This window comes from Bacillus sp. PAMC28748 (assembly GCF_014250415.1).
Classification (GTDB): Bacteria; Bacillota; Bacilli; order Bacillales; family Bacillaceae; genus Bacillus; species Bacillus licheniformis.
This window is the reverse complement of record NZ_CP060192.1, coordinates 632,156-862,841: the sequence shown is the minus strand read 5'-3', so window position 1 is coordinate 862,841 and position 230,686 is coordinate 632,156. Positions and strand designations below refer to the sequence as shown.

Here is a 230,686-nt window from a genome sequence, read left to right as displayed (position 1 = left end):
AATATTGAATAAGTATGTGGATATGTGGATATATCCTGTGGGTAATATGTGTTTATCCTTAGGATAAGCTGTGAGTAAGTTACATTCATGGTTTGTATCCGCTGAATCATGCGATTCCTTCAGTTTTCAACAAAACTTCTAAAAACTAGAATCATTTTGCACACACATTGTGACAAACATTTTCATTTTGCTGGGATAAGATAGAGCAAGAAAGTTTAATAGAGTTGCTAGTTTTATCAAAACGAAACTGGAGGGATCGGTATGAAAGGTTTGATATCATTTTTAAAATTATGGACAGCCGTGCTGCTGAATGCGGTGATGCCTGTCAGAGAAAATCAGATGAAGGTGACGGCGTTCGCCGGCGGTACATATCAGGCTGCCGATGCTTATCAGGCAGGCGGCTTTTCGGAAAAAAGAGAAGAGAAGACAGAGCGGATGTCGGGCTGTAAGAGAATGAAGCCCGGCAGTTATACGACAGAACCCAGCCGGGCTGTTTGCAAAAAAGCGGTGAAAAGGGTAAGAGCCGGACCAACTCTTTACACGGGAACTTAAACAAGGTAAAATCCCACTCATAATGGGAAGTGGGTGACAGCTTTGAAAATCTATAAAGTATTGAACAACAATGCAGCAATCATAAAGGAGGATGGTCAAGAAAAAATTGTCATGGGACCTGGTATCGCTTTTCAAAAAGGCAAAAACGATACCATTCCAAGAAACAAGGTAGAAAAAATTTTTACCATTCATGAAGAAAATGAAAAGTTTAAACAAATCCTCGAAACACTTCCGGAAGAACATATTGAAGCTGCCGAAGAGATCATCAGCTATGCGGAAGGGCAGCTGTCCGCACCGTTGAGCGATCATATCCACATCGCCCTTGTGGATCATTTGTCATTTGCGATCGAGCGAGTCCGCAAAGGATTCGTCATTCAAAATAAATTGTTAAATGAAATCAAAGCGCTTTATAAAAAAGAATATGAGATCGGACTCTGGGCAATCGATTTGGTCAAAGAAAAACTGAAAGTCGAATTGCCTGATGATGAAGCGGGTTATATTGCGCTGCATATTCATACCGCAAAAATGGATGCGGAAAACATGCAGAAGACTCTAAAATACACGAACATCATCAAAGAATTGATAGAAAAAATCGAATGCTGTTTCAATCAGAAGATTGACGAAAACAGCATCTCATATCAGCGTCTTGTCACGCATCTCAGGTATGCCATCAACCGGCTGGAATCAAATGAAGCGTTTCATGTCATGGACGATGACATGCTTTATTTCATCCGGCAAAAGTATCCTGAAAGCTACCGATGTGCGGCAGGGCTGGCGGATTACGTAAAAACTGAATATGATCTTCATCTTCCGGAATCAGAAGTCGGATATATTACGCTGCATGTCCAGCGTTTAAATGATTCCTATAGGTAATACCGCCTGATATCGCGCGATCAGGCTTTTTTTAGGTCGATTTTCACAGAGAATAAAAAAGTAGTTGACGAAAGCGTTATCACATAATAAAATGAAAGCGTATTAAAAAATAAATACCGGGGATTGTGACTGGTAAAGCAGGCAAGACCTAAAATTTGCTAGATGAATGGGGAAAATCTATCCTCCATTCGTTGGTGAATTTTAGGTCTTTTCTGCTTTTTTTTAAAAAAAAAGGAGGAGTCATCATGATTCATAAAGAAATCGCTGTACGTCTTATACAGCTTCTTGGCGGAGAAGATAATGTCATCAGTGCAGCTCATTGTGCGACAAGGCTTCGTTTGGTGATTAAGGACGAAGCAAAAATCGACCAGGAAAAGGTCGAAGAGCTGGAAGGTGTAAAAGGAGCCTTTTCAAGCTCTGGTCAATACCAGATTATTTTCGGAACAGGGCTTGTTAATAAAGTGTATGAACAGTTTGCCAAAGAGCTGAATCTTGACCAAAAGGAAACGGTTCAGCACAGCGATGCCGCAAAGGGAAAAATGAATCCTTTAGCGCGATTTGCGAAAACGCTGTCAAATATTTTCGTGCCAATCATCCCGGCCATTGTTGCAAGCGGTTTATTAATGGGGCTGTTGGGAATGATGAAGGCATTTCAGTGGGTCGATCCTGATGCGGCGCTGTATAAAATGCTTGATATGTTCTCGAGCGCGGCATTTATTATCCTTCCGATCTTGATCGGTGTCAGTGCTGCGAAAGAGTTTGGCAGCAATCCTTACCTGGGGGCTGTACTTGGAGGAATTTTAATTCACCCGAGCTTGTTCAATCCTTGGGGACTTGCAACTGCATCACCGGATGTGATGGACTTTTACGGACTCAAAATCGAGATGCTTGGCTATCAAGGAACCGTTGTTCCAATTTTGCTTGCCGTATATGTGATGAGTAAAATCGAAAAAGGCGTAAGAAGAATCGTTCCAAATGCGATCGATCTATTAGTAACACCGTTTGTCACGATTATTTCAACGGGATTCATTGCTTTTATCGCGATCGGTCCTTTAGGAAGAATGCTTGGTACAGGGATCACGAACATTTTAACATATGTGTATGACGTTGCCGGGCCTGTTGCCGGACTGATTTTCGGGGGAACATACTCGCTGATCGTTCTAACTGGTGTCCACCACAGTTTCCATGCGATTGAGGCCGGCCTTATCGCTGATATCGGCAGGAACTACCTGCTCCCGATCTGGTCTATGTCCAATGTCGCCCAAGGCGGGGCCGGACTTGCCGTATTCTTTTTGGCAAAGCGTGCAAAAACAAAAGAAATTGCTTTACCTGCCGCTTTCTCTTCTTTTCTCGGCATTACCGAACCTGTTATTTTCGGTGTCAACCTCCGTTACCGCCGGCCGTTTATCGCGGCAATGGCCGGGGGAGCGCTGGGAGCTGCATACGTTGTCTTTATGAATGTTGCAGCAAACGCATACGGTTTGACGGGAATTCCGATGATTGCGATTGTCGCCCCGCTTGGAATGGGCAACCTGATCCACTATTTAATCGGAATGGCGATTTCTGTGACTGTCGCATTTATCACAGCCTTTATCTTAGGCATTAATGAAGACGAGAAAAAGTGACGGAGGGAGGGAAAACGATGAATCAAGATCAGGAGCTTCGTCAAAAGGCAATGAACCGGGTTGAAGAATACCGGGATATTGTAAACCTTGATCCCTATCGGCTGCATTATCATATCATGCCTCCTGTCGGACTGCTGAATGATCCGAACGGGTTCATTCAGTGGAAAGGGGTGTACCATCTTTTTTATCAGTGGATGCCTTTTAAAACGGGGCACGGTGCAAAGTTATGGGGACACTACTCCTCAGCAGATCTGGTTAACTGGCGGCATGAAGAGATCGCCCTCACGCCGAGCGACTGGTTTGATAAAAACGGTTGTTATTCAGGAAGCGCGATCGCTGAAAATGATGTGCTGCATCTGTTTTACACGGGGAATGTCAGAGACGGCGAGGGAAATAGGGAGACCTATCAATGTCTCGCCGTCTCAAAAGACGGCATCTCGTTTGAAAAGCAGGGGGTTGTTGCAAGGCTTCCGAAAGGGTATACGGCTCATTTCCGCGACCCGAAAGTATGGAAAAAGAACGGCAGCTGGTACATGGTGCTCGGCGCCCAGACTGAAAATCTTGAGGGAAGGGCGGTGCTGTTTCAATCGGATAATCTGAAGGACTGGCAGTTCCTCGGCGATATCACAGGTTCAAATACAGATCAGCTCGGGGAATTCGGCTATATGTGGGAATGCCCTGACATGTTCGAACTGGACGGCAAAGACGTCTTAATTGTCTGTCCGCAAGGCCTTGAAGCAGAAGAGATGCTCTACCAAAACGTCTATCAGTCAGGCTATTTTGTCGGTGAATTGAACGAGCTGAAACCCTGGTTTACACACGGAGATTTCGAAGAGCTTGACCGCGGCTTTGACTTTTATGCGCCGCAGACGACAAAAGACGAATCAGGCCGGAGGATATTGGTTGCCTGGATGGGTGTTCCAGACCAAGATGAACAGAGCCAGCCGACGATTCCGCATCAATGGGTGCACTGTATGACATTGCCGAGGGAATTGCATTTACAAAACGATAAAATCGTTCAAAAACCGGTCGAGGAGCTTAGAACGCTCCGCCAAAACGAAAAAAACGCGGCAATATCGCTTAATCAAGGCACCGAAAAATTGGACATTGTTCAACCGGACAAAGCTGAGCTTTTCATCAGTCCGAAAGTTATTGAAGAGGGTTTTGAGATTTCCTTCAGGGGTGCAGCCCGACTCATATACAATAAAGCAGAAGGCATCATAACCTTGGAGAGAAACAGTTATGTTGATGAAAAAACGGAAGCCAGACAGTGCCGTTTGCAGGAGCTTCGCAATTTAAACATCTTTTTAGACGCCTCTTCTATTGAAATCTTCGTCAATGAGGGAGAGGAAGTCTTTACGGCAAGATATTTTCCTTACCCGGGAAATAATGATGTTTGGATCAGTGCCAGAAAAGAAATCATAATGAATGTGACATCCTGGACAATGGCATAAAGGGAGCGGCTGCTGTTTGCTATTTTCTGTACAATCCCTTTATGATATGCTTTTTTTAGAGAGAGTGCAGTATAAAGGGGTTGTTTTTGTGGATCAAAACCAGCAGAAATTGACCGCTATGCGTTTGAAAAAAATAGCGGACCATATTGAGGATACGAGAGAGGAATACAATGGTTTGCTCCTCCAGATGAAGAAGCTGATCGGCGGTATTGAAGATAAAACAATTCCAAATGATGAGGAAGTACAAAAGAAACTTCAGGACACTTATGAACAAATGAAAGAATATGCTCTTTTTGTGGAATCGATCGAATCTTTCTTAAGATCATCTGCAAGAACGATCAAACGGGAAAGCTAAATGAAAGCCCCTTTTACATAAAAGGGGCTTTTTTTATTTGCCGCTGAGTCGTAAAGCGGAGTGCTTTGTCGGCCCGACGTATTGATTCAAACGGAACGATTCGCGAATCGCTTCCGTAATAAACGCTTTTGCAGAATAAATGGCTTCTTTTACATTTGAACCTTTGGCAAGCTCAGCCGTAATTGCCGCGGAGTAGGTGCAGCCCGCCCCGTGCGTGTATGGGGTGTCGATTCTTTCTCCTTCGATCACCTCTGCATCCCGGCCGTCAAATAATACATCTACCGCTTTTTCGTGATTTAGTTTGCCTCCCCCTGTAATGAGGACGTGTTGGGCGCCGAGGCCGTGGATGGCCTTTGCCGCTTCCTTCATTTGCTCAACCGTTTTAATTTCTCCAAGGCCGCTGAGCTGGCCGGCTTCAAAAAGATTTGGCGTAATGACCGTGGCAAGCGGAGCCAAAAGCTCTCTTAAAGCCTTTGCGTGCTCGGGATACAGCACTTCATTTGCCCCTTTGCATACCATAACCGGATCAATGACGACATTTTTCATGCTGTGCTTCTTAATTGTGTCTGCCGCCAATTCAATTATGTCAACTGTCGGAAGCATGCCCGTTTTCATCGCATCTACACCGATGCCGTCCACAATCGTCGACAGCTGAGCGCGGATGACTTCCGTATCAACTGGGAACACCTGATGATTCCAATTGTTCTCAGGGTCCATGGCGACAACAACCGTAAGGGCCGTCATTCCATAGACGTTCTTTTCCTGGAACGTTTTTAAGTCCGCCTGAATGCCGGCGCCTCCGCTTGAGTCAGAGCCGGCGATTGTCAGTGCTTTGTGCATTGTCATGTTCAGTCAATCCTCCACGATAAGAGATTCCATCCAAAGTTGGTTTATTACTTATTATAGACAGCTTTTCGCAAGATCACAATGAAATGGCTGCCGCTTTATAGTGCAGCGGTCCTCTGCAAAATTTCGTGAATGGATTGGCATAAAAAACCAGACCATCTTTTGATCCATGTGAAATTATTCGCATTATGCTTTAATATGTTTAGAATGAAATAAGAAGGAGCGTATATCACAAACATGAACATATCTATCGTAGTTGTCACGCATAATCGGGTCACCGCTTTGTGCGAATTGCTTGAATCTATTGCAAAACAGTCTGTTGAACCGTTTGAAGTTATTATTGTTAATGATGCCGGGGAGAGCGTCGACTTTGTTGAGCGCCTTTATTCAGAGCTTCCGATCAGAGTTATACATCTGAAAGAAAACGTGAAGCATGTAAAAGCGAGAAATATAGGGGTGAAAGAAGCTTCCGGAGACGTTATTATGCTGTGTGATGATGATGATTTTTTCACGCCGTGCCATATGGAGAGAATGTTGAATGCGCTGGAGACCGCCGATTTTGTTTATTCGGATGCTGAGATTGTGTCTTTTGAAGAAAAAGAGGATATGAGAATTCCGACAAGCCGTTACCTTTTTGCGTATTCCTTTAACTTGGATGAAATGAGGAAGTTTTCTACATATGTTCCTTCAGGAAGTATGTACAAACGATCTCTTCATGACGAAATCGGCTACTTCGATCCTGCCGTCCACAATTATTGGGATTGGGACTTTTTCCTGAGAGCGGCTGAGCGGTTTCGCGTGAAAAGAGTTCCTTTCGCAAGCGTAATCTATGCGTTTTCAGACCAGGGTGACAACCAGTCCGGAGATCTTGGCGGAATGAGGCAGTATTACTTGGATGTCTTGAGTGAAAAGCATCAGCTTGGCAAGCTGCCGACAAAGAACTTTTTCGTGCTACTCGAAGAATCTGCCATGAAAAAAAGGGAAGCGGAAAGCGAAATCGTCTGGGATGGAAAACCGGTTGCATCCAGGCTCACTGCTGCAAGACAATTGAACTAAGGAGGCCTGAACATTGAAACAGATTTTGAATGACAGCTGGTGGCAACAGCTGAAGGACGAGTTTGATAAGCCTTATTATCAAGAACTGAGGGAAATGCTGAAAAGGGAGTATGCTGAACACACCGTATATCCTGAACCGAACGATATATACAATGCTTTGCATTATACTTCCTATGAAAATGTGAAAGTCGTAATTCTCGGCCAAGACCCGTATCACGGTCCGGGTCAGGCCCATGGCTTAAGTTTTTCCGTACAACCCGGCGTCAATCCACCGCCTTCTTTGAAAAATATTTTTATAGAATTGCAGAATGACATCGGCGCCGACATCCCGAATCACGGTTCTCTCGTCAGCTGGGCTAAGCAAGGCGTTCTGCTGCTGAACACCGTTTTGACCGTGAGACGGGGCCAGGCAAATTCGCATAAAGGGAAAGGCTGGGAACAGCTCACAGATAGTATAATAGATGTTTTAAACAAAAGAGACAAACCGGTCGTTTTTATTCTCTGGGGCCGGCATGCCCAAATGAAAAAAGAACGAATCGATACATCCAAGCATTTTATTATCCAATCGCCGCATCCGAGCCCGTTCTCGGCTAGAAACGGGTTTTTCGGGAGCAGACCGTTTTCAAGAGCCAATCAGTATTTGGAACAAATCGGGGATGAGCCGATTGACTGGTCCCTTCCGAATCTTTAATCGCTAGAACCGCTAAAAAAGCGGTTCTTCGTTTGTCTGGCTCCTGTCTACCTGAGAAGTTTTTTGATGATCCGCAGCCCGTTTTTCGATGAAGGATAACGGAATGAAATGTCAAACAGGTTTGTCTGTTTTAAAACGCTTTTTTCATGGGAAAACGTCTTAAAGCTGTGATACCCATGGTAACTTCCGATTCCGCTTTCGCCTACGCCGCCGAAGGGGAGGTAAGGTGTGGCTGTGTGCATCAGCGTGTCATTGATACATCCTCCGCCAAATGAAATCCGGCTGAGGATGTGCCTCTGTACCGTTTTTTCATTCGTAAACAAATAGAGCGCGAGCGGTTTAGGGCGGCTTTGAACCATTTGGATAACGTCTTCGATCGTTTCATAGCCGATGACGGGAAGGATCGGTCCGAAAATCTCTTCCTGCATGACCGGCGATTCCCAGTCAGGTTCATCGATAATGGACGGAGCAATTTTGAGTGCGTCTTTTTGATATGTTCCGCCTGTGACGATATTCTCGTTTTGTAAAAAGCGGATTAACCGTTCGAAATGACGTTTACTTATGATTTTTCCGTAAGCCAGATGGCTTTCCGGCTTTTCTCCGTAAAATGTTTGGATCGATTGTTTCAGAGCGCGCATCAGCTCATTTTTTACATCTTTGTGTACGAGCAGATAGTCAGGCGCAATGCAAGTCTGTCCTGCGTTTGTCAGCTTTCCGAAAACAATCCTTTGAGCCGCAAGCTTGAGATCAGCATCCTTGTGCACGATGCAGGGGCTTTTTCCGCCAAGCTCGAGGGTGACTGGAATAAGCTGTTTTGCCGCGGCTTCCATGACAACTTTGCCTACGGGAACACTGCCCGTAAAAAAGATATAGTCAAATTTTTGCCGCAAGAGCTCTTGGTTTGTCTTCACTCCCCCTTCAATAACGGACACATATTCGGGCGGAAAGATATCTTTGATCATCTCGGATATAACGGTTGATACGGCGGGAGCAAGCTCAGACGGTTTGATGACGGCGGTATTCCCCGCAGCAAGTGCGCCGATCAGGGGCGAGACGGCAAGCTGAAACGGATAGTTCCATGGCGCGATGATCAGAACCGTGCCGTAAGGCTCAGGAATGACGATGCTTTTTGAACCGATGTGCGAAACGGCCGTTTTGGCCTTTTTCGGTTTGGCCCATTTTTTTAATCGTCTGCTGATGAAGCGGATTTCTTCCAGTACAATGCCTATTTCCGTCATATAGGCTTCGTGCTCTGATTTATTAAGATCTTTCTGAAGGGCCTCAAGTATGTTCCGTTCATTCTTTTTTACAGCATCTTTTAGAATGTTGAGCTGTTCCAGACGATTTTCAACAGCTAGTGTTGCCCCGCTTAAAAAATATTGCTTTTGCTCGGTAACGGTCGTTTCGATGGAGGTTGTTCGTTCTGCCATTCCCTGTTTCCTTTCGCTTTTAGAAATTCGAGTGAAGTTTTTTTCATTATGGGTGACAGCCTTTTCAGCTGTCAACTTCTGTCCGGAAGAAAATTGGCTTTTTTCACCCGCGTTTTGCCGGGGAATATTCTTTTTTGAAATGTAAAAGACAATGCTTCATAGCAGCAGAGGCAATTTTTCGCAAGGAATATTTGAAAAGTGCATTCGGCATGAGAGAAGTTAATTTGGTAAAATGAAATGGAAACTGAAAACGGTTTGGAGGATCGATTTGATGAACATACATATATCAAGTTTGCTGCAAAAGATGGAGGACGAATTGAAAAAAGCAAAGGAATGCCACCAGGAAAACGAATTGAAAATGCACATCGCGGTGATCCGCTCCCTTTGCGACGTCATTGTGGAACCGCAGCAGGGGCCGTCCGTCCAGTCTTCGCCTTATGTTCAAACGGCCAATAAACCATCGAGCGATCAGCTGATGCTCGAAAAAATGATGGGGAGCGCCGGTGCTGAACAATACAAAAAACAAGAGAAACAAAAGCATGAAGATGACGGCAACGGAGATTTTATTTTTGATTTCTAGGCGCCGTCCGTCTGTTTTAAAAAAGAGAGGTTGATCAACTTGAAACTGCTTTTTGGGGCTTTACAATGGACGGCATTTATTATTGCGTCCGCAATCGTGGTGCCCATTGCAATCGGGCAGTCATTCGGGCTGAACCAGGGAGAGACCGCGGGGTTGGTTCAAAGCACTTTTTTCGTGCTCGGCACAACGGCTTTTATCCAATGTTTATTGGGACACCGCCTGCCGATTAATGAGAGTCCGGCTGGCCTCTGGTGGGGCGTCTACACGATTTATGCCGGTCTTACAGGGACCGTATTCGCGACTCACATCGAAACGCTCCAGGGGCTGCAGGGAGCGATGCTGCTAAGCGCGGTTTTCTTCTTTATTTTTAGTTTATTTAAAGTCATTGATAAGCTGGCTGTGATGTTTACTCCTGTTGTGACAGGCATTTATTTACTGCTGCTGGTCATCCAGCTTAGCGATCCGATCGTTAAAGGTGTCATGGGGATCGGCTACCGGAAAAACGAGGTCGATATACCCGTGTTTTTGCTGGCGGTTGTGATTATGCTGGCTACGTTTCTGATGAGCCGGTCAAACGTTCCGATTCTCAAGCAATATTCAATTTTAATTGCGCTTTTCGGCGGCTGGATCTTATTTGCCGTATTCGGCGTGGCGAAGGCGCCCGAGCGTGCGAACCAGCTGTTCCACCTTCCGGATATTTTTCCTTTCGGCATGCCGATGTTTGACAGCGGGCTGGTTGTTACTTCGTTGTTCATTACAGTTTTGTTAATCGTCAATATGCTCGCAAGCATACGGGTGGTTGAAGGAGCAGTCAAACAGTTTGAGAAGCTGGAAGAGAGGAAGCGGGCCCGTCCGGCCGGGTTTATCGCCTCTGTCAGCCATTTGCTGAGCGGACTGCTCGGAGCTGTAGGGACCGTGCCGATATCCGGAGCTGCAGGGTTTATTCAAACGACGAGGATGTCTTCCAAAAAACCGTTTTTGCTCGGGAGTCTGATCGTAATCGTCATCAGCTTCTTCCCGCTGGTCATGAATACTTTTGCCAGCCTGCCGTCTCCGGTCGGTTTTGCGGTGAACTTCGTCGTGTTTTCAACGATGGTCGGCCTGGCATTTGCCGAATTCGATTCTTATGAAAAGGACGAGGCCGGCCGCATCCGCTTTGTTACCGGGATTGCGCTCCTTGCCGGTGTGGGGGTTATGTTTGTACCTGAGAGTGCTTTGGAAGGGATGCATCCTGTTTTTGTTTCCATTTTAAGCAATGGGCTTGTCCTTGGAACAATCGTAGCGATTGCTGCGGAACAAATACAGCTTAGGAAAAAGAAATATGACAATATCGTGTCATGAGATTTGCATAAGTTGAAATTCATGACATGTACGCTATGATGATAAAGGAAAGGCGGGCGATTTGATCGTGAAATTATTTTTGATTTTAGGTGCTGTCAATGCTATGCTTGCGGTTGCTTTAGGAGCGTTCGGAGCCCATGGTCTTGAAGGGAAAATTCCCGAGAAATATTTGCAAATCTGGCAGACCGGCGTCCAGTATCATATGTATCATGCGCTCGGTTTAATTGTCGTCGCGCTCATCGCGTCAAAACTGGCAGGTGCGGGAAGCGTTTCTGCGGCAGGGTGGCTGATGTTTGCCGGAATCGTTTTATTTTCTGGAAGTTTATATGTCCTCAGCCTTACGCAAATCAGCGTCCTCGGTGCGATTACTCCGCTGGGCGGCGTGGCGTTTATTGCCGCATGGATCATGGTCGTTGTCTCAGCGGTCAAATATTTGTAGTTTTACTAAAAAAGCCAATCTCCTGAAAAGGATTGGCTTTTTTTATTTTAACAGGGGCTGATTCATGGTAATTTAATGTTATGAACAGGGCGAAAGACCCGGCTTTTGCATTTTGACAGAAGGGATGTGCACGGCGGAGGACCGGTCTCCGTTCAAACGATGAAAATTAAAGTGATCATTGCGGATGACAATTCATTCATAAGAGAGGGCATGAAAATCATATTGAGCACTTATGATGAATTTGAAGTGCTGGCGACGGTGGAGGATGGCTTGCAGGCGGTCGAATTTTGCCGCGCCCAATCTGTTGATATTGCACTCCTTGATGTCCGCATGCCCAACATGGATGGAGTGGAAGCTGCGCGGCTCATTTCAGAAACGGGCGCCAAGCCTTTTATCTTAACAACGTTTGATGACGACGAATACATCGTCGCTGCGATACGGAACGGCGCAAAAGGCTATTTGCTGAAAAATGCCGAACCCGAGCGAATCAGAGACGCGATTAAAAGTGTGTTCAACGGCCATATTGTGATGCAGGATATCATCCTCGACAAGATTAAGTCCAATTTGGCGGAGCATAAAGAAGCGGAACCTAAGATAGACGAAAGCCTGTTTACCGAACGCGAGCTCGGGATTATGGCGCTGATCGCCAGAGGGCTGTCCAATAAAGAAATTTCGAAGGAGCTGTTTATCTCTGAAGGTACGATTGCCAATTATATTTCCTCGATTTTGGGGAAAACAGGGCTTGAACATCGGACGCAAATTGCGATTTATTATTTAACCGGTAAAGTTAACTTTTAACCTGGGGGATCACCATGGAATTGCGGATTATGACCGGCAAACTGATTTTGTTGGGATTTATCATCTATCAATGCGTTTTTTCGGAAAGTGACAATCTGCCGTGGCTTGTGTTCAGCCTTCTTGTTTACGTCTGTATCAACCTCGGGATTGCGATTTTACCTAAAGGAAAAACAAAAAAGCTTTTTATTATCATTTCTGTCATCATTTCAATCGTTTCTTATGCAGAAGTGCACCCCCTATTTATTTTATTCCTTCCTTTTACCCTGTGTGAAGGAGCAGCCGATTTTGGGCTGCCGAAGTGGGCGGTACTTGCCGCTTCAATCGTTCCGGTCTTGTTTATCAATGAAAGCATCTCAGCGGTCTACGCGTTGACGGCCGCTTTTCAATTTTTGCTGTACTGGGCGGCAAGCCATGATGCAGCGCGGATTGAAAAGCTTGAACATCATATTGATCAAACGAGAAGAGACCTGCAGAAGCTGACAAACATGCTGCGTGAAAACAAAGAGTTTATCAGACAATCCGAATATACTTATAAGCTTGAGGAGCGCAACCGGCTTTCCCAGGAAATACACGATAAAATCGGTCATTCCATGACAGGAGCGCTGATTCAGCTCGAAGCGGCGAAGCGCGTCCTTGACATAGACAAGGAAAAAGCTTCAGAGCTCCTGCAAAATGCGATTAACATCTCCAAGGACGGGATCGAAAATATTAGATTGACGTTAAAAAGCGTCAAGCCGCCCTCAGAACAGATGGGCATCCACAGATTGAGGCTGTTTATCGATGAATGTTCGGCGCAGTACCATATGAATATTTCATTTTTGCATAAAGGCGATTTGGATGTTATTTCTCAGATTCAATGGAAGATTATTTTTGAAAACATCACCGAAGCGCTGACAAACTCGGTGAAATATGCTGAAGCGACACATGTATCCATCTGTATTCATGTGCTGAATACGCTCATTAAAGCCGAAGTGAAAGACAACGGAAAAGGGCGGCAGAAAATCAAGAAAGGGATGGGGATCATCGGGATGGAGGAACGGGCCGCTTCTGTTAACGGAAAGGTGATCGTTGACGGTTCAAACGGCTTCTCTGTCACCACCCTGCTGCCCAAGCATGAATGATTTCATGAATTGAATATGAATTTTCTCATGTGAAAAAGATGAAATGCTGCACTGCCGCACCATTCATCTTTTTTTTATAATGAAATCAAAATGAGGTGAGAACATGAATGTATTGGAAATCCATCATCTGACGAAAAAATTCGGCGACTTCGTTGCCGTCGACAATATATCACTCTCGATCGAAGAGGGCGAAATATTTGGATTGCTCGGGGCAAACGGGGCGGGAAAGAGTACGACCATTCACATGATTTCGAGTTTGTTGAGAAGCAATGAAGGCGAGATCACGATTCTCGGAAAAAACATTGCGAAACACCGCAAGTTCGCCAAGATGAACATCGGCATTGTCCCGCAGGATCTGGCCATTTACGAAGATTTAACGGCATATGAAAATGTGAAATTTTTTGCCGGGCTTTATGGTCTGCGCGGGGCCCATTTACACAATCGGGTTGAAGAAGCATTGCAGTTCGTCGGTTTAAGTGATAAGCATAAAAGCTTCCCGAAAAATTTTTCAGGCGGGATGAAAAGAAGGCTCAATATCGCCTGCGCGATCGCCCACAGGCCAAAGCTGATCATCATGGACGAACCGACGGTTGGAATTGATCCGCATTCGAGAAATTATATTTTGGAATCCGTCAAAAAGTTAAATGCGATGGGATGCACGATTATTTACACGAGCCATTATATGGAGGAAGTTGAAGAGATCTGTACTCGGATCGCCATCGTTGATCACGGAAAAATTATCGCCGAGGGAACGAAGGAGCAGCTGAAATCGATCATTACCAACACAAAAGATATTCAAGTCGTTCTTAAATCTGCGGAAAATATCGATATCGGCGAACTGAAAACGATCAGCGGCGTGGAAGCGGCCGTTCTTGAAGACAATACGATCAAAATCAACTCGGATGCAGGCGTAAATAATTTAAACCAGATTATTGAAAAGCTGATGAAAAACGGGGCCGAGATTCGTTCATTGGAAGAAAAAGCGCCTAATTTGGAAACCGTGTTCCTGACCTTGACCGGAAGACAGTTGCGCGATTAGAAAGGAGGTCCAAGGTTTGAATACACTCATCATTGCGAAAAAAGAAATTGTATCTGCTTTTCGGGACAAACGGACGTTCCTTTTTATGCTGGCATTTCCGATTGTACTGATTATGATTTTAGGCACTGCGCTGACGAATGCTTTCGATCAACAAGCAGCGGTCGGCGAGGTTCGTGTTTTGTATAAAGACAATTCTGACGGAGCGTTTTCGCAAGGCTTTAAAACATTCGTAAAGGAAGCGAAAACATCCGGCGTTCATTTTAAAAAAGTGTTGTCCGATATGGATGAAAAACAAGAAATCAAACAGGGGAACTACGATGCTTATCTTGAGATCGAAAACAGCGGCATCAAGCTTTACCAAATGGATAAAAACAGTATGAAAAACAGCATTATTCAAGGAATGCTGACCGCGTTTGCAAACCGGTACAATGCCGCAGCGGAGATCATCAAAGCTGCTCCTGAGCAAGCGGGCGCCGTGCTCGGGGACGCACCGGGCGACAATTATATCAAGGAGACGTCGCTCAGCTCAGACAGAAAGCCCAGCTCCATGGATTATTATGCGGTTGCCATGACCACTCTGATCGCGCTTTACAGTGCATTAAGCGCCAGCTATTTAATAAGGGGGGAGCGGCTTAGAAAAACAGCCGACCGGCTGATCGCGGCACCGGTTCATAAAGGCGAGATCTTTGCGGGTAAGCTGATCGGCAATCTTGTGACAAACGGATTGTGTATTTTTGCCGTCGTCGCAGTCAGCAAATACGTATTTAAAGCGTACTGGGGAGAGCATCTTGGGCTTGTAGCGGCCGTGCTGTTCAGCATCGTATTGTTTGCCGTATGCCTCGGCCTCGGCGTCAGTTATTTGACGAGAACGGGGGAAGCGGCAGTGGCGATCATTAACGTGTTGATTCCGCTAGTTGCATTTTTCGGGGGCGCTTATTTTCCTGTCGACGATGCGGAAGGTGTTTTAGCTTTGATCACAGACCTGTCTCCGCTCGCCTGGACGAACGAAGCTATTATGAACATCATATTTGCGGACGATTTAGCGGCAGGGCTGCCTGCCATCTTGCTGAACATCGGCTTATCCCTGTTATTTCTGCTGATTGCCGTTGTCTCATTGCAGAGAAGGGAGGGGCTGTAGGATGAAAGAAATGCTATGGCTTGTCAAAAACACACTGAATGTCACTTTTAAAAAGAAGATCAATATCTTTCTGTTTGTATGTCTGCCCTTGCTAGGCATATTCGTATCGCTTTTGACAGAGGGAAGCATGGAAAAGACGGATTTGCGCGTCGGAATCATCAATCATGACGGCGGACGAATCGCCGAAGATACTAAGGATTTTTTGAAGCGGATCGAGAATGTCAACATCAGTGCGGTCAGTGAAGCAGAAGGGAAAAGTCAAGTTGCGGCAGGGGAGCTTGATTGCGTCATTACGTTTGAACAAGGCTTTTCTCAAAGCGTGCAGAGCGGCGAACCGGCTCACATCGCAATCGCATCTGTCAAAGGCGCTGAAATCACCGGATTCGTGAAATCGTATGTCTATCATTATATTGATAATATCGCCGCAATCGGCAAATCGGCGCAGGGGAATGAAAAGCGCTTTGAGGAAATGTATAAAAATTACCGGAATTCTGAAACGAGTGTCAAAACATCTACGATTGAAGACACGGCGAAAAATAGAAACATGACGGAGCGGACGGTCGGTTTTCTTCTGATGGCGATGCTTTTTTCAGCGGGAAGCTTGACCGAACTGTTAGTAAAGGAAAAAGAGAACAGAACGTATTTCAGGCTTTTGACCACACCGATAACGGCAAGGCAGTACGTCATGTCCAATGTGGCCGTCAGTATGTCTGTCATCACATGCCAAACCTTTTTAACATTGATTATGGTGAAATATGTTTTCCGGATGGAAACCGGCATCTCATTTTGGGAGATGGCAGCGGTGCTGCTGATCTTTGCGCTGAGCGCGGTCGGCCTGGCATTGATCACAGTCGTCTTTGCAAACAGCTCCAGGTCATCCGGGGTATTGCGAAATTTGATTTTTATGCCGACGATCATGCTGTCGGGATGTTTTTGGCCGGTTGAAATCATGCCGTCTTTCGCACAGCGAATCGCGGACTTTCTTCCGCAGCGGTGGGTGTTGGATACGCTGGCAAAATTGCAGGAGGGACAGCAGCTTCAAGGTCTGTATTTGAATATCATGATTCTGTTTGCTTTCGCTGCTGTCTTTTTCCTCATCGTCATTTACAAATTCAAACGCAATAATGATGTGAGAAACTTCGCTTAACATCTATAAAAAAAGGGTTCGGCTTAGTTAAACCGAACCTTTATCTTGGTGTATATGAGGCCATTGAATACGGATAATCATAAGTGATCGGCTCATCAAACGTAATATAGTCAAGATACACCATGAGCAGCAAATAGCGTGTGCCCGTTTTTCTGTCGCTTAAAATGATGTGGTCGCGGCCGGCTGCTTCAATTTCTCCCCGAAAGACTTTCGCATTCCATTCCGGATTGTTTTCGAATGTCATATATACGGTTGCCACTTTTCCGCGATTGAGCCGCAAAATGTTTTCAATGTAGGATTGCTCAAGCGGCAGCATGCCTGGGATGCTCGGTGAAGGCTGCTGTCCTGAAGGCATTGGAGGGACCTGGACGCCTGCCGGCTGCGGCTGGGTCAGCTGGGGACCGGGCTGCTGATACGATTGCTGCCCTCCCATTTGGGTGAAAGGCTGCTGTCCCTGCTGCTGGTACATTTGACCCATCTGCGGATAAGGATTGGGGCCCATTTGCTGCCGGAAATCCGGCATCTCAAGCTCCTGAAGCGGCTGAAACTGATTTTTTTTAAATTTCATCTCGTTCCTCCTCATTTCATTGTGTCAAAGTCATGCCTACCATCTATACATGAGGAATGATAAAGTGCTGCTATGAAGACGATCCGGCTGAAAAGCTGTGGGCTGACTCAAGATGATAGATCAATATTTCCCATCCCTTTTACAGTATGAACGGGCGGGAGGGAATATGACGACACATCATGTTGGAAAGAGAAAAACAAAAAGACCGCTCGTGAATAGAGCGGTCTTTCTGCATATTAGCCTGTAATCACTTCATCTTCAGGATGGCGGATCGGCGCCTTCTTCGGCTTGGCCAGCGTAAACGCCATAGTCAGAGGCCCGACGCGGCCGATAAACATCATCATCATGATAACCGCTTTGCCTGCGGCCGTTAAATCAGGTGTCAGTCCCATCGACAGGCCGACTGTTCCGAAAGCGGAAAATACTTCAAAGACGATTTTCAAAAATGGGGCATTCTCTGTGATCGTCAATATAAATAATGCGAAAAGCACGAATAAAAAACTGATCACAATGATGGCTAAAGCTCTTAAAATGGTTTTCATCTTAATCGCCCTTTTGAACACAACCGTCTCGCTTTTCCCCCTTAAAAAGGTGATCGTCGCCAAGATCATCACGATAAACGTTGTCAGTTTAATTCCGCTTCCCGTTGACGCACTTCCGGCTCCGATAAACATCAAAACGATGATTAACAGGAGGGACGGCGTTGTCATCTGGGCGATATCAAGCGTATTGAATCCGGCAGTTCTCGGTGTCACGCCTTGGAAGTAAGCGCCCCACATTTTGTCGGCCAAAGGCAGTCCGCCGAGCGTACCCGGATTCGAGTATTCTAAAATGAAAATCAGCAACGCGGCTGTCGTATTGATGATCAATGTTCCAACGATCATGAGCTTGGAATGCAGCGATAATTTCCGGAAGTTTCGCTTTGTCCATAAATCCAGCAGAACGGTAAAGCCGATTCCCCCTGTAATGAAAAGGCCTGTGATGACAAGGTTGACAATCGGATCGCCGACATATTGAGACAAGTTGTCAGGCCACAGGGAAAATCCCGCATTGTTAAAGGCTGAAATCGTGTTAAACAAACTATGAAACAAGCCTTTTTGCAAACCATATTCAGGAACCCATCTGATCGAAAGGATCAGAAACGCCACAAATTCTATGACAATCGTGAAAATAAACAGGTGCTTGACCAAGCGGACAAGCCCGCCTAAAGAAGTCTGGTTAAATGCTTCTTGAACAAGAATCCGCTGCTGCAAGCCGATTTTTTTGCCGATCATCATGACGACGAGGACGGCAAACGTCATTAAGCCGAGCCCGCCGATTTGAATCAGGCACATAATAACGGTTTGTCCGAAAACTGTAAAATCTGCCCCTGTATCTACAACAACAAGGCCAGTTACCGTAGTTGCCGAGGTGGCCGTAAATAAAGCATCCACCCATGAGATATAAGTAGTGGAGGCGCCAGGCAGCTTCAATAAACAAGCCCCGATCGCAATGATAATCAAGAAACTAAGAGCCAGCGTCTGCGGCGGACTAATATTGATGATCTTACCTTTTACAAGATTTGAAGAAACCAATTTAGGCATTTTTCGTTCCTTTCTTCATCCATTCAAAACATGAATGGAGAAAAAGCAAGGTTATGTCAATCATAAACTCGGTTCGTGATGCTTCAATAATGTCAATAATGTACAGCCAGATCCATCGTTTGTCAACAAAAAATCAGGAGAATGAAGAGAAGGGAAGCGGGCAGGCCTTTTGTCCTTTACTAAAGCACAGCGGAGAAAATCAAGAGGAACAACGCCTGGTTAAATTCTATTATTTTGCATTTATTTTAAAAATATGACATGGAAAACATTTACTACAAGCAGAAAAAATGGTAGTTTTTAATAGAAATCACCAAAGTGCCGGCGCTTTGGAAAGAAGGCGTTGCTTGATTTTACATCTTTCTTGCACGCTTTCGTCATGACGAATATGAAAAAAATGATGACTTGGGGGAATTGCTGTGTTGAAAAGAATGTATCGTTCTAAATTGTCAATCTTGGCGGTTAGTCTCGTGATGATGGCTTCGATTTTCCTGCCTTCGTTCCAGGCCAGCGCCCAAACAACAAAAACTGAATCTGTCTACCGCCCGGCTGCGAGCGCTTCCTTGTATTCGGTGATAACAGGCGCCAGCAAACAGGAGTGGTCGTTCTCGGATATTGAGTTAACATATCGTCCTAACTCAATCTTGGCGCTGGGAACGGTTGAATTTACTTTGCCGTCGGGATTTTCCGCCACAACGAAAGATACGGTGAATGGAAGAGCGCTGACAACAGGGCAAATTTTGAACAACGGAAAAACGGTAAGGCTGCCGCTTACAATTGATCTGCTGGGCATTGCGGAGTTTAAGCTGGTGCTGGCCAACAAAACGCTGCCTGCCGCAGGAAAGTATACATTCCGGGCGGAGAACAGAGTACTGGGGCTCGGATCGACTTTCTATGCCGAATCTTCAATCGAAGTGCAAAAACGGGCGACTCCGCCTACACAGCCGTGCAACTGCAAGTAAATAGGCAAAAAAGCTCCAAAGACCTCGGCCTTTGGAGCTTTTTTATCATTACACATGCAAAAATGCAGGCAGCTGTTCTTTTGCAAGGCGGTTGCCGACAAAGAACGAACCGAATTCACCGTAGCGGGCGCTTACTTCATCAAAGCGCATTTCATAGACGAGCTTTTTGAACTGAAGCACATCATCTGAAAAGAGCGTGACACCCCACTCATAATCGTCAAATCCGATTGAGCCGGTAATAATCTGTTTTACTTTTCCCGCATAGCCGCGTCCGATCATTCCGTGGCTGCGCATCAAGTTTCTTCTCTCTTCCATAGACAGCATGTACCAGTTGTCATCGCCCGATCTTCTTTTATCCATCGGATAGAAGCAGACATATTTGGCATCCGGGAGCTCAGGGTACAGGCGCGCCCGCACTTGCGGATTTTCGTAAGGGTCCCCGTCTCCGCTTCCCATATAGTTGCTCAGCTCGACAACGGATACGTATGAATAAGCAGGTATCGTGTATTCAGCGAGTTTGGATTTATTGAACTCGAGTTCGATTTGATTTAATTCCTCCATCGTAGGGCGCAAAATCATCAGCATGAAGTCCGCTTTCTGGCCGACGATGCTGTAAAGCGTATGGCTTCCGTTTCCTTCTTTTTGGGCAGCTCCCCATTTTTCAAGAAGGCCGGTAAATTCGCTGATAATGATCTGGCGCTCATCGCTTGAAAGCATTTTCCATGCGGACCAGTCCATTGTCCGGAAATCGTGAAGGGCATACCAGCCGTCAAGCGTTTGTGCGGCTTCATTCGTTTTTTGCTGTTCGCTCATTTTGCAATCACTCCCAATTTGTATGTACTTGTCTTCATCATATCATAGTTTGCCGCGTTTTATCCGTTTAGAAGTTTTGAACAAAAGGTGACCATCTGTCGTATAACTGGGAAAGGCTGTTATATACTAATAGAAGTGTTTAAAGCCTTTCTGAAATTAAATTAATTAAAAAAAGCGTTTAAAAAGTGTAAACGTTATAATAAAATACAGAAGGATTGAATTTATATCACAAAAGAGTATGCTTAATAGAGAAATGAAGTATTTGTGACACTTTCAAGGAGGGTATATAGTGGCAGATCTATTTACAACAGTGCAGGGAAAAGTAGCAGGAAAAGGAGTTAAAATCGTATTTCCGGAAGGTTTGGACGAGCGTATTCTTACAGCTGTCAACAAATTGGCCGGAAACAACGTGTTAAAGCCGATCCTTGTAGGAAACGAGCAGGAAATCAAAGATAAAGCAAACGGGTTGAATTTAACGCTGGATGGCGTTGACATATACGATCCTCATACATATGAAGGGATGGAAGACCTTGTTCAGGCTTTCGTTGAACGCCGCAAAGGCAAAGCGACGGAAGAGCAGGCCCGCCAAATCCTTTTAGACGAAAACTACTTTGGAACGATGCTTGTTTATAAAGGGCTTGCCGACGGCCTTGTCAGCGGTGCGGCTCATTCAACAGCGGATACGGTTCGCCCGGCGCTGCAAATTATTAAAACAAAAGAAGGCGTGAAGAAAACATCAGGCGTCTTTATCATGGCGCGCGGCGATGAGCAGTACGTATTCGCAGACTGTGCGATCAACATTGCGCCTGACAGCCAGGACCTTGCGGAAATCGCAATCGAAAGTGCGAACACAGCGAAAATGTTCGACATCGAACCTCGTGTCGCCATGCTCAGCTTTTCAACAAAAGGTTCGGCAAAATCAGACGAAACTGAAAAAGTAGCCAACGCGGTTGCAATCGCAAAAGAAAAAGCGCCTGAGCTTACACTTGACGGCGAATTCCAATTTGACGCGGCATTCGTTCCGTCTGTCGCTGAGAAAAAAGCGCCGGACTCCGTCATTAAAGGAGATGCAAACGTATTTGTTTTCCCAAGCCTTGAAGCGGGGAATATCGGCTATAAAATCGCTCAGCGCCTCGGCAACTTTGAAGCGGTCGGTCCGATTCTGCAAGGGCTGAACATGCCTGTAAACGACCTGTCCAGAGGGTGCAACGCTGAGGACGTTTATAATCTTGCGCTGATTACGGCGGCTCAAGCTCTGTAATAGGCTTCCTGAAAAAGGTGAACCTGAAGAGGTTCGCCTTTTTTTATGCTTCAATCGCTACATTCAGCAGAGACTCCGCTCCTTTCCGGCCGGGATCGAGAGGCGGCCACTGACAAAGGTCGAAAGGAAAATCGGAACCCGGAACAAGGCGGTCTTCTCCGACAAGCTTCTTCAAATATGCCGCGCTTTCTTGCTCCCATAGCACACCATCAAACCAAAACTTCCGCAAATATTCGCGCGGCGGAGCCGAAAGCGATGAAGAAACGCCGGCCCATTTGTCATACCCTTTGTTCAGTCTTCCGATCTGATAAGGCAAAAAGCCGCCTCCGTGGGCCAAAAGAATTTTCACATTGCGAAACCGGTCTGTAAACCCGCTTAACAAAAGGTCTGCGGCACAAATCGTCGTTTCCCACGGAACGCCGATCAAGTTTGGCAGCATCCTGCGGCGGAGCCGCGGATCTTCAGAAAGGAGCGGATGTATAAAGATAATCGCTTTTCTTCTATCAGCCGTTTCCCAAAACGGTGTAAATGCTTCGTCCGAGAGAAGTAGTTGCGAAGCGCCGGGTCCGATAATCGCTCCTTTAAGCCCGTTGTTCATCGCTTCATTCAGGCGCTCGCTCGCCTTTGAAGGGCTGTTCAGCGGGACTGTGCCGAGTCCCGAGAGGCGGCCGTCGTATTTTTTAACCCATTCGGCAAGCGCTTTGTTGTATACAAAAGATAATTCGTCCGTGATTTCTTCGGCGAGATCGTAAAGGAAAAGCTGGGGAACCGGCGATACCAATGAGTGTGTGACGCCGGCCTCCTGCTGGGCTTCCAAATATAAAGCCTCCTGGTAGAAAAGCTCTTTTAATTCAAAGCCCCATTTGTGATTGACCGTCAAAAACTCCGCTTGGCATCCAGCCTTTTTTTCGCGGACAGCGTGGACTCTCTTTTCATTGTCTTCCAGCCAAAGCAGCACATCGCGCGGTATAAAGTGCGTGTGAAGATCATACAAAGCTGATTCCCCCAATTTTTATATTCGTTTCCAGTACCCGATCCTTTCGGAAATATCCCGGGCCGCTTGTTTCACTTGGTAAATGATTTTCGCCTGCCGGGCCTTGATGCGTTTTGCAGGGCCTACGACACTGACGGCGTACAACACTCGACCTGCGTGGTTTCTGACGGGAGCTGAGATTGATGTGACACCATCTATGAATTCCCCGCAACTGACGTCAAATCCGTTTTCTTTAACGGTTTTCAGCACATCCCTCAATTTGTCCCCGTCTGTAATGGTTTCTTTCGTACAGCTTTTCAAGCCTTCCTTCACATACTCGTCCAATATGCCCTCTTCATCAAAGGCGAGAAGCACCTTACCTGAGCTTGTGCAGTGCATCGGGTTTTGCCGCCCGATATATGAGAGAAGTTCGACCGGGCGGGGGCATTCCGTCCGATTGAGATAAACGACGCTGAGACCGCGGCGCATCGCGATATGCGACGTTTCGCCGGTCTCATCGGTCAGCCGTTTGAGGACCGGCAGGGATTCGCGGTTGATTTCAAGAGTGGAGTTGACAATGGTGTTTAACTGCAGGACCGATAAGCCGAGCTTGTATCTTCTGGATTCCGGGTCCTTCATGACAAACCCTTCGCTTTCCAATGTAGACAAAAGGCGCGAGACCGTGCTTTTTCCGAGGCCAAGCGACGAGGCGAGTTCGGTTAGTTTCTTTTCCGGTGTGTCTAAGGTAAACGATTGAAGCAGCCGAAGCGCATTTTTTACTGAACCGAGCAGCTGGTGGTCCTTCGTCTCAACAGTCATAGGTTCCTCAACTCTCTCCCTTGTTTTTGTTTCCTTTTATTCCATAATATAACACGATATAAAAAATAAAAAAGCGGAAAATATCAAATTTTCGGAAAAAATGTCTGATTTGTTCCGCATAGAGGAACATTGCTGTTTTCTTGTCAGTTAAAATCCTTTAATTTAATGGAAAGGATTTGAAAAGGAGGATGTTTGCAGAATATGAATGTTCAAACTCCATCGGAAAAACTCGTAAAACCTTTTGACTGTCAGCACTACATAAACGGCAGGTACTTTCCTTCAGAGAAAGGCAGCACGTTTGACAACATCAATCCGGCTACACAGGAAATTATCGGAAGCGTTGCGGAAGGAGGCAAAAAAGAGGTCGATCTTGCAGTCGCGGCAGCCAGGCGTGCATTAAACGGACGCTGGAAAAACATGACCGCTGACGAAAGGATTCGGATCATCAGAAAGGTCGGCGACATCATACTTGAGCGTAAAGACGAACTGGCGAGGCTTGAGACATTGGATACGGGAAAACCGCTTTCGCTCTCAAGCACTTTGGATATTCCACGTGCCGCTTTCAACTTTCATTTCTTTGCGGATTTTATGAGAGGAGCCGGAACGGAAGCTTATCAAACTGACGATCTTGCAATCAATTATGCGATTCGCCGTCCGGTCGGCGTCGTCGGGCTGATCAATCCGTGGAACTTGCCGCTTCTTTTGCTGACGTGGAAATTGGCGCCTTGCCTGGCGGCGGGAAATACAGCCGTTATCAAACCGGCTGAACTGACGCCGATGACAGCCACCCTTCTCGGGGAAATCTGCCATGATGCAGGGATGCCTGACGGAGTCGTTAATATCGTCCACGGATTTGGACCAGATTCCGCCGGTGCTGCGCTTTCTGAGCATCCCGATGTCGATGCGATATCTTTCACCGGAGAAACGACAACCGGCAAAGTCATTATGGAAGCTGCTTCGAAAACATTAAAGAAACTTTCCTTTGAATTGGGAGGGAAGAACCCGAACATTATTTTTGCCGATGCCGACATGGATGAAGCCGTCAGCACCTCATTGAAATCGAGTTTCGTCAACCAGGGGGAAGTATGTATGAGCGGCTCCCGCATCTATGTCGAGAGGGAAGCGTATGACGAATTTCTGAACAAGTTCGTTGAGAAAACGAAAAAGCTCAAAGTCGGCGATCCTTTTGATCCGGACACGAATATCGGCGCCTTGATTTCTTCTGAACACACAGAGCGTGTGATGAACTACATCGAATTGGCCAAACGGGAAGGCGGCAATATTTTAACCGGAGGAAAACGCCCTGAAGGACAGGAATCCGGCTGCTTTCTTGAACCGACGATTATCACCGGACTTTCACGCAATTCCAGGCTCATCAAAGAAGAAATCTTCGGTCCGGTCGTAACGGTGATTCCGTTCGACGATGAGGAGGAAGTGATTGCACAGGCTAACGACACACATTACGGGTTAAGCGCGACCTTATGGACGAACGACCTCCGCCGGGCGCACCGCGTAGCCGGGCAAATCGAATCGGGCATGGTGTGGGTCAACAGCTGGTTTCTCCGCGATCTTCGGACGCCGTTTGGCGGCATGAAACAGAGCGGACTCGGACGAGAAGGAGGCATTCACAGCCTCGAATTCTTCAGCGAATTAACCAATATTTGCATCAAGCTGTAAAAGGGGGGAAGCGGATGAATACCGCAGCATTAAAAGATACGGCGCGACTCTTGTATCTTGCCGAAACAGAGAAGCGTGAAGTTGAAAGAATCACAAAGGACTACCCGGAGCTGACCGTTGAAGAGGCGTATGCGATCCAAGAAGAGCTGATTCAGCTTAAATTATGGGATGGCAATAGCATCATCGGTCCGAAAATGGGACTGACCAGCCGGGCGAAAATGAAGCAGATGAACGTCGAGGAGCCGATCTACGGTTATATTTTTGAAGATATGATCGTGCCAAACGGCGGAAGCATCCGGATGAACGAGCTGATTCACCCGAAGGTTGAAGCAGAGATTGCTTTTGTGCTGGGGGAGGATATTGAAGGACCGGGTGTTACAAAGGAGCAGGTCCTTGAAGCCGTTGCTGAATTGATTCCCGTTCTAGAAGTGATTGACAGCCGCTATGAAAATTTCTCATTCACTTTGCCTGACGTCATCGCGGACAATGCGTCATCTTCAAGAGTGGTGTTAGGTGAAAAAGTGAAGAAGCCGGACGATTTCAAGCTGGATGAAGCAAGAGTCTCTTTAATGATAAACGGCGAGGTCAAAGAGCGGGGCACTGGAGCAGCGGTTGTCGGGCATCCCGCAAATTCGGCGGCCATGCTTGCCAACATGCTCTCCCGGAAAAAACAAAAGCTTGCGGCTGGCAGCATCATTTTAACGGGCGGTGTAACGGGAGCTGTCATGCTGCAGCCGGGCGACCGCGTTTCAGCACAAGTAGAAGGGCTGGGAGATGTATCATTTTCGGTCAAGCCATAACCTGAGGTGATTATGATATGCCGATTGTTCATATTCAACTATTAGAAGGCCGGCCGCCTGAAAAGGTCGAGGAAGTCATTCGAAAAGTGACGGAAACGTTGAGCGCCACCCTAGACTCTCCGAAGGAAAACGTCCGCGTTCTTGTCACCGAAGTTTCTAAAAGCCACTGGGGCATAGGCGGCACACCGGTCTCAAAATTAAGACCTTAAAGAAGGCGATGGGAGGAATCTACATGTCAATCGAATTGGCGGCGCTTGTTCCGCATACACCGAGGATGTGTTTTGAAGATAAAACCCCTGACTTCCAAAGAGAGCTGGTCAAGGGCATGAAGAGGCTCTCCAGGATTATTGAAAGAATTGAGCCCGATGCCGTTGTCCTGATTTCCTGTCACTGGACGTCAAGCTTTGACCATCTGATCGATGCAGCTCCCGACCATCAAGGCGTTTTAACGGCTTTGGAGTGTCCGAATTTAATTTCCGATGTTCCGTATTCTTACCCCGGGGACACTGAATTGGCGCTGCAATTGGCTGAAGCCGGCAGAGAAGGGGGGCTTTCCGTCATTCCTGTCAATGATCCAGCTTACTGCTGGGATTACGGGACGGTCGTTCCGCTGCGCTACCTCGTTCCAAAGGGAGATATTCCGGTTATCGATTTATCGGTTACATTGGCCGCGAACCTGGAAGAAACGCATTTGTGGGGCCGGCTTGCCGGAAGAGTGCTGAAAGAAAGCAGAAAGAAAACCGTGTTCATCAGCAGCGGGGCGCTAAGCCATCATTTGGTGAGGGGGCCGGAATGTATGCCGACATTGGCCGAACAGGCCCTCGATGCACAATTTTTGACCTACTTAACAGACAACGATCTTTTATCAGCTCAGCAGATGCTGCCTCAATATGCTAAAAACGCCGGGCTTGAAGCCGGCGGCCGCCACATTGCAATGCTATTGGGCGTGCTGGAGGACGGATGTAAAAGCACGTTTTACGGATACGGTCAGTCTTCCGGGAGCTCCAATGTCGTCATGGCATTCGAGCCGGCGGGACAAAAAGCTCGCACGCACGCTTTCAATGAAAAAGATACCGTGCGTTAAGCTGCTTTCATAATACGATAAGAATCGTGGAGGGGAACATGAAAAATCGTTCAGTTCATCCAGCGGAAGTCATGGCGGCCAGCAAATTTAACAAAGTGCACCTGACTGTTTTCCTGTGGTGTTTTTTCGCCATTGCCTTTGACGGTTATGATATTGCAATGTACGGCGTCAGCCTGCCATGGCTGATGGAGGAATGGAGCCTGACCGCCATCCAAGCCGGAGCGATCGGGAGCTATACATTGATCGGCATGATGCTCGGCGCGCTTATTTTTTCGCCGATCGCAGATCAATACGGCCGCAAAAAGGTGTTGGGCTTCTGTATCTTTCTGTTCAGCCTGTTTACTGCAGCAGCCGGTCTGATCGATTCTCCGCTTTTGTTTACGATCATGCGGTTTCTCGCTGCGCTTGGAATGGGCGGGTTGATGCCGAATGCCATTTCGCTGATGACAGAGTATTCGCCGAAAAAAAACAGAGCGGTGATTGTAGCCGCTATGTATTGCGGCTATTCTGCAGGCGGTGTGCTGGCTTCCCTCGTCGGCATGTTCGCCGTGCCCGTGACAAGCTGGAGAGTGCTCTATCTGATCGGAGCCGTGCCGCTCTTCGTGCTCCCGTTCTTTTTCAGCAGGTTTCCCGAATCTCTGTCATTTTACGTTTTGAAGAAAAAGACGAAAGCGCTGGCTGAGATTCTCAATCAGGTGCATCCGGCGGGACGCTACAGGGAAGACGACAATTATCAAATCTCGGTGATTGCGAAAGAAAAGAAAGGCTTTCCGGTAAAAAAACTGTTTGGACAAAAACGTGCAGCCAGCACATTCGCATTCTGGCTTTCCGTTTTCAGCTGCCTTCTCATGGTTTACGGCTTAAATACATGGCTTCCGAAAATGATGCAGGCGTCAGGCTACGGGCTGTCGTCAAGCTTGTCATTCAACTTGGCGCTTTGCTGCGGACAAGCCGCAGGAGCGGTATTCGGCGGATATTTGGCAGATAAAGCCGGCCATAAAAAAGTGCTTGCGGCTATGTATGTCATCGGAGCCTTTTGTTTTGTAGCATTTGGAATGACGATGAACCCCGTTCTTCTGTACTTGCTGATTGCCTTAGGCGGGGCATGCACCGTCGGAGCGCAAAATATCGCCAATCCTTATATTTCTGAGTATTATCCGAAAGAAATCAGAGCGACCGGCATCGGCTGGGCGCTCGGGGTCGGCAGACTCGGAGCGATCATTGCGCCTTCGCTGTTTGCATTGATCCTTGCTTCCGGCATGGAGCCGAAGCAGGCTTTCATGGTGTTCGCGATCCCGAGTGTTTTTGCTGCACTCGGCATCATGCTCGTCCAAGAGAAACACGCTTCATTTGATTTTGTCTCTAAGTCGGAAAGCGCCGGGTATACATTAGAAGCCACATCAAAACATGGATAAAGGGAGGAAACCATTTTGCGGACACAAGTGGGAATTATCGGAGCGGGACCTGCCGGGCTTATGCTCGCTAACCTGCTCCACCGCAGGGGAATCGAAGCGGTCGTGATCGAATCCCGCTCGCGAAAGGAGATTGAAGAGACCGTCCGTGCAGGCGTTCTAGAACAGATGACGGTAGATTTGCTGAATGAAACAGGTGCCGGTGAACGGATGATGAAAACAGCTATGTTTCATCAAGGAATTGAGATTCGCTTTGGCGGCAAGCGGCACAGAATTGATATGCACAAGCTGACGGGGGGGAAATACATTGCCATCTATCCCCAGCATGAAGTGATCAAAGATTTAACCGCCGCCCGCCTGCAATCGGAAGGGCGCATCGTTTTCAATGTGTCTGACGTCCGCCTTTCAAATATTGATACAGAAGCGCCTGTCATCACTTATCAGAATGAAAACGGCGATACAGAAGAACTGAACTGCGATTTCATCGCAGGGTGCGACGGCTTTCACGGGCCGAGCAGACAAAGCATTCCGAAGGAGATCCGCAAAGAGTACGAAAAGGTGTACCCTTACGGATGGCTCGGCATATTGGCTGAAGCCCCTCCGTCCTCGCCTGAACTTGTATATGCCCATCATGAAGACGGGTTTGCCCTCGTCAGCACAAGGACACCGGAAATCCAGCGGCTTTACCTGCAAGTCAGTCCTGCAGATTCAGTCGGGAACTGGCCGGACGAAAGGATATGGGAGAAGCTTCACCTAAGGCTGTCGGCCGATGACGGATGGAAGCTGACTGAAGGCCCGATCATTCAAAAAAACATTGTCTCGATGAGAAGCTTTATATGCGATCCAATGCAATACGGCAGACTCTATTTAGCGGGGGATGCCGCGCATATTGTACCCCCGACAGGTGCGAAAGGCCTGAACCTTGCGATGGCGGATGTCCAGCGGCTTGCATGGGCGCTCGAAGACTATTACGAAACCGGAAGAATCGAACGGCTGGCCGGCTATTCTGAGTCTTGCCTCCGCCGCGTCTGGAAAGCTGAACGCTTTTCCTGGTATATGACATCCCTGCTGCATCGCCATCACGGCTACACCCCTTTTGACTACCAGATTCAATTGGCTGAACTTGACCACGTTACGACTTCAACGGCGGCCGCTCAAAGTCTTGCCGAGAATTACGTCGGGCTGCCGCTTGAATTCGGAGAACCGTCTTTAAGCGTCACTTGAATGAAGGAAGCGCCGGAGATAAGAAAATTTCCACCACATGTTTTCGTAAATGGTATAATGGATGTTGGCTGAAATGCAAAACGAAAGGGTTTACACTATATATGGCAAAGCAACCGATTGATCTACTTATCCAGCCGAAATGGAGAATCATTGACCAATCCAGTCTCGGCCCATATTTTGATGCAAAACAATCATTTGCGATAGATGATACGCTGTGCGCTTCTGTCGGGAAAGGTTTATCTCCGGCGACCGCGCGTTCCTGGGTGCACCATGACACGATTGTGCTAGGAATCCAGGATACAAGGCTCCCTTATTTACAAGAAGGGATTTCATTGCTTGAAGAAGCGGGCTATCAAGCCATCGTCCGCAATTCCGGCGGACTGGCCGTCGTTTTGGACAGCGGGGTTTTAAACGTTTCCCTGATTTTTCAGGATAAGAAAAACGGAATTGATATCGACAGAGGCTATGAAGCGATGTTTGAGCTCGTTAAGCGAATGCTGTCATCCTATGACGCAGCAATCGAAGCCTATGAAATCAAAGGCTCCTACTGTCCAGGAAGCTTTGATTTGAGCATCGGGGGAAGGAAATTTGCGGGAATTTCCCAGAGGCGCCTGAGAGGCGGAGTGGCTGTTCAAATTTATTTGTGCGCTGATCAAAGCGGAAGCGGGCGCGCTGAGCTGATCAAACGCTTTTACGACACCGCCTTGAAAGACATGCGCGGGAAAACAAAAGCCGTTTATCCCGATATTCGCCCGGAAACGATGGCTTCGCTTTCTGAGCTTCTCAATGAAGACATTTCGGTGCAGAACTTGATGCTCTTGCTTCTGACACAGCTGAAAGAGCTGGGCGGGGAGATTTATCAAGGCCCTCTCACGCCCGCAGAAGAGGAAGTGTATGAGAAAAACCTTGTCCGCATGATTGAACGGAATGAAAAGGTTTTTGGATAGAAGAAGAGCCTCCGCCGCCTTTATATTCGTTGTCAGGCATGCTTAAAGCGGTGAAAAACCAGCGGGCTGTAAAATGCTTCAAAGACGGCAAAATCCTAAAACGGTTGAACGTTTTAGGATTTTGCCACACCTCACCGCTTCCGGAGCGGTTTTTTTATGCTGCGCTCGAAGCGCTTTTTCGTTTTACATATGTTTTGATGAGAAGATAAGCCGCCAAAGCGATGATATACGCCAAACTGACGGCCATTAAAATAACGGTTGCCGGCGTATGCTTGGCCGCATAGACGAAAAAATCAAGCTGTGAAATATTATGTGCGTTTTTAATGGAGTCCTCTCCGTACAGCCAACTTGTAAACTTGGCTGTATATTTCCACTCCCACGGCACCTTTAAAAGCTCGCTGCCTTGATACCAGCTTGCCAATGCAGAAAACAAAAACAAAAGGGCCGCAGTGCCGAACTGAACCGCATATAAAACAAACTTCATCGAATACCCCGCCTTATGAATTGCTATCCCTATTATGAAATTTTTGTCATATGAAAGCAAGCCGCAGAAAGGTAAAAATACCCCCTTTTTTAAAGAAAGGGGTATCCTCGTATCGAAAAATGTTTGTATGCATTGTCAGTCCTTGCTGCCTGAACGTCTCTGCCGCACCCTCTGAGAGCAGCGCTATTCAGCCATTTTTTCTAAATTGCCGTTCCGGTCCATTTTGAAGGCGGGCGCAGCGTGTTCGTCTTCTTCGAATAAAACTAGTTTTCTTGCACGGTTCATAATTTTTACGAGCGTTTCGTAGTCTTCCTGGATGGTTGTCTGGTCTTTTTCCAGCTTTTTGACTTCCGCTTCAAGCTTTTCAACTTTCTTCGTCAGTTCTTCGTTTTCCTGTTTTAAGCGTTCATTTTCCATTTTTAAAGCGGCAGTTTGTTCTTCGTTTCCTGTATAGTTTTGCAGGAAGCGGATCACATCATCGATCGTCATGTCTTTCGATGTATCGGCTGTATGGCCGGCCTGCGGCTGATTTGGCGATAGAAGGTGAGATAAACTAGCTAACTCTTCTTTAAAGCTCTCATCAACATAAGGCAGATGCTCGCTGGCGATCGGCTGCTGTTCGCTTGAATCTGCGGTTGCTTTCTTCTGCTCAACAACGCTTTCTGCAGGAGGTTCAGCATTCGTTTCGACCGGCGGCTTGTATAATAAGCGTTTTTTCGCCGGCTGTCCGTTTCCGAGGGCGCGCATTCTTTGCTTCCTCTGTTTTTTAGCCAGCTGCAATGCTTTTTCGTATTGGTGGCGGACAACTGCGTTCCATCTAAAACCGCAGGCGGCTGATGTCCTGTTCAGTCTGTCTCCGACTTCCTCGAAGGCGTTCAGCTGTGTGCTCCCTTCCCTGACATGCCGCAATACCGTTTCAGCAAGCAGTAAATCATTTTCCTCAGACCAAGCGTCTTGTCTTTGTTTCATCACTTCTCAACTCCCATTGTCAGTATTGGTATTAGATTGTCCATTTTGGAAAATATTTATACAAGTTTGCTAAAAGAATAGGAACTGATTTTTTTAGCGCGATCCTTGCAGGAATGAAAGAATCCTTGTAAAATGAAGGATGGTGTCATTTTTTATAAAAGTTCGGCACAGTTGAATGCCTTTCATAAAGACAGATGAACAAAACGAAAGGAAGCGTATGAAATGGCTAATGAATTTCGAGTATGCGACGATTGCCAGGCCACCAATTTAAAGACGCTTTTGCCCCGTCTGAAAGAAATTGATCCGGATGCAAAAGTGGAAATCGGCTGCCAGTCTTACTGCGGGCCGGGACGAAAAAAATCGTTTGCGTTTGTCAATAATCGTCCGCTGTCAGCTCCTGATGAAGACGAGCTGATCGAAAAAGTGAAAAAGAAACTCAAAAAATAACCGCCTCCCTAACGGGTCAGGCGTTTTTGCTTGTTTGACGGCTTTTTGGCAGGCTGGAACAAATGGCCGGGTAAATTCAAGGATGTTTTCAAAAAACAGACTCGATATAATAGAAGCAGACCTTAAAGAAAACAAGCAGATCGGGCAATACTTACAATATACATTTAGTTTTCCGAAGAAAAAGAGACGGATGGGCAGCGATCAGTTTGCCTCACGTTTGAAAAAAAGAGGGACAAAAATGGCGTATCCAAACGGAAAATTATCAGAAGAAAAAGTGTTTAAAGATCCTGTTCACCGCTATGTCCACGTACGGGACAAGCTGATATGGGACTTGATCGGAACCCGCGAATTTCAGAGGCTGCGCAGAATCAAACAGCTTGGGACGACCTATTTGACGTTTCACGGAGCCGAACACAGCCGTTTCAACCATTCTCTCGGCGTCTATGAAATTGTCAGAAGAATGGTTGATGACGTTTTTAAAGGCAGGGAGGAATGGGATGACAGCGAGCGCGATCTGTGCCTTTGCGCCGCATTGCTGCACGATTTGGGGCACGGCCCGTTTTCCCATTCGTTTGAAAAGGTCTTCCGGCTTGATCATGAAGACTTTACGAGAGCGATCATTTTAGGCGATACAGAAGTTAACCGAGTATTAAACAAGGTAAGTCCGACATTTGCAAAGGATGTCGCTGAAGTCATCGCGAAAACCTATCAAAATAAGCAGGTCGTCAGCCTGATCTCAAGCCAGATTGACGCTGACCGCATGGACTACCTTCAGAGGGACGCCTATTACACCGGCGTCAGCTACGGTCATTTTGATATGGAGCGGATTCTCCGCGTCATGCGGCCGCGCGAAGACCAAATCGTCATTAAGCAAAGCGGAATGCATGCTGTTGAGGACTATATTATGAGCCGGTACCAGATGTACTGGCAGGTCTACTTCCATCCTGTGACAAGAAGTGCGGAAGTGATTTTGACGAAGATTCTTCACCGTGCAAAGCAGCTTCATGAGGAAGGCTATGTTTTCACGCATGCGCCAGTGCATTTTTATTCTATTTTTGAAGGCAATGTCACATTGGAAGATTATTTAAGTCTTGATGAATCAATCATTCTTTATTATTTTCAGGCCTGGGAAAAAGAAGAGGACGAAATTTTGTCTGATTTATGCCGCCGTTTTATCAACCGCAGGCTGTTCCAGTATGCGGAATTCAATCCGAATGAGGAAATGGCGACTTACTTTGAACTGACCAACTTGTTTAAAGAATCAGGGATTGATCCCGAATATTATCTTGTGGTGGATTCGTCCTCAGATCTTCCTTATGATTTCTACAGACCGGGGGAAGAAGAGGAACGCCTCCCGATTCAATTGCTGACGCACAACGGCCAGATTAAGGAGCTGTCGCGGCAGTCCGATATTGTCGATGCGATATCAGGCAAGCGGAGAACGGACCATAAGCTGTATTTCCCGCTCGATTTAATCGAAGGGTTGCCTGACGGCCGTCATGCGAAAAGAATGAAAGAATTGCTCGGACTGAAATAGAAAGAAAAGGATGAAGGAGATGGCGGAGATTTGTTAAAAGAACATGCAAAGCTGATGAAGGTCTTCTCGGATTCGGGGGAGATTGTCGGGCGGAAAAAGCTGCAGAAAATCATTTATATCGCAAAGAAATTGGAGCTTCCTTTTTATGAAAAGTATGATTTTCATTTTTACGGGCCTTATTCAGAGGAGCTGACGCTTCAAGTCGAAGAACTTTGCAATCTCGGATTTCTCCATGAAGTCAAAGAAAAAAAGGGCGGCTATTATCAATACCGCTATTCACCCACTGAAGCGGGAAAGCAGTTTTTGAGCCAGTGTGAGCTGGATATGCGGGATATTAAAGCCTATTTAGACGACGTAAACGGCCAGTCATCGCGTTTTTTGGAACTGGTGTCGACGATTTTGTATTTTGAGGGGCTGGAGCAGGAAGAGATTAGAGAAAAAGTGTTTACCGTAAAAAGCAAACAGCGGTATACGGACGAAGAATTCGATGAAGCCGTCGCTTACATAAAAAAGCTCAGAAATCTTTGTTCATAAGCCTGCCGAAAAACGGTAGGTTTTTTGGTTTGTTTTTTTGTCTGCGTTTTGGAATTTTTGTAGGGAAATTGAAAGAAGCAGTGAAAAGAACGTATGCAATATTTCCTCTTTTTGGATGAATTGAAGGAATTTTTTGATAACTAGCAGAATTTTTCATTCGTTCAAAAAATAAGGAGGGGTTTTGCAGTGAAGAAACGTTCTTTATTCTTATCTCTATTACTTTCCGTCAGTCTCATTCCCGGTGTGACGGCCGGTGCCGCCAAGACGGGCGGGCATGAGCACGAGCACGATCATGAAGCAAGAGGAACTTATATTGATTCTTTGCCTAAAGCGAAAGATTTTAAAGACTTGAAAGGAAAAGTTCAAATTGAAAGAACGGTCAATACGAAAATACTGGATGAGAAAGGAAATGTGACGGGAACGAAAACGTTTAAAAAGAATACGGGCAAAGGGTCGTTTTCAACCCAGGCAGGCACGGGAAGCCAGAAAGTGAGCGTCCTTGCCGTGGCTGACGCTCAGTATCGGGCGAAATACAGCGATTGGCAGACAAGAATCGTCCAAATTATTGAGCAGGCGGATGTCATGTTCAACAGGGATCACGATGTTGATTTTGTCGTCGAAGCTGTGGCGCCTTGGACCTCTTCAGGCAGCAACAGCTCTCAAATTCTATCAAACCTTCAGAGCAATTTCAGCGGGCGCAGCTATAAATTCGTCGTCGGATTTACGGCGAACAGTAATTTTGACGCCGGCGGCATCGCATACGTATACAACAGCAAGCCGAACGGCAGCGCCTTCAGCGTAAACCTCGACCAGGGAACGGCCAACACGGCAAAAGCTGCAACCCACGAATTTTCCCATAACTTCGGCTTGAACCACGATGCGCAAGGAAGCGGAATCCGCTGCATTATGAACTACGACTACGCATACACGGTCGATGTTTGGGATTCAGCTCACAATAGCCAGATCACTAAAAACAAAGCTTGGTATAAATAATAAAAACGGCGTCCCGCGCGTAAGCGGCGAACGCCGTTTTCTTTTACATATCGCTCATTCGTTTGCCGGCGACACCGTAGTTTTCCTTTTTCATTTCCTCAATGATGACCGCGATTTTTTCTGCAGGTGCGCCTGTTGTTTCGGAGACGGCTTCGGTCACTTTTTTAACGAGATTTCTTTTTTGTTCATCTGTGCGGCCTTCCAGCATTTGAACAGTTACGTATGGCATATGTTCTCCTCCTCCTTTTAAAAAATGGCTGCTCACTTTAGCATCAGGTTCTCTTATAGTATACTGGAGATAGTAAATCTTTGTATATGAGAAAGAGGGAAAGCCACATTTTAGACCGTTTTCTTATTTATCCGCTGGAAATGATTCCGTATGTTGTTTTGACACTTGCTGCCGCATTCACTGTGCATGAGGTCGCCCATGCGTATGTGGCTTACAAATTCGGCGATGAGACGGCCAAACGGCAGGGCAGGCTGACGCTCAACCCGCTTAAGCATCTTGATCCGTTTGGAACGATTTTGATCTTTATATTGGGATTCGGCTGGGCAAAGCCGGTGCCCGTTAACCGCTTTTATTTTAAAAACCCGAGGCTGGCCGGATTTCTCGTGTCAATCGCCGGACCGATCAGCAATCTGATCCTTGCTTTCATCGGTTTTATATTGCTGCTTTTGTCCGTGAAGCTGTCCGGGACGCTGCCTGCCGGTTTTTACAGCGGTTTGCTTCAATTTTTTACGATTTGGGTGAATCTCAACCTGCTTTTATTTCTGTTTAATTTAATGCCGTTCCCGCCTCTTGACGGTTTTCGGGTTATACAGGATGTGGTCGCCCCCGAAGTGCGGGCGAAGCTGTCGAAATATGAGGCGTACGGCTCGATCGTCTTTCTGATTATCGTCATTACACCGCTTGGCCAATATGTATTCTGGCCGTTTTTGAATGACGGGCGGGAATTGATCATATCGATATTTAACAGCGTTTTCCGGCCGCTGATGTAGGAGGTATTTTTGATGGAACAAGGAAAAAAGAAAAAAACAATCGGATTCAACATTATTAAAAGCGATCCGACAGACGGACACGGGGGATTTGGAGCAGGCGCATTAAGCCTTGACAACATCTCGCCTGTCATTGTCGATGTTGAAGAGAAAGAAGCGTTTGTGGATATCGGCGCCATGCACGCCCGCAGCACGGTTGAAAAAGGAATCAAATTTTTGCCGAACAAAGAAGAGGTGCCGAACGGAAAACCTTACTGGCTTGTGTGGGTTACGATCGACCGCAGGGAAGAAGGCCCTTATTATGCGGGTGTGACGGCATGCGAAATGACGGTCGACAGAAGCATCCGCCGCGGCTACAAATCGCTTCCGGAGCACGTCAATTTAATGGATAAGTCGATGAAGCGGAAGATTATCGTCGAGCATATGGATGAAGGTTCTAAGCGCGTTCTTGCCGATTTTCTGAAAAACCATGATCAAGGGCTTTGGGACCGTTCATCAGACGAGCTGAAAAAGGGACTGCTCCAGCAATAGGAAAAACCCCCCGGACTGCCATGAAGTCCGGGGGGTTCGTCTATCCCCCTAAAAAGTTTATTCTCCTTTTTTAAACCATTTTTCCCACCACTTTTGCCGCTTATGGGGGGGAGCGGCGGGCTTTTCGTGCCCGGCGTTTTGCTCCTTATAGATTTCCTTTCCATAGCAAACCTGCTCGGGTTCAGTACCTTTGATAAAATAAGCGAAATATTTGGACGGGCAGCTGGGCGCCGCCGCATAACCTGTAGCCGGGTCGATGTACATCCCTTTCACGCCTTCAGGCGGCATTAAAGCTGCGGCGGGCGCGTCTTCAAGCGCTTTTTCCATAAACTCAGCCCAAATTTGTTTGGCATAGTTTTTCTCTGCGACGGCATCGATTGTCCGCTCTTTGTCATATCCCGTCCACACGCCTGAAGCAAGACCGGGATAAAAGCCGATCATCCAGCTGTCGGTGCTGGTCGTTCCCGATTTTCCGGCGTATCGGCGCGTCAGCTGATCTGCGATCGTCCGGCCGGTAACAGATGTATAGCCGTTGAGTGATTTGTCGAACATCCCGCTCATCATGTTCGCCGTGATAAAAGCCGCTTTTGGGTCAAGGATTTGTTTGCTCCGCTTCGGTTTTTCATAAAGAACCTTCCCGTTCGGATCGGTAATTTTCGTAATAAAGGAAGGTTCGATTTTTTTCCCGCCGTTGGCAAACATGGCGTATCCGTTCACCATTTCAATCGGCTTCACAGGGGATGTTCCGAGCGCAAGCGACGGCACTTTTTGCAGCGGGCTGTTGATGCCGAATTGCTTTGCGGCATCAATCAGTTTGTCCATGCCGAGGAAAAGGTGGGTTTTCACGGCGTAAATGTTATCGGACAAAGCCAGTGCCTGCAGAAGCGTGATCGGACCGTCTGCATAATAGCCGTGATAGTTGCTCGGGGAATAAGCGCTGCCTTGCCCGAGCTCAAATGTCGTTTCCGCGCTCCTCATTCGGGTGGCCGGTGTAAAGCCGTTTTGAACCGCCGAATAATAAAGGAAAGGCTTCATGGTGGAGCCGGGCTGCCGCATAGCCTGCGTTACGCGGTTAAAAGGGCTTTTTTCGTAGTCGCGTCCTCCGACAAGCGCGAGAACGCTGCCGTCGGACGGGTTGATCGCTGCAAATCCCGCCTGAATGTCGGATGACGAATCTATCGTGTGTTCGATCGTATCCTCGGCAATTTTTTGGAGACGCGGGTTGAGCGTGGTGAATACGTTGTAGCCGCCTGTTTCCGCTTGCTCCGGCGTCAAACGCAGCAATCGCGAAATTTCTTTAACAGCTTCGTCATAAAAGTACGGAGCGGTTATTTCGGTTGTTTGCTTATCCTGTTTTTCAAAGCGGAGCGGCATTTTTTTCAGTGCTGCCGCCTGCATTTCCGTCAGCTTGTTTTGTTTCTCCATCATTGTCAGGATCATTTCCTGGCGTTCTTTCGCTTTTTTTTCATTGACAAAGGGCGAATAAACTGAAGGACCCTTTGGAATGCCGGCAAGCATTGCAGCCTCCGCCGTATTGATATCTTTGGCCCGCTTGCCAAAATACAGCCGGGAAGCCGCTTCGATTCCGTATGCTCCATGCCCGTAATAAATCGTATTTAAATAGCCTTCCAAAATATCTTTCTTTGTGTAGTTTTGTTCAAGCCTTATCGTATAAAAAGCTTCATTCCACTTTCTTTTCCATGTTTTATCGTGGCCGAGGTAGAGGTTTCTCGCATATTGCTGGGTGATGGTGCTGGCTCCCTGAACTTTGGACATCGCCTTTAAATCGGCAATGAGGGCGCCGCCCATCCTCATATAGTCAAAGCCGTGGTGCCGGAAAAAGTTCCGGTCTTCAACGGCAAGCGTGGCATCGATGACTGCGGGATTGATGTTCTTCAGCGAAACCCAGTACCGCTTTTGCCCGTAATGCGTTTCCCCCATTTGCTTTCCGCTTCCGTCATACAGCACGGTAGACCTCGGCACCTGAATCGAAGGAGCGCCTTGCCATTTGGCCGCCAAGACCACCGTCATGACAACGATTGAAAGGAAGATCAGCATCAATGCTCCCATGAACAAAAATGCGCGTATCGTCTTGATGGTTAAACGGACCCGCTTGTCCGTCATTATGTCCATGTTCAAATCTCCTCCCGGATAAATAAAATGTTCTTATCATTATGAGGAAAAAGAGGAGGATTTAAACAAGCGGGAAAGAAAAAACGGCAGACCCTCTGCGGAGATTAAGACAGCAATATGAGGAATCCTATTTTTTGGCGGTCGCCACATATGAAATCAGCCATAATACGAAAACTGCACCTTCGCTGACTGATGCGGCCAGAATCGGGGAAGCTCCTGCTGCATGGATGGACAACAGCATGCCTTCCCCCGGGAGCAGCCCTTTAAAGGATATATTGAATTTGAAAAGGAGCATTAAACCCGAGGACCACGCAAGCGGCAGCCATAGAGCAAGCTGCTCTTTCTTTGCGATCAGCACTCCCGCCAAGCCGAGAAAAATCAGAAAGCAAAGCGACCACCAGTCAATGAACAGGCGTGAGACAACAAACCAGAGGGGAGAACCCGACAGCTCAAAAAAAGGATGAACATTCTCCGCACCGTAGCCGCCGAATGTAAACCAGCCGATGGCCGCACTCCAAAACAGCAGGCAGATCATCACAAAAGCAGAAACGGTGCAGCCGAGCAAAATCAACGGCAACACCGTTCTGTTTGTTGCAATTGCACCTGCTGAACGCCGCATCCATTCGCTGTGCCGTAGAACAAACAGGCTGCGGACAGGACAGCGACCATATGCATCAAATAAACAGATCCGCTGACTTCGAGAAGCCAATCCGGCAAAGACGGAACGGCAGCCTCCCGGATATAAACGGGGCTGAAAAACAAAACGGCCGCTCCGATCAGAAAAAATATCAATAAAAACCTTTTCCGGCGGCTGGTTATATACAATTTGAGCAGTTGTTTGCTCTGCAAATGAGAACACCTCCAAAAGCGCACAGTATGCACATCTGTGCTTAGCTTAGCCATTATAAAAGAAAAATCGGCGATTGGGAATATAATGGACTTGGAATGACTCCTGAAAATGAATCGATCCGTCTTTACAATCACCTGCAATTCCTCTATACTTTTTCCTTAGGCAAAAGCCGATGCTTCAGTGCAGAATAATCGCCGCCGCAGGCGAGAAAAATAGATTGAAATACAGCTTATCACGAAAGGAAGATGACGCTTTGAGCGGACTTTGGTATACAGAGAAGCAAACGAAAAATTTCGGTATTACAATGAAAATCAACAGGACTTTACATACAGAGCAGACAGATTTTCAAAAGCTCGAAATGGCCGAGACTGAAGAATTCGGCAACATGCTGTTTTTGGACGGCATGGTCATGACATCTGAAAAAGATGAATTTGTCTACCACGAAATGGTGGCGCACGTGCCCCTGTTTACGCATCCGAATCCTGAGCATGTGCTTGTGGTCGGCGGCGGAGACGGCGGCGTTATCCGTGAAATTTTGAAGCATCCGAGCGTGAAAAAAGCGACGCTTGTCGATATTGACGGCAAGGTGATCGAATATTCCAAGAAATTCTTGCCTTCCATTGCAGGCAAACTTGACGATCCGCGCGTCGAAGTAAAAGTCGATGACGGCTTCATGCACATTGCCCAATCTGAAAATGAGTACGATGTCATCATGGTGGATTCAACCGAGCCAGTAGGGCCTGCTGTCAACTTGTTTACAAAAGGCTTTTACGCCGGCATAGCAAAAGCGCTAAAGGAAGACGGCATTTTCGTTGCTCAGACGGACAACCCTTGGTTTACACCTGAACTGATCACAAACGTTCAGCGCGATGTAAAAGAGATCTTCCCGATTACAAAGCTGTATTTGGCCAACATTCCGACATATCCAAGCGGATTGTGGACGTTTACGATCGGTTCGAAAAAATACGATCCTCTTGAAGTGGAGGACAGCCGCTTCTTTGATATTGAGACGAAATACTACACAAAAGAAATTCATAAAGCGGCATTCGTCCTTCCGAAATTCGTCAGCGATTTAATCAAATAAAACAGTTTGGCGCAGGATGGCATTCTGCGCTTTTTTTCAGGGAGGTTTTTGAAGATGAGATTTGATGAAGCATATTCCGGCAAGGTGTTTATCGCAAGCCGCCCCGATTGGGAAGAGGCGGACGCCATCCTTTACGGCATGCCGATGGATTGGACGGTCAGCTACCGTCCCGGCTCCCGCTTCGGTCCGGCGAGAATCCGCGAGGTGTCCATCGGACTTGAAGAATACAGCCCTTATTTGGACAGGGAGCTGGAAGAGGTTCATTTCTTTGACGCCGGCGACATCCCGCTGCCTTTCGGGAACCCGCAGAAGAGCCTCGACATGATTGAAGAATATGTCGACAGCATTTTAGATAAAGGAAAATTCCCGCTCGGTATGGGGGGAGAGCATCTCGTTTCATGGCCGGTCATTAAAGCGATGTACAAAAAATATCCCGATCTTGCCATCATCCATATGGATGCGCACACAGATCTCCGCGTCGACTATGAAGGAGAGCCGCTCTCGCATTCGACGCCGATCCGTAAAGCCGCGGAACTGATCGGACCCGGCAATGTCTATTCATTCGGCATCCGCTCCGGCATGAAAGAAGAATTTGAATGGGCAAAAGAAAACGGCATGCACATTTCTAAATTTGAAGTGCTTGAGCCGCTTAAAGCCGTCCTGCCGAAACTCGCGGGGCGTCCGGTTTATGTGACGATCGACATCGATGTCTTAGATCCCGCGCATGCGCCGGGAACCGGTACGGTTGACGCCGGAGGCATCACATCCAAAGAGCTGCTCGCTTCGATTCACGAAATCGCCCGCTCAGACGTCAATGTCGTTGGAGGAGACCTTGTCGAAGTCGCTCCTGTCTATGACCATTCGGAACAAACCGCAAATACGGCAAGCAAGCTGATTCGCGAAATGCTGCTCGGCTGGGTGAAATAAAACAGGCTGTCCTTTTTTCAGGACGGCTTTTTTCTTAGAAAATGGTTTATCTTCCCGTCCGTTCTGTTAAGATGATATAAAGGAGCTGCGGTTGAACTTTTTTTCCCGAATGATTATACTAATCAAGTCAAATCGGATCGAAAAAGGAAGTGTCGGAATGGATCAGGAGACACCCGTTCATATCTATGTGAAATCTGTTATCCGGGAAGGATCGGACACGGAGACGATCGAGTTCCGGACAACTGGATTTTATTATATGAAAAAAGATAAAATATATCTTTCTTATCATGAAGAGCATGATGCTGGAAAGGTGAAGACGATCGTCAAGGCAAGTGAAAACGAAGTTCTGGTCATGCGTTCCGGCGCCATCGAAATGAAACAGCGCTTCAGGCCGGGCAGCCGCACCGTCACTCATTATAAAATGCCATTCGGCAGACTCGAGCTCGGCGTGGATACTAAAGCTGTATCAGTCACACATCAGCCGCCGGACGGAAAGATCAGCATTGAGTACGATATGATTGTAAGCGATGAACAAAAGCATTTACATAAGATGTCGATTTCGTATAGAGGAGGACACGAGTCATGAACATAGTCGAACAAATGAAAGATGTGCTGAAGCAGGAAATTAAGGAAGCTGTCATGAAAGCCGGCCTCGCCGAAGAAAGCGAGATTCCAGAAGTCGTACTGGAAGTTCCGAAAGACAAGTCGCATGGCGACTATTCCACTAATATGGCTATGCAGCTGGCGAGAATCGCCAAAAAAGCGCCGCGGAATATTGCCGAAGAAATCGTCGCATCCTTTGACAAAGGAAAAGCGTCGATCGACAAACTTGATATCGCAGGACCTGGCTTTATCAATTTCTACATGAACAATCAATATTTAACGAAGCTGATTCCGGCTGTGCTTGAAGCAGGAGAGGCCTACGGTGAAACAAATATCGGGGGCGGGGAACGCGTCCAGGTGGAATTCGTCTCAGCAAACCCGACGGGCAACCTGCACCTTGGACATGCCCGCGGAGCCGCTGTCGGAGATTCCCTCTGCAATGTACTTGAAAAAGCGGGGTATGAAGTGAGCCGCGAATATTATATCAACGATGCCGGCAATCAAATCAACAACCTCGCGTTATCCGTCGAAGCCCGTTACTTTCAGGCGCTTGGAAAAGATAAGCCGATGCCTGAAGACGGGTATCACGGCGAAGATATTAAGGAAATCGGCCAAAAGCTCGCCGACGAATTCGGCGATCGTTTTGTTCATGAAGAAGAGAGCGAACGCCTCGCGTTTTTCCGCGAATACGGCTTAAAGTACGAATTGGGCAAACTTCGTGAAGACCTGGAGAATTTCCGTGTCCCATTTGATGTCTGGTACTCTGAGACATCGCTTTACCAAAACGGAAAGATCGATCAGGCGCTCGAAGCCCTTCGCGAAAAAGGGCATATCTATGAAGAAGACGGAGCGACATGGTTCCGCTCGACGGCGTTCGGCGATGACAAAGACCGCGTGCTGATCAAAAAAGACGGATCCTACACGTATCTTCTGCCTGACATCGCTTATCACAAAGACAAGCTTGACCGCGGCTTCCAAAAGCTGATCAATGTATGGGGAGCAGACCATCACGGCTATATCCCGCGCATGAAAGCGGCTATTGAAGCGCTCGGTTATGACAAAGAAACGCTTGAGGTCGAGATCATTCAGCTCGTCCACCTTTACAAAAACGGCGAAAAAATGAAAATGAGCAAAAGAACCGGAAAAGCCGTCACAATGCGCGATCTTATTGATGAGGTCGGCCTTGACGCTGTGCGTTACTTCTTTGCGATGCGCAGCGCCGATACCCATATGGACTTTGACCTTGATCTGGCCGTCTCAACATCTAATGAGAATCCAGTTTACTACGCGCAGTACGCCCATGCGAGAATTTGCAGCATGCTGCGCCAAGGCGAAGAAAAAGGCATTTCTTTTGAAGGGAACCTTGATCTTACGAAGATCGGTTCTGAGAAAGAGTATGATCTGCTTAAAGTGATCGGCTCGTTCCCTGAGGCCGTCGCTGATGCCGCAGAGAAGCGGATTCCGCACCGCATTACAAACTATATTTTTGAATTGGCATCTGTGCTTCACAGCTTTTACAATGCTGAGAAAGTCCTCGATCCGGCAGATGAAGAAAAAAGCCGGGCCCGTTTATCATTGATGAAAGCAACGCAAATCACATTAAATAATGCCCTCAAGCTGATCGGCGTATCAGCGCCTGAAAAAATGTAAAACGAATCCCCCGTCCATTGAACGGGGGATTTTTTCTTGATTTGGTGAGGAGGCGTCTCGCAAAGGAAGAACTTCCGCCTTCCCTTATTGAACTTGAGCGTCAGAAAGAATCGATTGTGCTTTTTTTACTAATTCCTGCGCCATTTTCCCTTCGATGACAATCAGGCACTCATTTTCGCGATTGGCCATTCTGAACATTTCCAGCTCAATTAAATCTTTGATTTTGCACATCGTTTTTCTTGAGCATATATATAGCTGATGTCTGGCTGAGCGGCAAAGCTTGTACAGCTCAATCAAGTTTTTTAACGTCATCGATTGGGCGCGGAGTTTAATCGACTCTGCTTGGTTCATCGTACATCCCCTCCGTATGTAATCATCACTTTGGTGAAATGTTACCCGCATGTCATGCAGGATAAACGTACGTTTTATAAAAAGAATGAAATCGATTTCGCCAGCCATTCGACGGGCCGCTGCATCACCGGCCGCTTCGCATACCGCTCCTTTGTCAGAAGCTCGGCGTGTTCAATGCTTTCCTTGACGACGTCGAAGAATTGCTTTGTCCAGTCTTTATCATGGATGACGACATTCACTTCATCATTGAGAAACAGGCTCCTGTTGTCAAAATTCGATGTTCCGATCATCACATGCCGGTCATCGACGATTAATGCTTTTGCATGATAAAAGCCTCTGTAGTACCGGTAAATATAGCAGCCCGCTTTTAAAAGGGCTGGAAAGTGCGTGTAGGCGGCCTCTTTGACAAGCGGATGATCGGGTTTCATCGGCACGAGAACCGACACGATCACGCCCCTTTCCCTGGCTGAGAGAACAGCCTGCTGCAAAGCCGGGCTCGGAATATAGTACGGCGTGCAAATCATGATTCTTTCTTTTGCCTGTTCGATAAATGAAATGTATTTTTCCTCTAGAGAAAATCCCTTTGTCGCATGGGTTGTATGGGTGACAGCTCCTTGCTGCAGCGGCGGAAATACGCTGTTGGCCGGCTTTGCCTGCGGCGCTTCTCTTTTGAAGTCCGATATAAAAATGTGCTGCAAGTCGGCAACGCCTTCTCCCGTCATTCGCAAATGGTAATCCTTCCACGGTCCGAATTCCGCTTTTTTACCAAGGTATTCTTTCGCGATGTTAAATCCGCCCACATAGCCGATCTTTCCGTCTATGACGGCGATTTTTCGATGATTCCTCGCATTCAGCCGGTAAAAGAAATAGGGGAAGCCCGGCTTGTTGGCGAAAAAAACGTGCACACCGCTTTGTTTCAGGCCGGAGAGCGTTTTTTTCTTCACCTTCATCGCGCCGATCCGGTCGATCAGCAATCGTACGCATACGCCGGATTTCGCTTTATCCTTCAGCACCTTCAAAAATTCAAGGCTGATGTCATCGTTCTTCACAATATAAAACATGACATGCACCGACGATTCGGCCTGGCGGATGTCATCCAGCAGCCGCTCACACAAGTCTTCTCCATTATGAATCAGTTCAATATCGCTTTTCTTCTCTGAAAAAACGGGCTCGTAGGCTTTCTTCTCAAAGGCTTTGCGGCCAAAATGGAAATCGAGCGCAAGAAGCAGGATGAGAAAACATACCATAATCATAAGCGGCACCAATGAAGACACTCCCTTTTTTCGTGTAAAGAATAGTGTCCCCCTATTTTCCTGCATTTATGAAAATATATTGACTGAACACTCATTCATTATTTAAGATAAAGGTAGTTCAAGGGGATTTAAGGTTGGGGAAATGAAAGGGGGAGCAGCTGATGAATGTCTTGCTGTCGTTGAATTTCATTGCGTTTTTAGGTGTAACCGTTTACGCCGTTTATCTGTTCGTCTATTTGATCAGAACGAGAATCAGTTACATCAGGCTCGGACAAAAAGAGGATTTTGATAAGCGGACGAAGGAGCGCCTTCAAAAGATATGGGAGAACGTGTTCGGCCAAAAGAAACTGCTTAAAGATAAAAAAAGCGGCATCATCCATGTCATGTTTTTTTACGGCTTTATTCTCGTTCAGTTCGGAGCGATCGATTTTATTTTGAAAGGGCTCGTTCCTGATCAAGGTCTTCCGCTTGGCGGCGTCTACCCGGCGTTTACGTTTTTTCAGGAAATCGTCACACTGATGATTTTAATTGCGGTAGTCTGGGCTTTTCACAGGCGGTATATAGAAAAACTCGTCAGGCTGAAGCGCAATTTTAAGTCGGGGATCGTGCTCATGCTGATCGGCGGCTTGATGTTTACCGTTTTACTCGGAAACGGTATGAACATGATCTGGCATGAACATTCATTATCATGGCACGAACCGATGGCATCAGGCATCGCTTTTGCCTTCGGCTTTATGGGGGAAACCGCTTCAGCGGCAGTGTTCTACGCGGCGTGGTGGGCGCACCTTCTCATCCTGCTGACATTTTTAGTCTATGTACCGCAGTCAAAGCACGCCCACTTAATTGCCGGACCGGCAAACGTATTTTTCAGCCGGCTGACAAACCCGGGAAAGCTTCAAAAAATCGATTTTGAAGATGAAACAAAAGAAACGTTCGGCGTCGGACGGATCGAGGAATTCAGGCAGTCCCAGCTGATCGACCTTTACGCATGCGTGGAATGCGGGCGCTGTACCAATATGTGCCCGGCTACAGGAACAGGCAAGATGCTTTCGCCGATGGATCTGATTTTGCGGCTCAGAGACCATTTGACAGAAAAGGGAGCAGCAGTGACATCGAGAACGCCTTGGGTACCCGCACCGCTCTTTCAGCATACGAAAGGCAACCAGCTGGCCATGGCGGCAGGGGGAGAAGGGTCAAGGGAAGCGGCTGCTTCAGAACTTTACAACCCGAGCTTAATCGGCGACATCATCACAGAAGAAGAAATTTGGGCCTGCACAACATGCCGGAATTGTGAAGATCAGTGCCCGGTCATGAATGAGCACGTCGATAAGATCATCGATCTCCGCCGCTATCTCGTGCTCACAGAAGGAAAAATGGATGCAGATGCCCAACGCGCCATGACGAGCATTGAAAGGCAGGGGAACCCTTGGGGATTAAACCGAAAAGAACGTGAAAACTGGCGTGATATAAGAGACGATGTTGAGGTGCCGACAGTAAAAGAAATGAAGAAAAAAGGCGAGTCCTTTGAATACCTGTTTTGGGTCGGGTCGATGGGATCGTATGACCGGAGAAGCCAGAAGATCGCCATGGCTTTCGCTCGCCTCCTCAATCAAGCCGGGGTCACGTTCGCGATATTAGGCAATAAAGAAAAAAATTCAGGCGATACGCCGAGACGGCTTGGCAACGAGTTTTTATTCCAGGAGCTAGCTGCAAAAAACATTGAGGAATTTGAAAAAAATGATGTTCAAAAAATTGTAACTATCGACCCGCATGCATACAATATTTTCAAAAATGAATATCCTGATTTTGGTCTGAAAGCGGAAGTTTATCATCATACAGAAATTCTTGCTGCCCTCATTGAAGAAGGAAAGCTGAAACCTGAGTTTCCGGTTCACGAAACCGTCACCTTTCATGATTCATGCTATTTGGGCCGCTACAACGAGGTTTACGATCCGCCGCGCGCTATTCTCCGCTCCATTCCGGGCATCCGTTTAGCGGAAATGGAGCGCAGCCGTGAAAACGGAATGTGCTGCGGAGCGGGGGGCGGCCTCATGTGGATGGAGGAAGAGGCGGGCGCGAGGATCAACGTTGCCAGAACGGAGCAGGCGCTCAGCACATCACCTTCTGTCATCAGCTCGGGCTGTCCTTACTGTTTGACGATGCTCGGCGACGGAACAAAAGCCAAGGAATTGGAGGATCAGGTCGGCACGTATGATGTAGCGGAGCTGCTTGAACGCGCCGTATTCGGGTCAGAGCAAAAAGAACATGCCTCATAGACGGATTTCAGGTTTTAAATAAAGAAGGTGTGAGCCGGATCTCCGCCTTCTTTTATCTTCGGTATGTACAAATCATGATAAGGGGAGAGGATGTCAGGTGGCGAGATCAGTTATTGCAGGCGGCGCACGCACGCCTTTTGGAAAACTCGGGGGCGCGCTTCAGTCAAAGACGGCTGCGGAGCTCGGCGGAATCGCCGTAAAAGAGGCATTAAAACGTTCCGGTGTAAATCCTGAGGATGTCGATGAAGTCATCATGGGCTCCGTACTTCAAGGCGGACAGGGGCAGCTGCCGTCGAGGCAGGCCGCGCGTTTTGCGGGACTCCCGTGGGACGTCAAAACGGAAACGATTAATAAAGTGTGCGCTTCAGGTTTAAGAAGCGTCACAATGGCGGATCAGATCATCAGGGCCGGTGATGCGGAGGTCATTGCCGCCGGAGGTATGGAATCGATGTCAAACGCCCCTTATTTGCTTCAAAAAGCGAGGTGGGGGCTGAGGATGGGAGACGGGGCGGTTAAAGATTTGATGATCGCAGACGGGCTGACATGCTCATTTACGGGCGTTCACATGGGCTCCTACGGAAATGCCGCTGCGAAAGAGTTGGAGATTGCTAGGGAAGAGCAGGATCGGTGGGCGCTCAGGAGCCACATGCGAGCCGTACACGCTGCGGATTCAGGCGCGCTAGGAGAAGAGATCGTCCCGGTCAGCATCCAAGAGAAGCGGGGCGGCGAATTAACGGTCGATCAAGATGAAGCACCGCGGCGCGACACGTCAATGGAAAGGCTGTCAAAGCTTGCCCCGGTTTTTGACCATAATGGGACAATTACGGCGGGAAACGCGCCGGGGGTAAATGATGGGGCATGCTCACTTATCGTGATGAATGAAGACAAGGCAAAGGAACTCAATGTGAAGGCGCCGGCCGTCATTAAAGCGCACACATCAATTGCAGTCGAAGCAAAAGACTTTCCGAAAACCCCCGGGCTTGTCATCAGAGAACTGCTTAACAAAACGGGAGCTGAGCTTTCTGATATCAAACTGTTTGAAATCAATGAAGCTTTCGCTGCGGTTGCTTTGGCAAGCGGAAAGATCGCGGGTCTTGACATGGAGAAGGTCAATGTCAACGGCGGCGCCATTGCGATCGGCCATCCGATCGGCGCGAGCGGAGCAAGAATCATTTTAACGCTTATGTACGAATTAAAACGGCGCGGCGGCGGTATAGGGATTGCTGCCATTTGCAGCGGCGGCGGCCAGGGAGACGCCGTGATGATCGAGGTATAAAAAGGGGGATTTCAGATGAAAAAAGACACGATCATGGTCATCGGAGCCGGCCAGATGGGGTCCGGGATCGCTCAGGTCTCTGCCCAGGCCGGATACAATGTTTACATGTATGACGTATCACCTGAACAAATTGAAAAAGGAATGAAGCGCATTTCCGGCCAGCTTTTCAGACAGGCGGAAAAAGGCAAGCTGCCGCATGAAGATGTGAAGCAAATCTACCAGCGCCTTTCTCCGTCGGCTGCGCTCGACGAAGCGCGGGAAGCTTTTCTCATCATTGAAGCGGCTGTTGAACAAATGGACGTAAAAAAAGACATTTTCACGCGGCTTGATGAAGTGACCGAAGACTCAGCGATATTGGCATCAAATACATCGTCCCTGTCGATTACGGAACTTGCTGCCGTCACAAAAAAACCTCAAAACGTCATCGGCATGCATTTTATGAACCCGGTTCCCGTCATGCAGCTTGTCGAAGTCATCAGGGGGCTTGAGACGAGCGGCGAAACATATGAAACCGTCGTGGCTGCGGCGGAGCGGATGAACAAGGTTCCGATAGAGGTGCGGGATTTCCCGGGATTTATCTCCAACCGCATCTTAATGCCGATGATTAATGAGGCGGTTTTTGCACTTTATGAAGGCATCGCCGAGAAAGAAAGCATAGACGGAATCATGAAGCTTGGCATGAACCATCCGATGGGCCCGTTGGCTCTCGCCGATCTGATCGGTCTGGATACGTGTCTGTATATTATGGAGACGCTGCATGAAGGCTTTGGCGACGATAAGTACAGGCCTTGTCCGCTCCTTAAACAATATGTCAGCGCAGGACGACTCGGAAAGAAAACGGGCAGAGGGTTTTATACGTATGAAAAGCAGCCGACATAAGGAGGGGTGAGCTTGAATTTTCAGTTTACAGAAGAGCAGACCCGCATGCAGAAGGTTGTAAGGGATTTTGTCAAACAGGAGGTCGCTCCTTTTGTACCTGAAATGGAAAAAGGCCGTTTTCCAACCTCTCTTTTGAAGAAAATGGCGGAGCGCGGCTGGATGGGGCTTCCGATACCGGCTAAGTACAACGGGGCCGGTCATGACTTTATCACCTATATGATGACCATACATGAGCTGTCAAAGAAAAGCGCCGTTCTTGGTGCGGTTCTATCTGTACACACGTCAATTGTCACCATTCCCATTCTTTTAAACGGTAATGAGCGGCAAAAAGAGCACTACGTTAAAAAGCTGGCAGCAGGGCAGTACTTGGGAGCTTTTTGTTTAACCGAACCGAGTGCCGGTTCCGATGCGGGCAGTCTAAAAACTAGGGCCGAAAAGCGCGGCGATACCTATGTGCTGAACGGAACGAAAGTTTTTATTACAAACGGCGGAGCCGCGGACATTTATCTTGTTTTCGCTTCAACCGATCCGGAGGCGGGAACGGGAGGCATTTCCGCTTTTATCGTGGAGAAGGGCACGCCGGGCTTTTTCATCGGAAAAAATGAAGAGAAAATGGGGCTCCACGGTTCGCTAACGGTCACTTTAAATTTTGATAACGCTGTCATTCCCGCCCGGCAGCTGCTGGGGGAGGAAGGAATGGGATTCAAAATTGCCCTGTCCAACCTGGATACCGGCCGGATCGGAATTGCGGCGCAGGCTCTGGGTATCGCCGAGGGAGCGCTTTCTGAAGCCGTTCAATTTCTAAAAAAACGGTATCCGGACGGAGAGCTGTATAAGAACGGCCAAGCGCTTGCCTTTAAGCTGGCCGACATGGCGGCGAGGACAGAGGCGGCCAGGCTTCTCGTCTACCAGGCCGCCTCGTTGAAACAGCAAGGCATGCAGACGGGGAAAGCTGCTTCAATGGCCAAATTGTTCGCTTCGGAAACGGCGATGTATGTCGCCGGAGAGGCCGTGCAGCTGCTCGGAGATTTCGGATACACAAAGGATTTCAGCGCTGAACGATATTTCAGGGATGCGAAAGTGTGTGAAATTTATGAGGGCACGAGCGAGATCCAGCGGATCGTCATCGGTAAACATTTATAAGGTGTCAAAGGGGGAAAAAGGATGATCTTTAAGCTGAGTGAAGAGCACCAAATGATACAGAAGATGGTGCGCGACTTTGCCCATCACGAGGTGGAGCCGACTGCGAAAGAGCGGGATGAGGAAGAGCGGTTTGACATGGAACTGTTTGCAAAAATGGCGGAATTGGGGCTCACGGGTATACCGTGGCCAGAGGAATACGGGGGAATCGGCAGCGACTATCTCGCCTACGTCATCGCGGTTGAAGAGCTTTCGAAAGTCTGCGCCTCAACGGGTGTCACCTTGTCTGCCCATACATCGCTTGCGGGCTGGCCGATTTATGCATTTGGAACAGAAGAACAGAAACAGGAATATTTAAAGCCGATGGCCCGCGGCGAAAAGATAGGAGCCTACGGATTGACGGAGCCCGGTTCAGGCTCCGATGCCGGCGGCATGAAAACGACCGCAGAAAAAAAAGGCGATGAATATATTTTGAACGGGACGAAGATCTTTATCACAAACGGCGGAATCGCGGACTTCTACATCGTGTTTGCCAACCTTGCCCCGGAACAGAAACACAAAGGCACAACCGCCTTTATCGTTGAAAAGGACTTCCCCGGCTTTTCTGTCGGAAAAAAAGAGAGGAAACTGGGCATCCGTTCATCACCGACAACCGAAATCATCTTTCAGGACTGCCGCGTGCCTTTAAAAAACCGCCTTGGCGGGGAAGGTGAAGGCTTTAAAATCGCGATGAAGACGCTCGATGGAGGCAGAAACGGAATTGCCGCTCAAGCCGTCGGGATTGCCCAGGGCGCATTTGAGGCGGCGAAGGCGTATGCGAAAGAGCGGAAGCAATTCGGCAGGCCGATCGCCGAGCAGCAGGGCATCGCTTTTAAACTGGCTGATATGGCGACGGAGATTGAAGCTTCAAGGCTTTTAACCTACCAGGCGGCATGGCTGGAATCAGAAGGACTGCCTTATGGAAAGGCTTCTGCCATGTCAAAGCTTTACGCAGGGGATACGGCCATGAAAGTGACGACGGAGGCCGTGCAAATATTCGGCGGGTACGGCTACACAAAGGATTATCCGGTCGAGCGCTTTATGCGCGATGCAAAAATCACACAGATCTATGAAGGTACGCAGGAAATTCAGAAGCTCGTCATTTCGAGAATGCTGATGAAATAAGGGTGGAAAATCGCCGTCTGGCCCGGCTTGATCTGCCGCCGGCGGACAGGCTGCCGGCGCAGTTTTTTTGTTTTGAAGGGGCCGGACGCTCCCGGCTGTTCTATGTTTCAATCCCGCTTGCCGCCGATTTCCAATGCAACCGGCAAAAATTATTGAATTAACGGGAATAAAGGTGGCATAAAGTGATTTCTTTTGTTTATAATGAGAGGTATGGTTTGTCGTAAAGACAGGGATTACATGCTTATTTTCTATGACAGAGATAGTAGATACATACATGAAGATAGAAAGGGAGTGTCTGGCGATGAGTTTGAAACAATACTCAGAGGAGCAGCTAAAGGAAATGGCTTTAGTTGAAATCGCATACGAAATTTTCTCGGAACACAAAAAACCGATTACATTCCAGGAGCTAACAGATCAAGTGGCTTCCTTGCTTGGAATGGGGAAAGAAGAGCTGGAAGACCGCATCGCCCAGTTCTACACAGATTTAAATATCGACGGACGCTTTTTGGCGCTGTCAGACCAAACGTGGGGCCTGCGCAGCTGGTATCCGTATGATCAGCTTGATGAAGAAACCCAGCCGACTGTAAAAGCGAAAAAGAAAAAAGCGAAAAAAGCGGTTGAAGAAGATCTTGATCTTGACGAATTCGAAGAAATCGACGAGGATGATATTCTTCTTGACGATGTCGAAGAAGATTTGGACATTGACGCCGATGAATTCGATGAAATCGATGAAGCCGACGATGATGAGCTGGATGATCTTGAAGACGAGATCCTGGATGATGATGAAGATTTTGATGAAGAGGAAGACGAAGAGTAATTGCCTTCTGAACGGAATTCATGTTTAAATCGATCTTGACTTTCACAGGCGAACTAGGTAGTATGTATTTTGGGCTCTTCAAAACGAAGAGATTCGAGTGATACGGACTATCAGCTCCCTTTCAAGAAATTGAAAGGGAGCTTTCTTGTTTTTCCGCCTCCTAATCATTTAAATCATTTAGAAAAGATCTAAATGATTTTTCATAAAAAGAGCATTTTAAGAAATAAGCGTTAATCGAAGAGAGGGGTACAGAAATGACAAAATATATCTTTGTAACCGGAGGAGTTGTATCCTCGCTTGGAAAAGGAATTACGGCGTCTTCGCTCGGCCGCCTGCTGAAGAACAGAGGTTTGAATGTCACCATTCAAAAATTTGACCCGTATATCAACGTAGACCCGGGTACGATGAGCCCGTATCAGCACGGTGAAGTGTTTGTAACCGACGACGGTGCGGAAACGGATCTTGACCTCGGCCATTATGAGCGCTTTATCGACATCAATTTAAATAAATACAGCAACGTGACAACAGGAAAAATCTATTCCACGGTGCTGAAAAAAGAGCGCAGAGGCGATTATTTAGGCGGAACCGTACAGGTAATACCTCATATCACAAATGAAATTAAAGACCGTGTATTCCGCGCCGGAAAAGAAACGCACGCTGATGTCGTAATCACTGAAATCGGCGGAACCGTCGGTGACATCGAATCGCTGCCGTTTCTTGAAGCGATCCGCCAGATCAAGAGCGATGTCGGCCGCGACAATGTGATGTACATCCATTGTACGCTTGTTCCATATCTTAAAGCGGCGGGAGAAATGAAAACAAAGCCGACTCAGCACAGCGTAAAAGAACTGCGCAGCCTCGGCATTCAGCCAAATGTCATCGTCGTGAGAACAGAAATGCCGATTTCTCAGGACATGAAAGATAAAATCGCGCTCTTCTGCGACATTGATCCTAAAGCCGTCATCGAGGCTGGAGATGCGGATACGCTCTACTCCATTCCTCTCGACCTTCAAAAACAAGGCCTGGACAGCCTGGTTTGCAGCCACTTGAAGCTGGATTGCAGAGAAGCCGATATGGAAGAGTGGAAAGAACTCGTCAAAAAGGTGAAAAATCTGTCCAAAACGGTAACAATCGCTTTGGTCGGTAAATACGTTGAGCTCCCGGATGCTTACATTTCAGTTGTAGAATCGCTTCGCCATGCGGGTTATGCGTTTGATGCAGACATTCAAGTTAAATGGATCAATGCGGAAGAAGTGACGGAAGACAACGTTGCCGATCTTGTTCAAAATGCGGACGGTATTCTTGTTCCGGGCGGATTCGGAGACCGCGGTGTTGAAGGGAAAATCACGACAGTCAAATATGCCCGCGAACAAAAGATTCCGTTCTTCGGCATTTGCCTCGGAATGCAGGTGGCATCGATTGAATACGCGAGAAACGTGCTCGGCCTTGAAGGAGCGCACTCAGCCGAAATCGATCCGTCTACACCGTATCCGATTATCGACCTTCTCCCTGAACAAAAGGACATTGAAGACCTCGGCGGAACACTGCGCCTCGGACTTTATCCGTGCAAGCTTCAAGAAGGATCGAAAGCATATCAGGCATATGAAAATGAAGTGGTGTATGAACGCCACCGCCACCGCTACGAATTCAACAATGAGTTCAGACAGCAGATGGAAGAAGCCGGTTTTGTATTTTCCGGGACAAGCCCTGACGGCCGTCTCGTAGAAATTATCGAGCTTAAAGACCATCCATGGTTTGTCGCGTCTCAGTTCCATCCTGAATTTACGTCAAGACCGACAAGACCTCAGGCTCTGTTCAGAGACTTCGTACATGCTTCGCTAAAGACTTCGGAAAAGCTGTAAAAAAGAAAAAGCCTGCCGGCAAATCATGGAGAGACCCAAATAAATGAGACAAGGAAAAAACACCCCCTGAATCGTATTAATACAATATGATTCTTAGGAGGGTGTTTTTCTATGGGCACAAGAGTACATTACGCAGAAGAAGTAAAATGGGAAGTAATTAAAATGAAACAAGCTGGAATGACAAACAAAGAAATAATGGAACAACTGGGGATAAAAAATAAGACTCAAATTAAAACATGGATGCGATGGTACAAAACAGGCCAAACCTATCGATTTTCGCAACAAGTTGGAAAACAATATTCCTACGGTAAAGAATCGGAGGAAATGAGTGAGCTAGAAGAATTAAAACTAAAGAATAAACAGCTAGAGGCTCAATTGGCAATTATAAAAAAGTACCAGGAGATCGAAAGGAGTTGGAGCCACGAGTCATTGTCCAAGTTGTAGAAGAACTCTCAGCCACTTTTAAAATAATTGATATTCTTGGAGTATTAGGCATACCTAAGTCAACATATTACCGTTGGAAAAAGAAGTATAAAAAAGTTGAGCTAACTTCATTAGAAGAGCTAGTAATCAAGCTGTGTAAGAAAAACTTCTATCACTATGGTCATCGTAAAATTAAATCCATCTTAAACAGAAAGTATGGGATAAATGTAAACCGCAAAACTGTACAAAAAATTATGCAAAAGTTTGAGATTCAGTGTCAAGTTAAGAAGAAGCGACAAAAGTACATTTGTGGTGAGAGTAATATTATTGTGCCGAACACTCTCAATCGTAATTTTAAAGCAAGCCGATTAAATGAAAAATGGGTAACCGACATTACCTACTTACCTTATGGCTCGACTATGTTATATTTATCAACGATTATGGACTTATATAACAACGAAATAGTGGCTTACAAAATAGGTACGAGCCAAGATATTAACCTAGTATTAGACACATTGAGGGAAGCTGTAGAATTACGTAAACCAGTAGGGTTACTTCTTCATAGCGACCAGGGATCTGTCTATACTTCACATGCATATCAGAATTTGGCCAAAGAAAAAGGCATTACCACAAGCATGTCTCGAAAAGGAAACTGCCATGATAATGCCGTCATTGAATCCTTTCACTCCTCGCTAAAGTCGGAAGGATTTAACGCTCAAAGTAGAGCATCTATATCCAATTCTAAAGTAGTACAAATTGTAAATCAATACATGTATCGATATAATCATGTACGAATTCAGGCAAAATTAAACTACCTGTCCCCACTGGAATACAGGGGACAGGCAGCATAGGTGTTTTTTCTAAGTCTCATTTTAACGGGTCAGTTCATCACGCCGGCGGGCTTTTTTGGGCTCTTTCTGATGATAATGGCGGCCCGAACTGGTACTATATTCATTAGGCCGGCCTCACGTCACTAATTTCCTTTAGGCAACCCTGTTTTATTGGTATTCCTGGAGGATTTCCTTTAATGTAAAGGATAGGGCATGATAAATATAGAGGCTGACCATCAGGGACGGAAATCCGTACCTTGTTCCGTCTTCATCGGGAAGAAGCGGCATTCTCAGCTTTGAATCGATATGGACATCGGCGAAGGATGCGATCGGGACGCCGTCTTTTCCCGAAGGGGAGACGACAACAAGTCCGATTCCTTTTTCATACAGTTTTTCCGCCATTTTCAGTTCTTCGTCATCCGCTGAACCGGCGCAGAACATCAGCACTTTGTCCGTCATTTCAAAATCGGGCCAGTTTTCTTCGTCCTTCTGCAGCGGTTTGACTGAGGGGAACGGTTCAGAACTGTACATCGCTTCTTTCAAAATGCCTTCCAATTCATTTTTTCCGTATACATAAACCGAATGATCACTGATGACCGCCTGAGCCAACAAGCGGGCGCCGTCCTCTATCGATTGGGCCTCGCCCTCTTGAATCCGGTTGAAGATTCCCGTCAATTGAGTGGTGAAAATTTTAAGCAAGGTGACTCCTCCTTTTTTACTGACTATCATTATATAACAAAAGAGAATAATGGGAAAAATCCTCTAAATATGTCGCAAACTTAAATATTTTAATTAAAGGAAAAGAGAAAAACAAAACAGAATAGATAAACTACTGCTTAATTTTGGCGAAAATTATAAATATAGAGGTGTAAATCATGAATGAGAAGATTTTAATCGTAGACGACCAGTACGGGATTCGGGTTCTGCTGAATGAAGTTTTCAATAAAGAAGGGTACAAAACCTTCCAGGCCGCAAACGGGATTCAAGCGCTTGACATTGTGAAAAACCAGCGCCCCGACCTCGTTCTGCTCGATATGAAAATCCCCGGAATGGACGGAATTGAAATTTTAAAAAGAATGAAGATCATAGACGAGGGGATCCGCGTCATCATCATGACGGCCTACGGAGAGCTCGACATGATCCAGGAATCGAAGGAGCTCGGAGCCCTGACACACTTTGCTAAGCCTTTTGACATCGACGAAATCCGCGATGCCGTCAAAACGTATCTGCCCATAAAGTCCAACGGATAGCGGAAAAGTTTTTGATGTTGTCACAGTCACAATGTTGCCGATTTGTTGATTAATTGTTATTCTATATAAGTAGAGAAAAGCTGTCTAACGTTTTTTAAAAAACAAAACATTTTACATATGGCGGATTTTTCTGGTCATGCTAGGTAGGTGTGGAGGCTTTTTTCGCAAAAGCAAATCAGGCTACATAAGGAGGACTTTCGACATGCCTTTAGTATCAATGACGGAAATGTTGAATAAAGCAAAAGAAAACGGATATGCTGTCGGACAATTTAACTTAAATAACCTTGAGTTCACTCAAGCGATTTTACAAGCCGCTGAAGAAGAGAAATCTCCTGTTATCCTCGGTGTATCAGAAGGTGCGGGACGCTATATGGGCGGTTTTAAAACCGTTGTTGCAATGGTTAAAGCGCTGATGGAAGAATACAACGTAACAGTGCCTGTTGCGATTCACTTAGACCACGGTTCAAGCTTTGAATCTTGTGCAAAAGCGATTCATGCGGGATTCACTTCCGTTATGATCGACGCTTCTCACCATCCTTTCGAGGAAAACGTTGCGACGACTTCAAAAGTTGTTGAGCTCGCTCATTTCCACGGCGTATCAGTTGAAGCTGAGCTTGGAACTGTAGGCGGACAGGAAGACGACGTAATTGCAGATGGCGTCATCTACGCGGATCCTAAAGAGTGCCAAGAGCTTGTTGAGCGCACAGGAATCGACTGCCTTGCTCCTGCATTAGGTTCTGTTCACGGTCCTTACAAAGGCGAACCAAACCTTGGATTTAAAGAAATGGAAGAAATCGGAAATACAACTGGTCTTCCGCTCGTACTTCACGGCGGTACAGGCATTCCGACTGCCGACATTAAGAAAGCTATTTCTTTAGGTACGGCAAAAATCAACGTCAACACTGAAAACCAAATCGCTTCCGCGAAAGCTGTTCGCGAAACGCTGGCTGCGAAGCCTGAAGAGTATGATCCGCGCAAATACCTCGGACCTGCACGCGAAGCTATCAAAGAAACAGTTATCGGCAAAATGCGCGAATTTGGTTCTTCAAACAAAGCATAATGACGATTGGAAAAGCATCTGTTTTCCCGCAAAGCCGGGGAAACAGGATGTTTTTCTGGTGTTTTAGAGGGAAGTGCTGTTAACACATGCCATGTGACGGCATGAGGCTCTTTTGCTTCCCGTTCAGTCAAAAAAGCCGCCTGATAGCGACAGGCGGTTTTATCCATATCATCCGGAAAGCGCAAACAAGTTCCACAGTTCAGACATTTTCATGACAGGAGGTTTTATCAATATGCTGTTTTTTATTGATACTGCAAATTTAGACGAAATTAAAGAGGCGCACGCTCTCGGCGTGCTTGCGGGAGTTACGACAAATCCTAGTTTAGTAGCAAAAGAAAACATTTCGTTTCATGACCGTCTGCGTGAAATTACCGAAGTGGTTTCTGGGTCAGTCAGCGCCGAGGTTATTTCTCTGAAGGCTGAAGAGATGATTGAAGAAGGAAAAGAGCTTGCGAAAATCGCGCCGAATATTACGGTGAAAATTCCGATGACGCCTGACGGCCTGAAAGCTGTTAAAGCATTAACCGATCTCGGAATTAAAACGAACGTCACACTGATCTTCAGCGCAAATCAGGCGCTTCTTGCCGCAAGAGCAGGAGCTACGTATGTTTCCCCGTTCCTGGGACGCCTTGACGATATCGGCCACAACGGCCTCGACTTGATCAGTGAAATTAAACAAATTTTCGATGTGCACGGTTTGGACACGCAAATCATCGCCGCGTCCATCCGCCATGCGCAGCATGTGACTGAGGCCGCGCTCAGGGGAGCTCATATCGGCACGATGCCTCTCAAAGTCATTCACCAGCTTACAAAGCACCCGCTTACTGATAAAGGGATCGAACAGTTTTTGGCTGACTGGAATAAATAATTGCTTCATGTGGGTGGCAAGTGGAGGGGCTCCCTCCGTTTGTCACCATTTTGTCTTACAAAGAGAAATGAATGTTTTGCAGAAGAGAACCTTGCCGCAGTCTGCTTCGCTACTTTTCTTCCCGATAAATTTGAAATGTGTTGTATTCTTTCTCTTTTAATTGGATAGATTTTGAAATGAACCATTTATTTTGAGTTTGAAGGAAATCTCATTATGAAGCGCTCCATTAGCTATCTTCTTTAAGGAAGGAGACGATCATGGAAAAGTTAAATATAGCTGGCGGCGATCCTCTCAATGGCACAGTACATATAAGCGGAGCGAAAAACAGCGCTGTCGCTCTCATACCTGCGACGATTTTGGCTGATTCGACGGTTACGCTTGAAGGCCTTCCCCATATTTCAGACATTTTGACGCTTCGCGATCTGCTGAGAGAGATCGGCGGAAACGTTCACTTTGAAAAGGGAGAAATGGTCGTTGATCCTGCGCCGATGATCAGCATGCCTTTGCCGAATGGAAAAGTGAAACAGCTTCGGGCTTCTTATTACTTAATGGGCGCGATGCTAGGACGCTTTAAGAAAGCGGTCATCGGCCTTCCAGGCGGCTGCCACCTTGGTCCGAGACCGATTGATCAGCATATCAAAGGTTTTGAGGCGCTCGGAGCCGAAGTGACAAACGAACAGGGTGCGATCTATCTGCGTGCGGAGGAATTAAAAGGCGCGCGCATTTATCTTGATGTCGTCAGTGTTGGAGCAACGATCAACATCATGCTTGCCGCCGTGCTTGCCAAAGGCAGAACCGTAATTGAAAACGCTGCGAAAGAACCTGAGATTATCGATGTTGCCACTCTTTTAACAAGCATGGGAGCAAAAATAAAAGGCGCCGGTACGGACGTCATCCGCATCGAAGGCGTTGAATCGCTTCACGGGTGCAGACACTCGATTATTCCGGACCGGATCGAAGCCGGCACTTTCATGATTGCAGCTGCTTCCATGGGACAAGAAGTGCTGATTGATAATGTAATTCCGACGCATTTGGAATCGTTAATCGCCAAGCTCCGCGAAATGGGGGTTCGAATCGAAGAAAGCAGCGAGCAGATTTTAATGGTCGGCGGACAGAAAGAGCTGAAACCGGTCGATTTGAAAACGCTCGTATACCCCGGCTTTCCGACCGATCTGCAGCAGCCGATGACATCGCTTTTAACGAAGGCAAACGGGACGAGCGTTGTCACTGACACCATTTACTCCGCTCGCTTCAAACATATTGACGAGCTGAGACGCATGGGTGCGTCGATGAAGGTTGAAGGAAGATCGGCGATCATTACCGGGCCAGCTCCTTTGCAGGGCGCCAAGGTGAAAGCGAGTGATCTTCGGGCGGGAGCATGTCTCGTTGTTGCCGGTCTAATGGCGGAAGGTGTCACGGAAATCACCGGTTTGGAGCACCTTGACAGAGGCTACAGTCAGCTTGAAGAAAAGCTGACAAAGCTCGGGGCCACTGTCTGGCGCGAAAAATTGACAGACCAGGAAATTGAACAGCTGCAAAACTCGTGATCGACAAATGCTGTTATAGATAAAACATAAAACGATTTCATATGGGTGAGAGGAGATTAGATAGGAATGGAAAGAAGCTTATCGATGGAACTTGTTCGTGTGACAGAAGCGGCTGCGCTAAAGTCAGCGCGCTGGATGGGAAGAGGTAAAAAAGACGAAGCCGACGACGCTGCGACAAGCGCCATGAGGGATGTGTTTGACACCATTCCTATGAAGGGAACGGTGGTAATCGGAGAAGGGGAAATGGACGAAGCGCCGATGCTTTATATTGGAGAAAAGCTCGGCAACGGCTACGGCCCTCGAGTAGACGTAGCAGTAGACCCTCTCGAAGGGACGAACATCGTCGCTAGCGGCGGATGGAACGCTCTCGCAGTCATTGCGGTGGCTGATCACGGAAACCTGCTGAATGCGCCTGACATGTATATGGATAAAATCGCTGTAGGTCCTGAAGCTGTAGGCTGCATCGATATTGAAGCGCCTGTGATTGATAACTTGAAAGCTGTGGCAAAAGCAAAGAATAAAGATGTGGAAGATGTTGTAGCCACGATTTTGAACCGTCCGCGGCATGAGAAAATCATCCATGAGCTTCGCGAAGCAGGCGCCAGAATCAAGCTGATCAATGACGGGGACGTGGCCGGTGCGATTAACACCGCTTTTGATCATACAGGCGTCGATATTTTATTCGGCTCAGGAGGCGCTCCGGAAGGCGTACTCTCGGCTGTTGCACTCAAAGCTCTCGGAGGGGAAATTCACGGAAAGCTTCTTCCTCAAAGTGAGGAAGAACTGAGACGCTGTGAAAAGATGGGGCTTGATACGGGCAAAGTGCTCCGCATGGAAGACCTCGTCAAAGGAGACGATGCGATTTTCGCCGCAACTGGCGTCACAGACGGAGAGCTCCTGAAAGGCGTGCAATTCAAAGGATCTGTTGGAACGACCCACAGCGTAGTCATGAGGGCAAAATCCGGTACGGTACGGTTTGTGGACGGAAGACACAGTCTCAAGAAAAAACCTAACCTAGTCATCCGGCCATAAGGAAAAGGAAAAGCGGGGATATAAACGACCCGCTTTTCCCTTGTATTTCACTTCACGAATTGAATCAAGGTTCATACTCTGATAAAATAGCTAACGGCTTTTCTTCTTCATGTCAAGGCATTTTTCAAAACAGGGTCATCTCTATCAATTTCATGTCAAATCATAAATGAAGTTGAATATGTACGAAAAATGAGGTAAAACTAAAGAGTGCTGCGAAATTTTCTGCACATGCTGGTTCCTAGAGAGAACCAAAATCCTGCCGCATCTATCAGATATGCGATTATCTTCTCTTGTTAAGTCCTCGCTTCTTTCTCGACTCATACTTATAATCCTTTTCAATACGTCGATATATATGGGTAGAAGCGTTGCCGGTAAAACGAATCGGCAGTATACATTAATCGTCTTTCGTGAAATTGATGAGACAAAGTAAATTATTCGATTAGAAAAGAGTGGTGTTCTTAGTGAAAGATGTATCCATTTCATCTTTGGAAAATATGAAATTAAAAGAGCTGTATGAGCTTGCAAGGCATTATAAAGTCTCTTATTACAGCAAACTGACAAAAAAGGAACTGATTTTTGCCATTCTGAAAGCAAACGCCGAACAGGAAGATCTGCTGTTCATGGAAGGCGTATTGGAAATCATCCAGTCCGAAGGGTTCGGCTTTCTCAGACCGATCAACTACTCGCCTAGTTCAGAGGATATCTATATTTCCGCCTCACAAATCCGCCGTTTTGATTTGAGAAACGGTGATAAAGTGTCCGGAAAGGTCCGCCCTCCAAAAGAAAACGAACGGTATTACGGCCTGCTGCACGTTGAAGCGGTTAACGGCGACGATCCTGAATCAGCAAAAGAACGCGTGCACTTTCCGGCATTAACGCCTCTTTATCCAGATCGCCAGATGGTGCTTGAAACGAAGCCGAATCACCTGTCAACACGGATCATGGACATGATGGCGCCGGTCGGCTTTGGACAGCGCGGTCTGATCGTCGCTCCGCCTAAAGCGGGTAAAACCATGCTCTTGAAAGAGATCGCGAACAGCATCACAACCAATCATCCGGAAGCGGAGCTGATCGTGCTTCTTATCGATGAAAGACCTGAGGAAGTGACCGACATCGAACGTTCGGTTGCAGGAGACGTTGTCAGCTCAACGTTTGACGAAGTTCCTGAAAACCATATCAAGGTGGCCGAGCTTGTATTGGAACGTGCAATGAGGCTTGTTGAGCATAAAAAGGACGTTATCATTTTAATGGACAGCATTACAAGGCTTGCCCGCGCCTATAACCTTGTCATTCCGCCGAGCGGCAGAACATTGTCCGGGGGAATCGATCCCGGCGCTTTCCACCGTCCAAAGCGTTTCTTTGGAGCAGCCCGCAACATTGAAGAGGGCGGCAGCTTAACGATCCTGGCGACCGCTCTCGTCGACACGGGCTCGCGGATGGATGACGTCATCTATGAGGAATTTAAAGGAACAGGGAACATGGAGCTTCATCTTGACCGTTCTCTTGCGGAAAGAAGAATCTTTCCTGCCATTGATATTCGCCGTTCGGGTACGCGTAAAGAAGAGCTTCTCGTTCCGAAAGAGCACCTTGATCGTCTGTGGTCAATCCGGAAAACGATGTCTGACACGCCTGACTTCGTCGAGAAATTCATGAGAAAAATGAAAAAGACGAAAACGAATCAGGAGTTTTTCGATATTCTGATCCAGGAATGGAAACAAGCCAATATGTCTGCTGCAAGGCGCTGATTTAAAACTTTAGTTTGCAAAACGTCCGAATCGCTGTTATAATTCTATCATGTGCGTTCCGGAGGTTTTGCCCCGGAATAATAACTCTGTTTCCGAATTGGATTCAGGGCGGAAGGAGATGACAGACATGAAAGCAGGAATTCATCCTGAGTTCAAAAAAGCAACAGTCAAATGCGCTTGTGGAAACGAATTTGAAACAGGTTCAGTAAAAGAAGAGGTACGCGTTGAGATTTGTTCTGAATGCCATCCGTTCTACACTGGCCGCCAAAAATTCGCTTCTGCTGATGGTCGTGTTGATCGCTTTAACAAAAAATACGGTCTTAAGTAATAATAGATATGATAAACAGGCAGGGATTCTTCTTGCCTGTTTTTTACTTGCAATAATTGCTGGAGAGGAGTTAGTTGGATGTACATCATGAAGCAAAGCGGCTGGCTTGAACTCATATGCGGAAGCATGTTTTCGGGCAAATCAGAGGAGCTCATCCGCCGGATCAAAAGGGCGACGTTTGCGAAGCAGGAAGTCAAAGTGTTTAAACCAGCCATTGATAATCGCTACAGCAGCGAATCGGTTGTATCGCATAATGGGACATCCATTGTGTGCCATGCCATCGCATCTCCGGAAGAAATTTTTCAATACATAAGCAAAGAAACGGATGTCATCGGCGTCGATGAAGTGCAGTTTTTTGACGAAACGATTGTCGGCACGTTAACTTCTCTGGCTGATCAGGGCTACCGTGTGATTGCAGCAGGCCTTGATTTGGATTTCCGGGGCGAGCCTTTCGGCGTCGTGCCCGATCTGATGGCTTTAGCGGAAACGGTGACCAAGCTGCAAGCCGTGTGCTCTGTCTGCGGATCTCCAGCCAGCCGCACGCAGAGGCTGATCAATGGAAAACCTGCTTCTTATGACGATCCGGTCATTTTGGTTGGGGCCTCCGAAGCATATGAAGCGCGCTGCCGCCACCATCATGAAGTGCCTGGAAACCCGAAATGAAATCGGAAAAACATATAGATTTTCACTCGAAAACACTTGGTAAAAACAAGTGTTTTTTTTATTGAATCCTTTTTGCGGGAATTAATGTAATTAAAAAACTTAATTAAGAATACGAAAAAATTAACTAATTTTCATCGCTTGAATTTTGACAAAAGCAGGCATAAAATGACTTACTGTAGTCAGTAAAAAGTAAATAGGTTTTAGGAAATGTTCAGTTTTTTGTCAAAAAACGCGCGTTACATATTTGACAAATCTACATGTGTAAAAAGGCAAATATTCTATATTGTTTACCGTATTTATTTCACTTCATTAACATTTTAAGAAAGAAGGTAATTAGTGTGAACAACATGAGAAGAACGAAGGAAGGACATTTGGAGACTTCTTTGCGGGGTAAAGACGTTCTTTCCATTCCAACGCTAAATAAAGGTGTTGCATTTTCTCTTGAAGAAAGAAAGAACCTCGGTCTAGAAGGGCTTCTGCCGCCGACTGTTCTCAGCCTTGATCAGCAGGCAGAACGGGCTTACGAACAATTTTCCCGTCAACCTGACAGACTTCGCCAAAACGTATATTTGAACGATCTGCAAAACAGAAACGAAGTGCTTTTCTATAAATTATTGCAAAACCACCTGCGTGAAATGCTTCCGGTTGTCTATACGCCTACTGTCGGCGAAGCGATTCAGGAATACAGCCACGAATACCGCAGACCGCACGGCGTTTACTTGTCAATCGATGATATGGACGGAATCGAAACGGCTTTTAAAAACCTGCAGGCATCTGCTGATGACATCGATTTGATCGTCGCTACAGATTCCGAAAGCATTTTGGGGATCGGCGACTGGGGCGTCGGAGGCATCAATATTGCGATTGGTAAGCTTGCAGTATATACGGCGGCAGCGGGAATCGATCCGAGCCGCGTTATCCCGGTCGTACTGGATGTCGGAACGAATAATGAAAAACTGCTAAACGATCCGCTCTATATCGGAAACCGTCATCCGCGTGTAGAAGGCGAGCGCTATGAACAATTTATCGACGCTTATGTCGAAACAGCATTGAAGCTTTTCCCTAACGCGCTTCTACACTGGGAAGATTTCGGAAATAAAAATGCCCGCAATATCATGAGTAAATATAACCATAAAATTGCAACATTTAATGATGATATTCAAGGAACAGGGGCTATCACGCTGGCTGCGATTTTAGCAGCTGTCAAAAAGACCGGCACGTCTTTGAAAGACCACCGGGTCGTCATCTTCGGACCTGGTTCTGCTGGTATAGGAATCGCTGACCAAATCCGCGACACCATGGTGCTTGAAGGGCTTTCAGAAGAAGAAGCCAACCGTGCATTCTGGACAGTCGATTACAGAGGATTATTAACGACAGGCATGGATCAAATCATGGATTTCCAAGAACCGTATTTGCGCGATACGGAAGAAGTGAAAGATTGGAAACGCAATGAAAAGGGAGAGATTTCCTTTGAGGAAGTCATCCGTCAAGTGAAGCCTACGATCCTGATTGGTACATCAGGTGTTGCCGGCGCCTTTAGTGAAGAAATCATCAAAGAGATGGCGGCTCATACTGAGCGTCCTGTGATTCTGCCGATGTCAAATCCGACACATCTGGCCGAAGCTGTTCCTGAAGACTTGTTCAAATGGACGGACGGAAAAGCGCTTGTGGCGACGGGAAGCCCGTTTGAAGCTGTTGAGTACAATGGCGTGAAACACGAAATCGGACAATCCAATAACGCTTTTGTATTCCCTGGATTAGGCCTGGGTACAATCGTTGCGAAAGCGAAAGTCATCACAAACGGCATGTTTGCTGCATCTGCCAACGCGGTCGCGAACATGGTGGATCATGAAAAGCCGGGTGCAGGTCTTCTGCCGAAAATCGACGACCTGCAAGACGTATCCGTTCAAGTGGCGATCGACGTTGTAAAAGCTGCCATTAAAGACGGCGTGGCCCAAGTTCAGCCTGAAGATGTCGAAAAGGCTGTCCGCGAAGCCATGTGGCGTCCGGAGTATAAAACAATTGTTGCAAAACAAGACTAATATTAGGTTCTGAGGAAACGATAAAAGAAACGGCAGCCCGGGTGCGGATGTTTTGTCACCGGGCTGCACCAATCAAATTTGAAAAAAATGGGGTCGGCGGCTGTGTAACAGGGCGACCGCGTTTATCAGCCGCCGTTAATACGTCCCTGAAAGGGACAACATAGAGGAGGAAACAGCCTTGAGCTTTTTAAATATTTTAATCCTCCTTGCGCCAATATTTTTTGTTATTGCGCTGGGATGGTTTGCGGGTCACTTTGGAAGCTATGATGCTAAATCAGCAAAAGGGGTAAGTACGCTCGTAACGAAATACGCGCTTCCGGCCCACTTTGTATCAAGCATTTTGTCAACGCCAAAAGATAAGTTTTACAGCCAGATTCCGCTTATGATTTCATTGGTAATCGGTATCGTTGGATTTTACGTTATTATTTTGCTTCTTTTACGATTTTTGTTTAAATACGATTTAACAGATGCTTCAATGTTCTCATTGAACTCAGCACAGCCGACATTCGCCTTTATGGGCATTCCTGTATTGGGCAGCCTGTTCGGCATGCAGGAAGTTGCGATTCCAATCGCGATTACGGGAATTGTCGTAAATGCGATGCTTGATCCTCTTGCGATCATCGTCGGAACCGTCGGCCGTTCTTCTAAAAAACAAACGGAAACGACAGACAGCATTTGGAAGGTAACAGGAAAATCAATTTTACACGGTTTGTCTGAACCGCTCGCTTTTGCACCGCTTGCAAGTATCATTCTTGTATTATTCGGTCTGCAAATCCCTGAATTGCCGCAGAAAATGCTTGATATGCTCGGAAATACGACTTCAGGTATCGCCCTTTTCGCAGTCGGGGTGACTGTCGGAATCCGCAAAATTAAATTCAGTATGCCTGCTTTGAGCATCGCTTTATTAAAAGTCGCTGCTCAGCCTGCTTTAATGTTTGTGATCGCGATGGTCGTCGGCCTTTCTTCCGCTGACATGACAAAAGCGGTTCTGCTCGTGGCATTCCCTGGTTCTGCCGTGGCGGCCATGATTGCTACAAACTTTGAAAGCCAGGAAGCGGAAACGGCATCCGCGTTTGTGATCAGTGCGGTGCTGTCGATTATTTCGCTGCCGATATTGATTGCAATTACAGCATAAGTAAGAAAAAAGCTTGCAAGAAGCCGTTTATGGCCTTGCAAGCTTTTTTGCGCTTTAAAAAGAGAAGATCGATTTCAATTTGCTCTTTGGTTTTTTTTCTTCTCTTCTGCCGGCTGTATCTTTTTCCCGGCGGTTCATGCTTTCCAATTGGCTGATTTTCTGTTCGAGATGCTTGATCTGCTGCCGTTCTTCTTCCAGTTCGCGCCTTTGCTGCAGAAGCTGATAGGAGACGACATCGTCCGCTTTTTGCTCCAGCTTTCTTTCCAGCTCGGCGATTTTCTTTTGGAGCAGCTCGCGTTCAAGCTGTTCATGCTCTAAAAAACGCTGCAGCCTTTCTTCGAGCCGCTCATTCAATTGCGGTGCAGGCTCTTTCGTTTGAATCATTTCGTTTTTCTTAATGAAGAAGGTTTTTTTCGGGCGTTTGACCGTGACATCCTGCATAGGCGTACCGTTTTTCAACTGCTCTTTTACTTCTTTTAAAATGGCGATATCGTCTTCCGTGAAAAAGTAGTGGCCAAGCTCATTTCGGGAAGCGGGCAGTTGCAGCTGCTTGACCCAACGCTGCACCGTTTTGGTTGAAACCCCCAGTTCATTTGCCGCATCAGCAGTATTCATAAGATACCTCCTTTTAACCTGTAACTGTTCATTAAAAAGGGTATTCGACCTGAATGAAAAGGCCTCCTTCCTGTTAGACAAAAGAAGAAGGGATTCGGCAAAGAAAGCGGTTTTTCCCCAGAGGGTGCAGCCGTTGCTATGCTTCGTAAAGCTCTAAAGGCAGGCCGTCCGGGTCGGAGAAGAACGTATAGCGCTTGCCCGTCCCGGGATCGGTGCGGATCGGTTCAGCAGTGATGCCTTTTTGCTTGAGCTCCTTGACGGTCTGGTCAAGATCGGCCACCGTGAAAGCCAAATGGCGGAGTCCGGCAGCTTCGGGTCTGGTAAGGCGTGCGGGCGGATCCGGAAAAGAAAACAGTTCGATGACATAGCGGCCGTTTAATGAGAGGTCCAGTTTATATGATTCCCGATCCTTTCTGTACGTTTCGCTCAGAATCTCAAGTCCGAGCTTGTCGACATAGAATGTTTTGGATGCTTCATAATCCGAGCATATGATGGCGATGTGATGAATCGATTCCAGCATTGAGTCAAGCTCCTTTTTTCTTAAAAGTATAGCAAAAAGACGCGGCTGCTGCCGATAACGGCGAAGTTGTTTTGACGGGGAAGAGTCCCTATACTATAATTAGAATGTTACGCACAGCAAACAGAGGTGAATAGCGTGTTAGACCGTTTAAAATCGATAGAGGACCGGTACGAAAAATTAAATGAACTATTAAGCGATCCGGAGGTTGTCAACGATCCGAAGAAGCTTAGAGAATATTCGAAAGAACAATCTGATTTACAGGAAACAGTTGAAGTATACAGACGTTATCGTAGCGCGTCGGAACAGCTGAGCGATGCTAAAGCGATGCTTGAAGAAAAGCTTGACTCCGACATGCGCGAGATGGTGAAAGAGGAGATTTCCGAACTGCAGGAAGAAATCGAGTCGCTCACAGATCAGCTGAAGGTATTGCTGATCCCTAAAGATCCGAATGATGACAAAAACGTTATCATGGAAATCCGCGGCGCAGCGGGCGGAGAAGAGGCCGCTTTATTTGCCGGCAACCTTTACCGCATGTACAGCCGCTACGCAGAGCTCCAAGGCTGGAAAACAGAAGTGATGGAAGCGAATATGACAGGTACAGGCGGATATAAAGAGATCATTTTTATGATCAATGGGAACGGCGCATACTCAAGGCTGAAGTATGAGAACGGCGCACACCGCGTACAGCGCGTTCCAGAGACCGAATCCGGCGGGCGCATCCATACATCCACGGCAACGGTAGCCTGCCTGCCTGAAGCGGAAGAGGTAGAAGTCGATATACATGAAAAAGACATTCGCGTCGACACCTTCGCATCGAGCGGTCCGGGAGGGCAAAGCGTCAATACGACGATGTCAGCCGTCCGTCTGACCCACCTTCCGACAGGTGTTGTCGTGTCTTGCCAGGATGAGAAATCTCAGATCAAAAACAAAGAAAAAGCGATGAAGGTTCTGCGCGCGCGAATTTACGACAAATTTCAGCAGGAAGCTCAGGCTGAATATGATCAAAACCGGAAATCCGCCGTCGGAACAGGAGACCGCTCTGAGCGCATCCGCACGTATAACTTTCCGCAAAACCGCGTTACCGATCACAGGATCGGCTTGACGATCCAAAAGCTCGACCAAATCCTTGAAGGCAAGCTTGATGAAGTGATTGACGCCCTGATTGTAGAGGATCAGGCAAGCAAGCTTCAGCAGGCGGAGAGCTAAACATGAAAACAATTTTTGAAGCCCTCAGGTGGGCTTCTTCTTATTTGACGGAAGCGGGAAGAGACCGGAATGCCGCGGAAATTTTGCTGACAGATCAGCTGAACATCGACCGCAGCAAACTGTTGGCAAGCTTCCATGATGTCATATCAGAGTCTGATTTTGCGAGGTTTAAAAAATCTGTCGAGCTTCATCATCAAGGAGTGCCTGTTCAATATATCACCGGAAAAGAGTCCTTTTACGGAAGGGAATTTTCGGTAAATGAACACGTTCTGATTCCGCGTCCTGAAACAGAGGAAGTCGTTGAAGCTGTCCTTTCCGAAGCGGAAAGAGTTTTTCACGGGACAGATCGTCTTAAAGCTGTCGATGTCGGTACAGGAAGCGGGGCGATTGCAGTGACCCTTGCGCTTGAGAGCCCGCGTTTTTCCGTCACGGCGACGGATATTTCGGAACAAGCTTTAAGTACCGCAAGACACAACGCTGACCGGCTTGGGGCGAAAGTGGATTTCCTCTGCGGTGATTTGCTTGAACCGCTTATCGCGCGACAGAAGAAAGCTGATGTCATCGTTTCGAATCCACCTTATATATCCGAGGAAGACATGAGGACGCTGTCAGATGTCGTCCGTCTCCATGAACCCGCCGGGGCTTTAACGGACGGTGCTGACGGATTGCAGTTTTATAAGCGTTTCATGAAGGAAATTCCATCTGTCATCGCAGATCAGGCACTGGTGGTGTTTGAAATCGGCTGGACTCAGGGGAATGCCGTTAAAGACATGTTTCACCGGTTCTTTCCTGATGCTGACGTGCGGGTGAAGAAAGATCTTAATGGAAAAGACCGCATCGTCTGCGCGGTAATTGAACAACATAGTTAAAAGTGACTCCAAAAGTTAGACAATAAAATGTCATGAAACAGTTTAACTGGCATGATTCCGGTATTGTACCAGGCTCATGCCTTTTCATTTGATCTTGATCCGTTTATGCCCTTCATTCCCCGCAAATTACCCTTTAGTTCCTCAGCTGTAAATTTAGCCATTAGAAAACTGCGCCTCCAATTGTTAAGTGTGTCGAACAAAAGGGGGGCGGCTCAAATTCCCGGTGGAAAATAGGAACCGCAGCCTTGACCGTTCTGGCGGCGTGCTTTACCATTTTTTAACAAAATTTTTATCTGAATAAAATAAAAAATAGTTCAAGATTAATATATATACTAAACAGATTGTCTTATTTTTAATGCAGGGGACAGTGTCACGACATCCCTCTGTAAGCCGCTTTCCCCATTCAGAAGGTTTACCATTGCACATACGGCTTTTTGAGCCAGCTCTTCAACAGGTATATCGATTGTCGTGATTTCCGGATCGGTCACCTCACAGATCGATTGATTGTCATATCCAAGCACTGCAAGCTGCTTTGGCACTTCATATTGATAATATCGGGCCCTTTTAATAATTCCTGCGGCCACTTGGTCGTTTCCCGTAAAAATGGCGGTCGGCTTTTCGGACATGTTGTGGATCTGGTCCATAATGCGGAAGCCGTCATGAATGGTAAATGCGTGGCTGAACATCCACTTCTCCTGGAAACGCAAACCTGCATCAGACAATGCTTTCATAAACCCTTCTTTTCTCATAATCTGGGCCTTGCTGTGTATCGTGTCACAGCAAAAGGCCATTAAATGATGCCCTTTTTGAATAAAAAGCTCCGTTCCTTTATATCCGGCTTCGAATTCGTCATAGCAGATCACCGGCACGTCCGCTTCGGCGTGGAATTCATTTGCCATAACCACGGGACCGTATTTGACGTATTTTTTGATGTCTTCCCATTCATTTTCAAGGCTGCATAGCATAACGCCGTCGACTTCTTTCCTCTTGAGCAGCTCCAGTACTTTCAGTTCATTCTGCTTTTGATAAAACGTCTGAAACACAATGACTTTGTATTGGTGTTTCAGCGCTTCAGCGGACATATGCTTCATAAGCTGAGCGAAGAAGGGGTGGTCCGCGTGTGGGACAGACACTGCGAGAAACATCGTTTTGTTGGATCTGAGCTTTCGTGCAGACGTGTTCGGGATGTAGTCCAATTTTTCGATGACTTCCAAAACCCGCTTCCTTTTTTCTTCAGATACATAGGGATGATCGTTCAGTACTCTTGAAACAGTTGTTTTTGACACATTACTTAATTTTGCAATTTCGTCAATCGTAGGCATAAAGTCACTTCCTGAAAAAAAGAGTTGTTATGGTATCGATTCCATCATTTAAGATATGTCATGAAATATGACAATTTCCCAAAATAATAAAAATGGGGTGAAATTGATGAAAACCGCAAACGAAAACATGACTTGCACGAGCAAACAGCTATTTGTCCTTCTGAATGATTTGAAGGAAGGAAAGCTCGCTGGTGAATGCCGTATAGACGACACACTGGCCAATCAAAAATTAAAAGAGACATTGCAGCAGGATCAATTCGACATAACCGCCAATTTGCTGAACAGAATGGATTCCCCGCCCTCCAGAGTTGACTTTATGCCGCTTCATCGACTGATCACAGAAGAAGAAGTAGATGACGTGGTTCATGCGGTGAAAGACGTGCTGCCGACCGGGCAATTTACAAGCGGTTCTTATGTTGGCGTATTTGAAGCTGAAATAGCTGCTTTTTTGAGCAAAAAGCATGTCATGGCTTCATCCAGCGGAACCGATGCCATGATTGTCGCGCTGAAGGCTGCGGGTGTTGGACAAGGTGATGAAGTCATTATGCCTGCAAACAGCTTTGCTGCAACGGAAAACGCCGTGCTCGCAGCTGGAGGCACTCCGATTTTCTGCGATATTGACCCTGTTACATTTTGCATGGATCCTTCAGAAATTGAAGCATGTGTCACTTTGAAAACGAAATGCATTTTGCCTGTACACCTTTATGGAAAGCTGCCTGACATGGAAGCCATTGCAAAAACCGCTGATAAATACGGCATCCCGATTATTGAAGACGCCTGCCAGGCGATCGGCGTTTCCGATCTGGGAAAAAACAGCCTTTGCTCCATATTAAGCTTCAATCCGTATAAAAATCTCGGCACTTGCGGAAAAGCCGGCGCAATTGTGACGGATGATCCATCATTTGCATCCGCATGCATGGAATATATGTATCACGGCTTTGAACTGAATCAAAAAAATAAAAAGGCGGCTGACTACGGCTTTAACGCTAAGATTGATAATCTGCAAGCCGCTATTGGACTGGCAAGGATGAAATATCTTTCTTTAAATAATCTGAAGCGCTTATATTTAGCAGATCGTTATATTGCGCATTTGCAGCAGTATGAAGACAGAGGTCTGATCAAATTGCCTCAAATGACCGATGATCATGTATGGCATTTGTTTACAATTAAAATACTAAACGGAAATCGTGACCAAGTCAAAGATATGATGCTTAAATTTCATAATGTCCAAACAGATATATACTACCCGATTTTATCCCATCATCAAAACACACCACTTGTAAAAGCCAATTATCGGCACACATCACTGCCGGTCACTGAATCAGTGCATAAACAAATGCTTCAGCTTCCTCTCTATCCGGGGCTCACCGTAGAAGAACAAGACAAAGTAATGGAGGCCTTAATTGATGTCGTATCATGAAACACTTTCTTTTCACACCTTGCAGCAAGCAAACAAGCCGAAGTACGCCGTATTTTGCGATTTTGATGAGACATATTTCGCCCACAGCATCACCGATGAATCGAGAAAAGCGCTCATGGACCTTGAAACATTTATTCATTCGCACCATCTTGATCACAAGATTTTGCTCGGCTGGGTGACCGGGAGCAGCCTGTCATCCGTTCTTGCAAAAATGAAGCGGGGAGGCTTTCGATATCTTCCGCATTTTGTCGCCGGTGACCTTGGCACTGAAATCACTTATTTCTCTGAAGAAGGCCAAGTCTCTGATAAAGATTGGGAAGCCCGATTGCAAGAATCAAATTTCTCCCATGATCTGGTCGAAGAAATCAAGCAGACTCTCTCTAAAAAATATGAGATTGCGCTTGTGCCTCAGACTCAGCATGGCTTTTCCCGCTATAAAATCAACTATTACTATAAATCGTTGGATGAGAGCATAGATAAGAGGGCGCTTGAAGCCATCAGGCGGCTTGCAAGAGAGCATGGAATAGGAGTAAATATCAATCGCTGCAACCCTTTGGCAGGCGATCCGGAAAACAGCTATGATGTGGACTTTATCCCCTTGCGGACAGGCAAACCGTACATTGTGGATTTTATATTGGATAAATTCGCGATAGAGAGGGAGAATTCATTTGCTTTCGGCGACAGCGGAAACGATGTGGATATGCTTAAAAAAACCGGACATGGTTATCTGGTGGGGAATGCGACAGCAGAAGCCAAGTCGCTCCATTCCCGTATGACAGAAGGCAGCTATACGGCTGGAATTTTAGAAGTGCTAAAAGCCCATATCAAACGATAAGGAGTGTCCTTAGATGAAAATCGGAATTATAGGAGCCGGAGGAATTGCAAAAGCCCATGCGAAAGCTCTTTCAACAGTCAAAGGTGCCGAGCTTTCCGGGTTTTTTGATATCAACTCGCTTGCCTCTCGTAAATGTGCGTTTGAATACGGAGGAACTGCCTTTACCAGTATGCAGGAGCTGTTGAATCAGTCGACGGCAGTCATCGTTTCATCGCCGAACTTTTGCCATAAAGAACATGCGCTTGAAGCGATGGCTGCAGGGAAGTATGTATTGTGTGAAAAACCGATGGCTGTCTCAATGGAAGAAGCGGAGGAGATGAAAAGCAGGGCGTCTCAATCCGCTTATATTCCGATCATGGGCTTCAATTACCGCCATCTCACATTCGTTAAGCGCCTAAAAGATATGATATCCGGCAATGAACTTGGAGATATTTTGTCCATCAATGTCCATTTTAAGAAAAACAGCGCCTTGAGAAGAAAAAAATATACTTGGCGCGATCATTCGAAAAGCAACAAAACGAGCGGGGCATTAGGAGATTTGGGCGTGCATTTAATCGATCTCATACTCTATTTGTTCGACAGCCCGTTTAAACTGGACAGTTTAAAAGTCAAAATGATGACGGTCGTCAAAGAAAAAGAACAAAAACAGGTATATGTTGATGATCATTCAGAAGTATACGGCCAGCTTGAAAATCATGTGTTTGTCAATATGATTACGTCAAAATGCACAAAATCGGATGAGTGCGGCTTCAGCATCGAGGTCAACGGCCAAAACGGCGTATTTTACTATCATTCACGGCAGAAAAATCAGTTTTTGCTGAGGGCCGGATTGACGGAGCAGATGATAACAATGCCGGACACGTGGCTGACAGACCCTGAAAATGAATTTTACGGATGGGCCGATTCCTTCAGAGTTCAGCTGATCCAATGGATGAACGGAATTCGGGATCGCAATTTTGCATCTCTTGCCACTTTTGAAGATGGATACAAGACGCAGTTCTACTTAAATGAATTTTTCAATAAAGGTCAGCAGCTGTCCCTTTCAAAACAAGCAAACTAGCATTGCGAAAGACCCTTGCCGGCTGTGCCACCCAAGCCGCAAGGGTTTTATGGTCTGCAACGAAGGAGTGAGTCTAATGAAAAAAATATTTCTATTCGGCTGTTCGTTTTATTTTCTAGTAGGGGTTATCCATATTCTGCTGGGGAGCCTGTCACCGTACATCATTCAAGAATATCAACGGGATCTTCATGATCTATCCTTCCTGATCTTTTTCCAATTCACCGGTTTTCTAAACGGCGTCCTGCTTGCGCCGATGTTTGTCAGACGCACCTCTCATACGGCTGTATTGACGTTTGGCCTTCTTCTTATTCTCGTTACGCTTTTAGGTGTTTTCCTTTTTGATATGTTCATCTTTTTTGTCATCATGGGATTTTTGCTCGGCTTTGGCGCGGGTACTTTAGAAACGACGATGGGGGCGTATGTGATTGCGCAAGATAAAAATGCGAAAGGGATGAATATTTTAGAGGTTTTTTTCGGATTAGGCGCGCTGCTGTTTCCTTTTCTTATTTATATCCTTACGGAACGATATGCCTGGCATTTCCCCTTGTATGCTTTATTTATCTTCGTTTTTGTGCTCGCGTGTATGTGGGTGGTTTATTTGCGCAGAAAAACCCCCGGCACTGCTTCCGGTCAGATGGCTTATCAGGAAAAACCGACTGTATCAGCCATATTTGAAACCGGAAGGAAAGAAAAAAACATTTTCCTCTTTCTCATATTCGCTTTTGTGTATGCGGGTATCGAGACCAATTTCGCAAACTTTTTGCCGGCGCTGATGCTGGAAAAAGGGGCTGAAGAAATCAGCGTGATCAGCGTCACGTTTTTTTGGACGGGAATGGTATGCGGACGTTTATTGACAAGTATTTTTGGCGGACGCATAACTTCCGTTGGCTTTCTGATCTTCAGCGCCGGAGCCTTGACTGTTTTGCTTTTGATTCTCGCGTGGTTTCCGGTTCATCAAACACAGCTGCTCCTCGTATTTTTCATCGGGCTGTCGGCAGCCGGCATTTTTCCGTGCGCCGTCACTCTTGCCTCGTTGGCTGGAAAGCCTTTTACAGAGGAAATCACGAGTCTCTTCATTTCGTCCGCAAGTCTGGGAGGAGCGCTTCTTTCATTCTTGATCGGCTGGGCGATTGATGCAAGCGCAGCCGCTGTCTTCCCGTTTTTGCTGTTCGGCGGATTGGGGGGCTTGCTGCTGGCGATCAGCGCGGTGATTTTTTTATCCGGCCTGCAAAAAAACAAGCAGAGTCATTTGGATATGTAGATTTATTAGGAAGAGATTACAAGCTTAGTAGGATTTTTTTCAGCAGCCGTTTAAACCGTTCCATCTTTGACCATAATATTGCTAGAAAAGGTTGAAGAACGAGAGGAACGGTGGGGAAAATGAAGAAATCAAACATTGCCTGTATGTATATTTTTCTTTTATTAATAGGAGCGCTTGCAAATCTCACGACGGAAGAGACTGCCCAATCATCAGGCGGGCAGCCTGCCGTGATTCCTGATGAAGCGATTCGGCTGCGGATTTTGGCAAACAGCGACAGCGGGAGCGACCAGAGCGTCAAACGCAAAATCAGGGATGAGGTCAATAAACAAATTACGAAATGGGTGGAAAACCTGACCTCGGTTGAGGAAGCGAGACAAGTCATCAGGTCGAAGCTGCCTGAAATCCAAGAGGTTGCCATGGATGTCATGAAACGCGAAAATGTTCGGCAATCCGTGTCTGTCCGTTTTGATCGTGTTTCATTTCCGACAAAGCTATACGGCAATATGGTGTATCCGGCCGGAGAATATGAGGCTGTTTTAATTACATTAGGCAAGGGAGAGGGAGCCAACTGGTGGTGCGTCCTGTTTCCGCCACTTTGCTTTCTTGATTTTTCCAATGGGGAAGCCGTAAAGTCGCCTGAAGACGAACAAACCGCTGCCGGAGAAGACCGCCGGGAAGAAAAAACAGACGCGGCGGATGAAACGGTATCTGGCATAGATAAAGATAAAGAAGACAAAGAAGTGAAATTTTTTCTTGTCGAATGGATTACCGGGCTTTTTTCTTAAAAGGACCGCCTTGCTTTCGTGTGCAGGGCGGTTTTTTACTGTTTGTTTTTTCATGATGGTTATTGAAGCTTTTGAATATGATATAATTTTCCAAAACGGTTCAGGGGAAATACTGCTTTTCGGATATACACCTTTTGCCCCTTTCTGATGTGCCAATCACATTGCCGGCAGAAGAGAAACTGTCTTATCACCAGTACAGCGTTCATTTGCATACTCATTCAAAGCGTTGGTTCCTGCTAATCAAAATTGAAAAATGAATAGCCGGCATTCTTCCAAATCAAAAGGTATATTTTACTGTCGCCCTCATAGATTGGATAGAGAAGTTAAAAAACGGGGTGAAAAGATGTTCTACCAATTGAGGTTAGCGGAAACGAAAGACATGAATGCGATCGAAGCATTTTTAAAAAAGGCGGGGACAAGCCATAAGGGTCTTGAGGAAGCGAAGAGCCAGTTTATCATGATGGAAGACCCTCCCGATGAAATCGTCGCCTGCCTCGGAATGGAGGAATTTGAAAACAAAAAAGGACTGCTGCGCTCGCTTGTCGTGTCTGACAAGCTCAGCCAAGGCCACATCGTTTCCTTGTTTCAAAGCATGCAGGTATTGTGCGAAAAGCGAGGAATCCAAACCCTTTATTTAGTAGCCAATAAGCGAACATCGATGGATTTCCTTGAAGTGCTCGGTTTTAAACAAGCTGCGGCAATTCCTGATGAGCTGGATGAATCCGAGCATGTTTCAGACTCACTGAACGTAAACGGAGCGGTTTTAATGGAGAAAACGTCAAATTAGCCGTTAACTTATACACAGAGATATCCACGGATTCAAAAGCGTTATCCACAAAATGTGGACAACGCTTGTTTTCTTTTCTTTCATCTTTTATACTTTCAACATGATTTACATGAATTATTAACGTTTTTAGTGTTTTGTTAAGGGAGTTTTGATGTTAATGAAAACAAAAGTATGGACTGTGGATGTAAAACGCGATTTGTCCACAAACTGTCCACAAATTGCACAGGCGGCAAGACTGCTTCAGCAAAATGAAACGGTTGCTTTTCCGACAGAGACTGTTTACGGTCTTGGTGCAAACGCCAAACACAGCGAAGCAGTAGCTAAAATATACGAAGCGAAAGGGCGGCCGAGCGACAATCCGCTCATTGTCCACATCGCTGAAATTGAACAGCTTGCAGAATTTGCGGAAGTTGATTCGCCTCAGGCCGAAATGCTGATGAAGCGTTTTTGGCCCGGGCCGCTGACCCTTGTGCTGCCGTGCAAGCCCGGGGTGTTATCCACAAGGGTGACGGCGGGGCTCGACACGGTCGCGGTTAGAATGCCTGATCATCCTGTGGCGCTTGAGCTGATTAGACAGGCCGGCGTTCCGGTGGCTGCCCCGAGCGCAAATCTGTCCGGAAAACCGAGTCCGACGAAAGCCGAGCATGTCGTCAACGATTTGAATGGACGGATTGCGGGTGTCGTTGACGGCGGCCCTACAGGAGTAGGGGTTGAATCAACAGTTGTTTCATGCACCGGTGAAATTCCGGTCATTTTGAGGCCGGGCGGCGTCACAAAAGAGCAGCTCGAAGAAGCGGCCGGCCCCGTCTTGATTGACCAGGGCCTCACCGACGAAAAAAAGGCGCCTATGTCTCCCGGGATGAAATATACGCATTATGCACCGGAAGCACCTCTTGCTATTGTGAACGGGGGAGTTGAGGATATTCAACGGCTGATCGACCAATATCAGAAAGACGGGATGAAAGTCGGTGTCCTTACGACAGAGGAACGGGCCGATGTCTATCAGGCCGATGCCGTCCGCATCTGCGGCAGAAGAGACCGACTTGAAACGGTTGCCGCCGGTTTGTATGACGTTCTCCGCAGCTTTGATGAAGAACGTCTCGATTTTATTTTTGCGGAGTCTTTTCCTGAGGAAGGAGTGGGCCGGGCGATTATGAACCGGCTGTTGAAAGCGGCCGGCCACCGCGTAATCGAAGCGTAGCCTAAGCGGGGGTGTTCTATCTGCCTTTGGACGTGCATAAGCTAGAAAAGCTGGCGTGTCCAAGGGGGAATTGCATGAATGTTGATGTGTTAATAGGCGAAATCCTGACGCTTTCGATGATGGCTTTTGCACTCGGCATGGATGCCTTTTCAGTCGGTCTTGGAATGGGAATGGCCAAGCTGAAAAGGAACCAGGTTTTTCAAATCGGCGTCATTATTGGATTGTTCCATGTCATCATGCCGCTTGGCGGAATGATTGCGGGACAGTTTCTTTCGGGTGCGCTTGGTGCGCTGGCGGGATATATTGGGGGAGCTCTTTTATTGGTGCTGGGCATTCAGATGATTGTCGCATCTTTTAATAAAAGCGGGGAGCAGATCATCTCTCCGCACGGCTTCGGCTTGTTCGTTTTTGCCGTCGGCGTCAGCCTTGACAGCTTTTCAGTCGGTCTCAGCCTCGGCCTCTACGGAACGAAACCGATATTAACGATCTTTCTGTTCGGTTTGTTCAGCATGGTGTTAACTTGGGCGGGCCTTCTGCTTGGAAAAAAGGTTCAAACGTGGCTCGGCGCCTACAGCGAAGCGCTCGGAGGAGCCATCTTGCTGAGCTTCGGTCTGAAGCTTTTGCTGCCCATTTAATTGAAAGATGGGAAAATCTTTTTTCTGTTTTGCATAACATAATGGAACTTAGAAAAAGAGGGGGAGATCCCCTCTTTTTTGATTTCTGGAGCGGATTTTATTATTTTCCGTCTGAATCCTTTATAATATGAAACAAAGGAGTGAACAAGATTGAACATATTATTTGTCTGTACTGGAAATACGTGCCGCAGCCCGATGGCCGAAGCGCTCTTTAAATCTGCGGCTGCCGAAAAAAATCTGGATGTCTCCGTCAAATCTGCCGGGTTGTTTGCTCCTGAAAACGGAAAAGCTTCTTTATATGCTGTCGAAGCGCTTTTTGAAAAAAACATCGCTCTGAATCATACATCTTCACAGCTTTCCGAGGAGAAGGTGGAATGGGCTGATCTTGTTCTGACGATGACAGAGCAGCACAAGCAGCTGGCAGTACATGAATTTTCAAAGAGCCAAGATAAGATCTATACGCTGAAAGAGTATGTTAATGGAGATGGCGGGGACATTATTGACCCGTTCGGCGGTTCTCTCAGCGACTATCAAAGAACGAGAGATGAGCTGGAGCAGCTGCTGAGAAAATTGGCGGAAATGCTTGCGAAGAAATCTCAGGAATAGAAGCTGGCTAAGGAGCGTTTGCAAATCAAGCGGCAGCGGGTACAATAGACATGATCAATCAGAAGTATATAACGGCTGTATGCTGGCTTAACGGTTTCTGCGAGACTTTTGGCGGCACATTAAACGAGGAGGAGTCATTCCAATGAAAGTAATCATTGCATCAGATCACGGCGGAATCAATATCAGAAAAGAAATTATGGCATTGATGGACGAATTGAACATCGAATACGAAGATTACGGCTGCGAATGCGGTTCAGGATCTGTGGACTACCCGGATTATGCGTTTCCGGTCGCGCAAAAAGTGGCGAACGGGGAAGCCGACAGAGGCATTTTAATATGCGGAACAGGAATCGGCATGAGCATTTCCGCCAATAAAGTAAAAGGCATCCGCTGCGCCCTTGTCCACGACGTTTTCAGCGCCAAAATGACAAGAGAGCACAATGACACGAATGTTCTTGCGATGGGTGAACGGGTCATCGGCCCTGGTTTAGCGAGAGAGATTGCAAAGGTTTGGCTTACGACTGAGTTTTCAGCCGGGCGGCACGCCGTCCGCATCGGAAAAATCGCCGATTATGAAGACAAGCATGAATAAAGGGTGTCGTCAATCATGAAAAATCTTGAACAGACATGGCGTTCTATATTAGATGAATTTCATCAGCAAGCGAATTTGCGCGAAGGCCACATCGTCGTCATCGGCTGCAGCACAAGCGAGGTGGCCGGAAGGCGCATCGGCACTTCGGGAAGCGAACAAATCGCTGAAGCGGTCTACAAAGGACTGGAAGAGCTCAGGGACAGAACAGGAATCGCCCTCGCTTTTCAGTGCTGCGAACATTTAAACAGGGCGTTGGTTGTCGAGGAAGAAACGGCGAAAGCATACCGTCTTCCCGTTGTTTTCGCCATTCCTGTCCCGAAAGCGGGGGGATCGATGGCTTCATATGCCTATAAACATATGAAGGCTCCTGTTCTTGTTGAACAAATAGAGGCCGATGCGGGGATCGACATCGGCGACACGTTTATAGGAATGCATTTAAAGCCTGTTGCCGTTCCTGTCCGCGTCTCTCAAAAACAGCTAGGCGAAGCGCACGTGACGCTTGCGCGGACAAGGCCGAAGCTGATTGGAGGCGTCCGCGCCGTCTATGAAGCGGAGTAGCGGAAGAAGCGGGGGGAAGAGCCGGACAGGCTTTTTTCTTTATTAGAATAATTTTTTAAACAAATGATATATCGAACTATATGATTTGTCTATTCGTTTAATATTCGGTTTTTCCAATAATAAAAAACGAATTTTAAAAATAATCTCTTACATTTGCATGAAAAACCGTGTACAATGAGATGGTATAATTAACGAAATGGAAACAGATAGGAGAGGATCTCGCTGATGAAACATTTACCTGCGCAAGATGAACAAGTTTTTAGCGCCATTCAAGATGAGCGGAAACGTCAACAGTCGAAGATTGAGCTGATCGCTTCTGAAAACTTTGTAAGCGAAGCGGTTATGGAAGCTCAAGGCTCGGTTTTAACTAATAAATATGCGGAAGGATATCCTGGTAAACGCTACTACGGCGGTTGTGAGCATGTAGACGTGGCAGAGGATATCGCGCGCGACCGCGCCAAGCAGATTTTCGGCGCCGAGCACGTCAACGTTCAGCCGCATTCCGGCGCACAAGCGAACATGGCGGTATACTTCACGATTTTGGAGCACGGTGACACTGTGTTGGGAATGAACCTTGCTCACGGCGGACATTTAACGCACGGCAGCCCTGTCAACTTCAGCGGTGTTCAGTACAACTTCGTTGAATACGGCGTTGATAAAGAGACGCAGTATATTGATTACGAAGATGTCCGTGAAAAGGCGCTCAAACATAAGCCTAAGCTGATCGTGGCCGGAGCAAGCGCATATCCGCGCACCATCGATTTTAAAAAGTTCCGCGAAATCGCTGATGAAGTCGGAGCCTATGTGATGGTGGACATGGCGCATATCGCCGGACTTGTAGCAGCAGGTCTTCACCCGAATCCTGTTCCTTACGCTGACTTTGTGACGACGACAACTCATAAAACGCTTCGCGGACCGCGCGGCGGCATGATTCTTTGCCGTGAAGAGTTTGCGAAACAAATTGACAAGTCGATCTTCCCTGGAATTCAAGGCGGACCGTTAATGCACGTGATCGCTGCAAAGGCTGTTTCCTTTGGCGAAGCTTTAAAGGACGAATTCAAAACATATGCCCAAAATGTCATCAACAATGCGAAGCGCTTGGCTGAAACATTGAAAAAAGAGGGTATCGAGCTCGTATCCGGCGGAACGGATAACCATCTTGTGCTGGTCGACCTGCGCTCTCTCGGCATTACCGGAAAAGTGGCTGAAAATGTACTTGATGAAGTCGGCATCACCGTCAACAAAAACGCGATTCCTTATGATCCTGAAAAACCTTTCGTTACGAGCGGAATCCGCGTCGGTACAGCAGCTGTGACGAGCCGCGGCTTTGATCTGGAAGCGATCGAAGAAGTGGGAGCGATCATTGCGCTTGCCCTTAAAAACCATGAAGACGAAGCGAAACTTGAAGAAGCAAAACAGCGTGTAGAAGCGCTGACAAACAGATTCCCGTTGTATACCGGGCTTGATTACTAAGATATTTGCGCCGCTCCGAAAAGGGGCGGCTTTTTTCATAAAATTGTCTCCTGATTTTTGTTGAAACAAGCTGTTTTTTTATGTAGAATCAATAGAAGTGTGTGAAAAAAGGAGCTGAAGACGGATATGGGAAAGGTATATGTGTTTGATCACCCTCTTATACAGCATAAGCTTACATACATCCGGGACGTAAAGACCGGAACGAAAGAATTCAGAGAGCTTGTTGATGAGGTTGCAACGCTGATGGCATTTGAGATTACGCGAGACCTGCCGCTGGAGGAAGTGAATGTAGAGACTCCTGTGCAAATGGCAAAGTCAAACGTCATCGCCGGAAAAAAACTCGGGGTTGTTCCGATTCTGAGAGCAGGGCTTGGAATGGTAGACGGAATTTTGAAGCTGATTCCTGCTGCAAAAGTCGGACATGTCGGGCTTTACCGTGATCCTGAAACATTGAAGCCTGTTGAGTATTATGTCAAGCTTCCATCCGATGTTGAAGAACGCGAATTCATCGTCGTCGATCCGATGCTGGCAACCGGAGGTTCGGCGGTAGAGGCGCTGAACAGCTTGAAAAAACGCGGCGCAAAAAATATCCGCTTTATGTGTCTGATCGCTGCCCCGGAAGGTGTAGACGAAGTGCAGAAGCATCATCCTGACGTTGACATTTACATTGCCGCTCTGGATGAAAAACTAAATGAAAAAGGATATATCGTTCCCGGATTGGGCGACGCCGGAGACCGCATGTTCGGAACGAAATAATGTAAGAAAATCCTGAAAAAGGGTTTTCTTTTTTTGTGTTTTATACCATAATTAAACATGTGTGCGTCTTAAATGAGGCGAATTTGTGAACATTTTGTGAGAGCTGCTGTGATTATGAATAGTTTTTTAACTTTAAACAGATTGACACCTCAGGGGGGCTATTGTATGCTAAAATAGGCTATTATGATAAGGTTTTCATAGCGGTTATCATAATGACCAGTCCTCTGTTAAAATCCTTTGAAAACCCCATATTTGCAGGCGACAGACAGATCACCGGCCCAAGAATTTTCGGACTGTGTGAAGTCTTGAGCAGAACACTACGTTCTGTAAAATGGTCAGACCGCCTAGTTTACCGTAATCGTAAGATAGATTTAAAATTTTCACATCAGGAGCGTATTTGATGACCGATGCGAGTCTTTCATTCCGTAGGCAACAAAAATATGTCCTATATATTTTAGCAGTCTGCGTGTTAGGCTATGGATTTCTGCCATATCAGGCAATTTTTTTAGGCCTGATTACCGGCACTGTTTTCAGCTATTTCAATCTCTGGCTGCTGGCCAAAAGGATGCAGGCCTTCGATAAAGCAGTGGCAAAGGGCAAAATGATCCGTTCTCTCGGGACTGCTTCCAGATTGTGCAACGCCATTATCGCGGCGGCCATTGCTTATAAATACCCTGAATATATTCATTTGGCAGGCGTCATTGTGGGGTTGATGACAATTTATCCTGTCATTATGATAGATTCCTTTATCCAGCTAAAACGTTCATCAATGGAAGAGAGGTGAAAACCCTTTGAATCACGAATCTAGAATTGTTAATTTCTTAGGCCTCAATTTTGATTTAACTAGCATTCTAATGATTACTGTGACAAGCATCATCGTCTTTCTGATAGCGGTGCTGACCACAAGAACACTCGCGATCCGGCCGACGAAAGCTCAGAACTTTATGGAGTGGATTGTCGACTTTGTTCGCAATATTATCGGCAGCACAATGGATCTTAAAGTCGGCAGAGACTTTCTCGCCCTTGGCATAACCCTGCTGATGTACATATTTGTTGCCAACATGCTCGGCCTTCCGTTTTCCATAACAGTAGGCCACGAATTATGGTGGAAATCCCCTACGGCCGATCCGGCGGTTACTTTAACCCTCGCCGTCATGGTAGTAGGCCTCACTCATTACTACGGAGTGAAAAGGAAAGGGTTGGGGGAGTATACCAAAGATTTCTTCAGACCAATTCCATATTTAGTGCCGCTCAAAATCATTGAAGAATTTGCGAACACATTAACATTGGGATTGCGTCTTTACGGTAATATTTTCGCCGGCGAAATTCTGCTCGGCCTTCTTGCCGGACTGGCAACCAACTTCTATTCTCAAAGCATTTTCCTGGGGCTGGTTGGAACCATTGGAGCGGTTGTGCCGATGATCGTATGGCAGGCGTTCAGCTTGTTCGTAGGTACAATCCAGGCATTCATCTTCACGATGTTAACAATGGTTTACATGTCTCACAAAGTAAGTCATGAACACTAAAAATAAGACATATCCGCTAAGGATAACAATTTAAAGGAGGAACTTTTTCATGAGTTTAATAGCAGCTGCAATCGCAATTGGATTAGGTGCACTTGGTGCAGGTATTGGTAACGGACTTATCGTATCGCGTACAGTAGAAGGAATCGCTCGTCAGCCTGAGGCTGGAAAAGAATTGAGAACCCTTATGTTCATCGGGGTAGCATTGGTTGAGGCCCTTCCGATTATCGCTGTTGTTATCGCGTTCTTAGCGTTCTTCAGCTAAAAGCGAATATAAAACTGGTAAATGGCGAAGATCACTGCAAGAGGCCTTCGCCATTGCTTTATGGTTGCTTGAACTGTCATAACGGCCGGAAGAATCACCCTCCTGAAAAAAGAGGGAGAACATTTTTCGATGGCCTCGGAGAGATAATCTGCAAGAAGGGAGTTGCCGTATTCGATGTCTTTTTTACCACAGGTTATGGGTGCAGGAGTAGGGTTTAACGCCGGAACAATGCTGTTCCAGCTTGTTGCCATGCTGATTTTGTTAGCGCTCTTGAAGAAATACGCTTTAGGGCCGCTATTAAATATAATGAAAGAGCGTGAAGACTACATTACCGGAGAGATCTCCTCTGCCGAGAAAAAGAATGAAGAAGCGAAGAAGCTCATTGAGGAGCAGCAGGCGCTTTTGAAAGAAGCACGCGAAGAATCCCAGTCTCTGATTGAAAACGCGAAAAAACTGGGTGAACAGCAAAAGGATGAAATCATCAAGGCTGCGCGCCAGGAAGCAGAACGCATGAAAGAATCAGCCAGAAGCGAGATCGTCAAAGAAAGAGACCAGGCTGTCACCGCGCTGCGCGAGCAGGTTGCATCATTGTCTGTGATGATCGCTTCTAAAGTAATCGAAAAAGAGCTGGACGAACAAGCCCAGGAAAAATTGATCCAAGACTATCTTAAAGAAGTAGGAGAAAGCCGATGAGCCAATCAGCTGTCTCCAAACGCTACGCAGCCGCTCTGTTTGACATTGCCCTTGAATCCAAGCTGGTCAATGAAATAGAAGAAGAGCTGACCGTCGTTAAGAAGATATTTATTGAGCATAAAGACCTCAATGCCGTTCTGGGTCATCCTAAAGTGCCCGCTGAAAAGAAAAAGCAGATTTTAAAAGACTCGTTCGGATCCGTTTCGACTGCAGTCTTACATACGCTTTATCTTCTCGTTGACCGCAGCCGCACGTCAATCGTCCCGGATCTCGCGGACGAATATGTCAAAATGGCGAACCGGTTCCGCGGGACGGAAGATGCGATCGTATACTCTGTAAAACCGCTCAGCGAAGAGGAAATTTCCTCTTTTTCTCAAGTGTTTGCAAAAGAAGCAGGCGCCGCTTCACTGCGCGTCAGAAACGAAGTGAATCCGGATCTGATCGGCGGTGTGAAAATCCGCATCGGGAACCGCATTTATGACGGCAGTGTAAGAGGAAAGCTTGACCGGATAGAACGTCAATTAGCAGGCGAAAATCGAAAGAAGGGGTGAAACCTAAGTGAGCATCAAAGCTGAAGAAATTAGCACTCTCATAAAACAGCAAATTGAAAACTATCAGTCTGAAATAGAAGTTCACGACGTAGGTACGGTAATTCAGGTCGGTGACGGTATCGCACGCGTACACGGCCTTGATAACTGTATGGCAGGTGAGCTTGTCGAATTTTCAAACGGTGTGCTGGGCTTAGCTCAGAACCTTGAAGAATCAAATGTAGGTATCGTTATTTTGGGACCTTACAAAGACATCCGTGAAGGTGACGAAGTTAAAAGAACCGGCCGGATCATGGAAGTCCCTGTCGGCGAAGAGCTGCTCGGCCGCGTTGTCAACCCGCTCGGCCAGCCTGTTGACGGAATGGGCCCGGTTCTCACAAGCAAAACCCGTCCGATCGAAAGCCCGGCTCCTGGAGTTATGGATCGTAAATCCGTACACGAGCCGCTTCAAACGGGGATCAAATCAATCGATGCTTTAATTCCGATCGGCCGCGGCCAGCGTGAGCTGATTATCGGTGACCGTCAAACGGGTAAAACGTCGATTGCGATCGATACAATTCTGAATCAGAAAGACCAGGATATGATTTGTATCTATGTCGCGATCGGTCAGAAAGAATCGACAGTCCGCGGCGTTGTCGAAACGCTTCGCAAACACGGCGCCCTTGACTATACGATCGTTGTGACGGCTTCCGCTTCACAGCCTGCCCCTCTATTGTACCTCGCGCCGTATGCAGGGGTTGCGATGGGAGAGGAATTCATGTACAACGGCAAGCACGTGCTGGTTGTGTATGACGACCTTTCAAAACAGGCTACCGCATATCGTGAACTGTCCTTGCTTCTTCGCCGTCCTCCTGGTCGTGAAGCATTCCCTGGGGATGTATTCTATCTTCACTCCCGTTTGCTTGAACGCGCTGCAAAATTGAGCGACGCCAAAGGCGGAGGATCTTTAACGGCACTTCCGTTCGTTGAAACGCAAGCAGGCGACATTTCGGCGTACATTCCGACAAACGTCATTTCGATCACTGACGGACAAATCTTCCTGCAGTCTGATTTGTTCTTCTCTGGCGTGCGTCCTGCGGTCAACCCGGGATTGTCTGTATCCCGTGTCGGCGGGTCCGCGCAAATCAAAGCGATGAAGAAAGTTGCCGGTACGCTGCGCCTTGATTTGGCATCATACCGTGAGCTTGAAGCATTCGCACAATTCGGCTCAGATTTGGATAAAGCGACACAGGCGAAGCTGAATCGCGGTGCCCGTACGGTTGAAGTACTTAAACAGGATCTGCACAAACCGCTTCGCGTTGAAAAGCAGGTTGCGATTCTCTATGCTCTGACAAGAGGCTTCCTTGATGATGTGCCTGTTGAGGATATCAAACGTTTTGAAGAAGAGCTCTTTATGTATCTTGACCAAAATCATAAAGATCTGCTCGATTCAATCGCCCAGACAGGAAACCTTCCTGCCGATGAGGACATGAAGGGTGCAATCGAAGGCTTTAAACGTACGTTCGCGCCAAGCAACTAAACAATAAAAAGTGAGAAAAAGGCTATCTTTTTCTCTCTTTTTCACGTCAATGCGAAGGAATTTGAAAACAAAAAGGTGGTGAAACCTTTTGGCCTCATTACGGGATATTAAATCCAGGATTGCTTCAAATAAAAAAATGAGTCAAATTACGAAAGCCCAGGAAATGGTTTCTGCTTCAAAGCTGAACCGGGCTGAAAACAAAGCGAAATCGTTTGTTCCTTATATGGAAAAAATGCAGGAAGTCGTTGCCGATATCGCAGTCGGATACACCGGCAAACACCCGATGATGTCAAGCCGCCCAGTGAAGCGGACCGGGTACCTTGTCATCACAGCTGACCGCGGCTTGGCGGGGGCGTTCAATGCAAACGTACTCCGCAAAGCGTATCAAAGGATTCAGGAACGCCATCAATCCAAAGATGAGTATGCGGTCATCGCGGTCGGAAGAATGGGGCGCGATTTCTTTAAAAAGCGCGGAATTCCTGTCATTTCTGAAATGACGGGGATCAGGGACGAAGTGACGTTTTCAGAAATCAAAGATTTGGCGAACAGCACGGTGCAAATGTATATTGACGAAACCTTTGATGAACTGTATCTGTTCTACAACCATTTTGTCAGCGCGATTTCCCAGGAGGTAACGGAGAAAAAGCTGCTGCCTTTGACAGATATTGCGCCTAACAAGAAAAAGACGTCATTTGAGTTTGAACCGGATGAAGAAGAGATTCTGGAAGTGCTCCTTCCCCAGTATGCGGAAAGCTTGATTTTTGGCGCGCTTCTTGACAGCAAAGCGAGCGAACATGCTGCGAGAATGACGGCGATGAGAAATGCGACAGACAATGCAAAAGAGATTATCGCCGATCTTGAACTGTCATACAACCGTGCCCGTCAGGCATCCATCACGCAGGAAATTACGGAAATTGTCGGCGGTGCAGCTGCTTTAGAATAGAAAAAGTTTGTCAGGAGGGATAGAGATGAAAAAAGGACGCGTTAGCCAGGTATTAGGGCCGGTCGTAGATGTTCGTTTTGAAGACGGTCACTTGCCTGAAATATATAATGCGATTAAAGTTACACATAAAGCGCAGAACGAGAATGAAGTGGACATCGATCTTACCCTTGAAGTAGCGCTTCACTTGGGTGATGATTCAGTTCGTACAATTGCAATGGCTTCAACTGACGGTGTTACACGCGGAATGGAAGCCATCGACCTGGGAGAGCCGATCTCCGTTCCGGTCGGAAACGTAACACTCGGCCGCGTATTTAATGTACTCGGGGAAAATATCGATTTGGATGAGCCGCTTCCGGCTGATGCTGCCAAAGATCCGATTCACAGAGAAGCTCCAAAATTTGATCAGCTATCAACAGAGGTTGAAATCTTAGAGACGGGTATTAAAGTCGTCGACTTGCTCGCTCCATATATCAAAGGCGGAAAGATCGGTCTTTTCGGAGGAGCGGGAGTTGGAAAAACCGTTTTGATTCAGGAGCTGATCAACAACATCGCTCAAGAGCACGGCGGTATCTCTGTATTCGCAGGTGTCGGCGAGCGTACGCGTGAAGGAAACGACCTTTACTATGAAATGAAAGATTCCGGCGTTATCGGCAAAACGGCAATGGTCTTCGGTCAGATGAACGAGCCGCCTGGTGCGCGGATGCGCGTTGCCTTGACCGGACTTACAATGGCCGAGCATTTCCGTGATAAAGAAGGCCAGGACGTATTGTTCTTTATCGATAACATCTTCCGATTCACTCAAGCAGGATCTGAAGTATCTGCACTTCTTGGACGCATGCCGTCAGCGGTTGGTTATCAGCCGACGCTTGCGACCGAAATGGGTCAGCTTCAGGAACGGATCACATCAACAAATGTCGGATCTGTAACATCGATTCAGGCGATCTACGTTCCTGCCGATGACTATACTGACCCGGCGCCGGCTACGACGTTCGCTCACTTGGATGCGACGACGAACCTTGAGCGTAAGCTGTCGGAAATGGGGATTTATCCTGCGGTCGATCCGCTTGCATCCACTTCCCGTGCGCTTTCGCCTGAAATCGTCGGAGAAGAGCACTATGAAGTGGCGCGCAGCGTTCAGCAGATCCTGCAGCGCTACAAAGAGCTTCAGGATATCATCGCGATGCTCGGAATGGATGAGTTGTCAGACGAAGATAAGCTTGTCGTCAGCCGTGCGCGCCGCGTACAATTCTTCCTGTCGCAAAACTTCCACGTAGCTGAACAGTTTACAGGACAAAAAGGTTCTTACGTACCTGTCAAAGAAACGGTAAAAGGCTTCAAAGAAATCCTTGAAGGTAAGTATGATCACCTTCCTGAGGACGCTTTCCGCCTTGTCGGCCGAATCGAAGAAGTTGTCGAAAAAGCGAAAGAAATGGGTGTAGAAGTATAATCTGGTCCTAGGAGGGTAAAAGCATGAAGACCTTAAAAGTCAATATCGTTACTCCCGACGGCCCAGTATACGATGCGGATATAGAAATGGTAAGCGTTAGAGCAGAGAGCGGTGAGCTTGGTATTTTACCCGGCCATATTCCGACGGTTGCTCCGCTAAAAATTGCTGCAGTCCGTCTGAAAAAAGACGGTCAAACTGAGCTGGTTGCCGTCAGCGGGGGGATAGTGGAAGTCCGCCCTGACCATGTCACCATTCTGGCCCAGACGGCGGAAACATCTGAACAAATTGACAAAGAACGCGCCTTGGCCGCAAAACGGCGTGCCGAGGAACGTTTGCAAAAGCAAACTCCAGATGTTGACATTATTCGGGCAGAGCTTGCTTTAAAACGCGCGATTAACCGGTTGGATGTTGCGAGATAGAGATAAGGATCCTTCCCATATTTAAGGATGGGAAGGGTCTTTTATATTCAAGATCAAACAGAATTGAAAATGTTGAAAAATGTTCACAAATTGTTCGCCTTTTTAGTATGAATCTATCTATAATACAAAATAGTAAGCTATGTTCTCTTCCACCAAAAAGAGGACGTAAGACATTCAAGTAAGCTCCTAAAACACAAGCCCCTCAGGCAACAGAGGATCACTCCATCTATGGGAAAAAGTTCTATCATGAACGACTTAACATGCAACATCAAAACTGTTAAAATGACTTGAAATGACCAGCAACATTCCTTTATCCTACGGCAGAAGAGACGAGGCTGGCCGGAAGCACCAAACCGGCTGAACGTAAGGAGGCGTCATCAATAATGGAAGAGATCGGACAACAGGCTGCTGTCAGTATCATCGTTCATCTTTTTTTTATTGCATTGACTTGGTGGGCTCTTCTGGCGGTCAATATTGATCCGCTTATCAGGAAAGGAAAAGTCATTCAGGCGAGGGTGTTAATGATCATCATTACAATCGCCGTCGGCTCCACCGTCAGCAATTTTTTCTTGGACTATCTTTATTATTCCAGACAGCTTCAAAATTTATTTTCATGATTGAGTAAAAGAAAAAGAATTTATGGGAATGGACGAATATGGGTAACACCGCGTTCTGCAAAATCACCGGAGACCTTGTTTTTCCACGTATGCTTTTCCTGCGATCCGTCAACAATGGAGAGTAGGAGAGGATGATGCAGAATGAAGACAAAACAAACGGTTAATGCCCTTATTTTTAGTGTGGTTTTATTTTTAATTGTTCATGTCTTTCAATCGCTTGAAGCAGCGGGCAATACGCCGCTTGAACAGCTGGCGGAAGGTTTGAGCCGCCATGATGTCGAGCTTGAAGAGTGGACCATGCATACAAAAAAACAGCTTACCCTAAGTGAAAAAGATTTTTTTGCAAAACTGAAACATTTCAAGAAACAGCATCGACAATATGAATGGACTTTAACGCGGGAAGACGACGATACAGTTAAAGCGACAGGTGTTTTTCAGGACAAAAAAAATCATATCAATTCCAAAATACATTTGGTATCCACCCACAAAAACCAGAGACTTGTTTCGTATTTATTGTATGAGCAAAAAGGCGCGGGACCACGGGAAAACTGGAATGCTACATATAAGCAGTTTGAACGGGATGCATTCGACATAATGCGAGAAAAGACCGCAATTTTTACTTGTCTAAAGGGCCATTTAAATGGTATGATGAATGTTGTTTTGCAAAAAAAAGCAAATGAGCTAGTACATGAATTTGATGCAAAGTCAGTTGAAGATTTAATTGAACCAAATTTCGTTTCTATTTCTGCTTACACTAACGAGTGGAAAGAATCCATCAAGACAGAAAAACACCGTATGAATTTGCAAGTCTCGCTTAGAAATGCGGGAATGGGCGAAAAACTTACCGTCACGGTTGGCACACCAATCGTCACGACTGAATATTAATATAGAGAAATTGGGACGCGGAGGGGAATACCTTGGAAAAAATCATCGTCCGCGGCGGTCGAAAGTTAAACGGCACAGTCAAAGTTGAAGGAGCAAAAAATGCCGTTTTACCAGTTATCGCTGCATCTTTATTAGCCAGTGAAGAAAAAAGCGTAATATGTGATGTGCCTACGCTCTCCGATGTATATACGATTAACGAAGTGTTACGTCATTTAGGCGCAAGTGTACATTTTGAAAATAATACAGTAACGGTTGATGCATCTCGCACTTTGTCTACGGAAGCTCCGTTCGAATATGTTCGTAAAATGCGCGCATCCGTATTGGTGATGGGTCCGCTTCTTGCTCGCACAGGCCATTCGAGAGTGGCTTTGCCTGGAGGATGTGCAATCGGTTCAAGACCGATCGATCAGCATCTGAAAGGCTTTGAAGCAATGGGGGCAAAAATTAAGGTCGGAAACGGCTTTATTGAAGCGACTGTAGAAGGCCGCCTTCAAGGAGCGAAAATTTACCTTGATTTCCCTAGTGTCGGAGCAACTGAAAACCTGATTATGGCTGCAGCTTTGGCTGAGGGCACGACAACTCTCGAAAATGCTGCTAAAGAGCCTGAAATCGTTGATCTGGCTAACTATATCAATGCAATGGGCGGTAAAATTCGGGGTGCCGGTACAGGCACCATTAAAATTGAAGGCGTTAAGGCGCTTCATGGGGCAAAACATACGATTATTCCTGACCGGATAGAGGCGGGAACGTTCATGGTTGCCGCGGCGATTACCGAAGGGAACGTACTGGTAAAGGGAGCGGTTCCTGAGCACTTAACATCTTTAATTGCGAAAATGGAAGAAATGGGCGTTCAAATCTTGGAAGAAGGAGACGGTCTTCGGATCATCGGTCCTTCTGAATTGAAGCCTATTGATTTAAAAACAATGCCACATCCAGGTTTCCCGACTGATATGCAGTCACAGATGATGGCTCTTTTGATGCGCGCAAATGGAACCAGCATGATCACAGAAACCGTCTTTGAGAACCGCTTCATGCACGCGGAAGAATTCCGCCGTATGAACGGAGATATTAAAATCGAAGGCCGTTCTGTCATCATTAATGGTCCTGTGCAGCTTCAAGGCGCTGAAGTTGCCGCAACGGATCTTCGCGCCGGCGCAGCTCTTATCCTTGCTGGCCTTGTTGCTGACGGTCATACACGCGTAACCGAATTAAAACATTTAGACCGTGGATATGTCAACTTCCACCAAAAACTTGCCGGTCTCGGCGCTGATATTGAGCGCGTTAACGATGAAGAAGCAGTTCATATTGAAAATAAAGAAGTTGTATCCGATTTAAATGCATAAATCAACCTGAAATCAGTATGTCATACGGCATACTGATTTTTGCGTTTCAAGTATTCTATATCAGTATGCCTCCCATATCTATCATTATGCACAAGAATTGCTTTTAAAATACGTAGCAGCAGTTGAAAAAGTACAGTCATATTAGCTTGTCCCCGCCCATAAAATGAAAGAGACAAAACAGAAATGGGGGCACTGATTTGAAACAGCTCATAATTGTACTAGCAGGAATCTGCACGCTGATTTTACTCATACCAACACTGCTTGTCCTCCCTTTTCACGGGGGACCGGGGGCAATTAAAACAGAGAAACACGCTCAGCAACACGAGGAAAAAAAGAAAGTCACCTTAAAAGAGTCTCCCGTTTCAATTCCGGTCTACAGAACGGCTGACCGGAAAGTTGAAGACATTCCGCTTGAAGAGTATGTCATCGGTGTCGTTGCCTCGGAAATGCCGGCAGATTTTGATATCGAAGCTTTAAAAGCACAAGCGCTGGCAGCCCGCACATACATTGTGAGGCAAATGGTGTCAGAGCAAGCTGTACAGTCGCCGAAAGGCTCGCTGGTCGATGATACGCAGATGTTCCAGGTGTATAAAAACAAAGAGGAGCTCCGCAGGCTGTGGAAGAAGGATTACGATTGGAAAATCAAAAAGGTGACCGAAGCTGTAGCCAGTACGCAAGGCAAAATTTTAACCTATGAGCATAAGCCTATTGATGCTTCGTTCTTCTCGACGAGCAACGGGTACACCGAGAATGCCGGAGCTTATTGGACAAGTGATATTCCGTACCTGCAAAGCGTGAAAAGCTCCTGGGACACAAAATCGCCGAAATTCCTGAACCATAAAACGTTTACTGTCGCTGAATTTGAACAAAAGCTCGGTGTCAAGCTGCCCGGTTCAAACAGCATCGGAGAGATCACCGAAAGAACGCCGGGAAAACGCGTAGCGACTGCCGTCATCAATGGAAAGAAGCTTGAGGGAAGAGATATTCGCGAAAAGCTCGGCCTCAAATCGGCAGACTTTGATTGGAAACGCGACGGGAATCAGATTACAGTCACGACAAGGGGATTTGGACATGGAGTGGGAATGAGCCAATACGGTGCGCATTATATGGCGAAAGACGGCAAGAAAGCAGAAGACATCGTCAAGTATTATTACAAAGGAACAGCCGTATCCAATGCAGATGAATTTTTAAATAAATACATGGCGAAAAAATAAAACAAAAGACGTCTGCCTCTTGGCGGCGTCTTTTTGAATATCATCGAAATTTGGCATTCCCATGAATTTGATGCACGCTAAATTATTATACAAATATTTCTAAAAACATGTGCCGGAGGGCTTGCTGAACAGCGTCAAAAGGCCGCAAACGCCGTATCAACAATAGGGGTCACAGGTTATAAAGTCTATTTTATATACTTGTTGTATGATGAATTGAATAACGAGGAAAAGGAGACATGCCCTATTTATTTCTCCCTGGTGTTCTTCTACGATAATAATGTGTTAACGACTTTATTTCAGAAAGGGGAAAGGGAGAAATGAAGAAGAAGATGACATTGGGCATTTTGACCGCTATGGTTCTCAGTCTTGGTTCGCCTGCTTTTGCAGCTGAGAAAAAACAGGAGGTAACAGTTGCCGAAGATGCGCCCAACGTTGCGATTATGCTTGATGCAAGCGGCAGCATGGCTAAAAAGATCGGCGGGGTCTCAAAATACGAGCTTGCCAAAAATGAAGCGTTCAGCTTTGGTTCCAAGCTTGAAAATGCAAACGTGCTCATGAGAGTTTTCGGTTCAGAGGGAAACAATAAAAATTCCGGAAAAGTGCAGTCCTGCAATGCAATCAGAGGGGTGTACGGCTTCCAAACGTATGACGAGCAAAGCTTCCGCAATTCCTTAAACGGCATCGGACCGACCGGATGGACACCGATCGCAAACGCGCTGCAAGATGCAAAAAACGCGCTTGACCAGCTGGACAACAACGGGAAAAACGTCGTCTATCTGCTGACAGACGGTGAGGAAACATGCGGAGGCAATCCGGTAAAAGTCGCAACAGAACTGCGCAAATCCAATGCGGTTGTCAACGTGATCGGCTTTGATTATGAAGGAGACTTCCACGGACAATTGACCAGTATCGCAGCAGCTGGCGGCGGTGAATATTTCCAGGCAAAAACTAAAAATGACATCAAAAGAATTTTTACTCAGGAAGCAATTGAGCTTTCTAAATAAACTGGAAAAAAGCTGTGGACATGTTTCCGCAGCTTTCCTTTTGTGATGAAAAGATTGTCAAAAGTCAAGAAAAATACTTTACAAATATTAAGTTATTGTGTCAGAGCGTTGAACCCTGCTGCGTCCTTTGGAGGGGTTATTTGTCGTAACGGTAGCTTTATTGGGATGAAATCGGCCTTTTAGCAGACTTTTTTGATAGGTCTTAAGTGAATGCGTCGATCGATTATCGTAAGGATTATGAAGAATTTGTGAATTTGAAAAGGAGATCCGGCCTATTTATTTCTATCAAGCCTTCTTTTACGATGTTGGTGGACTTGATCTCATGCGGAAGATCGGTCCGAAAAAACAAATGCGGAAAGGAAAGTGAGAAAGTTGAAAAAGAGGTTTGCTCTGTTGACAACGTTCACCATGCTTTTGTCATTGGCGCCGGCAGCAGCTTTTGCGGCTGAAAACGGAAATGCGGACAACAGCAAAAAAGATGTCAATGTTGCAGTTGTGCTTGACGCAAGCGGCAGCATGGCACAAAAGGTTGAAGGAGAAAGAAAATTTGATATTTCCAAAGAATCCGTAACCGATTTTGCCGACCTGCTTTCAAGCGATGCGAATGTCATGCTGAATGTTTTCGGACATAAAGGCAACAATAAAAACTCAGGAAAAGAAGTATCCTGCGGTACGACTGAAACCGTCTATGATCTGCAGCCGTTTTCTTTCAATTCATTCGAAAACGCTTTAAGCGGAATCAAGCCTACAGGCTGGTCTCCGATTGCAAAATCTCTTTATGATGTAAAAGATGATCTTGCCGATAAAGATGGGAAGAATTATGTCTACATCGTGACAGACGGTGAAGAAACATGCGGAGGGGATCCTGTTCAGGCAGCAAAAGATCTGCGCAAATCCAACATTAAAACGATCGTCAACATTGTTGGGCTGGATGTAAAAACCGTGAAAGAAAAAGCAAAGCTTAAAAAAGTAGCTGACGCCGGCGGCGGAAAATTGATTGAAGCCGACTCAGCTTCTGATTTTAAAAAGGTATGGAAAGAAGAAGGCGTAAAACTGTCTCAGTAACTCCATACGAGAACGGGACGGCAGCAGAGCCGTCCCGACTGTTAAGCTAATCGGTCGACATTTCGAGTTCTTCGATTCGTTTTTCTGCATAGCGCGGATCTTTTCTCGAATGGAAAATCTCCGCCTTTTCAATCATGACCGCCGTGTTGTATTCCGGAATACGGGCATGGTTTTCGTATACGCCTTTAGGGATCAGCACATTTCCTTCCGGCCAGTAGACTGCCGTGTTTCCGCGTTGTACGCCGGCATATTTTGCCCGCCCTTGGAAAGTTCCGTAGCGGTTGAATAGAACGATCGCTTCTCCATCTTGAATATAAAGCTCCTCGGCATCTTTTGGATTGATCATGACATCCCGGCGATCTGCAGCGTTGAAAGGATCTTTTTCACTATAAATCATCGAGTTGAACTGTTTTCCGCGCCTTGTCGTAACGAGAAAGCGTCCTTCCGTTTGTCTGTTTTCAGGAAGATCGACAGGGATCAGGTTGCCCCTGCCGTCTGCCGTCGGACAAACACCGCCTTCACAAAGCCAGGCGCCGCCCCATTGAAAGACATCTCCGCGTTTTTTTAAATGCTGAATCCCGTCATAATTCCGGTTGGCAGCAGCGATTTCTTCACGGATTTCCGCAGCGCCGTCAAAATGGATCAGTTCTTTGTCTTCGGGCCGGACCCGTTTGGCGAGATCTACATAAATTTCCCATTCTGAACGGGCTTCTCCGATGCGCGGTCCTTTAATTTCGGGGCTGAAGTATACCATCCGTTCCGTACTGGTCGAGGTTCCTCCGCCAGGCTGTTCATACCTTGTCATCGCAGGGAGAATGATGACTTCCTCTTTGGCATCGACCAGGGTAGAGGTATTGAAGATGATGTCCTGATGGACTCTCACTTCAACTTCCTGCAATGCTTTTTTGATAAAATCAGGGTTCGGCATCGTCTCCAAAAAGTTTCCTCCGCTTGTATAAAACACTTTTACTTTTCTTTCGCTTCCGCTCGGCAGCAGCATGTTTTCGATCGTCTGGCCGATCGTATCGCCTTGCCAAGTCGGTAAGCGGAAGCCCCAAACCTTCTCGATCCGTGCGGCATTTTCCTCGTCAAAATCACCGCCTGGGAGGACGAAAGGATCGGCACCCATTTCTCCAGAGCCCTGCACACCGCTGTGCCCTCTGATCGGCATAACGCCGCAATGCTTTCTGCCGATGAATCCTTGTAAAAGGGCGAGATTTGCCACCTGTGAAATGTTGTCGGTCGCAAAACGGTGCTGTGTAAGCCCCATGCTCCAAATGAAAACGCCGGTTTTCGCCCGGGCCAGCAAGACGGCGAATTCTTTCATTCTCTCTTTTGATATGCCGGATGACTCTTCAAGCGTCTTCCAATTTTGTTTTTCGATGTGCTGTTTAAGCTCAGTGAACCCGTTTGTGTGTGCATCGATAAAGGCGCGGTCAATGCTTGAACCTGGTGCCTCCCGCTCCATTTCAAACCAGTGCTTCATCACCCCGTTCATAAAGGCAATGTCGCCGCCGATATTGACTTGGTAAACATCATCGGTGATTTTGGTGCCGAAAAGGGCGCTCTCAGGTATCGATGGAATCCAGTATTTCTCCATCGATGGCTCCCGGTACGGATTGATCATAATGATTTTCGTTCCCGCTTTTTTGGCGGCATACATGTATTTTGTTGACACCGGCTGATTATTGGCAGCGACAGACCCCCAGAAGACGAGGACATCCGTTCCGATCCAGTCTCGGTAGCTGCAGCTTGAGGCGCCGATGCCAAGGGACCTTTTTAAAGCCGTTTTGCTTGGCGAGTGGCAGATCCGCGAGGCGTTGTCAATGTTGTTTGTGCCGATAAACCGCGCCGCTTTTGCGGCCGTATAGTACACCTCATTCGTTATGCCTCTGGCTGTTAAATAAAAGGCGAGCTGCCGTTTATCAATCGATTTGATTTTGTCCGCGATTCGGCTGAGCGCTTCATCCCACGAAATTCTCGAGAACGATCGTTCACCATTTTTTCTCGACAGCGGATAGGGGATGCGTCCAAGCTTTCTCAGCTCGGTGCTGTCCAGCTTTCGCAGCTGTTCGATGTCGGCGGACAGCCATTTGTCCTCGATCGCAGGCATTGTATTTAAGCGCAGGACGTTCAGCCGCGTCGTGCATAAATGAGGGCCTGTGAGCGTCTGATCGCGGAGTCCGGACACACCGAGCGCACAGCCGTCGCACACGCCTTGCGTCAAAATTCTGTAGGCGTACGGAAGGTTGTCTTTATTGTCCCACGCTGTTTTCATCGTATCTCTGATATGCTTCGGCTTTACCTTTCCGAGTCCCATCGGCGCCCAAGACGCCCACAGTTTTGGCGCGGGCTTTTTATTCAGCTTCATCGGACCTTGATGCTTTGTTTTTCCCATTCCCTTCTCTCCTTTCCAGCGGATACTGCAGATCATCCTTTTAGCGAGTTTGAGACATGAACCGCCGCTTTTTTCCGCAACTGTTTAATGTCCGTTCTAATGAATATCGAAATGAACAGGGCGATGGCGAACAGTGCCGCAAACACCGTCAGGCTTTGGCTGTAGCTCCCTGTTGCATCGCGTACCCAAGAAGAGAACATCGGGCCTGCAAGCCCTGCCGCCGCCCAAGCCGTTAAAATGTATCCGTGGATCGCACCGAGCTGCTTTGTTCCGAACAAATCCCCGATATAAGCCGGAATTGCGGCAAACCCTCCGCCATAGCACGTATAGATCAATGCCATCAAAACAGAGAAGGCGGCCTTGTCGGAAATGAACGGCAAAAGCGGGAAGGCGATCAGCTGTATGGCGAAAAAGACGGTATACGTATTCGGCCGTCCGATGTAATCAGATACAGAGGCCCAGCCGATGCGCCCTAAACCGTTAAATGCGCCCAAAACGCCGACGAGCGCGGCGGCCGCGGCGGCGGACATGCCCGCACTTTCCTGCGCCAGCGGTGAAGCGATTGATATGATGGCGATTCCGCACGTAACATTAATAAAAAGCATCAGCCATAAATAATAAAAGCGTTTCGTTTTAATCGCTTCATTTGCCGTCAGCTGGGAAATATCAGCGCTTTGTGCTCTTCCGCTTTTTCCGGTTGAAAATCCTTCAGGCTGCCAGCCTTCTTCAGGCGGGGCGAGGTAAAGCGAAGAGAGCATCATCACAAGAAAGTAGCAGATGCCGAGAATAAAAAAGGTGTTGGCTATACCGACCGCTGAGATCAGCTTTTGCATGATCGGGCTGCTGATCAAAGCCGCAAATCCGAAGCCCATAATGGCAAGCCCTGTGGCCAAGCCGCGGCGGTCAGGAAACCATTTAACAAGCGAAGATACGGGTGTAATATAGCCGACGCCGAGTCCGATCCCTCCGAAGACTCCATAAAACAAATAAAGCAGGGGAAGGGAGCCGATCTGAACGGCGAAGCCGGAAAACGTCACGCCAGCTCCGAAGAAAAGTGCGGCGAGCATGCCTGCTTTTTTGGGGCCGTGTTTTTCGACGAAGTGTCCCAAAAATGCGGCTGAAAGCCCGAGAAATAAAATAGCGATGCTGAACGTCAGACTGATCTGGCTGAGGCTCCAGCCGAAGGTTTCAGCGAGCGGGTTTGTAAAGACGCTCCATGCGTATACCGACCCGATTGACAAATGAATGCCTACAGCACATAAAGCAATGAGCCACCTGTTTTTCGCTTTTTTCATGTGAGAACCCCCTGTGGAAAAAGGCTGTAATAAAGACAGAAGGCTGCCGGGGAGCGATTGTTTGAAAGCGGTTTCCGAAGTTGCTGCGAAGAAGGGCAGTCTGTTTGAAAAGTGAATATTTTTTGAACTTTTAAAAAATAATATCATGTTTTCAAGCTATCAACAAGATGAAGCTTCCAAATTTGACCTGACGGTTGTGAAACGGCATGATAGACGAGTATAGTAATAGATATAGTAAGAAACAAAGGGGCGGAGTTATTCATGGGGAAAAACATCACAACAAGCCGAAAAATTTTCCGTTATGATAATGGAGAGCTGGTGCAGCAAGAAGATCAGATGGCGACGGAATTCCCCCTGACTGTCATGGTGAACGGCGAGGAATTTGTCACGCTTGTTTGCTCGCCGGACAGCCTGGAAGAACTGGTGATCGGATTTCTCGCATCTGAAGGGGTGATCCGATTTAAAAATGAGATTAAAAGGTTTACAATAGATGAAAGCCTCGGGTTCGCATATGTCGACCTTGTCAGCACAAAAAAGCTGCAGCTGAAGGATTACACAAAGCGGGTGATCGGCTCCTGCTGCGGAAAAGGGAGGCATTTTTATTTCCAGCAGGACGTCAAAACCGCAAAAACAGCGATTGACGGCGTGACCATTACGCCAGAGAACTGTTTGAAGCTGATGCGCGACATGCAGAAAAGCAGCAAGCTTTTTCACCATACGGGGGGCGTTCATAATGCCGCTTTGTGCAGCACAGACAAGCTGATTGCAGTCAGATCTGATATCGGAAGGCATAATGCGCTTGATAAATTGTACGGATATTGTTTGCTTCATCAGGTTCCTGTGCGCGATAAGCTGATCGTATTCAGCGGCAGAATTTCTTCGGAAGTGCTGCTTAAAGCCGCGAAAATCGGGGTTTCCGCGGTCATTTCCAAGTCGGCGCCGACCGAGCTGGCCATTCAGATGGCAGAGGAGCTGAATATCATGACGATTGGTTTTGCGAGAAACCGGTCATTCAATGTATACACGCATCACGAGCGAATTCAGTTTTCATAAAAGGAGGCAACAGGCGTGAACACCAACAGTGAACAAGTTTTGGATCAGAAAAGCCGGCCGCTTCGGGATTTAAGAATTTCTGTCACCGACCGCTGCAACTTAAGATGTACGTATTGCATGCCTGCAGAAATCTTTGGGCAGGATTATCCGTTTTTGCCAAAAGGCGAACTGTTGTCCTTTGAAGAGCTTGAACGATTGGCCAAGCTGTTTGTTCATCAGTTCGGGGTAGAAAAAATCCGTCTCACCGGCGGAGAGCCGCTGATGAGAAAAGATATGCCGGAATTAGTCGGGAAGCTTGCAGGGATCAAAGGGATTCGCGATATTGCGATGACAACGAACGGCGTTTTGCTGCCGGTTTACGCTGACAAGCTGAAAAAAGCGGGGCTGAAACGTGTAACGGTCAGCCTGGATTCCCTGGATGATGAGCGTTTCAAATCGATCAACGGAAGAGGCGTTTCCGTCAGCAAGGTGCTGGCCGGAATTGAAGCGGCGAAAAAGGCCGGACTCGGCGTCAAGATCAACATGGTCGTCCAGAAAGGGGTCAATGAGAAGGATATTTTGCCGATGGCCCGCTATTTCAAAGAAAAAGGCCATATTTTGCGGTTTATTGAGTTTATGGATGTCGGGAACACAAATGAATGGAACCGTCAGTCAGTGGTGGCCAAAGCGGATATCATCCGGATCATCAATGAAGATATGCCGATTGAACCGATCGACCCGAACTACGAAGGAGAAGTCGCAAAACGATACCGATACCTGGACGGCTCAGGAGAAATCGGTTTTATCTCTTCTGTATCCGATGCTTTTTGCACCACATGCAACAGAGCAAGACTATCGGCGAAAGGCGAGCTTTTCACATGTCTTTTCGCATCAAGCGGGTTTGATTTAAGAACCTTGATCAGAAGCGGGCAGACCGATCAGGAGCTGGCGGAGGCGATCGGCACCGTCTGGCGGAATCGCGATGACCAATATTCTCTCGACCGCGCTCTTGCAAAAGCGGTTCCGCGGAAAAAGGTTGAAATGTCCTATATTGGAGGATAATTGACTGCTCCTGAGAAGGCCGTCCATAGAGTAGATGGGCGGTTTTTTTCATGCTGAGGTCTGCTTGTTTTGCATATTGACAGGTTTGATACGGGGGAAAAGCGGAAATTTTCTTAAAAAACATTGCCTGAAACAGAAAGGATGATTGAATGTTCGGACTGCAGGATATTGTCAAATTCCTCTGGTCGTTCTTGATCGTTTTTCCTGCCGTGTCGGTGCTTCATGTCTTGGGCCACAGCGCCATGGCGGTGTTGTTCGGCGGGAAATCTTCGCTTGAAATCGGGATGGGCAAAAAATTGCTGAAAATCGGCCCTGTTCAAATCAGAAGTGTCTACTTCATGGATTCCTTCTGCAAATACGGGGATTTAAAATACGATAACCGTTTCACGAATGCGATGATTTATGCTGGCGGATCGCTGTTTAACTTAATGTCTATATTTATTATCAATCTGCTGATTATCAAAGACATCATACCCGAAAATATTTTTTTCTACCAATTTGTTTATTTTTCAACCTATTATGTATTTTTTGCTTTGATTCCCGTGAGGTATTCCGAAAATCATCTTTCTGATGGAATGGCAATTTATAAAGTGCTGAGGTATGGAGAGAAGTACGATATTAATAACTGAGCAGCCGGCTGCGGGCACATCCCGGAGCCGGCGTTTTTCAGAATGAATGATGTCTTCAGGCAGTTTCTTTAGCTTTCGAACGGCTTCGACGAATGTCTCTAAAGGATCACAGCCGCTAAAATATTGAAATGCTTCCCGATCCCCGTTGTTCATCACGACGAGATGATCGCCTCTTGTTACCAGCCCTTTTTCGCGGCGAAACGAGGTGACGGCATCATAGCGGATGTCAAGATGAAAAGGGGAGCCAAACAGGGAGGAATAAAACATGAACCGCCTGTCAGTGGCGGCAAGCACGCCTCTGTACGGAGTGTAACGTGCAGACAGTCTCGCGTTATAAGCGCAAAGAATAATAGATCTGATCTCTTCATTCGGCTCAAGCCGGCTATCCAAAGCTGCTTTTCCTTCTGTTATCTCCTTCATTGAAAAACACTCCTTTCATCAGTAGATACGAAAGAGACTGTGAAAAAGTTCCGAAGTGAGACGTGAGGGTTTGAAAAAATTTTTATTTATTCTTGCGATCATTAAGGATATGATAAGAGTTGACAAAAACGTGACCTGTAACTATAATAATTACATCGGTGGTGAAAACATATGGTGAACACCCGTCTTTCAGTGGCCATTCATATATTGTCTTTAATCGCCGCAAACCCGCGGGAATCTTCGGAAATGATCGCCGGGAGCGTTAATACGAACCCGGTTGTAATCAGGCGCATGATCAGCCAGCTCAAAAAAGCCGGTATTCTGACGTCGCGGCCGGGAGTGGCCGGGGCAAGCCTGAAAAGAGATCCCGAAGATATATCTCTGCTTGATATTTACCGCGCGGTTCAGCCGCATGAGGAATTATTTGCGATTCATGACAAGCCGAATCCAAACTGTCCGGTTGGAAGACAAATTCAAACAACGCTTGATCAAACGTTTCACAGCGTTCAGCAGGCGATGGAGAACGAATTGGCCAGCAAGTCTCTTAAAGACGTCTTAACTCATCTCTTTTAAACAAGAGATGATGTTTCATCATCAACATGTAACAAATCTTGTTACAAATAATCAAATTATTGGAGGAAGCGATTATGAAAATCGGTATTATCGGTGCAAGCGGTAAAGCGGGCAGCATGATTTTAAAAGAAGCATCAGAAAGAGGACACGAAGTGACGGCAATTGTCAGAAGTGCGTCAAAAATGGCGAACAGCGATGCAGCTGTCATTGAAAAAGACATTTTCAACCTGACAGCGGCAGACATCAAAGGACTGGATGTTGTCGTCAATGCATTCGGCGCGGCCCCAGGGCAGGAGCATCTCCATGTTGAAGCTGGAAGAAAGCTGATTGAACTGTTTAAGCAGGTTCCTGAAACAAGATTAATCGTCGTAGGCGGTGCAGGCAGCCTTTATGTCGATGAGGAAAAAACAACCCAGCTGTACGATACGCCTGAGTTTCCTAAAGAATACTTGCCGACGGCTAAAAATCAGGGGCAGAACCTTCAGGATTTGAAAGAAGCAGATGGACTGAAATGGACGTTCATCAGCCCGGCGGCATTTTTTAATCCGGAAGGAAAGCGAACAGGTTCTTATCAAAAAGGTCAGGAAAACTTAATCGTAAACACCGCCGGAGAAAGCTACATCAGCTATGCAGACTACGCCATTGCAGTGGTGGACGAGGCTGAAAAAGGCGAGCATGTCAATGAGCGTTTCACTGTTGTCGGAGAAGCTCAATAATAAAAGCCTGTCTCGGAAATTGATCCGAGACAGGCTTTTGATCATCATTCGTAATAATAAGGATCATACCCGCTGTAAGAATCGGCTAGAACACCTAAAAAGATCAGGAAGAAAAAAACGATTATGCATAAAATGAAGATCACAATATTCGATAGTAAGTAGAAAAATTGCCATTTCATAAACTTCACATAGTTATCAAGCAAGGCTTCATGCGGTTCTTGCGGCATGTCATGACTCATTTTCTGAGCGGCGTTTGCCGATTTAAGAAGATAGATTCCTGAAAAAATCATCAGCACACCTGGAGCGGCTCCGATGATAAGCAAAGAAATTCCGAAAAAGGCATAGATGCCTCCGGCGATAATCATAAAAACTCCGGTTATTTTTCCCCATTTTGCAATCGCATCAAGCGATTTTTTCATGCTGTCTGTCATTTCCAAAATAAGAAGTCACGCCTTCCCTGTAAATATAGTAATTTCTCTATAGTTATACACTAGGTAAAAGGATATTGAAATGATAAGTATTGATTTTTTATTATATTTTAAAGTGCGGATTGGGCAGATGGTCTCTTTGGATACATTATTCCACAATAAAAGTGACTGTGTTATAGTAAATCGTAAGAAGCATATCAGCTATAAGTGATGTGAAATGCACCTTGCAAACTGGTATTTTGTGCCGGACAAGCACCCCGCAACCAATTTACCATATTGTTTTAGGGGCATTTTTATTTTTTGTAATATCACTGGGTTAAGAAAGGCGGTTTTTCTATGAAATCTTCTTATTTCTATCGTCTCTTGCAAATTGATCATATAAGAAAGCCCGGCGATCTTCCGGATGAACAGCAGCTCGCAGACTCTTTCGTTTTGATCTTTCATTTGAAGGGTGAAGGCAGAATCGATATACAAGCATCAGGCAGACCCCTCCAAAAAGAAACGCTGTATATCGTTCCGCCTTATGAAACATTCGGAATCACAGCTTCGTCAGAGGAAATCAGCGTTTATCTCATCAGGCTGCAGCCCTACTGCTATGAAGACCGCCGCCTGACGCTTCAAGCAGACACCGACCCTGACGCTTTTTCCGACCTTCAGATGATGAATGTCCATCCTGTCGGAAATCTGGCCTCCCGTCTTCAGGAACTTTCCGCCTTATGGCCGGCATCTTCAGCGCTCCAGGAGCTGAAATGCCAAGCAGATCTGCAGCAGCTTCTGTACGATATCTATTCGGCCAAACTGACTCATCCCGAAAACACCGCATCAGCCATAGGAAAAACAAAGGAGTATATTGAGGAGCATTCAGATGCACACCTGACGCTTGATCAACTCGCGCAAATGGCCGGAATCAGCGCGAAGCACTACAGCGAAACGTTCAAAAAGCTGTACGGTCAAAGCGTGACAGAGTTTATCACTGAGACGCGGATGACGAAAGCGAAGCAGCTGATGGCAAAAGCGAGCTACAAGCTGAGGGAAATTTCAAGCCAAATCGGATATCAGGATGAATTTTATTTCAGCAGGACGTTTAAGAAGCATACAGGCTTATCCCCGACCGTTTATATGAAAAAAAGGCGCAGAAAGCTGGCTGCCTACGGCCAGAACACGATCGGACAGCTGATACCGCTTCACCTCATTCCTTACGCCGCTTCCCTGCATCCGAAGTGGACATCATATTACTATAAGCATTACGCGGCAGATATTCCGGTCCATCTGAGCGCATACCGCTTTCACGAGCCGTGGGAAGAAAACCTGCGGACATTGTCATCGGCTGACCCGGAGCTCATTATCAGCATGGACAGCGTGTCTCACGAGGAACGGGAACAGCTCCAGTCGATCGCGGATGTCTTCTTTTTGCCTTCACAGGAACAATGGAGGAGGCATTTTATGCTGACCGCATCCCATTTGGACGAAGAAGCGGAGGCTCACAAATGGCTGCTGTCTTACCAGCGTCTCACCGAGACCGCGAAAGAGGCGCTTTATCCGATCTGCGGACGCCGAAGCTTTTTGTTTTTGCGCTTGCATAAACGCGAGATTTATCTGGCGCATAACCGTTCTGTTCAAGATGTATTTTTCGGCGACCTTGGCTTTGAATCGGCTGTGTCGCTGGAAGAACCGACTGACCGGGCCGTGTCGATCGAAACAATCGCAGCCTATCAGCCGGATATCATTATGATTTTCATTTTTAAAGAGCCGGAGACGCTGGCATTCTACAGGGAGCTTCAGCAGTCGGCTGCTTGGCAGGATTTGAAAGCGGTGCGGCATCACCGGGTGTATCAGGTGAATTCTGATCCTTGGCGGGAATATTCCGCATGCAGCCATGAACGAATCATCCGCCAGGCGGTTCGGCTGCTGTCCGGAAAAAATCCATTTTAATTGCCGGATATTATCCATGGTGTTATCGAAGAGGCTTACCTATAATTTTAATTGATAATAGTTATCAATTAAATCAGGGGGTCTCAGTCAGATGAGAAAAATATCAATATTTCTATTTATTCTCCTTCTCGCGCTTGGCGCAGCGGGATGCGGGAACAGCAAAGAAAAGGCTGGCGGCGATGGCAAGAGCACAGCGTCAGCTGAGAAGAGCATCGAGTACCTCGATCATACATACAAGGTGAAGATCCCGGCCGAACAAATCGTCATTACGGGAAGCGTGGAATCGATGGAAGATGCCAAGCTTCTGGATGTTCACCCAGCCGGTGCCATTTCCTTCTCCGGAAAGTTCCCGGATCTGTTTAAGAGCATTACTGACAAAGCAACCGCTGTCGGCGAAAAAATGGAGCCGAACCTGGAGAAAATCCTTGAGCTGAAACCGGATGTCATCCTGGCTTCAACGAAATTTCCTGATAAAGTGGTGAAAAAACTGGATAACATCGCGACGACGATTCCTGTTTCCCATGTTTCTTCAAACTGGAAAGACAATTTAAAGCTGCTGGCTGAACTGACAGGCAAAGAAGATAAAGCGAAGCAGATTATTTCGGATTATGAAGCCGACCTCAAGGAAGCTAAAACAAAGCTTGAGAAAACGGCAAAAGATACAAAAGCGCTCGTTGTCAGAATCAGAAAAGGCAATATCTTTATCTATCCGGAAGACGTATTCTTCAATTCCACATTATACGGTGAGCTCGGCTTCACAGCTCCAAAAGAAGTCAAGGCGGCAAAAGCCCAGGAGTTGGTTTCTTTAGAAAAACTGAGTGAAATGAATCCGGACTATATGTTTGTCCAATTCTCAGACGATGAGAATGCCGACAATCCGAATGCGCTGAAAGATCTAGAGAAAAATCCAATTTGGAAAAGCATTTCTGCAGTGAAAAATGACCGTGTATTTGTCAATGCTGTAGACCCGCTTGCGCAGGGCGGAACGGCATGGAGCAAGGTTGAATTTTTAAAGGCTGCAGCTGAGAAATTGGCGCAGAACAAATAGAAAAGGTTCATTGAGCTATGCATTCAAAGCAAATGACCCGCATCATTATGATCGCCGCTCCGTTTGCCATACTGCTGTCTGTTTTTCTGTCGGTATGTTACGGTGCAAAACAGCTTGAGCCCGAGGTGATTTTTTCGGCGCTGCTGCATTTTGATCCAGGCAACACAGATCATCAAATCATTTGGCATTCCCGTCTTCCGCGCGCTGTCGGCGCTCTTTTAATCGGAGCGGCGCTGGCGGTGTCCGGTGCGCTTATGCAGGGTGTCACCCGAAATTACTTGGCTTCCCCGTCGATTATGGGCGTTTCCGACGGGTCAGCGTTTGTGATCACGCTGTTGATGGTGGTGATTCCGGGTTCATCCTCTCTGGAGATGATGGGCTATTCGTTTATCGGATCAGCCGTCGGCGCCGGCCTTGTCTTCGGCCTCGCCTCGGTGATTCCAAACGGTTTTATGCCGGTTCAACTTGCCATAATCGGGACGGTAACAAGCATGCTGCTCAGCAGTCTGTCTGCGGCGATATCGATTTACTTTCAAATTTCCCAGGACGTCAGCTTCTGGTACAGCGCGAGGCTGCATCAATTGAATCCCGAGCTGCTGAAGTATGCCGTGCCGTTTTTTGTGATCGGCATCATTCTGGCGCTCTCTCTCAGCAAAAAAGTGACAGCTTTATCATTGGGCGATGACATTTCCGAAAGCCTCGGCCAGAAAAAGCAGGCCGTCAAATGGACAGCGATGGCAGCGGTCGTCGTTCTGACAGGCTGCTCTGTCGCCATGGCGGGAAAAATTGCTTTTGTCGGACTGGTCGTGCCGCACATTACGCGTTTTCTCGTCGGATCGGATTACAGCCGGCTGATCCCGTGCTCCTGCGTTCTCGGCGGCGTTTTTTTGACGCTGGCCGATCTTCTCAGCCGGCTGATCAACTATCCGTTTGAGACACCGATTGAAGTCGTTACTTCGGTGATCGGCGTTCCTTTCTTCCTTTATTTGATCAAGAGAAAAGGAGGGGAGCAGCGTGCCTAAAAAGGTTGCAGTCATCTATGCTGTTTTTATTGTGCTGATTCTCACAATCTGTTATCTCAGCATAACAGTAGGATCGTTTGCCGTACATCCGGCTGAGCTGTTATCAACATTGCTTCACATCAACCCGAATGAGCAATACGCCATTCTCCTGTTTGAGCTGCGTCTTCCAAGGATTGTGACGGCGGCACTCGTGGGTCTTGGGCTCGGCATTGCCGGTTCCGTCATCCAGGCGATGACAAGGAACGGACTGGCCGACCCGGGAATCCTGGGGATTAATGCAGGTGCGGGGGCGGCGATCGTCGGCTACATGCTGATCTTTCAAGGCCAGACCGAAACGACAAGCCTGCTCGCTGCAATGGGGATGCCATTCTTCGGCTTGATCGGGGGCATTTTGGCTGCAATATTCATTTTTATCTTTGCCTGGCACGCCGGCAACTTGGATTCGGGCAGGATTATTCTCGTTGGAATCGCGATTAATTCAGGGTTCAGCGCTGTTTCGCTTTACCTGTCATTGAAGATGAATCCGAATGACCACGAAATGGCCACGGTTTGGAAAAACGGAAGCATCTGGTCGGCGAATTGGACGTATATTCAAGCGGCACTGCCGTGGCTGCTTGTTCTTATTCCATTTCTGCTGATGAAGTCCGGCCTGCTCGATACCATTCGCTTTCATGAAGATACGGTGAAGAGTCTCGGCGTATCCGCGAATATTGAAAAGGTGGTGCTGCTCACGGCTTGTGTCGGCATTATCAGCGCCTGTGTGGCTATTTCGGGGAGCATGGCATTTGTCGGCCTGATTGCTCCGCACATCTCGCGGAGGCTCGCCGGCGTCCTGCACCGCCACTCATTGCTGTTAAGCGGATTGATCGGGATGTTTCTCGTATTGTGCGCCGATTTTGCCGGAAAGCTGCTGTTCCAGCCGTCCGAGGTGCCTGCGGGTATCATTCTCGCCATTTTCGGTGTGCCGTACTTCTTATTTTTACTTTTCAAACAAAAAAAGACTGTTCATTAGACTGTTTTTTAGCTCATCAAAGAGGGGAAGGGAGAATGATATGGCTCAAGAAAAACTTCAGCAGTCTGTCAATGCTGCTGAATGCATCCCGGTTGCGATACCGGGGACAGAACAGCGGTGCATGCGTTCACTGGATGGGAGCCGCACATATCGGATTTTTATTGCGAAACCATTTGGGGAACAGCCGCCCGCAGGATATCCCGTGATTTATCTGCTTGATGCCAATTCCGTGTTTGGAACGATGGTGGAGGCGTTGCGGATGCAGTCGCGCCGTCCCGATAAAACCGGTGTAGGGACGGCTGTTATTGTCGGCATCGGTTACGAGACCGACGCTCCCTTTGACCGGGGGCGGTATTATGATTTTACTCTGCCGGAATCGGGCGCTGAGCTGCCCATGAGGCCCGATGGAGCAGACTGGCCGGAACCAGGCGGGGCGAAAGCTTTTCTGTCCTTCATCGAACAGCAGTTAAAGCCGGAGATCGAACAGGAATTCACGATTGATGTGAAAAGGCAGGCGATTTTCGGTCATTCCCTAGGCGGACTTTTTGTCCTGCAGACCCTGTTTACAAAACCGGATCTATTTCAGACATATATCGCCGGCAGTCCGTCCATCCATTGGCATCCGTCATTTTTTGATAAAGAGCATGACTTTGTTTCGAAGTTGCAGGAAGCTGATGGCGATGTAAAGGTATTGCTTGGGGCCGGAGAACTCGAAAAGACGCATAAAAGCGGGATGAACGACAATGCAAAAAGGCTGGCCGACCGCTTGGCCGCTTTGGAAAGTCAGGGGGTTCGCGCGGAGTACCATGAATTTAAAGGGGAAGGTCATATATCGGTTCTGCCTGTGTTAATCAGCAGAGCGCTGCGGTTTGCCTTCAAGCCTGATTGATAGCGGGGCGCTTCCGGCGCCCCGAGCTTTGAAAAAGCATGAGAATAGATAACTGATAATATACCAAGCGCATTGATACGGATAAACAATCGAAAACGATTTGACCGTTAGCAGTTATTGGTATATTATATTTTTAAACGATAATGATTATCATTATCAATTGGAATTTTAGCCGGCAGTGACTTTTTGAGACTCGGGCGCTGCCGGCTTTAAGAAAGGAAATGATAAAAGTGAAAGGCAAGGTTGCTTTGGTGACTGGGGCTTCGCAAGGAATCGGCAAAGAAGTGGCCCTGGCGCTTGCTGGACGCGGGGTGTTTGTTGCAGCGGCTGATCAAAATCGAAAAGGGCTGCTTGAACTTGAAGACGAACTTGAACAAAAAGGACTGCAGGGTTCAGGTTTTGCCGCGGATGTGGGCGACAGTGCCGCAGTTGACCAGCTTATCGCCGATATTGAACGCGAGATCGGTCCGATAGACATGCTTGTCAATGTAGCCGGCGTGCTCAGAACGGGTCTGATCCATTCGTTGAGTGATGAAGATTGGGAGAAGACGTTCAATGTCAACTCCACCGGGGTTTTTAACGTATCGCGTGCCGTCGCCCGCCGGATGGTACCGCGCAGGACTGGAGCGATCGTGACTGTCGGATCAAATGCGGCAGCTGTGCCGCGGATGCACATGGCCGCCTACGCGGCCTCCAAGGCGGCCGCTTTAATGTTTACGAAATGCCTCGGCCTTGAACTTGCCGAGTACAATATCCGCTGCAATATCATATCGCCCGGATCAACGGATACCCCGATGCAGCGGTCGCTATGGCAGTGTGAGGAAGCTGCGCAAGGCGTCATTGAAGGATCACTTGAAACATTCAAAACGGGAATCCCGCTCGGAAAATTGGCTTCGCCGGCTGACATTGCAGATGCTGTAGTATTTTTGCTGTCTGACGGGGCTCGTCATATTACGATGCACGATTTGCGCGTCGATGGCGGAGCAACGCTTGGAGCCTGATTCAATCTAAAGGAGGTTTTGATGATGATAGAACGTCATGTCGTGTCAGAAGCGCTTGCAGATCAGCTGTTAAAGGAATATCAGGCCGGTGCTTCATTCTTTTTCTCTTCCCCTGAGCGGACCATTCTGGCGGAAGGTGTTTTTGCTTCTGTTTCTCAAACCGAAGAGCAAAGCCTTGCTCAGCGGACTGCGGAAGTTCTGAAAAAAGCCAGGGAGAACGGGCAGGAAAATCCGATTGTAGTTGGAGCTGTGCCATTTGACGATGCAAAGCCGGCGCAGTTAACCGTGCCGGTCGAAGCGTGGCATGCGGGGCCGCTGACATGTGAAGAAGACGATAAAGAGGTGCCTGAACCTGCCCTGCACCCCTATGATGTCCAGCAGATTCCAAGCCCGGAAGCGTATATGGCCGGAGTCAGACAAGGATTGGCAGGTATAGCAGCAGGAGAATACAGCAAGATCGTCCTTTCCCGGTCATTGCAGCTGACCTCGCCGATCAAAGTCGATATCGGTCAATTGCTGCGAAATCTTGCCCGCCGCAATACAAGCGGGTACAACTTTGCCGTTGATTTAACCGGGCAGTCATCTGAAGCGCCTCGCACCACTTTGATAGGCGCGAGTCCCGAACTGCTTGTATCACGGTCCGGGTTCCGCGTTACGGCAAATCCTTTAGCAGGTTCAAGACCTCGGAGCGATGATCCCGAAGAAGATCGAAGACGGGCGGCTGAACTGCTTGCTTCGCCTAAAGACCGTCACGAACATGCGGTCGTTGTCGAAGCGGTTGCTTCCGCGCTCAGGCCGTTTTGCCGGAAGCTGGAGGTGCCGGAACCGTCGCTCATCAGCACGCCGACGATGTGGCATCTTTCAACGGAATTAAAGGGAGAGCTTACAGACCTCTCTGTATCATCATTGGAGCTTGCCGCCGCCCTTCATCCGACGCCCGCTGTCTGCGGCACGCCGACGAATGCGGCGAAAGAAGCGATTAAACAGATTGAGCCGTTTGACCGCGGGTTTTTCACAGGTATGGTCGGCTGGTGCGACGCGGACGGTGACGGAGAATGGGTTGTAACGATTCGCTGTGCCGAGGCGGAGGAACACGCGCTTCGACTGTACGCAGGTGCCGGAATTGTCGCCGGGTCGAAGCCTGAAGACGAACTTGCCGAAACGTCTGCAAAGTTTCGGACAATGCTTCTTGCGATGGGAATGAACAGTGAGTAACGGAGGGATAGAGATGCTGAAAGGATGCACGACATGGCCGAAGGAGTTTGCGGATAAATATCGGAAGGAGGGATGCTGGCGAGGCGAAACTTTTGGAAAAATGCTGAGGGAGCGGGCCGAAAAATACGGAAGCCGCATTGCCCTTACATACGGAGATATCCATTTAAGCTATCGTGAGTTAGACAGGAGAGCCGATTCTTTGGCTGGCGGTCTTTTAAAGCTGGGGATCAAAAAAAATGATCGCGTCGTTGTCCAGCTGCCGAATATCATCGAGTTTTTTGAAGTTTGCTTTGCGCTCTTCCGGATCGGAGCTCTGCCTGTTTTTGCGCTTCCATCGCATCGGCATAGCGAGATCACGTATTTTTGCGAGTTTTCTGAAGCTGCTGCCTACATTATTCCCGATCGTCACGCAAAGTTTGACTACCGCAAGCTGGCGAGACAGGTAAAGGAGAAGCTGCAAGGGCTCCGTCATGTCATTGTCGCCGGGGAACCGGAGGAGTTTGAAGCGCTGGCAAGCCTTTATGATCAGCCGGCACCTCCGCAAAACGTCTATCCAGAAGATGTCGCCTTTCTTCAGTTGTCGGGGGGAAGCACAGGTCTGTCCAAGCTGATCCCGAGGACGCATGATGATTATATATACAGCTTGAGGGTCAGCGCAGAGATTTGCAGGCTCGATCACAACAGCGTATATCTTGCGGCTCTTCCGATCGCTCACAATTATCCGCTCAGCTCGCCGGGAGTGCTCGGTACGCTGTACGCGGGAGGCCGAGTCGTCCTTGCATCAGGAGGCAGCCCGGATGAAACCTTCCCTCTGATCGATAAGGAGAGGGTAACGATCACGGGACTCGTACCGCCGCTTGCGTTAATCTGGCTTGATGCTGCTTCGGCGCGCCGGGACGACTTGTCAAGCCTCCAGGTCCTTCAAGTCGGCGGAGCGAAATTCAGCGCCGAAGCTGCCAGACGCGTTTCATCGGTGTTTGGCTGCAAACTGCAGCAGGTTTATGGCATGGCAGAAGGTCTGGTCAACTATACCAGACTTGATGATCCTGAAGACACGATCGTTCACACACAAGGCAGGCCAATGTCTCCGTTTGACGAGATTAAAATTGTGGACGAAAAAGGACGCGAACTTGGACCCGGACAGACAGGAGAGCTGCTGACAAGAGGTCCATATACGATTCGCGGCTATTACAAAGCTGAGGAGCACAATGCCAAAGCGTTCACTGAAGACGGGTTTTACCGTACGGGAGACTTGGTTAAAGTCAATTCATCAGGCTATTTGATTGTTGAAGGACGAGCTAAAGACCAGATCAACAGAGGCGGTGAGAAGGTTGCCGCGGAAGAAGTGGAAAACCATCTGCTCGCACATCCGGGGGTACTCGATGCGGCGGTTGTCTCGATGCCGGATCAATTTCTCGGCGAAAGGGCGTGTGCATATATTATCCCTCGCGGCGCTGCACCGGCTCAGGCTGAGTTGCAATCGTTTTTGAGAGAAAGGGGCCTTGCAGCCTACAAAATACCCGACCGGGTAGAAATGGTTGAAGATTTCCCGCAGACAGGCGTAGGAAAAGTCAGCAAAAAAGAGCTGCGTGCGGCGATTGCTGAAAAAATGTCTGCAGCTGAGAATGTCAGATGATAAAAAATGAGAGGATGTGATTTGATGGCCATTCCTGCCATCTTACCGTACCAAATGCCAGAAGCATCAAATATGCCGAAAAACAAGGTGTCATGGACTCCTCATCCGAAGCGTGCGGCGCTTCTGATCCACGATATGCAGCAATATTTTCTCAACGCTTACCGTTACGGCGAGTCTCCGGTCACAGATCTGCTGGCTAATATCAAGAAGCTTCGGAAGCGATGTGCCGAGCTCGGCATGCCGGTTATTTTCACGGCTCAACCCGGCGCCCAGACACCGGAAGAACGGGGGCTTCTCCAAGACTTTTGGGGACCCGGAATCGGTCCTGATCCCGATGAGCAGAAGATCGTGGATGAGCTGAAACCGAATGAAGGCGACATTGTTTTGACCAAGTGGAGGTACAATGCCTTCAGAAAAACCAACCTTTTAGGCGTGCTGGAGGAGCAGGGGCGGGATCAGCTCATAATCACCGGAATCTATGCCCATATCGGCTGCCTGATGACGGCATGTGATGCTTTTATGCAAGATATTGAAACATTTTTCGTCGGAGATGCGGTGGCGGATTTCTCATTAAAGCATCATGAAATGGCCATCACATACGCAGCTGACCGTTGCAGTGTCACAATTACTGCGGAACAGCTTCTGAGCCGACTGAAAGATGGCGAAAGCCATGAACACGCAAAAGAAAGCTCTCATGCACTGACAAAACAGATTATTCGCGAACAGGTGGCATCGCTTCTTCTTGAATCGCCGGAAAAGATAAGCGACAGCGAAAATTTGATCTACCGGGGAATTGATTCCGTGAGAATCATGAGTCTCGCAGAGCGCTGGCGCCGAGCGGGGCGGGAGGTGTCGTTTGTAGAGCTTGCGGAGGACCCTTCGATTGAAAACTGGTGGAGACTGTTGTCCTCCTCTAAAGAAGCACCTTTGCCAAATGCAGACTATCAATGAAGGAGGTCACCTAAATGCCTGAATGTCAACATAACCGAAAGCCATTATCAGGAGCGCAAGCCGGCATTTGGTTTGCTCAGCAGCTTGATCCGGAAAATCCGATCTACAATACAGCTGAATACGTTGAAATTAAAGGCCCGCTTGATCAGGAGCTTTTCGAAAAAGCGCTGCGCCATGTCATTAAAGAAGCTGAATCATTTCATGCCAGATTTGGAGAAGATCAAGACGGACCATGGCAAGAGATCGTTCCGTCAACAGATTTTCCGCTACATTACATTGATGTCAGCTCAGAAACCGATCCGGAACAGGCGGCTAAAAGCTGGATGATGGATGACCTTGCCCGTCCGGTTGATCTGACTCGCGGCCCGCTTTTTACAGAAGCGCTTTTTAAAGCGGCGCAAGATCATTACTTCTGGTATCAGCGAACTCACCATATCGCAACAGACGGGTTCAGCTTTACATTGATCGCCGAGCGGCTGTCAAAAATATATACCGCATTGATGCAGAACAAATCGATCGACCAGAGCGGAGCCTTTGGCTCCCTCGATTTGATTCTCGCGGAGGAAACGGCTTACCGTGCATCAGAACAGTATCAGGAAGATCGGCGATTTTGGCTTGGGCGTTTCAGCGATGAACCGGAGGTGGTCAGCCTTGCCGAAAGGGCGCCGCGTACCTCTTCAAGTTTTCTTCGCAGGTCTGAACACCTGCCAAGTGAGGATGCTGATCGTCTTCTGTCTGCCGCGAGCAGAATGGGGGCAACTTGGCACGAAACCGTGATGGCAGCAGCAGCAATATATGTTCACCGTCTGACAGGGGCAAATGACGTCGTTCTCGGGATGCCGATGATGTGCCGCCTCGGGTCAGCCGCTCTTCATATTCCGGGAATGGTCATGAATCTCCTCCCGCTTCGAATTGGCATGCAGCCGCAAATGAGCATAGGAGAGCTAGTCAAGCAAATCTCGGGTGAGATGATGAAGCTGCGGCGCCATCAGCATTACCGCCACGAAGAATTGCGCCGGGATCTCAAGCTGCTTGGCGAAAACCAGCGGCTGTTCGGTCCGCAGCTTAATTTGATGCCTTTTGAGAACCGCTTGAATTTTGCCGGCTGTCAAGGCATCGTGCATAATCTTGCCACGGGACCTGTGGACGATTTGTCAATCAACATTTACGGCCGTCCGGACGGTGGCGGGCTAAAAGTAAACATGGATGCAAACCCTGCTGTTTATCATGCGGATGAACTTGAAGATCACGGCAATCGTTTTCTTACTCTTCTGAAAACGATTGCCGTTTGCGAACAAACTCAGCCGGTGGGGACGTTGGACATTCTTCTCCCTGAAGAACGCGCTCAAATATTGATTGAATGGAATCAAACAGAACACGGGCTTCCCAAAGAGAGTCTTCCGCAGCGATTTGAAAGGATGGCAAAGGAGTGTCCTGAATCTCCGGCAGTCGTTTGCAATGATAAGGTTCTCACTTATTCCGAATTAAATCAAAAGGCTAATCAACTGGCTCACTTGCTGATCGATCAGGGGGCGAAACCCGAGACATTTATTGCCTTGGCGTTGCCGCGGTCAGCGGAAATGGTTGTCAGCATGCTCGCCGTTCTCAAAGCTGGAGCGGCTTATTTACCTATAGATCCCGATTATCCGGCTGACAGGATCGAGTATATGCTCAACGATGCACAGCCGCTGCTTGTTATGACCAGCAAGGAAGCGCAAGACACGATCGGTTCGCAAATGCCGAAGTTAATCCTCGATGAACAAACTGTTATGGAGAAAATGTCCGGCTGTTCTGAAGAAAATCCCGGCGAACAGCATTCCGGCAACCAGCCGGCATATATGATTTATACGTCGGGATCAACCGGCAGACCTAAAGGCGTGGTCGTACAAGCTGAAAGCTTATTCAATTTTTTGCTGTCAATGCAGGACATGTTCGCGCTTAATCAAGATGACCGGCTGCTGGCCGTCACTACAATTGCATTCGACATCTCAGCACTCGAAATTTATTTGCCGCTGATCAGCGGATCAGCAGTCGTTCTTGCCGAGAAGGAAACGGTACAAGATCCGTCCGAATTGGCCAAAATGATTGAAACATACGAAATTACAATAATGCAGGCTACACCGACCCTCTGGCATGCATTGGCCTCGAGCGCCCCGGAAAAGCTCAAAGGTCTTCGTGCGCTTGTCGGCGGCGAAGCTTTGCAATCCAGCCTGGCCCGGCAATTGCAGCAGCTCGCGTGTTCTTTAACGAACCTTTATGGACCGACGGAAACAACGATTTGGTCTACAGCCGCTGCGCTGGAAGGCAACTGTACGGAACCTCCGGGAATCGGCTGTGCGATTTGGAATACGCAGCTTTATGTCCTGGACGCCGGATTACAGCCAGTGCCTCCGGGAACGGCTGGAGAACTTTATGTGGCAGGAACAGGGGTAGCGCGCGGCTACTTGAACCGACATGCTCTCACGGCTGAGCGCTTTATTGCGAATCCATACGGGCCGCCTGGATCGCGGATGTACCGGACAGGCGACATCGTGCGCTGGCGCGAAGACGGGTCGCTTGATTATATCGGCCGTGCAGACCATCAAGTCAAAATTCGGGGGTTCCGAATTGAAATGGGAGAAATAGAAGCGGTGCTTGCAAATCATCCGGTTGTTAAACAAGCTGCTGCTATCGTTCGTGAAGACCAGCCCGGTGACCCGCGTTTATTCGCGTATGCCGTTCCCGCTTCGGGAGAAAGCCTTGATCCTGCCGAGCTTCGCCGCTACGTTGGTGAGACACTGCCCGACTATATGATTCCGTCTGCATTTGTCATACTCGATGAACTGCCGCTTACGCCGAACGGAAAGCTTGACCGCAAATCCCTGCCGGCTCCGGCGGTGAGTATGCATACAGGCGGACGCGAGCCGAGGACTCCGCAAGAGGAAATTTTGTGTGATTTATTTGCTGAGGTGCTGGGGGTGCCGCGAGTCAGTATTGATGACAGCTTTTTTGACCTCGGCGGACATTCCCTTCTGGCAGGCAGGCTCGTCGGCCGCATTCGGGAAATGCTCGGCGTCGAACTCGGAATCGGCCGTTTATTCGATGAGCCCACAGCCGCCGGACTTGCCAAACAGCTTGATCAGGCGCAGAGCGCCCGTCCGGCATTGCGCAAAAGAGAGCGCCGCAAGGAGATTCCGCTGTCCTTCGCACAGCGGCGCCTATGGTTTTTGCACTGTTTGGAAGGACCGAGCCCGACCTATAATATTCCGGTTGTCGTTCATTTAACTGGAGATTTGGACCAAAAGGCGCTGGCAGCTGCTCTGGGTGATGTGGCAACAAGACATGAGCCGCTTCGAACAATTTTCCCGGATCAGCAAGGGACAACACACCAGCTGATATTGGAAGCGGATCAAGCGCGTCCAGAACTCACTGTATCCCATGTCAGCGAACATGAGTTGGAAAAAGTCCTGGCTGAGGCCGTCCGGCACCGTTTCCATTTAGAAAAGGAGCCTCCGTTTCGCGCCCAGCTATTCGTACTCGGACCGGACAAATTTGTGCTTCTTCTGCTTTTGCACCATATGATCGGCGACGGCTGGTCTTTAATGCCGCTGACCCGTGATTTGGAAACCGCCTATAATGCGCGTCTGCAAGGTGAGGCACCTGTTTGGGAGCCGCTTTCTATACAATATGCAGACTATGCCGTATGGCAGGAATATCTGCTTGGCAGTGAGAACAATCCGGACAGTCTGATTGCCAAACAGCTCGAATATTGGTCGAAGGCATTGGAACATCTGCCTGATCAGCTGGAGCTTCCGACTGATCACCCGCGTCCGTCGGAATCTAGCTACAGAGGCGGTACGATTGATCTCAGCATTGACGAACAGCTGCACGGCCGCCTGTTCGATTTGTCCCGTAGCACCGGAGTCAGCATGTTTATGATTTTGCAGTCGGCTCTTGCCGCACTACTGACACGGCTCGGAGCAGGCCATGATATTCCGCTCGGCAGCCCGATAGCGGGAAGAAACGATGATGCTTTAGGCGAAATTGTCGGATTGTTTGTTAATACGCTTGTGCTTCGAACAGATACATCGGGTAATCCGAGTTTTCGGGAGCTTCTGAACAGAGTCAGAAAAGTAAACCTTGCAGCGTATGAGCATCAGGACCTTCCGTTCGAGCGTCTTGTTGAAGTGCTTAATCCGCGCAGGTCAAGAGCGAGACATCCGCTGTTCCAAATTATGCTTGCCTTTCAAAATACGCCTGAACCTGAGCTTGACCTTTCCGGCCTCAAGTCAGACATTGAAATTCGCAGCGTCGGAGCAGCCAAGTTTGATTTGACGATTGAGCTTCGCGAACATCGAAAAGCGGACGGAACACCCGCAGGTATCGGCGGATTTCTTGAATACAGCACAGATTTATTTGAGCGAAATACGGTTCAAACATTGGCAGAACGGCTTGTCAGGCTGCTGGATTCAGCAGCAGACGACCCTGATCAGCCGATCGAAAAACTCGATATTCTCCTTCCGGCCGAACGGGAAAACATGCTGGCTGATTGGAGCAAATCGTCCAACAGCATACCTTGTTCATCTTTGCCCGTTTTGTTTGAAAAGCAGGCGGCAAAGGATCCGGAAGCTGTTGCGGTTATATGTGAAAATAATGCGCTCACATACGGCGAGCTTAATAAACGCGCTAACCGGCTTGCTCATCTCCTGATCGCCAAAGGGGTTGGCCCCGAACAATTTGCTGCCCTGGCGCTGCCAAGATCTTTGGATATGGTTGTCGGATTGCTTGCAGTGCTGAAGGCTGGCGCGGCATATGTGCCCCTAGATCCGGACTACCCGGCGGAAAGGATAGCGTTTATGTTGAATGATGCCCATCCTGTCTGCATCGTAACGAGTTCAGCGGTAGAATCAAATCTTTCTGTTCCCGGATCTGTTGAAAGGATTGTACTCGATGATCCTTGTATACAAGAGGAACTGAAAGGATGCGCTGCTGCGAATCCGTGTGATGCCGACCGCACCGCGCCTTTGCTGCCTCTTCACCCGGCGTATGTCATTTACACATCCGGTTCGACCGGCAAGCCGAAAGGAGTCGTTGTTCCGCATCAAAATGTCGTGCGGCTGTTCGGAGCGACTGACCAATGGTTCCATTTCGGCGCTGACGATGTTTGGACGATGTTTCATTCTTACGCATTTGACTTTTCGGTATGGGAAATTTGGGGAGCACTTCTCAATGGGGGCCGGCTTATCGTGGTGCCTCATACAATCAGCCGCTCGCCGGCCGAATTTCTCAATCTTCTCGTTCGCGAGGGAGTGACTGTGCTCAATCAGACTCCTTCAGCATTTTATCAATTGATGCAGGCTGACCGGGACAATGCTGAGACAGGAAAGCTCCTTTCCTTGCGCTTTATCATTTTTGGAGGGGAAGCGCTCGAGCTGAAGAGGCTTGAAGATTGGTATGAACGCCATCCGGATCATTTCCCGCGGCTGATTAATATGTATGGAATTACAGAAACGACGGTGCATGTCAGCTATATTTCTCTCGATCAGCAGACTGCGGCACTTCAAGCGAACAGCCTGATCGGCCAGGGGATTCCCGATTTAGGTGTATATGTGCTTGATGAGTATCTTGAACCGGTGCCCCCGGGCGTCACCGGAGAGATGTATGTGTCCGGGGGCGGTCTCGCACGGGGTTACTTGGGCAGACCCGATTTGACAGCAGACCGCTTTGTCGCTGATCCGTTTGGTCCGCCGGGAACCCGGATGTACCGCACCGGCGATCTTGCCCGCAGGCGCCAGGACGGCTCTCTGGATTATATGGGGCGGGCCGACCAGCAGATCAAGATCCGCGGCTTCAGAATCGAACTCGGCGAGATAGAAGCGGTGCTTGTCCGCCATCATAGAGTGAATCAAGCCGCTGTGGTCGTAAGGGAAGGCCAGCCCGGGGACAAGCGTCTGATCGCCTACGTTGTCCCGGCGTCTGAAGAAGAAACCGATCCGGCTGAGCTGCGCCGGTTTGCCGCAGGCACTCTGCCGGAGTACATGGTGCCTTCCGCATTTGTAAAAATTTCAGAGCTGCCATTGACTCCAAATGGCAAACTTGACCGAAAAGCGCTGCCTGAGCCTGACTTTGCCGCGGCTGTTAAAGGGCGGGGCCCAAGAACACCGCAGGAAGAAATCCTGTGCGATCTTTTTTCAGAAATCCTCAATGCGCTGAGAGTCGGTATTGATGACGGATTCTTCGAACTTGGCGGGCATTCTCTTCTCGCCGTACAGCTGATGAGCCGCATTCGTGAAGCGCTCGGAGTCGAACTCGGCATCGGCGACCTGCTTGAAGCGCCTACAGTCAGCGGACTTGCTGAACGGCTTGAATCCGGCGGCAGGCAAAGTGCGCTGGATGTAATGCTTCCGCTGAGAACCGGAGGCAGTCAAGATCCCCTGTTCTGTGTGCACCCGGCCGGAGGCCTCAGCTGGTGTTATGCCGGTTTAATGACGGCACTCGGCAAGGAATACCCGATATACGGCCTTCAAGCCCGCGGGATCGCAAGGCAGGAAGAGCTACCTGATACGCTCGACGACATGGCTGCTGATTATATTCGGCACATTCGTACGATTCAGCCAACAGGCCCTTATCGTCTGCTCGGCTGGTCCCTCGGAGGCAATGTTGTTCATGCGATCGCAACTCAGCTGCAGGAACAAGGGGAAGACATATCGCTTCTTGTCATGCTTGATGCTTACCCGAATCACTTCCTTCCAATTAAAGATGCGCCTGATGAGCAGGAAGCATTGATTGCCCTCTTGGCATTGGGAGGATACGACCCGGACAGCCTTGACGGGGCACCGCTGAACCTTTCCAGTGCGATCGATATTCTGCGCCGCGACGGTAGTGCGCTTGCCAGCCTGGACGAGGCTGCGATCTTGAACTTAAAGGAGACGTATGTGAATTCCGTCCGGATTTTAAGCGAATATAAGCCCCGCGTCTTTCATGGCGATATTCTGTTTTTCAAATCAACCGTGATACCGGAATGGTTTGATCCGATCGATCCGGAGTCATGGCTACCTTATTTGAACGGAAACATTGATATTCATGATATGGATTGCCGGCATAAAGATTTGTGCCAGCCGGAGCCGCTGGCCGAAATCGGACGTCGGGTTTCGGAAAAGCTGGACGACTTGAAAAAAGATACGGATAAGTAGGGAGAGATAGCGATGACAAATCCTTTTGAAAATGAACACGGCACATATGTCGTTTTAATGAATCAGGATGGCCAGTATTCACTCTGGCCGGCCTTCATTCATATTCCGGCAGGGTGGGAGGTCGTCTGCGGGGAAGCGAGCCGCAGCGCCTGTATCGACTATATCAGCTCGAATTGGACCGATCTCTCGCCGAACAGCATCAAGCTGCTGCAGAAGTACACGGCGGTCAGCAATGAATAGAAGGCCGTTCAATCAAAGGACGGTTGTCAGCATTGTATATGTAACAGCCATGTTTATGGCTGCGATGGATGCGAGTGTCATCAACATGGCATTGCCTGCAATCATGACCGAATTTCAAACATTGCCGTCTGCTGCAGGCACAGTTAACATCGGATACTTAGTCAGCTTGGCGGTCTGTCTTCCCGCAGCCGGCTGGCTTGGGGACCGCTTTGGGACAAAGCGTGTTTTCCTAGCCGCGCTTTCGATATTTACAGCTGCATCCGCCTTATGCGGAATCGCTGACAATCTGGCGGCGTTAAACGCATTTCGCGTGATCCAGGGGGCCGGCGGCGGGTTGATTACGCCGGTGGGAATGGCGATCTTGTTCAGGACGTTTCCTCCGCATGAACGGGCCAAAATTTCGAGAGTCCTCGTTCTTCCAATTGCCGTCGCGCCTGCGGTTGGGCCGATCATCAGCGGGTTTCTGACAGATCAGCTGTCATGGCGCTGGATTTTTTACATTAATATTCCGATCGGAATGATCATTCTGCTGTTTGGCCTGTTGTATCTTCATGAACATTTGGAGCCGGAAGCGGGCAGATTTGATTGGCTTGGATTCCTTTTGGCGGCGCCGGGAATGGCGTTGGCGGTTTTTGCACTCAGCCAGGGGCCTGCGCGTGGATTCGGCTCTCCGGATGTGCTTGCAGCAGGGGCCGGGGGAATGATGCTCCTCGCAATCCTCGTTTTTGTCGAACTGAAGGCTGAGCATCCGTTGATTGAACTTCGCTTATTGAAGGACCGGGTTTTTGGAATGATGAGCGTCATTTCGCTTCTGACAGCAGGCGGACTGCTTGGCATGCTCTATATATTTCCGCTGTTGTGTCAGGAAGCACTCGGCTACTCTGCGACAGATACTGCGCTGATTACGTTTCCCGAAGCATTAGGCTTGATGCTGGCGTCCCAGCTGATGCCGAGGTCGTTGGCAAAGCTTGGCCCGAGGCGGGTCATTTCCGTTGCGCTGTTAGGCGCTGCTGTGCTGTTTGGGCTGCTGAGCCTGACCGGATATGGGTCAAATCTTTGGCTTCTCAGGCTGCTGCTGTTTTTAGCGGGCTTTTTCTTGGGGCACGCGGTTGGTGCGGCGCAGGTTGTTTGTTTTGCCAACATTTCATCATCCTCAATGGGCCGGGCAACAACGCTGTTTAATGTGCAAAACCGGCTCGGATCTGCCTTTGGAGTTGCTGTCATGTCGTGCGTCCTTGCTGTGCTCAGCCAGCCCAGCGCAGGCATAGACCGTCAAATGGACAAGCATGCTTCAGCACCCAAAGGTACGGCAGCTTCTGGTGAGTAAAACAAAAATCCTCCCGTTTCCGGGAGGATTTCAGACCGTTGACAAAACAGGTCGGATTTTAAAAATCCGACCTGTTTTTGTCCATTTTATTCTATTATTTCGATCAGAAGGCTGGCGGTTAGGACCTTTCCAGGTCCAATTCGCCAGCTTTTTCAGATTCATGGCAGCGAAAACAAGCATCGCCTGCATGGACAATTTTTTCTTTCCCCGTAAGGTTGTCCAGCGCAAGCCATGCTTATGTTTTAAATCGGCAAAAACTCGTTCGATCGTCTCTTTACGTTTGGCATAGATTTGTTTATTCTCTTCCGTATGCCGAAGATGATCAGCTTCGTCTAAATGATCCTGCCAGATATGTCTGTGAATCATCTTTCGATGATCTCTACTTTCTATACACGTATGTAGTAATGGACATTGTTTACATCGATTTGGATCTGAAGCATACTCTCGATAACCTTGCCGATTGGTTGTGCGATAGGAGAGAATATGGTCTTGCGGGCAGATATAGACATCATAAAATTCATCGTAAACATACTCGTGTTTTCTCATGAATCCTTTTTTGGTTTGCGGACGCGTGTAAGGCATAACAGGGCGAACGTTTTCTTCATGAAGAAATTTTGCGATAACCGGTGTTTTGTATCCGGCATCAACTGCGACCGTATGAGGCTTGGCGACGCGCTCTTTCACTTGTTGAAACAGGGTCGTGAACACTTGGCTGTCATGAATATTGGCAGGCTCAACAACCGTCCCCAGCACAAATCCGTTCCGGTCACAAGCTGTATGAAAACCATAAGCAAAAAGGCGTTCCCGTTCACCCTTTACAAAATAGCCGCTCTCAGGATCTGTTGTACTTTCTTTTATTTCTCGTTCTTCTGAGCATTGCCTGGGCTTTAAGGGCTTTTTGCCGTTGGCTTCGCGATCGGCATTAATTTCTTGATCTAACTGTTCCTGATAAGCTCTTGTTTCTTTTCTTACGATCTTTTTCACAAACTTTTTCTTATTGGCATTCGCTTTGACATGTGTGCTGTCGATGAAGGCAACCGAAGGATCGACGAGGCCGAGATCCATGGCCTGACGTAAAATCCTATAGAAGATTGTTTCAAATAGGTCTGTGTCATGAAAGCGACGTTCATAGTTTTTACTGAAGGTTGAAAAGTGAGGGATTTTTTCAGAGAATCCATATCCAATAAACCAGCGATAGGCTACATCAGTTTCGATTCGCTTAATGGTTTCGCGCATGGAGCGATGACCAAACACGTATTGAATGAGCACCATTTTAATCAGTACAACAGGATCAATACTTGGACGCCCTTTTGAAGAATAAAGAGGGGCAACTTTTTGATAAATAAATGAAAAATCAATGGCTTCTTCCATCTTCCTGACCAAATGGTCTTCAGGTACAAGCTCACTTAAGGCAACGACTTCAAGCTGTTCACGCTGATCTTTAGAGTGTTTGGTCAACATGGTAAAACCTCCAAAAATTAGATTCCACACACATTTTAACAAAAAAAGCTTGTCGATCAAGCCACTTTTTTGTGACTTTGTCGACAAGCTGAAATCCTCCCGTTTCCGGGAGGATTTTTTTAACAGCATGAATTGTGCGCTATAAAATCGGCGACAGCAGGATCGAAATGGCTTCTTTGAAGCGGATCGATTTGCTTCTGTTTAAATATTCCTCAAAGGTCAGCTCCCTTGACACTTGCAGATCTTTTTCAAATGATAGGACAAGGCTTCTCGCAATTTCCTCATCATATAAAAATGCATTCACTTCAAAATTGAGCTTGAAGCTGCGCATATCAATATTTGCCGTGCCGACCGATGAAATTTCCTCATCTACTACAATCGTTTTCGCATGGATAAAACCGTTGTCGTAAATAAATACGGAGGCGCCTGCTTTTAAAAGTTCGCCGATGTAAGAATAGGTTGCCCAGTACACAAACGGATGGTCGGGTTTGTTAGGAATCATGATCCTGACGTCAACGCCGGACAGACAAGCGATCCTGAGGGCATCGAGCAGGCTTGCGTCCGGTATAAAATAAGGCGTCTGAATAAGAATGGACCGCTTTGCCGTTGATATCATTTTAATATAGCCGTTTTTAATCTGCTCCCATTCTGAATCGGGGCCGCTGGTGACGATTTGCATGCCGATGTTTCCGTGGGAGTCGATGTCAGGAAAATGGTTTGGCATATATGTAATGTCGTGATGGTGCGAGGCCTGATTCCAATCCAGGATAAAACGCGTTTGAATCGAGTGGACCGCTGTTCCTTTGATTCTGAGGTGCGTGTCCCGCCAATAGCCAAAGGCCGGGTTCAGACCGAGATATTCGTCTCCGACATTAAATCCTCCGACATAGCCGATGACGCCGTCGATAATGACGAGCTTGCGGTGGTTGCGGTAATTCATGCGCAAATTGATAAATTTAAAGCGCGACGGGAAAAAGACTTCGACAAATCCTCCCGCTTTTTTCAGCTCTTTGAAAAAGCTTTTCCTGAGGCTTCTTGATCCTAATTCATCATACAAAACGCGGACTTCAACGCCTTCTTTTGCTTTTTTGATGAGCGCATCCCGGAGCTTTTTGCCGATCTCATCGCCTTTATAAATATAATATTGAAGATGAATATGGTCTTTGGCGTTTTCAATATCGCGAAGCAGCCTGTCGAATTTCTGGCGTCCGTCCGTTAACAGCTCGACCGCATTGTCTTCTGTAAAAACGGCGTGGTTATTCAAAATGTGCATATAAATCAAGTCTTTGCTGTCCGCCGTCGCTTTATTGCGAAATTCAAACTCGCGGTTTTTCAGCTTGGTCAGCTGCTGTTCCAATATTTTTTCAATCCCGATCTTCTTTCGGTCTTCCCATTGAAAAAGGTGATTCCTGCTCAAATTGTGGCCGAAGAGCAAATAAAGGATAAAGCCGAGAACGGGAATAAAGAAGAGCACCAAGAGCCAGGCCCAGGAGGAGCTTGCATCCCGGCGTTCCCTAAAGATCACAACGATTGCCAAAAGCGTATTTAAAACTAATATAAAACCGAGAAATATCGATGTGATACTGATATTTTTAATAATATCCATATTGAACCTCACAAGACGGATTTGTTTTTATACATTCCATTTATAACAGTTACTCCCCTTTCAAGCAACTATCTCATGTTATACGGGGCGGCGGCCGGAAAGTTTCTAAAGAAAAAGGGAGGAAGGCAAAAAACTGTAAAACATGTTGGATCTAAGTTACGATATACATATAAAAAGCGTGATTTAATTAGCGGACCAACGCCTCTTTAACCAAAACGGGAGGGATTGATTATGGATATGGAACGTTTCCATCAAATGCCGGCCTTTATGAAAGAGGAAATGGATAACCTCAAGCGCGTGGCGGCGCCGTTCTTAAAGAAAAGGCTGATTTTTCTTTTTATCGCGATTCCGCTGCTTCTTGCTTCATTTGTTTATCTTTCCTCTTTTTGGGGGCAGGCAGCTTATGGAACCGATTCAATGATAAAAATCGGCTGCGCTGCCGCAGGTGCAGCATTCGGTATGGCGCTGTTCAGAGAGTCGTCATACCAAAAAAGAAATGTTCAGCAATCGGTGATGAAGTATATATTGGAACGGATGCAAACAAGCGAAGTGCTTTCCGATGAACGGAAAAGCCGCTACGTTCGGGCGGTCAAAGAAGAGCCGTTTACTGTAATGAGAAGCTTTTTGGAATTTTTAAATGAAGAAGAGATCAGAAGGCGCAGGCTGGCTGAATGATTGATGGAAAAAAGAGCTGCATGACAGCTCTTTTTTTGTCATGATGATCAGGCTTCATTCAATTCTTTTCCTAATATTTTTAAGTCGTACCGGATTCCGTCCATCTCGGCGATTCCGGGAAAGTGTCCCCACTCGGTGAAGCCGTATTTTTTGAAAAGCTTCATGCTCGGTTCATTGTGAGCGAAAATAAACGCCATTAAAGAACGGATTCCAAGCTTTGGAGCAGCTTCAAGCGCTTTTTCAAGCACCGCAGAACCCGCCCCTTTGCCGCGGTGGTCTTCATGAAGGTAAATGCTGACTTCGGCGGTTTTGGCGTAGGCGGGTCTCCCGTAAAATGATTCAAAGCTGATCCAGCCGACGATATCCCGTTTTTCATTTTCTACAATATAAAGAGGCCTTTCTTCGGTATGGCTCAAAAACCAGTTCAGCCTTTCTTCAGGCGTGACGGGTTCTGTATCTGCCGTCACCATTCGCGACGCAATGGTGGAGTTGTAAATATCGACTACTGCGGGAAGGTCTTCCCGATTGGCGATTCGTAATTTCATTCTCTCTATCCTTTCTTCATATGTTATATCTTCGGCGTTTTTTCCGTTATCATGCATACCGGTCATTTTTCAGATTTTCAGGGCGGTTTTACATAAAAACGAAACAGCCGGTGCAAAATAAATTGAAAAAAGTTTTTTGTAAATGTATATATTTTCTGAAAAGTGTTCAGAATGTTGCTGAGGTGATGAGTTATGAAAGAGGAAGAAAAGAATCGTACTTCCAAAATCACAAAGCTGCAACAATTTTTTCGTAAACGCTGGGTATTTCCGGCCATCTATTTGACAAGTGCCGTCGTTGTATTAACCGCCGTTCTATGGTATCAATCGGCTTCTAACAACGATGTAAAAGACCAGCTTGCAGACGATGGCAAGAAATCAGCCTATGATAACCGGGATGATGCGGTAGAAGTAGGCAAACCAGTCGAAAATGTCGCAATGCCGGTTGCTGATTCTGAAAATGTTTCCGTCGTTAAAAAGTTTTTTGAAACTGACGCAACTAAAGAAGAGAAAGAAGCAGCACTTGTAAACTATAATAACACGTACAGCATGAGCAAAGGTATCGACTTGGCTGAGAAAGACGGAAAAACATTTGATGTTTCCGCATCTCTAAGCGGTACGGTCATCAAAGCTGCAAAAGACCCTGTACTGGGCTACGTTGTTGAAGTTGAACATGAAGATGGTTTATCAACTGTGTATCAGTCTCTTTCTGAAGTAAGCGTCAAACAAGGTGACAAGATTGAACAAAATCAAGTCATCGGAAAAGCAGGCAAAAACCTTTACAATGAAGAAGGCGGAAACCATGTGCATTTTGAAATCCGCAAAGACGGTGTTGCGCTAAACCCGCTGAACTTCATGGACAAGCCGGTCTCCAGCATTGAAAAAGCAATGGAGGAACAAGCGTCTGAAGTGAAAGAACCTGCTCAGCCTTCTGTTGAAGAAAAGTCAAAAACAGAAGACAAAGCGAAAGATCAAACAGATGGAAAAGACGACAAAACCAAGCGGGAAGATTCGTCTGAAGGGTCAGAAAATCAAGACGGAACCCAGTCTGACGATTCAAGCCAGTCATAAGGCACGCTTCCCTCAGGGCGCCTATCAAATGCGATAGGCGCCTTTTTTGTTACAATCATAAAAAAACCCGTATCAAATCGGCGGAGCCAGCCGTTTATTAAGTAAGAGGCCTCTTTTAAGGAGTGTGAATGCATTCATGAATGAATTAGAACAGCAAGCGCTGATAAAGTATTGCCTGAGAATGACAGGCGATAAATGGGATGCCGAGGATTTAGTCCAGGATACAATCCTCAAGTTAATGGAAATCAATCGAACAGACGCGTCACATGCTTATCAAAAGACGGTTGCAAAGCATAAATGGATTGACCTGCTCAGAAAAAGGAAGCGCGAAAGCTTTCTGTCTGAAGATAATCTGGAAGACGGGCGGGCAGAGCGCATGAAGGCGGCCGATGACTTCGAGCACCTGCTGAAACAGCTTTCCGGTATTTTAACACCGAAGCAATTAACGATTTTTCTGCTCAAAGATGTGTTTTCCTTTCAGCTGCACGAAATCGCCGAGACGCTCGGTAAGCCCGAATCATCCGTCAAGTCGCTTTTATTTAGATCGCGTCAGCGATTAAAAAGGCTTTCTCCGGAGGTTCTGCAAAAGGAGCCGGCGGACGGGGATGACGAACACATCGGTCTGCTTGTTCGGGCGATATTGCATCACAACCCCGATGATCTGCTCGAATTTGCCAAACAGACATGGCGTTTCGACGCTTCACAGCCGTCTTGCATCAGCATGATGAGGTGCGCTGCCTAGGAGGAAAAATGCTATGAACACCATTCCTTACGTCATTGAGAAAACGGCTGCCGGTGAAAGATCGTACGATATTTTTTCCAGACTTTTAAAAGACCGGATCATTATGATCGGTTCTGAATTCAACGATGACCTCGCCAATCGGGTCACCGCCCAATTGCTGTTTTTGTCAGCTGAAGACAATGAAAAAGACATTTCGATCTATATCAACAGCCCGGGCGGATCAACTTCCGCGGGATATGCAATTTTGGATACGATGGATTATGTGAAGCCTGATGTCCGCACGATATGCGTCGGAATGGCCGCTTCCATGGGAGCGATTCTCCTCGCCGGCGGAGCAAAAGGCAAACGGTATGCACTCAAAAACAGCGAAATCATGATCCATCAGCCGCTCGGCGGCGTCAAAGGACAGGCGACAGACATGGAGATTTCAGCGAAGCGGATCATCAAACTGAGGGAAAAAATCGAGCGCTTCTTTCACGAACGAACGGGCCAGCCCATTGAAAAACTAAAAGCCGACATGGAACGCGATTACTTTATGGATGCGGACGAAGCGAAGGCATACGGTGTTATTGATGCTGTTTTGTAACATTAGAAAAGCTCCCGGCTTAACTCCAGCCGGGAGCTTCGATCTTTTTTATAAAGCGTCAGGACCTTCCTCGCCTGTGCGGATGTTGATGGTGTTTTTAATTTCGTATATGAAGATCTTGCCGTCACCGGGTTCCCCGGTTTTCAGGACGTTTTGCGCCGTCTCGGCCACCTTTTCGACAGGCACTTTGCTGACGACGATTTCGACTTTTAACCTTTCATACACATTGCTTTCGCGTTTGACCCCGCGGTAAAGCTCAGTATGCCCTTTTTGCAGGCCGCATCCGTGTACATTGTAAAACGTAATGGACGTTACCCCGATTTTGGCCAGCTCCGTTTTCAGCTTTTCAAAGTTTGTAGGACGGGTTACAATTTCCACTTTATACATTTGACCGCTCATACCATCACTCCTGACAAATTAATCTTGATACGCTTTTTCGCCGTGCAGCGTAAGATCGAGGCCCAATGATTCTTCATCCTCTGAGGCACGGAGTTTAAAAAAGATACTGACTATCTTAATAATAGCGTATGTGACGATTGCGACAAACAAATATGTTGCAGCAATCGCAATCAGCTGTTTCCAAAGGAGACTGATGTCTCCGTAAAAAAGCCCGTTGGCACCGTCTGCGTTGACAGATGTCGTCGCGAACAAACCTGTCGCGATTCCGCCCCATGTCCCGCCGAGCCCGTGAAGTCCGAAGGCATCGAGCGCATCATCGTACCCGAATTTTTTCTTGAGCGAAAACACCCCCCAGAAACAGACGATTCCTCCGATAAGCCCGATCCATACAGATGAGAATGGCGTGACAAAACCTGCGCCAGGCGTAATCGCGACGAGTCCCGCAATCGCTCCCGAGACGGCGCCGAGCATCGTCGGCTTCTTATTAATCAGCCATTCTGCCAAAATCCAGCCGATCAGCCCCGCGGCCGCAGCCGTATTCGTGTTGATAAAAGCGGTCATGGCGACTTCATCGATCGTCAGCGCGCTTCCGACATTGAAACCGAACCATCCGAACCAGATCAAAGTCGCCCCGAGCAGGGTCAGAAGGAGGTTGTGAGGGGCGGTGTCGCTCATATTTTTCCGCTTGCCGAGAACAATCGCAACGACCAGACCGGCTACCCCGGAAGAAATGTGAACGACGTTTCCGCCGGCAAAATCAATAGCTCCCAGCTCGTCAAGCCAGCCTCCGCCCCATACCCAGTGGGCGACAGGCGAATAAACGAAAACCGCCCAGAGCACCGAGAAAAGAATAAAGGCCGGAAAGCGCATGCGCTCCGCAAAGCTTCCGGAAATAATCGCAGTCGTCAGGACGGCAAATGTCAATTGGAACATCATATAAAGCGTATGCGGGATCGTCTCCGAATAATCGGCATTGGGTTCAAAACCGACACCGTGCAGTCCGATCCAATCCAAACCCCCGATCAATGGGTTTCCGGGAGCGAAAGCGAGTGAATAGCCGAACAAAATCCATATGATAGAAACGATGGCAATTGAAGATAAACTGTGCATAACGGTGCTGAGCACATTTTTGCTCCTTACAAGGCCTCCGTAAAATAAAGCGATGCCCGGCGTCATCAGCCACACGAGCAAAGCGCAAAAGAACATAAATACTGTATCCCCCATCTGCATGTTTCATTCCTCCGTAGTCATTTAGATTGAGAGCAGATCTCTGTTTCTTTCATTATAGTGACAAAAGGGAGATATCATGATGAACATGTCAGATTTCCTTACATGGTTTTTGGGGAGAAAAGCGGACAGGGAGAGGCTGAAATATCCGACAGAAGGGGGATTAAGCGGTTTTTTCAACCTCAACTGCAACGATTCGATGTCCGTCCATTTCTTTTACTTTAAAACGGTATCCTTCACTTTCGATCGTCGTTCCGGGCTTGCTCTCAATATTCTGCGTCAGCATCCAGCCGCCGATTGTATCAATCTCCTCATCTGATAAATGAATTCCAAGCAGGTCGTTTACGTCGCTGACCAGTACTTTCGCGTTTAGGATGTAATGGTCATCTTCGAGTTTCTGAACAGCAGATACTTCTTCAGTATCGAATTCATCGCGAATGTCGCCGACGATTTCCTCGACAATATCCTCAACCGTCACAAGACCCGATGTTCCGCCATACTCATCTACGAGAATCGCCATATGTGTATGCTCTTTCTGCATTTTGACAAACAGCTGGTAGACGGGAATCGTTTCAATCACATGGATAACCGGATGGATATATGGCTTTAGCGATTTTGTTTCTAAAGAAAATTCCCCTGCAAGCTCCGCCAGCAGCAGTTCTTTTATATTGATCATTCCGGTGATGTGATCTTTGTCTTCCTCCATGACGGGGAAGCGGGTGTGCTTCGTTTCTTTGATAAGCTGCTTCGCTTTTTTTAAACTGTCGTCAAGAGATAAGACGGTCATTTCATTGCGCGGCACCATAATTTCTTTTGCCGTACGTTCGTCGAATTTAAAAATATTGTTTACATATTTCAATTCATTTTGGTTAATCTCCCCGCTTCGATAGCTTTCAGATAAAAGCGTTCGCAGTTCTTCCTCCGAATAGGCCAATTCGTGTTCACCGGTCGGCTTCAGGCCGAACAGACTTGTGATCATGCGGGCTGAATGATTGAGCAGCCATATAAAAGGAAACATGATTCTATAAAACCAGATCATCGGCTGTGCAAAAAGCAGCGTAACGGTCTCCGCTTTTTGAATGGCGATCGTTTTTGGCGCCAGCTCTCCGACGACAACATTGAGATAAGTAACTGATAAAAAAGCGGCCAAAAATGAAAGAATATGTGTAATCGACTCGTTCAAGCCGATTTTTGAGAAAAGGGGATGCAGCAAGGTCTGCATCGTCGGTTCACCAAGCCAGCCCAAGCCCAATGCCGTCACGGTGATTCCAAGCTGGCAGGCTGACAAGTATTCGTCAAGGTGCGAGGTCACTTCTTTTGCGGCAAGAGCGCCCTTTTTTTTCTGAATGATCAATTGGTCGATCTTTGTCCGCCTTACTTTGACGATGGCGAATTCGACCGCGACGAAAAAGCCCGTAAATGCGATTAATCCTGCTACTGCAATCAGCTTCAATAACTCCAATGCCCCGCCTTCTCAGTAAAGAAGGCGCCACCTCATTTTCTATGAAAAACTCATACTGGCTTCATACCACGTGCCGCAGCGCGGCAAACATCATGTTTATTTACGCGGAGGGCGGGCAAAGAAATATAAAACGAGTGGGCCGGAAGAGGAGGAGACAAGTATGAGAGTTTTTCAGGGAGAGGGCTGGACATGGTATCAGCTTGGCCCTCACGAAAAAACAACAGCACAAGGGCTGATCCAGCCCGATCATTGGCCGGAATGCCGAAACTGGTTTCAAGGCGTTCCCTCGGCCAACATCAATTGCCTTGATATCAATGCTGCCGTTCAAGGCAAGGAAGCGATCTACGGTTCATATATTTACGACCAGGAAGCGGAAGTTCAACAAAACCGGACAGCATTTCATTTTTACTTAACGAAAGACTATTTTTTCACAATGAATTTAGATATCTCGCAATTTGAAGAGGCAAACAGAAGGCCGATCGATCAACACTTAAAGCGATGCAAAGACGCCCCTGAAGTGTTCCTGGTCCTGCTGGGCGAACTGATGAGAATGTATTTGAAGGAACTTGAGCACTTTGAAGTTCACCTTGGAAAAGTAAGGTGGGGATTTCATCATGACAACAATAAAAGCATCATTGAACTGATTCATAAGCGGCGTCACGAACTCCTGGTCATAAGAAGTTTAATTTTATCGATGAAAAAGGTTGCAATGGGCCTTAAAGAAACTTTTTTAACCAAATCGTTTGACGAAATCGAACAGCGCAGGACGTTTTACGAAATCGACAGAGGCATGTCATTGATCAAAGAGTATGCGAATGAAATCAATTATTTGCTTCATTCCGAGGAAGTGGTGACATCCCACAGAGGCAATGAAATTTTTAAAGCGCTGACGATTTTTACGACGATCTTTACGCCGATGACGGCTTTCGGCGCCCTGTGGGGAATGAACTTCGAAGTCATGCCTGAACTCTCTTTAAAGTACGGCTATTTATTTTCGCTTATTTTAATCGCCGTTTCGACCGCCCTTGTGTATTGGTATTTGAAAAAGAAAGGCTGGACCGGCGATTTATTGAGGGATAAAAAACGATATATGAAAAGGAAGGGCTCTTTTAAATAGGTTTAAGCCCGCGGTATATCGGAAAAGCACATAATAACCCCATCATAAAGGAGGAATTCCGAATGAAACTGAAGGACATCATGACAACCAATGCTGAATGCTGCGAGCCTTCTGCCCCGATTGCGGAAATTGCCGGTAAGATGCGTGATTACAATGTAGGTTCAATTCCGGTCTGCGAGAACGGAAAATTGACGGGGATCGTTTCAGACCGGGATATTGTTATCAGATGTGTAGCTGAAAATGAAACAGATGCGGCTGCTCGGGATATCATGAGCACACAGATGGTGACAGGGCGCCCGGATATGTCTGCTGAAGAGGCTGGTGATCTGATGGCGGAACACCAAATTCGCAGGCTGCCGATTGTTGAAGATGACCGTCTTGTCGGAATCGTTGCTTTGGGGGATCTCTCCGTCTCACATGCGGATGAGAAAGCGGGAGAAGCTTTAAGCGAAATTTCAAAACCGGCTTAAACAGGTTGAAGGAAGAGCGTTTTTAGCTCTTCCTTTTTTATGTTTCTTCACTTTCCCACTTTTTCAGCGGCCAAAATAAGACGTGCTGCCTTTTTGCATAATGAAGAAGGGGCGCGGTGTCTGGGAGTGTGAGATCGTTTGCGCTTGTGAGCGGACCCGGAAAAATATCAGCTTCAGCCTGCTGCAGCTGCCACTCTGAATGGTGGATATCTTCATAATAGAGCTCGTTTTTATGCGTGGTGTACAAACGGTACCTTTCAGCAAGCCAGTATTCAAGCGTTCCTTTATCAGCTGAGAAAGGCTCCGAAACCGGTTGATATTCTGCATAAAACTCTGCTTGTGAACGTTTTCTCCTGCTTGTCAGCTGAAAGCGGTCTTTATGTTGTGCAAAGCGCATCCCGGCGTAAAAATAAGGCAAGTGGAACATTGAGCGCGCGCCGGCGACGGCCAAGCGCGAAGCGGCGTCAAGACTGAAAAAATAAATGCCCGGGACGCCTTTATATGCTACATATGTCCGGACATTCAGCTCGGGAAATCTGCTGATGAAAGGAAAGGGCGGCAAAAAACGGGGACGCATATTTGTCAGCAGAAAAGGCAAGATACCGATCCACGCTTTTCCGTTGAATGTCTCCAATTCCAAGGCCGCCGGTATTTGTCCGCGAATGGCTTCAGGATCGACAGCCCAATGGGCAAATAATACATGATTCCATGTTTGCGTCATCATCCACGGTCCTTCAGGCAGTGGAAAAGGGCGGTGAGAAGTATTTTTTATCATAGAACAGCTCTCCTTTGGTTCGAATTTTGACCTGTTTTAAGCACATCCCGAACCTGTTGTACGGTTTTATGATTTCCCTTTTCGGCTAAATCAAAAACGAGGATACAAAAAACGGAGGAGTGATCTGATTTGTTCAAGCATACGAAAGTGCTGCAGTACCCTGCCAAACCTGAAAGACCCGACCCTGTCTTCGCAAAGAAAATGCAGGAGATACTCGGCGGCCAGTACGGAGAAATATCTGTGGCGATGCAATACCTTTTTCAAGGGTGGAATACGCGGGGAAATGAAAAGTATAAAGATTTGCTGATGGATACGGCGGCAGAAGAAATCGGACACGTCGAAATGATTGCGACGATGATTGCACGGCTGCTTGAAGACGCTCCGGTTTACGAGCAGGAAAAAGCAGCAGACGATCCTGTCATCGGCGCCATTATGGGCGGAATGAACCCTCATCACGCAATCGTTTCAGGTCTGGGGGCCATGCCTGAAAACAGCACCGGCGTTCCTTGGAATGCAGGCTATATTGTAGCGAGCGGCAACCTTCTGGCCGACCTGCGCGCAAATGTCAACGCTGAATCGCAAGGCAGACTGCAAGTCGCACGGCTGTACGAAATGACGGATGACAAAGGCGTACAAGATATGCTCGGTTTTCTTTTGGCAAGAGATACGATGCACCAAAACCAGTGGATTGCCGCGATCAAAGAGCTGGAAGAAAAAGAAGGCGTCATCGTGCCCGGTACCGTTCCGCCAGAATATGAAAAAGAAGAAGTTTCGCACTCTTTATACAATTTTTCGGATGGAGAAGAAAGCGCACAGTTTGAGTGGCTGATAGGGAAGGCGCCGGACGGAGCGGAATTTCACTATGAGAGCGGCCCTGTCGCATATGGAGAAAAACCGGTCTTGAAGCCCGCTCCAAAACGAAGCCACAATACACCTGACTATGGAGAATAAAAAGAGCCGAACGGCTCTTTTTTTATTTTTTAAAATGACAAAACACTTCGTAAATATTAAAATAAGTGACAGATTTGCAGATTTTTTTATTGTCAGGTAAGCTTACTATAAAAACAACAGTAAGGAGTTATATCATGAGTAAAGTACTTATTTTTGGCCACAAAAATCCGGATACGGATACGATTTGTTCAGCGATTGCATATGCCGAATTAAAAAAGGAGCTCGGCATGGACGCAGAGCCTGTCCGCCTCGGCGAAATCAACGGCGAAACCGAATACGCGCTTAAGAAATTCAATGCAGAAGTACCCCGCCTTGTGAACACTGTCGCGAATGAAACAGACAGCGTGATTTTGGTTGACCATAATGAGCGCCAGCAGAGCGTCGATGACTTGGATCAGGTTCGCGTGCTTGAAGTCATCGACCACCACCGGATCGCCAACTTTGAAACGAGCGACCCTCTGTATTACCGCGCAGAGCCTGTAGGCTGCACGGCAACGATCTTAAACAAGCTCTATAAAGAAAACGGCGTTGAAATTAAAAAAGATATTGCGGGGCTGATGCTGTCGGCGATCATCTCAGATTCCCTCTTATTCAAATCCCCGACATGCACGGAAGAAGATGTCAAAGCTGCAAAAGAATTGGCTGCGATTGCCGGCGTTGATGCTGACAGCTATGGACTAGATATGCTGAAAGCCGGAGCTGATTTGAGCGCAAAGACGATTCCTCAGCTTCTTTCTCTGGACGCAAAAGAGTTTACGATGGGAAGCCATAAAGTAGAGATCGCGCAGGTTAACACTGTCGACACAAACGACGTTCTCTCCCGCAAAGAGGAAGTTGACGCAGAACTTGCAAAAGCGGTATCTGAAAAAGGGTTGGATTTATTTGTGTTTGTCGTAACTGACATTTTAACAAACGACTCGGTTGTCGTCGCTTCAGGACAAGCTGCACAAGCAGTGGAAAAAGCGTTCAATGTCACATTGGCAGACAACACAGCGACACTGAAAGGCGTTGTATCGCGCAAAAAACAAATTGTTCCGCCGTTAACCGAAGCCTTAAAAGGTTAAGGAAATAAAAAAACACCCGAATCTCATGATTCGGGTGTTTTCTTATACCGTTCTGGATACCGCTTTCCGCAATTTCCGCAAGATCGATTCATAGAGTGAAATGATCCGTTCAAAAAGCGGCTGCACATACGTGGAGAATCTAAACATAACAAGTGATACGAATAAAGCGACCAAAATGCTGCCCAATACGTCAACAGGGTAGTGGTGTCCGACCCAAATACGGGAAAAGCCCGTCAATAACCCGAAAGCAATCAGGCAGCTTCCAATTTTCCGATGATAAAGCCAAAAAGCGATCGAAATGGCTAACGCCCCGGTTGTATGATCGCTGGGAAATGAGGCGTCGGCAGCATGGTGAATCAATACGTCCACATGATGAGCGACAAATGGCCTCGGCTCATAGTAAACCAATGACAGCAAATAATTTGCCGCCAATCCGAAAATACCCGTCACACCGGCCTGAAGAACGGTTATTTTATAAGAACGGTTTCCGAATATCCAGATCAAAAGCAAAATGAGCGCATACATATAAATCGCTTTTTCTGTAATCAAAATCATGGCGCCATCCAGGATGTCGTTGTGGTTTGCTAATTGATGAATGCGTGTAAAAAGCCAATAGTTCAAAAAATCACCTTTTTAATAGAGTAGTAATTTTTGGGCAGACAGTTAGGAGACGTATTTCATTTTGCAAAAGTTTCATTAAATAACAGATCGAGCTGTATCAGCCTGCATGAAAAGAGCCGGGCGTTCCCGGCCCGGCGAGGTTGAACGGCTTATTCAGCCATTGATATATCCCGCTTCTCCTTTGCGGATGCAGGTTTTTGGCTCCATGTATACAGAAACAGGTTGATGAGCACGAAAACGCCTGAGAATAAATAAATGTTTGAAAAACCGGCTTGTGCCACAACCAACCCGAAAACATAGGATCCGACTGCGATGCCGGTATCAAACAGCGTAAAATAAGTCGCTGTTGCATAGCCGCTCCGGTGAGGCGGCGAAGACTGGATCGCCAAGGTCTGAAGGCACGGTGTGATAGATCCGTAGCCGATGCCGATGACAGCTCCGGATAGCAAAAGCATCGCACTGCTGTTTGTAAAAGCAAGCAGGAAAAGCCCGGCGCAAAAAATGATAATGGACGGATAAATGACGACTCCCGGGCCGACTTTATCATACAGTTTTCCCGTAAACGGCCGCGTGATCATCATTGTCACCGCGAACACCATAAAGAAATAGCTGCTTGCTTCAATAAGGCCGAGGGATTTGGCATAAACAGAGATGAAGGAAATCACGCTTGAATAACAAAACGACACGAACAAGCCGACCGTTGCAATCCGAATCGCGCCCTTTTCAAACATGTTGGAAAATGACAGCCTGAACACAGCTGAACGGATGTCGTTTCCTTTAGGAATCCGCACCAGTGCCGTACAGAGGATGGCTACAGTGACGATTCCTGAAAATAAAATAAACAGATCGGAAAAACTCATTTTATCCAGCAGGTTCAAGGCGATAAACGGGCCGATGACAACCGCCAAATTCATCGACATAGCAAAATAGCCCAGCCCTTCCCCGCGGCGGGCCGGCGGAATTAAATCGGCTGCAATTGCACTCGTCACCGTGGTGATGATGCTGAACCAAATGCCTTGGAAAAAGCGAATGCCAAGCAGCAGGTAGATATCGTGAATGAAGATATAAAGAAATGATGCCAAAGTAAACAGCACGACGCTGATGAGTGCCATTCTCTTTTTGCCAAAACGCTCAATAACAGCTCCCGAAAACGGCCTTGCAAAAATCGCGGACAGCATGAAGCCGCTGATCAAAAGGCCGCCCTCTGACTCGGAGCCGCCGAGCTCCTGCATCGCATAGACCGGAAGCACGGTCAATAGTGCGTAAAAATAGACGAATATAAACAAATTAATCAAAACGACCATGATAAAATCCCTGGTCCAAATGGGTTCAGCTTGCTTCATAGGCTACAACTCCTCCTGGTGTCCTTCTAACAATTGACTTAACAGCCTTTGGAATATTTTTTTATCCCGTTCTTCAAATACGGAAAGCATTTCCTCTTCAAATTCTTTCATTTTTAATTGAATGTCATCATATTTAATTTTGGCTTCTTCTGTCATCTTGACGACTTTTTCCCGTTTGTCATCGCCCTGTATCCGTTCGACCCAGCCGTTTTTTTCGAGGCGGCTGACGGTTCTTGTCACAGTCGGCGCTTCGACGTGCAAATAAGTCCATATGTCTTTCTGCGTCATCGGTCCGTAGGTGTGAAGACAATATAGGATCGACCACTGTGAACCGTAAAGGCCGTACGCTTCGAGCTGTTCATTCGTTTTTTTAGCAACCATCCGAGTGCTTTGATTGAGCTGGTGAATAATCTTTCGATTGATATGTTCCATTCCCGGACTCCTTCAAAATAGTTACCTAGGTAAATAATAAACTTTATTCATTTTACCGGAAGTCAAGATTAGTGTAAAGTTAAAATTTTTGAAGCCCGAAATAAAATTATAAGAGAAACCCCTTGTCCTCCTTGAGTTTTTAGCATAATCCCATTTAAATGCTAATACACTGATACAAACCTAACAAAGAGAGTGTTTGAGGTGAGGGATCGTGGGAGTATTTCAAAATTCTACTTGGAAAAGCATAAAACGAAGAAGCTGCGCAAATAGCGAATTTTTTCACAAGACGGATCTCATTTCACACTTCTCACATCCATTTTAGGGAGGTCGAGTGGTGTGCACGATTACATCAAAGAGCGAACAATCAAGATAGGGAAGTACATCGTGGAGACGAAAAAAACGGTTCGTGTGATAGCGAAGGAGTTTGGTGTTTCCAAAAGTACCGTTCACAAGGATTTGACAGAAAGGCTGCCTGAAATTAATCCTGACCTGGCCAATGAAGTAAAAGAAATTCTTGATTATCATAAATCAATCAGACATTTGCGGGGCGGAGAAGCAACAAAACTAAAATACAAGAAAGAGGAAATCTTTGAAAGAGAACCCGTGCAATAAGGAATAATGGCTCAGAAACGAGCAGCGTTTATCAGAATTTCCCGGTATCCTCCGTAAAAAGCCACAAAAATTTTATGAAGAACTTTAATAAGCTCTCTTTTTTTTCTAATATTTATGATAAAATATATAATTAGGGCAGAATGTGGACATTGCTGTGAAACAGATTTCGAGGAGGATATAGATAGATGTTTGCAAGGGATATTGGTATTGACCTTGGTACAGCGAATGTGCTGATCCATGTCAAAGGAAAAGGTATTGTCTTAAATGAACCATCAGTCGTTGCTCTTGACAAAAACAATGGGAAAGTGCTCGCTGTCGGTGAAGAAGCAAGGAGAATGGTAGGACGTACACCTGGGAATATTGTTGCGATACGTCCATTAAAAGACGGCGTCATTGCCGATTTTGAAGTAACAGAAGCCATGCTGAAGCATTTCATTAACAAGCTGAATGTAAAAGGTCTTTTCTCAAAGCCGCGCATGCTGATTTGCTGCCCGACAAATATTACTTCTGTGGAGCAGAAGGCCATTAGAGAAGCTGCCGAAAAAAGCGGCGGAAAGCATGTATATTTGGAGGAAGAACCTAAGGTGGCCGCAATCGGAGCGGGAATGGATATTTTCCAGCCAAGCGGAAACATGGTAGTTGATATCGGCGGTGGAACGACAGATATCGCAGTCATCTCAATGGGCGATATTGTCACCGCCTCTTCTATTAAAATGGCTGGGGACAAGTTTGATCTTGAAATCTTGAACTACATCAAACGCGAGTACAAGCTGCTCATAGGCGAACGGACAGCCGAAGATATTAAGATTAAAGTCGCAACTGTTTTCCCAGACGCACGTCACGAGGAAATTTCCATCCGCGGCCGCGACATGGTCACAGGATTGCCGAGAACCATTACGGTAACGAGCAAAGAGGTGGAGGAAGCGCTGCGCGAATCTGTATCTGTCATTGTACAGGCTGCCAAGCAGGTGCTCGAAAGAACGCCGCCTGAGCTGTCAGCCGACATTATCGACAGAGGCGTTATCATTACAGGAGGCGGCGCATTGTTAAACGGTCTTGACCAGCTTCTTGCCGAAGAGCTGAAAGTGCCTGTTCTCGTTGCTGAAAATCCGATGGATTGTGTGGCAGTCGGTACGGGTGTCATGCTTGATAACATGGACAAGCTTCCCAAGCGCAAACTGAGCTGATCAGAAGCCTCATTCTTTTTGAGAATGAGGTTTTTTTATGTGAAATGCTTTAAAGGAGCTGAACGGCTGCCGATAAAAAGAGTAGTATGTTTGAATACCATTATAGAACAAACGTTCTGTATTAGCAAATATAAATTGCAAGCATTTCGCAAAAGAGGTTTTTTCGATAGGAAACTCTGGAGCATGACACTTATTTTGAGGTGAAATGATGTTAAAAGGACTTTATACAGCAACTTCAGCAATGATCACCCAGCAGCGCCGCACAGAGATGCTGACGAATAATATCGCGAATGCAAATACGCCGGGATATAAAGAAGACCAAGGATCAATACGTTCTTTCCCGGAAATGCTTTTGAGCCGGATTGAGTCTGATTCTTTCAAAGCCGGCAGCGCTTCGCGTTCGTTTTCAACACAGACGCCAATCGGTTCAATCAATACAGGGGTTTATATGCAGGAACTGAAGCCTCAATTTTCTCAAGGCGATCTGCAAAGCACGAATGAGCCGACAGATATTGCAATCAGCGAAGCCGAAGTTCCGGTCAACGGCGAAACAAACGATAAAGCGGCGCTTTTCTACGCGGTCCGGCTTGAAAATGGGGATGTACGCTATTCAAGAAGCAGCCGTTTTTCTTTAAATGAAAATAATCAATTGACAATAAACGGCCGACTCGTCCTTTCAACGGAAAACCGGCCGATCACGGTGGGAAGCGAGAATTTTCAAGTCGCTGAGGACGGAACGGTGACTGAAAACGGCCAAAATCTGGGGAGGATCGATGTCAGAATCGCGCTCGATACGAGAAATTTAGCAAGAGAAGGCGATGATCTGTATCGTACTGAAAACGGTGAGGCGCTGCCAAGCGCAGTCGGCAATCCTGAAGTCACTTATTCTGTCAAGCAGGGGATGACCGAACGGTCGAATGTCGACGTGACGAGAGCCTATACGGAAATGACCGCTGCCTACCGCTCGTTTGAAGCCAACCAAAAAGTTCTTCAGGCTTATGATAAAAGCATGGAAAAGGCGGCCAATGAGATTGGAAGGATCGGATAAATGACCGATCGCGATCAGCGTAAATGGAGGATGTGGAAAAACGATGCTTAGATCCATGATCACGGCTTCAAACACAATGTTTGAACTGCAAAAACAAATTGATAATATCAGCCATAATCTTGCAAATACCGATACAACGGGATATAAGGCGAAAAACACGAGCTTTTCGGAGCTGATCAGGCAGCAGATTGAACAGGTAAACGAGAAAAATAATGAAGTAGCTGCAAGCAGAAAGACGCCGCCAGGACTTCGCCTCGGCGTCGGAGCCGTCATGACCGACCGGCTGACGCATAAGCAGGGAAGCCTTAAGGAGACGGGCCGCGATCTTGATATTGCACTGACTTCTCCTTATCAGTACTTCCAGGTCAATGTCGGCGGGGAAGTGCAATATACAAGAGACGGGGCATTTTACCTTACGCCTGCGGCGGGGAACGCCAACCAGATGCAGCTTGTGACGAAAGAAGGACATGCCGTCCTTGATGAAAACGGAAATGCCATCCGCTTCAACCAGCGCTATAAACACATCAAAGTCGATGAATCGGGAAGTGTCACCGTTTCGTCAGACAATCAGGGAGAAGCGCCACTGCGTTTTAACCTGGGGATCGTCCGGGCTGTCAAACCTCAGGCTCTAACAGAAGAAGGAAGCAACCTTTTTTCTGTCAGCGATGAATTGAGAGCAACGGCTCTTATCAACCTGAACGGAGCCGGGCGGCAGGACATTTCTCTAAAACAGGGATTCCTTGAATCATCAAATGTCGACGTATCGAAGGAAATGACCGATCTGATCTCTTCGCAGAGGTCATATCAAATGAATTCCCGCGCCATCACGATGGGCGATCAAATGATGGGGCTGATCAATTCAGTACGTTAGCACAGCAAAACAGGAGCCGGCCAAACGACGTTTGGTTCAGGCTCTTTTTATTTTCACTTTCATCGTTTTAAACCGGTTGTGCCTCATCTTTTGTTGAAAAAGATTCCGTTTCATAATATACTTCCAGATGTACAGAATAAGGCACTGACATATCATTCTATACATATTTTTCGAAAAAGGAGATGTCAAGGCAATGCTTGATGCTCAGCAAATTAAAGAAATCATTCCCCACCGCTATCCCTTTCTGCTGGTAGACCGTGTGACAGAAGTAGAGGAAGGAAAACGGGCCGCGGGTTATAAAAATGTGACAGTAAATGAAGAGTTTTTTAACGGACACTTTCCGGATTATCCGGTGATGCCTGGTGTTTTAATTGTTGAAGCGCTTGCGCAAGTAGGTGCGGTGGCGCTTTTGATGAAGGAAGAAAACCGCGGAAGGCTCGCGTTTTTTGCGGGAATTGACAGCTGCCGCTTCAAAAAGCAGGTGAAACCGGGCGATCAGCTCCATCTTGAGCTTGAAGTGCTTCGTTTCCGCGGTTCCATCGGCAAAGGAAAAGGAGTCGCAAAAGTGGACGGAGAAGTCGTGTGTGAAGCCGAATTGATGTTTTCTCTTGGTGAAAAGCAGGAATAATGTAAACACAATGGGTTTTCGTAAAAGCCCATTTGTTTTTTTATCATGAAAGCGAAAAGGTGATCATTCATGTGGAAAGAATTTAAAAGTTTTGCGATTCGGGGAAATGTAATCGATCTTGCAATTGGTGTCATCATCGGAGGCGCCTTTGGAAAAATCGTAACTTCGCTTGTCAATGATTTGATGATGCCGCTCCTCGGTCTTCTGCTTGGAGGCCTGGATTTTTCCGCGCTGTCGTTCACATTTGTTGATGCCGAAATTAAATATGGGCTATTCATTCAGTCGATCGTCAATTTCTTTATTATTTCGTTTTCCATTTTTCTATTTATCCGCTATATCTCTAAGCTGAAGAAGAAGGATGCCGAAGAAGAAAAAGCTGCTCCTGATCCTCAGGAAGAATTGCTTAAGGAAATACGGGATTTGTTAAAAGAGCAGACAAACCGTTCTTAGAGCTATAAATGAAAAGGCTGTCCGGCGAAGACAGCCTTTTTTATATATTTTGCTTAAATGCTTCAAGAAGCCGATCTCCGGAATATCCTTCTTTCATTAAATCTTCCAAAATCTTGTCGGAGCCTTTCCTCAGCTTTGAGCTGACCATTTTGCCGTCCAATAAGACGGAAACATGCTCGCCGAGCACCGTGATGTTTTTGACCTTCGCTAACAGCTGTGCTGGGCGGTTGCTTTTTTTCGTGATCGTTACATATGCTTTCACTTCTTTGCCTTCCTGAAGTAGATATTCGAAAAAATACCGGTATTCTTTAGAAACCAGCCCTTCAACCATCCAGTGGTTTTCTCCGTCTTCCTTATTAATGATAAGGCCGTCGATCAGCGGGAACTCCTCAAGCCGCTTTGAAGTGTCATCCTGGCGGACAATTTTTAAATCAATAAGCCTAAAGGTTTTCATTAGTATCACCTCACAAGCTTCCATAGTTGTATAACCATTATAGCACATTCGCTTGGGAGAACTCTTGACCCTGGTTTGTTTCTGCAATAGGAGCATATTCATATTTTAAATTTTGCAAAAAGTATTTTATAATGCTTTATTTTTATTTATACTTTAGGTGATATTGAGCAGGAGGTGACTTATGAACCATTTTTACTTAAAGGAAGTATTTGTGATCGCAAGCAATTCAGCTGCTGACTGCCGTCAATATATGCCTATGATTTGCTTTTCAGCCGGTAACAAAAAGCACGAAATCAGCACATATGCAAATGAAGGCATCATGTTTCGCTATGAAACGAAGGACGGAATGGAAATATACGAATTTCAAGTAACGCTTAAACAGAAAGAGTTGTCATTCCGTCTGTATGCTTGGGACGGGGGCTCATATGTCCGCGTATACTCAGAGCGGTGGCTGTCATCTCCTGTTTTTTTTCAGTTTCTGAAAAATACGTATTTCTCAAATAAAAATGAAATGATTTTTATGATTAGTGGAAGAAAAAAGCAAAAATTATGACATGAGCCCGGGGTTTTTTCCGGGTTATTTTTCTTTTATGAGGATTTTGCTTAAAATCTGTTCTCTTATAAACTGGGGATACCCGAACAGGAAGGGAGGGACGAAATGTTTAATGAGATCATGCTCGTCGGGCGTTTGACAAAAGATCCCGAACTGCGGTATACATCTGACGGTGTCCCTGTTGCAAATGTGACGCTGGCTGTCAGCAGGCCTTTCAAGAACGCAGCAGGCGAAGTAGAAGCGGACTTTGTCAATTGCACTCTATGGCGCAAAACTGCCGTGAACACAGCCGAATATTGCGAAAAAGGCTCCATCATCGGGCTGAGCGGAAGAATCCAGACCCGCCAATACGTCAATTCAGAAGGTGAACGCACCTTTATTACAGAAGTTGTCGCCCGGTCAGTCAGATTTTTGGGAGAAAGCCGGAAAGCGCATGAGCCGGCTGATGCTTAAACCTAAGATTCCTTCTATAAACTCCTTTCTCAAAAAGAATCAATCAATATCCCCTTGTTTATCTCCTTTTATGGCCGGTTTTGAATGACCGGTTTTTTTATTTTAGACAAAAAATAGACAAATTTAAATTGACGTCCAAAAATTCCGTATGTATAATGTAAGCGAATACAACAAATGACCAATGTTTGCACAAATGCGCAAAGGTAAAGGGTGATCTTATGGAAATGAGGGATGATAAACGCCTTCTGATCAAAGTCTGCAAAATGTACTACGAAGAGGATATGACACAGAGCCAGATTGCAAAAGCAACAGGGATATACAGAACAACCGTCGGACGTATGCTGAAAAAAGCGCGTGAGGCAGGAATCGTTAAAATCACGATCGATGACCATGTCGGGACACACTATGATTTGGAACGGGAGCTCGAACAGCTGCTCGGGCTTAAAGAAGTGTACATATGTGATGCAAAACCGGAACAAACAGCTGAAGACAAGAAGAAACTCGTCGGCAAAGCCGGAGCCGAAATCTTAAAACGAGTCGTGAAAGACGGGGATACGGTAGGCTTCGCATGGGGGACGACGATGGCGGGAATGATCGGGGAGTTTCACGGCGTCAAAAAACGGAGCGCTTCATTCGTGCCGCTGGTCGGCGGTCCGGGCGCCATGGATACGAAATATCACGTGAACAGCATCGTCTACAGCATTGCGGGTGACTTTGGAGGCACGCCTTACTTCATAGATGCGGCAGCCGTTGTCGAAAAAAAAGAAACGAAGGAGGAAATCGTCAAGTCCCACTATTTCAAAAAAATAGAAAGGCTGTGGAACGGCCTTACTGTGGCAGCCGTCGGAATCGGGGCGCCGCTTAGTTCTTCAAATATGATCTGGACCGGATTTTACGGCGATCAGGATATCGAGCGCCTTGAAGAAAAACATGCAGTCGGAGATATATGCTCGCGTTTCTTTGATCGTTCGGGAGCTTTAGTAGAAACAGAGATTCATGACAGAACCATCGCGATAGACATCAACAGGTTAAAGGATTTGGAATATTCCATAGGTCTTGCCGAATCCCATGAAAAAGTTCCTTCGATTATCGGGGCTGCAAAAGGCCGCTATATTAATGTTTTAGTGACAACTGCCGAAACAGCCAGAGAAATTGCCGAGGAGGTGAGAAATCAATCATGATCATTTACTTTATCATCGCCCTTGGAGCTGCATGGCTTCTCCAGAGCGTTTTAGGTTTTTGGCAAATCAGGCATTTCAATCGAACGTTCGCCGCGTACAGGCGTATAGGGAGAGTCGCGGTCGGAAGGAAGACCGGCTTACTCAGAGCCGGAACGGTCGTCCTGTTTGTCATCGACAAACGCAACAAAATTTTGAAGGCATCAAAAATGCAAGGTGTCACCGTCTTTTCAAGAATCAGACCTTTAAAAGGGTTTGAAGGAAAGTATTTGCTGAAGATCGGACAAGCGGAGCTTGCCCGGCACGACCGCCTCACACGTCTTGCAATTGAAGATGCCTTGAGAACATTCGACATCATCACGAAAGGGGGTGATGTTCCGCAGAAGAAAACACGGCTTCAAAAACTGATGAGCTTTCAAATCAAAAAAAGAGGTGAAATATGAAAAACGTAACATGGCTTGCGGAAAAGTTTATGGACTTATTCAGGCATGGCGGAGAAGTGTTTGTCGGTATGCTTACAGACATCGTTCCTTTATTGATTATGCTGCTTGTCGCCATGAATGCTCTGATACGCCTGATAGGAGAAAAGCGCGTCGAAGCGCTTGCGAGGAAGTCGGGAAAAAATCCATTGACCAGATACATGGTTTTGCCTGTCATCGGTACGTTCATGCTCGCAAATCCAATGACGCTGTCGCTTGGCAGGTTCTTGCCTGAAAAATACAAACCGAGCTATTATGCGGCTGCATCCTATTCGTGCCACACGCATAACGGACTTTTCCCACACGTGAATCCGGGCGAGCTGTTTGTTTTCCTTGGGATTGCCGCAGGGATTACAACGCTCGGGCATGAAACGACGGAGCTTGCTCTCCGCTATCTTTTAGTCGGGATTGTGACAAACTTTCTCAGGGGCTGGGTAACGGATATGACAACGGCTTATGTCGCGAAACAGCAGGGCATTGCCTTGAAAGATTCGATTGATCTTAAATAAGAAAGGCGGTTTAGGAGATGAGTTCCTATCGTTCGGTTGAAGTTTCAAAAGGGCCTGGAGGGTTTGGCGGACCTCTGGTGATCACGCCTGATGAAGAGAGAAATAAAATCGTGTACGTCACCGGCGGAAACAAACCCGATTTTGCGGATCATTTAGCTGAGCTGACGGGGTGCACCCTGGTCGACGGCTTTAAAACGACAGTACCCGAAAGCGAAATGGCCGCTGTGATCATCGACTGCGGAGGGACGCTGCGCTGCGGACTTTACCCGCAAAAGCGAATTCCGACGATCAATGTGATGGCGACCGGGAAAAGCGGGCCGCTTGCCGCCCATATTACAGAAGATATATATGTTTCCGGAGTAAAAAAAGAGAATATTAAACTGCTGGGAGCTGTGGAGGAGCCTGAACAGTCTAATATTCCAGAAGAAAAACAAATACAAAATAAACAAAACCATTATAGCACAGAGAAAAAGATTAGTGAACAGCAGTCGCCGAAAGGGATGATGGCGAAAATCGGGATGGCCATGGGATCGATCGTCAGCACATTTTATCAAGCTGGACGGGAAGCGATTGAAACCGTTATCAAAACAATTCTTCCGTTCATGGCTTTTGTGGCTCTATTGATCGGCATCATTAAAGAGTCAGGCATCGGAGACATTTTTGCCAAATATTTATCACCATTTGCAGGCTCACTGCCCGGGTTGCTACTAATCTCGCTTGTTTGTTCATTTCCACTGCTTTCCCCGTTCCTTGGACCGGGGGCGGTGATTGCACAAGTTGTCGGTTCTCTGATCGGCGTTGAGATTGGCAAAGGAAACATTCCGCCGAATTTGGCGCTGCCTGCGTTATTTGCAATCAATTCACAAGCCGCTGCCGACTTTGTTCCAGTCGGTCTGGGTCTTGCGGAAGCGGAAGTCGAAACGGTTGAAGTCGGGGTGCCGTCGGTGCTGTATTCGCGTTTTCTCACGGGGGCGCCAACCGTTTTTATTGCTTGGCTGGCCAGCTTTGGCATGTATGACAGCTGAGGGTTTTCTTAAGGAGGGAGAATAATGGTCATGCTTTATGAAACAAAAATAAACAGAATCGGAGCTCAAGCAGCGGCGTTTTCAGATGAAAAGATGCTCATATTATTTGGTGAAGGTGCTCCGGATGAATTGAAAGATTATTGTTTATCAATTGATATAAAGCCTGTAGAAGGCGACTTCAATGAAGGCGATGAGCTCATACTGGGCGGCGAGTCCTACAAAATTACAGCCGTTGGCGGAGCCGTTCGTCAAAACTTGGCGAATCTCGGGCATATTACGCTAAAATTTGACGGATCAGTTTCAGCCGAACTGCCGGGAACACTGTACCTTGAACGAAAAGAACAACTGCCGGAGGTTTCAGCAGGAGACTGTATTCAAGTTAAAAGATTCTCATAAGGAGCGGGTGCAATATGGAGATGAATAAAGGAAAAGTGGCATTGATATGCGGCGGCGGCCAAAGTCTCGGAGAAGCGCTGTCCTACCGGATGGCAGAGGCGGGATATGACATCGCGGTCGCAGACATCAACGGCGAGAACGCCGAAAGGACGGCAGATCATGCAGCCGGTCAATACGGGGTCAAATCGCTGTGGATTCAAGCGGATTTTACAAAGGAAGCCGATGTGAAAAAAATGATCGGCAGGGTCACGGACGAATTCAATAAAATCGATGTGATGGTGTACAGTGCGGGAATCGCCAAAAGCAATAAAATCACGGATTTTGAACTTGAAGACTGGGAACGGACCATCGAGGTCAATTTGACCGGGTATTTTCTTTGCGCGAGGGAAACGTCAAAGGTCATGATTGAGCAGGGAAGCGGGTCAATCATTCAAATCAATTCCAAATCGGGAAAAGTCGGCAGCAAGCATAATACAGCTTATTCAGCTTCTAAATTTGGAGGGGTCGGTCTCACGCAAAGCCTCGCGCTTGATCTTGCCGAACACAACATTCGGGTGAACAGCATTATGCCGGGAAACTTGTTAAAATCGCCGATGTTCCAAAGCTTGATCCCGCAATACGCGAAAAAGCTCGGCATTCCAGAGAGCGAAGTAGAGCGCGTGTACACCGAAAAAGTGCCTCTAGGACGGGGCTGTACGTATGATGACATCGCCAATGCCATCTTATTTTACGCCTCTGACCAAGCATCTTATATGACGGGTCAATCGATCAATGTAACCGGGGGGCAGGTCATGCATTAAAACAAGAGGGGGACGCGATGATGAACATGCTGATTGATTCAGCGCATATACCGGAGATTGAAAGATTGCTTGATTCATTTCCCGCTGGCGGCGTCACGACAAACCCGGCACTGATCGCAAGGGAGAACAAGCCTTTTAAACAGCAGATTCAAGATATTCGGCGGCTTCTTCCCGAGCATCTGCCTCTCCATGCCCAAGTGATCGCCGACCATTGGCGGGATATGGTCGATCAGGCGAAGGCACTCTATAACTGGCTAGATGGAAACGTGTCTGTGAAAATTCCGGTGACGACTCAAGGGCTTTACGCGATCAGAAAGCTTGCGGCTGAAAATATCCAGACCACCGGGACAACGGTTTATACCGCTGCACAGGCTGTACTGGCGGCAAAAGCCGGCGCCTCCTATGTCGCGCCGTATGTCAATCGCATTGATCAAGAGTATGGTAATGGCGCTGGCGTTGTCAAAACGATTGTCGGCTTATTCAACACAAACTGTTTAAATTGCAAAGTGCTTGCGGCAAGCTTTAAACATAACCGTCAAATTCTTGCCGTCATGGAAGCGGGGAGCCATGAGGCGACAATCAGCCCTGAGCTTATAAGCCGTTTGGCTGATCATCCGGCTGTAGATCGTGATATCCATGCGTTTCGTGAGATTTGGCACTCTCAATATGGAACATTTTCATTTTAAAGTACGAGCCTGAGGGACGGGAAACCGGCCTCAGGCTTTATTTTTGCTTATCATTACTTATATACTCTTGATTTATTCGGCGTAATTGCTTATAATCACTTATAAATGATGAACTTTACTTGCGCAAAGAAGGAATGATCCAGTGTACCAAGAGGAAAGGCTAATTTCCATCATCGACTATTTAAAAGAGCATAAACGGATTTCCGTTGAACAAATTTGTTCTTTATTCGGAGTTTCAAGAGATACGGCAAGGCGGGATCTGGTTAAACTGCAAGAGCAAGGCGCCATTATCAGGACAAGGGGCGGGGCGATTCTGCCCACCGTTCATGATGAGGTCAAAGACTATTCGGGCAGGCTGGGCATGGTTTCCGAAGAAAAAAGCATGATCGGAAAAGCAGCCGCTTCTTTAATCAGAGAAGGCGACCGCATTATTTTGGACGCTTCCACGACAGTCCAATCATGCGCAGAGCATTTGCCGGATGTCAATTGCACGATCATCACCAATTCGATTAACCTTGCGGACGTTCTTTCCTCAAGAAAAGGGGCTGACATCCGCCTGCTTGGAGGAAAGCTTCAAAAAGAGCACCGGTTTTTGTACGGCGCCTCTGTCATTGAAAAGCTGTCATGCTATCATGTTGATAAAGCGCTGATCGGCGTGGTGGGGGTTTCTGAACATGGGCTTACAATCGCCCATGAGGAGGACGGAATGGTGAAGCGGAAAATGATTTCCCAAGCGAAGCAAGTCATAGCGCTTGCCGACCATTCGAAAATCGGGAGAACGGATTTTTACCGATACGCTGAACTCAGTGACATTGACCTTCTCATTACAGACCGGCTGCCGTCGAAACCGTTTCAGAAGCTGCTTGATGAACACGATGTGGAGCTGCTTGTGGCTGAACATCACGATACTTAAGGGGGAATACAGCAGATGAAAATGATTGCGGTCGATTTAGACGGGACGCTGTTAAACAGTGAAAGCAAGATCTCAAAGGAAAATATCGATGCGATTAAAAAAGCGCGGGAACACGGGATTGAAGTAGTAGTTGCCACGGGGAGAGCATCCTTTGATGTTCAAACGATATTTGAGCCGACAGGTATTAAAACATGGATTATCAGTGCCAACGGAGCGGTGATTCATGATCCTGAAGGCAGCCTTTACCATTCGGTGCCGCTTGATCGGAAACGGGCAGAAGGAATTCTTCGATGGCTTGAAGAAAATAACTACTATTATGAGGTGTTCAGCGATGAAGCAATCTTCACGCCGCAAAACGGCCGCGAGCTGCTTGACATTGAGCTGGACCGCTTGAAAAGCGCAAATCCTGAGGCAGACCTATCAAGGCTGGAACTCGCGGCTGAACAGCAGCTCAGCCAAAACGGATACGCGTACATCAGCTCCTATACCGATCTGTTTTTAGCCGGAAAGGATGTTAATGTATATAACATATTAGCTTTTTCTTTTCATAAGGAAAAGCTGGAAACGGGCTGGAGGCAATTTGAAGATGCACAAGATATTACGCTTGTCACTTCAGCCGAGCACAACTTTGAAATTGAGCATCTTCAGGCGTCAAAAGGGCTGGCATTGGAGAAGCTTTCACACAAGCTCGGCATTTCCCTTCAGGAAACAGCTGCCGTTGGAGACAGCCTCAATGATTTTTCGATGCTGAAGATCGCGGGGAAAAGCTTTGCCATGGGCAATGCGCGCGGAGACATTAAAGAGATGGCTGATGAGGTGACGCTCACTAATGATGAAAATGGCGTTGCTCACATCCTGCATCAGCTGATTGAACAGCAAGTCAAACCGGTTTAATTCGTACATCCTTTCAAATCGGCGTGATGCCGGTACACGGCAGCGTAACGATTGAAGGAGTGCGGTTAAGCAGCGGATGTTATTGGTCCGCGGGCCGCCGACATTGTCGGCGGCCTTTTTTAATATGGTTTGACCTCGATGATTATGACTTTTGATTCTTTGTTGGCGATGGTTGTTTTTGTTACTATTCCTATTTAACTATTGATTGAATTTGAAATAATAGGATCACCCGCTTAAAAGGAGAGTGATAAGAATGAAACAGCCGTTCCAACTACCCGAAAAAATGGCCCGATTCCGCGGGCAATTCGAACAATCAGCGCGGGATTTTTTAATTGGGACTGTCATTAAGGGGCATAAACACAAAAAACAGCTGTCTATCGCAGACAGCTGTTTTATTTAACCTGTAATAGCCGAAGCGTTCAGGGTAAATAACTCCTCAAGTTCATGCTCAGAAAGCTCGGTGATCCAATTTTCGCTTTGGATGATTTGATCGTTCAGCGATTGCTTCGATTCGAGCATTTGGTCGATTTTTTCTTCAATTGTGCCGGTGGTGATCAGTTTATGAACGTGGACGAACCGTTTCTGTCCAATTCTGTAGGCGCGGTCTGTCGCTTGATTTTCAACCGCGGGATTCCACCATCTGTCATAATGGATGACGTGATTGGCGGCCGTCAAATTGAGGCCTGTGCCCCCGGCTTTTAATGATAAGATCAAAATCGGAAATTCCTTGTTTTGAAACTGCTCCACCATTTTGTCCCGTTCAAGCTTGGATAAGCTGCCGTTCAGAAACTTGACCGGTTCGCCGAATGACTTCTCGAGCAGGCGCTTCATCATATCTCCCATCCCGAGATATTGGGTGAAAATCAAGCAGCTTTCATCGCTTTCGCGAATCGTCTTCGTCAGCTCCAGCAGTTTTTCGAGCTTGACTGACCTTCCGTTAAGGAGCTCGCTCCCGGTCTCTTTTAAGTAAAGGGCAGGGTGGCCGCAGATTTGTTTGAGCTTGCCGAGCATGCTTAAGATTAGAGCTTTGCGCTGCATTCCGGCGAGGCTTGACATATGTTCAAACGTATCTTTGACAAGCTGTTCATATAGTGAAGCCTGTTCTGCGGAGAGCGGAACGAACTCTTTTTCCTCCTGTTTCTCAGGCAGATTGAGCGCGACTTCTTTGTCCTGCTTTGTCCGTCTTAATAAAAACGGTTTGATCAGCTGCTGAAGCTGTTCGATCCGTTTTTCGTCGCGGTCTTTTTCGATTGGCAGGACAAAACGCTTATGGAAGCTGCCAAGGCTTCCGAGATAGCCTTTGTTCATGAAATCGTAGATTGACCACAGCTCCGTCAGGCGGTTTTCCATCGGAGTCCCGCTGAGCGCGATATGATGCAGTCCTTTCAGCTTTCTGATTGAACGGGATTGTTTCGTGTGCGCATTTTTAATGTTTTGGGCCTCGTCAAGGCAGATGCAGTTCCAGGCGACGCTGCTGAGATCGTCAAAGTCGGATTGGGCGAGGCCGTATGACGTCAAGACGATATCCGCATCTTTGTAAGATGTCTGAAACGCTTCACCTTTAGGGCGTTTTGGCCCGTAGTGGAGCGCTGCCGTCAGGCCGGGCGCGAAGGTCTCGAGTTCGCGCTGCCAGTTCCCGAGGACGGAAGTCGGCGCAATGATAAGAGACGGCGTTTGTTGTCCCTGTTCTTTTAAATAGGCGAAATAGGCGATCATCTGAATGGTCTTTCCGAGCCCCATATCATCTGCCAGGCAGGCGCCGAAGCCGCAGTTTCTGAGAAAGATCAGCCAGTTCAAACCGTCTTCCTGATAAGCTCTGAGCGTCCCGTGAAAATATTTGCTGACCGGGTATGACGGGAGATCATCGCGCTGGCTCAGCTTTCTGATCATGTTTTTCAGCTGATAGGACAGTTCAAACCGTACATCGCTGAATGCGGAAGCATCGAACAGATCATCATCCTCGCGGGTTTCGCTCCGCTCTGTCAGCTCGCGCGCCAGGATGTCAGACATATGAAGCCCCTCTGTTTCTGCCCGCTCCATCAGCTTTTTCATTTGTTTGATAAAATTCGGGTCGATTTTGATCCACTGCCCGCGTATATTGACAAGCCGTCTTTTATTGGCGACAAGCTGCTCGAATTCTTCCTCTGTGAGTTCAATTCCATTGGTGGCAAAACGCCAGTTGAAGTCCATCAATGCATTCATTCCGACAAAAGACTCGCCGCGGGGAGCCGATGACACTTTTGCTTTCAGCAGCATATTGCTGTCTCTCACGATTTGCCACCATGACGGCAGCAGAATTTCAATCCCCATGCTGACAAGTGTTTCGCTAGCTTCGGACAGGAAGATCCATGCTTCCTCTTCCGTTAAAAGCGACGTCCCCGATTCGATCGTCAGCCAGGGCACGATTTGGCGGAACCTGTCTTGTTCTCGGTCGATTTTATCAGCGTATGCCTGCCACGATTTTTTCAGCCTGTTCAAGCCTTCAAAGAACTGAATGGCTCCGCTTTTTTTGTCGCGCAAAAACAGTTCGATTTTCCAATCGTCTCCGTCAAAGTCAGGTTCATTTAAGCGGAGTCCGACGGTAAACGGCACAGGGTTTTCATGCCAGCCAATCGTTTCAAGAAAATCGTCTTCATCAAGAAAATGTCCCTGAAATGTGGTGACTGCGGGGGAATGTGCGACAATCGATTCCCATTTTGCTTTTAATTCGTCATTGTAGTTGATGTAGTCTTCGACAGCGTGTGAAAACCATTCGGCTGTATAGCCTTCCAAAATCCCTTCTTTATCTTTCCAGCGCAGCATTTCCTGCTTCCATGCTTCATAGTCGGGAAGAAAGTCTTCATCTGCGATAAACTCATAAATGGTGGAAGCCGTTTTCATCAAAGGTTCAGTTTCCTCAGTAAGGATGATGTCGCTGAATGAATTAAATGAGTTTTTGCCGAGAAATTCGACCGCCATCCACGGGGACAGCAGAACCGCAGGGGTATCTAAACCGGCTTCCTCGAGAAATGTTCCGTAAAAAGACGATTCGTGCCACTGAAACAAATGCCTTTCCATTTCATTTCGCGTAAGAAACTGATGATCCCCGTCATGACAAGATAAAATAAATGTATAGTCTTCTGACTGTTCGACATGTATTACGATTTCCTTAAGACTCGCCATCGATCAACTTTCCTTTCTTAAGCTCCTCCTGGAAGGCTCTCAGCCGTTTATAGCGGGCTGAAAACTGCTCCATAAACCGGTTCCAGACATCCTGTTTTTTCGCTTTTTTATAAAGGGTGCGCAGCTTTTTTAATTGTTTGACGGCTTCTTTGTAGCTTGAGCGGTTTTTTTGTTCAACCAGCCCGGAAATTTCTCTGTGATAGGAAGGGATCAATGCTTCAGGAGCCGCTGCCGCAATGTCTTTCAAGGCGTTCTGCCCTATCTCAGAGATTGAAAAACCGACAAGGCTGTGGATCTCCATCCACTCCGTAAAGCGGTTTTTGTTATATAAAAAATGGCTGTATTCAGTAAATGTATAAGGAAGGCACTCTTTGCAATACCGTTCAAATACATGCTCTTCTTTTGCGTTTTTGCTGTAATCGCTTAGAAACAGGAAGAATTCGCTTAGTACATCGCGTATTTCCCGGTACGGTTTATCCAGTCTGCAGAAGCCGGCCGCCAGCTGCTCAAGGTGTTCATACCATTTTTTCAGGCGCTTCCAGTCTTTTTTGGCGGTCATGACACTGAGCCATTGAAACGTATACGGAAGAATCTCCGGTGAAAACGATCCGGCTTGATCAAGAATCACATCGTCGTTTTTCAGCAGAAATTCAAGATGCAGCCTGCCGAATTGTATTTCAGGCGAAGGCTCCAGATTGTTCAGCACATCGAGCTCCCGCTTCAGCCAGTTTGGCCGGGACAGAAGCGCACTCCAGATCTCCCCGAAAATCCGCAGCCTTTCATACTGGAAAATATCTTTCTTGAGCAGCAGTTCCCGAATCACGCCGGGGGTTTTTTCTAAAAACGGGTCAAGGGAGAACGATAGCGCATATGTTTTCAGTTCATCGATCGAGCTGTAGATCGTATCCATCAGCTGTTCGATATAAGGATTCAGCGAGTAAAAATCTTTTTCAGGATCGATGCGCCCTTTCTCGACGAGTGAATGCATAGCAAGCCATGTCGCAAGAGCCGCGTGGATTTGATACATTTTTTTCAGCTCCGGCTCCGCAGGCGTCCGCTTTTTTAAAGCTGAAAAATACCCGTAGTAAAGGTATTGCATCGTTTGCTGGTTTTTAGGCGTATGCTCCTCCCAGCGTCTGAACTCCGTATTGAAAAAGGAGGTCCATTGATCGAGCGTGTGGCTGCGGGGCTTCATTCCGCGCTGAAGCTGTCCGAGAATCTCCCGGTTTTCGCGGCGTTTTTGCGCTTCCTTCCAAAACTCCGTAAATGTTCCCAATCGATCATATTGTGCATATAGATATAAGTAAACGGCAAGCACATGACGGCACATGTTTTGAGCAGGGCAGGAACAGCTGCTTTTTTTAACGTCGGCGAGGTCGATGAAGACCTTTACCGGGACAACGTCCTGGACGTAAGCGCTGACCGTATGCCCGCTCATCGGCTTGACCCGATAGACGGAATCCTGTCTGTATAAAATAAGGGCTTTTTTCATGAGCTGAATGTTTTCTTCTGTGCACGGCAGTACATGCTTAAACTGTTCAGCTGCATCCATCACAACCGTTTTTGAGATCATGTCTTGAAGCATGTCTATCGCTCCTAACCGAATGACTTTTAAAAAGTTTCCAATCTCTCTATTATAGCTTAATCAATCCGTCCAAAAAAGATTTTCTCAGGAAAAGGACATAAAAACGGATGGCTGTCGAATAATGTAATAGACTATGGCAAATCGATTCTTTACATCATATAATTTGAAATATAATCAGAAATGTTTTAATTTATGGAAGCTGAAAGGAAAAGGATATGGATGACAAGGAATTGAATCAGGAAGAATTTTTGAGAATTCTTATGCATGCGTATGACGTTGGTGAAAAATCGAAAGACATAACGACGAAAGAACTTCTTGAAGATCTCATTCTTCATATCAAAAATGGATATACGACGTAAAAGGTGTGCAAACTGCGGTTTGCACACTTTTTCGTTCAGCAAGAAGTGCGCAGATCCTGCAAAAGTCGATATTTAATACCATATAAAGACGCGGTTTCCCCGGTATCTCCCGTTATTTGTCAGGATTCATTTCTTTCGGAAACGAAATAACCATGTATAATCAAAGGTAGGTGTTTAATTTGCTGAAAATTTAAATAAATACGCGAATCGTAGAAGGGGGCTTTTATGAGAGATCATATCGGCTTTAAAGATGTGTTCATCGTTTTGAAAAAAAGATTCGTTCTGATCGCACTGATCACCATTGCGGCTGCTTTGTCCAGCGCTGCCGTCAACTTTTATTGGCTCAAACCCGTCTATCAGGCATCCGCCCAAATCCTCATCAACGGCCGTCAAACGTCGAACTTCACCGACATCCAGACCAACCTTGAACTTATCAACACATACAACGTCATTATGAAAAGCCCGATCATTTTAAATAAGGTTAAAGACGAACTTAACCTTTCGGAAACGGCTGAAGACCTGAAGCAAAAAATCACGGTTATCAGCGAAAATGAATCGCAGATTGTCAGTATCTCCGCGACTGACAAGGATTATTCCAAGGCGGCGGATATCGCGAATACAGTCGCCGCCGTATTTCAAAGAGACATTGGCGATATTATGGGTGAAAATGCCGAAATCAGCCTTGTTGCGAAAGCCAATCCCGATCATTCACCTGTTCCCGTCAGCCCGAACAAGAAGTTCAACATCGCTCTTTTTACAGGGTTCGGCCTTCTGTTTGGCGCTGGGCTAGCATTTTTGCTCGAGCTTTTGAAAAATACCGTTCGAAATGAAGAAGACATCGAAAAAGATCTGAATGTTCACGTGTTGGGAAATATTCTGTATGTAAAACCGAAAAAAGGACAGGCCAGGAAGCTGGAAAGCTTTGTCGGCAAAGACCATACATTCTGAAACGGGAAAACACGGGGAGGTCGCATATGATCGATATTCATTGCCACATTCTTGCGGGCGTTGATGATGGAGCAGCATGTATGAATGACAGTTTAGAAATGGCTAAACAAGCCGCCCTCCAGGGGATTCATACGATTATCGCCACACCGCACCACCGAAACGGTGTATACGAACATCCAAAAGAAGCCATCCTTGCAGCTGTTAAGACGAGAATGCAAAAGGAAAACATCCCGGTTCTCATTACCCCCGGGCAGGAAATCCGCCTGTACGGCGAATTGAAGCGCGATCTTGAGCGCGGCAGACTGCTCAGCCTCGCCGGCACAAAGTATTTGCTGATTGAACTTCCTTACCACCATGTCCCGCGTTATGCCGAAAAGGTGCTGTTCGATCTCCAATTAAATGGTTACATTCCGATCATCGCACACCCCGAGCGGAACCTTGAATTGATGGAGAATCCCGATCTGCTGTACCGCCTCGTCAAAAACGGCGCCTGCGCCCAGCTGACATGTTCAAGTCTTGCAGGCCGTTTCGGCAGAAGCGTCAAACGGCTCGCCCGCCGCTTTCTTGAAGCGAACCTCATCCACTTTATCGCATCAGACGCCCACAACCTCACGACCCGATCTTTCTTTTTTGATACAGTAGAAAACGATTACGGCCGCGATTTCTTGAACGTGTTTACAGAAAACGCGGGCCTGCTCCTGGAAAACCGGGAGATTCATAAAGAAACACCGCGTCCCGTCAAAAAGAAAAAGCTGTTGGGCCTGCTGTGAAAGTTGTTCACAAAGGCCCAACAGCCAAAATGTCAGCACCGGTTATGCGGCGCTGATTTTTAATGTCATTTGATAAAAAGCGGCCGGACGTCCCTCTCTACAGCAGCGGAATGACAAGCCCGCCGTAAGCGAAGGCCGCCACGATCAGGAAAGCCGGATGGACGCGGAACTTCGTCAAGGCGACTAAAGAGATCAGCGCGATGACAAGTGATTGAACCATGCCGATCGAATGGATCGCGTCGCCGCTGATTTCCCATGTTAAAAGAAGCATCATCACGGCTATAACCGGCTGAACCGACAAGGTCATTCCTTTGACGACCTGCGACTGGCGGTAGCGGCCGATCAGCTTGAGCAGCAAAACGAGCGCGATGGCCGAGGGAAGCACAGTTGCGGCAAGAGCAATGAAAACACCGGGCCATCCGAGCACGCTGTAGCCGACATAAGCTGCAATTTTTGTGGCGATCGGGCCTGGCAGCGCATTTGCAAGCGCAAGCATGTTTGAAAATTCCTCTTTTGACAGCCAGTGAAAATGCTGAACAACTTCTTCAAAATTAAGCGGAATTGAAGCTGGCCCGCCTCCGTAGCCCAATAAGTTTGCAATAAAGAAGGCCCAAAACAGATAAAAGATGATCATGAAGCGGACACTCCTTTATCCTTTTCTCGGGCCGCTTTTCTTTTTAATTTAAAATGGAACGCGCCATACGTTAAAAACAGGATGACAATGATGCCGGGGTGGATGGAAAACACTTGAAGACCCAAAAACGCAAGAATAAAGAAAAGCACGCCGGTCAGCAAGCCGAAGCCTTTCAATGCTTTTTGCCCAAATTCGTAAGCCATGATGCCGAGCATGACGGCGATGACAGGGGTGACAGCGCCGATCATGCCGCTTACGATTTTTGAGTGGCTGAGCACATTAACGGCTGCGAACAAGGCGGCCATCGCGGCGCATGTCGGCATGATATGGGCTGCTGTAGCAACGACAGCACCAGGAACGCCTTTTACTTTATGACCTAAATATGCCGACATTTTCGTAGCGATCGGCCCGGGCAGCGCATTGGCAATCGCCAAAATTTCCCCGAATTCATCATCATCGATCCATTTGAACTTAGAAACGGCTTCATGACGGATCAGCGGGATAACAGATGGGCCGCCGCCAAAGCCCAATATTCCCGTTCTTGTCATTGCGATGATCAGTTCCCGGTAAGGGTGCTTCATTTTGCGTTTCCTCCTATTCAGTTAAAGCTTCATTCCCATTCGGCTCTTATAACGTTTAATCAGCATCTGGCAGTCGACGCTCACCACGCCTTTCAGGGGGTACAGGCGCTTCGTCAAAAATTCCTCCATCTCCTGATCATTTGCGAAAATGCCGTGCATATGCAGCTTGCTCGGCCCTGTCATATGATAGAGGCTTGTCACGGCGGGCTCCTTTTCCAAAGCAACGGCAACAGCCTCTAAATATTGGGGTTCGACTTCAACGTTGAAAAACACCGATACGTGAATCCCGACCTTGACTGGATTGATGACGGCTGTGAATTTTTCAATGATGCCTTCTTCAATCAAGTTGTTGATCCGCGTCTGTACGGCAACTCTTGAGAGTCCCACACGCTTTCCTAAATCCGTATAAGAGATTCTTCCTTCCTCATGCAAGATCGAAAGGATTTTTTTATCCGTTTCATCGAGAATTAAATTTGGCATATGGTAGTCGAGGCTCACAAATATCCCTTCCTTTCTGTTTGGTCATTATCATTCGAAATTGCTTGTCAATCACACTATAAATGAACATTTTGTAAATTGTATCATAATAAGGGTTTCGATATGAATCATTTTAACGTTGTTTTAATACTTATTGAAAAAAGGGCGTTAGTTTTTCTTTCCTGAAAGTAGCGCCTCTTTTAACGGGCCACTATACTTCAAAGGACAAATGAATGCTTGAAAGGAAGGAATGAGCTATGGAGAAGCTGAAGATCGGTTCGAAACAAATGGTTGTCAGTCCTCATTATCTCGCTTCGCTTGCAGGCAGCATCATCATGGAGAAGGGGGGGAACGCGTTTGACGCCGCTGTTGCAGTAAGCGCGTGCCTAGCTGTTGTCTATCCGCATATGACAGGACTCGGAGGGGATGCCTTTTGGCTGATGTATCACAATGGAAGCGGGGAGATCAAAGGGTACAATGGCAGCGGGCGGTCGGGGCGGAAAGCGGACCGGGATCAGTATAAAGGAGAGCGCGCCATTCCGGTCAGGGGCCCAAGGAGTGCGATTACCGTGCCGGGGATGGTGGACAGCTGGGCCGAAATACTGGCTGCGTACGGCCGTCTATCGCTTCGAGAGGTGCTGAAGCCGGCGATTATGTATGCAGAAAAGGGGTTCCCGGTCTCGCCTGATCAATGTCAAAACACGGTGAAAAACGCTGAATGGCTTTCCTGTATGCCGATCACTGCAGATATTTATCTTCCGGGAGGAAAACCGCCCTCTCCAGGTGAGCGTTTTGTGCAGAAAGAGCTCGCGCGCACTTTGACGTTGATCGCTGAGAAAGGAAGAGACACCTTTTATAAAGGGGAAATTGCCCAAGCTTTAGCAGCCTATCTCCAAAACAACGGGGGCATCTTGAACCTTGAAGATTTCGGGCTGCATCGAGGGGAATGGGTGTCTCCGCTTTCCTCCACATACAGAGGATATGCCATCTATCAAATGCCTCCGAATTCACAAGGATTTACCGGTCTTATGACATTGAACATTTTGGAAAACTACGACTTTGGCATGATCGAGCACGGTTCTTTCGAGTATTATCATCTGCTTATCGAAGCATTGAAATTAAGTTTTTCCGACTGCAACAAAGTATTGACTGACCCGGAATTCTCACAGATTCCGCTTGGACGCCTGCTGGACAAAGAGTATGCCCGGGAGCTGGCCGCAAAAATCGGACTGCCGGCGCTTCAGGCGGAGAGCCGGCCGCTCGGCAGCGATACAGCTTATGCAGCAGCAGTAGATGAAGACGGGAATGCTGTTTCGTTTATTCAAAGTTTGTATTTCGAATTCGGCTCAGGTGTGACAGCTGGAGATACCGGCGTTATTTTGCAGAACAGAGGGGCGTTTTTCTCGCTTGATCCCGACCATGTCAATACGCTGGAGCCGGGAAAAAGAACTTTTCATACGCTGATGCCCGCCATGGCGTTTAGAGGCGGCAAGCCGAAATTCCTTTACGGAACGCAAGGGGGAGAAGGACAGCCGCAGACGCAGACGGCTCTTATTACGAGAATGGTAGATTACGGGATGGATCCGCAAACAGCTGTTCATGAACCGAGATGGGTATGGGGCAGAACATGGGGAGAGCGGGTGGAAGGTGTAAGAATAGAAAGCAGAGTGGCGCCTGAAGTGATTGCAAAACTGCGAAAGCATGGGCATCATGTAACCGTTGTCGGTGAATTTGACGGTGTGATGGGTCATGCCGGAATCATTGAGATTGACGATCAAGGCTTCCTGAGAGGGGGGAGCGATCCGAGAAGCGATGGGGCAGCAATCGGCATTTAACTGCGTTTTCAAAACTTGCAAACGTCTATATGAGGAAAAAACCCCGTGAACAAGGAGGTGGAGAGACCCAAATAAATGAGACAAGGAAAAAACACCCCCTGAATCGTATTAATACAATATGATTCTTAGGAGGGTGTTTTTCTATGGGCACAAGAGTACATTACGCAGAAGAAGTAAAATGGGAAGTAATTAAAATGAAACAAGCTGGAATGACAAACAAAGAAATAATGGAACAACTGGGGATAAAAAATAAGACTCAAATTAAAACATGGATGCGATGGTACAAAACAGGCCAAACCTATCGATTTTCGCAACAAGTTGGAAAACAATATTCCTACGGTAAAGAATCGGAGGAAATGAGTGAGCTAGAAGAATTAAAACTAAAGAATAAACAGCTAGAGGCTCAATTGGCAATTATAAAAAAGTACCAGGAGATCGAAAGGAGTTGGAGCCACGAGTCATTGTCCAAGTTGTAGAAGAACTCTCAGCCACTTTTAAAATAATTGATATTCTTGGAGTATTAGGCATACCTAAGTCAACATATTACCGTTGGAAAAAGAAGTATAAAAAAGTTGAGCTAACTTCATTAGAAGAGCTAGTAATCAAGCTGTGTAAGAAAAACTTCTATCACTATGGTCATCGTAAAATTAAATCCATCTTAAACAGAAAGTATGGGATAAATGTAAACCGCAAAACTGTACAAAAAATTATGCAAAAGTTTGAGATTCAGTGTCAAGTTAAGAAGAAGCGACAAAAGTACATTTGTGGTGAGAGTAATATTATTGTGCCGAACACTCTCAATCGTAATTTTAAAGCAAGCCGATTAAATGAAAAATGGGTAACCGACATTACCTACTTACCTTATGGCTCGACTATGTTATATTTATCAACGATTATGGACTTATATAACAACGAAATAGTGGCTTACAAAATAGGTACGAGCCAAGATATTAACCTAGTATTAGACACATTGAGGGAAGCTGTAGAATTACGTAAACCAGTAGGGTTACTTCTTCATAGCGACCAGGGATCTGTCTATACTTCACATGCATATCAGAATTTGGCCAAAGAAAAAGGCATTACCACAAGCATGTCTCGAAAAGGAAACTGCCATGATAATGCCGTCATTGAATCCTTTCACTCCTCGCTAAAGTCGGAAGGATTTAACGCTCAAAGTAGAGCATCTATATCCAATTCTAAAGTAGTACAAATTGTAAATCAATACATGTATCGATATAATCATGTACGAATTCAGGCAAAATTAAACTACCTGTCCCCACTGGAATACAGGGGACAGGCAGCATAGGTGTTTTTTCTAAGTCTCATTTTAACGGGTCAGTTCAAGGATTTGTCCACGGGGTTTTTTCTATACGGCTATGAGTGTTGATCTGAGATTTCGATGAAATGCTTAAGTGCCGGATTGCGGTTGTCCTTTCGATGTGCGGTAATCCATTCGGCGCGAAGGGGAAAGTCTTCGATTTCTTTGTATACAACATCAAGGTTAAATAATCGTTTAGCCGCCGTAGGCACGACGGCGATTCCCATTCCGGCCGATACGAGGCCGATCACCATTTGGTATTCTGTAGCTTCCTGGGCGATGTTGGGGATAAACCCGGCTTTTTCACACAAGAAATTGAATTCCGTGTATAAAGAGGGCCACGCTTCTTTGGCAATGACGATCAGCGATTCTTCTTCAAGATCCTTCAAATGTACCCGGGCTTTTTCTGTCAACGGGTGGTGTTTTGGAAGTGCAAGGACACAATGGCTTTTTTTTACCGTGTATGACTTCAGTTCGTCGTTTCCCAACGGGGGATGCAGCACCCCGATGTCAATATGCCCGTTTAGCAGTGCATCGATCTGATTGGGGGTTGAAAGCTCCCGAAGATCGATCTGCACGGACGGGAACCGGTTTCGGTATTCCCTGATGATGGGAGGCATGATCTCGTATGTTGCGGAGCCGACAAAGCCGATCACGAGTCTTCCCAGCTCCCCGCGGGCCGTCCGCTGAGCCATGTCGACGGCCTGATCAATCTGGGAAAGTCCTTCCTTGATTTGTTTTAAAAAGACCCCGCCTGCCGCCGTCAGCCTGACGGCTCTTTTTGACCTCTTCAGCAAGGTGACGCCTATTTCACTTTCTAGCTGTTTAATCTGCTGGCTGAGCGGAGGCTGAGTCATGTTCAGCCGAAGAGCTGCTTTTCCGAAATGCAGTTCTTCGGCAACAACCATAAAATAACGAAGATGGCGCAGCTCCATTAATCACTCATTCCTTTCTGAATGCGATTTCAGTCGTTTTACATATTAATTGTAAGACAAAGAAGTATTGGAAAACAATTTCCACAAGATGTATATTTAATAATACAATAATTTTATTAAAAATTCATTGTAAATGAATGAAAATGGAGGAGTGAGGGCTTTGAATAATGTAGCCGCTAAAAATGAAACTCTTACTGTAAGAGGAGCAGAGCTTGTGGTGGATAGTCTCATTCAGCAAGGTGTCACTCATGTTTTCGGTATTCCGGGAGCGAAAATCGATGCGGTGTTTGACGTATTGAAAGACAAGGGGCCTGAATTGATCGTTTGCCGTCACGAGCAGAATGCAGCATTTATGGCGGCGGCAGTCGGACGATTGACTGGAAAGCCCGGTGTTTGCCTGGTGACTTCAGGTCCGGGAGCGTCTAATTTAGCGACCGGTCTTGTAACAGCCAATACAGAAGGAGATCCGGTTGTTGCCCTGGCGGGTGCTGTAAAAAGAGCGGATCGTCTCAAAAAAACTCATCAATCGATGGATAATGCGGCGTTGTTTCAGCCGATTACGAAATATAGCGCAGAAGTGGAAGATGCGAACAACATACCTGAGGCTGTAACCAATGCATTCAGAGCGGCGGCTTCTGGACAGGCTGGCGCAGCGTTTCTCAGCTTTCCGCAGGACGTTACGGCCGGTCCGGCAACTGCCAAGCCGGTGAAAACCATGCCGGCGCCGAAGCTGGGCGCGGCTTCGGACGAACAAATCAGCGCGGCCATCGCCAAAATTCACAATGCGAACCTTCCTGTCGTGCTTGTCGGGATGAAAGGCGGAAGACCTGAAGCGATTGAAGCGGTTCGGCGTCTGCTAAGGAAAGTGAAACTGCCGTTTGTTGAAACATACCAAGCAGCGGGTACGCTGTCTCACGATTTGGAAGACCAGTACTTCGGCCGGATCGGACTATTCCGCAATCAGCCCGGAGACATGCTATTGGAAAAAGCGGATGTCGTTTTGACGGTCGGCTATGATCCGATTGAATACGATCCGGTCTTTTGGAATGGAAAAGGCGAACGAAGCGTGATTCATCTTGACGAAATACAAGCCGATATCGATCATGACTATCAGCCCGAAATCGAGTTGATCGGCGATATCGCAGAGACGTTAAACCATATTGAACATGATTCTCTGCCGGTTTCCATCGACGAGTCCTTTGCACCTGTGCTTGATTACTTGAAGAAAGCACTGGAGGAGCAAAGCGAACCTCCTAAAGAAACAAAAACTGATCTTGTTCATCCGCTGCAAATCGTTCGCGATTTGCGTGAACTGCTGAGCGATGACATAACGGTGACTTGCGACATCGGCTCCCATGCGATTTGGATGTCTAGATATTTCCGCACCTACCGTCCGCATGGACTGCTGATTTCCAACGGCATGCAGACGCTTGGGGTGGCTTTGCCGTGGGCGATTGCAGCAACGCTGGTCAATCCGGGACAGAAAGTCGTGTCTGTTTCCGGGGACGGGGGCTTCCTGTTCTCCGCGATGGAGCTTGAGACAGCGGTCAGATTAAAAGCGCCGATCGTTCACATTGTCTGGAATGACAGCACATACGATATGGTTGCGTTCCAGCAGGAGATGAAATACAAGCGGACGTCCGGAGTCGACTTCGGCGGAATCGATATTGTAAAATATGCTGAAAGCTTTGGTGCAAAAGGTTTAAGGGTCAATTCACCTGACGAATTGGCAGAGGTGCTTAAAGCTGGTCTTGATGCAGAGGGGCCTGTTGTCATTGATATTCCGGTCGATTACAGCGACAACATTCATTTGGCCGATCAGCGTTTTCCAAAAAAATTTGAGGAACATTTTAATAAAGAAGCCTCTAAGCAATCTTGATCACAGCATGTCCAGTCACAACGAACAAAATCAAGGGAGTGAAAAGAGGAAAATGAAAAGTGCAAGCAAACAAAAAATAATTCAGCCCGTTGATAAGAACCTCGATCAAGTCTATCAGGTCTCAACGATGGTATCTTTATTGGACGGAATTTACGACGGGGATTTTTATATGTCCGAAGCGAAGGAGCACGGAGACTTCGGGATCGGAACGTTCAACCGGCTCGACGGCGAGCTGATCGGTTTTGACGGTGAGTTTTACCGTCTCCGTTCCGATGGAAAAGCCTACCCAGTTCAAGGAAGCGATTGTTCTCCATTTTGCTCGCTGGCTTTCTTCCGGCCGGATATCTATCACGAAATCAAGCAGCGGATGCCGCTTGAGGCGTTCGAAGAAGAAATGAAACGGATCATGCCGAGTGAAAACCTGTTTTACGCGATTCGCATGGACGGAACCTTTAAGAAAGTCAAAACGAGAACAGTTGAACTTCAGGAAAAACCGTATGTGCCGATGGTTGATGCGGTAAAATCACAGCCGATCTTTGATTTTAATGATATTACGGGGACGATCGTCGGCTTTTGGACACCGCAATATGCCAACGGAATCGCAGTTTCCGGCTTCCATCTTCACTTTATAGATGAAGACCGCAATGTCGGCGGACACGTTTTCGATTATGAAATCGAAGAATGCACGGTGCAAATTTCTCAAAAACTCAATATGAACCTCAGATTGCCGAATACGCAAGATTTCTTTCAAGCGGATTTCAATAAACACGATCTTGCAGCCGGAATTGAAGCGGCCGAAGGCAATCCCGAGTAAATGAAAAAGCCCTCTTTGAAAAGGGGGCTTTTTTGCTTTCGCTAACCTTCCTTAAACATGTTGCACAGCAATGGTGCGCATGATGAGGACCGGAATTCGGCGCGCCGTTTTGCGGAAAGGGTCAGTCAGGATCGTCTATGTTCCTTTGCAGGCGATCAGTCCCGGACGCTTGTGTTTGCTTATCCTGAAAAATGCCATTTGAGCCGGGCGGCAAGGGCTTTTATGGAGGTGGCCAAAAAAAATCAGACCTCCATGTATCAAGAGGTCTGATTTCACAGTTACTTTTTCGTTTCCAGTTTGAGCGGTGCGGGTATCGTTTTTTCAACTTTTTTGCCGTTCAAAATATCGCGGGCCGCTTGTACGGCGAGCTTGCCGATCAATTCAGGCTGCTGGGCGATCGTTGCCGACATGTCTCCGGCCTGAACCGCTTTAACCGCATCTTCATTGCCGTCGAAGCCGACGACAAGAATCTCTTTCCCTGAGCTTCTGATCGCTTCAATCGCGCCGAGCGCCATTTCGTCATTATGTGCGAAAACCGCTTGAATATCAGGGTTTCCTTGAAGGAGGTTCTCCATGACGTTCAACCCTTTTGTCCGGTCAAAGTCGGCTGTTTGCTTGGCGATCACATTCAGCTTGTCATCAGCGGTCTTATGAAACCCTGAGCCCCGTTCCCTTGTTGCCGATGCGCCGGGGACGCCTTCAAGCTCAGCCACTTTTGCGCCTTTGCCGAGCTGCTCCACAATAAAGTCCGCTGCCATTTGTCCGCCTTTTACGTTATCTGAAGCGACGAGCGTTTCTACTTTTCCGTTTTCGGCGGAGCGGTCAAGGGTGACGACCGGAATGCCAAGCGAATTGGCCGATTGGACTGCAGTTGAGATGGCGGAGGAGTCCGCCGGGTTGATCAATAAAGCGTCAACGCCTTGCTGCAGAAGATCTTCGACATCATTCGTCTGCTTTGCCGAATCGTCCTGTGCATCGACGACAATCACTTCTATCCCTTGTTTTTTGGCTTCTTTGACAACTCCGTTCTTTAATGAAACGAAAAACGGATTTTTCAAAGTTGAGACAGATAAACCGATTTTAATATCCGTTCCTTTTTCTTTATTCGGCTTTGCCCATTCCGGCGGCTCCAGCGAGCAGGCGGACAGAAACAGAAGCGCCAATGCGGTGAAAACCGTTAATGTTTTTTTCATCAGTATAGCCCTCCTTAAGCGGATTTCTTGCGGTCCAGCAGGACTGCGATCAAAATGACGACACCTTTGACGACCATTTGGAAAAAGGAAGAGACGCCAAGCAGGTTCAAGCCGTTATTCAACGTTCCGATGATCAGGACGCCGATGAGTGTGCCGGCAATTCGTCCTCTTCCTCCGGCAAGGCTTGTGCCGCCTAATACGACTGCGGCTATGGCGTCGAGTTCATAGGAAGTGCCTGCCGTCGGCTGGGCTGAGTTTAGCCGTGACGTCAAGATGGCTCCAGCCAACGCGGATAATAGGCCTGCAAGAGAATAAATCATCATTTTGACGCGCGGAACTTTAATGCCCGAGATCAAGGCCGCTTTTTCATTTCCGCCGATTGCATATGTGCGGCGGCCGAAAGGCGTTTTGTGAAGGATCACCCAGAGGATGATAAAGGCGGCCGCCATTGTAATCGCAGGGACGGGGATGCCTAAAAAGTAACCGCGTCCGAAAAGCTGGAAGCCGTAGTGGTTGCCGAGCCCTGTAATCGGATTGCCGTCTGTATAAACCATCGTCAATCCGCGGAAAATCGTCATTGTGGCAAGTGTTGCGATGAACGGGGCCATTTTACCTTTCGTGATTAACAGCCCGTTGACCAAGCCGAGCAGGGCTCCGATCAGGCAGCCGATGATGACGGCGAAAACAGGATCGATGCCGCCGGCGATCATTCCGGCGATCAATGCGCTTGACAGCGCCAAAATCGCTCCGACGGAAAGATCGATGCCGCCGGTTAAAATGACAAAGGTCATGCCAAACGCGATCAGCGCATTAATGGCGACTTGTCTTAACAAGTTTAAAATATTTAACGGTTCTAAAAAGCTCGGATTTAACAATGATACGATGACGACGAGAATGATCAGGCCGAGAAACGGACCGAGCTTTTGCATTACAGAATCAACATTAAGGCTTTTTTTCACAGCCGGTTGAGTTTTCATGTTACCGTCCTCCTGTAGCGAGTGTCATAATTCGTTCTTGCGTGGCATCATTTCTTGATAGCTCTCCGCTTAGCGTTCCTTCATGGATTACAAGGACGCGGTCGCTCATCCCGAGAATCTCGGGGAGCTCTGAAGAGACCATGACGATCGCGACGCCGCGGTCTGTCAGCTCGTTCATCAGCTGATAAATCTCCCTTTTCGCGCCGACATCGACGCCTCTGGTCGGCTCATCCAAAATCAGCACTTTAGGGCCGATGCCGATCCATTTGGCAATGACCACTTTTTGCTGGTTTCCTCCTGAAAGGTTTCGCGCGTGGGTTTCCGGCGATTCCGTTTTGATCGTCAGCCGCTTGATCAGAAGATCGACAAATTCCTGCTCGCTTTTTTTGTCAATCCATCCTTTCGGCGAAAAGCTGGCGAGATTCGGAAGGGCGATATTTTCTCTGATGGACGTGTCGAGCACAAGTCCTTCATCCTTGCGGTTCTCGGTAATAAAGCCGATTCCCTTTTGAACGGCATCGCTCGGTTTTTTGAGCGCCGCTTTTTTGCCTTCGATGAAAATGTCTCCCGAGTCAAGCGGATCGAGCCCGAAAACCGCTCTCATCAGCTCGGTGCGCCCGGCACCCATCAGTCCTGAAATCCCGACGATTTCGCCGGAGCGGACGGAAAAGCTGATATTTTGGAAGACTCCTTTTTTGGATGCCTGCTTGACTTCGAGGACGACGCGTCCCGGATTTGGCTGTCTTTCAGGATAGCGTTCGGTCAGCTCCCGTCCGACCATCTTTTTCACCACTTCATGAAAGTCGGTGTCGGGAATCCGTTTCGTGTCCACCGTTTTTCCATCGCGCATCACCGTGATCCTGTCGCAAATCGTGAAGATTTCTTCCATGCGGTGGGATATATAGACGATGGAGACGCCGTTTTTCTTTAATGCTCTAATGACGCCGAACAGTTTTTCAATTTCTCTTTCTGTCAACGCTGCCGTCGGTTCATCCATGATGATCACTTTCGCGTCTGTCATAAGGGCTTTTGCGATTTCGATCATTTGCTGCTGGCCGACGGAACAGTCTCCGGCTTCTTTTTCAAGAGAAATTGAGACACCGAGCCTTTCAAGCTGCTCTTTTGCTAGCGCTTTCATTTTCTTGTTGTTTAAAAATCCAAGTTTGGAAGAAAGCTCTCTGCCGATAAACAGATTTTCCAAAACGGTCATTTCAGGCCAAATGTTCAGCTCCTGATGGATAAAGGCGATTCCGTTCTGTTCGGCTTCCTTTGGATCTGAAAAATACGTTTCTTTTCCGTCGATCTCGATCGTTCCGCTGTCCAGCTTGTGAAGTCCAGTCAACAGATTCATGAGTGTCGACTTTCCGGCGCCGTTTTCTCCCATTAAAGCGTGGACTTCACCTTCTTGAAGCTCGAAGGAAACGCCGGACAGCACCTGGTTTTGGCCAAAGGCTTTAAAAATGTCCTTCATTTTAATATGCATGGGCTATCCCTTCTTTCCAGATGTAGAATGTAAACATCTAAAAGATCACTCCCGCGTGCAAGATGCAATTTGCATAAGGCGTTGCTTCCCCTGTGCGAATGACCGCTTTCGCCTGGCTCGTTGCCTTTTTGAATGCTTCGTGCGGGATATAGTCAATCTTTTGGTTTGAAAATTCCGCTTTTAAAAATGCGGCTTGACCGGGATTGACGCTTTCTATTTCTTGGGCTGCCGTCACTTTTTCGACAACCATTTCATCGGCGATGAGCTTTGTAACCTCTCGAAATCCGGGCGTACCCAATGTCAGTGCGAGATCGATTTTGGGGACGCCGGGCGGAACGGGCAGACCGGCGTCCGCGATGACGATGGTATCGGTATGCCCGAGATCGGCCAGCAATTTTGCGATATGGCTGTTTAATATTCCGTGTTTTTTCATGACAGTTCACGCTCCACTTCATCCCGTTTTGGCATGCCGCCTTGTGCGCCGAATTTCAGAACCGACAGGGAAGCCGCCCGGTTCGCAAAGCGCAAGGCAGATTCGATGCTTTGTCCTTCGGAAAGCGCGACGGCAAATCCCGCATTGAAGGTGTCTCCGGCGCCCGTCGTATCAATCGCATTGACAGGGAATGAAGGAACGACACGTTCTTCCAGACCATTGTGATAGCGGACGCCGTTTTTCCCTTCTGTGATGAACAGCTTCTCCGGATAGCGCTTTAACGCTTCCTCCCGGGACATGCCCTGAAACAGTACCGAAGCTTCATGCTCGTTTGGCGTGATGTAGGCCGCGTGTTCGACCGTTTCCGGGCGTAGCGGACGGGCTGGTGCCGGATTCAGCAGGAGAGGAATGCCGAGAGAGCTGCACAGTCCGCTGACATAATCGACGGTTTCTTCCGGAATCTCCTGCTGAATCAGAACGATGTCTGCCTGTTTAATCGCAGGCAGCGCTTTTTGAACGTATTCAGGTGTGACATGGTCATTTGCCCCTTTGACGACGATAATGCTGTTGTCGCCGTCTGCGAGAACTATATGTGCGGTTCCGCTTTCCTGACCTGTAACCGGTTCCACATAGTCTGTCAAGACACCATTGGCTTGAAAATTGTCGAGGATGGCTTTCCCGTAATGATCATCGCCGACGCAGCCGATCATATGGACCTCGGCGCCAAGCCGGGCCGCGGCTACCGCTTGGTTGGCCCCCTTTCCGCCCGGAACCGTTTTAAAAGATTCGCCAAGCACCGTTTCTCCGGCGGCCGGCCGCTTGGGCGATGTCACGACTAAATCCATCGAAGAGCTGCCGATCACGCATATTTTACTCATTGTCATTCCGCCTTTCTTGTCGTTTGTCTTTCAATAAAGGCAACCGGCATCTGAACTGCCGATTGTTCAATATATTCATTTTTCATTAATCTAAGCAGCAGTTTTGCAGCTTCTTTTCCCATTTCATAGGCGGGCTGCCTGATCGTTGATAAAGAGGGGAAAAGCAATTCGCTTTGCGGTATGTCATCAAAGCCGATAATCTGCAGTTCATCGGGAACTTTGATCTTCCGTTTTAAGGCTTCATGCAAAACGGCTGTCGCCACAATGTCATTGCTTGCGATCACGCCGTCTGTTTCCGGATATGTGCCAAACAGCTCCGCCGCCCGTTTTTGGGCTTCCGGAAATGAAAATGTCTCGGTTTTCATGACGTGAAAATCGATATCGGCTCCGCTTAGCACGTCCAGCGCTCCGTTGAAACGGTCTCTTGCAGTCTGAAGGTGAGCCGGTCCTTTAATCAGCGTAATCCGTTTCGCGTTCCTCTTGATCATCTCAGCCGCTGCGATTCTGCCTCCTTCGCGGCTGTCCGCAAATACAGCCGGCGCATTCTCGCCCGTCCGGTCAAGAAAGACGATCGGCATGGACAAGTCTTGATAATTTGGCGCATCCGGATAATTGGTCGCTGAAATGACTCCGACCACATGATTTTGTTTAAACGTCTGCATATAATCAAGCTCTTTTTCCAGATTTTCATCGCTGTTTCCAAATATGAGCCGAAAGCCGAGGCGGTGGATCTCATCTTCAACGCCGCGGGCAAGCTGAGGAAAGAACGGGTTTGTGATATCCGGCAGCAGCAGTCCGATCAGTCTGGACTCCCTTTTATAGAGAGACCTGGCTACTTCATTCGGGTGGTAATTCAGTTCTTCCATCGCTTTCAGCACGCGCGCCCTCGTGTCTTCATGAACGTATCCCGTCTCATTTAATACCCGGGAAACCGTAGCGACAGATACTTTTGCAGCAAGTGCGACGTCTTTAATCGTAGCCAAAAAAGCCTTCTCCTCTCTATTTGTGTAACCGTTTACATAAAGATTATCACGATCCATTTAAAATCACAATAAAAAAATGGATGAACACTGAAATTTTAGACCGGGCTGGGATATCGAGACATATATAGGGGCGTTTAATGGCGAATACAGTAACAATGAGAATAGTAAGAAAAATTAAAAATGTTAAAGTTTGATGAATTATCATTGAAAAAAATTAATGGCTTTTTAAATCCTAGGATTTTAACCTAAAATCTGAAGAAATAAGGTGGATCGAACGACTCACAAAATATTTGGATTTGTCAATGAATCCCGCTTTATGCTAAAAGAGATTTTCATTTTTTGATAGATGGTCTGATTGTCATAGGACGGATTTGTTTTGAAGAGGGAACATTGGTGACTTTTTAACCTGTTCGAAAAGAGCGAAAATACTAAAAGAAAAGAGAGATCCCGGCTGACAGCCCATTTAAAGGGGATTGCGGACGGGGGAAAAAAGAGATCCTGAATCCATCCTTCAACCTTTCATCTGAAATAGGGAGAAAAGTACAAAAATCATAATGTCGAATTTTGAAAGCGCATACTTAAAACGCTGACAAAAATCTGATAGGAATTAAGAACTTTCGATTTCCAAAAATATCAATAAAAAGATAGGCATTAATGACTCGGGCGAGGTGATCTTTGTCACGGAAAATTTCGTCGTCTTCTGTTACATAATGCCGATTGTGATTTCATAGTGAACCTATATACTGATGAATGAATTTACATATCAGATTCCAAGAAGGAGATGTAGACAAACAATGTGGGTAATGCTATTAGCCTGTGTGATCGTTGTTGGGATCGGCATTTATGAAAAAAGGCGCCACCAGCAAAATATCGATGCGCTGCCTGTCCGAGTGAACATCAACGGTATACGCGGAAAGTCCACGGTGACAAGATTAACAACAGGGATATTAATCGAAGCAGGCTACAAAACAGTAGGAAAAACAACCGGGACAGACGCAAGGATGATTTATTGGGACACACCGGAAGAGAAGCCGATCAAAAGAAAGCCGCAAGGGCCGAATATCGGAGAGCAGAAGGAGGTTATGAAAGAAACGGTGGAAAGAGGGGCCAATGCGATTGTCAGTGAGTGCATGGCCGTTAATCCTGATTACCAAATCATCTTTCAGGAAGAATTGCTTCAGGCTAATATCGGCGTGATCGTGAACGTGCTGGAGGATCACATGGATGTGATGGGACCGACTTTGGATGAAATCGCAGAAGCATTCACAGCAACCATTCCTTATAATGGACATTTGGTTATTACTGATAGTGAGTATACCGATTTCTTTAAGCAAATTGCAAAAGAAAGGAACACAAAAGTCATCGTCGCAGACAATTCTAAAATAACAGATGAATACCTCAGACAGTTTGAGTACATGGTATTCCCTGATAATGCGTCTCTTGCGCTCGGTGTAGCTCAAGCGTTGGGCATTGACGAAGAAACCGCCTTTAAAGGCATGCTGAATGCGCCGCCTGATCCGGGAGCCATGAGAATTCTGCCGCTGATGAACGCCAAGAATCCCGGACATTTCGTCAACGGTTTTGCGGCCAATGACGCAGCTTCCACTTTAAACATTTGGAAGCGTGTAAAAGAAATAGGCTATCCTACGGATCAGCCGATCGTCATTATGAACTGCCGCGCCGACAGGGTAGACAGAACACAGCAGTTTGCGGAAGATGTCCTTCCTTATATTGAAGCAAGTGAACTTGTGCTGATTGGAGAAACAACAGAGCCGATCGTCAAAGCATATGAAGCAGGCAAAATTCCTGCGGACAAGCTGTTTGATTTTGAGCACAAATCAACGGAAGAAATCATGTTCATGCTGAAAAACAAGCTTGAGGGCCGCGTTATTTACGGAGTCGGAAATATCCACGGAGCAGCGGAGCCTCTCATTGAAAAAATACAAGATTACAAGATTAAGCAGCTCGTTAGCTAGGAGGAAGAAAACACAATGTTTGGATCAGATTTATATATCGCCCTCATTTTAGGAGTCTTACTCAGTTTGATTTTTGCAGAGAAAACGGGAATTGTACCAGCCGGCCTCGTCGTACCGGGTTATTTGGGACTTGTCTTCAATCAGCCGATTTTCATGCTGCTCGTTCTTTTTGTCAGTTTGCTGACGTATGTCATCGTGAAATTCGGACTTTCCAAAATTATGATTCTATACGGACGCAGAAAATTCGCAGCAATGCTGATTACGGGAATTCTTTTGAAAATCGGTTTTGATTTTATATATCCGGTGATGCCGTTTGAGATTGCCGAATTCAGGGGAATCGGAATCATCGTGCCGGGGCTGATCGCCAATACCATTCAAAGACAGGGATTAACGATTACGCTTGGAAGTACGCTTTTATTGAGCGGAGCAACATTCGTCATTATGTATGCTTACTATCTAATCTAAAGTTAGGTGTGTCAAATCGATGAAAAAACAACTGAACTTTCAGGAAAAACTGCTGAAGTTGACGAAGCAGGAGAAAAAGAAAACAAACAAGCACGTCTTTATCGTATTGCCCGTTATTTTCTGTTTAATGTTTGTCTTTACTTGGGTCGGAAGCGCCAAAACTCCTTCGCAAATGGACAAAAAAGAAGATGCCAAGCTTACAGCTACTTTTGTTGGCGATATCATGATGGGAAGAAACGTAGAAAAAGTGACAAACTTGCACGGTTCGGAAAGTGTCTTCAAAAATGTGAAGCCGTACTTTAATGTGTCAGATTTTATCACAGGAAACTTTGAAAACCCTGTAACCAATGCAAAGGACTATCAAGAGGCAGAAAAGAACATCCATCTGCAAACGAATCAAGAATCAGTCGAAACATTGAAAAAGCTGAACTTCAGCGTACTGAATTTTGCCAACAACCATGCGATGGACTACGGGGAAGACGGTTTGAAGGATACGCTCAATAAATTTTCAAATGAGAATCTGGAGCTTGTCGGAGCAGGAAATAATCTTGAAGACGCGAAACAGCACGTATCCTATCAGAATGTGAACGGCGTAAAAATTGCAACGCTCGGTTTTACAGACGTCTACACAAAGAACTTTACAGCCAAAAAGAACAGAGGCGGAGTGCTGCCGCTCAGTCCGAAAATCTTTATTCCAATGATTGCGGAAGCATCGAAAAAAGCGGATCTTGTCCTTGTCCATGTGCACTGGGGACAAGAATATGACAATGAACCGAACGACAGACAGAAGGATCTGGCCAAGGCGATTGCAGATGCCGGAGCAGATGTCATCATCGGCGCTCATCCCCATGTTCTCGAACCGATCGAAGTGTATAACGGTACTGTGATTTTCTACAGCCTCGGCAACTTTGTATTTGATCAGGGCTGGTCAAGAACACGGGACAGCGCGCTTGTACAATACCATTTAATGAATGACGGCAAAGGGCGCTTTGAGGTAACGCCTCTCAACATTCGCGAAGCAACGCCGACGCCTTTAGGCAAGAGCGACTTCTTAAAACGAAAAGCGATCTTCCGTCAATTGACAAAAGGAACAAACCTCGACTGGAAAGAAGAGAACGGAAAATTAACGTTTGAAGTCGATCATGCGGACAAGCTGAAAAATAATAAAAACGGAGTGGTGAACAAATGAAATTTGTCAGAGCCATTTGGCCGTTCGTAGGTTTAGTTTTGATCATTGCATTCATGTCTGCTTTCAAGTATTCTGATGAATTGTCAAACGATGAAAAAGCTAAAATCTCTACGGAGATCCAAAAAGTGAATCAGCAGGATCAAACAACAGAAAACAAGCAATAACAGTGAAAAGAGAGTGCCGCCGGCGCTCTCTTTTTTGTGTGCTGATCCCGGTTATAAAAGACCTGTGAAAAGCGGCCGGTTTGAAAGGGAAACACGACAATTTTCTTAACCGGTCAGTGTATAAAGTTTTATAGAAAATCAGGAGGATATATACATGGTTTTGGGGTTCATGTTTATTGTATTCTTTTGAAGGGAATAAAAACTGACAAATTTCGACTGAAGCAAAATTTGAAAATGCATCACCTTACCAATTCGGGATGGGAACCGCACCTCATGTTCATGACCTCTTTAGAATATTTCCCTTCATCTTTTTAATCCGCGCTTAGGTGAAAAAGCTGATCATGCTGTGCTGAGCGTTTCTTCTCGCTATGACGCTGCTGTACATGCAAAAAAAGTCCTTTAAATATCCCAGTTGAATGACGATGAAAGAGGAAAGAAGAGGAGGAACAGATCAATTGATAAAAAAAGCGGCAAACAAAAAGTTGGTTTTGTTTTGTGGAATTGCGGTGCTTTGGATGTCTTTATTTTTAACGAATCATAATGATGTACGCGCCGATACGATCGGCGAGAAAATAGCAGAAACCGCCAGACAGCTTGAGGGTGCGAAATACAGTTACGGCGGAGAGAAGCCGAAAACGGGGTTTGACTCGTCCGGCTTTGTACAATATGTGTTTCAATCGCTCGATATAACGATTCCAAGAACGGTAAAAGAGCAATCGACCCTTGGAAGCAGCGTCGGCCGTCAGCAGCTCGAAAAGGGGGATCTTGTCTTTTTCAAAAATGCCGAACTGGAAACGGACGGGCCGACTCATGTCGCCATCTACATGGGAAATGATCAAATCATCCACAGCACAAAATCAAACGGAGTTGTCGTGACAAAGCTTGAAGGCAGCTCTTACTGGAGCTCGGGGTATCTTAAAGCGAAAAGGATCACAAAAGAACCTGAGATTTCTATGGACCCTGTCGTTCAAAAAGCGAAGAGCTATGTCGGTGTTCCATATGTATTTGGAGGCAACTCTCCGGATCTCGGATTTGACTGTTCGGGGTTGACCCAATACGTTTTCAGAGAGGTGCTCGGTGTTTATTTGCCAAGATCGGCGGAACAGCAATGGGCGGTCGGTCAAAAGGTGAAGCTTGAAGATATCCGGCCGGGTGATGTTTTGTTTTTCAGCAATACGTACAAACCGGGAATATCCCATAACGCCATCTATGCAGGGGGCGGCCGGTTTATCCATGCGAGCCGTTCAAATAAAGTGACGATCTCTTACTTGTCGGCTTCCTACTGGCAGAAGAAGTTCACAGGAGTCAGACGTTTTGACAACATGTCCCTCCCGAAAAATCCGATTGTATCCGAAGCGATCAGGCATATCGGCGAAGTCGGTTATCAAAAAGGCGGCACATCGCCTAAGGAAGGCTTTGATACGGCGGGGTTTATCCAATATGTCTATAAAACGGCGGCAGGAGTGGAACTTCCGCGGTACGCTGATAAACAATACAGTACAGGCAAGAAAATCACAAAACAGGAGCTGGAGCCTGGAGACATCGTGTTCTTTAAAGGAACCACTGTTCTCAATCCCGCCATCTATATCGGAAACGGCCAGGTCGTTCTTGTCACCTTGTCTGCCGGTGTGACGACAGCAGATATGGAGACGAGCGCCTATTGGAAAGATAAATACGCCGGAAGCGTCAGAATTGAGTAGCAGAAAAACCGCTCGAGTCCATCTTCGAGCGGTTTTCTTAATTATTGATATTCATTTTCCAGCAGTTTATTAATGAAATAAGCGACGCCGTTTTCGTCATTGCTTTTCGTGATAAACGTGCTGATATGCTTCAGTTCATCGATTGCATTGCCCATCGCGATCCGATGGCCGGCTTCCTCAAACATTGACAGGTCGTTCGGGCTGTCGCCGATCGCGTAGATATCTTTTTTCTCGATTCCATAGTGGCGGGCCAGCTCTTTTAAAGCGCGGCCTTTGCCGGATTCATCAGGCAGAATCTCGATGATATGTCTTCCGGAAGATGTGAGTCCCAATTTTGGAAAGGCTGAAAGGTCTTCTTTTGCTTTTTTCAGCTTTTCCATATCAAATGAGAAGCACAACAGCTTATAAATATGTTCGTCTCCGTTAAAAACCTCGCGAATGTCGGGGACGGGTTTGATGCCGAATTGTTTAAACTGAGTCAGTGCGCCCTGCCAAAGTGTATCCCTGTCTTCATCAGGGTTGGCGCTTGTGACGATATCGAGCTCTGCTTCAAGCTTCTGCTCTCCGTCATAAGGAGAAAGCAGCGCATCGTCCGTATAAACCTCAAAATAGATTTGATGATCTGTTAAGTATTGGGCGGCCTTTTTTCCCGCTTCCTTGTCCATTAGCGTTCTGCTTAGGAGTTTATAGTTGAAATCGTGGACCGTTCCCCCGTTTGCAGCGATAATCGGAATATCCAAATCGTTCAGAAGCGCTTTTACGTCAAATGTGGCCCGTCCCGTGCAAATGGTTACGATGCAGTCTGAAATGAGCGCCTTTTTGATAGCGGCCCGGTTTTCTGCGGATATTTTGCTTTCGGTATTTAAAAGAGTCCCGTCTAAATCGATCGCAATTAATCTCATTATGTAAAGATAACCTCCTGTAAGAGCAGTTTGCCGTTTTTCGGGAGGCGAAAAACAGCTCTCTTCGGCAGTATTCCCTAAAAGGACATGTTATGTAAAAGGCTAAACCTAAATTTAGATTTTTTCAATAGTAAATATTGAGTTTCATTAAAACAGAAAAAGGATGAATATGATTCATCCTTTTTCTAATTATACATCTAACTGCTGTTTTAATTCCTGCTTAATTTCGTTGAGGTTTTCCTGATCAAGCTGGAAATAGTAGACTTTGCCCGGTTGATAATCGCTCCCTTTCAATTGAAGGGTATCGACCGTTTGAATGGACGTCATAAACGGGATCAGTCCGATTGCATCATTCAGCGACAAGTTCATCGATACGTTCTTTCCGACTGTATCAAGGATATCGTCGTAAGCCGGAATGGAAGTAAGCGATTTGGATTTGTTGATAATCGATTTGATGACTTCCATCTGGCGCTCGCCGCGCTTCAAGTCCGTATCGGCTTTTCTCGTTCTTACATAAGCGAGGGCTTCTTCTCCGCCCAGCGTCTGCTCGCCTGTTTGAAGGTTGACTTTGCCTTTCGTATCCTTTTTAATCTGCCGGACAATATAGTCTTCTTTGATCGTGATCGGTACACCGCCGAGTTCATCAACTACTTCCTTGAAAGCTGAAAAATTGGCTTCCATGACGTAATCAACCGGAATGTCGAGCAGGTTTTCGACGGTTTCTGTACTAAGGTCGCGCCCGCCTAATGAGTGGGCATGCGTTATTTTATCGTAGCCGCGTCCGGGGATGTTGACATAGGAATCCCGCGGGATGCTCAATAGTTTCACCGATTTGTCTTTTCTGTTGAACGTGGCAAGAACCATCGCATCGCTTCGTTCTTTGTCCATGCTTTGTCCGGGACGGGCATCAATCCCCATCAACAGGATGGAGAAGTTATCTTTTTTAGGGTTGAACTCTTTAATCCGCTTGACGGACTGTTCACCTCTGGAAAGGGTGACTTGCGCATCTTTGGAGGCGTTCGCCACTTTATAGTACGCATAGCCGCCTGCGGCTGCCGTCGCCGTCAGGATTAAGGCAATGAAAAACAGTGAGTATTTCACCCATTTTCTTAGTCTCTTTTTCTTCGTTCGCTGCGATCGTAGCATGTATAAGCTCCTCTTTTATTTATATTGAAACGTACAATTGTTGAATAAGTCTAAATTTTAATAAAAAATAGTTTCCCAATCTTGGATTTTACAATATATTTGCTGTTTTGCATATGGGGATTCTCTGGAAATTCCGCGGGACTGATCATTTTGCCGCCTATAATAAGACGATATAACAGATAAAATGTTTCATATTTTTAAATTCCTTTTAATGGTACTCCGAGTTTCTAGAGGTTTGAAGAAAGCAAGACAAGGTTAAAGGTTATAAAAGACGAGCCTTGGAGGAGGATATACTGTGATGAAGGGAAAAAGATCGAATGCCTGGCTTTATTTTTTTGGAGCCTTGGGCGGTGTGCTCTACGGTTATGATACAGGCGTCATTTCCGGGGCGATTTTGTTTATGAAAGATGAACTTGGGCTCAATGCCTTTACAGAAGGGCTGGTTGTCAGCGCAATATTAATCGGGGCGATTTTCGGATCGGGTTTGTCAGGCAGGCTGACAGACCGCTTCGGCCGAAGAAGGGCGATTATGTCAGCGGCTGTGCTGTATTGCATCGGGGGGCTCGGAACGGCCCTGGCGCCAAGCACGGAATATATGGTGGCTTTCAGGATCGTGCTCGGCCTTGCAGTCGGCTGTTCAACGACCATCGTTCCTTTGTACCTTTCAGAGCTTGCTCCGAAGGAATCCCGGGGCGCGCTTTCTTCATTAAATCAGCTGATGATTACGATCGGGATTCTGCTCTCTTATTTGATCAACTATGCATTTAGTGATGCAGGCGCATGGCGCTGGATGCTGGGATTGGCCCTTATTCCGTCAATCGGCCTTTTAATCGGTATCTTTTTCATGCCGGAAAGCCCGCGCTGGCTCTTAACAAAAGGAAAAGAAGAGAAAGCAAGGCGGGTTTTGTCAAAGATGAGAGGAGGAGAGCGGGTCGATCAGGAAGTCAAAGAAATTAAGGAAGCGGAAAAGCAGGACCAGGGGGGCTTGAAAGAGCTGCTGGAACCGTGGGTGCGCCCGGCGTTAATCGCAGGGGTCGGACTGGCATTTCTGCAGCAATTTATTGGAACCAACACGATTATTTACTATGCCCCAAAAACGTTTACGAATGTCGGATTTGAAGATTCGGCGGCCATTTTAGGGACAGTCGGCATCGGAACGGTCAATGTCCTGATGACGCTTGTGGCGATCCGCTTCATTGACAGGATTGGCCGGAAGCCGCTTTTATTATTTGGAAATGCCGGAATGGTCATCAGTTTGATCGTGCTTTCTTTTTCTAATCTCTTTTTCGGCAATACCTCTGGTGCGGCATGGACGACTGTCATCTGCTTAGGTGTGTTCATCGTCGTATTTGCCGTCAGCTGGGGGCCGATCGTCTGGGTGATGCTGCCTGAGCTGTTCCCCCTTCATGTCAGAGGGATAGGAACCGGAGTATCGACTTTAATGCTCCATGCAGGGAACTTAATTGTGACTTTGAGTTTTCCGGTCCTCATGGAAGCGATGGGCATCAGTTACCTGTTTCTGTGCTATGCGGCCATTGGAATCGCGGCCTTCCTGTTCGTCTTCTTTAAAGTAACAGAAACAAAAGGAAAAAGTCTGGAAGAGATCGAGCAGGATTTGCGGGACAAGCACCGCGGAATCACGGCAACTGACACACAGCCGGTTGAACGATAGGCAAAAGGATGGGCAAGGCCCCATCCTTTTTTGTGTGAAGAGGCCGGCCGATCATGGCTGATCTCTGTTCTCTCCGTCTCCTGGCTGCGAATCGTCATGGCGCGGCAGATTGCCCGTTCTGATTGCCCGAAACACGAGAAAAAAAATAATGAAAACAACCAGTCCTCCGACCAGTATTTGCAGCAGCATCCCAACACCTCCGTTTTCTTCTATGTATGAATCATGGCCGTTCTACATGACGGCTAATGAAACGTTTGTTTAAAAAACTGAATAAGAACCCGGGTTTATCTCACACTAAAGTCAACTGAACGATAATGGGAGTGTGACGATTTGAAAGCCGTAACGTTTCAAGGGCCTCAGCATGTTGAAGTCAGCCAGGTGGAGGATGCCAAAATTGAAAAAAGCGATGATATCGTTGTCAGAATTACTTCTACCGCGATTTGCGGTTCGGATCTCCATCTTTATCAAGGGAATTTCCCTCTTCCAAAAGGCTTCCAGCTCGGCCATGAACCGATGGGAATTGTAGAAGAAACAGGACCTGATGTAACAAAAGTGAAAAAAGGAGACCGGGTTGTCATCCCGTTTACCGTTGCCTGCGGACATTGCTTTTATTGCGAAAACAAGCTGGAAAGCCAGTGCGACAATGCCAATCCCCATTATGATTCAGGCGGGTATTTTGGCTACTCGGAAAAATTCGGGAATCACCCTGGCGGACAGGCTGAATATTTAAAAGTGCCGTTTGGCAATTTCACGCCGTTTGTCATTCCTGAATCATGCGAGATGGAGGACGAGTCGCTTCTGTTTTTATCAGATGTCCTCCCAACCGCGTATTGGAGCGTGCTTCACGCAGGCGTCAAAAAAGGGGACACTGTCATTGTGCTCGGCTGCGGGCCGGTTGGATTAATGGCGCAGAAGTTTGCCTGGATGGAAGGGGCGAAGCGGGTCATTGCAGTAGACTACTTGGACTACCGCCTAAAGCAGGCTGAGGCATTAAACCGCGTTGAAGTATTTGACTTTACAAAATATCCTGATATGGGCGAGCATTTAAAGGAGATTACAAAAGGCGGGGCGGATGTCGTGATCGACTGCGTAGGGATGGACGGCAAAAAATCTCCGCTTGAGTATCTGGAGCAAAAACTGAAGCTTCAGGGCGGCACGCTCGGACCGATTCAAATTTCTACAAAGGCGGTCAGAAAGTGCGGAACCGTACAGATTACGGGGGTATATGGAAGCAATTACAATATGTTTCCGCTCGGCGCATTCTTTTCCAGAAATGTTACGCTAAAAATGGGGCAGGCTCCGGTCATCCATTTGATGCCGGAGATTTACAAGAAGATCGAAGAGAATCAATTTGATCCGAAGGAAATCATTACGCACCAGCTTCCGCTTGAAGAAGCCGGCCGCGCTTATCATTTGTTCAACGACCATGAAGATGATTGCATTAAAGTAATTTTGAAGCCATAGCGATGATAAAGGCTGCCGAGCTACCGGCAGCCTTTTCCTCGCATTACCTTGCCAGCCATCCGCCATCGACGGCTAACACATGTCCATTCACATAATCGGATGCCGGCGACGAAAGGAATACGGCGGCGCCGGCAATGTCATCCGGCTGACCCCAGCGCTCGGCCGGAATCCGTTTTAAGATTTCGGCATTGCGGTTTTGATCGTCGCGGATCTGCTTTGTATTGTTCGTCGCGATATAGCCCGGAGCAATCGCATTGACCTGGACATTATAAGCCGCCCATTCATTGGCAAAAGACTTCGTCAATCCGGCTACTGCATGTTTGCTTGCCGTATATGCAGGGACAAGAATGCCTCCTTGAAATGAAAGAAGAGAGGCAATATTGATGATTTTCCCTTGCTTTCGCTCAATCATCTGCCGGCCGATAGCCTGCGTCAGCAAAAATAAGCTGTTCAAATTGACATTGATCACCGCTTCCCAGTTCTCCCGGGAAAAATCAGCCGCTTTTTCTCTGCGGATCGTCCCGGCGTTGTTAACGAGAATATCAATTTGATGGCGGTCAGGCACCTCTTTTGCAAAAGCCTCGACCTCGTCAAGGTTGCCCATATCAAGCTGATAAGAAGTAAACGTTCTGCCGGCTTCTTCGATCAGCCGCTTTGTTTCATCAAGTCCGCTCGTATGCGAAGTGCCGATGATATCCGCTCCCGCTTTTGCCAGCGCTTCGGCAATCCCTTTGCCGATTCCCGTTCCCGGGCCTGTGACAAGCGCCGTTTTGCCTTCAAGTGAAAAATACGATTCAAGATATCCCATCTCACGTTCACGTCCTTACCGAATGACATTCATCGGGACAGCATCCATGTCCTTAAATGTGTAGTTTTCTCCGGCCATCGCCCATATAAAGCAGTAGTTGGATGTGCCGGAGCCCGAGTGGACAGACCACGCGGGTGAAATGACAGCCTGTTCGTTCCCGACGACAAGATGCCGGGTCTCCGTCGGTTCGCCCATGAAATGAAACACCTTTGCATCCTCAGCAAGATCAAGATACAGGTAAACCTCCATCCGCCGGTCGTGGACATGCGCAGGCATTGTGTTCCATGTGTTATTAGGTTCAAGAAACGTAATGCCCATCATCAGCTGGCAGCTTTGAATGCCGTCTGCATGAATCACTTTGTATAGATTACGAACATTTGAAGAGGCTTCTTCTCCTAAATGATCGTATGGGAGCTCTGAAAGAGAAGCTTTTTGCACCGGATACTTTTGGTGTGCCGTCGCCGAGATGAAATAAAATTTGGCCCCGCCTTCATTCAAGCTTGAGAAGAAAACGTCTTTATTTCCCAGGCCGATATACAGAAAGTCTTTGTGCTCCAGTACGTATTCTTCATCACCGACTTTAACCGCACCGGGCTTGCCGACATTCACAATCCCGATTTCGCGCCGTTCTAGGAAATAGTCCGTTTTTAAAAAATCGCCGGCATCGAGCGCTATGGACTCCTTTACTGGAACGGCTCCGCCGATCACGACCCTGTCTTCATGCGAATAAAACATATTCAGTTTATTTTCAACAAACAATGACTCTATTAAAAAATGCTCGCGAAGCTCTGCGGTTGTGAATCGTTTCGCTTGTTCTGGATGAACAGAATAACGATTTTCCATACCTTCTCCTCCTTGAATTGGACGTTTTTAGACTGACTTGAATGAAGTGCCAAAAGTTTTTGGTAACGGTTTCAAACATGAATTTTAAAGTAAATAATGGAAAGCGTCAACAGTCTTTTCACTTTTTTCTGAATATTGTAAAGGACAATGCTGAAATATTAAAAAAGACTCTTCCAAATTTTAAATGATGTGATATGCTGGTGGTATAAAGTTTTTGAAATCGGTTTCAAATCATAAGGTTATAGGAGTACTTGAATGAAGGATAAGCAAACAGCGAAAGTAACCATCAACGAAGTCGCCGCACATGCAGGCGTATCAAAATCAACGGTTTCCCGTTATATCAACGGGAAGATTGATGCCATTTCACCGAAAAAGGTGAAAAGCATCAAAAAAGCGATCGAGGAGCTCAATTACCGCCCAAGCCAGATGGCACAGGGGCTGAAGGTGAAAAAAAGCAAAGTTATCGGATTTTTGGTCGCCGATATTACAAACCCGTTTTCAGTAGCCACCTTGAGAGGGGTGGAAGAGGTTTGCGATCAGTACGGATACAGCATCATGGTCTGCAACACGGACAACAGTCCTGAGAAAGAAAGGGAGATGCTGCACAAGCTGAACGCGCATTACATTGAAGGGCTGATTATTAATACGACGGGAAGGAACAACGATGTGCTCTTGGATTTAATCAGCCAGGATGTATCGATTGTGCTCGTTGACCGGAAAGTGCCCGGGCTCAAGATCGATGCAGTCACAACGAACAACCGCGAAGTGACAAGTCAAATCGTCAATCTCATGTATGACAAAGGCTATGCCCAGGTCGGTCTGTTTACCGAACCGATTAAGGGAATCAGTCCAAGGGAGGAAAGGGCCTCCGCCTATACAGAAATCGCGCTGGAACGAAACGCCGGCGGTACCCCTCTCGTATATGAGGCTGACGTCAAAGACAAAGAATCTCTATTACAGTCCGTCAAAAGCTTTTTGGAAATGAAAGAAGGGAAAAAAGCCATTCTTGGAAACAACGGGCTTCTGATGCTGAAAATCATCAGCTGCCTTTATGAGCTTGGCATTTCAATTCCGGAAGATGTCGGAATTGCCGGATTTGATGATACAGAATGGTATAAATTGATCGGTCCGGGCATTACCACCATCGCCCAGCCGTCGCATGAAATGGGCAGGGTCGCCATGGAGCGGATCATCAAACGGATTGAAGGAGACGAAAGCGCCCCGCAGACGATTCAGCTTGAGGCGGAGCTTGTTCTCAGACAGTCGCTGTAGAACTTGTCAAACGGAAACACTCATGGACCCGAAAACTTAGGGGAGAGTGTTTTCCCGCAACTGCTTTTGAAACCGGTACCATTTTGAAAGGAGAGTGAAATCATGTCGCTTGATGTGATGACCTTCGGAGAATCGATGGCTATGTTTTACGCAAATGAAGCAGGCGGACTGCATGAGGCGTCTTCGTTTTCCAAAGCTCTTGCCGGAGCGGAAACAAACGTTGCCGTCGGACTGTCGCGCCTGGGTTTTCGGGTCGGCTGGATGAGCAAGGTCGGCGCCGATTCGCTTGGAACCTTTATTTTAAATGAATTGAAAAAAGAAGGCGTCGACATTTCTGAAGTCAAACGCACCGCAGACCGGCAGACGGGCATACTGCTCAAGTCAAAGGTTGAAAGCGGAGACCCTGATGTCACATATTATCGGAGCGGATCAGCCGCAAGCACGATGAGCATTGATGACTACCCGGCAGAGTATTTCAAGCAAGCCAAACATATGCATGTGACGGGCATACCTCCTGCACTTTCAAGGGAAATGAGGGGCTTCGCCCGCCACGCCGTTCACCAGATGAAAAAAGACGGGAAGACGATTTCGTTTGACCCGAATCTCCGCTTCCAGCTTTGGCCGGATCAGCAGACAATGGTTCATACAATTAATGAAATCGCCGCGCAGGCAGACTGGTTTCTGCCGGGGATCAATGAAGGAAAACTCCTGACAGGCTGCAATTCTCCCGAGGATATCGCTAAACATTATGTAATGCAGGGGGTCAAGGTGATTGTCATCAAGCTTGGAAAAGAAGGGGCTTATTACAGGACATCGGAAAAAGAAGGTTATGTGCCGGGTTATCAGGTGGAGAAGGTTGTTGATACTGTTGGCGCTGGCGACGGTTTTGCCGTCGGCATGATCAGCGGCCTTTTAGACGGACTTCCGCTGGAAGAAGCAGTTCAGAGGGCCAATGCGATCGGAGCGCTGGCCGTCATGGCTCCGGGGGATATGGACGGTCTGCCGTCAAGGGATCAATTGAAAGCTTTTATGGCTGGAGAGAAAAACAACCAAAAAATAGGAGGTTGACCGTAATGGAAATGTCTATGATCGGAAAAGTGCAAGAGCAGCTGGGCGAGGCCGGGCTGATCGCAGTCGTCCGCGCAGACGGTAAGGAGGCTGCTGAGGAGACCATTCACAGACTGATCGACAAAGGGATTACTGCGATTGAAATCACATATACGACGCCGGGAGCGTCTGAGCTGATTGAAAAATTTGCGGGAAAAGACGGTCTTCTTGTCGGAGCGGGAACGGTGGTTGAAAGCGAACAGGCGAGGGAAGCCGCGGCAGCGGGGTCAAAATTTATCGTCAGCCCGGGTTTTTCGGAATCACTGGCTGAGGAGGCCGCATCATTGCATACATTTTTTATTCCCGGCGTATTAACGCCAAGCGAAATTATGGAAGCGGTCTCAAAGGGTTTTCGGGTTCTTAAGCTGTTTCCAGGGGGAACATCCGGGATTCCTTACATGAAGAACCTCGCCGGTCCTTTTCCGAAGGTTCGGTTCATACCAACCGGAGGAATCCATCCCGGCGATGTGGAGAAGTGGCTTGATGCCGGAGCATTGGCAGTAGGTGTGGGAAGCCAGCTGAACAAAGTGTCAGAAGCGGATCTCCAGCGCATCTTTCAGCGGCGGGCTCAGCAGAAATAAAGCGTGCGCAGCGTGGTAAAGACTTCAGGTTTTGCAAGATCGACAGCTTTGCTTTTTCATTAATTTCTAGAATGGGAGAAAAAAATGATGAAAATTAAAGCAACGATTGAACGTGTGCCGGGCGGCATGATGATCATTCCGCTCTTTCTGGGCGCAACGCTGAATACATTTGCACCGGGAACCGCAGAGTTTTTCGGCGGATTTACAGGCGCCCTGATTACCGGAACGCTGCCGATTTTAGGAGTATTTATCTTTTGCGTTGGCGCGACAATAGATTTTCGTTCTTCAGGATATATTGCGAGGAAGGGGCTGACGCTTCTGATCGGCAAAGTCGGCTTTGCCGCATTATTGGGTTTGATCGCAGCGCAGTTCATTCCAGACGAAGGCATTCAAAGCGGGTTTTTTGCCGGACTGTCCGTGCTGGCGATCGTAGCCGTTATGAATGAAACGAACGGCGGTCTGTATTTGGCGTTAATGAATCACATGGGAAGAAAGGAAGACGCCGGTGCTTTTGCCTTTATCAGCACGGAATCAGGCCCGTTTATGACGATGGTCACTTTCGGTGTGACAGGGCTTGCGGCATTTCCTTGGGAGACGCTGGCTGCAACCGTCATCCCGTTTTTACTCGGCTGCATTCTCGGTAACCTTGACCCTGAATTGCGCGATTTGTTCGGAAAAGTCGTACCGGCGATCATTCCGTTCTTCGCATTTTCACTTGGAAACACGCTTGATTTTAACATGTTGATTCAATCCGGCCTTTTAGGCATTGTTGTCGGCGTATCAGTCGTCATTCTCTCGGGTGCATCTCTATACTTGCTGGACCGCTTTGTCGCAAGAGGAGACGGTGTCGCGGGAGTAGCGGCGTCATCAACGGCCGGGGCTGCGGTAGCCGTCCCGTATGCACTTGCCGATGCAAACCCCGTGTTTGCGCCGGTAGCTGATTCAGCAACCGCGATCATCGCGACAAGCGTCATTGTCACCTCGCTTCTGACGCCGCTTGCAACCGTCTGGATCGAAAAACGGACGAAACAAAGAAAATCTCCGAAACAAATGACGATTGATTACAAGTAATGTTGCCGCAGGCGCACCGGGACATTTGTCCGGGGCGTTTTTTTATGACCGTTTTTGAAACGTCACCAAATTGCTAAATTTGACGAACATAATCTGTGCTAATATCAATATATAGTGTCTGTTGGATGAACAAACACTATATATGCTACTTTTTAGGAGAGATTAGGATGACAACAGGCTTTAAAGAACAGGGATTATTGCAATTGACAGAAACATTTCATGATATCGTCGGGTATGGAAATCACGATATTATGCAGGAAAATGCCAACGTAGACGGCCGCTCCCCGATGGGGCAAATGAGCCGGTTTGCATCCGAGAGTTCCAGACATTATGCGCTCCATTACTTAATGTCGCCGGAAATCAAGAAAGCAGTCGATGACAACTTTATATACCCTCACGATTTAGACTATATGCCGAGCGGGACAACGACTTGCTGTCAGATACCATTGGTCCGGCTGTTAAAGGAGGGATTCCACACTGGCCACGGCTCCCTCAGGGAACCGAAGGACATTATGAGCGCATTGTCACTCGCATCTATCATTTTTCAATCGAATCAAAATATGCAGCATGGCGGCCAGTCATTCCCAATGTTCGATTACGACCTGGCGCCTTACGTCCGCAAAACGTACGAAAAGCATCTTGCGAAAATCAAACAATACCCGACAACTTTGACAGAAGAAGAGATAAGGGAAAGAGCGTGGGAAGAAACGGACAACACAACTTACCAAGCGTGCGAAGCATTTATACATAACGCCAACAGCATGCATTCGAGGGGCGGCGGCCAGGTGCCGTTTGTTTCCATTAATTACGGCACGGATACGTCAAGGGAAGGCCGCCTTTTGATCAAAAATATTCTTAAGGCGACAAAAGCAGGCCTCGGCAAAGGTGAGACGCCGATTTTTCCGATTCAGATCTTCAAAATGAAAGAAGGCGTGAACGTTGATCAAACAGACCCTAACTATGACTTGTACCGGCTTGCATTGGAAACGAGCGCTGAAAGGCTGTTTCCGAACTTCAGCTTTATCGACTCGCCCGTGAACAAACCTTTTTATGACGGAACGCCGGAAAGCGAAATCGCTTATATGGGATGCAGAACGCGCGTCATGTCCAATATTCATGGAAAAGAAAACAGCGTCGGCAGAGGGAATTTGTCATTCACCTCGATCAACATTGTGAAAATAGCGCTGCTCAGCGAAAACGTTGAACAGTTTTTTGCCTTGTTAAACCGCTACATGGATTTAACGATTCAACAGCTGCTTGAACGGTACGCCTTTCAATGCAAGAAAAGAGCAAAGGACTTTAAATTCCTGTATTCACAAGGCATCTGGCATGAAAGCGAGAAGCTTGAACCTGAGGACACGCTCGAGGATGTGCTAAAGCACGGAACATTGAGCATCGGATTTATCGGGCTGGCTGAAGCTTTGACTGCATTGACCGGAAAACATCACGGAGAAAGCGAGGAGTCGTTTGAACTCGGCAAAAAAATCGTCCAGTCGATGAGAGATAAGGCCGATGAAGCCACAGAAAAACACAAATTGAACTTTTCCTTGATCGCTACGCCGGCAGAAGGGCTTTCAGGGAAATTTGTCAAAAAAGACAAAGTGGAGTTCGGTTCGATCCGCAATGTCACAGACCGGGTGTACTATACGAATTCGTTTCACATCCCTGTTCACTATAAGCTGACTGCGGTCGAAAAGATCAGAAAAGAAGCGCCGTTCCACTTAATGTGCAATGGAGGGCACATCAGCTACATCGAGCTGGACGGAGACCCGAAAAAAAACATTAAAGCGATGGACATGCTTGTGACCGCCATGCGCCGGTCAGGCATGGGCTACGCCTCGATCAACCATCCTGTCGACCACTGCAAGGCGTGCGGATTTACCGGAATCATAGATAATGAATGCCCGCAGTGCAAAAACCGGGATGAGGCTTTGATCGAACGAATCAGACGGATTACAGGATATTTAGTCGGAGATATGTCAAAGTGGAATTCGGCGAAAAGACAAGAAGAAAAGGACAGAGTGAAGCATCTATGAAAGTGATGAATATTATCCATGACAGCATCGTAGACGGAGAAGGACTGAGAACAGTCGTGTTTTTAGCGGGCTGCCCGCATATGTGTGAAGGCTGCCATAATAAACAAAGCTGGAATATCAATAACGGATTTGATATGAGTGTAGACGAAGTATTCGAGGAAATTATGAAAAACCCGCTTACAAACGTCACCTATTCAGGAGGGGAGCCGCTTTTGCATGCAGGCGAACTGATCGAGCTGTCAGAAAAAATTAAGCAGCATTCCGAAAAGGACATCTGGCTTTACAGCGGCTATACGTACGAACAAATCTTGAAGAATGAAAAGCACAGCGCCTTGCTGGCCTATTGCGATGTCCTGGTAGACGGCCCGTTCGAACTCAAAAAAAGGGACTTGACGCTCCTTTACAGAGGAAGCTCAAACCAGCGGATTATTGAGCTTGCATCATCACAAGCAGAAGCCTGAAGAGGGCTTCTGTTTTTCCTTTCCGGCATTGACTTCTATCGAGATAACGTCATAATGAATATGAAAAGGTTTATATTTCAACATACATGTCTATCAATAAAAGAAAGCGTTTTATTTACATAAGACTATCGTGAATTAAGGGAGGAGATGGCAGCATGACTCAATCACCGATATTTCTGCAGCCTGAGTTTAAAGAGAGAATCTGGGGGGGAACGGCTTTGCGCGAGTCATTCGGCTATGACATTCCCTCCGATTTGACAGGTGAATGCTGGGCCATTTCCGCCCATCCAAACGGTCCGAACATCGTTGCTTCAGGTCCTTACAAAGGAAAAACGCTTGCCGAGCTTTGGGACGAACACCGTGAATTGTTTGGAGGTGCAGAGGGGGACCGTTTCCCGCTGTTAACGAAAATACTTGATGCCAATCAAGACCTTTCCGTTCAAGTCCACCCGGATGACTATTATGCAGGAGAGCACGAAAACGGGGAACTCGGTAAGACAGAATGCTGGTATATCATCGATTGCAAAGAAGGAGCAGAGATCGTTTACGGCCACACGGCGAGAACGCGGACTGAACTGGTCACCATGATCAACAGCGGTGATTGGGACAACCTGTTAAGGCGGATCAAAATCAAACCGGGCGATTTTTATTATGTGCCAAGCGGCACGATTCACGCTCTTTGCGAGGGGACGGTCGTTTTGGAGACACAGCAGAGCTCCGATACGACGTACAGGGTATATGATTATGACCGGACCGATCAAAACGGAGAAAAGCGCGAACTTCACCTGACACAGGCGATCAATGTCACAACAGTACCGCATGTAGACAGCTATGTTGACGAATCGACAGAAACTCAAAAAGGCATTACCATTAAGACATTTGTTGAAGCCGAATATTTCTCCGTATATAAATGGGAGATCGACGGTGCCGCTGAGCTGACCCAGGATGCCCCTTTCCTCCTGTGCAGCGTGATTGAAGGAGAAGGAAAGCTCACTCAGGGCGGCGAATTATTTCCGATCAGCAAAGGGACAAATTTTATCCTGCCGGCGGAAACCAATGACTTTACAATAGAAGGAACATGTGAACTAATCGTGTCACACATATAAAAAGCTTGACGGTCTGCAAAAAAAGGCCGTTAAGCTTTTTTATTGTAAAAAAATAATCCGGCTCGCCGATAAAAAGAGAAAGCAAGTTTTAGAAATTGGGAGGCTCATAGGCGAGGGGAGTAAAGAATGTGAAAAACATTAGAAAAACCGTTATTTTTGCTGCAATCATTTTGCTCGTACATACGGCAGTCCCGGCAATTCCTGCTTTAGCAGCATATACCGATACTTCCGTCTACAAAATTGAAACAGCAAAAGAGTTTAATAGCGAAAGCGAAGCGCTCAAAGCAGCCGAACAACTGAAAAAGGACACGGGATGGAAAGCCGAGGTCAAACCTTCAGGGAAAAACGGCACAACATACGTTTTGACATCAGAAGGTGTCGAAGGGGAGAGCAGAGCAAAAAATCTGCTTTTGCAGTTTGAAAAAGAAACCGGTTTGAAGGCGTCCTATGGTCCGATTGGAAAAAAAGAACCGTTTTCCAAAGCGGTATCAAAGGAATTTGCCGGTGAAGAAAAAGCCAAGGAATGGGCGCTCCAATTTGAAAAAGAAACCGGTCTGAAAGCAACCTATACACTTGCAGGGAACAGGGAAGCATACGTGAAGGTTGCCACCGGAGGAATCGAAGGCGAAGACAACACGAAAGCCATCCTCGATCGTTTTCAAAAAGCGACCGGCCTCAAAGCGTCGTATGCACCATACGGAGCGGGACAAGCGATCGTCAAGATTTATTCTGCAGAAATCGCAGATGAGAGCAAAGCGAAAAGCCTGCTTGTCCAGTTTGAAAAAGAAACGGCCCTTAAAGGAACGATAGAGACCGTAAAGAAACAACAGCCTAAATATAAAATTGCGACAAGTTCGATACAAGGCGAAACAAACGCGAAAAACCTGCTGAAGCAGTTTGAAAAAGAGCTCAAAGTCAAAGGGGCATATGAAGCCGCCGGTCAGCCGGCACAGCTATACAATGTGAAATCGGGATATTTTAATGACGAAAAGAGCGCGAAAAATGCCGCCGGACAAATTAAAAAGAAAACCGGTCTCGCCTCAAGCACGGAAAAGGTAAAAGGTACACGCTTCTGGATCGTAAGCATGAAAAGCGTAGACAGTCAAAACCTCAAAAAAATCGACGCCTTTTTCAAAAAGAAAACGTGGCGTTATACTGCTGCAAAGGCGGGGAAAAAGCAGACATCTTTCAGAATCGTTTCCGTCCCGCTTTCAGATCAAAAGAAAGCAAACGATGGCATCCGGTTTTTTAAAAACAAAAATATTCAGGCTTCTGCGCAAAGCACCGGCAGCACGACCGTCAGCCGCTTCCGGATTGCGTCTGCTGAAACCGCCGTTCAAGCGCGAATCAATAAAGGGCTTGAATTCTTTAAGAAAAACGGTGCGGCGGGAACGGCCGGATCAACAGGAAAAAAAGTGTACAGCCACTATCAGCTGACAACGGAATCCGTATACGAACAGAACAAAGTGACGCAGGCGCTCAATTTCTTTAAAGAAACAGGCATTCACGCAGAGGCCGTGAAGACCGGCCAATATTACAGCCGCTACAAACTGAGTTCGGAAGCTCTGATCGGCACGGAACAATTACAGCAGGCGCTCGGATTTTTCAGCAAGCGGAATATACCGGGCAAGATTGAACAAACGGGTGAGTACGGCTACAGGCAGTACCGGGTGACGACAGGTCGAATCACAAGCAAAGCAGATCTCGACAAGGGCTTGAATGTCTTTAAGAAGAACAATGTCAGCGCAACTTACCAAACAAAGACGGTCAGCCTGTTTCATATCTCGATCAATGAACAATTTACAGGGAAAGACCGTGCGGATGCTGCCGCCAATCGGATCAAAACGAATTACGGCTGGCCGGTGAATGTCGTCAAAGTGAAAAACGGCCCGCAAATCACAACGACTGACTACGGAATCACGCTCAGCCAGATGATCGATAAACAGATGAAAGTCAGCCCGCAAACGGATGCGCCGGCTTATGTTTCATTGAGCTACATCAATACGGCGAACCAAACCGTCACGGCTGATCTGCTGAATATCAGGTCAAGCCCCCTTGTGACAGGCGGCAACATCATCGGACAGCTGCAAAAAGGGGATAAAGTCAACATCATCTCCCAGGAAAACGGCTGGGCAAAAATCAGAATGAATTGGCGAAATGCCAGCAGGGATGAAGTCGAGAAATATGTCAATCCGGAAAATTTCACACAAGACAGCTCGGCATACTTCCAATTTTTAAAACTGTCGCAAACGGCCAGATTGAATGCTGCCGAGGTCAATGCAAAAATCCTTTATAATAAAGGGATTTTGACAGGCAAAGGGCAAGCGTTCATCGACGCGGCGAGAGCATACAGCATCAATGAACTGTACCTCATTTCACACTCGCTCCTTGAGACGGGCAACGGAACTTCCGAGTTGGCTAAAGGAACGATGTTCAACGGCAAAAAGGTTTACAATATGTACGGCGTCGGGGCTTACGACAGCAACCCGCTTTACTACGGCGCAAAATACGCCTATGAACAAGGGTGGTTCACACCTGAGGCCGCCATTATGGGCGGAGCCAAATTCATCGGTGAAAAATACATTCACCACCCGACTTACAAACAGGACACCCTCTATAAAATGAGATGGTCTCCGAATGCCCTTCACCAATATGCGACAGATGTCGGATGGGCTTATAAGCAGGTGGGGAGAATGTACAGTCTGTATACATTGCTCGATCAATATACGCTGTACTATGATGTGCCGGTTTATCGGTAATCATCATAAAAAGACCGGCCGTGTTCCATTAGGAACCGGCCGGTCTTTTTTCATTTGCCGTCATATGCTCGCTCATAAAGTTCAACAGGCGCATGCTGGCATCACCTGTTGAATATTGATGCCACTCTTCCGCAAACTTCTTGATCTCTTCCTTTGTATCGGACATTTCTTTGATTTCTTTCAGCAGCATTTCGCTGTCCATGCAGGCTTTGCCGGGAATGACTGCTTCAAAATCATCGATCAGTCCGCGTTTTTCATTATACTCTGCCATATCATACGTGAAAAACAAAATCGGTTTATTTAACAAAGCGTACTCAAAGGCGACCGACGAGTAGTCGGAAATCAGGATGTCGCTTTCCATCAGCAAATCCTTTAACGGAACGTCTGATACGTCTTTGATCAGCCCTTCGTGCTCTTCAAAAGCAATCTGTTCCCGCACGGCCGGATGCAGTTTGACCAGCAGCAAAAATTCTCCCTGCAGTTCCCCGGAGAGCTGCTCCTTAGAGAAAGGGAGACGAACGGACGTCAAACAATAGTCCCTGTATGTCGGCGCATACAGAATAACCTTTTGGTCCGGACGGTCCGCTGTTTGTCTTCCGGCATGAAAATACTCATCAGTTAACGGAACACCCGTCCGCAAAAAACGGTCATCTCCCAAGCCGAATGACCGCTTGAAAATATCCGCCATTTTTTCCGAGCCGACAACGATATGATCAAATGAACGATACACTTTTTTAAACCGTTTGATATCGCCGGCGGATCGATAGCGGTTTCCGATATCTTCGAGTCCGAACTTCTTCAAAGCGCCGGACGCATGCCAAATTTGAATGCATGTCGTCTGAGGGCGTTTATTCAAAACACTTGTCAGCAGAAAATAATTATCCGTCAACACGAATTTACACCTGAACATTCGGTATACGGCTTTTATGAGATGAATCGGATTTTTCTCGTTGATCACTTGCGATCGAACGGAAGGATATTCATCTGCAAGGGAAACGGCGTGCCTTGTATAGAGGACTTCCATTTCAAACGGCCGGCTGCTGCTGACATACTCATCAAGCAGCGCGCGCGCATTATCCGGAAAGGAAACAAGCAATACAGCTCTGTCGCGCGCTTTTACCAATCTGAAAATAAAACCGGTCAAAGCGAGACCGGCCGAGTAAACCATAACCAATAAAGAACGTATATTCATTCGTTACCCAAACTCTTTTCTACAAATCGATTTTAGATTGCTCTTTGATCTGCTCCGGATAGTAGTGCCGCTGTTTTTGAACTCTTTCCTCTTTCAGAACGGAGAAGACATATTTCGGGATGTTCAGCATGCGCTTCCACCTTGTCGGATTGGTCAGCAGGCGGTACATCCATTCAAGATTCAGCTTGATGAACATTTTCGGCGCCCTTTTCACTTTTCCGCTGAACACGTCGAAGCTCCCGCCGATGCCGATCGCAATCGCCTGAGGAAATAGATGCTTATGTTCATAAATAAACTTTTCCTGATGAGGATATCCGAGAGCGACAAAAACCATGTCCGGCTTGGCAGCCGCGATTTGCTTCGCAACTTCGCCTTTGTCTTTGACATAGCCGTGTGAGTATCCGGCCAGCTCAATTCCGGGATATTCGGTTGAAAGCCGATCTGCAACAGCTTGAATAACCTCCTGCTTGGCCCCGTATAAAAAGACCCTTTTCTTTTTGCGGTCAGCCAAGCTGAGAAGGTTGATAAATACATCGTACCCCGCGATCCTCGATTTTAATCTGCTGTTGATCAGCCTTGACGTCAGGACGATGCCGATTCCGTCCGGCAGGATAAAGTCAGCAGATGAAACTGTTTTAAAATAATCCTTGTCTTTTGCAGCCGCATACCCGATCTCAGGGTTTACCGTTGCGATAAATGCCCCCTCATTGCGGTCGATAAAGGATTTTTCAAGATGATTCAAAAATCCGGGCAAATCCCCGTTAACATATGCAAGATGATGAACCGTTTCCGTTTGCAGCATAGTTTTTTTCCTCCTTCCGGTTTAAGAAGTGTAAGTATATACGAATGTATGAAAGTCGAAGTTTAAGAGACCAGCCCATAAATTCAGGAGGTCTAACGTATATTTTAGCATAGATCATTCATAAAAGCTTAACAATATCTTTACATTAGATTAAGATTTTTTACGTCTTATTCAGAAAAGGTTCGATTTTTTTAGATAAAATTTGGAATTGCATTAACCTTAAAGAATACTTAACGTTTGATAGGCGATGTGCTATAATGAATGATCAGTAAAGACCTGTGGAATGAATGTAACTTATCGAGTGTTTTTGATATATCAATATAGCTTTTCGCCTTAAGATTAGAAAGGAGAGCGCATGACAATGAAGAAAGTCATCACATATGGAACGTTTGATTTATTACATTGGGGACATATCAAGTTATTGGAACGGGCAAAACAATTGGGGGATTATCTCGTCGTAGCGATTTCGACTGACGAATTCAATCTTCAAAAGCAGAAAAAAGCATATCACAGCTATGAGCACCGCAAGCTGATTCTTGAAACGATCCGCTACGTAGACGAAGTCATCCCGGAAAAAAACTGGGATCAAAAGGTACAAGATGTGATCGATCATGACATCGATGTATTTGTCATGGGGGATGACTGGGAAGGGAAATTCGACTTCCTGAAGGATTACTGCGAGGTTGTTTACCTTCCGAGAACCGAAGGGATTTCCACGACGAAGATCAAAGAGGAAATCGCAAACCTTTAATTCGGCTCAGCTTAATAAAAATTCAAAAAGTACTTCTTAAAAAAATAAGAAGTGCTTTTTGTTTCGTATACGAGTCATTTTAATATAATAAGTATGAACAGCTTTGCTTTTGAATAAAAAAAGAGGAGTAGACTGATTTTATGGATAGTGCAATTCCGATAGAATTTCAGCTGCGGGAAATAAAAATTAATGATTCTCGCCTCTATTTTGTGTTCGAAAGTTCTGTCTCTCTTGATCATCTCGATGTTTTGGCAGTTAACCGCAATACGAAAAAAGAGACGCGTGCAACTTGTAACAAAATAAGCGATTCAGAGCAGTTAAAAGCAGCGGAAATATCTTTAGATACCCTATCTAACCTGATGATAGACGAAACGGTCATCGATTTTTATGTACTTTATGAAAATAATGAAAAAAATCAATGCAAAAAGAGGATATACACAGCATCAAAACCGCTAGAGCTGTCTTGGCATAAGGATCGAGCCAATCAGTTCATTTATCTTCCGTATAAGACCCGAAAAGGCCACTTCGCTCTTGATGTTTTACGAAGAAAAGCAGTGGCTGAACCGGACAGCATTAAGTTAAGCTCCGACGGAAAACTAATGATTGAAGGCTATACTTTTCTGCTGGATGCTGAAGAACGTTCAATCGTAAAAAGCAGAAAGCTGGTTTTAAAGGAAATTAGCCAAAACGATAAAGAAAGGGTTTTCAATTTCCCTTTAAAAGGCGTTCAGCGCGTCGATTTGTCAGCTGATTCTTCTGATCATGCCGTTGGATTTGAGGCGGAAATCGATCTGAAAAAGCTGTATGAGGAGAACAGGATGCCTGCTTTCTTTAAGTTTTATATAGAATACGTAGGTGAAGATGCTGCAACAGGGGAGGAAATCGCTATAAAAAGCAGGGCATTCAAGCTTATAGATGATATAGAAAGTTTTTCAATTGTTGACACAAAAAAAGGACCGGCTCGTTTTCACATTTATCCGCAGAAGCGAAAACGGGGTATGCGTCTAAGAATGAATGACTATACGATCAAAACCCGTGCGGTTTATTTTGCCAAAGGAAAAGGAAAAAGGCTGATGTCAGTCATACGCAAAGGCAAGAATAAAGCAAAGAAAAAGATTTCGGGCATGGTGAAGAGAGCATACTATTTTACTTTTGGACTGGCCGGCAAACTCCCTGTTAAAAAGAAAACCGTCATTTTTGAAAGCTTTGCCGGCAAGCAGTACAGCTGCAATCCGAGAGCAATTTACGAATATATGAAGGAACATCATCCGGAATACAACTTAATATGGAGTGTAAATCCGAGTTATACAGAAATTTTTGAAGAAAAAAATGTCCCTTATATTCACCGATTCACGCTGAAGTGGCTGTTCGCCATGGCAAGGGCCGAATATTGGGTTGTAAACAGCCGGCTTCCTTTGTGGATCCCAAAACCAAAGCACACGACATATGTGCAGACATGGCACGGGACTCCGCTGAAAAGGCTTGCCGTCGATATGGAAGAAGTGCACATGCCGGGCACCAACACTGAGAAGTACAAGCAAAATTTCACTAAAGAAGCATCGAAGTGGGACTATTTAATCTCCCCGAATCGCTATTCAACCGAAATCTTTGCCCGCGCTTTTCAATTTAACAAAACAATGATTGAGTCCGGCTATCCGAGGAATGACTTTCTGTATACGGACAACCGCCCGGAAACGATGAAGGCCATAAAGAGAAAAATGAATATCCCCGAAGATAAAAAGGTCATTTTATATGCACCGACATGGCGGGACGATCAGTTCTATAAAAAAGGAAAATACAAATTCGACCTTGATTTGAATTTGGAAAAGCTGCGAGAGGAGATCGGCGATAATTATGTCATCGTTTTAAGAATGCACTATTTAGTCGCGGAAAACTTTGACCTATCGCCGTACAAAGGATTCGCATATGATTTCTCATCATACGAAGATATTCGCGAACTTTATATGGTATCTGATTTGTTAATTACAGATTACTCTTCAGTATTCTTTGATTTCGCAAATTTGAAGCGTCCGATGATTTTCTTCGTTCCAGACATTGAAACCTATCGTGACAAGCTGCGCGGCTTTTATTTTGACTTTGAACAAGAAGCACCAGGACCGTTGGTCAAAACGACTGAGGAAGTAATTGAGAAAATCAAGGAAACAGAGACATCTGACTATCGTCTGCCTGACATTTTTGAGCCTTTTTATGAAAAGTTTTGTTACCTGGAGACGGGCAATTCTTCTGAAAAAGTGGTGAATAGAATTTTCGAATAAAAATCTCCATTAATGACCATTTCAAAGCCATTGTATTATTGCAATGGCTTTCTTATAATTGGTTAATGTATTGCAATCCTCTTATTGGCTGCAAATGCGATCTTAACTTTTAGAGAAACTTGTGCTATTATGGTTCTCATGTATAAAACTAGAGGGCAAATAATAAGACTTACTCCTTATTATTTAGATGATCAAGTTCAAGTTTAATCAACCAAAAATTAGAAGTAACCGAAGAGCTTCTTTTTCTTGTATATGAATAATGAACTAATAAATTCACCTTTAAAATAAGTAGGAAAATAGAGGAGATTGGAATGAATAAGAAATTAAAAATAGCAAAAAGAAGAGCGAAGTTTTTATTAGAACCATTTAAAACATACACTAACAACAAGAATTTTAAACGCACTGTTGAATACACGAGAAATTTTAAGAAAAATAAAATCGACCCTCATATTATTTTCTATGAATCTTATCATGGAAAAGCAATGAATGACAATCCATATGCAATATTTAAGCATCTAGTAAACAATGAAGAATACAAAAATTTCACACACGTATGGGCGTTAAATGATCAGGACAATCCTTATGCCCAAAAGTATAAAGGCTTGAAAAATGTAAGGTTTGTTAAAGTTCATAGTGAGGAATATATTAAATATTTGACTAAGGCAAAATATTTAATTAATAATGTTACTTTTCCTACCTACTTTCAGAAGAAGGATGAACAAATCTATATTAATACTTGGCATGGAACTCCTCTTAAAACTCTTGGAAAAGATATGGAGGGGCCTATTGGCCAGCACAAAAATATCCAAAGGAACTTTTTGCATAGTGACTATATCTTATCTCCAAATAAATTCACTTCAGAGAAATTAATTGATTCTCATGATTTAGAAGGCCTTTACAATGGGGAGATCATCGAAGAGGGTTATCCAAGGATGGATTTAACCTTTAATACAGATAAAGAAGAACTTAGAAAAACATTAGAAAACATTATAGAACTTGATCCTGATAAAAAGATTGTCCTGTATGCACCTACTTGGAGAGGAGAAGTGGGAAGTGTCTCGAACATTAATGAAGAGCTATTTAAGCATATTTCGGAATTGAATGAAAAGATTCCGGATGATTATCAGCTAATATTAAAGGTCCATACCCTTTTATTTAAATACATTAAACATGATGAACAATTAATGAATAAATGTATTCCGGATTGTATAGATACAAATGAGTTATTATCACTTGTAGATATCCTGATAACAGATTATTCAAGTATTTTCTTTGATTATATGGCAACCAACAAACCAATTCTGTATTTTATGTATGATAAAGAGCAGTATCTGAAAAAAAGAGGCATGTACTTGGACGTTAATACACTAGCGGGCCCAATATGTAAAACAACTGATGAGCTTGCAAAATGTATCAAAAATATTGATTCTGTACAAGAACAATATCAGTCTGTGTATCAAGAAATGAATGAGATTTATATCAAAAGAGTTGGAGATTCTACTCAAAAGATAGTTGATATTATATTTAAAGGCAAACAAGAAAAGTCTGACTGTGTCTTTAATGTTAAAGAACCTCACAAAAAAAACATTTTGATTTATTGTGGCGGTTTCTTGAATAATGGTATTACATCTTCAGCTATAAATTTGTTAAACAATATAGACTACGAGAAGTATAATGTTGTTGTAATTGATAAAGGAAACTACGATAAAGAATCTTCTTACAATATAAGCAGGATAAATGCAAAGGCAAAGCGGGTATATCGAGTAGGAAGCATGAACTTAACCATAAAAGAATGGTATTTACATGGATTGATGAATAGAAGGGGTTACACCGAGGAATTAGCGAAAAGGAACCCTGAAAAGATTTTTCAGAGAGAAATAAATCGTATGTTGGGTAACGCTAGAATTGATATAGCGGTCGATTTTAGTGGATACGTACCTTTCTGGACAATGGTTATGGCTTTAGGGCAATTTTCTAAAAAAAGCATATATCAACATAATGATATGCTTGCTGAGACCGAAAAAATTATAAATGGTAAATATAAGCATAAGCGTAAATTAGGCATAGTCTTTTCTCTATATAAGTGCTTTAATAAAATCGTGTCTGTTGCAAAACATACTAGGGATTTAAACGCTGAAAATTTGGCACATTATGTTGATGCAAATAAGATGGTTTACGTTCATAACTCTTTAAATGTGGAAAAGATTATAGATTCTGTAGAAAATCATGGTTTTTCTATCGAGAGCTACGAGGGCCAAGATCATATTATCCAAAAGGAAGAAAAGCCAGGAATATTTAGTATGAAAGGGATTAGGCTTCCTAAACATAACGAAATCAACTTTGTAAACATGGGAAGGCTATCACCTGAAAAAGATCAAGAAAAGTTAATTAAAGCATTCTCTCAACTGATCAATAAATATAAAAATTTGAAAATGAAGCTTTATATTATAGGTGACGGTATTTTAAAGGAGACTCTGAGTGATCTAGTTGAAACACTGGGAGTAGAAGAAAGTGTTATATTCACTGGACAAATGAAAAATCCATTTTTCTTGATTAATAAAGCTGATTGTTTTGTTTTATCTTCTAATCATGAAGGCCAGCCAATGGTGTTGTTAGAAACGCTTGTACTAAATAAACCAATAATTGCTACTGATATTGCAGGGTCTAGAAGTATTTTAGAAGATGGATATGGAACGCTTGCTCCAAATAATGTAGATGGGCTTTTTTCTGAGATGGAAAAATTCGTGTTAGACAACTCGGAAGACAAGGGTAGTACATTAAATAAAGATTTAAATTATAATAGAAGATTCAAGAGATTTAACTATGAAGATTACAATCAGCAAGCAATGAAAATGTTTTATAGGGAAGTTTGTTCTGAGGAAGTTTAAGTAATGCTTGTTTAATTTGTGAACTTTAAGCCAGTACTATTAAAACTCTTCTTTTTACGACCTTAGCTCTTTTTTCTCTTTGGAGTTAAGGTCGTTTATTTATGACTTCTTGTTAAATTTACTTAAGGTATCATTTAAAGAACATCGTGTTGACATAAATTTGTCCGTGTGCTTTCTTAACTTAATGTATGTCTATTTAAAAACTAGAGGATATCATTACTTCCATCTTTTAAGCTTTAATTTACCACATTAAACAACGATAATATTCCCATATAATAGATAAGAATTCCCCTTTAAGTACACTCTCAGTGTTTTAAAGGGGAATTCTTTTTTCCTGATCAAATTCAAACAAACCAACGAATATGAAAAGGATACCAGGATAAATCATCAGCATTTTGGTTAGTGACTCTTAATAATTTCAGCCGACCATTGGGTTGTACTTGCCAGTATGCTAAACTGCCATGAGAAGAAACATTGGTATATTGAAAGTTTCGATCCGGTGCCATTTCTTTTGGGAATTCAATATATTCGCCTGACTTCCCTTTAGAAATCCCTTTAATAGCTCCAGATAATTCGACTTCATTTCCTATTTTTCTGATTCGAGGAAGAGTATCTTGTGCATAAACTTTTGCATTGTTTAATAACTTGATCTCGCTATAAATAAAACCACTATCATACTTGGAAGCCTGAGCTGAGTTAGTTAAGGCATTAGTCTGTGTATTCTTCATTTCCTCTATTTTATTTAAAGCTGACTCAAAATCTTTGACTAGCATATATTGTAATGACTTTTCATTCTCTAGAATAGTGTATCTTAAATGAATATCTTTTGTATTCAAGGGCTCAAATACTAGTTCTTCTTTAAAGCTTTCTTTATCAGTGGTTTTATAGAGATATGAGAATAAATCATCGGATGATAGTTTTAAATTCCTGTCTAATAGATATTTATAAGAATTTCTCCAATGTACACCAATAGTGTTTTCAGCATGCAATAAGGCAGGATTGTTAAACATTAGAGAGAGCCAATTCAATATATTTTTGTTTGTGAATTGATTGGTTGATCTATAAGGGAAATGAGCTAATTTCAGATTCAACTTCCCGTCTATTTTTTGTTTTCCCTTATAATAAACGTAATGGTTTCCATTCCCTATTTTATAATTTGTATAATCCTTTTGGTCTTGACAAATTAAAGATTTTGCCGATTGATACTTTTTTCTTCTATACTTTATCTTTTCTAAAACGTTTTCGTTAAACGAAACGTCTTCTAAATAAACGTACTCAAGCCTATCCATTTGATATACATTTCCTGGCTTAATGTTTTCTTTGATTTCAGATATATCTCCATAAATAAACTCGTCAGCATCCAAAAAAACAATTGCGTCAAAATTAAGTTCCTTGGAGATTTTGTGATATGCTTCAGTGGTTTTTTTATTTTGTTCAAATGAAGGGTCGTCATCCTCCCATAGAGTTAAAGGCAATCCTTCTTTCAATAGATTTTTTAATATTGTTCTAGTTTCATCATTTGGCCGATTAATCGAAATAAACATATGGTCGAGAAATTTTAAATTGTATCTAACGAAAACTTCTATAATATCAGCTTCATTCTTTACCATTGTAAAGGAAACAATAGTTCTTTTATCTTGACTGTATGATTTGTCCACTGTCGCATCTCCTTAATAGTTTTCGGCTAGTAAAAAAATTTGTTTTCTGCTTGGTCTTTTGTACTATCGCCTTCTTCTTATTCTATACAAAAAAGAGAAAATAACAAGTTTTAGGTGTGTTGAATTGTAATATGAAAAGGTTCCAAGATTGTACTTGAGTATCAAATATTCTGCAGATAAGCAAGGAGTAACCTTTAATAGTTAACAGGGGAACATTGGGATTTTTGGTATCATGCTTTGGTTGAGTCCAAAAGTGAAAAAAAAATCATTATCTGTTACAATAGAGAGCAGTGTTTATTTAGACTTTTTGTGAACCAAAACTAATATCTTAAGGAAGATTAGAATGAATGCATTAGTGAGAATACTGAAAGAGCAAGCAACGTCATTTTCTTTAATATTACGCTTGGCAGCTTACGAAACAAAATCAAAATACCAAATGAACTATTTGGGTGTGCTGTGGCAGTTGTTAAATCCACTCATCCAAATGCTGGCCTACTGGTTTGTTTTTGGGATCGGGATTAGAAAAAGCACTGATGTGGTTACAGGTATTGGTGAGGTGCCTTTTATCATTTGGATGCTAGCCGGTTTGATTCCGTGGTTTTTTATTAGCCCGACGATTCTAGATGGTTCAAACAGTGTATATAAGCGAATCAACATGGTGGCCAAAATGAATTTTCCAATCAGCTCTCTCCCTTCAGTAGCGATTGTGGCAAACCTGTTCAGCTATTTTGTGATGATGGCGATTTATATCATTGCATTAACAGCGTCTGGTATTTATCCAAGTCTTCATTGGATTGAATGCTTTTACTATTTTATCTGTATGGTTATATTTATGTTTGCATTTAGCTTGTTTAATTCAACCATTAGTGTACTTGTTAGGGACTATCAATTTTTGCTCCAATCTGTGACAAGGCTGCTGTTTTTTTTGTTGCCTATCTTTTGGGATATAGCACATCAGTTAGGGAAAGAGCATCCCGTTTTATTAACAGCTATCAAATTGAATCCACTTTTTTATATTTTAGACGGATTTAGAAACAGCTTTTTCGACGGAAGCTGGTTCTTCGAAGATATAACATATACGTTGTATTTCTGGGCTTTCACATTACTGCTCTTGACTGTAGGATCTGTCCTGCATATGAAATTCAGGGACAGGTTTGTTGACTTTCTTTAATACGTAAGGAGATTTTAACGATGAAACTAAAAGTTTCGTTTCGAAATGTTTCAAAACAGTATCAGCTTTATGAAAAACAATCGGATAAAATTAAAGGGCTGTTTTTTCCGAATAAGGATAAAGGTTTTTTTGCTGTTCGGAATGTCTCCTTTGACGTGTACGAAGGGGAGACGATCGGATTTGTAGGGATTAACGGATCGGGAAAATCGACGATGTCCAACCTGCTGGCAAAAATCATTCCGCCGACAAGCGGTGAAATCGAAATGAACGGGCAGCCTTCCCTGATTGCGATTTCCGCAGGATTAAACAATGCGCTGACGGGCAGAGACAACATTCGTCTCAAGTGCTTAATGATGGGGCTCACAAATAAAGAAATCGATGAGATGTATGACAGCATCGTTGAATTCGCAGAAATCGGCGAGTTTATCAATCAGCCGGTCAAAAGCTATTCCAGCGGAATGAAATCCCGGCTCGGCTTTGCGATCTCAGTGCATATCGATCCCGATATTTTAATTATTGACGAAGCGTTATCAGTAGGTGATCAAACCTTCTATGATAAATGTGTCGACAGAATTACCGAGTTTAAAAATCAAGGGAAAACCATATTCTTTGTCAGCCATTCAATCGGTCAAATTGAGAAAATTTGCGATCGGGTCGCCTGGATCGATAATGGCGAGCTTCGCATGTTTGATGACACAAAGACGGTCGTAAAGGAATATAAAGAATTTATCAGCTGGTTTAAAAAGCTTTCCAAAAAAGAGAAAGACAAATATAAAAAAGAGCAGTTAGCCAGCCGCAAACAGGTCTTGTCCGAAGAAGATCTGGCTCATCTCGAAAAAGACAAGAATAAACAAAAATCTTTGGCAAATATCATTCCGATTGCAGGTTTGTCCATCCTGGTCGTATTGGCTGCCGGAGCGATGTTTGTTTAAAAGGAAAGGCGCGTCATTTTGCAGATGGCATTATAAAAAGCTATTGGATATCGATCCAATAGCTTTTTTATTAAACTTCTTCTTTTGCCAGAAGGTCCTGCATAAATGGAATCAGCGAATCCTTCAGTTCGTCGTCCTGCATGGCAAATTCGAGAGTTGTCTGGATAAAACCGAGTTTTTCTCCAACGTCATAGCGTTTGCCTTCGAAGTCATAAGCGAATACGCGCTGGATTTCGTTTAACTTCTGAATCGCATCTGTCAGCTGGATCTCTCCGCCTGCGCCGATTTGCTGTTTATCTAAGTACATGAAAATTTCAGGAGTAAAGACATAGCGTCCCAAAATCGCAAGGTTAGACGGTGCTGTGCCCGGTTTTGGTTTTTCAACAAAGTTTTTGACCTGGTATAGGCGCCCTTCATTTGTCAAAGGATCAATGATCCCGTAGCGGTGCGTTTGGTCTTCAGGCACCTGCTGAACGCCGATTACGGATGAGAGAGTCTTTTCGTACTCGTCCATCAGCTGGCGAAGGCCAGGTTTTTCGGCTTGGACAATGTCGTCTCCAAGGAGCACTGCGAACGGCTCGTCTCCGATAAAGTTGCGGGCGCACCAAACGGCATGTCCGAGTCCTTTTGGTTCTTTTTGGCGAATATAGTGGATATCAGCGAGATTTGACGCTTTTTTCACTTTTTCAAGGAGTTCGGTTTTCCCTTTTTCCTCCAGGTTGCGTTCGAGCTCCGGCGAGAAATCGAAATGATCTTCAATCGCTCGTTTGCTTTTACCGGTTACGATGATAATGTCTTCAATGCCGGCTTCAACGGCTTCTTCAATAATATATTGAATGGTTGGCTTATCTACGATTGGAAGCATTTCCTTTGGCATCGCTTTCGTTGCAGGGAGGAAACGTGTTCCAAGGCCCGCTGCGGGAATGATCGCTTTACGAACTTTCTTCAATTCAATACACCTTCCTTAAACTGTGTTTTCTACTCAGCCAGAAAAAATACGCTTAGAAAAGCGGAGAGTATGCTGAATATATGTATGATATACCCCGAAAAATTACAATTACAAACTCATCATATAAGAAAAACAATTCTTAAACAAGTCTAAACAGGTATAAAGCGCAAAGATGTTATATAATGAAGGGAAATCTCATTCTTCAACAGGATGGTTTGCGGTTTGATCAACGGATGTTTTATGATGAGAATATCGTCCATAAGCAATCGATGGGCGGGATTAATTCCAACGAGAAAACACGGGCAAAGCGGTAATCAATCGATTCAGCAGACGATTCTTAAAAAAGCTGTTCATACAGAAAACAGGTGATAGAAAAATGAAGAAACTAAAAGTCATGACAGTATTCGGCACGCGCCCTGAAGCCATAAAAATGGCTCCGCTCGTGCTAGAATTAAGAAAATATCCCGAAATTGAGTCTTATGTGACGGTTACAGCCCAGCACAGGCAAATGCTTGACCAGGTGCTTGAAGCTTTTAACATAAAGCCTGATTTTGATTTGAATATCATGAAAGAAAGGCAAACGCTGGCTGAAATTACGTCTAATGCGCTTGTGAAGCTGGACGAGCTGTTTCAGTCTATCAAACCGGATATTGTGCTTGTCCACGGTGATACGACAACGACATTTGCGGGGAGTCTTGCCGCTTATTATCACCAGATTTCCGTCGGCCATGTAGAGGCGGGGCTCAGGACCGGAAACAAATACTCGCCGTTTCCAGAAGAGCTGAACAGGCAGCTGACGGGATCGATTGCCGATCTTCATTTTGCGCCGACAGAGCAGGCCGAACAGAATCTGCTCCGCGAAAATAAAGATCCTGAGACGATTTTCATCACTGGAAATACTGCAATCGATGCACTTCGCACAACAGTAAGGGACGGCTATTCACACCCCGTTCTTGAAAAAATCGGAAATGATAAGATGATCTTGCTTACCGCCCACCGCCGGGAAAATTTAGGGAAGCCGATGGAAAACATGTTTAAAGCGATCAGGCGGATCGTCGAAGAGTTCGACGGCGTCCAGGTCGTTTATCCCGTTCATCTCAATCCCGCTGTTCGTGAAGCGGCTGCAAAGCATTTCGGCGATTTGAATAAAGTCCACCTGATAGAGCCGCTCGAAGTCATCGATTTTCACAACTTTGCAGCTGAAGCTCACTTCATCCTCACCGACTCTGGAGGGGTGCAGGAAGAAGCGCCGTCGCTAGGAAAGCCGGTCCTCGTGCTTCGCGATACGACGGAACGGCCCGAAGGCGTCCAGGCCGGGACGCTTAAACTGGCAGGCACGGATGAAGATAAGATTTACCAGCTGACTAAACAGCTGTTGACCGATCAAGATGAATATCGAAAAATGTCCAGGGCTTCAAACCCGTACGGGGACGGACAGGCTTCGCGGCGAATTGCGGAGGCGCTGCTTTATCGGTACGGATACCGAAGCGCGCGGCCTGATGTGTTTAAAGATAAATAAAAAAGCTTCCTTTTCAGGAAGCTTTCAGCGGTGTCGACAAACCCTCGCATTCGTTGTCAGGCCTGCGCGTCGGTGCTCACGAATTCCAACATTCGCTGCGCTCCGATGCTCGGCCTTCCTAGACTGCAAGGGTTTTCAATCACGCTGAAAAGATGACAAAATCCCAAAACCAAAACCGTTTTGGTTTTGGTTTTGGGATTTTGTCAACAATATGAAAGCTTCCTTTTCAGGAAGCTTTTTTATTTATTAAGGCTTTCTTTCAGTTCGGCTGTAATGTCGGAAAGGGAACTTTCGTCGGCTTTGTAATAATAGATTCCGTTGATTTTTGTGCCGTCGCCTTTCAGCTCATGCTGAATGACTTTTGAGCGGGCTTCTTTATAGCCGGATTGGATATCCCACATATCGTCGAACGTGAGATTCGTTTTAACGTTGTTTTCGATCACTTTGAACATATCTCCGAATTTCGTGATGGATGATATATTGGCGCCTTTGTTAATGATACCTTCGATGACTTGACGCTGCCTGTTCTGGCGCCCGAAGTCGCCGTTCGGGTCCTCTTTCCTCATTCTCGTATAAGCGAGCGCTTCTTTTCCGTTCAGCGTAATCTCGCCTTTGCCGAATGAATATCCGTCGTAGTTGAAAGCGAATGTACTGTTTACAGTAATGCCGCCGAGCGTATCTACGACATCCTTGAAGCTTTCCATATTGACTTTGATAAAGTAGTCGACAGGAACATCGAGGAAGTTCTCAACCGTGTCTACCGTCATCTGAACGCCGCCGAATGCGTAGGAGTGGTTGATTTTATCCATCTTGCCTTTGCCGATAATTTCAGTATACGTATCCCTCGGGATGCTGACCATTTCAGTCGTTTTCGTTTTCGGATTCACCGTCATATAGATGAGGGAGTCTGCGCGCCCCTTATCACCGTCCCGTTCATCGACACCCATGAGAAGCACGGAAAACGGGTCATGGTTATCAATGTCAACAGCTGAATCGCGTTTTTTTGATTTGTTAATATTTTCATGAATGTTCGCTACAGTAGATGCCGCTTTATGCCATAAGTAATAGGCATAACTGCCTGTGCTGAGAACGAAAATGCCAATCAAAGCGATAATTGTATATAGAATTTTTTTCTTTTTCTTCCTCTTTTCAGCTCTCATATAGCCCTCACCTTTTAATAGTCTACTTTGATTATAAGTTTCTTAAAATTCGAAAACAACAAAAATTTATATGTGTCCTTTTGGATAGACGAAATCATTAGAAAAATGTTTCAAAAAAACCAATCAATCTGCAAAATTTTTCGCTATAATTAAAGAATCTGTTGGAATTTGTCGATAAAAAGGGAGAGGTGAAGAAGATGAAAAAACTCATAGTTCTAACATTATCAATGCTGCTTTTGTTGTCAGCCTGCGGCACTTCGGGCCAATCGGAGGACAAGTCAAGCTCAGACAATAAAAATGCGGCCTCTGAAGAAACCGTCACTAAAGAAGGTTCATTCGCGGGGTTGGCTGACAGCCACACAATTGCGGTGAACATTGACGGCAAAGAAACAACGCTTCAAGTCGATGAAGATCTTCAGGACAAAGTCAATTCCATTGAAGAAGGCAAAAAAGTCGAAGTCCAATATACAAAAGGTGAAAATGGCGTTTTGGAGCTGAAAAGCATCGAAACAAAATAAAGAGCTGAATCAAGGGGGTACATAACGTTTTGAAAAAGATGAAGCTTCTGCTTCTGTCGTCAGTAACTGCCGCAGCTCTGATGTTTACACAATCTGCCCAGGCTGCCGACAAAACCATTTCGGTAAAGTTAAGCAATTATTTGGGCAATAAATCAAGCGTTGATGTCGACATTACCGGCGCATACGAAATCCCGGGCTCGGGAATCGCCGCGACAGAGCGGTACGGCGGGGCGACCCGCTTCGATGTGGCAAACAATGTCGCATCTGCCGGATGGACGAACCCGAGCACTGTCGTGGTTGTCAATCGGGACGCTTTTGCGGACGCGCTTTCTGCAACTCCGCTTGCAAAGAAGTACGATGCGCCGATTCTATTAACGGATGCGGGTACGCTGACGGCGAAAACCGAAACTCAAATTGCCAAGATGAAGCCTGATAATATCTTAATTATCGGGGGAACAACGAGCGTTTCCAAAAATGTTGAAAACACGCTGAAAAAGTATGGGGCAATTGACCGCATCGGCGGCGCCAACCGCTATGATGTGTCCAAAAACATCGCGAGCCGGATGGGGTCCTACAGCCAAGCGATTGTTGCCACCGGCTTAGTCTTTTCCGACGCTCTGTCTATCGCGCCTTATGCGGCAATGAACGGTTATCCGATACTGCTCTCAGGGAATAATACAATCCGAAGCGATTACAATATTCCGAGCAAGGTTACGATCGTCGGCGGTCCGTTGAGTGTCAGCACAGGCGTTGAAAACACATTAAAGAAAAAAGCGGCTGTTACCCGCATCGGCGGAGCGAACAGATACGAAGTGTCAGCGAACATTGTCAACACGCTTAACATGAACGCATCAAAGGTTTTCATGTCTAATGGAACGACTTTTGCGGATGCGCTGGCCGGTTCCGTCCTTGCTGCCAAACAAAAGCATCCTTTGCTGCTTGTCCAAGCGGGCAGCCTGCCGACACCTGTTGCAGATGTAGTCGCGAAAAAAGGAACACAGTCTTTTGCTTTGCTTGGGGGGACCACCTCGATCACGGATTCATTGAAAAATAGCCTGGCAGATATGTTTACCGGAGACGGATACTCTGTTAACGTGTCGAGCGGAAAGCTTGTGCTCTATAAAAATAATAGAGCCGTCAAAACGCTTGGAACGTCATTTACGGCATCACCTAAAAAATATTCGACGTCAAATTCCATCAGCATCAACGGAAGGCCTTATTTAGGCAAGATGAAGTTTACGATTGAATCAAGCAAATATGTTCGGCCGATAAACGAAAACATTCCGTTCGAAGATTATTTAAAAGGTGTTGTGCCGCACGAAATGCCGGCAAGCTGGCAGACGGAAGCGTTAAAAGCCCAAGCGGTGGCGGCGAGAACTTATTCGGTCGGTTCCGCAGGAAAAGTAGTGGCCGATACGCAGGCGTTTCAAGTATACGGAGGATACGACTGGAATTCGAAGACATCCAGCGTTGTAAATGCCACAAAAGGACAAGTTTTAAAATATAACGGCAATTTGATTTCAGCCGTTTACTCGTCAAGCAACGGGGGATATACGGAAGCAAGCGCAGAGGTATGGGGCGGCAGTGTGCCATATTTAATTGCCAAAGCGGATACATATGACCCGCAAAACAGCTGGTCGATTTCCTTGAATAGGACGCAGATCAATACCAGCGGCTTAAACCTGAGCAGCCCTGGCACATGGTGGAATACGACAAATGAAACGAACTCCGCCTATTTGTCTGGACTGAAAAGCTGGTTTATTACCAATAAATATCCTAGTGCAGAATCTATTAAGATTACGAAAATCTCAAGCCTGACCCTGAGCAGCGCAAAAACTGCCGGTCAGCGGCCGAAAACAGCAGAGGTGAAGTTTTCTTACTTTGTTAAAGAAAAATCAAATGGCTATGTTCTATCAAACGGAAAACTTTCAGAAAAAACAGCGACGATTTCCGTGACGACGACTCAATTAAGATCGATGCTGGGCGGCATGAATATGAAGAGCACGTATGCTTCTGTATCCAGCAATACGAACGCTTTTACTCTCAGCGGTAAAGGATTCGGACACGGCATCGGCATGAGTCAGTACGGAGCAAATGCCAGAGCTGCTGCCGGGCACGATTACAAGAAGATTTTAAGTTTCTACTATCCAAATACGACTCTATCAAGCTATTAATAGAGTTTGAACAGGAGGCAGCAGTGCCTCCTCTGTTCATGTTCAGGGGAAAACATAACATTTACATTTTTGGAGGTTATTTTTTTGAGGGTTTTTCTTAAAGCTGTACCTATGTTGTTGTTAGGGTTCTTTTTGTTTGTGCCTAATGTATTTGCGGCCAACTCTGTCACAAGATTAGACGGTGCAAACCGATATGAGGTTGCGGTGAACGTTTCCAAGCAGGGGTGGACAAGTGCAAGCACTGTGATTGTTGCAAATGGAAAGGCATATGCAGACGTCCTTTCAGCGACTCCATTTGCCTATCGAAACAACGCGCCTGTTCTATTAACGGAAGCGTCTAAACTGCCAACGGCCACTAAAAACCGAATCAGTCAATTAAAACCTAGCAAAGTGATCGTAATCGGCGGAACCGTCAGCGTTCAAAACGGTGTCGTAAGCGAGATCAAAAAGCTTGGTGTGTCATCTGTCGAACGCATCGGCGGAGCGAATCGCTACGAGGTTGCGGCGAATATTGCGAATAAGCTGCCGAGCAATTCGAAAGCTGTCATCGCAAACGGGACGGCCTATGCTGACAGCCTTGCGATCGGCGCATATGCCGCGAGAAACGGCATCCCGATTCTTTTAACATCGTCGAATTCCATACCGACAGCGACAAAAAATGCGATGAAGAGCAAAGGAACAACATCGACCATTGTCGTAGGCGGTGATGTCAGCATCTCCAGCAGCGTTTACAAACAGCTTGCTTCTCCGACGCGGATCGGCGGCAGCAACCGCTATGAAGTCGCGGCCAATGTCGTCAAGAAATATTATTCTTCTGCCAAGAATGCAATCATCAGCAACGGCTATGCGTATGCCGACGGATTAACAGGATCTGTTCTGGCGGCTAAGCAAAACCGTCCGATGATGTTCACGAATGCATCATCTTTGCCGACACCGACAAGAGAAGTGATCGGTTCCAAAAACATGACGACGTTTACTGTGCTTGGCGGAACGGTTTCTCTTCAATCCAATGTCGTGTCACAGCTGAAGAATCCGATCGTCGGCAAAAAAATCTTCATTGATGCAGGGCACGGAGGTACAGACAGCGGTGCCGTCGGCAACGGTTTATATGAGAAAAGCGTGAACCTTGATGTTGCAAAATTAATTAATACGAAACTATCAAACGGCGGTGCTCTGCCAATTATGGCGAGAACGAACGACACTTACCTGACGCTCGCACAGCGCGTGTCAAAAGCGCAGTCAAATCATGCGGATTTGTTTGTCAGCATCCATGCAAACTCGGCAACGCCAGCTGCTTCCGGAACAGAAACCTACTATTATACAACATATGAATCTGCCAACAGCAAACGGCTGGCAACCGAGATTCAAAACCGTCTCTATGTTGCATTGAATACAAAAAACCGCGGTGTAAAGATCGGCAACTTCCATGTCATCAGGGAATCAAAAATGCCAAGCTGCCTTGTTGAACTTGCGTTTATCAGCAATGTAAGCGATGCGACAAAACTCAAAAGCTCGACTTACAAAGAAAAAGGCGCTAAAGCGATTTACGACGGAATCGTTGCTTATTATTAAAATATAAACAGAAAACTCGTTTTTCGAAAAATTGCCTATGCTGCCTTTGTTTTGTCTTTATTATATAGTATGATATTTTTGGTGAAATTAAAGATAAAACGGAGGCGGTGCATTTTTAACAAAAAATCAACGAATTTACTAATTTTAATAACTCCTTTACATTGTGTTTACGTTCGTATGCTACACTGACGAATAGATCAAACAGTAACATACTAATCGAGGTGTATGCTAGTGAGTATCGACAAAAGTTTAAGAATGTACAATGAATATTCAAGCCAGCAAACTTATTCCTGTGCTCTATCTAAAAAAGCAGTACGTTATTTATATATGAAACGGATAATGGATATCGTCCTTTCCTTGATTGGGCTCGCTCTTACACTGCCGTTTATTCTGCTGTTTTGTATATTAATCTGTATCGAAACACCGGGTTCTCCGTTATACCGGCAGGAACGCGTCGGAAAAGACGGGAAGCATTTCAAGGTGATCAAGCTGCGTTCTATGAGAATTGACGCAGAAAAATCCGGTGCGAAATGGGCTCAGAAGGATGATCCGCGCATCACTGCAGTCGGGTCTTTTATAAGAAGAACAAGAATCGATGAACTTCCGCAGTTGATCAATGTGCTGGCCGGAGACATGAGCATTGTGGGGCCAAGGCCTGAAAGACCGATGTTTACCGCTCAGTTTCACCACGAAATTCCGGGATTTAAAAACCGCTTAATCGTTAAGCCGGGTTTAACGGGACTTGCGCAGGTGAACGGAGGCTATGATATCAGTCCGAGAGAAAAATTGGTGCACGATCTGTATTACATTCGGAATTTAACGTTTCTTCTCGATTTGAAGGTTATGCTGAAAACGATTAAAGTAGTATTGACTGGCGAAGGAGCCAGATAATACGAGGAAGTTAGGAATATGCTATGTCTACCATTACGAAACAAATATTAAGCGGTGCAAAATGGACAAGTGTTTCAACTTTGATCGTCACGGTCATTCAAATTATACAGTTTGCACTGCTCGGCAATATCATGACAATTGCCGAATTCGGTTTGGTCGGAATGCTGACCACCGTAACGATTTTCACACAAATTGTACTCGATATGGGATTCGGGGCCGCTTTAATTCAAAAGGAGAACATCAGTGAACGCCAATTATCGACCTTGTATTGGCTGAATATCCTAACGGGCATCCTTTTGTTTATCGGCCTCTTTTTCCTGAGTCCGTTCATCGCAGACTTTTATCAGCGGGACGAACTTGTTTTTCTAGTGCGGATTTTGGCCGTCATGTTTTTAATCGCCCCGGTCGGCCAGCAGTATCAATATATGCTGCAAAAAGATCTGAAGTTTAATGTGCTGAGCAAAATAGAAGCGGGAGTCACCGTTTTGTCTTTTGTGCTCCTGCTCGTTTTGGTTTTTCTGATGGATCCGATTGTGGCCTATGCATTGTCACAAGTTTTTCTTAATTCGGTTAAAGGCATCATGTTTTTTGCTGTATATTTAAAAAAATGGCGTCCTTCTTTCGTCTTTGCATTGGGGGAAGTGAAAGAATTTTTCTCGTTCGGCGCGTTTCAGCTTGCTTCAAGGCTTGTAAACAGGCTTGGCGCCAATATCGACATGATTTTAATCGGGCGGTTTCTCGGTGCGGAAGCATTGGGAATCTATAACCTGGCGTATCAGATTATTACGATTCCCGTATTAAAAATCAATCCGATCGTAACAAGGGTAGCGTTTCCTGTCTTCTCAAAGAATCAAGGGGACAACCAAACGCTGCGCGAAGGCTTTTTAAATATGACAAAGCTTCTCGCGCTGATTTCATTCCCGCTCCTGATCGGACTGACGACTGTTTCAGATTTATTTGTTGAAGTCGTCTTCGGAGAAAAATGGCTGCAGGCCGTACCGGTTCTGAACATCCTCGCGATTGTCGGGCTGCTCAGGGTTCTGATGAATCCGAACGGATCGGTTTTGCTGGCGAAGGGGCGAGCAGACCTGGCATTTTATTGGGACAGCGGGATCATGCTCCTTTATGGGCTGTCTCTTTACGCGGCGGTATTAACGAATGATTTGACGATCACCGCCTGGACATATGCAGCGATCAGCCTGGTCAATTTCTTTATCGGCAGATGGCTGCTCAAATATGTCATCCAGCTGAAGCTGGGCGAATATTTCAGAACCGTTGGAAAACCGCTGGCCTTGACGCTGCTCATGGCATTGCTGGCTCTTGTCTTGAGCGTCGGCAGCAGACATCTGCTTCACGGCGCCATGCTTCAGCTGGCAGTTTCCGTCGGGATCAGCGGGATTTTTTACGGTTTTCTGGTCGGCAAATTTTATCGGCGGGCTATGAGGGCCCAATTAGGAAGATGACAGCAGAAAGGGCGGTTCATCATTGAAGGTTCTTTGGATTACCAGCGTTTATCCAAGCAGTCAAAGGCCGGGAGAAGGCGTTTTTCATGAAACACAGGTTCAGGCGCTGCAGATGCAGGGCGTTGATGTGACGGTCATATGTCCATTGCCTGTGAATCCTGCTCCTCTCAGGCTGCTGAAAAAAAAATACCGTCAAGTGCGAACAGTCCCGGAATATGAAGAAAGAAAAGGCATCCCGGTTTACAGGCCGCCGTATACGGCTTTGCCTGGACAGCTAAAATGGGCTCAGCCGCATCGCCGGATCGCAAAGTCTGTATTGAGGACGATCGAGAAGCACGGGCTTGCGCCGGATCTTATCCATGCCCATTTCGCGATGCCATCCGGGGGTGCCGCTGCCGTTGTTTCACAGAAGCTGAAGGTTCCTTATGTTCTGACTTTGCACGGAAGCGATGTCAATATTTATCCCCATTACAGCAAAGGCGCTTTTCGAGCATTTGAAACAGCTGTGCATTCCGCAGCAAAAGTATTGGCTGTCAGCGAAGCGCTGAAAGCCAAAACGAAAGAAATGACCGGTGCTGAAAGCTCGGTGCTTCCTATTGGAGTCAACCTGGACCGGTTTCAAAAGCCCTCCGCTTCAACACTTGAATTGAGGGAGAAACTCGGCCTGCCGCAAGACAAAAAGTTGCTGACGTTCGTCGGCCGCTTGGTGAAGGGAAAGGGAGTAGCCGAGCTGGCAGAAGCGGTCAGGCAGCTTGATGACAGCTACAGAGCTGTATTCATCGGCGACGGACCGGAGAAGCAGAACATCCGTCAAATCGCCGGTGAAAAAGCAGTATTGACGGGGCAGGTCGCAAACCATGAGATATCAGAATATCTGGCTGCATCAGATCTGTTTGTGCTCCCTTCGTATTCTGAAGGGATGCCGACTGTTGTCATTGAAGCGCTCGCTCTCAAGGTTCCGGTGCTTTGTACGGCGGTCGGGGGGGTTCCGTCTTTATTCGGAAAGCATGAACACCTTCTGATCAAGCCGCACTCGGCTTCCAGCATAACAGAAGCTGTCAAGGGATATTTGGAAGGCGGCAATTGGCAAGAAGCCATCGCTGAAGAGCTGTATCAAACGGTGCACGAGGATTATGACGCCTTTAAAAATGCCGGAAAGCTGCTGGATGTGTATGGGGATGTTGTCAAGAACAAAAATTAAGTTGGGGTCTGTCGGTTAATATGCGTATGAATGTTGAATATAATACTGTTTAAACCCATTTATTTGCGTCTAAGCTAATAAAAATAAGGATTGGGAAAACGAAAAACCCAGATTTTTTCAATAGAAAGAGATAAAGATCATTACCTAAATCAAGCTATTGGATTTGAAGGGTCAGCTGAAAGAAGGGAATGATAATGTTGAAAAGAATCGCTGTCATTGGAACGGGATATGTCGGGCTGGTGTCTGGAACTTGTTTTGCCGAAGTGGGAAACTCGGTTGTCTGCTGCGATATTGATGCTGAAAAAATAAGAGGACTCTCAGCCGGAGTGATGCCGATTTATGAAAACGGCCTAAAAGAACTTGTGGATAAAAACGTAAACGAAAATCGCTTATTTTTCTCTACTGATATTCCAAAAGCGATTGAAGAAGCTGAGATTATTTATATTGCAGTCGGTACACCGATGTCGGAAACAGGGGAAGCGGATCTGACATTTGTTAAATCCGTTGCCGAAATGATCGGGAAGCACCTGAACGGCTATAAAGTCATCGTCAACAAAAGCACTGTCCCTGTTGGAACAGGAAAGCTCGTACAAGCCATTATAGAACGCAATTCAAAAGGGGAATTCCCTTTCGACGTCGTGTCGAATCCGGAATTCCTTCGTGAAGGAACAGCTATTTACGATACGATGAATATGGAAAGAGCAGTCATCGGCGCGACAAGCGAAAAGGCTGCTGCCATTATTGAAGAGCTTCATAAGCCATTTCAAACGAAAATCGTCAAGTCTAACCTTGAAAGTGCAGAAATGATTAAATACGCTGCAAATGCATTTTTGGCTACAAAGATCTCGTTCATTAATGATATCGCGAATATTTGCGAAAGGGTCGGAGCTGATGTATCCAAGGTGTCTGAAGGCGTCGGACTCGACAGCAGAATCGGCAGTAAATTTTTAAAAGCCGGAATCGGCTTTGGCGGCTCTTGCTTCCCTAAAGACACGATGGCTTTATTGCAAATCGCGAAGTCAGTCGGTTATCCTTTTAAATTGATTGAAGCTGTCATCGAGACGAATCAAAAGCAGCGCGCCCACATTGTGCAAAAGCTCCTTGATGTGTTCGGCGATTTAAACGGCATGACCATTTCGGTTCTTGGGCTGGCATTCAAGCCGAATACTAACGATATGCGCTCGGCGCCGTCTCTGGATGTCATTCCGATGCTGAGAAGCCTCGGTGCTAAAGTCAAAGCGTTTGATCCGATTGCTGTACCTGAAGCAGAAAAGCTTCTCGGCGATCAAGCCGTTTACAGCGAAGATCTGTATGAGACGATTCAGGATACGGATGCGTGCGTCATATTGACGGAGTGGCCGGAAGTACAGAACATGGATATTGCCAAACTTAAGTCTGCTTTGAAAAACCCCGTCTTAATCGATGGAAGAAATATATTTGAAATTGAACAAATGAGAAACGAAGGCATGATCTACCATTCAATCGGACGGCCGGAAGTACAGGGAGAAGGAATCCTGACCAACGTATAAACAACGGGGGGATAACAATGGAAAAAGTACTAGTGACAGGCGGATGCGGATTTATCGGCTCGCATATTGCTGAACAGCTTCTAAAAGAAAATTACCGGGTTTCAATTCTTGATAATTTAACTACGGGACACCGCTCCAACATTGACGGTCTCCCAATTGACTTTTATGAGCAGGATATCACGAAGCCGGAAGTCATCGACGTCATCAAAAGCATTGATCCCGATTATATTGTTCATTTAGCTGCACAAGTAAGCGTAGCGGAGTCTGTCAGCGATTTTTTAAATGATGAAAACATCAATATCAGAGGATCGCTCCATATCATTAAAGCAGCTGGTGAATGCAATGTGAAAAAGATCGTCTTTGCATCATCAGCGGCTGTTTATGGAAATCCGGATTACCTGCCTGTCGACACCCGTCACCAAACAAACCCAGGCTCACCCTACGGGCTGACGAAGCTTACAGTGGAGAACTATTTAAAACTGGCTTATGATCTATATGGAACCGAGTATTGCATTTTGCGGTACAGCAACGTGTACGGGCCGCGCCAGGATGCAAAAGGAGAGGGCGGCGTTGTATCGATTTTCTCCGATTTGCTGACCAGCGGCAAGGCTCCGGTAATTTTTGGAGACGGAGAACAATCACGCGATTTTATTTATGTCGGTGATGTAGCTTGTGCCAACGTAAAGGCGCTAAAAGCTCAATCAAACGTTTGTTTAAATGTTTCAAACGGCTTTTCCATCACGGTCAATGAGCTGTTTACAGAGATGAAAAAAGCGACGAACTCTGAGCTTTCTCCGATTTATCAAGATGAACGGCCGGGGGATATCCGCCACAGCACACTGTGTAATGAAGAAACAAAGAAAATCTTAAACTGGGAACCAAAAATGCCGCTTGCTGAAGGACTGGAAAAGACCATTTCATATTATAAAAAAGAAATGAATACGTAAATCACTGGCTGCTGGCTGATGTCGGCAGCCCTTTTCCAGAAAGAAGCGGAAGGAGGGGGAAAAATGAGTCTCAAACGTTCCGCGGTCAATGTTCTGGTTTGGCTCGCCGCATTGACCGCAGGGTTAGCATTCGTTGTATTGGCCCAGTCCAATGCAAAAAAAATCTTGCTGGCGTGTCTAATTTTGATTGCGCTGGCTGTGATCGTTGTGCTCCGGAAGTATTTGTCGTCCGAGCAATTGCTGATGCCCGTATTATATCTGCTCATCGCTGCAACTTTTGCCAACAATGCTTTTTTTGCGATTAAATTGGGCTTTTTCAGCCTGTTTCCATATCGAATACTTCTGATTCTGGCAGGATTCTTATTCATAGCGGAAATGTTGAAAGGCAGCCAGCACCTTGAAAAGTGGAAGCAGGTGCATGTCAAAGGCATTCTGATGTTTTTCGCGTTTTGGTTCTGCTATGGACTGATTTCGCTGCTATGGGTCAAGTCTGCCACTGATGGCATAAAATATCTGTTCCTATTGGCAATGGGAATGTTTTTTGTTTTTCTGGTTGTCATGTTTTTTCAAAAAATGGATCGTATTCTCGCGTTTTATTACATATGGCTTGTCATGACCGTATTTTTAATGGTCATCGGGTTTTACAATCACTTTACGTTAAACCACCTGCCGAGCTCGACCCTTTATAACGGGCCGCACTATAAACAGCACTATCCGACATCCGTTTTTTTCAACCAGAATGACTTTGCGACATTTCTGTCCATCAGCTTTTTCTTTTATTTATCTTTTTTCAAAAACATTAAAAACAGCTACTTAAAAATAGCGGGGCTGCTCCTTGCGTTCTGTTCGGCATACTTGATTTTCCTGACTGGATCAAGAGCCAGCATCCTGGGGGTCATAGCCGGCCTTGCCGTTTATGTGTTCATTTTGCTGCCGAAGGTGCTTAAAAAATGGGCGCTCATCGCCGCAGCTGCAGGATGTATCGCTTTTGTCACACTGTTTGCAGGAAAGATTACCGGAGCTTTTTATACATACTTTTTGGCTCCGCAAACCGCACACGATTTCAGCGAGCCGCTGCCATCCAATGTCGCCAGGGCGAATTTGTTGAAAAACGCCGGGCATTATGTGCTGGATACTTACGGATTTGGCGTCGGCGCCGGCAATGTGCCATATTATTTGGAGCATCATGCACTGTTCGATACGGACCGGGTCGTGGAGGTTCATAACTGGCTCGTTGAGATCATGACGAATTTTGGAGTGGTGATGATGCTCGGTTATTTAACGATGTACATTTATTTAATAACCGTGCTTTACAGATATTATAAAAGATCGCTTGGAAGACGGCCAAAGCTTCTTATTGAAGGTTTGACAGCCGCGCTCGTCGCCTTCCTTGTGTCAAGCATCAGTCCGAGTTCCGTCTCGAATTTATATTTCCATTGGGTGTTCCTCGCGCTTGTGATTGCGACGGTTAATACCTTTAGAGTCTGCGGAACGGATGAAACCGAACAGTATAGGTGATTTTTGAAAATCGAATTTAAAAACAGGGAGAAATTCATGTGATGAATTTAATCAAACGTATTGCTGGTAGAGTGAAAAAGTTTATTGTGGCGATTATTGCGCTTCCTCTTATTCTTGGTCTTGTCGGCTATTTTATGCCGAAGGGAAGCGTTGCTCCATCTAATTACACGGCTACTGTAACGATATCAACCGGGAACTATGGAGAAGCGAAGTACAACAATGCAAAGCAAGTGCCGCTGCTGTTGAAAAACGAAGCTTTTTTAAAGGACATTTTCCCGGATATGCCGGAAGAGGATCTGGCGCAATTGAAAGACGATCTGGCGATTGAAATCAGAACGGATTCACTTTTCAACTTAAGCTACACAGGGCCTGATAAACAGGAAACATTGGATACTTTAGGAAAAATTAAAGATGCCTATATGAAAGGCGATAAGGCGCTGTTCTCAAAAAGAGAAGAAGTCATTGAAAAGAATATTAAGGCGCTTGAAGACGAAACAGTCAGCGCTGATTCCAAAGTTGACAAACAGCGGTTTTTGTATGAGCTTGAAACAAGCAAGCTTGATATGAAGGCTGCTGAAGAAATTGAGCCGTTGATCGTGCTTGATAACCAGGCTGCCGGCATGTCGCCTAAGAAAAGAGCGGTGCTGGGCGTACTGATCGGTTTAGCGCTGTCATTTTTTATCATTGTCATTCCGGAAGTTTTCAGAGAACGTTAAATTTTTAATTGGGGATGTGGATCAGGACCATGACGAGGCAAAAACCTTTAATCTCTGTCATTACGCCTTCCTATAACGCGGAGGAATTTATCGAAAAAACCATTAAGTCCGTCTTAAATCAGACGTTTTCCGACTGGGAAATGATCATTGCCGATGATTGCTCAACAGATGGGACAAGAGACATTTTGAAGCGCTATGAAGAAGATGATGAGCGGATCCATGCCATTTTTCTGAAAGAGAATCAAGGTGCTGCAGCGGCGCGAAATGCGGCGCTCAGCAAAGCCGAAGGGCGCTATGTCGCCTTTTTGGACAGCGATGATGTTTGGAAAGCAGAAAAGCTGGATAAGCAGCTCGCCTTCATGAGAAAGCATCAGCATGCTTTCTCATTTACGGCATACGAGCTGATCAGCCAAGACGGCGAACCGCTTCATAAAACCATTCATGCACCCGTAAGCCTTACATATGATGATGTATTAAAAAATACGATCATCGGCTGCTTGACGGTGATGATTGACAGAGAACAAACGGGTGATATCCGGATGCCGAATATTAGAACCCGCCAGGATTTGGCGACATGGCTGTCCGTATTAAAGCGGGGGTTCAAGGCATATGGACTGAACGAACCCCTCGCGGAATACCGCATCGTTGAAACATCGATCTCCAGAAACAAGTGGAAGGCGGCGCGAAAAACCTGGTACGTATACAGGGAAATCGAACGACTTCACTTGATGAAAGCGACATGGTGCTTTTTCCATTACGCTAAGAACGCAGTAATGAAAAGATTATAACGGCATTGACAGAAAAGGTGATTGAAAGTGAAAGCAGATCAATTCATACACGTCATAGTAGCGACAGGTGAATGGGGGCAGGATCAGCTAAGATACAGAAGGCACCGCCTTGCTGAGTTTTTAGCAGGCCGCAAGGAGACGAAGGAAGTCATTTGGGTTTGTCCGTCTGAAAATCCTTCCCGTGAGACTTTTACATTGCTTGACAACGGAATCAAGCAATTTGCAGTCAAAGATTTTTTGAAAAAGAAAATATTCAGGTTTGCCCGCTACAAAGATGTTTTCTATCAAAGCAAGCTGAAGCCGCTGCTTGACCGGCTGAAAGAAGACGTTCAGGGAGAAAAGGTGTGCTTATGGTACACCTTCCCCGGCTTTCCGCTGCTGTCGTCGCTTTATCAATGGGATCAGGTCATCTATGACTGCAGCGACCTGTGGGCGGCCCCGATCAGCGGTAGCCAAAGCCTTGTCTCAGGATTCAGGCAAAAGGTCATTTTTGAAGCTGAAGGCAGAATCATCAAAGCTGCTGATACGATTTTTTGCACTTCCGAATACTTGCAACAAAATGTAGCAGACCGGCTTCAAGGAGAGACAAAGCCGGTTTTTACAATCGAAAACGGTGTGGAGTACAGCTTGTTTGCAGAAAATATGCAAAAAGCGGATGTATTGAAGGGAAGGGAAGGAACCGTCCTCGGCTTTATCGGAGGAATCAAGCCGAAGCTCGATTTTAAGCTCGTCAAAGAAGCTGCCAGAACAAAAAAAGAGTGGACATTTTTATTTGTCGGTCCTGACGGGACAAACGGAGACGAAGATTTTAAAGCGCTTCTTGAAGAAGATAATGTCATCTGGACGGGCCCCGCTGCGCCGTCAGAAGTACCAGCTTATATGAATGTAGTGGATATCGGTATCATGCCGTATAAACCGTCGCCATATAACAATGCGGTATTTCCTTTAAAGCTGTTTGAATTTTTGGCTGCCGGAAAGCCTGTCGCAGGTATGAACCTCCCTTCAACGGAAAAGGTTGAACAGGAACACGTTTACCGTCATTTAACAGGAAACGACCCCGCTGAATTTACAGCGGTTTGTGAAGAGCTGGAGCTTGCGCATGATGATGTTTCCCATGTGGAACTGCGCAGAAAGATCGCACGTGAAAGAGACTGGCATCATCTATTTTTAATGATGCTTGATAAATTGAACTTGAATAAGGATGCATAATTTGCGGCGGGGGATATTAATTCGTGATGTTTCTTTTGGCTGGAGCTTGTTATAATAAATAATGAAATTGTATAATGAAAAGGTATGATCTTTTATACGACCAGACTTCATTTAAAAAGGAGACTTCCTTATGTCTTATGAACGCACTGTAATTGCGTTTTTTGTCTCTCTCATTACTGTTTTAATTATTACTCCGCTTGTCAAACGTCTAGCAATCAAATCCGGGGTCGTGGATCAGCCGGATAAACGAAAGATACATGATAAAGTAATGCCGAGAATGGGCGGTTTAGCCATTTTTATAGGAGTATTGACCGGTTCGTTTGCCGGCGGCCTTTATGAAAACAGAATAACAGCAATTACACTCGGTGCTTTTATGATCGTCATTTTAGGCATTGTAGATGACAAATACAATTTAAGCGCGAGAATTAAATTTATCGTACAAGTATTAGTAGCCTGCATCATCGTCAGTACAGGCTTGAAAATGGAATTTTTATCGATTCCGTTTTGGGATCTTCGCTTTGATTTGGGGTGGCTCGCATACCCGTTGACGATTTTGTGGATCGTCGGGATCACCAATGCCATCAATTTAATCGACGGATTGGACGGACTGGCTGCGGGTATATCCGTCATCGGCCTCTCGACGATTGCCGTCATGGCGTTTTCTGCCGATAAAATCTTGATCTTCTCTTTGTCGCTGGTAGTCATCGGAAGCACGGTCGGCTTTCTGTTCTACAACTTCCACCCGGCGAAAATTTTTATGGGAGACACGGGCTCGCTGTTTTTGGGCTATGTGATCTCGGTTCTGTCGCTGCTGGGGCTGTATAAAAGCGTGACTCTGTTCAGCGTCGTCATCCCGATTATTATATTAGGAGTGCCGATATTTGACACGACATTTGCGATCATCAGGCGGATTTTAAACAAGCAGCCGATTTCGGCTCCCGATAAATC

The 230,686-nt window shown here is 46.4% G+C and carries 222 protein-coding genes and 1 pseudogene (1 of these 223 only partly in view); 167 read left to right on the top strand and 56 right to left on the bottom strand.

Annotated features, from left to right (window positions below):
* Window positions 1–261: 261 nt before the first annotated feature.
* From H7F26_RS04515 to H7F26_RS04495, 5 genes are all read left to right on the top strand, one after another.
* On the top strand, window positions 262–552 hold the full coding sequence (locus tag H7F26_RS04515; RefSeq protein ID WP_009329813.1) for a hypothetical protein: 291 nt from the start codon (window positions 262–264) through the stop codon (window positions 550–552).
* 42 nt (window positions 553–594) lie between these two features.
* The gene (locus H7F26_RS04510) at window positions 595–1,425 is read left to right on the top strand and encodes a PRD domain-containing protein (protein WP_003186155.1); all 831 of its coding nucleotides are present in this window, start codon (window positions 595–597) and stop codon (window positions 1,423–1,425) included.
* Window positions 1,426–1,670: 245 nt separating this feature from the next.
* On the top strand, window positions 1,671–3,050 hold the full coding sequence (locus H7F26_RS04505; protein ID WP_009329812.1) for a sucrose-specific PTS transporter subunit IIBC: 1,380 nt from the start codon (window positions 1,671–1,673) through the stop codon (window positions 3,048–3,050).
* A gap of 17 nt (window positions 3,051–3,067) precedes the next feature.
* A complete protein-coding gene (locus H7F26_RS04500) occupies window positions 3,068–4,504 on the top strand; it encodes a sucrose-6-phosphate hydrolase (RefSeq protein WP_003186152.1) in 1,437 nt (478 codons plus the stop codon).
* A gap of 88 nt (window positions 4,505–4,592) precedes the next feature.
* On the top strand, window positions 4,593–4,859 hold the full coding sequence (locus H7F26_RS04495; protein ID WP_025805367.1) for a hypothetical protein: 267 nt from the start codon (window positions 4,593–4,595) through the stop codon (window positions 4,857–4,859).
* A 33-nt stretch (window positions 4,860–4,892) separates the two neighbouring features.
* Here the strand turns inward: H7F26_RS04495 and H7F26_RS04490 are convergent, their stop codons facing one another.
* Window positions 4,893–5,705: a bifunctional hydroxymethylpyrimidine kinase/phosphomethylpyrimidine kinase gene (locus tag H7F26_RS04490; RefSeq protein WP_003186148.1), complete on the bottom strand. Its 813-nt coding sequence runs from the start codon at window positions 5,703–5,705 to the stop codon at window positions 4,893–4,895.
* 237 nt (window positions 5,706–5,942) lie between these two features.
* On the opposite strand from H7F26_RS04490, the gene H7F26_RS04485 reads away from it, so the two are divergent.
* Window positions 5,943–6,761, top strand: coding sequence for a glycosyltransferase family 2 protein (locus H7F26_RS04485; protein WP_017474078.1), 819 nt, complete (start codon window positions 5,943–5,945; stop codon window positions 6,759–6,761).
* Window positions 6,762–6,774: 13 nt separating this feature from the next.
* Window positions 6,775–7,452, top strand: coding sequence for a uracil-DNA glycosylase (locus tag H7F26_RS04480; protein WP_003186145.1), 678 nt, complete (start codon window positions 6,775–6,777; stop codon window positions 7,450–7,452).
* Between the two features lie 47 nt (window positions 7,453–7,499).
* On the opposite strand, the gene H7F26_RS04475 is transcribed toward H7F26_RS04480, so the two are convergent.
* A complete protein-coding gene (locus tag H7F26_RS04475) occupies window positions 7,500–8,882 on the bottom strand; it encodes an aldehyde dehydrogenase (protein WP_003186144.1) in 1,383 nt (460 codons plus the stop codon).
* 271 nt (window positions 8,883–9,153) lie between these two features.
* Here H7F26_RS04475 and H7F26_RS04470 point away from each other — a divergent pair, with 271 nt between their 5' ends.
* The 8 genes from H7F26_RS04470 (at window position 9,154) to H7F26_RS04435 (ending at window position 16,485) form a co-directional block, all read left to right on the top strand.
* Window positions 9,154–9,462 carry a YwdI family protein gene (locus tag H7F26_RS04470; RefSeq protein WP_003186142.1) on the top strand — a complete coding sequence of 103 codons (309 nt, stop codon included), beginning with the start codon at window positions 9,154–9,156 and terminating at the stop codon, window positions 9,460–9,462.
* A gap of 39 nt (window positions 9,463–9,501) precedes the next feature.
* Window positions 9,502–10,803: a purine/pyrimidine permease gene (locus H7F26_RS04465; RefSeq protein ID WP_003186140.1), complete on the top strand. Its 1,302-nt coding sequence runs from the start codon at window positions 9,502–9,504 to the stop codon at window positions 10,801–10,803.
* Window positions 10,804–10,870: 67 nt separating this feature from the next.
* Window positions 10,871–11,242, top strand: coding sequence for a DUF423 domain-containing protein (locus tag H7F26_RS04460; protein ID WP_026080782.1), 372 nt, complete (start codon window positions 10,871–10,873; stop codon window positions 11,240–11,242).
* A 159-nt stretch (window positions 11,243–11,401) separates the two neighbouring features.
* Window positions 11,402–12,040 (top strand): response regulator, encoded by a 639-nt coding sequence (locus H7F26_RS04455; RefSeq protein ID WP_026080781.1) that lies wholly within the window; start codon window positions 11,402–11,404, stop codon window positions 12,038–12,040.
* A 14-nt stretch (window positions 12,041–12,054) separates the two neighbouring features.
* Entirely contained in the window at window positions 12,055–13,161 is a 1,107-nt protein-coding gene (locus H7F26_RS04450; protein ID WP_003186134.1) for a sensor histidine kinase, read from the top strand.
* Between the two features lie 103 nt (window positions 13,162–13,264).
* Window positions 13,265–14,200 (top strand): ABC transporter ATP-binding protein, encoded by a 936-nt coding sequence (locus H7F26_RS04445; protein WP_017474077.1) that lies wholly within the window; start codon window positions 13,265–13,267, stop codon window positions 14,198–14,200.
* A 16-nt stretch (window positions 14,201–14,216) separates the two neighbouring features.
* Window positions 14,217–15,338 (top strand): ABC transporter permease, encoded by a 1,122-nt coding sequence (locus H7F26_RS04440; RefSeq protein ID WP_003186131.1) that lies wholly within the window; start codon window positions 14,217–14,219, stop codon window positions 15,336–15,338.
* A 1-nt stretch (window position 15,339) separates the two neighbouring features.
* The gene (locus H7F26_RS04435) at window positions 15,340–16,485 is read left to right on the top strand and encodes an ABC transporter permease (protein WP_017474076.1); all 1,146 of its coding nucleotides are present in this window, start codon (window positions 15,340–15,342) and stop codon (window positions 16,483–16,485) included.
* 40 nt (window positions 16,486–16,525) lie between these two features.
* Here the strand turns inward: H7F26_RS04435 and gerQ are convergent, their stop codons facing one another.
* Window positions 16,526–17,053 (bottom strand): spore coat protein GerQ, encoded by a 528-nt coding sequence (gerQ, locus tag H7F26_RS04430; RefSeq protein WP_017474075.1) that lies wholly within the window; start codon window positions 17,051–17,053, stop codon window positions 16,526–16,528.
* A gap of 236 nt (window positions 17,054–17,289) precedes the next feature.
* A complete protein-coding gene (locus H7F26_RS04425) occupies window positions 17,290–18,636 on the bottom strand; it encodes a TrkH family potassium uptake protein (protein WP_003186125.1) in 1,347 nt (448 codons plus the stop codon).
* A 419-nt stretch (window positions 18,637–19,055) separates the two neighbouring features.
* On the opposite strand from H7F26_RS04425, the gene bslA reads away from it, so the two are divergent.
* Window positions 19,056–19,595: a biofilm surface layer hydrophobin BslA gene (gene bslA, locus H7F26_RS04420; RefSeq protein WP_011198400.1), complete on the top strand. Its 540-nt coding sequence runs from the start codon at window positions 19,056–19,058 to the stop codon at window positions 19,593–19,595.
* A gap of 48 nt (window positions 19,596–19,643) precedes the next feature.
* On the opposite strand, the gene hemQ is transcribed toward bslA, so the two are convergent.
* Entirely contained in the window at window positions 19,644–20,408 is a 765-nt protein-coding gene (gene hemQ, locus H7F26_RS04415; protein ID WP_003186119.1) for a hydrogen peroxide-dependent heme synthase, read from the bottom strand.
* Between the two features lie 289 nt (window positions 20,409–20,697).
* Here hemQ and pta point away from each other — a divergent pair, with 289 nt between their 5' ends.
* Entirely contained in the window at window positions 20,698–21,669 is a 972-nt protein-coding gene (gene pta / locus H7F26_RS04410; RefSeq protein WP_003186117.1) for a phosphate acetyltransferase, read from the top strand.
* Between the two features lie 43 nt (window positions 21,670–21,712).
* Here pta and H7F26_RS04405 read toward each other — a convergent pair whose 3' ends face one another.
* Together H7F26_RS04405 and H7F26_RS04400 are read right to left on the bottom strand one after the other, a co-directional pair.
* On the bottom strand, window positions 21,713–22,663 hold the full coding sequence (locus H7F26_RS04405; protein ID WP_003186115.1) for an amidohydrolase family protein: 951 nt from the start codon (window positions 22,661–22,663) through the stop codon (window positions 21,713–21,715).
* An 18-nt stretch (window positions 22,664–22,681) separates the two neighbouring features.
* Window positions 22,682–23,461 (bottom strand): IclR family transcriptional regulator, encoded by a 780-nt coding sequence (locus H7F26_RS04400; protein WP_009329804.1) that lies wholly within the window; start codon window positions 23,459–23,461, stop codon window positions 22,682–22,684.
* A gap of 201 nt (window positions 23,462–23,662) precedes the next feature.
* Here H7F26_RS04400 and H7F26_RS04395 point away from each other — a divergent pair, with 201 nt between their 5' ends.
* From H7F26_RS04395 to H7F26_RS04365, 7 genes are all read left to right on the top strand, one after another.
* Window positions 23,663–25,138, top strand: a complete 1,476-nt coding sequence (locus H7F26_RS04395) for an aldehyde dehydrogenase (RefSeq protein WP_009329803.1) — start codon at window positions 23,663–23,665, stop codon at window positions 25,136–25,138.
* 14 nt (window positions 25,139–25,152) lie between these two features.
* A complete protein-coding gene (locus tag H7F26_RS04390; RefSeq protein ID WP_003186110.1) occupies window positions 25,153–25,938 on the top strand; it encodes a 2-keto-4-pentenoate hydratase in 786 nt (261 codons plus the stop codon).
* Between the two features lie 17 nt (window positions 25,939–25,955).
* Window positions 25,956–26,147, top strand: coding sequence for a 4-oxalocrotonate tautomerase (locus H7F26_RS04385; RefSeq protein WP_003186109.1), 192 nt, complete (start codon window positions 25,956–25,958; stop codon window positions 26,145–26,147).
* A 23-nt stretch (window positions 26,148–26,170) separates the two neighbouring features.
* A complete protein-coding gene (locus tag H7F26_RS04380; protein ID WP_003186107.1) occupies window positions 26,171–27,022 on the top strand; it encodes a DODA-type extradiol aromatic ring-opening family dioxygenase in 852 nt (283 codons plus the stop codon).
* 38 nt (window positions 27,023–27,060) lie between these two features.
* On the top strand, window positions 27,061–28,437 hold the full coding sequence (locus tag H7F26_RS04375; protein WP_016886295.1) for an MFS transporter: 1,377 nt from the start codon (window positions 27,061–27,063) through the stop codon (window positions 28,435–28,437).
* A 15-nt stretch (window positions 28,438–28,452) separates the two neighbouring features.
* Window positions 28,453–29,658: a 4-hydroxybenzoate 3-monooxygenase gene (gene pobA, locus H7F26_RS04370; protein ID WP_003186104.1), complete on the top strand. Its 1,206-nt coding sequence runs from the start codon at window positions 28,453–28,455 to the stop codon at window positions 29,656–29,658.
* 101 nt (window positions 29,659–29,759) lie between these two features.
* Entirely contained in the window at window positions 29,760–30,605 is an 846-nt protein-coding gene (locus tag H7F26_RS04365; RefSeq protein WP_003186102.1) for an octanoyl-[GcvH]:protein N-octanoyltransferase, read from the top strand.
* A gap of 154 nt (window positions 30,606–30,759) precedes the next feature.
* Here the strand turns inward: H7F26_RS04365 and H7F26_RS04360 are convergent, their stop codons facing one another.
* Window positions 30,760–31,089, bottom strand: a complete 330-nt coding sequence (locus tag H7F26_RS04360; RefSeq protein ID WP_003186099.1) for a YjdJ family protein — start codon at window positions 31,087–31,089, stop codon at window positions 30,760–30,762.
* A 183-nt stretch (window positions 31,090–31,272) separates the two neighbouring features.
* A complete protein-coding gene (locus H7F26_RS04355; protein WP_025805379.1) occupies window positions 31,273–32,061 on the bottom strand; it encodes an RsfA family transcriptional regulator in 789 nt (262 codons plus the stop codon).
* 219 nt (window positions 32,062–32,280) lie between these two features.
* Here H7F26_RS04355 and H7F26_RS04350 point away from each other — a divergent pair, with 219 nt between their 5' ends.
* From H7F26_RS04350 to H7F26_RS04335, 4 genes are all read left to right on the top strand, one after another.
* Window positions 32,281–32,505, top strand: coding sequence for a YuzB family protein (locus tag H7F26_RS04350; RefSeq protein WP_003186096.1), 225 nt, complete (start codon window positions 32,281–32,283; stop codon window positions 32,503–32,505).
* 238 nt (window positions 32,506–32,743) lie between these two features.
* Complete coding sequence (locus tag H7F26_RS04345; RefSeq protein ID WP_011198398.1) at window positions 32,744–34,042, top strand: HD domain-containing protein; 1,299 nt, start codon at window positions 32,744–32,746, stop codon at window positions 34,040–34,042.
* Between the two features lie 30 nt (window positions 34,043–34,072).
* Window positions 34,073–34,576 carry a YwgA family protein gene (locus H7F26_RS04340; protein WP_003186093.1) on the top strand — a complete coding sequence of 168 codons (504 nt, stop codon included), beginning with the start codon at window positions 34,073–34,075 and terminating at the stop codon, window positions 34,574–34,576.
* 186 nt (window positions 34,577–34,762) lie between these two features.
* Window positions 34,763–35,569 carry a zinc-dependent metalloprotease gene (locus H7F26_RS04335; protein WP_003186091.1) on the top strand — a complete coding sequence of 269 codons (807 nt, stop codon included), beginning with the start codon at window positions 34,763–34,765 and terminating at the stop codon, window positions 35,567–35,569.
* Window positions 35,570–35,612: 43 nt separating this feature from the next.
* On the opposite strand, the gene H7F26_RS04330 is transcribed toward H7F26_RS04335, so the two are convergent.
* Window positions 35,613–35,798: a 2-hydroxymuconate tautomerase gene (locus H7F26_RS04330; RefSeq protein WP_003186089.1), complete on the bottom strand. Its 186-nt coding sequence runs from the start codon at window positions 35,796–35,798 to the stop codon at window positions 35,613–35,615.
* A gap of 86 nt (window positions 35,799–35,884) precedes the next feature.
* On the opposite strand from H7F26_RS04330, the gene H7F26_RS04325 reads away from it, so the two are divergent.
* Together H7F26_RS04325 and H7F26_RS04320 are read left to right on the top strand one after the other, a co-directional pair.
* Entirely contained in the window at window positions 35,885–36,568 is a 684-nt protein-coding gene (locus H7F26_RS04325; protein WP_009329798.1) for a site-2 protease family protein, read from the top strand.
* A 12-nt stretch (window positions 36,569–36,580) separates the two neighbouring features.
* On the top strand, window positions 36,581–37,096 hold the full coding sequence (locus tag H7F26_RS04320; RefSeq protein WP_003186085.1) for a YwhD family protein: 516 nt from the start codon (window positions 36,581–36,583) through the stop codon (window positions 37,094–37,096).
* Window positions 37,097–37,153: 57 nt separating this feature from the next.
* Here the strand turns inward: H7F26_RS04320 and H7F26_RS04315 are convergent, their stop codons facing one another.
* From H7F26_RS04315 to H7F26_RS04305, 3 genes are all read right to left on the bottom strand, one after another.
* Window positions 37,154–39,229 carry a transglycosylase domain-containing protein gene (locus H7F26_RS04315; RefSeq protein WP_185855237.1) on the bottom strand — a complete coding sequence of 692 codons (2,076 nt, stop codon included), beginning with the start codon at window positions 39,227–39,229 and terminating at the stop codon, window positions 37,154–37,156.
* 127 nt (window positions 39,230–39,356) lie between these two features.
* Window positions 39,357–39,809: a hypothetical protein gene (locus H7F26_RS04310; protein ID WP_369878894.1), complete on the bottom strand. Its 453-nt coding sequence runs from the start codon at window positions 39,807–39,809 to the stop codon at window positions 39,357–39,359.
* Window positions 39,797–40,078: a hypothetical protein gene (locus H7F26_RS04305; protein WP_009329794.1), complete on the bottom strand. Its 282-nt coding sequence runs from the start codon at window positions 40,076–40,078 to the stop codon at window positions 39,797–39,799. Before H7F26_RS04305 ends, H7F26_RS04310 begins: the two co-directional genes overlap by 13 nt.
* Before the next feature lie 254 nt (window positions 40,079–40,332).
* Here H7F26_RS04305 and speE point away from each other — a divergent pair, with 254 nt between their 5' ends.
* The 4 genes from speE to argS all read left to right on the top strand — a co-directional run bounded on the left by speE (window position 40,333) and on the right by argS (window position 44,343).
* Window positions 40,333–41,163, top strand: coding sequence for a spermidine synthase (gene speE, locus H7F26_RS04300; protein WP_003186080.1), 831 nt, complete (start codon window positions 40,333–40,335; stop codon window positions 41,161–41,163).
* Window positions 41,164–41,217: 54 nt separating this feature from the next.
* Window positions 41,218–42,090 carry an agmatinase gene (speB, locus tag H7F26_RS04295; RefSeq protein WP_003186079.1) on the top strand — a complete coding sequence of 291 codons (873 nt, stop codon included), beginning with the start codon at window positions 41,218–41,220 and terminating at the stop codon, window positions 42,088–42,090.
* A 157-nt stretch (window positions 42,091–42,247) separates the two neighbouring features.
* Window positions 42,248–42,676 carry a YwiB family protein gene (locus H7F26_RS04290; protein WP_011198397.1) on the top strand — a complete coding sequence of 143 codons (429 nt, stop codon included), beginning with the start codon at window positions 42,248–42,250 and terminating at the stop codon, window positions 42,674–42,676.
* On the top strand, window positions 42,673–44,343 hold the full coding sequence (gene argS, locus H7F26_RS04285; protein ID WP_003186077.1) for an arginine--tRNA ligase: 1,671 nt from the start codon (window positions 42,673–42,675) through the stop codon (window positions 44,341–44,343). Before H7F26_RS04290 ends, argS begins: the two co-directional genes overlap by 4 nt.
* Window positions 44,344–44,427: 84 nt before the next feature.
* On the opposite strand, the gene H7F26_RS04280 is transcribed toward argS, so the two are convergent.
* Window positions 44,428–44,694 carry a hypothetical protein gene (locus H7F26_RS04280; RefSeq protein WP_003186076.1) on the bottom strand — a complete coding sequence of 89 codons (267 nt, stop codon included), beginning with the start codon at window positions 44,692–44,694 and terminating at the stop codon, window positions 44,428–44,430.
* Window positions 44,695–44,768: 74 nt separating this feature from the next.
* The gene (gene cls / locus H7F26_RS04275) at window positions 44,769–45,947 is read right to left on the bottom strand and encodes a cardiolipin synthase (RefSeq protein WP_031314741.1); all 1,179 of its coding nucleotides are present in this window, start codon (window positions 45,945–45,947) and stop codon (window positions 44,769–44,771) included.
* 161 nt (window positions 45,948–46,108) lie between these two features.
* Here cls (H7F26_RS04275) and H7F26_RS04270 point away from each other — a divergent pair, with 161 nt between their 5' ends.
* The 9 genes from H7F26_RS04270 to H7F26_RS04230 all read left to right on the top strand — a co-directional run bounded on the left by H7F26_RS04270 (window position 46,109) and on the right by H7F26_RS04230 (window position 56,635).
* Window positions 46,109–48,223 (top strand): (Fe-S)-binding protein, encoded by a 2,115-nt coding sequence (locus tag H7F26_RS04270; RefSeq protein WP_003186072.1) that lies wholly within the window; start codon window positions 46,109–46,111, stop codon window positions 48,221–48,223.
* 97 nt (window positions 48,224–48,320) lie between these two features.
* On the top strand, window positions 48,321–49,499 hold the full coding sequence (locus tag H7F26_RS04265; protein WP_003186069.1) for an acetyl-CoA C-acetyltransferase: 1,179 nt from the start codon (window positions 48,321–48,323) through the stop codon (window positions 49,497–49,499).
* Between the two features lie 15 nt (window positions 49,500–49,514).
* The gene (locus H7F26_RS04260; protein ID WP_011198394.1) at window positions 49,515–50,378 is read left to right on the top strand and encodes a 3-hydroxybutyryl-CoA dehydrogenase; all 864 of its coding nucleotides are present in this window, start codon (window positions 49,515–49,517) and stop codon (window positions 50,376–50,378) included.
* Window positions 50,379–50,390: 12 nt separating this feature from the next.
* Window positions 50,391–51,521 (top strand): acyl-CoA dehydrogenase family protein, encoded by a 1,131-nt coding sequence (locus tag H7F26_RS04255; RefSeq protein ID WP_003186067.1) that lies wholly within the window; start codon window positions 50,391–50,393, stop codon window positions 51,519–51,521.
* A 21-nt stretch (window positions 51,522–51,542) separates the two neighbouring features.
* Window positions 51,543–52,682 carry an acyl-CoA dehydrogenase gene (locus H7F26_RS04250; protein WP_003186066.1) on the top strand — a complete coding sequence of 380 codons (1,140 nt, stop codon included), beginning with the start codon at window positions 51,543–51,545 and terminating at the stop codon, window positions 52,680–52,682.
* Between the two features lie 2 nt (window positions 52,683–52,684).
* Window positions 52,685–52,843 (top strand): hypothetical protein, encoded by a 159-nt coding sequence (locus H7F26_RS04245; protein WP_016885684.1) that lies wholly within the window; start codon window positions 52,685–52,687, stop codon window positions 52,841–52,843.
* Window positions 52,844–52,983: 140 nt separating this feature from the next.
* The gene (gene rpoE, locus H7F26_RS04240; RefSeq protein ID WP_003186065.1) at window positions 52,984–53,499 is read left to right on the top strand and encodes a DNA-directed RNA polymerase subunit delta; all 516 of its coding nucleotides are present in this window, start codon (window positions 52,984–52,986) and stop codon (window positions 53,497–53,499) included.
* Between the two features lie 254 nt (window positions 53,500–53,753).
* Window positions 53,754–55,361 (top strand): CTP synthase, encoded by a 1,608-nt coding sequence (locus H7F26_RS04235; RefSeq protein ID WP_003186064.1) that lies wholly within the window; start codon window positions 53,754–53,756, stop codon window positions 55,359–55,361.
* A gap of 111 nt (window positions 55,362–55,472) precedes the next feature.
* A protein-coding gene (locus tag H7F26_RS04230) for an IS3 family transposase (RefSeq protein WP_085959889.1) occupies window positions 55,473–56,635 on the top strand; the annotation gives its coding sequence in 2 pieces (ribosomal slippage) (window positions 55,473–55,749 and window positions 55,749–56,635; 1,164 coding nt in all).
* Between the two features lie 147 nt (window positions 56,636–56,782).
* Here H7F26_RS04230 and H7F26_RS04225 read toward each other — a convergent pair.
* Window positions 56,783–57,313: a DUF2529 domain-containing protein gene (locus H7F26_RS04225; protein ID WP_009329789.1), complete on the bottom strand. Its 531-nt coding sequence runs from the start codon at window positions 57,311–57,313 to the stop codon at window positions 56,783–56,785.
* Window positions 57,314–57,486: 173 nt separating this feature from the next.
* Here H7F26_RS04225 and H7F26_RS04220 point away from each other — a divergent pair, with 173 nt between their 5' ends.
* From H7F26_RS04220 to H7F26_RS04175, 10 genes are all read left to right on the top strand, one after another.
* The gene (locus tag H7F26_RS04220) at window positions 57,487–57,864 is read left to right on the top strand and encodes a response regulator (protein ID WP_085959535.1); all 378 of its coding nucleotides are present in this window, start codon (window positions 57,487–57,489) and stop codon (window positions 57,862–57,864) included.
* 202 nt (window positions 57,865–58,066) lie between these two features.
* Window positions 58,067–58,924 (top strand): class II fructose-bisphosphate aldolase, encoded by an 858-nt coding sequence (locus H7F26_RS04215; protein ID WP_003186061.1) that lies wholly within the window; start codon window positions 58,067–58,069, stop codon window positions 58,922–58,924.
* 232 nt (window positions 58,925–59,156) lie between these two features.
* The gene (gene fsa / locus H7F26_RS04210; protein ID WP_003186060.1) at window positions 59,157–59,792 is read left to right on the top strand and encodes a fructose-6-phosphate aldolase; all 636 of its coding nucleotides are present in this window, start codon (window positions 59,157–59,159) and stop codon (window positions 59,790–59,792) included.
* A gap of 257 nt (window positions 59,793–60,049) precedes the next feature.
* Window positions 60,050–61,339 (top strand): UDP-N-acetylglucosamine 1-carboxyvinyltransferase, encoded by a 1,290-nt coding sequence (locus H7F26_RS04205; RefSeq protein ID WP_003186058.1) that lies wholly within the window; start codon window positions 60,050–60,052, stop codon window positions 61,337–61,339.
* Window positions 61,340–61,405: 66 nt separating this feature from the next.
* The gene (gene glpX, locus H7F26_RS04200) at window positions 61,406–62,371 is read left to right on the top strand and encodes a class II fructose-bisphosphatase (RefSeq protein ID WP_003186056.1); all 966 of its coding nucleotides are present in this window, start codon (window positions 61,406–61,408) and stop codon (window positions 62,369–62,371) included.
* 461 nt (window positions 62,372–62,832) lie between these two features.
* Complete coding sequence (gene rho, locus H7F26_RS04195; protein WP_003186053.1) at window positions 62,833–64,116, top strand: transcription termination factor Rho; 1,284 nt, start codon at window positions 62,833–62,835, stop codon at window positions 64,114–64,116.
* 127 nt (window positions 64,117–64,243) lie between these two features.
* A complete protein-coding gene (gene rpmE / locus H7F26_RS04190) occupies window positions 64,244–64,444 on the top strand; it encodes a 50S ribosomal protein L31 (RefSeq protein ID WP_003186051.1) in 201 nt (66 codons plus the stop codon).
* A 78-nt stretch (window positions 64,445–64,522) separates the two neighbouring features.
* Window positions 64,523–65,107 carry a thymidine kinase gene (locus tag H7F26_RS04185; protein ID WP_003186050.1) on the top strand — a complete coding sequence of 195 codons (585 nt, stop codon included), beginning with the start codon at window positions 64,523–64,525 and terminating at the stop codon, window positions 65,105–65,107.
* 338 nt (window positions 65,108–65,445) lie between these two features.
* Window positions 65,446–67,149 carry an oxaloacetate-decarboxylating malate dehydrogenase gene (gene malS, locus H7F26_RS04180; RefSeq protein WP_003186049.1) on the top strand — a complete coding sequence of 568 codons (1,704 nt, stop codon included), beginning with the start codon at window positions 65,446–65,448 and terminating at the stop codon, window positions 67,147–67,149.
* A gap of 178 nt (window positions 67,150–67,327) precedes the next feature.
* Window positions 67,328–68,284 (top strand): AEC family transporter, encoded by a 957-nt coding sequence (locus tag H7F26_RS04175; RefSeq protein WP_017474074.1) that lies wholly within the window; start codon window positions 67,328–67,330, stop codon window positions 68,282–68,284.
* 54 nt (window positions 68,285–68,338) lie between these two features.
* Here H7F26_RS04175 and racA read toward each other — a convergent pair whose 3' ends face one another.
* Complete coding sequence (racA, locus tag H7F26_RS04170; protein WP_017474073.1) at window positions 68,339–68,899, bottom strand: chromosome-anchoring protein RacA; 561 nt, start codon at window positions 68,897–68,899, stop codon at window positions 68,339–68,341.
* A 136-nt stretch (window positions 68,900–69,035) separates the two neighbouring features.
* Window positions 69,036–69,419 (bottom strand): SMU1112c/YaeR family gloxylase I-like metalloprotein, encoded by a 384-nt coding sequence (locus tag H7F26_RS04165; protein ID WP_009329773.1) that lies wholly within the window; start codon window positions 69,417–69,419, stop codon window positions 69,036–69,038.
* Window positions 69,420–69,554: 135 nt separating this feature from the next.
* On the opposite strand from H7F26_RS04165, the gene prfA reads away from it, so the two are divergent.
* The gene (gene prfA, locus H7F26_RS04160) at window positions 69,555–70,625 is read left to right on the top strand and encodes a peptide chain release factor 1 (RefSeq protein WP_003186043.1); all 1,071 of its coding nucleotides are present in this window, start codon (window positions 69,555–69,557) and stop codon (window positions 70,623–70,625) included.
* A gap of 2 nt (window positions 70,626–70,627) precedes the next feature.
* Window positions 70,628–71,494 carry a peptide chain release factor N(5)-glutamine methyltransferase gene (gene prmC / locus H7F26_RS04155; RefSeq protein ID WP_003186041.1) on the top strand — a complete coding sequence of 289 codons (867 nt, stop codon included), beginning with the start codon at window positions 70,628–70,630 and terminating at the stop codon, window positions 71,492–71,494.
* A gap of 332 nt (window positions 71,495–71,826) precedes the next feature.
* Here the strand turns inward: prmC and H7F26_RS04150 are convergent, their stop codons facing one another.
* Window positions 71,827–72,816 carry a LacI family DNA-binding transcriptional regulator gene (locus tag H7F26_RS04150; protein ID WP_003186038.1) on the bottom strand — a complete coding sequence of 330 codons (990 nt, stop codon included), beginning with the start codon at window positions 72,814–72,816 and terminating at the stop codon, window positions 71,827–71,829.
* Window positions 72,817–72,922: 106 nt separating this feature from the next.
* On the opposite strand from H7F26_RS04150, the gene H7F26_RS04145 reads away from it, so the two are divergent.
* The 28 genes from H7F26_RS04145 (at window position 72,923) to H7F26_RS04010 (ending at window position 98,270) form a co-directional block, all read left to right on the top strand.
* Complete coding sequence (locus H7F26_RS04145) at window positions 72,923–74,236, top strand: DegT/DnrJ/EryC1/StrS family aminotransferase (RefSeq protein ID WP_009329769.1); 1,314 nt, start codon at window positions 72,923–72,925, stop codon at window positions 74,234–74,236.
* Window positions 74,223–75,071, top strand: a complete 849-nt coding sequence (locus H7F26_RS04140) for an HAD-IIB family hydrolase (protein ID WP_009329766.1) — start codon at window positions 74,223–74,225, stop codon at window positions 75,069–75,071. The genes H7F26_RS04145 and H7F26_RS04140 overlap by 14 nt, the downstream gene beginning before the upstream one ends.
* 13 nt (window positions 75,072–75,084) lie before the next feature.
* The gene (locus tag H7F26_RS04135; RefSeq protein WP_003186031.1) at window positions 75,085–76,131 is read left to right on the top strand and encodes a Gfo/Idh/MocA family protein; all 1,047 of its coding nucleotides are present in this window, start codon (window positions 75,085–75,087) and stop codon (window positions 76,129–76,131) included.
* Window positions 76,132–76,207: 76 nt separating this feature from the next.
* Window positions 76,208–77,392 (top strand): MFS transporter, encoded by a 1,185-nt coding sequence (locus H7F26_RS04130; protein ID WP_009329764.1) that lies wholly within the window; start codon window positions 76,208–76,210, stop codon window positions 77,390–77,392.
* Between the two features lie 119 nt (window positions 77,393–77,511).
* On the top strand, window positions 77,512–78,177 hold the full coding sequence (gene spoIIR / locus H7F26_RS04125) for a stage II sporulation protein R (RefSeq protein ID WP_003186028.1): 666 nt from the start codon (window positions 77,512–77,514) through the stop codon (window positions 78,175–78,177).
* 343 nt (window positions 78,178–78,520) lie between these two features.
* Complete coding sequence (locus tag H7F26_RS04120; protein ID WP_003186027.1) at window positions 78,521–78,964, top strand: GNAT family N-acetyltransferase; 444 nt, start codon at window positions 78,521–78,523, stop codon at window positions 78,962–78,964.
* Window positions 78,965–79,121: 157 nt separating this feature from the next.
* A complete protein-coding gene (locus tag H7F26_RS04115) occupies window positions 79,122–80,165 on the top strand; it encodes an L-threonylcarbamoyladenylate synthase (RefSeq protein ID WP_009329761.1) in 1,044 nt (347 codons plus the stop codon).
* A gap of 74 nt (window positions 80,166–80,239) precedes the next feature.
* Window positions 80,240–80,800, top strand: a complete 561-nt coding sequence (locus H7F26_RS04110) for a manganese efflux pump MntP (protein ID WP_003186024.1) — start codon at window positions 80,240–80,242, stop codon at window positions 80,798–80,800.
* A 150-nt stretch (window positions 80,801–80,950) separates the two neighbouring features.
* Window positions 80,951–81,406, top strand: a complete 456-nt coding sequence (locus H7F26_RS04105; protein WP_009329759.1) for a low molecular weight protein arginine phosphatase — start codon at window positions 80,951–80,953, stop codon at window positions 81,404–81,406.
* Window positions 81,407–81,548: 142 nt separating this feature from the next.
* Window positions 81,549–81,998, top strand: a complete 450-nt coding sequence (gene rpiB / locus H7F26_RS04100; RefSeq protein ID WP_003186021.1) for a ribose 5-phosphate isomerase B — start codon at window positions 81,549–81,551, stop codon at window positions 81,996–81,998.
* Between the two features lie 15 nt (window positions 81,999–82,013).
* Entirely contained in the window at window positions 82,014–82,556 is a 543-nt protein-coding gene (locus H7F26_RS04095; RefSeq protein WP_003186019.1) for a TIGR01440 family protein, read from the top strand.
* A 225-nt stretch (window positions 82,557–82,781) separates the two neighbouring features.
* Window positions 82,782–84,029: a serine hydroxymethyltransferase gene (glyA, locus tag H7F26_RS04090; protein WP_003186018.1), complete on the top strand. Its 1,248-nt coding sequence runs from the start codon at window positions 82,782–82,784 to the stop codon at window positions 84,027–84,029.
* A gap of 126 nt (window positions 84,030–84,155) precedes the next feature.
* Window positions 84,156–84,785 carry a uracil phosphoribosyltransferase gene (upp, locus tag H7F26_RS04085; RefSeq protein WP_003186017.1) on the top strand — a complete coding sequence of 210 codons (630 nt, stop codon included), beginning with the start codon at window positions 84,156–84,158 and terminating at the stop codon, window positions 84,783–84,785.
* A 400-nt stretch (window positions 84,786–85,185) separates the two neighbouring features.
* On the top strand, window positions 85,186–85,569 hold the full coding sequence (locus H7F26_RS04080; protein ID WP_003186016.1) for an ATP synthase subunit I: 384 nt from the start codon (window positions 85,186–85,188) through the stop codon (window positions 85,567–85,569).
* A 70-nt stretch (window positions 85,570–85,639) separates the two neighbouring features.
* Entirely contained in the window at window positions 85,640–86,311 is a 672-nt protein-coding gene (atpB, locus tag H7F26_RS04075) for a F0F1 ATP synthase subunit A (RefSeq protein WP_395958862.1), read from the top strand.
* A gap of 49 nt (window positions 86,312–86,360) precedes the next feature.
* A complete protein-coding gene (atpE, locus tag H7F26_RS04070) occupies window positions 86,361–86,573 on the top strand; it encodes a F0F1 ATP synthase subunit C (RefSeq protein ID WP_003186014.1) in 213 nt (70 codons plus the stop codon).
* A 174-nt stretch (window positions 86,574–86,747) separates the two neighbouring features.
* Window positions 86,748–87,266, top strand: a complete 519-nt coding sequence (gene atpF, locus H7F26_RS04065) for a F0F1 ATP synthase subunit B (protein WP_003186013.1) — start codon at window positions 86,748–86,750, stop codon at window positions 87,264–87,266.
* Entirely contained in the window at window positions 87,263–87,817 is a 555-nt protein-coding gene (locus H7F26_RS04060) for a F0F1 ATP synthase subunit delta (protein ID WP_003186011.1), read from the top strand. Before atpF ends, H7F26_RS04060 begins: the two co-directional genes overlap by 4 nt.
* A 7-nt stretch (window positions 87,818–87,824) precedes the next feature.
* Complete coding sequence (gene atpA / locus H7F26_RS04055; protein ID WP_003186010.1) at window positions 87,825–89,333, top strand: F0F1 ATP synthase subunit alpha; 1,509 nt, start codon at window positions 87,825–87,827, stop codon at window positions 89,331–89,333.
* Window positions 89,334–89,421: 88 nt separating this feature from the next.
* A complete protein-coding gene (gene atpG / locus H7F26_RS04050; protein WP_003186008.1) occupies window positions 89,422–90,276 on the top strand; it encodes an ATP synthase F1 subunit gamma in 855 nt (284 codons plus the stop codon).
* A gap of 25 nt (window positions 90,277–90,301) precedes the next feature.
* On the top strand, window positions 90,302–91,723 hold the full coding sequence (gene atpD / locus H7F26_RS04045; RefSeq protein ID WP_003186006.1) for a F0F1 ATP synthase subunit beta: 1,422 nt from the start codon (window positions 90,302–90,304) through the stop codon (window positions 91,721–91,723).
* A gap of 23 nt (window positions 91,724–91,746) precedes the next feature.
* On the top strand, window positions 91,747–92,142 hold the full coding sequence (locus H7F26_RS04040; protein ID WP_003186004.1) for a F0F1 ATP synthase subunit epsilon: 396 nt from the start codon (window positions 91,747–91,749) through the stop codon (window positions 92,140–92,142).
* A gap of 383 nt (window positions 92,143–92,525) precedes the next feature.
* Window positions 92,526–92,759: a DUF1146 family protein gene (locus tag H7F26_RS04035; RefSeq protein ID WP_003186001.1), complete on the top strand. Its 234-nt coding sequence runs from the start codon at window positions 92,526–92,528 to the stop codon at window positions 92,757–92,759.
* Between the two features lie 141 nt (window positions 92,760–92,900).
* The gene (locus tag H7F26_RS04030; RefSeq protein ID WP_009329748.1) at window positions 92,901–93,644 is read left to right on the top strand and encodes a YwmB family TATA-box binding protein; all 744 of its coding nucleotides are present in this window, start codon (window positions 92,901–92,903) and stop codon (window positions 93,642–93,644) included.
* Between the two features lie 32 nt (window positions 93,645–93,676).
* Window positions 93,677–94,987 (top strand): UDP-N-acetylglucosamine 1-carboxyvinyltransferase, encoded by a 1,311-nt coding sequence (murA, locus tag H7F26_RS04025; RefSeq protein WP_003185997.1) that lies wholly within the window; start codon window positions 93,677–93,679, stop codon window positions 94,985–94,987.
* A gap of 197 nt (window positions 94,988–95,184) precedes the next feature.
* Window positions 95,185–96,201, top strand: a complete 1,017-nt coding sequence (spoIID, locus tag H7F26_RS04020) for a stage II sporulation protein D (RefSeq protein ID WP_003185995.1) — start codon at window positions 95,185–95,187, stop codon at window positions 96,199–96,201.
* Window positions 96,202–96,518: 317 nt separating this feature from the next.
* Complete coding sequence (locus tag H7F26_RS04015) at window positions 96,519–97,205, top strand: VWA domain-containing protein (protein ID WP_003185993.1); 687 nt, start codon at window positions 96,519–96,521, stop codon at window positions 97,203–97,205.
* Window positions 97,206–97,577: 372 nt separating this feature from the next.
* A complete protein-coding gene (locus H7F26_RS04010; RefSeq protein WP_147554843.1) occupies window positions 97,578–98,270 on the top strand; it encodes a VWA domain-containing protein in 693 nt (230 codons plus the stop codon).
* Between the two features lie 46 nt (window positions 98,271–98,316).
* Here the strand turns inward: H7F26_RS04010 and H7F26_RS04005 are convergent, their stop codons facing one another.
* Together H7F26_RS04005 and H7F26_RS04000 are read right to left on the bottom strand one after the other, a co-directional pair.
* Complete coding sequence (locus H7F26_RS04005) at window positions 98,317–100,668, bottom strand: FdhF/YdeP family oxidoreductase (RefSeq protein ID WP_009329743.1); 2,352 nt, start codon at window positions 100,666–100,668, stop codon at window positions 98,317–98,319.
* 32 nt (window positions 100,669–100,700) lie between these two features.
* On the bottom strand, window positions 100,701–101,963 hold the full coding sequence (locus H7F26_RS04000; protein ID WP_003185985.1) for an L-lactate MFS transporter: 1,263 nt from the start codon (window positions 101,961–101,963) through the stop codon (window positions 100,701–100,703).
* A 261-nt stretch (window positions 101,964–102,224) separates the two neighbouring features.
* On the opposite strand from H7F26_RS04000, the gene fdhD reads away from it, so the two are divergent.
* The 3 genes from fdhD (at window position 102,225) to H7F26_RS03985 (ending at window position 104,686) form a co-directional block, all read left to right on the top strand.
* Complete coding sequence (gene fdhD / locus H7F26_RS03995; RefSeq protein ID WP_003185983.1) at window positions 102,225–103,016, top strand: formate dehydrogenase accessory sulfurtransferase FdhD; 792 nt, start codon at window positions 102,225–102,227, stop codon at window positions 103,014–103,016.
* A gap of 15 nt (window positions 103,017–103,031) precedes the next feature.
* Complete coding sequence (gene moaA, locus H7F26_RS03990) at window positions 103,032–104,057, top strand: GTP 3',8-cyclase MoaA (RefSeq protein ID WP_003185982.1); 1,026 nt, start codon at window positions 103,032–103,034, stop codon at window positions 104,055–104,057.
* Between the two features lie 149 nt (window positions 104,058–104,206).
* On the top strand, window positions 104,207–104,686 hold the full coding sequence (locus H7F26_RS03985; RefSeq protein WP_003185980.1) for a hypothetical protein: 480 nt from the start codon (window positions 104,207–104,209) through the stop codon (window positions 104,684–104,686).
* Here the strand turns inward: H7F26_RS03985 and H7F26_RS03980 are convergent.
* Window positions 104,567–105,106 (bottom strand): GRAM domain-containing protein, encoded by a 540-nt coding sequence (locus H7F26_RS03980; protein ID WP_003185978.1) that lies wholly within the window; start codon window positions 105,104–105,106, stop codon window positions 104,567–104,569. The two genes, H7F26_RS03985 and H7F26_RS03980, sit on opposite strands and share 120 nt — an antisense overlap.
* A 171-nt stretch (window positions 105,107–105,277) precedes the next feature.
* On the opposite strand from H7F26_RS03980, the gene H7F26_RS03975 reads away from it, so the two are divergent.
* A complete protein-coding gene (locus H7F26_RS03975) occupies window positions 105,278–105,679 on the top strand; it encodes an Rrf2 family transcriptional regulator (RefSeq protein WP_003185976.1) in 402 nt (133 codons plus the stop codon).
* A gap of 74 nt (window positions 105,680–105,753) precedes the next feature.
* Window positions 105,754–106,395 (top strand): NAD(P)-dependent oxidoreductase, encoded by a 642-nt coding sequence (locus H7F26_RS03970; RefSeq protein ID WP_003185975.1) that lies wholly within the window; start codon window positions 105,754–105,756, stop codon window positions 106,393–106,395.
* A gap of 44 nt (window positions 106,396–106,439) precedes the next feature.
* On the opposite strand, the gene H7F26_RS03965 is transcribed toward H7F26_RS03970, so the two are convergent.
* Window positions 106,440–106,826, bottom strand: coding sequence for a DUF5362 family protein (locus tag H7F26_RS03965; RefSeq protein WP_031314738.1), 387 nt, complete (start codon window positions 106,824–106,826; stop codon window positions 106,440–106,442).
* 333 nt (window positions 106,827–107,159) lie between these two features.
* Here H7F26_RS03965 and H7F26_RS03960 point away from each other — a divergent pair, with 333 nt between their 5' ends.
* From H7F26_RS03960 to H7F26_RS03905, 12 genes are all read left to right on the top strand, one after another.
* Window positions 107,160–108,755: a bacillibactin transport transcriptional regulator Btr gene (locus H7F26_RS03960; RefSeq protein WP_017474418.1), complete on the top strand. Its 1,596-nt coding sequence runs from the start codon at window positions 107,160–107,162 to the stop codon at window positions 108,753–108,755.
* Window positions 108,756–108,846: 91 nt separating this feature from the next.
* Entirely contained in the window at window positions 108,847–109,803 is a 957-nt protein-coding gene (locus H7F26_RS03955; RefSeq protein WP_003185969.1) for an iron-hydroxamate ABC transporter substrate-binding protein, read from the top strand.
* 17 nt (window positions 109,804–109,820) lie between these two features.
* A complete protein-coding gene (locus H7F26_RS03950) occupies window positions 109,821–110,825 on the top strand; it encodes a FecCD family ABC transporter permease (RefSeq protein ID WP_003185966.1) in 1,005 nt (334 codons plus the stop codon).
* The gene (locus H7F26_RS03945; protein WP_017474417.1) at window positions 110,818–111,837 is read left to right on the top strand and encodes a FecCD family ABC transporter permease; all 1,020 of its coding nucleotides are present in this window, start codon (window positions 110,818–110,820) and stop codon (window positions 111,835–111,837) included. The genes H7F26_RS03950 and H7F26_RS03945 overlap by 8 nt, the downstream gene beginning before the upstream one ends.
* 40 nt (window positions 111,838–111,877) lie before the next feature.
* Complete coding sequence (locus H7F26_RS03940) at window positions 111,878–112,726, top strand: alpha/beta hydrolase (protein WP_009329734.1); 849 nt, start codon at window positions 111,878–111,880, stop codon at window positions 112,724–112,726.
* 221 nt (window positions 112,727–112,947) lie between these two features.
* Window positions 112,948–113,727 (top strand): 2,3-dihydro-2,3-dihydroxybenzoate dehydrogenase, encoded by a 780-nt coding sequence (locus H7F26_RS03935; protein WP_031314736.1) that lies wholly within the window; start codon window positions 112,948–112,950, stop codon window positions 113,725–113,727.
* A 24-nt stretch (window positions 113,728–113,751) separates the two neighbouring features.
* Window positions 113,752–114,942 carry an isochorismate synthase DhbC gene (gene dhbC / locus H7F26_RS03930; protein ID WP_025807173.1) on the top strand — a complete coding sequence of 397 codons (1,191 nt, stop codon included), beginning with the start codon at window positions 113,752–113,754 and terminating at the stop codon, window positions 114,940–114,942.
* Between the two features lie 13 nt (window positions 114,943–114,955).
* Window positions 114,956–116,578: a (2,3-dihydroxybenzoyl)adenylate synthase gene (locus H7F26_RS03925; RefSeq protein ID WP_009329728.1), complete on the top strand. Its 1,623-nt coding sequence runs from the start codon at window positions 114,956–114,958 to the stop codon at window positions 116,576–116,578.
* Between the two features lie 24 nt (window positions 116,579–116,602).
* Window positions 116,603–117,529, top strand: coding sequence for an isochorismatase family protein (locus H7F26_RS03920; RefSeq protein WP_003185954.1), 927 nt, complete (start codon window positions 116,603–116,605; stop codon window positions 117,527–117,529).
* A 14-nt stretch (window positions 117,530–117,543) separates the two neighbouring features.
* Window positions 117,544–124,701, top strand: a complete 7,158-nt coding sequence (locus H7F26_RS03915; RefSeq protein ID WP_017474415.1) for an amino acid adenylation domain-containing protein — start codon at window positions 117,544–117,546, stop codon at window positions 124,699–124,701.
* A gap of 12 nt (window positions 124,702–124,713) precedes the next feature.
* On the top strand, window positions 124,714–124,941 hold the full coding sequence (locus H7F26_RS03910) for an MbtH family protein (RefSeq protein WP_026080816.1): 228 nt from the start codon (window positions 124,714–124,716) through the stop codon (window positions 124,939–124,941).
* The gene (locus H7F26_RS03905; protein WP_185855236.1) at window positions 124,934–126,268 is read left to right on the top strand and encodes a DHA2 family efflux MFS transporter permease subunit; all 1,335 of its coding nucleotides are present in this window, start codon (window positions 124,934–124,936) and stop codon (window positions 126,266–126,268) included. The genes H7F26_RS03910 and H7F26_RS03905 overlap by 8 nt, the downstream gene beginning before the upstream one ends.
* A gap of 30 nt (window positions 126,269–126,298) precedes the next feature.
* On the opposite strand, the gene H7F26_RS03900 is transcribed toward H7F26_RS03905, so the two are convergent.
* Window positions 126,299–127,729, bottom strand: coding sequence for an IS1182 family transposase (locus H7F26_RS03900; RefSeq protein ID WP_026699437.1), 1,431 nt, complete (start codon window positions 127,727–127,729; stop codon window positions 126,299–126,301).
* 139 nt (window positions 127,730–127,868) lie between these two features.
* The gene (gene cls / locus H7F26_RS03895) at window positions 127,869–129,317 is read right to left on the bottom strand and encodes a cardiolipin synthase (RefSeq protein WP_025806104.1); all 1,449 of its coding nucleotides are present in this window, start codon (window positions 129,315–129,317) and stop codon (window positions 127,869–127,871) included.
* Window positions 129,318–129,566: 249 nt separating this feature from the next.
* Between cls (H7F26_RS03895) and H7F26_RS03890 the strand changes: the two genes are divergently transcribed.
* Entirely contained in the window at window positions 129,567–130,010 is a 444-nt protein-coding gene (locus tag H7F26_RS03890) for a YwnF family protein (RefSeq protein ID WP_009329719.1), read from the top strand.
* A 47-nt stretch (window positions 130,011–130,057) separates the two neighbouring features.
* On the opposite strand, the gene H7F26_RS03885 is transcribed toward H7F26_RS03890, so the two are convergent.
* Window positions 130,058–130,555 carry a GNAT family N-acetyltransferase gene (locus H7F26_RS03885; protein WP_003185943.1) on the bottom strand — a complete coding sequence of 166 codons (498 nt, stop codon included), beginning with the start codon at window positions 130,553–130,555 and terminating at the stop codon, window positions 130,058–130,060.
* 192 nt (window positions 130,556–130,747) lie between these two features.
* On the opposite strand from H7F26_RS03885, the gene H7F26_RS03880 reads away from it, so the two are divergent.
* The 3 genes from H7F26_RS03880 to H7F26_RS03870 all read left to right on the top strand — a co-directional run bounded on the left by H7F26_RS03880 (window position 130,748) and on the right by H7F26_RS03870 (window position 132,951).
* The gene (locus H7F26_RS03880; RefSeq protein WP_003185941.1) at window positions 130,748–131,623 is read left to right on the top strand and encodes a stage II sporulation protein SpoIIQ; all 876 of its coding nucleotides are present in this window, start codon (window positions 130,748–130,750) and stop codon (window positions 131,621–131,623) included.
* A gap of 136 nt (window positions 131,624–131,759) precedes the next feature.
* Window positions 131,760–132,365: an RNA polymerase sigma factor gene (locus H7F26_RS03875; RefSeq protein WP_017474248.1), complete on the top strand. Its 606-nt coding sequence runs from the start codon at window positions 131,760–131,762 to the stop codon at window positions 132,363–132,365.
* Between the two features lie 13 nt (window positions 132,366–132,378).
* Window positions 132,379–132,951, top strand: a complete 573-nt coding sequence (locus H7F26_RS03870; protein ID WP_003185937.1) for an ATP-dependent Clp protease proteolytic subunit — start codon at window positions 132,379–132,381, stop codon at window positions 132,949–132,951.
* 48 nt (window positions 132,952–132,999) lie between these two features.
* Here the strand turns inward: H7F26_RS03870 and H7F26_RS03865 are convergent, their stop codons facing one another.
* The 3 genes from H7F26_RS03865 to H7F26_RS03855 all read right to left on the bottom strand — a co-directional run bounded on the left by H7F26_RS03865 (window position 133,000) and on the right by H7F26_RS03855 (window position 136,039).
* The gene (locus H7F26_RS03865) at window positions 133,000–133,350 is read right to left on the bottom strand and encodes a P-II family nitrogen regulator (protein WP_003185936.1); all 351 of its coding nucleotides are present in this window, start codon (window positions 133,348–133,350) and stop codon (window positions 133,000–133,002) included.
* Window positions 133,351–133,368: 18 nt separating this feature from the next.
* A complete protein-coding gene (locus H7F26_RS03860; protein ID WP_003185933.1) occupies window positions 133,369–134,580 on the bottom strand; it encodes an ammonium transporter in 1,212 nt (403 codons plus the stop codon).
* A gap of 160 nt (window positions 134,581–134,740) precedes the next feature.
* Window positions 134,741–136,039, bottom strand: coding sequence for a hemolysin family protein (locus H7F26_RS03855; RefSeq protein WP_003185931.1), 1,299 nt, complete (start codon window positions 136,037–136,039; stop codon window positions 134,741–134,743).
* Window positions 136,040–136,199: 160 nt separating this feature from the next.
* On the opposite strand from H7F26_RS03855, the gene H7F26_RS03850 reads away from it, so the two are divergent.
* Entirely contained in the window at window positions 136,200–137,156 is a 957-nt protein-coding gene (locus H7F26_RS03850; protein ID WP_003185929.1) for a magnesium transporter CorA family protein, read from the top strand.
* Between the two features lie 62 nt (window positions 137,157–137,218).
* Complete coding sequence (locus H7F26_RS03845; protein ID WP_003185927.1) at window positions 137,219–137,626, top strand: CBS domain-containing protein; 408 nt, start codon at window positions 137,219–137,221, stop codon at window positions 137,624–137,626.
* Window positions 137,627–137,663: 37 nt separating this feature from the next.
* On the opposite strand, the gene H7F26_RS03840 is transcribed toward H7F26_RS03845, so the two are convergent.
* Window positions 137,664–138,401: a YqjF family protein gene (locus H7F26_RS03840; protein ID WP_003185925.1), complete on the bottom strand. Its 738-nt coding sequence runs from the start codon at window positions 138,399–138,401 to the stop codon at window positions 137,664–137,666.
* 129 nt (window positions 138,402–138,530) lie between these two features.
* On the opposite strand from H7F26_RS03840, the gene H7F26_RS03835 reads away from it, so the two are divergent.
* Together H7F26_RS03835 and H7F26_RS03830 are read left to right on the top strand one after the other, a co-directional pair.
* On the top strand, window positions 138,531–139,352 hold the full coding sequence (locus H7F26_RS03835; RefSeq protein WP_003185922.1) for a manganese catalase: 822 nt from the start codon (window positions 138,531–138,533) through the stop codon (window positions 139,350–139,352).
* 134 nt (window positions 139,353–139,486) lie between these two features.
* On the top strand, window positions 139,487–140,416 hold the full coding sequence (locus H7F26_RS03830; protein ID WP_003185920.1) for a manganese-dependent inorganic pyrophosphatase: 930 nt from the start codon (window positions 139,487–139,489) through the stop codon (window positions 140,414–140,416).
* A 42-nt stretch (window positions 140,417–140,458) separates the two neighbouring features.
* On the opposite strand, the gene H7F26_RS03825 is transcribed toward H7F26_RS03830, so the two are convergent.
* From H7F26_RS03825 to H7F26_RS03815, 3 genes are all read right to left on the bottom strand, one after another.
* Window positions 140,459–141,037: an undecaprenyl-diphosphatase gene (locus tag H7F26_RS03825; protein WP_003185918.1), complete on the bottom strand. Its 579-nt coding sequence runs from the start codon at window positions 141,035–141,037 to the stop codon at window positions 140,459–140,461.
* 149 nt (window positions 141,038–141,186) lie between these two features.
* Window positions 141,187–142,380, bottom strand: a complete 1,194-nt coding sequence (locus H7F26_RS03820) for an MFS transporter (RefSeq protein ID WP_003185916.1) — start codon at window positions 142,378–142,380, stop codon at window positions 141,187–141,189.
* Between the two features lie 3 nt (window positions 142,381–142,383).
* On the bottom strand, window positions 142,384–142,812 hold the full coding sequence (locus H7F26_RS03815; RefSeq protein ID WP_003185914.1) for a MarR family winged helix-turn-helix transcriptional regulator: 429 nt from the start codon (window positions 142,810–142,812) through the stop codon (window positions 142,384–142,386).
* A 336-nt stretch (window positions 142,813–143,148) separates the two neighbouring features.
* Between H7F26_RS03815 and spoIIID the strand changes: the two genes are divergently transcribed.
* The 6 genes from spoIIID to mscL all read left to right on the top strand — a co-directional run bounded on the left by spoIIID (window position 143,149) and on the right by mscL (window position 147,608).
* Window positions 143,149–143,424 carry a sporulation transcriptional regulator SpoIIID gene (gene spoIIID / locus H7F26_RS03810; protein WP_003185911.1) on the top strand — a complete coding sequence of 92 codons (276 nt, stop codon included), beginning with the start codon at window positions 143,149–143,151 and terminating at the stop codon, window positions 143,422–143,424.
* Between the two features lie 185 nt (window positions 143,425–143,609).
* Window positions 143,610–144,611, top strand: coding sequence for a cell shape-determining protein Mbl (mbl, locus tag H7F26_RS03805; protein WP_003185909.1), 1,002 nt, complete (start codon window positions 143,610–143,612; stop codon window positions 144,609–144,611).
* 208 nt (window positions 144,612–144,819) lie between these two features.
* Entirely contained in the window at window positions 144,820–145,659 is an 840-nt protein-coding gene (locus tag H7F26_RS03800) for a flagellar hook-basal body protein (protein ID WP_003185907.1), read from the top strand.
* A gap of 43 nt (window positions 145,660–145,702) precedes the next feature.
* Window positions 145,703–146,530, top strand: coding sequence for a flagellar hook-basal body protein (locus H7F26_RS03795; protein ID WP_003185904.1), 828 nt, complete (start codon window positions 145,703–145,705; stop codon window positions 146,528–146,530).
* A 193-nt stretch (window positions 146,531–146,723) separates the two neighbouring features.
* Complete coding sequence (gene fabZ, locus H7F26_RS03790; RefSeq protein ID WP_003185902.1) at window positions 146,724–147,158, top strand: 3-hydroxyacyl-ACP dehydratase FabZ; 435 nt, start codon at window positions 146,724–146,726, stop codon at window positions 147,156–147,158.
* A 69-nt stretch (window positions 147,159–147,227) separates the two neighbouring features.
* A complete protein-coding gene (gene mscL / locus H7F26_RS03785) occupies window positions 147,228–147,608 on the top strand; it encodes a large conductance mechanosensitive channel protein MscL (RefSeq protein ID WP_003185900.1) in 381 nt (126 codons plus the stop codon).
* A 40-nt stretch (window positions 147,609–147,648) separates the two neighbouring features.
* Here mscL and H7F26_RS03780 read toward each other — a convergent pair whose 3' ends face one another.
* The gene (locus H7F26_RS03780) at window positions 147,649–148,062 is read right to left on the bottom strand and encodes a YwpF-like family protein (RefSeq protein WP_003185898.1); all 414 of its coding nucleotides are present in this window, start codon (window positions 148,060–148,062) and stop codon (window positions 147,649–147,651) included.
* A gap of 181 nt (window positions 148,063–148,243) precedes the next feature.
* On the opposite strand from H7F26_RS03780, the gene H7F26_RS03775 reads away from it, so the two are divergent.
* The 12 genes from H7F26_RS03775 to H7F26_RS03720 all read left to right on the top strand — a co-directional run bounded on the left by H7F26_RS03775 (window position 148,244) and on the right by H7F26_RS03720 (window position 156,348).
* The gene (locus tag H7F26_RS03775) at window positions 148,244–148,615 is read left to right on the top strand and encodes a hypothetical protein (RefSeq protein ID WP_003185895.1); all 372 of its coding nucleotides are present in this window, start codon (window positions 148,244–148,246) and stop codon (window positions 148,613–148,615) included.
* A gap of 105 nt (window positions 148,616–148,720) precedes the next feature.
* Window positions 148,721–149,068 (top strand): single-stranded DNA-binding protein, encoded by a 348-nt coding sequence (gene ssb / locus H7F26_RS03770; RefSeq protein ID WP_003185893.1) that lies wholly within the window; start codon window positions 148,721–148,723, stop codon window positions 149,066–149,068.
* Window positions 149,069–149,286: 218 nt separating this feature from the next.
* Window positions 149,287–150,249 carry a sugar-binding transcriptional regulator gene (locus H7F26_RS03765; protein WP_003185891.1) on the top strand — a complete coding sequence of 321 codons (963 nt, stop codon included), beginning with the start codon at window positions 149,287–149,289 and terminating at the stop codon, window positions 150,247–150,249.
* A complete protein-coding gene (locus tag H7F26_RS03760; protein WP_003185888.1) occupies window positions 150,246–150,689 on the top strand; it encodes a transcriptional regulator GutM in 444 nt (147 codons plus the stop codon). Before H7F26_RS03765 ends, H7F26_RS03760 begins: the two co-directional genes overlap by 4 nt.
* Window positions 150,686–151,234, top strand: coding sequence for a PTS glucitol/sorbitol transporter subunit IIC (locus H7F26_RS03755; RefSeq protein WP_003185886.1), 549 nt, complete (start codon window positions 150,686–150,688; stop codon window positions 151,232–151,234). The genes H7F26_RS03760 and H7F26_RS03755 overlap by 4 nt, the downstream gene beginning before the upstream one ends.
* Before the next feature lie 17 nt (window positions 151,235–151,251).
* Complete coding sequence (locus H7F26_RS03750) at window positions 151,252–152,259, top strand: PTS glucitol/sorbitol transporter subunit IIB (protein WP_003185884.1); 1,008 nt, start codon at window positions 151,252–151,254, stop codon at window positions 152,257–152,259.
* Between the two features lie 24 nt (window positions 152,260–152,283).
* Window positions 152,284–152,655, top strand: coding sequence for a PTS glucitol/sorbitol transporter subunit IIA (locus tag H7F26_RS03745; RefSeq protein ID WP_003185882.1), 372 nt, complete (start codon window positions 152,284–152,286; stop codon window positions 152,653–152,655).
* A 14-nt stretch (window positions 152,656–152,669) separates the two neighbouring features.
* The gene (gene srlD / locus H7F26_RS03740) at window positions 152,670–153,455 is read left to right on the top strand and encodes a sorbitol-6-phosphate dehydrogenase (protein ID WP_003185881.1); all 786 of its coding nucleotides are present in this window, start codon (window positions 152,670–152,672) and stop codon (window positions 153,453–153,455) included.
* A gap of 20 nt (window positions 153,456–153,475) precedes the next feature.
* On the top strand, window positions 153,476–154,141 hold the full coding sequence (locus H7F26_RS03735) for a transaldolase family protein (RefSeq protein ID WP_011198375.1): 666 nt from the start codon (window positions 153,476–153,478) through the stop codon (window positions 154,139–154,141).
* A 142-nt stretch (window positions 154,142–154,283) separates the two neighbouring features.
* Window positions 154,284–155,054 (top strand): transcriptional regulator GlcR, encoded by a 771-nt coding sequence (locus tag H7F26_RS03730; protein ID WP_003185877.1) that lies wholly within the window; start codon window positions 154,284–154,286, stop codon window positions 155,052–155,054.
* 15 nt (window positions 155,055–155,069) lie between these two features.
* Entirely contained in the window at window positions 155,070–155,948 is an 879-nt protein-coding gene (locus H7F26_RS03725; protein ID WP_003185875.1) for a Cof-type HAD-IIB family hydrolase, read from the top strand.
* A gap of 253 nt (window positions 155,949–156,201) precedes the next feature.
* A complete protein-coding gene (locus H7F26_RS03720; protein WP_011198373.1) occupies window positions 156,202–156,348 on the top strand; it encodes a hypothetical protein in 147 nt (48 codons plus the stop codon).
* Here the strand turns inward: H7F26_RS03720 and H7F26_RS03715 are convergent.
* Together H7F26_RS03715 and H7F26_RS03710 are read right to left on the bottom strand one after the other, a co-directional pair.
* Entirely contained in the window at window positions 156,345–159,110 is a 2,766-nt protein-coding gene (locus H7F26_RS03715; RefSeq protein WP_003185871.1) for a DEAD/DEAH box helicase, read from the bottom strand. The genes H7F26_RS03720 and H7F26_RS03715 overlap by 4 nt on opposite strands.
* Window positions 159,097–160,695, bottom strand: coding sequence for an SWIM zinc finger family protein (locus H7F26_RS03710; RefSeq protein ID WP_009329707.1), 1,599 nt, complete (start codon window positions 160,693–160,695; stop codon window positions 159,097–159,099). The genes H7F26_RS03715 and H7F26_RS03710 overlap by 14 nt, the downstream gene beginning before the upstream one ends.
* 215 nt (window positions 160,696–160,910) lie before the next feature.
* On the opposite strand from H7F26_RS03710, the gene H7F26_RS03705 reads away from it, so the two are divergent.
* The 3 genes from H7F26_RS03705 (at window position 160,911) to H7F26_RS03695 (ending at window position 162,772) form a co-directional block, all read left to right on the top strand.
* Window positions 160,911–161,054 (top strand): YwzD family small protein, encoded by a 144-nt coding sequence (locus tag H7F26_RS03705; protein WP_003185866.1) that lies wholly within the window; start codon window positions 160,911–160,913, stop codon window positions 161,052–161,054.
* A 225-nt stretch (window positions 161,055–161,279) separates the two neighbouring features.
* The gene (locus H7F26_RS03700) at window positions 161,280–162,002 is read left to right on the top strand and encodes a YveK family protein (protein ID WP_003185864.1); all 723 of its coding nucleotides are present in this window, start codon (window positions 161,280–161,282) and stop codon (window positions 162,000–162,002) included.
* Between the two features lie 26 nt (window positions 162,003–162,028).
* Window positions 162,029–162,772: a tyrosine-protein phosphatase gene (locus H7F26_RS03695; protein ID WP_017474249.1), complete on the top strand. Its 744-nt coding sequence runs from the start codon at window positions 162,029–162,031 to the stop codon at window positions 162,770–162,772.
* Window positions 162,773–162,869: 97 nt separating this feature from the next.
* On the opposite strand, the gene H7F26_RS03690 is transcribed toward H7F26_RS03695, so the two are convergent.
* Genes H7F26_RS03690 through H7F26_RS03680 form a run of 3 tightly spaced genes read right to left on the bottom strand, consistent with a single transcriptional unit; the run spans window position 162,870 to window position 164,467 of the window.
* Window positions 162,870–163,406 carry a chromate efflux transporter ChrA gene (locus tag H7F26_RS03690; RefSeq protein WP_003185860.1) on the bottom strand — a complete coding sequence of 179 codons (537 nt, stop codon included), beginning with the start codon at window positions 163,404–163,406 and terminating at the stop codon, window positions 162,870–162,872.
* A complete protein-coding gene (locus H7F26_RS03685; RefSeq protein ID WP_003185857.1) occupies window positions 163,403–163,987 on the bottom strand; it encodes a chromate efflux transporter ChrB in 585 nt (194 codons plus the stop codon). The genes H7F26_RS03690 and H7F26_RS03685 overlap by 4 nt, the downstream gene beginning before the upstream one ends.
* Before the next feature lie 21 nt (window positions 163,988–164,008).
* Window positions 164,009–164,467, bottom strand: coding sequence for a chromate efflux transcriptional regulator ChrS (locus H7F26_RS03680; RefSeq protein WP_202604308.1), 459 nt, complete (start codon window positions 164,465–164,467; stop codon window positions 164,009–164,011).
* 254 nt (window positions 164,468–164,721) lie between these two features.
* On the opposite strand from H7F26_RS03680, the gene ggt reads away from it, so the two are divergent.
* The gene (gene ggt, locus H7F26_RS03675; protein WP_003185855.1) at window positions 164,722–166,299 is read left to right on the top strand and encodes a gamma-glutamyltransferase; all 1,578 of its coding nucleotides are present in this window, start codon (window positions 164,722–164,724) and stop codon (window positions 166,297–166,299) included.
* 143 nt (window positions 166,300–166,442) lie between these two features.
* A protein-coding gene (locus H7F26_RS03670) for an IS3 family transposase (protein WP_085959889.1) occupies window positions 166,443–167,605 on the top strand; the annotation gives its coding sequence in 2 pieces (ribosomal slippage) (window positions 166,443–166,719 and window positions 166,719–167,605; 1,164 coding nt in all).
* Window positions 167,606–167,673: 68 nt separating this feature from the next.
* Here the strand turns inward: H7F26_RS03670 and alsR are convergent.
* On the bottom strand, window positions 167,674–168,552 hold the full coding sequence (alsR, locus tag H7F26_RS03665; protein WP_003185852.1) for an acetoin biosynthesis transcriptional regulator AlsR: 879 nt from the start codon (window positions 168,550–168,552) through the stop codon (window positions 167,674–167,676).
* Window positions 168,553–168,712: 160 nt separating this feature from the next.
* Here alsR and alsS point away from each other — a divergent pair, with 160 nt between their 5' ends.
* Together alsS and budA are read left to right on the top strand one after the other, a co-directional pair.
* Window positions 168,713–170,431, top strand: a complete 1,719-nt coding sequence (alsS, locus tag H7F26_RS03660) for an acetolactate synthase AlsS (protein WP_003185851.1) — start codon at window positions 168,713–168,715, stop codon at window positions 170,429–170,431.
* Window positions 170,432–170,483: 52 nt separating this feature from the next.
* The gene (budA, locus tag H7F26_RS03655) at window positions 170,484–171,245 is read left to right on the top strand and encodes an acetolactate decarboxylase (RefSeq protein WP_003185849.1); all 762 of its coding nucleotides are present in this window, start codon (window positions 170,484–170,486) and stop codon (window positions 171,243–171,245) included.
* Window positions 171,246–171,523: 278 nt separating this feature from the next.
* Here the strand turns inward: budA and rbsB are convergent, their stop codons facing one another.
* Genes rbsB through H7F26_RS03625 form a run of 6 tightly spaced genes read right to left on the bottom strand, consistent with a single transcriptional unit; the run spans window position 171,524 to window position 177,192 of the window.
* A complete protein-coding gene (gene rbsB / locus H7F26_RS03650; RefSeq protein ID WP_003185844.1) occupies window positions 171,524–172,438 on the bottom strand; it encodes a ribose ABC transporter substrate-binding protein RbsB in 915 nt (304 codons plus the stop codon).
* A gap of 14 nt (window positions 172,439–172,452) precedes the next feature.
* Window positions 172,453–173,415, bottom strand: coding sequence for a ribose ABC transporter permease RbsC (gene rbsC / locus H7F26_RS03645; protein ID WP_003185842.1), 963 nt, complete (start codon window positions 173,413–173,415; stop codon window positions 172,453–172,455).
* Window position 173,416: 1 nt separating this feature from the next.
* The gene (locus H7F26_RS03640) at window positions 173,417–174,898 is read right to left on the bottom strand and encodes a sugar ABC transporter ATP-binding protein (protein ID WP_009329702.1); all 1,482 of its coding nucleotides are present in this window, start codon (window positions 174,896–174,898) and stop codon (window positions 173,417–173,419) included.
* 37 nt (window positions 174,899–174,935) lie between these two features.
* The gene (gene rbsD, locus H7F26_RS03635) at window positions 174,936–175,331 is read right to left on the bottom strand and encodes a D-ribose pyranase (RefSeq protein ID WP_003185838.1); all 396 of its coding nucleotides are present in this window, start codon (window positions 175,329–175,331) and stop codon (window positions 174,936–174,938) included.
* Window positions 175,328–176,209 carry a ribokinase gene (rbsK, locus tag H7F26_RS03630; protein WP_011198371.1) on the bottom strand — a complete coding sequence of 294 codons (882 nt, stop codon included), beginning with the start codon at window positions 176,207–176,209 and terminating at the stop codon, window positions 175,328–175,330. The genes rbsD and rbsK overlap by 4 nt, the downstream gene beginning before the upstream one ends.
* A gap of 2 nt (window positions 176,210–176,211) precedes the next feature.
* Window positions 176,212–177,192, bottom strand: coding sequence for a LacI family DNA-binding transcriptional regulator (locus H7F26_RS03625; RefSeq protein WP_003185835.1), 981 nt, complete (start codon window positions 177,190–177,192; stop codon window positions 176,212–176,214).
* A 794-nt stretch (window positions 177,193–177,986) separates the two neighbouring features.
* Between H7F26_RS03625 and pgsB the strand changes: the two genes are divergently transcribed.
* The 5 genes from pgsB to H7F26_RS03600 all read left to right on the top strand — a co-directional run bounded on the left by pgsB (window position 177,987) and on the right by H7F26_RS03600 (window position 182,686).
* On the top strand, window positions 177,987–179,168 hold the full coding sequence (gene pgsB, locus H7F26_RS03620; protein ID WP_003185833.1) for a poly-gamma-glutamate synthase PgsB: 1,182 nt from the start codon (window positions 177,987–177,989) through the stop codon (window positions 179,166–179,168).
* Window positions 179,169–179,183: 15 nt separating this feature from the next.
* Entirely contained in the window at window positions 179,184–179,633 is a 450-nt protein-coding gene (pgsC, locus tag H7F26_RS03615) for a poly-gamma-glutamate biosynthesis protein PgsC (RefSeq protein WP_003185831.1), read from the top strand.
* Between the two features lie 19 nt (window positions 179,634–179,652).
* Window positions 179,653–180,822, top strand: coding sequence for a CapA family protein (locus tag H7F26_RS03610; protein ID WP_003185829.1), 1,170 nt, complete (start codon window positions 179,653–179,655; stop codon window positions 180,820–180,822).
* Window positions 180,819–180,986 (top strand): hypothetical protein, encoded by a 168-nt coding sequence (locus tag H7F26_RS03605; protein ID WP_003185826.1) that lies wholly within the window; start codon window positions 180,819–180,821, stop codon window positions 180,984–180,986. The genes H7F26_RS03610 and H7F26_RS03605 overlap by 4 nt, the downstream gene beginning before the upstream one ends.
* A gap of 455 nt (window positions 180,987–181,441) precedes the next feature.
* Window positions 181,442–182,686, top strand: coding sequence for a C40 family peptidase (locus H7F26_RS03600; protein WP_061575998.1), 1,245 nt, complete (start codon window positions 181,442–181,444; stop codon window positions 182,684–182,686).
* A gap of 41 nt (window positions 182,687–182,727) precedes the next feature.
* On the opposite strand, the gene H7F26_RS03595 is transcribed toward H7F26_RS03600, so the two are convergent.
* Complete coding sequence (locus H7F26_RS03595) at window positions 182,728–183,588, bottom strand: Cof-type HAD-IIB family hydrolase (protein WP_061575997.1); 861 nt, start codon at window positions 183,586–183,588, stop codon at window positions 182,728–182,730.
* Between the two features lie 189 nt (window positions 183,589–183,777).
* Window positions 183,778–184,734, bottom strand: a complete 957-nt coding sequence (locus H7F26_RS03590) for an LCP family protein (RefSeq protein ID WP_003185816.1) — start codon at window positions 184,732–184,734, stop codon at window positions 183,778–183,780.
* 298 nt (window positions 184,735–185,032) lie between these two features.
* Between H7F26_RS03590 and H7F26_RS03585 the strand changes: the two genes are divergently transcribed.
* Window positions 185,033–186,406, top strand: coding sequence for a sugar porter family MFS transporter (locus tag H7F26_RS03585; RefSeq protein ID WP_003185812.1), 1,374 nt, complete (start codon window positions 185,033–185,035; stop codon window positions 186,404–186,406).
* A gap of 51 nt (window positions 186,407–186,457) precedes the next feature.
* Here H7F26_RS03585 and H7F26_RS03580 read toward each other — a convergent pair whose 3' ends face one another.
* Window positions 186,458–186,595 carry a hypothetical protein gene (locus H7F26_RS03580; protein ID WP_021837766.1) on the bottom strand — a complete coding sequence of 46 codons (138 nt, stop codon included), beginning with the start codon at window positions 186,593–186,595 and terminating at the stop codon, window positions 186,458–186,460.
* Between the two features lie 141 nt (window positions 186,596–186,736).
* Here H7F26_RS03580 and H7F26_RS03575 point away from each other — a divergent pair, with 141 nt between their 5' ends.
* A complete protein-coding gene (locus H7F26_RS03575; protein WP_003185809.1) occupies window positions 186,737–187,870 on the top strand; it encodes a zinc-dependent alcohol dehydrogenase in 1,134 nt (377 codons plus the stop codon).
* Between the two features lie 43 nt (window positions 187,871–187,913).
* Here the strand turns inward: H7F26_RS03575 and kduD are convergent, their stop codons facing one another.
* Window positions 187,914–188,678, bottom strand: coding sequence for a 2-dehydro-3-deoxy-D-gluconate 5-dehydrogenase KduD (gene kduD, locus H7F26_RS03570; RefSeq protein WP_003185807.1), 765 nt, complete (start codon window positions 188,676–188,678; stop codon window positions 187,914–187,916).
* A gap of 15 nt (window positions 188,679–188,693) precedes the next feature.
* Complete coding sequence (gene kduI / locus H7F26_RS03565) at window positions 188,694–189,521, bottom strand: 5-dehydro-4-deoxy-D-glucuronate isomerase (protein WP_003185805.1); 828 nt, start codon at window positions 189,519–189,521, stop codon at window positions 188,694–188,696.
* A 255-nt stretch (window positions 189,522–189,776) separates the two neighbouring features.
* Between kduI and H7F26_RS03560 the strand changes: the two genes are divergently transcribed.
* The 8 genes from H7F26_RS03560 to H7F26_RS03525 all read left to right on the top strand — a co-directional run bounded on the left by H7F26_RS03560 (window position 189,777) and on the right by H7F26_RS03525 (window position 199,914).
* Entirely contained in the window at window positions 189,777–190,793 is a 1,017-nt protein-coding gene (locus H7F26_RS03560) for a LacI family DNA-binding transcriptional regulator (RefSeq protein ID WP_003185803.1), read from the top strand.
* A gap of 102 nt (window positions 190,794–190,895) precedes the next feature.
* Complete coding sequence (locus tag H7F26_RS03555) at window positions 190,896–191,861, top strand: sugar kinase (protein WP_003185801.1); 966 nt, start codon at window positions 190,896–190,898, stop codon at window positions 191,859–191,861.
* A gap of 5 nt (window positions 191,862–191,866) precedes the next feature.
* The gene (locus H7F26_RS03550; RefSeq protein WP_003185799.1) at window positions 191,867–192,481 is read left to right on the top strand and encodes a bifunctional 4-hydroxy-2-oxoglutarate aldolase/2-dehydro-3-deoxy-phosphogluconate aldolase; all 615 of its coding nucleotides are present in this window, start codon (window positions 191,867–191,869) and stop codon (window positions 192,479–192,481) included.
* A gap of 87 nt (window positions 192,482–192,568) precedes the next feature.
* The gene (gene kdgT, locus H7F26_RS03545; RefSeq protein ID WP_011198368.1) at window positions 192,569–193,552 is read left to right on the top strand and encodes a 2-keto-3-deoxygluconate transporter; all 984 of its coding nucleotides are present in this window, start codon (window positions 192,569–192,571) and stop codon (window positions 193,550–193,552) included.
* Between the two features lie 167 nt (window positions 193,553–193,719).
* Window positions 193,720–195,588 (top strand): anaerobic ribonucleoside triphosphate reductase, encoded by a 1,869-nt coding sequence (locus H7F26_RS03540; RefSeq protein WP_003185794.1) that lies wholly within the window; start codon window positions 193,720–193,722, stop codon window positions 195,586–195,588.
* A complete protein-coding gene (gene nrdG / locus H7F26_RS03535) occupies window positions 195,585–196,049 on the top strand; it encodes an anaerobic ribonucleoside-triphosphate reductase activating protein (protein WP_003185792.1) in 465 nt (154 codons plus the stop codon). The genes H7F26_RS03540 and nrdG overlap by 4 nt, the downstream gene beginning before the upstream one ends.
* 155 nt (window positions 196,050–196,204) lie before the next feature.
* On the top strand, window positions 196,205–197,155 hold the full coding sequence (gene manA, locus H7F26_RS03530; protein WP_003185791.1) for a mannose-6-phosphate isomerase, class I: 951 nt from the start codon (window positions 196,205–196,207) through the stop codon (window positions 197,153–197,155).
* A 128-nt stretch (window positions 197,156–197,283) separates the two neighbouring features.
* Window positions 197,284–199,914, top strand: a complete 2,631-nt coding sequence (locus H7F26_RS03525) for an N-acetylglucosaminidase (RefSeq protein ID WP_003185788.1) — start codon at window positions 197,284–197,286, stop codon at window positions 199,912–199,914.
* Window positions 199,915–199,942: 28 nt separating this feature from the next.
* Here H7F26_RS03525 and H7F26_RS03520 read toward each other — a convergent pair whose 3' ends face one another.
* Both H7F26_RS03520 and H7F26_RS03515 read right to left on the bottom strand, forming a co-directional pair.
* Window positions 199,943–201,106 carry a CDP-glycerol--glycerophosphate glycerophosphotransferase gene (locus H7F26_RS03520; RefSeq protein ID WP_003185786.1) on the bottom strand — a complete coding sequence of 388 codons (1,164 nt, stop codon included), beginning with the start codon at window positions 201,104–201,106 and terminating at the stop codon, window positions 199,943–199,945.
* Window positions 201,107–201,125: 19 nt separating this feature from the next.
* Window positions 201,126–201,905, bottom strand: coding sequence for a WecB/TagA/CpsF family glycosyltransferase (locus H7F26_RS03515; RefSeq protein ID WP_025806137.1), 780 nt, complete (start codon window positions 201,903–201,905; stop codon window positions 201,126–201,128).
* Window positions 201,906–202,269: 364 nt separating this feature from the next.
* Here H7F26_RS03515 and tagD point away from each other — a divergent pair, with 364 nt between their 5' ends.
* The 3 genes from tagD (at window position 202,270) to H7F26_RS03500 (ending at window position 207,823) form a co-directional block, all read left to right on the top strand.
* The gene (tagD, locus tag H7F26_RS03510; protein WP_011198365.1) at window positions 202,270–202,659 is read left to right on the top strand and encodes a glycerol-3-phosphate cytidylyltransferase; all 390 of its coding nucleotides are present in this window, start codon (window positions 202,270–202,272) and stop codon (window positions 202,657–202,659) included.
* 140 nt (window positions 202,660–202,799) lie between these two features.
* A complete protein-coding gene (locus H7F26_RS03505) occupies window positions 202,800–204,935 on the top strand; it encodes a CDP-glycerol glycerophosphotransferase family protein (RefSeq protein ID WP_003185782.1) in 2,136 nt (711 codons plus the stop codon).
* Between the two features lie 311 nt (window positions 204,936–205,246).
* Window positions 205,247–207,823, top strand: a complete 2,577-nt coding sequence (locus tag H7F26_RS03500; RefSeq protein WP_003185781.1) for a glycosyltransferase — start codon at window positions 205,247–205,249, stop codon at window positions 207,821–207,823.
* Between the two features lie 344 nt (window positions 207,824–208,167).
* Here H7F26_RS03500 and H7F26_RS21855 read toward each other — a convergent pair whose 3' ends face one another.
* Window positions 208,168–209,481 carry a glycosyltransferase family 2 protein gene (locus H7F26_RS21855; RefSeq protein WP_003185780.1) on the bottom strand — a complete coding sequence of 438 codons (1,314 nt, stop codon included), beginning with the start codon at window positions 209,479–209,481 and terminating at the stop codon, window positions 208,168–208,170.
* A 343-nt stretch (window positions 209,482–209,824) separates the two neighbouring features.
* Here H7F26_RS21855 and H7F26_RS03485 point away from each other — a divergent pair, with 343 nt between their 5' ends.
* Window positions 209,825–210,652: an ABC transporter permease gene (locus H7F26_RS03485; protein ID WP_003185777.1), complete on the top strand. Its 828-nt coding sequence runs from the start codon at window positions 209,825–209,827 to the stop codon at window positions 210,650–210,652.
* Between the two features lie 20 nt (window positions 210,653–210,672).
* Window positions 210,673–211,578 (top strand): annotated as a pseudogene (tagH, locus tag H7F26_RS03480) (teichoic acids export ABC transporter ATP-binding subunit TagH); the annotation flags it as partial.
* A 76-nt stretch (window positions 211,579–211,654) separates the two neighbouring features.
* Here the strand turns inward: tagH and galU are convergent.
* A complete protein-coding gene (galU, locus tag H7F26_RS03475) occupies window positions 211,655–212,533 on the bottom strand; it encodes a UTP--glucose-1-phosphate uridylyltransferase GalU (RefSeq protein WP_003185768.1) in 879 nt (292 codons plus the stop codon).
* Window positions 212,534–212,909: 376 nt separating this feature from the next.
* On the opposite strand from galU, the gene wecB reads away from it, so the two are divergent.
* A complete protein-coding gene (gene wecB, locus H7F26_RS03470; RefSeq protein WP_011198359.1) occupies window positions 212,910–214,052 on the top strand; it encodes a non-hydrolyzing UDP-N-acetylglucosamine 2-epimerase in 1,143 nt (380 codons plus the stop codon).
* Window positions 214,053–214,291: 239 nt separating this feature from the next.
* On the opposite strand, the gene H7F26_RS03465 is transcribed toward wecB, so the two are convergent.
* The gene (locus H7F26_RS03465) at window positions 214,292–215,212 is read right to left on the bottom strand and encodes a polyisoprenyl-teichoic acid--peptidoglycan teichoic acid transferase TagU (RefSeq protein WP_011198358.1); all 921 of its coding nucleotides are present in this window, start codon (window positions 215,210–215,212) and stop codon (window positions 214,292–214,294) included.
* A gap of 197 nt (window positions 215,213–215,409) precedes the next feature.
* Here H7F26_RS03465 and H7F26_RS03460 point away from each other — a divergent pair, with 197 nt between their 5' ends.
* The 13 genes from H7F26_RS03460 to H7F26_RS03400 all read left to right on the top strand — a co-directional run.
* Window positions 215,410–215,730: a hypothetical protein gene (locus H7F26_RS03460; protein WP_003185762.1), complete on the top strand. Its 321-nt coding sequence runs from the start codon at window positions 215,410–215,412 to the stop codon at window positions 215,728–215,730.
* A gap of 29 nt (window positions 215,731–215,759) precedes the next feature.
* On the top strand, window positions 215,760–217,904 hold the full coding sequence (locus tag H7F26_RS03455) for a SpoIID/LytB domain-containing protein (protein ID WP_003185760.1): 2,145 nt from the start codon (window positions 215,760–215,762) through the stop codon (window positions 217,902–217,904).
* An 84-nt stretch (window positions 217,905–217,988) separates the two neighbouring features.
* Window positions 217,989–219,476: an N-acetylmuramoyl-L-alanine amidase gene (locus tag H7F26_RS03450; RefSeq protein WP_061565903.1), complete on the top strand. Its 1,488-nt coding sequence runs from the start codon at window positions 217,989–217,991 to the stop codon at window positions 219,474–219,476.
* A 231-nt stretch (window positions 219,477–219,707) separates the two neighbouring features.
* Window positions 219,708–220,367, top strand: a complete 660-nt coding sequence (locus tag H7F26_RS03445) for a sugar transferase (protein ID WP_003185754.1) — start codon at window positions 219,708–219,710, stop codon at window positions 220,365–220,367.
* A gap of 23 nt (window positions 220,368–220,390) precedes the next feature.
* Complete coding sequence (tuaB, locus tag H7F26_RS03440; protein WP_003185752.1) at window positions 220,391–221,830, top strand: teichuronic acid biosynthesis protein TuaB; 1,440 nt, start codon at window positions 220,391–220,393, stop codon at window positions 221,828–221,830.
* 22 nt (window positions 221,831–221,852) lie between these two features.
* Window positions 221,853–223,031, top strand: coding sequence for a teichuronic acid biosynthesis protein TuaC (gene tuaC / locus H7F26_RS03435; protein WP_003185750.1), 1,179 nt, complete (start codon window positions 221,853–221,855; stop codon window positions 223,029–223,031).
* 197 nt (window positions 223,032–223,228) lie between these two features.
* Complete coding sequence (gene tuaD / locus H7F26_RS03430; RefSeq protein WP_011198356.1) at window positions 223,229–224,560, top strand: UDP-glucose 6-dehydrogenase TuaD; 1,332 nt, start codon at window positions 223,229–223,231, stop codon at window positions 224,558–224,560.
* A 17-nt stretch (window positions 224,561–224,577) separates the two neighbouring features.
* Window positions 224,578–225,507 carry an NAD-dependent epimerase/dehydratase family protein gene (locus tag H7F26_RS03425; RefSeq protein WP_009329677.1) on the top strand — a complete coding sequence of 310 codons (930 nt, stop codon included), beginning with the start codon at window positions 224,578–224,580 and terminating at the stop codon, window positions 225,505–225,507.
* A 63-nt stretch (window positions 225,508–225,570) separates the two neighbouring features.
* A complete protein-coding gene (gene tuaE, locus H7F26_RS03420; RefSeq protein WP_073425430.1) occupies window positions 225,571–227,025 on the top strand; it encodes a teichuronic acid biosynthesis protein TuaE in 1,455 nt (484 codons plus the stop codon).
* Between the two features lie 41 nt (window positions 227,026–227,066).
* Window positions 227,067–227,741 (top strand): teichuronic acid biosynthesis protein TuaF, encoded by a 675-nt coding sequence (gene tuaF / locus H7F26_RS03415; protein WP_009329675.1) that lies wholly within the window; start codon window positions 227,067–227,069, stop codon window positions 227,739–227,741.
* 29 nt (window positions 227,742–227,770) lie between these two features.
* Window positions 227,771–228,529 carry a teichuronic acid biosynthesis protein TuaG gene (tuaG, locus tag H7F26_RS03410; protein WP_009329674.1) on the top strand — a complete coding sequence of 253 codons (759 nt, stop codon included), beginning with the start codon at window positions 227,771–227,773 and terminating at the stop codon, window positions 228,527–228,529.
* Between the two features lie 27 nt (window positions 228,530–228,556).
* Window positions 228,557–229,738 (top strand): teichuronic acid biosynthesis protein TuaH, encoded by a 1,182-nt coding sequence (gene tuaH, locus H7F26_RS03405; protein ID WP_011198354.1) that lies wholly within the window; start codon window positions 228,557–228,559, stop codon window positions 229,736–229,738.
* A 130-nt stretch (window positions 229,739–229,868) separates the two neighbouring features.
* Window positions 229,869–230,686 carry the 5' portion of a glycosyltransferase family 4 protein gene (locus tag H7F26_RS03400; protein WP_003185739.1) on the top strand. The gene runs 247 nt beyond the window's last position, so only the first 818 of its 1,065 coding nucleotides appear in the window; the start codon lies at window positions 229,869–229,871; the stop codon falls past the right edge of the window.

What these genes read in the sequence shown, in the direction of transcription:
- H7F26_RS04515 (WP_009329813.1), top strand. Translation starts at nt 262, where the DNA reads ATGAAAGGTTTGATATCATTTTTAAAATTATGGACAGCCGTGCTGCTG.
- H7F26_RS04505 (WP_009329812.1), top strand. Translation starts at nt 1,671, where the DNA reads ATGATTCATAAAGAAATCGCTGTACGTCTTATACAGCTTCTTGGCGGA.
- H7F26_RS04500 (WP_003186152.1), top strand. Translation starts at nt 3,068, where the DNA reads ATGAATCAAGATCAGGAGCTTCGTCAAAAGGCAATGAACCGGGTTGAA.
- H7F26_RS04490 (WP_003186148.1), bottom strand. Translation starts at nt 5,705, where the DNA reads ATGACAATGCACAAAGCACTGACAATCGCCGGCTCTGACTCAAGCGGA.
- H7F26_RS04485 (WP_017474078.1), top strand. Translation starts at nt 5,943, where the DNA reads ATGAACATATCTATCGTAGTTGTCACGCATAATCGGGTCACCGCTTTG.
- H7F26_RS04475 (WP_003186144.1), bottom strand. Translation starts at nt 8,882, where the DNA reads ATGGCAGAACGAACAACCTCCATCGAAACGACCGTTACCGAGCAAAAG.
- H7F26_RS04470 (WP_003186142.1), top strand. Translation starts at nt 9,154, where the DNA reads ATGAACATACATATATCAAGTTTGCTGCAAAAGATGGAGGACGAATTG.
- H7F26_RS04455 (WP_026080781.1), top strand. Translation starts at nt 11,402, where the DNA reads ATGAAAATTAAAGTGATCATTGCGGATGACAATTCATTCATAAGAGAG.
- H7F26_RS04450 (WP_003186134.1), top strand. Translation starts at nt 12,055, where the DNA reads ATGGAATTGCGGATTATGACCGGCAAACTGATTTTGTTGGGATTTATC.
- H7F26_RS04445 (WP_017474077.1), top strand. Translation starts at nt 13,265, where the DNA reads ATGAATGTATTGGAAATCCATCATCTGACGAAAAAATTCGGCGACTTC.
- H7F26_RS04435 (WP_017474076.1), top strand. Translation starts at nt 15,340, where the DNA reads ATGAAAGAAATGCTATGGCTTGTCAAAAACACACTGAATGTCACTTTT.
- gerQ (WP_017474075.1), bottom strand. Translation starts at nt 17,053, where the DNA reads ATGAAATTTAAAAAAAATCAGTTTCAGCCGCTTCAGGAGCTTGAGATG.
- H7F26_RS04425 (WP_003186125.1), bottom strand. Translation starts at nt 18,636, where the DNA reads ATGCCTAAATTGGTTTCTTCAAATCTTGTAAAAGGTAAGATCATCAAT.
- hemQ (WP_003186119.1), bottom strand. Translation starts at nt 20,408, where the DNA reads ATGAGCGAACAGCAAAAAACGAATGAAGCCGCACAAACGCTTGACGGC.
- H7F26_RS04400 (WP_009329804.1), bottom strand. Translation starts at nt 23,461, where the DNA reads ATGACTGTTGAGACGAAGGACCACCAGCTGCTCGGTTCAGTAAAAAAT.
- H7F26_RS04395 (WP_009329803.1), top strand. Translation starts at nt 23,663, where the DNA reads ATGAATGTTCAAACTCCATCGGAAAAACTCGTAAAACCTTTTGACTGT.
- H7F26_RS04390 (WP_003186110.1), top strand. Translation starts at nt 25,153, where the DNA reads ATGAATACCGCAGCATTAAAAGATACGGCGCGACTCTTGTATCTTGCC.
- H7F26_RS04385 (WP_003186109.1), top strand. Translation starts at nt 25,956, where the DNA reads ATGCCGATTGTTCATATTCAACTATTAGAAGGCCGGCCGCCTGAAAAG.
- H7F26_RS04380 (WP_003186107.1), top strand. Translation starts at nt 26,171, where the DNA reads ATGTCAATCGAATTGGCGGCGCTTGTTCCGCATACACCGAGGATGTGT.
- H7F26_RS04375 (WP_016886295.1), top strand. Translation starts at nt 27,061, where the DNA reads ATGAAAAATCGTTCAGTTCATCCAGCGGAAGTCATGGCGGCCAGCAAA.
- H7F26_RS04365 (WP_003186102.1), top strand. Translation starts at nt 29,760, where the DNA reads ATGGCAAAGCAACCGATTGATCTACTTATCCAGCCGAAATGGAGAATC.
- H7F26_RS04360 (WP_003186099.1), bottom strand. Translation starts at nt 31,089, where the DNA reads ATGAAGTTTGTTTTATATGCGGTTCAGTTCGGCACTGCGGCCCTTTTG.
- H7F26_RS04350 (WP_003186096.1), top strand. Translation starts at nt 32,281, where the DNA reads ATGGCTAATGAATTTCGAGTATGCGACGATTGCCAGGCCACCAATTTA.
- H7F26_RS04345 (WP_011198398.1), top strand. Translation starts at nt 32,744, where the DNA reads ATGGCGTATCCAAACGGAAAATTATCAGAAGAAAAAGTGTTTAAAGAT.
- H7F26_RS04330 (WP_003186089.1), bottom strand. Translation starts at nt 35,798, where the DNA reads ATGCCATACGTAACTGTTCAAATGCTGGAAGGCCGCACAGATGAACAA.
- H7F26_RS04325 (WP_009329798.1), top strand. Translation starts at nt 35,885, where the DNA reads ATGAGAAAGAGGGAAAGCCACATTTTAGACCGTTTTCTTATTTATCCG.
- H7F26_RS04320 (WP_003186085.1), top strand. Translation starts at nt 36,581, where the DNA reads ATGGAACAAGGAAAAAAGAAAAAAACAATCGGATTCAACATTATTAAA.
- H7F26_RS04315 (WP_185855237.1), bottom strand. Translation starts at nt 39,229, where the DNA reads ATGGACATAATGACGGACAAGCGGGTCCGTTTAACCATCAAGACGATA.
- speB (WP_003186079.1), top strand. Translation starts at nt 41,218, where the DNA reads ATGAGATTTGATGAAGCATATTCCGGCAAGGTGTTTATCGCAAGCCGC.
- H7F26_RS04290 (WP_011198397.1), top strand. Translation starts at nt 42,248, where the DNA reads ATGGATCAGGAGACACCCGTTCATATCTATGTGAAATCTGTTATCCGG.
- argS (WP_003186077.1), top strand. Translation starts at nt 42,673, where the DNA reads ATGAACATAGTCGAACAAATGAAAGATGTGCTGAAGCAGGAAATTAAG.
- H7F26_RS04280 (WP_003186076.1), bottom strand. Translation starts at nt 44,694, where the DNA reads ATGAACCAAGCAGAGTCGATTAAACTCCGCGCCCAATCGATGACGTTA.
- cls (WP_031314741.1), bottom strand. Translation starts at nt 45,947, where the DNA reads ATGATTATGGTATGTTTTCTCATCCTGCTTCTTGCGCTCGATTTCCAT.
- H7F26_RS04270 (WP_003186072.1), top strand. Translation starts at nt 46,109, where the DNA reads ATGAATGTCTTGCTGTCGTTGAATTTCATTGCGTTTTTAGGTGTAACC.
- H7F26_RS04260 (WP_011198394.1), top strand. Translation starts at nt 49,515, where the DNA reads ATGAAAAAAGACACGATCATGGTCATCGGAGCCGGCCAGATGGGGTCC.
- H7F26_RS04250 (WP_003186066.1), top strand. Translation starts at nt 51,543, where the DNA reads ATGATCTTTAAGCTGAGTGAAGAGCACCAAATGATACAGAAGATGGTG.
- rpoE (WP_003186065.1), top strand. Translation starts at nt 52,984, where the DNA reads ATGAGTTTGAAACAATACTCAGAGGAGCAGCTAAAGGAAATGGCTTTA.
- H7F26_RS04235 (WP_003186064.1), top strand. Translation starts at nt 53,754, where the DNA reads ATGACAAAATATATCTTTGTAACCGGAGGAGTTGTATCCTCGCTTGGA.
- H7F26_RS04215 (WP_003186061.1), top strand. Translation starts at nt 58,067, where the DNA reads ATGCCTTTAGTATCAATGACGGAAATGTTGAATAAAGCAAAAGAAAAC.
- fsa (WP_003186060.1), top strand. Translation starts at nt 59,157, where the DNA reads ATGCTGTTTTTTATTGATACTGCAAATTTAGACGAAATTAAAGAGGCG.
- H7F26_RS04205 (WP_003186058.1), top strand. Translation starts at nt 60,050, where the DNA reads ATGGAAAAGTTAAATATAGCTGGCGGCGATCCTCTCAATGGCACAGTA.
- glpX (WP_003186056.1), top strand. Translation starts at nt 61,406, where the DNA reads ATGGAAAGAAGCTTATCGATGGAACTTGTTCGTGTGACAGAAGCGGCT.
- rpmE (WP_003186051.1), top strand. Translation starts at nt 64,244, where the DNA reads ATGAAAGCAGGAATTCATCCTGAGTTCAAAAAAGCAACAGTCAAATGC.
- H7F26_RS04185 (WP_003186050.1), top strand. Translation starts at nt 64,523, where the DNA reads ATGTACATCATGAAGCAAAGCGGCTGGCTTGAACTCATATGCGGAAGC.
- racA (WP_017474073.1), bottom strand. Translation starts at nt 68,899, where the DNA reads ATGAATACTGCTGATGCGGCAAATGAACTGGGGGTTTCAACCAAAACG.
- H7F26_RS04165 (WP_009329773.1), bottom strand. Translation starts at nt 69,419, where the DNA reads ATGCTGGAATCGATTCATCACATCGCCATCATATGCTCGGATTATGAA.
- prmC (WP_003186041.1), top strand. Translation starts at nt 70,628, where the DNA reads ATGAAAACAATTTTTGAAGCCCTCAGGTGGGCTTCTTCTTATTTGACG.
- H7F26_RS04150 (WP_003186038.1), bottom strand. Translation starts at nt 72,816, where the DNA reads ATGCCTACGATTGACGAAATTGCAAAATTAAGTAATGTGTCAAAAACA.
- H7F26_RS04145 (WP_009329769.1), top strand. Translation starts at nt 72,923, where the DNA reads ATGAAAACCGCAAACGAAAACATGACTTGCACGAGCAAACAGCTATTT.
- H7F26_RS04140 (WP_009329766.1), top strand. Translation starts at nt 74,223, where the DNA reads ATGTCGTATCATGAAACACTTTCTTTTCACACCTTGCAGCAAGCAAAC.
- H7F26_RS04135 (WP_003186031.1), top strand. Translation starts at nt 75,085, where the DNA reads ATGAAAATCGGAATTATAGGAGCCGGAGGAATTGCAAAAGCCCATGCG.
- H7F26_RS04130 (WP_009329764.1), top strand. Translation starts at nt 76,208, where the DNA reads ATGAAAAAAATATTTCTATTCGGCTGTTCGTTTTATTTTCTAGTAGGG.
- spoIIR (WP_003186028.1), top strand. Translation starts at nt 77,512, where the DNA reads ATGAAGAAATCAAACATTGCCTGTATGTATATTTTTCTTTTATTAATA.
- H7F26_RS04120 (WP_003186027.1), top strand. Translation starts at nt 78,521, where the DNA reads ATGTTCTACCAATTGAGGTTAGCGGAAACGAAAGACATGAATGCGATC.
- H7F26_RS04115 (WP_009329761.1), top strand. Translation starts at nt 79,122, where the DNA reads ATGAAAACAAAAGTATGGACTGTGGATGTAAAACGCGATTTGTCCACA.
- H7F26_RS04110 (WP_003186024.1), top strand. Translation starts at nt 80,240, where the DNA reads ATGAATGTTGATGTGTTAATAGGCGAAATCCTGACGCTTTCGATGATG.
- rpiB (WP_003186021.1), top strand. Translation starts at nt 81,549, where the DNA reads ATGAAAGTAATCATTGCATCAGATCACGGCGGAATCAATATCAGAAAA.
- H7F26_RS04095 (WP_003186019.1), top strand. Translation starts at nt 82,014, where the DNA reads ATGAAAAATCTTGAACAGACATGGCGTTCTATATTAGATGAATTTCAT.
- glyA (WP_003186018.1), top strand. Translation starts at nt 82,782, where the DNA reads ATGAAACATTTACCTGCGCAAGATGAACAAGTTTTTAGCGCCATTCAA.
- upp (WP_003186017.1), top strand. Translation starts at nt 84,156, where the DNA reads ATGGGAAAGGTATATGTGTTTGATCACCCTCTTATACAGCATAAGCTT.
- H7F26_RS04080 (WP_003186016.1), top strand. Translation starts at nt 85,186, where the DNA reads ATGACCGATGCGAGTCTTTCATTCCGTAGGCAACAAAAATATGTCCTA.
- atpB (WP_395958862.1), top strand. Translation starts at nt 85,640, where the DNA reads ATGATTACTGTGACAAGCATCATCGTCTTTCTGATAGCGGTGCTGACC.
- atpE (WP_003186014.1), top strand. Translation starts at nt 86,361, where the DNA reads ATGAGTTTAATAGCAGCTGCAATCGCAATTGGATTAGGTGCACTTGGT.
- atpF (WP_003186013.1), top strand. Translation starts at nt 86,748, where the DNA reads ATGTCTTTTTTACCACAGGTTATGGGTGCAGGAGTAGGGTTTAACGCC.
- H7F26_RS04060 (WP_003186011.1), top strand. Translation starts at nt 87,263, where the DNA reads ATGAGCCAATCAGCTGTCTCCAAACGCTACGCAGCCGCTCTGTTTGAC.
- atpD (WP_003186006.1), top strand. Translation starts at nt 90,302, where the DNA reads ATGAAAAAAGGACGCGTTAGCCAGGTATTAGGGCCGGTCGTAGATGTT.
- H7F26_RS04040 (WP_003186004.1), top strand. Translation starts at nt 91,747, where the DNA reads ATGAAGACCTTAAAAGTCAATATCGTTACTCCCGACGGCCCAGTATAC.
- H7F26_RS04035 (WP_003186001.1), top strand. Translation starts at nt 92,526, where the DNA reads ATGGAAGAGATCGGACAACAGGCTGCTGTCAGTATCATCGTTCATCTT.
- H7F26_RS04030 (WP_009329748.1), top strand. Translation starts at nt 92,901, where the DNA reads ATGAAGACAAAACAAACGGTTAATGCCCTTATTTTTAGTGTGGTTTTA.
- H7F26_RS04015 (WP_003185993.1), top strand. Translation starts at nt 96,519, where the DNA reads ATGAAGAAGAAGATGACATTGGGCATTTTGACCGCTATGGTTCTCAGT.
- H7F26_RS04005 (WP_009329743.1), bottom strand. Translation starts at nt 100,668, where the DNA reads ATGGGAAAAACAAAGCATCAAGGTCCGATGAAGCTGAATAAAAAGCCC.
- H7F26_RS04000 (WP_003185985.1), bottom strand. Translation starts at nt 101,963, where the DNA reads ATGAAAAAAGCGAAAAACAGGTGGCTCATTGCTTTATGTGCTGTAGGC.
- fdhD (WP_003185983.1), top strand. Translation starts at nt 102,225, where the DNA reads ATGGGGAAAAACATCACAACAAGCCGAAAAATTTTCCGTTATGATAAT.
- H7F26_RS03985 (WP_003185980.1), top strand. Translation starts at nt 104,207, where the DNA reads ATGTTCGGACTGCAGGATATTGTCAAATTCCTCTGGTCGTTCTTGATC.
- H7F26_RS03980 (WP_003185978.1), bottom strand. Translation starts at nt 105,106, where the DNA reads ATGAAGGAGATAACAGAAGGAAAAGCAGCTTTGGATAGCCGGCTTGAG.
- H7F26_RS03975 (WP_003185976.1), top strand. Translation starts at nt 105,278, where the DNA reads ATGGTGAACACCCGTCTTTCAGTGGCCATTCATATATTGTCTTTAATC.
- H7F26_RS03970 (WP_003185975.1), top strand. Translation starts at nt 105,754, where the DNA reads ATGAAAATCGGTATTATCGGTGCAAGCGGTAAAGCGGGCAGCATGATT.
- H7F26_RS03965 (WP_031314738.1), bottom strand. Translation starts at nt 106,826, where the DNA reads ATGACAGACAGCATGAAAAAATCGCTTGATGCGATTGCAAAATGGGGA.
- H7F26_RS03960 (WP_017474418.1), top strand. Translation starts at nt 107,160, where the DNA reads ATGAAATCTTCTTATTTCTATCGTCTCTTGCAAATTGATCATATAAGA.
- H7F26_RS03955 (WP_003185969.1), top strand. Translation starts at nt 108,847, where the DNA reads ATGAGAAAAATATCAATATTTCTATTTATTCTCCTTCTCGCGCTTGGC.
- H7F26_RS03950 (WP_003185966.1), top strand. Translation starts at nt 109,821, where the DNA reads ATGCATTCAAAGCAAATGACCCGCATCATTATGATCGCCGCTCCGTTT.
- H7F26_RS03940 (WP_009329734.1), top strand. Translation starts at nt 111,878, where the DNA reads ATGGCTCAAGAAAAACTTCAGCAGTCTGTCAATGCTGCTGAATGCATC.
- H7F26_RS03935 (WP_031314736.1), top strand. Translation starts at nt 112,948, where the DNA reads ATGATAAAAGTGAAAGGCAAGGTTGCTTTGGTGACTGGGGCTTCGCAA.
- dhbC (WP_025807173.1), top strand. Translation starts at nt 113,752, where the DNA reads ATGATAGAACGTCATGTCGTGTCAGAAGCGCTTGCAGATCAGCTGTTA.
- H7F26_RS03925 (WP_009329728.1), top strand. Translation starts at nt 114,956, where the DNA reads ATGCTGAAAGGATGCACGACATGGCCGAAGGAGTTTGCGGATAAATAT.
- H7F26_RS03920 (WP_003185954.1), top strand. Translation starts at nt 116,603, where the DNA reads ATGGCCATTCCTGCCATCTTACCGTACCAAATGCCAGAAGCATCAAAT.
- H7F26_RS03915 (WP_017474415.1), top strand. Translation starts at nt 117,544, where the DNA reads ATGCCTGAATGTCAACATAACCGAAAGCCATTATCAGGAGCGCAAGCC.
- H7F26_RS03910 (WP_026080816.1), top strand. Translation starts at nt 124,714, where the DNA reads ATGACAAATCCTTTTGAAAATGAACACGGCACATATGTCGTTTTAATG.
- H7F26_RS03905 (WP_185855236.1), top strand. Translation starts at nt 124,934, where the DNA reads ATGAATAGAAGGCCGTTCAATCAAAGGACGGTTGTCAGCATTGTATAT.
- H7F26_RS03900 (WP_026699437.1), bottom strand. Translation starts at nt 127,729, where the DNA reads ATGTTGACCAAACACTCTAAAGATCAGCGTGAACAGCTTGAAGTCGTT.
- H7F26_RS03890 (WP_009329719.1), top strand. Translation starts at nt 129,567, where the DNA reads ATGGATATGGAACGTTTCCATCAAATGCCGGCCTTTATGAAAGAGGAA.
- H7F26_RS03885 (WP_003185943.1), bottom strand. Translation starts at nt 130,555, where the DNA reads ATGAAATTACGAATCGCCAATCGGGAAGACCTTCCCGCAGTAGTCGAT.
- H7F26_RS03880 (WP_003185941.1), top strand. Translation starts at nt 130,748, where the DNA reads ATGAAAGAGGAAGAAAAGAATCGTACTTCCAAAATCACAAAGCTGCAA.
- H7F26_RS03875 (WP_017474248.1), top strand. Translation starts at nt 131,760, where the DNA reads ATGAATGAATTAGAACAGCAAGCGCTGATAAAGTATTGCCTGAGAATG.
- H7F26_RS03870 (WP_003185937.1), top strand. Translation starts at nt 132,379, where the DNA reads ATGAACACCATTCCTTACGTCATTGAGAAAACGGCTGCCGGTGAAAGA.
- H7F26_RS03865 (WP_003185936.1), bottom strand. Translation starts at nt 133,350, where the DNA reads ATGAGCGGTCAAATGTATAAAGTGGAAATTGTAACCCGTCCTACAAAC.
- H7F26_RS03860 (WP_003185933.1), bottom strand. Translation starts at nt 134,580, where the DNA reads ATGCAGATGGGGGATACAGTATTTATGTTCTTTTGCGCTTTGCTCGTG.
- H7F26_RS03850 (WP_003185929.1), top strand. Translation starts at nt 136,200, where the DNA reads ATGAGAGTTTTTCAGGGAGAGGGCTGGACATGGTATCAGCTTGGCCCT.
- H7F26_RS03845 (WP_003185927.1), top strand. Translation starts at nt 137,219, where the DNA reads ATGAAACTGAAGGACATCATGACAACCAATGCTGAATGCTGCGAGCCT.
- H7F26_RS03840 (WP_003185925.1), bottom strand. Translation starts at nt 138,401, where the DNA reads ATGATAAAAAATACTTCTCACCGCCCTTTTCCACTGCCTGAAGGACCG.
- H7F26_RS03830 (WP_003185920.1), top strand. Translation starts at nt 139,487, where the DNA reads ATGAGTAAAGTACTTATTTTTGGCCACAAAAATCCGGATACGGATACG.
- H7F26_RS03820 (WP_003185916.1), bottom strand. Translation starts at nt 142,380, where the DNA reads ATGAAGCAAGCTGAACCCATTTGGACCAGGGATTTTATCATGGTCGTT.
- H7F26_RS03815 (WP_003185914.1), bottom strand. Translation starts at nt 142,812, where the DNA reads ATGGAACATATCAATCGAAAGATTATTCACCAGCTCAATCAAAGCACT.
- mbl (WP_003185909.1), top strand. Translation starts at nt 143,610, where the DNA reads ATGTTTGCAAGGGATATTGGTATTGACCTTGGTACAGCGAATGTGCTG.
- H7F26_RS03800 (WP_003185907.1), top strand. Translation starts at nt 144,820, where the DNA reads ATGTTAAAAGGACTTTATACAGCAACTTCAGCAATGATCACCCAGCAG.
- H7F26_RS03795 (WP_003185904.1), top strand. Translation starts at nt 145,703, where the DNA reads ATGCTTAGATCCATGATCACGGCTTCAAACACAATGTTTGAACTGCAA.
- fabZ (WP_003185902.1), top strand. Translation starts at nt 146,724, where the DNA reads ATGCTTGATGCTCAGCAAATTAAAGAAATCATTCCCCACCGCTATCCC.
- mscL (WP_003185900.1), top strand. Translation starts at nt 147,228, where the DNA reads ATGTGGAAAGAATTTAAAAGTTTTGCGATTCGGGGAAATGTAATCGAT.
- H7F26_RS03780 (WP_003185898.1), bottom strand. Translation starts at nt 148,062, where the DNA reads ATGAAAACCTTTAGGCTTATTGATTTAAAAATTGTCCGCCAGGATGAC.
- H7F26_RS03775 (WP_003185895.1), top strand. Translation starts at nt 148,244, where the DNA reads ATGAACCATTTTTACTTAAAGGAAGTATTTGTGATCGCAAGCAATTCA.
- ssb (WP_003185893.1), top strand. Translation starts at nt 148,721, where the DNA reads ATGTTTAATGAGATCATGCTCGTCGGGCGTTTGACAAAAGATCCCGAA.
- H7F26_RS03765 (WP_003185891.1), top strand. Translation starts at nt 149,287, where the DNA reads ATGGAAATGAGGGATGATAAACGCCTTCTGATCAAAGTCTGCAAAATG.
- H7F26_RS03760 (WP_003185888.1), top strand. Translation starts at nt 150,246, where the DNA reads ATGATCATTTACTTTATCATCGCCCTTGGAGCTGCATGGCTTCTCCAG.
- H7F26_RS03755 (WP_003185886.1), top strand. Translation starts at nt 150,686, where the DNA reads ATGAAAAACGTAACATGGCTTGCGGAAAAGTTTATGGACTTATTCAGG.
- H7F26_RS03750 (WP_003185884.1), top strand. Translation starts at nt 151,252, where the DNA reads ATGAGTTCCTATCGTTCGGTTGAAGTTTCAAAAGGGCCTGGAGGGTTT.
- H7F26_RS03745 (WP_003185882.1), top strand. Translation starts at nt 152,284, where the DNA reads ATGGTCATGCTTTATGAAACAAAAATAAACAGAATCGGAGCTCAAGCA.
- srlD (WP_003185881.1), top strand. Translation starts at nt 152,670, where the DNA reads ATGGAGATGAATAAAGGAAAAGTGGCATTGATATGCGGCGGCGGCCAA.
- H7F26_RS03735 (WP_011198375.1), top strand. Translation starts at nt 153,476, where the DNA reads ATGAACATGCTGATTGATTCAGCGCATATACCGGAGATTGAAAGATTG.
- H7F26_RS03725 (WP_003185875.1), top strand. Translation starts at nt 155,070, where the DNA reads ATGAAAATGATTGCGGTCGATTTAGACGGGACGCTGTTAAACAGTGAA.
- H7F26_RS03720 (WP_011198373.1), top strand. Translation starts at nt 156,202, where the DNA reads ATGAAACAGCCGTTCCAACTACCCGAAAAAATGGCCCGATTCCGCGGG.
- H7F26_RS03715 (WP_003185871.1), bottom strand. Translation starts at nt 159,110, where the DNA reads ATGGCGAGTCTTAAGGAAATCGTAATACATGTCGAACAGTCAGAAGAC.
- H7F26_RS03710 (WP_009329707.1), bottom strand. Translation starts at nt 160,695, where the DNA reads ATGCTTCAAGACATGATCTCAAAAACGGTTGTGATGGATGCAGCTGAA.
- H7F26_RS03705 (WP_003185866.1), top strand. Translation starts at nt 160,911, where the DNA reads ATGGATGACAAGGAATTGAATCAGGAAGAATTTTTGAGAATTCTTATG.
- H7F26_RS03700 (WP_003185864.1), top strand. Translation starts at nt 161,280, where the DNA reads ATGAGAGATCATATCGGCTTTAAAGATGTGTTCATCGTTTTGAAAAAA.
- H7F26_RS03695 (WP_017474249.1), top strand. Translation starts at nt 162,029, where the DNA reads ATGATCGATATTCATTGCCACATTCTTGCGGGCGTTGATGATGGAGCA.
- H7F26_RS03690 (WP_003185860.1), bottom strand. Translation starts at nt 163,406, where the DNA reads ATGATCATCTTTTATCTGTTTTGGGCCTTCTTTATTGCAAACTTATTG.
- H7F26_RS03685 (WP_003185857.1), bottom strand. Translation starts at nt 163,987, where the DNA reads ATGAAGCACCCTTACCGGGAACTGATCATCGCAATGACAAGAACGGGA.
- H7F26_RS03680 (WP_202604308.1), bottom strand. Translation starts at nt 164,467, where the DNA reads ATGCCAAATTTAATTCTCGATGAAACGGATAAAAAAATCCTTTCGATC.
- ggt (WP_003185855.1), top strand. Translation starts at nt 164,722, where the DNA reads ATGGAGAAGCTGAAGATCGGTTCGAAACAAATGGTTGTCAGTCCTCAT.
- alsR (WP_003185852.1), bottom strand. Translation starts at nt 168,552, where the DNA reads ATGGAGCTGCGCCATCTTCGTTATTTTATGGTTGTTGCCGAAGAACTG.
- budA (WP_003185849.1), top strand. Translation starts at nt 170,484, where the DNA reads ATGAAAAGTGCAAGCAAACAAAAAATAATTCAGCCCGTTGATAAGAAC.
- rbsB (WP_003185844.1), bottom strand. Translation starts at nt 172,438, where the DNA reads ATGAAAAAAACATTAACGGTTTTCACCGCATTGGCGCTTCTGTTTCTG.
- rbsC (WP_003185842.1), bottom strand. Translation starts at nt 173,415, where the DNA reads ATGAAAACTCAACCGGCTGTGAAAAAAAGCCTTAATGTTGATTCTGTA.
- H7F26_RS03640 (WP_009329702.1), bottom strand. Translation starts at nt 174,898, where the DNA reads ATGCATATTAAAATGAAGGACATTTTTAAAGCCTTTGGCCAAAACCAG.
- rbsD (WP_003185838.1), bottom strand. Translation starts at nt 175,331, where the DNA reads ATGAAAAAACACGGAATATTAAACAGCCATATCGCAAAATTGCTGGCC.
- rbsK (WP_011198371.1), bottom strand. Translation starts at nt 176,209, where the DNA reads ATGAGTAAAATATGCGTGATCGGCAGCTCTTCGATGGATTTAGTCGTG.
- pgsB (WP_003185833.1), top strand. Translation starts at nt 177,987, where the DNA reads ATGTGGGTAATGCTATTAGCCTGTGTGATCGTTGTTGGGATCGGCATT.
- pgsC (WP_003185831.1), top strand. Translation starts at nt 179,184, where the DNA reads ATGTTTGGATCAGATTTATATATCGCCCTCATTTTAGGAGTCTTACTC.
- H7F26_RS03610 (WP_003185829.1), top strand. Translation starts at nt 179,653, where the DNA reads ATGAAAAAACAACTGAACTTTCAGGAAAAACTGCTGAAGTTGACGAAG.
- H7F26_RS03605 (WP_003185826.1), top strand. Translation starts at nt 180,819, where the DNA reads ATGAAATTTGTCAGAGCCATTTGGCCGTTCGTAGGTTTAGTTTTGATC.
- H7F26_RS03595 (WP_061575997.1), bottom strand. Translation starts at nt 183,588, where the DNA reads ATGAGATTAATTGCGATCGATTTAGACGGGACTCTTTTAAATACCGAA.
- H7F26_RS03590 (WP_003185816.1), bottom strand. Translation starts at nt 184,734, where the DNA reads ATGCTACGATCGCAGCGAACGAAGAAAAAGAGACTAAGAAAATGGGTG.
- H7F26_RS03585 (WP_003185812.1), top strand. Translation starts at nt 185,033, where the DNA reads ATGAAGGGAAAAAGATCGAATGCCTGGCTTTATTTTTTTGGAGCCTTG.
- H7F26_RS03580 (WP_021837766.1), bottom strand. Translation starts at nt 186,595, where the DNA reads ATGCTGCTGCAAATACTGGTCGGAGGACTGGTTGTTTTCATTATTTTT.
- kduD (WP_003185807.1), bottom strand. Translation starts at nt 188,678, where the DNA reads ATGGGATATCTTGAATCGTATTTTTCACTTGAAGGCAAAACGGCGCTT.
- kduI (WP_003185805.1), bottom strand. Translation starts at nt 189,521, where the DNA reads ATGGAAAATCGTTATTCTGTTCATCCAGAACAAGCGAAACGATTCACA.
- H7F26_RS03560 (WP_003185803.1), top strand. Translation starts at nt 189,777, where the DNA reads ATGAAGGATAAGCAAACAGCGAAAGTAACCATCAACGAAGTCGCCGCA.
- H7F26_RS03555 (WP_003185801.1), top strand. Translation starts at nt 190,896, where the DNA reads ATGTCGCTTGATGTGATGACCTTCGGAGAATCGATGGCTATGTTTTAC.
- H7F26_RS03550 (WP_003185799.1), top strand. Translation starts at nt 191,867, where the DNA reads ATGGAAATGTCTATGATCGGAAAAGTGCAAGAGCAGCTGGGCGAGGCC.
- kdgT (WP_011198368.1), top strand. Translation starts at nt 192,569, where the DNA reads ATGAAAATTAAAGCAACGATTGAACGTGTGCCGGGCGGCATGATGATC.
- H7F26_RS03540 (WP_003185794.1), top strand. Translation starts at nt 193,720, where the DNA reads ATGACAACAGGCTTTAAAGAACAGGGATTATTGCAATTGACAGAAACA.
- nrdG (WP_003185792.1), top strand. Translation starts at nt 195,585, where the DNA reads ATGAAAGTGATGAATATTATCCATGACAGCATCGTAGACGGAGAAGGA.
- manA (WP_003185791.1), top strand. Translation starts at nt 196,205, where the DNA reads ATGACTCAATCACCGATATTTCTGCAGCCTGAGTTTAAAGAGAGAATC.
- H7F26_RS03520 (WP_003185786.1), bottom strand. Translation starts at nt 201,106, where the DNA reads ATGAATATACGTTCTTTATTGGTTATGGTTTACTCGGCCGGTCTCGCT.
- tagD (WP_011198365.1), top strand. Translation starts at nt 202,270, where the DNA reads ATGAAGAAAGTCATCACATATGGAACGTTTGATTTATTACATTGGGGA.
- H7F26_RS03505 (WP_003185782.1), top strand. Translation starts at nt 202,800, where the DNA reads ATGGATAGTGCAATTCCGATAGAATTTCAGCTGCGGGAAATAAAAATT.
- H7F26_RS03500 (WP_003185781.1), top strand. Translation starts at nt 205,247, where the DNA reads ATGAATAAGAAATTAAAAATAGCAAAAAGAAGAGCGAAGTTTTTATTA.
- H7F26_RS03485 (WP_003185777.1), top strand. Translation starts at nt 209,825, where the DNA reads ATGAATGCATTAGTGAGAATACTGAAAGAGCAAGCAACGTCATTTTCT.
- wecB (WP_011198359.1), top strand. Translation starts at nt 212,910, where the DNA reads ATGAAGAAACTAAAAGTCATGACAGTATTCGGCACGCGCCCTGAAGCC.
- H7F26_RS03465 (WP_011198358.1), bottom strand. Translation starts at nt 215,212, where the DNA reads ATGAGAGCTGAAAAGAGGAAGAAAAAGAAAAAAATTCTATATACAATT.
- H7F26_RS03460 (WP_003185762.1), top strand. Translation starts at nt 215,410, where the DNA reads ATGAAAAAACTCATAGTTCTAACATTATCAATGCTGCTTTTGTTGTCA.
- tuaB (WP_003185752.1), top strand. Translation starts at nt 220,391, where the DNA reads ATGTCTACCATTACGAAACAAATATTAAGCGGTGCAAAATGGACAAGT.
- H7F26_RS03425 (WP_009329677.1), top strand. Translation starts at nt 224,578, where the DNA reads ATGGAAAAAGTACTAGTGACAGGCGGATGCGGATTTATCGGCTCGCAT.
- tuaE (WP_073425430.1), top strand. Translation starts at nt 225,571, where the DNA reads ATGAGTCTCAAACGTTCCGCGGTCAATGTTCTGGTTTGGCTCGCCGCA.
- tuaF (WP_009329675.1), top strand. Translation starts at nt 227,067, where the DNA reads ATGAATTTAATCAAACGTATTGCTGGTAGAGTGAAAAAGTTTATTGTG.
- tuaG (WP_009329674.1), top strand. Translation starts at nt 227,771, where the DNA reads ATGACGAGGCAAAAACCTTTAATCTCTGTCATTACGCCTTCCTATAAC.